This window comes from Pseudoalteromonas sp. 2CM28B (assembly GCF_023161935.1).
The window spans coordinates 1-230686 of sequence record NZ_JALNTH010000005.1; the positions used below are offsets into that span (position 1 = coordinate 1).

Sequence of the window (230686 nt, forward strand, 5' to 3'; positions counted from 1 at the left end):
GGCGCTGCGCGCTACACTGAGAAAGATCTTCTCCTTCTCTTCTCCGTGTTCTCTGTGGTGATAATAATCTCTTAATCTCTTAATCACTTGAATGGGCTTAACCCTAAACTATTTCACCACCGAGAGCACAGAGGCGCTTCGCGCTGCACTGAGAAAGATCTTCTCCCTCTCTTCTCCGTGTTCTCTGTGGTGATAAAATTACTTTCGTTGTTTATTTAAAAACAAATCTACCACCGAGGGCACAGAGGCGCTGCGCGCTACACTGAGAAGTTATTAATAACGCCAGCAAGCTGTGTGTCTACAAGTAATAATTACTTCTCCTTCTCTTCTTTGTATCCTCTGTGGTAATAAAATCACTTTCATCGTTTATTTAAAAACAAATCTACCACCGAGAGCACAGAGGCGCTGCGCGCTGCACTGAGAAGTTATTAACGCCAGCAAGCTGTGCGTCTACAAGTAACTATTGCTTCTCTTTCTCTTCTTTGTGTTCTCTGTGGTGATAATAATCTCTTAATCACTTTGTGCATTTAGCCCAAACCATTTTTACCACCGAGGGCACAGAGGCGCTGCGCGCTGCACTGAGAAAGATCTTCTCCTTCTCTTCTCCGTGTTCTCTGTGGTGATAATAATCTCTTAATCACTTTATGCGTTTAACCCAAAACAATTTTACCACCGAGAGCACAGAGGCGCTGCGCGCTGCACTGAGAAAGATCTTCTCTTTCTCTTCTCTGTGTTCTCTGTGGTGATAATAATCTCTTAATCACTTTATGCGTTTAGCCCAAAACAATTTGACCACCGAGAGCACAGAGAGCACAGAGACGCTTCGCGCTACACTGAGAAAGATCTTCTCCTTCTCTTCTCCGTGTTCTCTGTGGTGATAACAATCTCTTAATCACTTGAATGGGCTTAACCCTAAACTATTTCACCACCGAGAGCACAGAGGCGCTGCGCGCTACACTGAGAAGTTATTAACGCCAGCAAGCTGTGCGTCTACAAGTAACTATTGCTTCTCTTTCTCTTCTTTGTGTTCTCTGTGGTGATAATAATCTCTTAATCACTTTATGCGTTTAACCCAAAACAATTTGACCACCGAGAGCACAGAGGCGCCGCGCGCTACACCGATAAGCTTTTAATAACGCGTCTACGGGTTAAATTTTTAGCGCTAGTTCATCTAACATATCACTTAACTGTGAACGCCAATGTATTGTTTGCACGCCACTCAACTGTTCTGCTTGCGCTTTATTTAACACGCTAAACGCGGGGCGCTTTGCCGGTGTAGGGTAGCTAGTTGCCGGTATAGGGCGTATTGTTATTGCTTTACTTAACAGCCCCTTTTCTATAGCAAGCTCTTGTATTGCTACAGCAAAGTCAAACCATGATGCTACACCTGCATCAGTCCAATTTAAAATTGTTGTTTTATTGCTATTTAGTGTTGAATTTATACCGCTTTTTTGATTTTGTTGAGTAGCTAATGCCCATATCATCTTAGCAAGCCCTGCAGCCCATGTAGGCGTTCCTATTTGGTCTGCCACTATACCTAAATGCTCTTTTTGTTGCATTAAATTCAACATGCTTTTGACAAAATTATTCCCAAAAACAGAGTACACCCACGCAGTGCGCACAATTATAGCTTGGCTGCCTAATACATTGTTTATTGCTTGCTCGCCCGCTAACTTCGATGCACCGTACACACTTAATGGGTTGGTTATGTCGTTTGCTTCGTAGGGGGTGGTTTTTGTTCCATCAAACACAAAATCGGTTGAAACATGAATCAACTTAGCACCAATTGTTTTACACACAGTAGCTAAATTAGCAGCGCCCTGCTCGTTTACAGCATAGGCTTGCTCGGTTTCGGTTTCGGCTTTGTCTACCGCAGTATAGGCTGCTGCGTTAATCACCACATCAGGTGAGTGTGTAATTAACACCTCGTTTAACGCAGCCATATTGGTTATATCTAATTCTTTACTGCTAAATAATTCTAGCTCTACATTCGTAGGGCACAGCTTAGCCAGTTCATTACCCAACTGGCCATTTTTACCTGTTACTAATACTTTCATGTTTTACTAACTTTACTTATAAAAATGTGGGGGCATTATTAAATGCGAGGCCGGCTTCATCTTTTGCTGAAAGCAGAGGCGCTTTACCATTTACTAATGGCCAATCTATCTTAAGCGTTGGATCGTCCCACTTAATTGATACCTCTGCATTTGGGTTGTATACATCGGTACACTTATATACAAATTCAGCGCTTTTACTGGTTACATAAAAGCCGTGAGCAAACCCCTCTGGCACCCAAAGCTGACGTTTATTTTCGGCAGACAGCATTACCCCTACCCATTGCCCATAAGTAGGCGAGCTTTTACGCATATCTACCGCTACGTCAAACACTTCACCTTGGGTAACACGCACTAATTTACCTTGGGTATTTTGTGTTTGGTAGTGTAAGCCACGCAGTATGCCATGCGCCGATTTACTGTGGTTTTCTTGAACAAAGGTGCGCTTGCCACAATGCGCATTAAAAAGCGATGTGCGAAAGGTTTCCATAAAAAAGCCGCGCTCGTCACCAAACACTTGTGGCTCTATTATTTTTACATCTGGTATTTCGGTTTCAATAAATTTCATTTTAATACCTATTAAAATACAGTTTGCTCTAACAGCCCTAGTAAGTACTTACCATAGCCCGACTTTTTAAGCGGCTTTGCTAACTTTTTAAGCTGCTCTGCATTTATGTAACCCATACGGTAGGCTATTTCTTCTGGGCAGTTAATTTTTAAACCTTGGCGTTTTTCTATTGCGCGAATAAAATTAGCTGCATCAAGTAGGTCATCTAATGTGCCGGTATCAAGCCATGCAGTACCTCGGCCCATTATTTCAACATTTAACTCTTTGTTTGCTAAATATTGATCAATCACATCGGTAATCTCAAGTTCACCACGCTCTGATGGCTTTACATTTTTAGCAAACTCAACCACTCGGTTGTCAAAAAAGTATAAACCTGGCACTGCATAATTTGATTTAGGCTTGGTTGGCTTTTCCTCTATTGATATTGCTTTGCCGTTTGTATCAAACTCAACCACACCATAAGAGTCTGGATTAGCTACATGGTAGCCAAATACAGTAGCGCCATTCTCACACTTTGTTGCATTTTGCAACGATACCGATAAGTCGTGACCATAGAATAAGTTGTCGCCTAATACCAATGCTGCACTTCGGCCCTGTAAAAAATCCTCGGCTAATAAAAATGCCTGCGCTAGGCCATCGGGGCTCGGTTGCTCTACGTATTCAAAACTAATTCCCCATGCGCTGCCATCGCCTAATAGCTCTTTAAAGCGAGGTAGCTCAGTTGGAGTGGCAATAATTAAAATTTCGGTTATGCCAGCAACCATTAATGTGGATACAGGGTAAAAAATCATTGGCTTATCGTAAACAGGCATTAACTGTTTGCTTACCACTTTTGTAAGTGGGTACAAACGGGTGCCAGAGCCTCCCGCTAAAATTATACCTTTGCGAGTCGATTCTTGTTTTGGAGCAGTTACTATGTTCATTATGTATCCGATTTATTTTTTCACTTTGTATTTAAGTTTTTGTTAAGCCTACTCCCTTTTAGCTTAACGTTATCTGAGCTCTTTTACTGTTGCTAAAATAATTTTGCCAATACCAAAAAGCATAAGCTGTAACACAGCAAACAGTAAAATATTGTATAGCGTTTTAGGGTATTGATTATCTTGCGGTAGGGTTGGTGCCTCTACCACTATTAAATATTTTAACTGGCGGTAAGCCTCTATACGGGCTTTATCAAGCGACACTTCTGATGCTGTATAACCTTTTATAGCCAGTTCTAGCTCTATTTTTAAATCCGAAAATTGCGCTAGCACTTCACTTACAGCAGTATCGTTTGTATTTACAGGTTTAGCTGTTGCTGAATTACTACCTGTGCCTTGCTGTTGCGAGAGCCTTTCTCGCTCAAGCTCTAACTGAATTTTTAATGCGCTGAGCTCTGCCTCTAACATAACTACTTGAGGTGCTTTTTCGGTCATGGTTGAGCGCAGCCCTTTTAATTGAGCGCTTTTAGTCGCTATTTCGCTTTCTAACCCATACGTAATTTGCTGCAACGCTGCGCCTTCTGCCTCAGGGTCTAGTAAGTTGTTTTTTTGCTGAAAGGCTAAAATTTTACTTTGTGCGTTACGTAGGCGCTGCTCTACTTTAGTATGTTCTGTTTTTATAAATTTAAGCTGCGCATCTGCCAATTGGTGACCTATAGAGTTTATGTACCACTCTGCGCGGTTTACTATGGTTTGCGTTAATTGCTTTGCAAACTCTGGTGTAAACCCCTGAACAAGTATTTTTATAACCCCAGAGTTTTCATCGATTTCAATTGTAGTGTGATCTTGATAATACTTGAGTAAATCTTCAATACTAGCATTAGCACTTAAGCGTGAAAAAATATCGCCCCCTTCATAATAATGCTGCTTTATATTACTGTGAGCTTGTAAATAGTTAAGCATATCTTCAGAGTGAATATAGGCTTTGGCTATTTCTGTATCAGCAGTCGAGCTTGAGCTCACCCCTAAGCCACTGAGTATCGCCATTGATGGGTCCATCGTCGCCATACCATCTGGCTGCTGAATAATAAGCTGTGCTCTGCTTTCGTACCTTGGTGCCGCCCACACAAGCTGATAAAAAGCAAATAACACAAATGGTAATATTAAGAGCAAAAACCATGGCTGAGTGTATGTTTTAAAGCGTGGTTTTTTGCTTAGCTCTGCATAAAAACTGTGTGCTTTTAGAATATGTTTATTTTTATTTAAATTGCCGGCAACATTTTTTTCTGTAGATGAGCTTGTTTGCGTTTGCTTTGCTTTGCCCGCTATTTTTGTTGATAAGCGCTCAAGTTCTTTATTTATTTGCTCGCTTTGGGGTTTTAAGTTACGGGCACGCTGCATAATTCGACGAGCTAAATATATGTCGTTCGGCTCGACTTGTTTGGCAAGGCCAATTAATTCTTCGCCATCATCCCAAATAGCCTTATCGGTTTTTAAACCAATATCTTGAAAACGTTGCTCTATTTTATCTACCGCTTGTTGACTCATAGTTATAATGCCTGGTAATGAGCAATTCCTTGCTCTAAATCGTTGTAAAAAGTAAGTTCGCCTTTATGGAGCACAATTGCACTGTCGCAAAAGTGGCGCAGTTCGTCCATCTCGTGGCTAACCATAATAACATTGGCGCTTTTACTTTTTTGAGTAAGCGCTTGGCGCGTTTTGTTTCTAAAATTAGCATCCCCAACAGAAGTGACTTCGTCGATTAAGTAAACATCAAAATCTATACCTATTGAGCATGCAAATGCTAGCCGAGGCTTCATACCACTTGAGTACGTATTTACAGGTAGGTCAAATTTAGGGCCTAATTCAGCAAAGTGCCGCACCCTGCGAACATATAGGTCTAAATCGGCTACACCGTTGATCATGCCTATAAAGCGGGCATTTTCGGCGCCACTCATTTGCGGGTGTATTCCCGTGGCCAATGCTACCGGCCACGAAAGGTGTAAATCGGTGATAATTTCGCCTTTATTGGGGTATTCACTGCCTGCTAACATTTTAAATAAAGTTGATTTACCCGCACCGTTTGAGCCTAAAATAGCAATGTTGTGCCCACTGGGTATTTCAAAGGTTACATTTTTAAAAATGTACTGGTTACCTAGTGTTGAGGGATAATATTTAGTTACGTTGTTTAGCTTAATCATTATTTAGCCTTGTATCCGTCATCGGCTAATTGCCTGTTTCCACGACACGTGATATGTCGCTAATGCAAAAAACAGTAAAACTAGCGCTGATGAAAACAAGTAGAATTCGCTAACGCCATCGGTAGGGTATGTTTTGTATGCTGCATGACGTGAAAGCTCTATTGCGTGCAAAATAGGATTCCAATCAAGGTAGGGCCAATACTCCTTAGGTATATCCTGCATCGAAAAAAACACACCAGATATAAAAAATAAGGGCCTAGATATTACGGTTTTCAATTTACCCAGCTCAGGTACATAGCACTGCCCAATAGCAAATAATAATCCCACCGAAAAGCCAATGATCCATAATCCTAAAATGTTAAGCATTAAATAAAGCGGATCGTTAACCTCAAAATCCATCCCTAAAAAATACATGATCACAAATATTAATAAAAACACAGCTAATTTAACCAAAAAATAAAAGCTACCTACCGCTATTGCACTGCTAATAGGCTGCACTTGCCTAAAGGCAAATAACGCTTTATTTTTTTGTAGGGAGTTAGATACATTCATAAACGAATCTAAAAACAGTTGCACAAGTAGCATGCCATACATCATAAACTCGAAGGTAGGTATGCCATGGCTTAAACCCCCATCCATTCGGCCACGAATATACGATAGCATAAATATAAAGCTGAGCGGCTGAAAAACCGCCCAGGCTAATCCCAGCCTATCATTAAAGCCTGTGCGTATTTCGCGTACAAACAGGGCAAATATAACATCGCGCCATATTGCCCAATTATTGCGTTTAATTACTGCAGTCATTATTTAGGTAGCTACGTTTGCTGCTATAGCAATTTGGTAAATAATTTGCGTAATATCTTTAACCGATTGCATTAGCTTAGTATCTACTTTAGGGAGCACTAAAATTTGGTCGCCCGCTTTTAGTGGTCCTGTGGCATCAAGGTCTATCATGCCATTAGGGTGAATTACCATTATTTGTTCATAGTTGGCTCGCTCGCTGTAGCCACCGGCCCACGCAACATAATCTTTAATTGTAGCTTGCTCGTTATAAACTAATGACTGTGGCATTAGTACCTCACCACTTACATGTACTAAATCGGTTTTTGCAGGTATATGAATAATATCCCCTTGCTCTAAGCGAACATTAGCCACTTTGCCACCATCAGAAATAACAACTTTACCTAATGGCACAGCTTTACGCGCTCGCTCGGTAAATTCCAATATCATTCGGCCTTCTTCAGCTCTTATTTTTGCTTCACCGTCTGATGATGCTGGCGCCGTAAATATACTACGTTCTAGCCTATCGAGAGATTGCTCAATCATTTCTTTTTGTTTAGCAGCCACACTTTTACGCTGAATATAAATCGACTGATAATCTGCAAGCTCGTTGTTAATTTCTATATTTGCAAGCAAATCGTGTAAGCGAGTGTCTTTTTTAACGGCATAGTACGAAGGCCCTAAATAACTACCTGTGAGTTGTATATCAAGTACTTGAGCACGTATATCGTCATTAAAGATTAAACGATCACCATCTTTTAAAGTAAACGTTTTAAATTCACCATAGGGTAAGTACACCGAAAAGGGGCCATCAACCCTATCACCTACAATACCTACATGGCTTACTTTGCTCAAAGGAAGCGCAAAGTTAGCGAGTTGGGCACCGGTTGCTTGGGAATTTTTAAATTCGAACCTAAATGGGGCGCGTACACTTCCCGATACTACAACTGTTGCTTTTTGACGCTCGACCAATATTACATCGTTATCTTTAAAGTTAAATTTAGGCAAATAACCTTTTAAGATAAAATCGTATAAATCTATGTCTTGGATTACTTTATTGTCTCGTAGTACTTTTATGCTGCGGTAACTACCACGCTCTGAATCTATACCGCCTGCTCGCTTAAGGTAATATAATATGCTGTCTGATGCGATACCGGCATATTGCCCTGGGCGTGCAACACTGCCGCTTATGTATACACTTACCGGCGTTGCGGTAAGTAAATTTACGTATATTTCGACACTTTTTTTGTAAACCTGCTTAATTTTGTTGGTAACGTAACTATTAAGCTGACTCGCTTTTACATCGGCAACATGCACCGGGCCAATATTAGTTATGAATAAATTACCTTGGTTATCGACCGTGATAACTTCAGACTGGTTAATTGCACCCCATAACCATATTGATACTTTATCGCCCGGGGCTATTGTATAGTCATCATTTAATCCGTCTTGACGCTCACTTTCGTAACCGCCTGCAAATAAATTTGCGCCATAGGGGGGGGGCAAACCAGCCTCAGCTGAAGGTAACAGCTGCGAAGCAGACATTTCGCCTGGTAATAATGTGCCTGAGCGGTTTGCTTTGTTATAAGTGCCATTTTCAAGTGATGCATTTGAAGCATTTGCTTGTGCAGCCCCTGCTTGCTCTAACTGGTTAAGCGATACCGCTTGTGCTGCACTTGCCTGACTACTAAGCATTGCAATAGTTGCAAAAATTATTACCGTGCTTATGAGTCGATGACTGTAGTTTAATATGTTCATATTATTTAAACTCCAAAGCTTATGTGGCTATTTTTGTTATCGCTTACTTGAGGAGTAACTGACCATTGGTTTGAAGTTTGGTCTTTACATACTGTTCTGCGCTCTTTTTTAACTTTATTATTTTCGTTGCTTAAATAAAGTGCACGGCACTCCAATCCTAGAGCCGATGTGTATTTTTTTCCTAACGAAAATAGCACGCCTTTATAAATACTGGCATAGCCTTGAGGACGGGTTTGTAATGCCTCATTAAGTGCCGGCGGAAGTGTTAGGTTAGTTGGTTGTGATTGTATCGGCTTGTCAATTAAAGCAACAGATGCCTTAATAACTGGAGGTGACGAAGCACAGCCAAGCATAAAAACGATTGGTGAAAACAATATGATTAAACTATTTTTTTTCATATTAAAATTTTAATCCTTTGGGGGGGGGAACTAGAACCTAGTAACTTTAATTTTGACTTAAAATAACTTTATAACGTAGTACTAATAAGTAATACGACAGAGTTATTTATAGAATCCGTTCTTGAACTAAGCATATCTTAGCTACGATACCAACAAAGCCAATTATACTTATATTAGCCGTCTATATCCAGCACCTAACAATTCTAATCTAGTGACGAACAGGTACTCATTTTGAAAAATCAGCCTGAACATAATATTAACAATAACAATTTAAATTATGCTTTTTACTTTTACATTCAAAATAACAATACTATAAGACTAACCTTAAGTTTTCACTCAATAAATTTGCTACACGTTCGGCATTATAACGCTGCACTGATTCACGTGTATTATTAGCTAAACTAAAATAATCTGACTCACTCATTTGTAATATCGCAATGATTTGTTCTGCTATTTGGTGTGCATTTTCTTTCTCAAACAGCAGACCATTAACACCATTTACAACAACCTCATTAACAGGAGTGATATTGGATGCAAGTACAGGTGTACCACATGCTAACGATTCTACAGCCACTAAGCCAAAACTTTCACGGTGGGTAGGAAATATAAACGCATTCATTTCATTGTATTTTTCGATAAGCTGAAGAGGCTCTAATGCACCATAGTAAGTAACGACTGAGGTAAGATTTAGTTGTTCGATTTTACTTTTAAGTAATTCGACTTCAGCACCAGTGCCATACATTTTTAACTGAAATTGCTTTAGTAACTCAGGCTGATTAGATTTAATTAAAGCAACTGCTTCTAATAGCTCTGGCCACCCTTTTCCCTCATCAATACGTGAAACGTAGCCTAAAATAAAGCGATCTTTACTTCGCTCTTTTAATGGTTTAAAAGCATTAAAGTCAACACCTCCTGAAGGAGACACTATAACTTTATGCTCACTGTACCAAGGATACAAATTAAGGAGTGTACTTTTAAAAAATGCAGAAGGAACCACAACAGCTGCACTATGCCTTAAAATTAATGATGTGCCTACTCCCATTACTTTATGTATTAGAGAAGTGCCAACTAAGTCATCTCCGTGTATATTTACTACATATTTTGGCTTTCGAATCATTAAATAAGGCAGTAAGCAAATAGTTGAATAAGTTAGATAATGAAAATATATAAAGTCGTAGTCTCTCTTGCCTATAGCGTACAAACCTTTAAGTAAAAAACGTACATAACTTAAGAGTTTTTTGATTCCGTGTGTACGACGGTCTATTACCACTTTACTTGTTATTTGATAACCCTGATCTTTGAGTTGCTGATAATTTTTAGCTACAAAGCTGCCAAATGATGGATCGCGCTCTGAAGGAAATAGGTTAGAAATAAAACAAATTTTATTCACATTAGTCCTCTTTAAGACGCTTTAAACGCTTTTGAGCTAAATAAGGGAATGTTGAAGCTAGCCATGCTTTTAATATTTTTGTTGATATGGCGGGTGTGAAGTACTTTAACACTGTCGTGAAAGTTGTTTTTTTTCCATCGCTGTAATGAACCATAAAACCGTAACACCTTTTGTTACTTTTTGACATAAGGTGTCCGTAACGTTCAAAGTACTGTTTAAAGCCCACAGAGCGCTTATTCAGACTATCTGTTATTCGAGGTTTATCATGGGCTGTATGAATAACATAAGATGCTTTTGCTATTCGTTTGGCTGGACCATACTGTATGATCATCCTAGTCCATAGCTCCCAATCCTGTGAAGATACAATGGATTCATCAAACATACCAACATCAATGAGGCGCTCCCTATACGTAAGCACTTGATTTGATGCGTGGTTAAAGTTTAGCTGAGTATTTAAATCGATAATAAGATCGGTATTTTGTAGCTGTTTTCTAACATTACCGTAGTCCCAGTTATAACCGCTACATACAAAAGCATATTGCTCATCAAACCCTGCAACAAGTTCCTCTATTCTCGTAGGCAAAAATTCATCGTCATCATCAAGCCCTGTTGCAAACAGCCCATTTGAATTTTTAATAGCGTAGTTTCTTGCTTTACAAGCCCCTTCATTTTTATCGAAAAGATGATGCTTTATATTTGTATATGTTTGACTAAGCTCTTTTAAGTATTCTTGAGTACCGTCTGTAGAACCATTATCTACAATAAAGATTTCTATGTTTGGGTAAGTTTGATTTTGGAGCGATTTAACGGCTCTTTTTAATAACTCTAGTCGGTTGTAAGTTGGTACCCAAACAGACACCAAGGGCATATTATTTTTCAAATTTACTTTCCTTCTTATTATCAACCCACAGTAGTGATAGGAAGCACCCTAAAACAATACCTAATGTTCCAGACATCCAGATATGACCACTTAATTGCGCTAAAAAAAACAAAATGAAGAGCCCTACAAACACACTAGGGCTATACTTAGAATTTGGGTTTACAAATTGACTTGCGGCTTTTAACAAGGTTAATACATAAAATCCCAAACACGTGGCGACCCCAGGAAGGCCAAACCACACTAAAGCGTCTATAAGATCTACCTCAGAAGTGTACTTTCTGGGAATGTATTGGGCAACACCAGAAGTACCAACCCCAACAAGTTGCTGCCAAAAATCAAGGCGGTCAATATATACCGTCAGCAGGTCACGTACGTATTCATCACGTCCTGACCATATTACTCCTAAAATGCCTTGCTCACTTAGTATATGTGCTAAACGGTCGTATAGCCCTATTGCTTGTAACAAGTCTGTTATCAAGAAAAAAATGGCTACAACTACTGCAATCATAGGTATAAAAATAATACATTTTAATTTCGTGATACTAAATATTTTCTCTCTTTCATTTGCTATTGGTATAAGAAAAATAAGCATTAGCGCTGCTAACATAGCCGTTTTGGTTGCAACTAATAACCCGCATAAGACAGTAAATAAAGAAAATATGAAATACCATTTAGGCTTTTCGTTCCAACACCAATGTAGTGCAAACGAAAATAAAACAACCATTGCGCCACCAAGTTCATTAGCAGCATAGATAAAACCATTTGACCCTGCTGTTTCACCATCTTGCAATGAATAGCTCGCTCGTCCAAACCCTAGAGCACCAATAAATAAGTTAAAGCATAAAATGATAAAGTTGCTTAGTAATATTTTTTCGAGCCAAAATATTGTAAACCTTCTCCATCTTGCTGCTAGCAAGCCAAAGTAAATAAAGATAGAGATAGGCATTAGCATTTTATAAACGTATGAGAAGTCAGCAACAAAAAAAGTAAAATTCGCTTTACTTAAAAGTTGCAATACCGGGCCTAAGAGCAACGTAGTTAATATACAACACAATGCTAAAAAGTACTTTGGTGCTAACGATAAAATAAGGATAAATACAAGCGCAGTTAAAGGTAGTTTATATAAAAGCGATATTTTTAAGTCTATACCCAGCTGAATTACAAAAAAGCCTGACGCTATGTCTGCAAGCAAATATAGACTCATCATGATTAAACACAATTTATGTAAAAAAGAAGGCTGGTTAATATCGCCAGCTGAATATTTTCCCATCAGATTAAATCCAACTGTTCACTGAGTAATATGCAATAAGTAGTTTGGCTTAACTTATTACTATTGTTGGATATTTTAAAATAGCCTCTACATAAAAATGCAACCAAGGAGGGTTGCATTCGACTCGGCGCAGATAAACGTATTTTACTGAGGCGCAGAAACCCCCTCCAATACGACTGAATCATCGCGTTCGCCACGTTACTTTTCTCTTGAGCGAAGTGTAAATATAAAAGCAATAATCAAGGAGAATAGTCCACCTAAAAATGTAATCCCTATGCATATTAAAGCTCGTGAAGGGCCTGATTTTTCTTCAGGATATATGACCTCAGATAAAGGCTTTAATAGATGATAATCTCCAACAGATGACAATAACTTTGTTCTTGTCTGATCAGCAATTAACTCATAGAAAATTGAACGTAGCTCACTCACATTAGTTTTAGCTGCCTGCTCCTTTAAATATTCGATAACCTCCTCTGCTTCGGTTGTATCTTTCACTCGCCAAAATTCATTAATATCTTCTATCAACCAATTAGTAAGTTTTACAGATAATTCGGGGGAGACAGTTGTTATTTTAAGCTCTATTAACCCTTTCTTTGTCAAGTCGGTAGCATTTATTTGACTTAATAACTTTTCATATCCTTCCCATGCAGTAGGAATCACGGATTTACCTGGCGGGGCTTTACGTGTCCAAACTTTATTTTTAGGGTCGTAAGTATCTAAATCAAATATTGGGGTTTTAGTGTCTTTATCCCATGACTCTAGAGCTAGGAGGTCGGGCATCAGGTTTCTTTTATTTATAAATGTTTGTAAAAAGCCACGGCTACCCATAAATTCTAAGGCGGCATCTACATCCGAACCTTGGGAGCCGCCAAGAGAGACACCAGCCAAACTAGCTAAACCGCCAAATTGACCAGCAAGATTTGCTAAGCCACCGCTGTCTGACTTGCTAACAGGCGATAAAAAAACTTGTGTTGTATAAGTGTTCGGTTGATTTATAGCAACAACCACAGATAAAATTGCCGATAGCACCGTTCCTATTATAATTAACCACTTATACTTAAGTAAGTGAGATAATGTGGTATCTATATCTTGCTCAATAGCTTCAACATTACGATCCATGATACTGCCTAATCAATCTAACCTATAAAAGGCCGCTAGTATACCAAACAGCATCTTCTATAGAAATGCTTTATAGATACTAGAACTATACAAATAAGAGTTTTCGAATAAGAATTGTTGCCTACTAAATTAATCCTTCATGTCAAAGTTAAATAAATAACACGTTAATACAAAAATAGCGGGCTGTAGATATCTCATCTAAATGTAAACCCAAATTTTGAAGGTTATAACTCTAAAGATAAACAAGTACTAAAAGCTTAGAAACTATGTGACTAGGTAAAGAGTATCAGCTAATATGGCGCTCTTTAATACACATTTGAGCCTAACTATTATTAAGGGAGCATTCTTTTTAACTAGCTTATGATTATTTTAAGCATACTTTTGTACGTTTTGTTAAGCGGGTTTTATCTGGACTGCGTATATTAGCCATTGTGATACATCTTTAAATTAGCCCCACTAAATATCTCTGTTTCGGGTTTTGTACGAAATATTGGCAGCCTTTTATAATGGCATACATACGGCGTATAACATTAAAGTTAGACGTTATTTTGAACTACTGACAACCAATAGAAAGATTAATATGTTAAAACAAAAAGTTACATTACTTATTTATGGTGAAGGCGGCCATAAGCAAGAAATGAAGTTACTGTATGAGAAAATTTCTAAATCGTCTTTGGTGTTCACGTCGATGGGACCTTCCGCTCTTGCCCCAGAAGTAATGCATTATAAATTAGGAGATGTGCGCCATAAACAAAATCGTTTTAAATCTATATTTATGGCGGTAATAGGTGCTTTACATTCTTGTATTTCCACTTTAAAGCTTTGTTACAAGTATGAAGTAGTTGGCCTTATATCAACCGGCCCAGGGATAGCAATTATACCTTCATTAATTTTAAGGCTATTTGGTAAAAAGGTTATATTTATAGAAACGTTTTGTCGTTTTTATTCTCGCTCGATAACTGGGCGCATTATGTCAAAACTAAGTAGTGAGTTTTGGGTTCAAAACAAAGAACAAGAAAAGCTTTATAAAAACTCTAAATTTTGTGGACGCCTATGAAAATTTTAGTAACAGTGGGTTCTTCGCCTTTTAAATCACTAGTTCGTGCGGTTGATCTGGTTGCAAAAAATCATACAAACCATGAATTTACATTTCAAATTAGCTCAAGTGCTTATAAACCAGAAAGTGGGTCGTATTTTACTTTTTCAAAGCAATTTTCTGATTACATTGATGATGCGGATGTTGTTATTACTCATGCTGGAGCTGGAACTGTGTTTGAATTACTAGAAAAAGAAAAAAAATGTATTGTGGTACCCAATTACGAACGTGTAGATAAACATCAAGCAGATTTAACGGCTTATCTTGAACATAACTCATTTGCTATTGTTTGTCACAAATTGAAACAAATAGACACCTGTATAAAACAGATAGACAGTTTTCAAGCAAAGCCATATATAAAAGAGCCTTTCTTTTTAACTGAAGATCTTATAAATATATTTAAATAGTTTTTACAGAACAGTTAAACACTAAATTTGACTTTAAATGGATACTGTAACTTTTCAATTATAAATACGTAAAAAGCTTTTTTAACCTAACTTTTTATCCAACGTCTAATAGCAACGGTAAATTTCCAAATGTTCATCATTACTTGATTATATACAACCAAGCAAAGAAGAAATCCATAAAACATAATGTAGTCAGGGATGTTATAAATTTGAGCTGTGATACCTACCCCAGCAAAAATGCTCGCAATAAAACAGATTACAGTCAGGGTTCTTTTCGGACCTAAACCAAGTCTTTGTAATATATGGTGAAGATGCTCTCGGTCTGGCTTGAAAGGCGACTGTCTTTTCTTTAGACGCCTAATTATAGTTGATACCGCATCCATTATGGGGATTCCTGCCAACCATAGAGCTGTTACAGGGCTAAATGCACTAAACTCACCAGACTGCGAACCTTCCAGTAATAACCAAACCACTGTAAAGCCAATTACAGTACTTCCTGCATCACCCATAAACACTTTAAAACGCTGACCTAAAGGAATGCCTAAATTCATTAAAATATAAGGAACAATAGTAAATACAATAGCTGTACAGAAAGCGGTCAACTCCTGTTGGTTATTTAAATAAAACAAAATACCTAAAGAACTAAAAGTTATAGTCGCAAGCGCTCCTAACAAACCGTCTATTCCATCCACCATATTAAAAGCATTAATTGCCCCAACTACGGCAATAATTGTCATCACATACCCGAAATGCGACAAATCAATGCTGTTACCACCAAAAATTGCACCTACATGATTTAATACTAACCCGCCAAAAGTCATCATAATAACAGAGATGATTATTTGTAAAAATAAACGTAACCTAAAGCTAATATCGTACATATCATCAAGCAGACCAACAAATAATAAAATGCCAGCGCAACCAAGGTACAACATTGATGATGAGATTGTATTTGGGAAAACAAGAAGGTATGAGAAAACGACGATAAATACAGCCAATCCGCCAATTAGCGGAACAGATCCGGCATGATGTTTTCGAGCATTTGGCTCATCAACTAAATTTATATAGATAGCAACTTTACGAAAAAAGAAGAGACTCAGAAAAGAGCATAAAAACAATCCTAGGTTATTAGCTATCACAGTTTTTTACCTTTTTAAATGTAAATCCCTTATCCATTTGTTCATCCTTGATGTGGAGCAGGCGTATTATAGTCGATCGCCACATAAATAAAAACAGCTTAAAGTTATATCAAATATAAGCCAAGCTGTTACTTTTAAACATCTAAATTACAAAAGGTAACACTTATCTACCTTTAACAACATTTACTACACGCTGCCACATTTCAGCGCTTTGTAGTTTATAATGTTCTGCATTATCTTTTAAGCCTTTTAACCACTGTTTTTCTGGGTTAAGTACTTGCTCTAAAGAGTTATGTAGGGAATCCTTACTACTTTTTGAATTAAGTAGTAAGTGCTCGCTGTTATATTCTTTAAACAATTCTAAATATTTATGACTCCAACTTGTAGCTAAACATGGAACCCCTTGAGATAGAGCACTTACACATCCATGAAAACGAGAGCTTACTACTGCTTTTGCGCCGCCAATCACGGCCTTAACTTCTAATGCAGTTTCAGGCTCAATAATATCGCACACTTTGCTTAACCCGTTCTGAATTAAAGAACATAATTCGCTATCATCGTTGCCACTGTGATTCAAAATAACAACATGCTCTCCGTCAGCTAAAGCTTTTTCTATAAGCGTTTTAATAACGTCAACATAATTAGCTTTCCAACTAGTATCTTTATTTTTTGAACTTAGCATTTTTGAGTTAGGTATAACCACAAAGTAATCTTTATATTTAGCAAAAAATTGACTATTTTCTGGGCATAATAAATTTGTAAAATCAGGTGCTCTGAATAGGTTCGTACTTGCACCATTAAGCTCTTCAATATGATTAAACGAAGGCTCTTCTCGAGCAAAAACTAAACTCGCGTTAGAAAATGCTTTTTGTGCATACTTTTTGTTTTCTTCGCGCGTGAAAGGGCCTAAAGATTGTGGCAAGAAAATATACTTTTTATTTTGTGCTTTTAGCCTAGTAACTTCATTTGCTACTTGATGCAAAACAAGATCAGACCATTGGTCGCCATAGCTAAAACCTGAAGCATCAAGTATCACATCAATATCGGCTTCAGTAACTATGCCAAATCTATTCTTAAAATACTGGCGTATTTTTTTTGGTACAAAATAAAAAACACGGTTTAAATCTACAATATTTTTCAATAAACCAACTTTTTGAAATGCACCTATTTCAGCCCTTTTAGTATAAGGAGAGTTTGCATTGTGGGCTAAGCATATTTCTGCATCAGGCAATTGTTCTTTTAACTGTTGTAAAATAGCATATAGCATAAGCTCTGCGCCTTTATTTACAAACTGAACACCTTTAATTTCAATCAACATTACCCTTCCTCTAGCACACATATTTAAATCCGACAGCGGATCTTATACAGCTGGAATGCTCCTTACAACCTTTTACAGTGTTTTTTTTATAGGTTATAGTTAGCCGCTTTGAAATTTTACGTCATGAGAAACCATGCCTACCTCTTCTGGTATAAAAAACAGTCTATTGTTAATCATAGAAAAGTGTATTTTACTTTTTTTAAGCTTTTTTAACAGTGTGCTATTAGCGCGCTACGCTGGCCCTGAAACTTTTGGGCAATTTTCTTATATTCTTTCAGTTGCGGGACTATTTTTACCCCTGAGTATTATGGGGTTAAATAATGTTGTCACTAAATACATATCTAAAAACCCAACAAACGCTCATTACTACCTAAAAAGTGCTTTAATTGTTCGTTTTTTTGGAGCTGGGTTATCAATAATTCTAGCCATTTTTTTAGTACTTTTTCTCGATGGAGATAATTCAACTAACATTTTGATGCTCATAGTATTACAAAGTTTTACAGTGTTTTATGTTGTTGAGTTTTATTTTTTAGGGAGGGAGCAGGTTGGTATATTACTAAAAGTGAGACTATTCCTACTTTTAATATTAAACGCTTTTAAATGTGCTGCAATTTTAAATAGTGCGCCTCTAAGCTTATTAATCCTATTACAAGGGTTAGAGTATGCACTTATTGGTCTTAGTTATGTATTAATATATTTACTTGGTAAACATCACCATTTCATTAAGCGACCTACTAGTAAACTTAGTTATATTGCATTAGCACAAAAAGGAAAGTGGTTATTATTTTCAGGTATAGCTGCAACAATATATTTAAAAATCGATCAAATAATGTTAGCTAATCTTGTTGATACTCAATCTGTAGCTTATTATGCAGCCGCAGCTAAACTGTCTGAAGTTTGGTATGTGTTTCCAGTATTAATTGCTAATGCTTTTACAGCACAACTAAGTAAATATAGATTTAATAGTTACCCTAAGTACCTAAAACTATTGAAAAACCTAATAACCATCTTAGTTTTATGTGCATTAATATTGAGCATATCAACGTATTTTATTGCGCCAACATTAATTAAGCTAATATATGGGAGTGATTATCAATCAAGTGCACAAATACTAAGTATTCATATATTTGCTAGTGTATTTATATTCCAAAGGGCTATATTATCTAAATGGCTCATTATTGAAAAACTTTACAAATATAGCTTAGTGTCGAGCTTATCAGGGGCTATTGTAAACATAGCCTTAAATGCTCTGTTAATACCTCATTATGCAGGTGTTGGAGCTGCATGGGCTACCGTCATATCTTATATGGTGGCGAGTTATGGTTTTTTATTTTTTCAGCCGAAAACGAGGGACTACACCCTAATTTTGCATCAGTCTATGTTAAACTCGCCTTTAATTATTAAATCATTAATAAACCAACTACTCGCGAATAAAAAATGACCTCAAATTTAAAGAAAAATATTAAACTCCTTATTAATCAATTGGGCTATGACGTTAAATTACACCGCATAGGAAAATCAACACAAGATCAATCTGGCTTTGTATTTATACACATACCTAAGTCGGGAGGAATATCAATTGATTTAGCAATGCGCGAGCAGTTTGCAAAAGCGGGACAGCCAAGATTCAGCCGCGAAGGTGCAATTGAAATGAGCTTAGCTACTTTCAATCAAAAGGTTAATGATTTAGATAGTATTGCTAAATTTAGCGATCATCACGCGAAACAGTTAAGTGGGCTGCTAGCCTATTACCTATCCCAAGATTGGCAATATATAAGCGGCCACGTATGCAGTAATAAATATTTACTTGAGCAATACGGGCAACAAAAGAATTTTGTTACGGTTCTAAGAGAGCCTATATCAAGATTCATATCTAACTATATATATAATAAGTTAACCAACCCACTTCCTTTAATGGCCCCTAATAATATTAACTCTGACAATCTAATTGGCGAAGTAGATAGAATTTTAGAGCATCGTAGAGGTTGGCAAATGGCTAATGTAATGAGTATGTGTATTACAGGGCGCTTTGCTGAAGATGAAACTGATGCGACTTACATGCAAACAGAGTTTTTAAATAATCTAGAGAAATTTAAAGTTGTAGGCTTTTTAGATGATTTAAATGGGTTTAGTGAACAAGTTAAAACAATCTCTAAAAAAGAGATTCTGATTGGCAATCACAATACAACAGATAGCTTTTTAGATGAGAAAAAACAGGAAGTAAAAAGCACCCTGCAAACGTATTTTAATGAGCCAAAAATAAAACAAAAAATCGAGCATTTGTGTCGTTTTGATACGCAAAATTATTTACGCGCAGAAGATAAGTACAAATAACCCTTAAGTAAGATCATCGCATGTTCTACTATTTTATTTCTGTATTAGTTGTGTAGTAATGCTATTGATTTAAGGTCGTTAGTTGTGCAAAGAAAACCCTATAAATACCTGTTACATACTTCGTATATTATTGTTTTAAAATATTTATAAGGCAATTTAATGTTATTGCCAAATCGTTAGCTTGTATAATCTGGCTTCTTCAAATTAGATAAAGGTGGTTGTTTTGCAGTTTAGGAAAGATATAAATGGACTTAGGGCTTTAGCTGTTATCGCCGTTGTTTTGTACCATTTTAATGAATCTTGGATGTCTGGCGGGTTTGCCGGTGTTGATGTCTTTTTTGTTATTTCTGGTTTTTTAATGACCGCTATAATATTTAAAGGAATAGAGCAGCAAACTTTTTCTATTATTAAGTTTTATAAAGCCCGTGCAAATAGAATAATTCCACCGTTGGCCGTGCTATGTATAGCGCTATTAATTTTTGCTTGGTTTTTTGAGCTTAACTATTCTTTTTCCACTATTTCTAAACATATAATTTCTTCGTTAGGCTTTTTTTCAAATATAACCTATTGGAAAGAGTCTGGTTACTTTGACGCTGTATCCCATGAAAAGTGGCTATTACATTCGTGGTCACTCTCTGTCGAATGGCAATTTTATATACTTTACCCCTTAGTATTAGTTGCAATGAAAAAATTCATGCCTGTAAAAGTAATGAAAGCAAGTATTTTAGTTGCTACGGTTTTAAGCTTTATTTTATGCATTATTGCATCTAACAAATGGCCTACTGCTGCTTATTATTTATTGCCAGCAAGAGCGTGGGAAATGATGCTCGGTGGGTTAGCTTTTCTATACCCTTTGCAAATAAAGGTTGAGCGCAAGAAACTACTAGAATATTTTGGTTTATTGTTGGTGATCAGCAGTTACGTTTTGGTTTCAAAAGAAAGTATTTGGCCCGGCTACTTGGCATTGTTCCCTGCCCTTGGGACGTTTTTTATTATTATTGCTCATCGTGATGATAGCCGATTAATGAATAACGCTGTATTTCAAAAACTAGGTACATGGTCTTACTCTATTTATTTATGGCATTGGCCTTTAGTGGTCTTTATGAATGGCTATTTAATTGATAACACCAAAAATATTCTTTTATTGATACTGTTATCAATTTTGTTAGGTATGATCTCTTATAAATTAATAGAAAAGAAAATATCTGGCTACACCACTGCTGTATTACTATTAACTGCCTTAGCCTCAGCTTTAACCGTGAATGTTTATGACGGTAACTTTGACATGCGAGCAAAATCTCAAGGTACAGACAATCAGTTTATAGAAACCTACAAAAATTATGAAATGGATCCCTCCGGTTTATTTTTAAAATGTAATGCTTCATACCGGATTCTTAAGACTAAAAAGCCCAAAGTTGGAAATGATTGTATCAGCTCAGAGCAAGGGGGTATTTTTCTGTGGGGAGATTCACATATAGGATCAATTTCAACCGGTTTAAGGAAATCTCTTGGGGATAGTATGCCCTTCAACCTATTAACCTCCTCAGGTTGCGCTCCTTCTTTTGTGCATCGTAAGAATGGCTTTGACCGCCATGATGTTGGTTGTGATTACTCTAACGATTTAGCATATCAGGTTGTTTTAGATAATAAACCTGAGATTGTAGTATTGGGTCAACGAGGTTGGCACGAAAAAAACGATTGGGAAAATACAATTAAACAGCTACATTCAATGGGTGTATTAAAAGTTGTAATAATAGGCCCTTTACCGCAATGGAAGCCTTCATTACCTGCCATTTATTTACAAAGGCATAAGGGTGAAGTCTTTATTTCAGACCCTAACTTTGATAAGAGAATTTTAAAGAGTAACGCTTATTTAAATGAGCTCCATGCGCAAAACAAGAATTTTATCTACATAGATATGCTAAAGAACTTATGCTCTTACCGAGAGAGCAAACTTAACTGTAGAGCTAAAATCGATGATACATTGATGGCATTTGACTATGGGCATTTAACAGTTGAAGGTTCTAACTTTGTAGCTAAAACCTATATCCATCCTAAAATAATCAATTAAAATCAGCAGGTTAAACTTTCCACCTTTATATACTATAAACTAAGGCGTTACTTAATGATTTGAGCAACGCCAATTTCCTAATTTATACCAATCCGCTTAATTGAGTGATCTATTTTGAGGTTGGAAAAGCGTGTTGATAATTAGGGCACGCTGGCCTTTGTAGATTAAAATTCATTCAATCTAGGGCAATTAAATCGCGCCGCGAGGTTTGTAACCTAGTGGGCTCGATAACTGCTCCTGCGTTATTCTAATGACTTACATCCTTGTAAGAATAAGTAAAAACCGAGCAAAGCTTCCGCGTCCTGCTCACGCCCCTTACTGGACTTCCCATAGTTTGCTAGACACCCAATGAGTTACATTGTAACTTCTAATTAGAGGTGTTTTATGAGCAAAGGCAAACGGTATACCCAAGAATTTAAAATAGAAGCAGTTAAACAAATAACTGAACGTGGTTATTCAGTTGCTGAAGTATCAGAACGATTAGATATTTGTACCAAAACGTTATATCACTGGCGAAGCCAGTTATCAGAGAAACCCAAACAAACCAAATCATCAGATGAACAACTAAGGATCGCCAAACTTGAGGCCGAGCTAAAACGTGTCACGGAGGAACGCGACATTCTAAAAAAGGCCGCAAGGTACTTTGCCAGCAACCCCGAGTAAAGTACGCTTCTATTCGTGAGCATCAAAATGAGTTTTCTATTGTTGCGATGTGTAAACTATTTAAGCTACACCGCAGTGGCTTTTATGCGTGGTTAAAGAAGCCATTGAGTGACAGAGCAATCGAAGATAATCGTTTGCTTAAGCTTATTAGAGAGTTTTACGTTGCCAGTGGTGGCACTTACGGTAGTCCTTGGATACACGCAGATTTACGTGAAGCTGGTGAGCAATGTAGTGTTAATCGCGTAGCTAAGATCATGCGCCAACATAAACTCAAAGCGCAAATAGGTTATAAACGTCGCCATATTAAAGGCGGTAAAACATCGCGCATTGCAGATAACTTGCTAGCTCGTCAGTTTAATCCTCCTGCGCCGAATCAAACTTGGGTAAGTGATATTACTTATGTGAGAATCTATGAAGGCTTCTTGTATGTAGCAACTGTCATGGATTTATTCTCTAGGCGCATCGTAGGCTGGTCGATGGATAAAAACATGGACAAGCACTTAGTAATTAAAGCATTGCTCATGGCAGTTTATCAGCGCCAACCCAAAGCTGACGTAATGGTACATAGTGATCAAGGAAGCCAGTATGGTAGCGCTGATTACTTAGCCTTTATGAAAGAACATAACCTTGTACCCTCAATGAGTCGAGCTGGGAATTGTCACGATAATGCAGTTGCTGAAAGCTTTTTTGCGACGATTAAAAAGCGAATAGTTAAGCGTAAGATATATTCGACAAGGGAAGATGCGAAAGCTGAGATATTCAATTTTATAGAAATGTTCTACAATCCAAAAAAACGCCATTCACACACAGGCGGTGTTTCACCAGCTAAGTTTGAGGAAGCGTATTTTTCTGAGTTAGAAACTGTCTAGTGAAAGCTGGGAAGTCCATACTTACGTCCATGTAGGCAGCAAAGAACTAATCGTTCCTAGAAAGAACCTAGAGGGCTGCGCATGTTTGGCATTTATGCTGCGTTATCGCCCATTTATGGGGAATAACCATACTACATAGACTCCACGCTGTTCATAAACCAAACACAACACTGTAAATGCAACCATCATAGTTCAACACGCCCTAGGCAAAAAAGTTGCTATTTAATTGTTCTCGGCAATTGCTACTGCATTGTTCTGCCTTCTGTATCCATGCAGTCGTAAATGAGAATTTAATAACGCAGGTAGCGACGCGTTTAGCTCAAAAAAATGATTAAATAACCTGAACTCTGGATAATAAATCTATCTCTAGCAGCTATTTCAAGTGCTAACTGCGTTGAATTTACTTGCAATAGGCTAAATAAAATATGCTAAAAAACCTCGTAGCCAGAGTTCAGGTTAAGTATTATTACGATTGGTATTACTTGCTATATAAGGCAGTAAAAACTAAAGGCTAAATGAATTAATAAGTTGCTGGTAATCAGATTTAATCTCACTTTCTACTTTTTCATTTCCGCTCACTGAAAAAGTGATTACTTGATTATTTTTTTTATCAAGTACTGCTAGGTTATGAATAATTTGCTTATTTCCACCTATATCACCTGTAAAGGTATACTCAAAATTGGGGTATTGACCCTTATAGGCAGCATCATCAGTGCCTACTTTAGTAAATTTTAAGTCTTTAAAGCCATGCTGCATCATGCCTTGTACTGCAGTATTAATAAAACCTTTCCATTCTTCTTGTGAGCCTGTGTACTGCTGACCTACCAAATGTTGGCATATCACATTACTCGCAATGTTGGCGCCTCTGTGTGTACGTACAGCAATATATTGCTTAAGCTTTAGCTCAACGCCTTGAGAAACATTCATGGTTTGTTCTTTTACTTGCGGGTCTGTATTAAAACTCACATCAAATTTGCAGCTATTATCGCTGCTACTTGCTGATAATACTTTTGCATTTGACGCTTGTGCATAAGCAGCATTCAAGTTTGCAAATGCTAGCGCACATAATAATAAACTTGTTTTTAATTTCATGGTTTCACCTTTTAAACACAAATACGAAAGACAAAAAACCCGGCCTAAGCCGGGTTTTTAACATATTGACTAAGCAATATTATTTTTGTTGTGAGCTAGATACTTCAGTACGACCTTGGTCGTTTTGGCTAACTGCGTATACGCCAACATCATTTTTGAATGCATCAAGGTTGAATGTAAGGCTTAACTTAGTAGATTGACCACCAAGACCAAATAACTCATCCATGTACTTCATAGATAGTTTTTCAACAGTGTCTGGGCGAAGGTTGAAGCCTAAGTCCATTGGGCCGTACTCAACACCGTTGTTATCGATAGCAGTTACGATAACATCAACTTCACGATCGATTTCGTTTGCGAAGTGGATGAATGAGTTAGTGCTAGGTGCATTAATTGGCATGTATGGAACGTTTACGATAGTTGCGTCAATAGTCCATTTACCTGCATCAACATCGTTGTATAGTGGGTAACCACCAGTTGGGATAGCTTTTAAGTTGTTATCAGCGTTGTAAAGTGTAACAGTTGCTTTAACATCACCAGTTACTGGGATTTCTGCAGCTTCATCAGTGTCAGGAGTAGTTGCATCATCTTCATTAGTAAATACTAATTGCTCATCAGCAGCAAGCTTAGTACCTTCAGCACCTGCAGCTGTAGCATAACGCATATCTACAGCAATTGTTTTACCTGCATCGTTAGTTACAAGCGGCGATAAAGCACCTAAAGTTCTGCCTGGTGCTGCATCGCTTACGAAGTCGATAGCACTACGAGATACACCAGAAAAATCTTCGACGCCGTCAAAGTTACCACTAAATACTACTTTTAGATCTGCACCTAAAAGTGCTAGACCCATAGTCTCGTCATTAGTAAGAGTGTACTCTAGCTCATCAGATTCAATTGAAGTAAAGTTAGTTTCTGACCAGTCAGATTGGTCAGTACGGCTAATAACACCGTCTAATTTTTCATCAATTTTAAAGCTAAACTGAGAAACTTCTTTAGCAAGCTCGCCAACACCAGTTTCGATTACTGAGTCGTCTGGCTTATGCGAGATGTAGTTGATGTTAGATACACCAGCGATAAGTACTTTATCTGCACCATCATCTGAATTATCTGGCTCAACACCAAGATCGTGCTGACCTAGAGTTACACGGAAAGCCGAGTTAGCAGTTAAAGGGTTACCAAGGTTAACTTTAAAGCTAATTGCATCAGTTTCGCCTTTAGTTTGGTCACGATCAAAAACTTTTACGTCATCGAATGTGAAGCTACCAGTACCGTAGTTAAACGCTACGTCACCAGCATAAGCTGTACCGCCACCAACTGTTTGAGTTACATCACCACCTATTAAACCGTTAACATCAACGTTTTTGTCGAAGTTAATAGTGATTACAGATGCTGATGGATGATCTTTATCTACAACAACATCAAACACTACAGTTTGTTCTGTAGGTGCAACGCCTAGTGCAGCACCTTCTTTTGAAAGGTTTAATGCTTCGCTAGAAATAGTTGCAGCTTGTGCACCCATTGTACCCATGATAGCTGTTGCCAAAAGTGCTTTTTTGAATAATTTCATTTTGTTTCCGTTCTCCATAGTTCCATGAAACAGATGTATAACAAAGTTTGCAATACATCGAGATTTTATTGTTCTGACAGCAGGTTGCCAGATCAATGCAAATTTAAGGGCTTATTCAGGTTATGTCAAGTAAATTACCTAATATAGTGAATATTTTATGATTAAAATTAATACATAACATTAACCGCTTACTTACAAAAATAAAGCAGCAAATATATGTATTAAACCCTTATTTAAACTGTACAAATAGCCTAGCAGCTGCTCGTTTATATTAAACCAACGCCTTGTGACTATTTCATTACAGAATTCTTTTCACTTACACTATAAATAAGTGCATATTCGCCTATCGAATATACACTTAAATGTGTAGTTTTTAATTTAAAAGCTAAAAGCCCAATACTCACTAAAATTGAGGTAGTAAAAAGTTAAAAAGAAATATTTTCTAAACCTTTAAGAAAACTCCCTTTAACACGCTCCCAATCTTCGCTATTTTGGACAATTTTAGGCGTTACTAAAATTACTAATTCAGTTTTGTCTGAGCTACTTGTATCTGATCTAAACAAATGCCCAAACAATGGTAAATCACCAAAAAATGGTACTGACGACGCACCGTTAGATTTATTTTCGCTGATAAGTCCACCCAACATAACAGTTTGCCCATTCCCGGCTACAACCTCTGTACTTAATGTTCGTTCAAAAATTGATGGATTGCCAGCAACGCCTGAGCCATCTGTTGAAACATTAGAAATATTTTGTGAAATAGACATAATAACCGTGCCTTGCGCATTTATAGTCGGTGTTACCGTTAGATCAACACCTGTTTTTCTATAAGTTACTTCCGTGGTTTGACGATCACCGCTTATTGGGTCCGTTGTCGTGCTGCCAACCGTAGGTATATCATCACCCACACTTATATTTGCAGCCACACCATCACGCACAAGTAATGTAGGGCGAGATAACACATTAACAAGACCATCAGTTTGTGAAAGATTTACGCTAATATTCCCCGGCAAGCCTACAATTGAGTAGTTAAAGCCTTCTTCACCGTCAAAGCTAAAGCTTTCTGTACGACTAGACGCTTTTCCGCTCTCAATAGCAAATTGAACACCTTTAGAGAAAGCGCCAGTCAGTTTTACCTCAGCAATAACGACCTCCATCATTACTTGTTTAGGCATAATATCGAGCTGACGAATGATTGGCTGTAACTCTTGAAAGTGCTGCCCCGTGGAGTAAAAAATAAGGGCGTTAGCTCTGCTATCAACCACTAGGCGAACATTATCGCCTTCTATTGTTTGAACGCTATTGGCTTCGCCTCTATTACTATTAACAGTACTCGCGCTAGATGTTTCTGAGTTAGTAGATGAGACTCTAGGTGAGCTTGAGGTACTCCCCCCTAGCAAAGGTGCTAAGCTCTCACCTAAATCTGATGCTCTGGCATAGCGCGGATTGTAAATATAAAAACTTTGCTCTGCCCCTGCAACAGGTTTATCTAGTTGCTTTAACCAAAATGTAACTCGGTCAATAACTTCATCGCTACTAGCAAACACAACCACTTTACCTAAATGTTCTAGTGGTACAAATTTAACATTGGTTGAGCGTAACCCACCTTTAGAAACACTAATACCTTCTTGGGCAAGTATTTCTGATACTTTTTCGGTAAACGTTTCTGAATTTATGTATTCAAAGCTAAGAAGCGCGCTTGATTTGTTATACATAAATGGGCTGTCGAGTAAACCAATCAATGATAAAGATCGAATAACTTGTTCGCGCAAACCAACTATAGTTAGTAAGCCTTGGGATGCATCATAGTTTGTTTTTGCGTCAACTAGTTGATTTATGATACTTCGTAAGCCTGCCTTCATATCATAAAGGATAGGAACAAGTTGGACAATTTCACCTGACACATTAGGTACAGAGTCTTCTGTTCTACCAAAACCAAATGCTTTATCCGTTTTAGTATTTGCGTTATTAGTATGCAAAAAGAAAATACGATCATTTTTTACAATATTGATATTATTCTGAGAAAGTATTTGCTGTGCGAGTAAAAATAACTCTTTGGCAGGTATTTCTTGCTTTAAGTCTAAAGTCACAGGTGTAGCATTAGCTTTAACACTCGCTTCAAGTAGATATGAAACGTCTAGCAGCTCACCAAAGATATAATGAATAAAATCATTAAGTGGTAAAGCATTAACGGATACTTGAAAAGTTTTATTACTCTTTATGCTGTCAGATAAATCTAATTCTAAAGTTAAGCCTTGCTTAGTGCCCGATAAACGCGTCAGATACTCAACATTATTACCTTCGTGTTTATTTTCCGCCTTATTAACTTCCTCAGCTTGAACCTTAGCTTGTGGTTCATCAAGATAAGATGCGTTTACGGTGACACGCTCGGCCTGAACATGCGATTTAGGCTCCAACAATGCACAGCTAGTTAGCCCTAGCATTAACGGAAGTATAATTGTTGTTTTAAATAATCTATTCGACATGGTCACTACGTTCAAAAAGTTTAAATTTTATTAGTTCATCACCTTGAGATAAGGTAATAGCGGAAGCAGTTATTGCTTGAAGAACGACCCCTTCAGAAAGAGCCGCTCCTTCTTGTAACTCGATTAATTCTGAATTAACCGCTTTTAATAATACAAAGGGGTGTTTATCTTTTTTAAAAATCCCCAGTAACTGATAGTTTTTTTCACCAATAGTAATTGTTGGATATGGTGGTTTATGAACTTTGTTATTTTGTGTTTCTGGGGCCGGTTTTTTCTCTTCTTGCTCTTGCAAATAAGCCAACCATTCTTTTTCAACAGGTAAAATTTCCTGCTCTTTTACAGGGTTAATACTTTGTGGGGAAGTATACTTATGCTTTTTATCAGAAGAAGAATGCGCTGATAGCGAAAGACCGTCGAATAAAAGATATACCGTTAACAAGCATAAAAAGCCAATAAACCACTTCATAATGCAACCTCTTTTGCGTTTTGCCACATTACTAAATTTATTTGAATAACCATATTGTTTCTTTTATTACCAGATACTTCTCTGCCGCCAAGAGAGTACTCAGAAATATTAATCACGGGTTTTTGGTGTTCAAATGTTCGTATAGCTTTTAATGCACACTCTGCATTGCCTTTATACCTTGCCTCTAATGTCCAACGAATTAGGCTTTGTTCTACTTTTGAACGACTTTTCCACCCTATGCTATCAATGTTGCAATTTGCATCAGATAATACTGATTCAACTTTTCCTTGTGCTAAAAGCTTAAACTCAGATTCCGAACTTGCAGGAAATAAATATGGTTGAAGCTGCAATAACTTAGAAGAGATTAATTTATCTTGTTCATCTATCTGCTCTTTGACTGAAAGCAAATCTGCAATTTTGTCTGCTTTTTTTTCCATTAACTGAATTTTACTCTGGGTATCAAGCCCATGCTGCCACAGTGGCTCTAAAATAAATTGGGTTATTATAAGAGCCAGAATAAGCAACAAGTAATGCTGGTATTTTATTATTTCATTTTTCATTGGTTGTCGCTAACTTTAACGTCATTACAAAGTAGTCTCTTTTTCCTGATTTTCTTACTGGGCCATTAAATTGCGCACTCGATAACTCTGGTAACTCACTTATTGCAGATAATACCGTTGACGCAGAATTAGCAAAGCCTCGTATCATTATTTCATTAGCGCCGCCTTTAAATTGCTGTATTTCCATACCGGCATTGATTGCCTCATATGCAATTTGAAAGTGACTTAGTACTCTTGGCACGCTTGTGAGTTCATTAGATACATCTGATACGTATCTGTTGGTTTCATCAATATGCTTTTGTTTGGCTAACAAAGTGGAGATTTGTTGATTTTTAGCACTAAGCTTTTCTTCTAAAGTATTATGCTGCAACATAAAGTAGCCATTCATAATCAAAATGAAGAGTGTTGCAGTAATCATTGGAGCCCAATAAATCGCGTGCAACATATTTAGGTTTACGCTTTTTGTGAAGTCGCTAGAGATTAACTTATTAAGCTTTGATAGAGGGTAGTTTTTTAACGTGCTCAGTAACGCTTTACTATACTGGCTACTTTCTAATTGAACCCTTTTGGCATTATCAGATAAACCTACACTGAGAGAGAAAATATCTAGTGAGGAAACTAAACCTCTTTTATACGTGCTATGTGCTTTACCTTCAGCTTGCGCATAAAATAATACTCCCGCTGGCGTATTTAGTTCCATAGCGATACTTTCGCGCTCGTAACTATGTGCTATTAAATCAGTTTCGGGGATCAAAAAACTTTGCGAGAACCTCGTTGATATGAACTCATTGAACTCAATAGTTTTGACATCAAAGCCTTCTTGCTGCTCATTTTTTGTGTAGTTTGTTTTAGTTATTTTATTCTGTTTGTTGCTATTTTGAAGTTTTAATAACTCTTTCAATTCTTTTAACGAGATAGAAGGGTATGTTTGCCATGACTCTGTATAATACTGCCTAGCTACTATAATAATTTTTGGTGTGTTCTGTATCTCAGAAAAGCTATTATCTGTTAATGAAAAAAGTGTTTCGTGGAAGTATGCAACATGGTGATTAAGCCAATCCTTAGATTTCAATTGTTGAATTAAATTATAACTTTTCATACTAATTCCATACTACATTCGTAATTACGATTGGACGAGTTAATGAGCGGGCTCTCAGCTTAACAGTAAAGGTTTTTGTGGTTTTTTGTTGCTGATTTTTGGCTGTGAGGGTGATTCTGAGGTTATCACCAGTTAGAAAACTTAAAAACTCATCTGAATCAATCCCTGTTTCATTGTAAAATACATGTCCATTAAGTTGCTTATTATTACGCAGTTCAATAAGTTTAGCTACCTTTGTATCGTTTTTAATGAAAGACTTTAGTATTTGCTCAGGAGAATGCGCAGGGTTAAAGCCGTTAACATTAGCAACTGTGAAATACTTATACCAATCTTCCTCGGGCAGTATGTCATGGTTTTTTATATAAAAAACTTCTTCAACAGATTGTAACAATCCATTTCTTGGGCCTGTTAGTCCCATTTTTTCGTAATAGGCGCGCTCTGCACCGTTATATTTTATATTATCGTCCTTATCAATCCAATCGGTTAATGAGGCTATAAATTGTTCGCTTAGATTTTTGTCCACTCCATATTGCACAAAAAAATCGTCTAAGGTTGACTTATTCACTTCGTTTAAACTAATTAAGCCATTTAAGTCTTGGATTTGCACACTAACATTGTCTAACGTAAAAGGCTTATTGTGAAAATTCCATTGTCTAACAATCTCATTTTCACTTTGTAAGTTTTTAATTCTAAACTCACTAAGTAAAGTATGAAGAATTTTTGATTCTGCATTTTCAATTTCAATTCTTTGATCTAAAGCTATTTTGATAGCGTCGGTAATAGCTACCTGGTCTTTGCTCGACTGTAATATGTAGATTCCTAAAATACTTAATATCATCGCAATAATAAGTACCTGTATTAATGCAATCCCGCGCTGTAGAAACATTAGACTTCTTCTTGTAGATAGTCGGCTAAAACACTGGAAGCTTGCGTAGGAAGTGAAATTAAAAATCTACTTTGCTCTCCTTCTTTAGCTTTTATATTAATGTATACGCTCACTGGCAGTACTCTTCGCTCTTCCATAATATGTTGTTGATAAAAGCTTGGAGCCCCTTTTCTTTCGTCTTCATCGCCAATTATGTTGGTAAATACTTCTTGCAGGTTTTTCCAGCCATAATACTCAAATGATATATTTTGTAAGTTTTCGAGAAGTATTATTTGATGCTGCCATCTAATAGTATCTGATTGATTTAATAATAAATTACCTCTCATTGACGCTTCATTATAGGCAAGTGAATATGTATTTTCGTTTTGTAATATTTTAAACTCTACAACAGACGTTTCTTTAGTAAATAAAGGTGAAGTAGTAACAAATATCACTCGATTTTGGTCCCCCGAAAAATACTGTGCTGGTTCATTATTATCAGAGTTAACAATATATGGGAAAGTGGATTCAAAAACCCGAGAAATAGCATCAAATGCTAAAGTTTGCTGAGTTTGCTGCCAATAAAATTGAGTTCGCTTTTGCCACTTATCAGTAAATAGGCCATACCCATAATAACCAGCAAACAGCACTAACATAAGCAAGGTCATTGCAAGCATTAACTCTATTAGTGTAAATCCTTTTTGTCCCTTTTTATTTACCATGTTGAAACCTCAAATGAAAAGCTTCTTTGTTTATCTCTTTGCTTGGCTGTGACTTGAACAACATATATAGAAAAACGAGGCTCGGGCGTATAGTCATCAAGCTCGCTGAAGGCAATTCGCTTAAAGGAGGTGCGATTCGCTTTCCATTCGTAACTAATATTAAAGAGTGTCATTGCGCCCTCTGCAACTTGAATATTTTTGCCGTTAACCTTTTCGCGTAGACTCGCTTTAATGGCACTAATTGCTGAGGTCGAAGTTTGGTAGTATTGCGAGTTTGAAACAGCTTTAGATGATGAAAGCATTGCGCTTTTAAAAATATCACTTATTAATGCTAAAGCCGAAAATAAAATAATTGCAGCAATAAGCACTTCTATTAATGTAAATCCTTTATCTTTGCTCATAGGGCTTAAACATTCCAATTATTTCATGCTCTTGTTCATTGCCATTTACGACTATTTTAAAATATTTAGGAAACACTGTTGAGCGTGTAGAAACCAGAAAACTAATATTTTGAAAGTGTAACTCTTTAAAATTAATGACTTTTGTTACACCATTAATTTCAATCGTTAAGGCGTTATCGTGTGTATTTACGTGTATTGGATACCCTTGATAATAGGCTTTATAAGCCAGCATTTTAAAAATATGCTGAGTTTTTTCTATTTCGACCAATCGTTGTTGTTGGTTTACATTTTTGTTTAGTAAGGCTCCAGTCAGTCCCATTAACGTTGCTACAATGGCCATTACAACCATCAACTCGATTAGTGAGAAGCCTTTTTGTTTACTAAAAAGGGACATCATTTATAGAAACCATACTCATTAACATGGTTATCACTATGCCACCGACAAAGCCCCCCATAAAAATCAACATAATAGGTTCTAGCATAGTTGTTAATTTTTTTATAACGCTTTCAAGGTCAGCTTTACTGCGCTGGGCTATTTCAGAAAACACACGCGGTAAACGTCCAGTTTCCTCTCCAACTTTAATTATGGATAAAAAAAAGTCAGGAAAAATTCTTGTTTTAGCAAGTACTGCACTTAATAACTTACCAGACTTCAATTGCTTTAAAGCAAGCCTAGCATCACGTTTTAATTCTGGATGTTTGAGAGTATTCGCTGTCAATTCTAGTGTCGTATCTAGTTGTAGCCCAGCCTCCAACATCATAGCCATCGACTGAGCAAACCGTATTCTTTCTGCCGTGAGTATAACTTTACCGATGCCAGGTAAGTGAGAAACCTTAACATAGAACCAATTTTTTACGTTCGGGCGCTTCAAAGCATACGCTAATCCAGTTATTACAGAAATGACACCTGAAATAATAATCACTTGATAATCAACAAAAAAGTTACTTACGTTAATGATCATTTGCGTGTACCAAGGTGCTTGGCTTAAGTCAGTAAAAATACCTGACATTTTTGGTACAATGAATGTAAGCACAAAATACACAGCCATGATACAAACAAAAAATATTACGCTTGGGTATGTAAGCGCTGTACTTATCTGACTGCGTAAGTCTTTTTGAAACTTTAAATCATTAGATAACCTATTCAATACCTCAGGTAAATTCCCTGAACTTTCACCTATTTTAAGTAAGTTGATGTATAAAGGCCCAAATAGATCTTCGTGCTCTGAAAATGCATCACTCAATGAAGCACCTTTTTTAAGTGCTGACGAGATTTGACTGAGTAAACGACTCAAAGCAGGGTGAGCATTGGCCTGTTTAATAATATCTATACCACGGTCTACTCTTATTCCACTTTCTAATAATAGTGATAGCTCGCTGGTAAAAAACTCTAGCTGATCCAGTGTGACCTTTTGCCCAAATAAACTAGCTAAACTGCTTTCTTTTGCTATCGCATTTATAGATAAAGCATTTAACCCCTGTTCTAGAAGCTTTGAATAAGCATCAGATTTACTATTAGCAGAAATAGCCCCTTGGTGCCTTGCCCCTTGACTATCTATAGCTTTGTATTCAAATTCCATTAGCCTGCTACTCTGAGAACTTCATCTATCGTTGTAACGCCGGTTATAACTTTATACAAACCATCTTGCATCAAATTACGACGCTTTAATTTCTGGTTATGTTCTTTGGCTTTACTTATAAATTGATCGTTTTTAGGTATTTGCTTTATTGTATCATCACAACTTAGATATTCATTTATTGCTATTCGGCCCTTAAAGCCAGTGTGATTGCACTGTTCACAACCTACTGGTTGTTTAATATTTATCTCAATACCTGCATTAAGTGCAACTTCCTCTATAGGGTACTTATCAAATAGCATTTGAGCTCCCTCAAGAGGAGTAGCACAGTGCTGACATAACCTTCGGGCTAGACGCTGAGCAACTACCGACACTAACGCTGCATTTAACAAAAACTCTTCTACACCTAAATCTAATAATCGAGTATATGCACTAGCCGCATCATTCGTATGTACTGTACTAAATACAAGGTGACCTGTAAGAGCTGACTGAAGAGCTATACGTGCTGTTTCAGCGTCACGAATTTCACCCACCATTATTATGTCTGGGTCTTGGCGTACTATTGAACGCAAACCTGCCGCGAAGTTAAATCCAATCTCATTATTTACTTGAACTTGGTTTACTCCCTCTAGTTGGTATTCTACAGGGTCTTCTAAGGTAATGATCTTTACATTTGGGCGATTTAGTTCATTTAAAAAAGTATATAACGTTGTTGTTTTACCTGAACCAGTTGGTCCTGTAAGTAAAATCACCCCTGTGGTTTTTTTTAAATCTTCTTGTATTAAATGCTGTGTGTCATTAGATAGTCCTAAAACCGACATATCATAGCGTATTGATTCTTTGAGTAGGAAACGCAGAACAATACTTTCTCCATCATTTAAGGGAAGTGCCGAAACACGTATATCAAGCTCTTGGTTTGCTATCCGCATTTCTATTTTACCGTCTTGTGGACGCCGCTTTTCAGCTATATCCATCCCTGATAGTATTTTTAATCGCGTGGTTATTGGCAATTGCATTTTGGGAGCTAACTTATCTACCTCATGCAAAACTCCATCTATTCGATAACGTACCCTAAAGTGCCCCTTATGTGGCTCTAGGTGCATATCAGACGCACCACGAGCTAATGCTTTAGTAATTAAAGAATTAAGTAAATTTACAGTCGGCGCTTCTGAGGCTAGCTCTCTTAATCTAGCTTCCTCGTCTCCGGTAAGCTCATCATCATCTATATTTGATTCTGTATGACTCTGAATTTCATAGAAGTAGGTCTGTAATTGTGACTCTGTAGCGACAAATATTTCAAAGTTAGTATCATATCGTTGAAGGTATTGCGCTAAATTTAAAGATAAAGGGTCTTTACATGCTAGCAACCAAACACCGTCAACTTCACCTATAAGTAAACAATCCAATGCTTTGAACTCTTGCAATGTAGAAAGCTCAGTGAAGTCAGGTAGTTGCCAGCCAGGGTATTTATCAGGTACGAACAGGGGATACCCTAAAAGCTGGCTATATAGTGGTGCTAAATCCTCTTCAGTTAAGCAACCCATATTTACCAAAATTTGCTCTAACCTACCGTCATATCGATTCTGGTAGGATTTCGCCTTATCCAAGTCAGCTTGTGTTATCTTAAACTGAGATGTTAATAGTTGCGCCAAATCTATCATTTGTGGACGATATCCGCACTTTCATCTGTACCACCTGGCTCACCACCCAGACCATAGCTCATAATGGTATAAAGTGAATCATTATCTCCTGGCGCTTTGTAAACGTAACTATTGCCCCAAGGATCTAGAGGAATATCTTTAGGTAAATAAGGACCGTCCCAATTTGGTTCATCGCTTTTTCTAAGCGCATCGAGTGTAGGTGGCACTGTCCCCATATCTAAACGGTAAGTATCTATTGCAGTTTCAAACATTTGCATTTGGGCAATTGCTGTTTTAATTTTAGACGAACTAACCTTGGAAAATAGTTTAGGTGCTATCAACGAACCTAATAAACCTAAGATAATTAGTACAATCATTAGCTCCATCAAGCTAAATCCCTTATTTTTTTTCATTACATACTCCATTGATTTAAACTATTCTATCTAGCAATAATTTTATATTTGAATAACGCTATAACCCTATAACTATATTCTCAGAAGGTTTTTTTTCTGAGTAGGCTATATAACCAGTTTCATCAGGGTAGCCAACTGACATAAACATTACTACACGTTTATATTGTGGTAGTCCTAATAACTGACTCACCTTACGATCGAGTGTGTGCAATTCAGGCCAATTAATCGGACAGCTTGCTAAACCTAGTGTTTCGATTGCAAGCATAAACTGCATACTAGCGAGTGCTCCATCGATATAAATTACATGTCGATCACGAGCCTCGGGATAATATGATAAGTCTCCAACAACTGCTATTAAACATGGTATGTTACTTGAAAAACCTGCGGTTCCACCCGGTAAATCTACTAATTTAGATAACAGCGGCTGACTTTGAATGGTGTAAAACTCATACGGTTGCCTATTACAAGCGCTGGGTGCCTGAAGAGCAATTGCTGCTGCTTGATGAATTTTTTCATTCTCAACGCTTTTATTTTTATACCAACGAGTTGATCTTCTAGATGAGCATAACTTCATTAACTGTTGGTAATTGATATCGTGAGTGGCCTTATTAGCTTGCACATATGGAAGCTTAACCTCTTGATCTGCACTCATAGAATTTTCTATTTGAGAGTAGATATTATATGCATATGATATTTTAGGATGAGTACAATCAACAACAGAAAAATATTCATTCAGCACTGAGTTAGCCCAGTCTAATTCTACTTTACTGAAACCACCAACTTGGTTAGTGCTTTTATAAACTTGGATCGTTTCCAATAAATAGTCTAAGGCAAAAACATCTCTTCTAGGGCGCATTATTAATCCTTTCTCAAGACGATGTATATTACGCCTTAGTAATGCGCTACTTTTACCATGTATACCATTATTATTTTTGTAAGCTAATTTAGCTTGTAAGATTGCTTTATGCTCATAGTAAAAATCCCTTGAGAAAAAAGTAAAATATAAACTAGACGTAAATGCACTTTTTGCACATAAAGGTAATACTAGCTTCTGGAAACTTTGTATTAAAAGTTTCACTTTATTTATTAAAATAGATTTCATTATAGTGAACCAACCGCAGCAACAGCTATACCCATTTGATATAATATTTGCGTTGCAGTACTCCATAGGGTTAAGTTATCAACATGCTCTGTATTTAAAGGAACAACAATTGTATCTCCAGGCTCTAATAAGTCGGCATGTTCGGCAGCGAACCAAGAGCTGTTATTAGGAATTTTGACTAGACCGCTAGCTTTTATAATATAGATACGATCTTCATCAGCTCGTTGCTTTATACCTCCACTTCGCTCGATATAGTCTTCATAAGATAATGACTCATCATAGATATGAGAACTTGAAAAGTTCACTTCACCCACTACATTGACACTATTTTGTTTACTAGGAATATACAACATATCGTTATTTTCAAGTGGGATATCTATATTACCATTGACAATAGCAGGTAAATCAATAACTAAACGACCAACAGCTTTAACTTTTGCTAGGTCATTAATCAGGCTATTCATATCTTCATAGCTTAATGAAGAATCTGTGATTGAATTATTAAAGCTTTTTGATGCAATATCTCGACGTAGGTCTTCAGATAATTTATCTAACTGTTGTTGCTGCTGGACACGAAGATTTTCTCGTGTAAAGACAGCTGCTTTTGAATCCGAGTATTGAGTAAACCCGCCGGCACGTTCTATTACCTCACGTAAACTTTCTCCTTTACGAATGTCGTATTCACCTGGGAATTTTACCTCTCCATACAGGCTAACTTTTAATTCTTTTTGCCAGTTTGGTATTGGATATATATTAATAGAATCTTTACTTTCGATTTGAAAATTTTTGCTAATTGAGTCGCTATTAGCTTTACTAAGGTCCAAACTAATATGATCTAACATGCCGCTATTTTCCGGAGTAAACCTAGTAATCTCTGCACTCTCTATATAAGCAGATTCTTTCAACCCACCAGCCGAAGTAATAGCTTTATTAATATTTGCGTTTACTGGGAGAGGATAAAGCCCGGGATGATATACTTCCCCACGAATTGCATATACTTTTAGAGTACTTTTATTACCAGCTTGTTGATTAAGCTTTGCAAGAATAGGTTTCAATAGTCGCTGTCTGCCAAAATAGGAGAGTTCATCTTCTTTTAGTTCAGTATTTTGTTTTAGTATTTCGGCAATTGGCGATAACTTTTTATTTTTTTCTTCTAACTCTTTTTCAACCTGCTCAGCTAATTCTTTATCTAGCTTTCCATCGAGATCAATGAACTCATAGAACTTTTGCTTTTCATACTCAGTCCACATTTTCATTCTTTCACGAAGCTGTATTTGCTCTTCTGTTAAAGCGAGTGTATTAAGAGCGATTTCCTCTTCTTCTTTTGATTGAAAACGGCTAAATATAATAACTTTATCGCGAGCTTGAAGCTCAATGTCTTCACCCTTTAGGTGGGTTGAAGCTTTTACTGGAGAAAATTGATGTACTTCAATATCACCTTTTAAATTTGTCTCTCTGACTAAGATTGCGTATTCATAATCAGCTACAGGTAACAAATCACTTTTAATCGAAGAAAATAAATTGCTAACCGTATCGCCTTGCTTCCATGCATAATTGCCTGGATAAGTCACAGCACCAATTAATGTGACCGCATCATTTAACTCTTCGCTAGATGAAGGAACTTTAAGTTTATCTCCATTTTTAGCAATATAATTTACGTTAGGTTTCGTTAAATCAATCTGCAAAATGGTTTTAAAGCTGTTACCGGTATAACGTTCAACAATCGTTTTCTGTGGATATGCAGAACCTTTGAAACCTCCAGCCATCTCAATTAAGTCTTTCGCGCTCTCTCTTTCTTTAAGCTCAAAAACTGCGGCTCTACGGACTTCCCCTTGTACGGTTACTTGCTTGCCTACTGGAGGTATAAAAACAACATCCCCTGGTTTTAAAATCAGATCAGCAGAGCTATCCCCTCTAATAAGTAAATCATATAAATCTAAGGATTGAATTGTTTTGCCGGCCCGTTTAAGCTGAATATTACGTAACGAGCCTATTTCCGAAATACCACCACTAACAAATAAGGCATGTGTTATTGATGACAACGCAGGAACAGTGTAAGCACCAGGTAAATGAGCTTCACCTAAAACCATGATTCGGATACTTCTAGCTTTCCCCATGGAAACGAAAGATTGAACACCAATCATTTCCTTTTCTACCTTCGCTTTTATTAGCTTAACAACTTCACTGTATTGCATGCCAGCAACTGTAACAGGTTCGAGCTTACCGATTATTAAACGACCCTCTCGGTCTATCTCCACTTCTTCACTAGAAGTGTCTGTTCCGTAGAGATTCACTGTAAAAGTATCACCTGTTCCTACAATGTAATCATTAGGAACTAAAGCGTTTTCTGACGGCGTAAAAGTGGTTGGTTCACCAGAAAAAAGCTCATAACCAAATGGCTTGGGTTCATCTATTTCAGGTTTATATTTCTCTTCATCTGTTTTAAATTCCTCATCGTCACTGCTAGCATTCCTAGGTAAAACAGACTGTGTTGGTAGTTCATTTTCAAAGTTTGAGTTTGTATTCTCTTTTAGAGCATCTAAGTCAATACCATATTTTTTAGCCAGGGCTTTTTGCTGCGACTCAGGTAGCTTTTTAAACTGCTCTAATTGCTGTTCAGTAGGTTTAACACTTTGCTCTGCGCTTAAAGCCAAAAAAGGTAGCAATACGCTGATTAATAATAACACTGAAAATAATCTAGTTAACTTCACAAAGTTCCCTTCCTAAAAATAAAGATAGCCGCGGCATACTACACCATTTTTTAGGTAAAAAAAATGGGTAAGCAAAGCTCACCCATTATTAAAGTTTGGTGTTTTTAAAAACTATATACTAACGTTAATGACGTCTCTGTATCTGTGCTTTCTTCGTCATCAGCAACATCTGAGTTGTTGGTAACATTAAAAGCGACTTTCATTTGCAGCGAGCCATTTATTTTTGCTAGCAATGCAGTTTCTGAACGCGTTTTGGTGTTTGAATCACCGTACTCAACTGACACAAGCTGAGTAAAACGTGCGCTATCTGAAATCTGCCAGTTGTAATCAAGTTTACCCAAAGCAATTACTTCACTGTCGCTTTCGCCTGCTAGTAGGTTACCGTCGTCATCAACTTGCGTGCTGTCGTCAGAGTATTCAAAAAATTTGTAACCCGGACCAAACTCTGCATTTAACCACATATCTGGTTGGTCAATTAAACGTAAGCCGTAACCAGCAGAAATTACAGATTCAGTTCTATACGCGCCAAAGTAGTCTGAAACGTGTGAACCATAAATGAATAAATGAGAATTCTTTTCATTTAATTTGTAATTACCTTGCGCAGATGCAGAGTACTTTTCGTTCGTACGCTGCTTGTCTTTATCGCCGTTGTCATCTTCTACTTCATCTTCTTTATAGATGCCGTCGATTTTGTACTCGTTATTCCAGTTTTCTAGGTGATGTAATACCTTTAAACCGCCTTTTAACGTTGTAGTTTCAGTGTTACCACTAGTGACAATAGCACCTAGCTCGCTTGTTACTTCCCACGTTTTTTTCTCTGCGTCTTCAGCGAATGCGTTAGTTGCAGCAGATGCTGCAACTAACAGTGTTAAAAGCTTTAATTTCATTAAAAATAACCTATTTAATCCTAAAAATTATACTAATTCGCTTAATTAAGTAATCTATTTTGAGGCTGGAAAAACGTGTTGATAGCCAGGCAAAAAATTCGCTATTTAGTTGTTCTAAATGAGAATTTTTAACGCAGATAGCGACACGTTTAACCCCGCAAAATGATTAAGTATTATTGCGGATTTGTATTAGTCTTGCTTGTGTAAATGTACATCCATTTGTGGAAATGGGATTGTAATGTCTGCATCATCTAATGCAATTTTAATGTTCTCTAATAATGCCCAGTACGTTGGCCAGTAATCACCAGAGTTTACCCAAGGACGCACAATAAAGTTTACGCTTGAGTCTGCAAGTTCAGAAACTGCAACAGTGTATGCTGGATCTTTAAGTAAACGAGTCTCTGCGTCAAGTACTGACTGTAATACTTCTTTTGTTTTACGTAAGTCAGCATCGTAACCTACACCAATTACTAAATCGATACGGCGAGTAGACTCACGCGAGAAGTTAGTAATAGCACCAGACATAATTTGTGAATTTGGTACGATAATTACTTTGTTATCTGGAGTGCGAAGCTCTGTAGAGAATATTTCAATTTTTTTAACTGTGCCCATTTTACCGCCAGCTTCAACAAACTCACCTGATTTAAATGGACGAAGTAATATAATAAGTACGCCAGATGCAAAGTTAGACAGCGAACCTTGCAGCGCTAAACCAACAGCTAGGCCAGCCGCACCTAAAATAGCAATAAATGAGGTTGTTTCTATACCGATTTGCGAAAGTGCCATTAAAATAGTGGCAGCAAATACGATGGCATAAACTATACTCGATACAAATGAGCCTACAGCTTTATCAACTTTCTTTTTATCGAATGTTTTTTCTGTTAAACCTGCACAAAACTTGGCAATACGGCTACCAAGTAAAAAGATAACAAGCGCAATAACTGCTTGAATACCGTAGTGTAAAATTAGGCCTGAGTTTTCGTTTAGCCAAGTAAGTATTGAATCCATAGTAACTCCAAATAGTTTTTATTAAGCAATTTCCCGCAAGTGAGTATACATTAATTTACATTTTATTCTCATTAAATAGTAAATTATCACTACAAAATAGTTTTTATAGTCAGCGCTATTACGCTACACACTCTTTATGAACCTTTACTGATAGTAGGCAATTTTATGAAATATTTATTTTTTTTGATTTTTTTTAATTTTAGGCTTCACAACATTTATAATATTATGTATTATTCGCGCCACACCAAACGAGGTGTGTAGTGGCGGTTGTAGCTCAGTTGGTAGAGCCCCGGATTGTGATTCCGGTTGTCGCGGGTTCAAGCCCCGTCAATCGCCCCATTTTTTCTCTTCTTATTTTTTCATATAAACTTCCTAGCAATATTTAAAATAAATTATTAATTTATTACCCTCAATGAAATAACTTTTCACACACCCATTTTTATTTATATTAATTTTTGTTTTTAAATACGTTTTAAAATAGCATCCAATCTAAAGTGCGTTTAGATTTTTATTAAAAATGTATCGAAGTAATACTATAAAAATAGGCGAGTTTGAATCTGCGGTATAATTAAAAATGCTTATCGAGGGCGTGGAGTTTAGTACTCAAGCTATAAAAAATGCCACCTTGCGGTGGCATTTACACACGGGTTATTTCTACAAGTAGAAATTCTTTTTATTTTTGATTATTTTTAAACAAAAATTATGCCGTAAATGTAGCACTTAGGCCTATATCTAGCAATAAAAAGGTAACCTGTAGTTATAGATCACTTAATTAAGCAAATTGGTATTAGTAACCTAAACCGTGCTGGGTAACCAATTTTTCATGGTTTCTGGTGTCATCGTTTTTAAACTTTGATACACACGTACTTTTCTTCAAGGTATTCATCAAGCCCTTGATGGCCGCCTTCTCGGCCTAAGCCTGATTGCTTAACTCCACCAAACGGTGCCACAGGGTTAGATATAACCCCTTCGTTAACACCAACCATGCCAAACTCAAGCCCTTCGCTAATACGATAGATCTGCTTGATATTTAGACTGTAAAAATAAGCCGCTAAGCCATATGGAACATCGTTAGCAAGGGCTAGTACTTCGCTTTCCTCATCAAAAGGAATAACCGTTAATACCGGGCCAAATACTTCTTCGTGGTATATATCCATTTCGGTCGTTACGTTAGTAACAATAAGCGGGTTTTGAAAGCTGCCGCCTAAGTCACTGTTATCCCCTATTAGGTCTGCGCCTTTATCAAGTGCATCTTGCACAAGCTGCTGCACTTTCTCTTTTGCTTTTGGGTAAATAAGGGGGCCAATGTCTACGCCCTCTTCAAACCCATTGGCTACTTTTAATGCGGCTACTTTAGGCGTAATTTTACTCAGCACTTCATCTAAAATACTGCGCTGAATAAAAATGCGGTTTGCGGCTACACATGCTTGGCCACTGTTTCTAAACTTAGCCGCCATGAGGCCGTCGATTGCTTCGTCTATATCGGCGTTATCAAAAATAATAAAGGGGGCGTTCCCGCCAAGTTCCATGGAGGTACGTTTAATCGTACCCGCACACTGAGAAAGTAACTGCTTGCCTACGCCTGTTGAACCTGTAAAAGTAAATTTGCGCACCACTTCTGAGTCTGTAAGTATTTGTCCGACTGTTTTTGCGTCTTGCGAAATCAGTACGTTAAAAGCCCCTTTTACAAACCCGGCTTGATCGGCAAGGTATGCCAATGCCAAAGCACATAAAGGTGTATATTCAGAAGGTTTTAGCACAAAGCTACAGCCTGCAGCGTATGCTGGCGCCACTTTACGTGTCACCATAGCAACCGGAAAGTTCCAAGGAGTAATACCAGCCACAACGCCTACAGGTTGTTTAAAGCTCGTTAATCTATGTGTATCGTCGGTTGGGGGGATCACATCGCCGTAACTGCGTTTAGCTTCTTCTGCAAACCATTTTATAAACCCAGCGCCATAGTCTATTTCACCTAACGACTCTTTAAGCGGTTTACCTTGCTCTTTTGTCATTAGCTCAGCAAGCGTTTGCTTGTGTTTTATTACCAGCTCATACCAACGCATTAGCGTATCACTTCGCTCAGTAGCATTGGTTGATTTTAACTTAACAAACGCACCTTGCGCTGCCTTTATTGCGCTATTAACGCCTTGCTCGTCTATATCACTTACTTCAACAATACTTTTTTCGGTCGCGGGGTCGTCAACGCTAAAACGTTTATTGGTTTTATAAAATTCACCATTAATAAACGAGTCACAAAAAATTAGATTACTCAAAATAGACCTCCGAAATAGTTTTATGGGTTAGGTAAAACGCGTAGCAGCGGGTTTAGCCAAAAGCGATAATTCCTTGACTGTAATTCGACCTGTAAAACGTGATCACTTTAGATCTAGGCCTATTTTAAAAACGCGACATAAAGTCGCTGCTACGGTGTAAGATGTAGCAGCGGGTTTACCCCGCGATTATGATTACGTGGTCATTCATTTAAAAACGCGACGTAAAGTCGCTGCTACGGTGTAATGTAGCAGCGGGTTTACCCGGCGATTATGATTACGTGATCATTCATTTAAAAACGCGACATAAAGTCGCTGCTACGTGCTTATACAATCTCTTAAACAAAAAAGCCGCTGTAAAAACAGCGGCTTTTAAAAAATTCTCGTTAATTAAAAACTAGTGCTCTTCATTAACGATATTGAGATTGTACTTAGGTATTTCAACCACTAAGTCTTCATCTCTAATAACTGCTTGGCATCCTAAGCGAGATTCTGACTCTAAGCCCCATGCTTTATCTAGCATGTCGTCTTCTAGCTCATCGCTTTCATCTAGTGAGTCAAAGCCTTCGCGGATCACTAAATGGCATGTAGTACATGCACACGATTTTTCACATGCGTGTGGAATGCTAATGCCGTTTTTAAGGGCCACATCAAGGACTGTTTCGCCCGCTGGCGCTTCAAGTGCTGCACCGTCAGGACATAATTCCGGATGGGGAAGAAAAATAATTTGTGGCATTCTAACCTCTTTAAACGTTGTCTACTGACTGCCCTGTAAGGGCCTTTTTAATTGATGCATCCATTCTGCGCGAGGCAAAATCGCTGCTAGCGTTATCTACTTTTTCAATTGCGGCTTTAATATCACCTGGTTGCTGCGCGGTTACGCGCACTTTAGCAAGCTCACTTATTTCAGCTTTTAAATTAGCAAGTTGAATATCATCGAGCAAGTCACCGTCGCTAGCAAGTGACGCCTCTAGTGCTTCTATAACACGTAGCGCCTCTACTTGTTGCTCTTTAAGCATACGTGCTTGCATGTCGTCTTTAGCGTTACTCATTGACTCTTTAAGCATGTTAGCTACTTGGTCATCAGATAAGCCAAATGATGGTTTAACTTGGATTTCAGCTTGCACACCTGTTGATTTTTCCATTGCTGATACACTTAACAAGCCATCGGCATCCACTTTAAAGGTAACACGAATATGTGCAGCACCTGCTGCCATAGCCGGTATGCCTTTTAAGCTAAATTTAGCCAGCGAGCGGCAATCGTCAACCAGTTCGCGCTCACCTTGTAGCACATGTAAAGACATTGCCGTTTGGCCGTCTTTAAAGGTAGTAAATTCTTGCGCACGAGCAACAGGAATAGTGGTATTACGCGGAATTATTTTTTCAACTAACCCACCCATCGTTTCAAGGCCAAGTGACAGTGGCAATACATCAAGTAATAACATGTCAGAATCGGGCTTGTTACCTACTAATACATCAGCTTGTAATGCTGCACCTAGTGCAACAACACGATCCGGGTCGATTGATGTTAGCGGCTCTTTTTCAAAAAAGCCTTCAACTTGGCTGCGAACCAGTGGCATGCGAGTTGAACCGCCTACCATTACAACTTGCAGCACTTCTTCGTTTTCGATGCCGGCATCTTTTACTGCACGACGACACGAACGAAGTGTTTTTTTAACAAGTGGCATAGCCAGCTCGTCAAAGGTTTCGCGTGTCACTTCTACGGTGTGTTTTTGCTCGTCAAATTCAAGCACTACATTTACTTTTGCGTACTGGCTTAGCGCTTCTTTACACGCTTTTGCTTTATTGATGAATAAACGTAAAACTGAGGGTGATAATGATGACACACCTGTTTGCTGCTTAAAGTAATCGACTAATAGCGAATCGAAATCATCGCCACCTAAGCTTGAATCACCGCCAGTTGCCATTACTTCAAACACACCTTGGTGTAAGCGAAGTATAGAAATATCAAAAGTGCCGCCGCCTAAATCGTAAACAGCAATAATACCTTCTTGACCCGAGTCTAACCCGTAAGCGACTGCCGCAGCGGTTGGCTCGTTTAATAAACGTAATACGTTAATGCCAGCAAGTTCGGCTGCATCTTTAGTGCTTTGGCGCTGTGCGTCATCAAAGTACGCAGGCACAGTAATTACTGCTCCTAAAATGTCTTGATTACCAAAGCTTTGCTCTGCACGCGCTTTTAGAGCCGCTAAAATATGGCTAGAGGCTTTAACAGGGCTGATTTTTCCGGCATCGGTTTGAATGGCAAGTGAGCCGTTATCTTCACAAAACTGGTACGGTAATTGGCCGTAGCTTTGCTCTATTTCGGCTTGGGTTTTACCTAAAAAACGCTTAACTGAAATAAGGGTATTGGCTGGGTCTTGTGTTGCAGCTTGTGCAGCATCGGCGCCTACCGTGATGCCGCCAGCTTGGTAACGCACAACCGATGGCAACATGGCTGCACCAAGGTCATCTGTTAATGTGCGGGCTTCGCCACTTTGTACCGTTGCAACCAATGAATTAGTGGTACCTAGGTCAATACCTATTGCTAATTTGTGTTCATGTGGTGCCGCGCTCTGCCCCGGCTCAGCAATTTGCAATAATGCCATAATGCTCTTTAAACTCGTGTTGCTCGCTTTACAGCAAGTAATTAATCGTCAAATAAACTGTCTTCAATACGCTCAAGTTCGTCTTCTAATTTATATACAAACTTTAATTTGCGAATGTTGTCAGCAGCTTGTTGATATTGCGCCTCGTCGTTACTTGCAAGTTGCTCGGCAAGTTCATTACTGTATTGGATTTTTAATTGCTTTATTTGTGATTCAAAATTGGCGATAGCGGCCTCAGGATTACTTGCTGAAGCGAGCTCTTCAAGCTCCTCACGCAGTTCCATTTGCTGCATTAAGAACATTGGATCTTGCAGTGTTTGTTGCTCAGCTCGAATATCAACACCTAGTTCGCTGAGCATATATTCAGCTCGTTTTACTGGGTGTTTTAGCGTTTGTAGCGCATCGTTAATTTCAGCGGTACTTTGTACGGCCATTAACTTATCACGGCTGCTCGCATTAGCGTGGCGATCGGGATGCACTGCGCGCTGCAGCTCTAGGTAATGCTTATTTATTGTTGCCAAGTCAATGTTGTAATCAACTGGTATTGCAAATAACTCAAAGTAACGCATAGCTTCAACCAATAAAATTTAGAAATACAAATTTCACAAATAACAAAGCCCTACAATTACTGGCAGGGCTTAAAAATACTACAAAGGTAGCTGAGCTTAAACAGTAAAGCTTTCGCCACAACCACACTCGTCAGCTTGGTTAGGGTTATTAAATTTAAACCCTTCATTTAAGCCTTCTTTGGTGTAGTCAAGCTCAGTGCCGTCAATGTAAACCAAGCTTTTAGCGTCAACAATTAAGGTAACGCCTTTAGCTTTAAAGGTTTCATCGTCTTCGTTAAGCTCATCAACAAACTCGAGTACATAAGCAAGACCTGAACAGCCCGTCGTTTTAATGCCAACGCGCAGGCCTAAACCTTTACCGCGGTTTGCTAAAAATGATTGTACGCGGTTTGCTGCCGCATCTGTCAATGTCACTGCCATGAATTTCTCTTACTTCGCTTGTTTGCTTTTGTAATCAGCAATTGCTGCTTGAATTGCATCTTCAGCTAAAATTGAACAGTGAATTTTCACTGGTGGTAATTCAAGCTCTGCACTGATATCAGTGTTTTTAATAGTTGATGCTTCGTCTAGTGTTTTGCCTTTCACCCACTCTGTTACAAGCGATGATGAAGCAATTGCACTGCCACAACCGTATGTTTTAAATTTTGCATCTTCAATAACGCCTTCAGACGATACTTTAATTTGCAATTTCATTACGTCACCACATGCTGGTGCGCCAACCATACCCGTTGCCACTGACGGATCATTTTTGTCTAAAACACCAACGTTACGTGGGTTTTCTACGTGGTCGATTACTTTATCACTATAAGCCATAATTCTATCCTCATTACCTGCTACGGTAGGTGCTCACTCGTATTAGTGGTGAGCCCATTCAACTGAATCTAAATCAACACCTTCTTGATGCATTTCCCATAAAGGAGACATCTCGCGTAGGCGACCGATAGAGTTTTTCATTAATTCAACGGTGTAATCAATTTCTTCTTCGGTAGTAAAACGGCCAATACTAAAACGAATTGAGCTGTGTGCTAGTTCGTCGTTACGGCCAAGTGCGCGTAATACATATGAAGGCTCTAAGCTTGCTGATGTACACGCAGACCCTGATGATACCGCTATGTCTTTTACTGCCATAAGTAACGACTCACCTTCAACAAAGTTAAAGCTGATGTTTACAATACCTGGTACTGATTGGTCTTGTGCGCCGTTAAAGTATACTTCGTCCATATCAGCCATAATGCCGTCAATTAGGCGTTTACGTAATGCGCTGATGTGTGCGTGGTCTTTTTCAAAATCTTGCTTAGCAATTCTAAATGCTGCACCCATACCTACTAGCTGATGAGTTGCAAGTGTACCTGAACGCATACCACGTTCATGGCCGCCACCATGCATTTGCGCTTCTAGGCGAGCACGTGGTTTACGACGAACGTAAAGTGCGCCAACACCTTTAGGGCCATATACTTTGTGGCCTGAGAACGACATAAAATCAACTTTAAGCTGTTGTACGTCGATTAATACTTTACCTGCGCTTTGTGCTGCATCTACGTGGAACATAATTTTACGTTCGCGACACATTTCACCAATAGTATTGATATCTTGAATTACACCTAGCTCGTTATTAACGTGCATAATGCTGACAAGAATAGTGTCGTCACGCATAGTTTCTTCAAGCTTTTTAAGATCTAACAGGCCGTTTTCTTCAACGTCCATGTAGGTTACTTCAAAGCCTTGGCGCTCAAGTTCACGACACGTGTCGATTACTGCTTTGTGCTCAGTTTTAGCGGTAATAACGTGCTTACCTTTCTTTTTGTAAAACTGCGCTGCACCTTTAATTGCAAGGTTATTTGATTCTGTTGCGCCCGATGTGAAAACAATTTCACGCGGATCGGCATTAATTAAATCGGCAATGTCTGTACGCGCTTGGTCAACTACTTCTTCAGCTTGCCAACCAAAACGGTGCGAACGTGACGCAGGATTACCAAAATTACCGTCCATTGTCAGGCATTGCATCATTTCTTTTGCAACACGCTCGTCAACAGGCGTGGTCGCTGCGTAATCTAAATAAATCGGTAACTTCATTTCTCTCTCCGCTGCAGGTCAACTTTTATAGTTGACAGCTTACTTGAATGTTTTCCAACTGCTTAATTGCATTATTGATGCTGTTATCTTGGCGAGATGCGATTTCTTTCACATCTGATTTTTCCACCAATTCAGCTAAGGTAATATTGTTTAAAAACTCTTCGATACGTGCGCTTAAATCAGACCATAGGTTATGAGTTAAACAACGCATACCGCTTTGACACCCGGTATCGGCACCTTGGCAACGTGTTGCATCTACCGATTCGTCTACGGCGCTAATTACATCGCCAACAGAGATAACCGCGGCTTCTCGGCCTAGCAAATAACCGCCGCCAGGACCACGAACCGAGCTCACTAAGCCATTTTTACGTAAACGGGCAAATAATTGCTCAAGGTAAGACAAAGAAATTTCTTGTCTTTGTGAAATATCAGCAAGGGCAACAGGACCTACACTCGCATGTAGTGCAACATCCAGCATAGCTGTTACGGCATATCTGCCTTTTGATGTTAACTTCATAACGCCCCCCGCACAAAAGAGTGCAAATTTTAATTACCAGAGTAAAATAGTCAAGTATTATCACTTGATAAAAATTTGATTAAAGAACACTGTTCTATTAACAAATTTTTAATACCTGACCTTTTTGGTCAAGTATTAGGTGTATTGTAATTACTTGAGTGTTTTAGTCAAGTATTAGCTCGTTATTTACCCGCAGGTTTTTATAACCAATCGCTATACCTTACTTAGGAATAGATTTATTAATTGAGGTAAGAATACCGCGCAGTATGTTTAGCTCTGCCTCTTCTGGGCGTGCACGGTTAAACAAACGGCGTAGTTTGGTCATTACTAAACCTGGATGCTGCTTAATAATAAAACCAGTGTTATCGAGCGTCTCTTCTAAATGATCGTAAAATAACTCTGTTTGTTTTGAGCTTGGGTAAGCAGTCTCATCGTCTGCTTGCTCAACCTTTGGTTGCTGATTTAAAAACGCCATACGCGTTTCGTAGCTTAGCGTTTGCACCGCCATAGCTAAATTAAGCGAGCTGTACTGTGGATTTGCAGGAATACATACATGGTAATTACACAGCTGTAGTTCTTCGTTAGTTAGTCCGCTGTTTTCACGGCCAAATACAAGCGCTACAGGGCCGTTTACAGCCTCAGCAACTAGCTTTTCACCGCACTCACGTGGCTCAACCATAGGCCAAGACAGCGTGCGTGAACGAGCACTCGTACCAATAGTTAATGCACAATCGGCAATGGCATCAGCCACGGTATCAACAATAACCGCATTGCCTAAAACATCGGTTGCACCGGCTGCTAAGGCGCTTGCATGGCTGTCTACTTCACAAGCAGGGTCCACTAAATACAGTTTTGATAAACCCATGGTTTTCATGGCGCGAGCCGCCGAACCAATGTTGCCAGAGTGTGAGGTATTAACTAAAACGATGCGAATATCATCTAAGATCATTGCTGTGCTACTTTACTATGCCAAAAAATTGTGCGAATTCTAACATAAAAGCGCGCTAAGATCCTAGATCCTTAAAGCCGATCAACACGCTAAATGCCGTTAAACCATGGCCGCTTTTACATACACATCAAAACGGTTCTTTTTTGTTTTAATTTGCATGCTGGGGGTTTGATTGTTTAAAAATGGGGCGTAATCGGGGCGTTTAACTACCACACGCTTACTGGCAAGTGGATAGGCAAATTCAAGTAAGTCATCGGCGTCGGTATCTGCACCTACTAATGCCTGAAATACGCGCATTTCTTTTTTAACTAACGCTGATTTCTCTCGGTGTGGAAACATAGGATCTAAATACACTACATCGGGCATGCTCTCGCACTGCTCTAATAACGTGTGGCTTGAGCCAAACACTAAGCTCATATTTTGCTGCATCCACGAACCAATCTCTGCATCTTCGTAAGCGCGTTTTAAGCCATCAAACAATAAAGCCGCTACCACAGGGTGGCGCTCATGCAGTATAACCTTACAGCCAAGTGACGCTAGCACAAAGCCATCTCGGCCAAGCCCGGCAGTGGCGTCAAGTACAACAGGCGTTGCGCCTTTATTTAACCCTACCGCTTTTGCGATTGATTGGCCTTTGCCGCCGCCAAACTTACGCCTGTGAGCAACAGCACCTGTTACAAAGTCTACGTTTATTGCGCCAAGTTTAGGCTCGTCGCTTTTTAAAAGGCTAAGGCCCTTATCGTCGTAATGCAGAGTAAAACCGCTACAACTTTGCGCCCATTGGGCTAAGTTAAAACGCGTTTCTAGCTCATTTAAATATGGGCGACACTCTTTAAAAGCACACTGAATAACCACTATACACTCCGACGAAAAATTTCAGCTGCAGTATAACAAGCGTTAAAGCACTAAAATAGCTCTATATCGCTTTGATGCGCAAGACTATGTGAGCTGGCCTCCTCTACTTTAGAGCGTAAGTTGCACAATAATTCGTTGCGGCTCTCGGTCACTTGTTTAAGCTGGTACTTTATAAACGCTAAATCACTATTTGCGGTTACTAGCAGTTGCATAGTTTCGTCTAATTGCGACATGTATAAAGTTAAATCAGCAGGATTGCCGTGTGCTTGTGTTTGCTTAATTGCACAGTTGAGTTCATGAAGCTGCTCTATAAACTGCCTTGTGTAGTCGTTTTGTACAACATTTTGGCTAGTAAGCTGCTTTACTATATCTTGCAAAGCAGTGCTAATTTGGGTCGCTTGTTCAAAGCTATTTTCGTTTCTTTCCATAGCAACGACCTTTTCGTTTGTCACTTCGAGTATGTGCGGGAATAAGTCTTTATAACGGCCGTATAAAGCACGATTATCAGCCGGCATATTCTTAATTAATAAAGATATTTTGGGGTAGTTAATAATGGTGCTGTTACCAATATCCACAAACCGATTGGCATTACGGTGCTGCTCTAAAAGCTCCTGCTCGAGCGGGCATACACCACTTTCTAAACTATAAAAATAGCTCCCCCCCTGATACCAAAACACAATAACCACGTCTAAATTAAACGGGCTGAAAAAGGCAAGTAAGTGCTCGCTTAACGAATGAAAGTTATGAGAGTGATAGCTTTGCCCCACAAACCTAACAATACGCCCCATATCCCCCGACTCCGCCAAAGCCATTGCGGCGGTATCTTGCGCTTTAGCTACATCAAATTTTAGCTTTTCACATTGCTGCCGGTACTCATAAAGCACTTTAATGCGTGCCATTAGCTCTTCGGTGTTGAAGGGTTTTATTATGTAGTCAGACGCGCCTACGCTGTAGCCTTTTACTCTATCGTTAAGCTCCACCTTAGAGGACAAAAACATAACGGGTATATCGTGTGTTGACTCATCTTCTTTTAGTGCTTGGCATACTTGGTAGCCGGATTTACCGGGCATTTCTATATCAAGTAAAATTATGTCGGGCGTGTGCTTTTTGGCTAGCTTAAGTCCTTGTTCGCCATCTTTAGCGTGAATAAGCTTACAAAAGCCCGCTAAAGCCTCTTCAATAATTCGATGAACATATAAATCGTCATCAATCGTTAGTACCAACTTTGCCATGCCCTAGTCCATTTTGCTGCGTATACACAAAGCATAGTACGGGAGGTTAAAATTACTAAAAACAATTGGCCAATATATTAAAAAACATAAAAAAGCGCCATATAGGCGCTTTATAAGGTTAAGTAGTTGTTTATGCAGCTATACCACTGTGACGCAGTAAGGCATCAACGTTTGGCTCGCGACCACGGAACTTTTTAAATAACTCCATAGGTTCTTCACTGCCGCCTTTTTCTAAAATATTTTCTAAGAAGGCTTTACCTGTTTCGGCGTTAAAAATACCGTCTTCTTCAAATTTAGAAAATGCATCGGCAGAGAGTACCTCAGCCCATTTGTACGAGTAGTAACCGGCGCTGTAGCCACCTGCAAAAATATGACTAAAGCCATGTTGAAAACGATTAAACTCAGGCGGGTTGACCACCGACGTGCGGCTACGTACGTCGTTTAAAATCGCTTGAATTTGGCACTCTTGGTTTGCCTGGTAGTCGTGGTGGATTCTAAAATCGAACAACGAAAACTCAATCTGACGCAGCATTTGCATGCCAGAATTATAGTTTTTAGCAGCCAGTAGCTTATCAAGTAGCTCTTTTGGTAATGGCTCACCACTTTCAAAGTGGCCTGAAATAAAGCTCAGCGCTTCTTCATCGTAACACCAGTTTTCTAAGAATTGGCTTGGTAGCTCTACGGCATCCCATGCAACGCCGTTAATACCAGCAACAGGAGCAGCATCAACTTGGGTAAGCATGTGGTGTATACCATGGCCAAATTCGTGGAAAAGCGTGGTTACTTCGTCATGTGTAAATAGCGCCGGTTTGTCGCCTACCGCTTTATTAAAGTTACACACTAAGTATGCCACGGGTGTTTGCAATTCGCCGCTGGCGCGCACTTTACGCCCCATACAGTCATCCATCCACGCACCGCCACGCTTGCGCTCGCGTGCATATAAATCAAGATAAAAACGACCGCGCAATGTGTTATTGCTATCAAAAATTTCAAAAAAGCGAACATCGCTGTGGTAGCTATCAAAGTCGCTTACTTCTTTTACCTTAATACCAAAAAGGCGGTTAACGGTTTCAAATAAACCGCTAAGTACTTTATCTGCAGGGAAGTAAGGGCGCAGTACTTCATCTGAAATTGCGTATTTTTCTTGCTTGAGCTTTTCGCTGTAGTAACCAAAATCCCATGCTTGAAGCTCAGTAATACCATGGTGTTGCTCAGCATAGGCTTTTAGCTCTGCCACTTCTTGCTCTGCTTGAGGCTTAGACTTAGCGGCTAAGTCTTCTAAAAATGAGAAAACTTGCGCTGGCGACTCAGCCATTTTAGTTGCTAATGATTTTTCAGCGTAGTTATTAAACCCTAGCAGCTGCGATAGCTCATGGCGTAGTGCAAGCTCTTCTTTCATAATGGCTGAGTTATCAAACTCACCCGCATTAGGACCTTGATCTGAAGCGCGCGTACAAAATGCCGTGTAGGTTTCTTTGCGCAGTTCTCGGTCATCTGCATAGGTCATTACCGGTAAGTAAGACGGAAAATCAAGCGTAAATACCCAGCCGTCTAAACCTTTGCTTTTAGCTGTTTCGCTAGCAAGCGCTAATGCCGACTCTGGCAAGCCTGCCAATTGGCTTTCATCGGTAATGTGTTTATGCCATGCAAGCGTTGCATCCATTACGTTGTTGCCAAATTTAGAGGCAAGTTCAGATAAACGCGTGCTAATTTCGCCGTAGCGCTTTTGATCTTCTGCTGATAATGCAATGCCTGAAAGTTTAAAATCACGTAGGGCGTTGGTGATGGTTTTTTGCTGCGCAGTGCTAAGTGTTTTAAATTCATCGCTGTTATAAAGCGCATTATACGCTTCGTACAGGCCTTGATGCTGCCCGACAAATGTTGAGTACTCAGATATAAGTGGTAAACATTGCTCGTAGGCTTCACGCAGCTCGTCGTTATTCATGACTGAATTAAGGTGCGATACTGGTGAAAACATACGCGAGAGTTTATCGTCGGCTTCTTCAAGGGGTAATACTAAATCGTTCCATGTAAACGAGCCTTTCGCTAACACGTCATCTATGGCTTTACGACATTGCTCTATACCGTGCTTTAGTGCCGGTACTACGTACTCTGGCTTTATTTTTGAAAACGGGGGTAAGCCTTCTAGGCCAATGAGTGGATTTGTTTGTGCTTCGCTCATGAATTTTCTCAATTTAATTGACTATGAATTTGAAGTTGGGGCAAAACGGTGAAATACAAGCCTCCATTAATGGGTCTAATATAGCTTAGGATGAAACTGATCGGCATAATAAACAATTTCGTTTGTTGTATTTATCAGCTTTTTAGCGCGCCGCGCTGGGTGACTTGCACTTAGCATATGCTATCATCGGCACATTATAGTTAAATATTTTTTTGAGGATAAAACATGGCTCAGCATTTTGATTACATTGCGATTGGTGGTGGTAGTGGCGGTATTGCCTCTGCTAACCGTGCGGCAATGCGTGGCGCTAAAGTAGCGCTTATCGAAGCAAAACACATGGGCGGCACCTGTGTTAATGTAGGCTGTGTGCCTAAAAAAGTAATGTGGCATGGCGCACAAGTTGCTGAAGCAATTAACTTATATGCACCTGATTACGGCTTTAACGTAGAAGTAAAAGACTTTAACTGGAGCAAACTCGTTGAGAGCCGCGAAGCGTACATTGGTCGCATTCATAAAGGATACGACAACGGTTTAGCTAACAATGGCGTAACCGTAATTAATGGTTTTGCTAAATTTGTTGATAGCAAAACCGTAGAAGTAAACGGCGAGCATTACACGGCCGATCATATTTTGATTGCAGTAGGTGGACGTCCGCATACTCCTAATATTCCAGGTGCTGAGTACGGTATAGACTCAAATGGCTTTTTTGAATTAACAGAGCAGCCAAAGCGAGTAGCGGTAATTGGCGCAGGTTACATTGCTGTAGAACTTGCCGGTGTACTACATGGTTTAGGCACAGAAACTCATTTATTTGTACGCAGACACGCGCCGCTTCGTAATTTTGATACGCTACTGGTTGAAACCCTAGTAGAGATCATGAAAAAAGAAGGCCCAACACTGCATACCGAATGCTCGCCTAAAGAAATTGTTAAAGAAAGCGATGGTAGCTTAACCATTCATTTTGAAAATGGTTACAGCCAAAATGTTGACCAAGTAATTTGGGCTATTGGCCGTGAGCCAAGCACCGATGTAATTAACATTGCAGCAGCAGGGGTTGAACTAAATAGCTCTGGTTATGTAAAAGTAGATGAATATCAAAATACAAACGTACCTGGTATTTATGCTGTAGGCGATATTATTGAGCACGGTATAGAACTTACGCCTGTCGCTGTTAAAGCCGGTCGCACCCTATCAGAGCGTTTATTTAATAAAGACCTACCTGATGATTTAAAAATGGATTACAGCCTTGTACCTACTGTGGTATTTAGCCACCCACCTATTGGTACTATTGGTGAAACCGAGCAAGAAGCTATTGCTCGCCACGGCGAAGAAAACGTAAAAGTGTACAAGTCGGGCTTTGCCGCTATGTACACAGCCGTTACACAACACCGCCAACCTTGTGCAATGAAGCTTGTATGCGTAGGCCCTGAAGAAAAAGTAGTTGGCTTACACGGCATTGGTTTTGCCGTTGACGAAATGATTCAAGGCTTTGCGGTTGCTATGAAAATGGGCGCAACTAAAGCTGATTTTGATGCTGTTGTTGCACTGCACCCTACAGGCTCAGAAGAGTTTGTGACGATGCGCTAAGCAAATTCTGCTTATAACGTTAAAAGCCCTTACTATGTTTTAGTAAGGGCTTTTTTATGCTTAACGCATTTAACCCTATACAGCACAACTAATTAACTCAACTTATTACAAAAAACACATCATAAATACATAATATAAAAACATAACCCATTAATTTAACAGCAAAAAACTTAGACCGATAAATATATAAAAAGTTTCTATAATGTTTTGGCTTTTAGCCATTTTTATAATTAAACTGCCGCGCATTGTTTTCTATTTGAGCTTTTATATGTTTTTACTGCGATCTTTTATTTACTTATTATGCTTAGCAGGTGTGGCTTTTTTAATTCAGCTTGAAGGTTTTGATTTACAGCAAAATGCACTTTACAGTGAAGAAACACTAACAGAACACATGCAAGATATTTTAACGTTTTTAAGTTGTATGCTGTTTTTTTACGCCTCACGTATTCACTCTGATCTTAAAATAGCCGCACTGTTACTGGCTGCATTGACAGCTGCTATGTTTGTTAGAGAATTTGACACCTACCTAGATATGTATGTGTTTGATGGCGCATGGCAAGCAATTGTATATACGCTATTAGCGAGCGTACTACTTTACTTAAAAGCCCAACGAGGCTTTATTTACAGCTCGTTAAAAGCCTATGCGCAAACACCGAGCTATGGTATTTGCCTATCTGGCTTAGTGACCTTACTCGCTTTTTCGAGAATGATGGGCAAGGGCGAGTTTTGGCACTCAGTTATGGGAGAACAATACGTTCGGGTAGTTAAAAATATTATTGAGGAAGGCATAGAAACCCTGGGCTACACACTTATTTTTATCGCTGCCATTGAGCTTGTATTGTTTTGCCAAAAACACGCTAAACACACGCAAGCCTCTATTACAGAGCAAACAGCCTAGCTGCTAAGTAATACCGGTTTAATTAAGTAGTAGCCATTCTAGCGTGCAAAATAAAGCGCTAATAGGGTTTTAACGCTATTCACCTATTGCTATAAATGGCTCATGTCTTAACACAATTGGTATAAGTGATTTTATGTAGCTTAAATTTGCTAATTGGTTTGATTACTCAATATACTTAGCGTGCCTATTGCTACTCGTATTTGGAAGTTATGATTAAAGACATACTCATGCACCCTTTTTTAGTTTCTGTGCTCGTGCTTGCCATTGCATTTGTGCTTAAAGTACTGGTTGATAAACTAGCAAGAAACCGCGCTGAAAAAAAAGAAAAAGACATTCGTTACATCACTCATAACATTAAGCACTTTATTAATTTTGTTATGGTGCTGTCGCTGCTATTTGTATGGTCGACCGAAATACAAAATTTTGCGCTGTCTATTGCTGCGTTTGCAGTGGCTATAGTGCTTGCAACACGCGAGTTTATACAATGCGTTATTGGCTTTTTTTACCTAGTTACCACCCGCCCGTTTAGAGTAGGTGATTGGATACAAGTAGGTGATTATTTTGGCGAAGTAGCCGAAACAGACTGGGTAAAAACCACCATGCATGAAATAGACATGCACACTTATCAGTTTTCGCGCAAAACAATTTATATTCCAAATAATAAGCTGATCACCAGCTCAATTAAAAACCTTAATTATGTAAAGCGCTTTGTTACTCATCATTTTACTATTATACGCAGAGAGAGCTTTAACCCTTATGTTATTCATGACGAATTAGTCAATCAGGCAAAACTATACTGCGAAGAGTTTCACGATGTAGCAACACGTTATAATTCGATGATAGAGCGTAAACTCGATGCCAAAATTTCGGGTCCGGCACCGGTTATTCACTTTGGCACTACAGAGCTTGGTGAGTTTAAAGCAAGCTTTACGCTATTTTGCCCAACTAACAAAGCACTTGAAATAGAGCATAAATTAACTGAGTGTTTTATGGCTTTGTGGTACGAACAGGCGAAGAAGAACAAAGAAGAGCAAAGCGAGGCGTAAACCTCGCATTGGTAACCTATAAAGCGCGAATTGCTTCGCGCTTTATTGTTTTATGCGGTGCCACCTACTGTAAGTTGGTCTATTTTAAGGCTTGGTTGACCTACCCCGACAGGAACGCTTTGGCCATCTTTACCGCAGACACCTACGCCTTTATCAAGGGCTAAATCGTTGCCTACCATAGAAATATGCTGCATCACCTCTGGGCCATTGCCAATCAGTGTTGCACCTTTAATTGGCTGGGTAATTTTACCGTTTTCAATTAAATACGCCTCTGATGCGCTAAATACAAACTTACCTGAAGTAATATCTACTTGGCCGCCACCAAAGTTTGGTGCAAATACCCCTTTTTTAACTGAGCTTATAATATCGGCTTGGCTATGCTCGCCCCCTAACATGTAGGTGTTGGTCATACGCGGCATAGGTAAATGCGCATACGACTCACGACGTGCATTACCCGTTGGGTTTACACCCATTAAACGCGCATTGAGCTTATCTTGCATGTAGCCTTTTAAAATACCGTTTTCGATAAGTACGTTATAAGCTGCAGGTGTGCCTTCATCGTCAACGTTAAGTGAACCGCGGCGATCAGCCATGGTGCCATCATCAACGACTGTACACAGCTCAGATGCTACTTTTTGCCCCACTTTACCGCTAAATGCCGAAGCCCCTTTACGGTTAAAGTCGCCTTCAAGGCCATGGCCTACCGCTTCGTGTAGCAGCACGCCAGGCCAGCCATTGCCTAACACAACTTCCATTGTGCCAGCCGGCGCATCAATTGCCTCTAAGTTTACTTTAGCTTGGCGTACAGCTTCTTCGGCAAAGCCCATCCAGCGCGGCTTGCCTTCAACTAGTTCTTTAAAGTAACCATAATCTAAGCGTGCGCCGCCCCCTGCACCACCGCGTTCACGGCGGCCATTTTTTTCAAGTAAAACGGAGCAGTTTAAACGAATAAGCGGGCGTATATCGGTAGCAAACGTGCCATCGCTGGCAGCAATTAATACCTCTTCGTATACAGCCGACATTGAACTAATTACCTGTTCAGCATCAGGGGCAAGTTCGCGTATGTAGTTTTCAAGCTCACGCAATAAACTCACTTTATCGCTGTCACTCATGCTTGATATTGGCTGATGCGGGGCAAATTGCTCTTTTGCTTTCACATCGCTAAATACTTTAATGGTTTTATCTTCGCCTGCATCGGCAATGCTACGAGCTGCCGTTGCGGCTTTGTTTAACGCTTCAAGGTTAATGGCATCAGAGTAAGAAAATCCTGTTTTTTCACCACTAACGGCACGTACACCTACTCCGCGCTCAACATTGTACGAGCCTTCTTTTACTAAGCCGTCTTCAAGCACCCATGACTCATGATGGCTTGATTGAAAGTATAAATCGGCGTAATCCACTTTATGCTGATGAATATACCCAAGCGTTTTTTCGAGTTCTTCTCGATTTAGCTGGCTGTCGTGTAATAAATGCTGTTCAACCGAATTCATAATAAATGCTCTCTAAATCGTTGATGAGATTGCACGGGCATATCTCTTCTAATTTTATTTAACTGGTTTAGGTCGGCGTAACCGCTTATAAACCCTACCCCACTTTCAAGCGTTGCTATTTGCTCGCCCCACGGTGAAATAATAATACTGTGGCCGTATGTTTGGCGGCCATTTTGATGTGTTCCATACTGCGCAGCTGCAATAACGTAACACTGCGTTTCTATTGCGCGTGCTTTTAATAAGGGTTGCCAATGTGCTTGCCCTGTAGGGACTGTAAAAGCACTGGGCACTAAAATTATTTCAGCCCCTTGGCGCGTAAGTGCGCTAAATAATCCGCTAAAGCGCAAATCATAACATACTGTTAAGCCAATTTTACCAAACGGTGTAGCAACAACAACCACATCATCGCCTGCCTGAGTAAAGTCTGACTCTCGATAGCTGGCGGTTTTATCGGCCACATCAACATCAAATAAATGCATTTTATTATACGTGGCTACGCATTCACCTTGGCTATTAAATAAGTGCGAGGCCGCAAAGTATTTATTATTTTTGTGTGGCTCAGGGATGGTGCCCGCATTTAACCAAATATTATGCTTTTTACACAATGCACTTAATTGCTGCTTGTAGTGAGTAATACGTTTAGCAACCGCTAGCGTATCATGGCCACTTTTACTAAATACTAAAAACGCCTCGGGTAAACATACAAGCATTGGCCTGGCTGTGGGGAGTTTATTTAACGCCTCGCCAAGGGTTGCCATGTTTTCATCGGGGTTAGTGCCTGAGCACATTTGCAAAGCAATTATATTGGCGTTTAGCGTACTCATTGTGTTGCTGTTACCGCGGCATCTTTAAGTGTGAGTGTACTGGCCGCTTGCGGCTGATTTTGCGCAGCTTGCGGTAAGGTAACTTCCTTACTTTTACGCTCAAGCTCTTGTACCACAGGGTCATTCATTTTGCCGGTTACTTTAAAGTTAATTTCGGAGATCACCCTTGCTGAGTGAATAACCTTATCAAGCGCTAAAGCGGCAAGCCCTGTGACGGGATTAACCATCCAAGCCACAATAACCGGAATACTAGATGTTACTTGTGGTGCCACTGCTAAATCGTAATCTATTTCAAGGGTGTTTAAATTAGCATAGCCGTTAATCGTTAAATCGGCTGGCACGCCATCCATTTTGGTATCTTTTGTGTAGGCTATACCTTTATCTAGCTGCATAGAGCCTTTTAAGCTGTTATAAAAAAAGCCTTTTGAAAATACATCTCTAAAATCGAGTTTTAATTTACGCACTAGCGAGTCAAGGCTAAGTAGCGAAAATACACGTGCCCCACCATCACTTATTTCAGCAATGTGGCCTTCACCTAAATCCCACTTAACTTCACCGCCCAAACTAGGTATATCAAAGTCATACGGGGCGCCTTGCCAAGCAAGGTTGTAGTTAATATCGGCTTTTGAATCTTTTATAGCGGTGGTGATATCAAATTCATCAAATAGCGCGCCTATATCGTCACTTTTAAGTTCACCATTAAATTGCGTAAAGCCACCTTGCCACTGCCCTTCGGTACGTAAAATATGGTCGCCCTTATCAACCACAAGCTCAGAAATAGTAAGCTTGTCGCCTTCACCGACCAGCGAAGCGCTCACTTTATCAAGCTGATAACTTGCCACTTTACAATCTGCACACTCAAATTCAATGGCAGGTACTGTGTTAAGCCACGCTAGGTTTTGCTCTGGCAGTACATCGGTGATCTCAAGATCTTCTTCTACTTTAGGTGCAAAGTTAAGTCTTAAGTAATCGCTATTTATGCGTATCGGCTGGCTTGGCTGAGAGCTAGGAATAAACACGTCAGCACGCAGCTCTTTGGCATTAAGCTTTAAATATAAGTCGTTTTGCTGGGGCGCTAAGCGCATTTCAAAATCGTTAAAAATAATGTCGCTAGCATTAACTTTGTCAATATGCGCAACCACTTCATTTAATGGCGGCATAATACCCTCAGACTGCTGGTCTGGCTTAGCTTGAGCGGCTTTAATTATTTGGTCTATTAATTCAAACCATGCTTCTAGTTGCGTTTGTTCAAGGTTAATATTAACGCTTAAATCTTTTTGATTTAGCCCTAAATCTTGCTCACCAAGTACAATATGCATATTACTAAATTGCGGCTGACCGTTTTCTAAAATCGCATTAAAATATAGCTGCTGATTAGCATTAGCCGTAATAAGATTTGAAATATCATCGCCTTGCACTATGCCCGTTAACGGCCAAACCTGTTCACTTGTTTTGCCATAGGGCGCTGGTAGCGTGCTCGTCAAGCCACGTAGCTCAGAGCTAACCTGAGCGCGGTAATTAAAGCCTTGCTCAGTAAAATTAAGTGCAAGGCCTATATCAACTTCACTTTGCCCACTCAGGTACCCTTTCAGTACACCTTGCGCCTGGGTTGTTAGTGTATCTGCATTTAGTAACGCCGTTATATCAATATTAGCGGTGTACTGCTGTGCTTCGCTTGCACTATTATAGTTAATGCTAAGCGGCATACCCAACCATGTAGCGCTGGCGTTTTGCATGCTAATTGTATCGTTTTCAAAGCTGAGCTCGCCGCTTAGTTTTTCAAGCGCAATGCCTGGGGCTGCAATATAAACAGGCAAATCGTTTAGTTTTACTTTGCCGTTTACACTGGCTCCACCTTTAAATTTAGAGCCAATCAAAAGAGTTACGCTTGCATCGGCTTGACCTTTACCTTGCACCACTTCAAAAATATTGGCCAGTGGGTTTGCAATCGGGGTGGCTGCAAAAAAGTCATGCAGTTTTTCCATTTGCGCGCGTTTATCTATTTGTACAATGAGTTCATCAGCGTGCATTAAATCGGCAATACTCACTTGCACGCTATCGCCTACTTCTAAATTAACTAACTGGCCTTGCTGGCTATAAATATCCATTCGCTCGTTGGCAAAGTGCAACTGCACATTGGCGTTAGTTACTGCCGGCCAATTGGGGTCAAACGCGTACGTTGCATTATCTATTTGCGCGAGTACATCAAATTGGCCGCTGCCATCGGTGAAAGGAAAACCTGAAAGCGGACCTGCAAATAATACTTGCGCCTTAGCTACTTCGCCCCCTTTTATTGCGCCATTTAAGTAGCTTACAAGTTGAGGGCTCATTGCCTTTAACGGAAAGTAGTGCCCAGCTACTGTGGCATCTTCTGCATAGGCTTCCGCGTAAAGATCTAAGCGAGGATCGTCGCTAAGGCTTACATTTAGCTCAGCCGCTAAGGTAACTTCGTTATTATCAAACCAAATATTATTACTGCTTACATTCCAGTAATTATCTGTTTTTGCTAAATCCAGATCGATATTAATTTGGTTGTAATCAATATTTTTACTGAAGCTGTCGCCAGTTATTAAAGTCCCATTTTCGCCAAATAGCTGCACTCGCCCGCGCTGCTGATTTATAAGCCCCGAGACTCTAAGTGCCTGCGCTGCAGGAATACCAGACACTTCTTGCCAGCCAATATTATTAGCTGAAAACCAGAACTGCCATTGCTCATCTGGATTAAGTTCTAGGTAGGCTTGATCGATAAAACCACTTGGTTTGCGGTTTAAAAGTGGCTGTAATGCTTCAAAGTTAGTTAACGACGCCAAGTTACTCAGTAAAGAAAGATCAACCTGCTGCAGCCACACTTTATTTTGCTTACCTAAGTTTGCCTCAAATTCTAGACTTGGCCAGGTTGTGTCGTTATTACTAAATGTCAGACCCGTGCTTTTTAAGTGCCAAGCGTTTGCCTCAGGAAATAAATGAAATCCCCCTTCGCTTAAGCTTACTTGTTTAGCTTGTTGGTTGTTTTGCCAGTGCACAAAGCTAGGTAACCACTGCATTTTTACATCGCTGATAAAACCATTTTCGAGCTTAAGCCAAGACTTTAAGTTTATGTCTGTGTAAAGCTGTTGTTTTTCAGTATTAATATATTGCGCCAACCAATTAGACACATCTACGCTATTTGCTTGAACGTAAATGTCACCCGCAATTTGCTCTATAGTTTTGCCACTAAGCGCGATACGTGCGTCAAAGCTACCCACACTAATGCCGGGCAAGGCGAGGCTGCCGCTTCCTAAATGTTGTTCATCTTGGTTTTGCCATACTATGTTTTCGAGTAATAGCTTGCGCTCTCTACCATCTTCTAAAATAAAATTAATACTCGAATTTTCAATAGCAAAATGCCCTGTATCTCCCAAAAACAGCTCTTCAATTAGCTCTTTTTGTTCAAACGAGACATCATCGTTATTGGTGTTATTAAATAAATTTTGAATATTTACACTGGTATGAAAGCCATTAATAACAAAGTAATTAGACTTTAACTGAAAGGCTTTAATGCTCTCCCATAGGTTAAGCTCTAGGCTTGTTTTGGCAATAGTGAGCGATATAGGCGCAGTTTCGTTATCCTTAAAAGAGAGATCTTCTAATACCAAGGCAGGGCCGGCGCCATGCCAACTGGCAGAGATTGCGCCTATAGAAAGACTAATGGCAAATTTATCGTGCAGGTAGGTTTCTATATCGCCTTTGTAGTCGTTTGCATAAGGTAAGGTGTACTTTAAAATAGAAACAATCACGGCCAGTAATACTAAAATTATGGCGCAGGTTTGCCATAACTTTCTAAAACAAAAAAAACAGACCGCTTTCGTTTTCATTACATCATTACCACATCAAACTGCTCTTGGCTGTATAGGCTCTCTGTTTGAATATTGACCTGCTTACCAATAAATAGTTCAAGTTCGGCAAGGTTATGATACTCATCATTGAGTAAGGCTTCACTTACTGCAGGTGCCGCATACACCATGAATTTATCGGCATCGTAGGCACGATTAACGCGCACTATTTCGCGCAGTATTTCATAGCATACGGTTTCGACTGTTTTTTGTGAGCCACGCCCAGAGCAAGCCGGACATACATCACACAAAATATGCTCAAGGCTTTCGCGGGTGCGCTTACGGGTCATTTCTACTAAGCCTAATGCGCTTAAGCCGTTTATGTTGGCTTTTGCACGGTCTTTAGATAGTGCTGACTCTAGAGAATGTAATACTCTGCGTTTATGATCTTCGCTGATCATATCGATAAAATCGATAATAATAATACCGCCTAAGTTACGCAGGCGTAGCTGCCTAGCAATGGCTGATGTGGCTTCTACATTGGTATTAAAAATGGTTTCTTCTAAATTACGATGCCCTACAAACGCACCTGTATTCACATCAACTGTGGTCATCGCTTCGGTTTGGTCGATAATTAAATAACCGCCTGACTTAAGCGTGACTTTACGATGCAGTGCTTTTTGAATTTCGGTTTCAACGTCAAATAAGTCAAAAATTGGGCGCTCACCTGGGTAATACTCAAGTGCTTGCGAAAGCAAAGGCACAAACTCTTCAGTAAACAGCTTTAGCTCTTGATAGGTTAGCTTAGAGTCAACCCTAATACGCTCCATATCTTCACCTACGTAGTCGCGCAGGGTCCTAAATGCAAGCGTTAAGTCTTCGTGTAATATACTGGCTTTATTGGTTTTTTTACGACGTGATACAATTTTTTGCCACAGTTTTCGTAAAAATTCAGCATCGTGTCTTAGCTCCGCTTCACTGGCGCCCTCTGCCGCTGTACGAACAATAAAACTGCCATTATCGTCGCCGTATTCTGCCACTATTTTTTTAAGTCGCGCACGCTCTTCTTCGGTTTCAATACGCTGACTAACACCTACATGCGTAGCGTCTGGCATAAACACTAAATAGCGAGAAGGAATAGTGATATCGGTAGTAAGCCTTGCTCCTTTAGTGCCTAGTGGGTCTTTAACCACTTGCACCATAATGTATTGGCCTTGGCGTACTAGCTCACGTATGTCTTGTACTTTTTTAATTGGCTCGTCGTCTACGCCCTCAACTATTGAGGCGCTATTGACTATGTCTGATGCATGCAAAAAAGCGGCTTTTTCTAGGCCTATATCAACAAAAGCTGCTTGCATGCCTGGTAGTACGCGGCTTATTTTTCCTAAGTAAATATTGCCTACAATACCTAGGTTGCCTATACGCTCTAGTTGAATTTCTTGTAATACACCGTTTTCGATTAGGGCAACACGGCTTTCACTTGGCGTGACATTTATTAGTAATTCTGTACTCATGTTACCTTCTTAAGAATGCTTGTAATAATTGTTCGGTCTCGTATAAAGGTAAGCCTACAACAGCAAAATAGCTACCCGCAATGTGTGTAACAAAGCGACCACCTAAGCCTTGAATGCCATAACCACCGGCTTTATCTTGTGGCTCGTTTGACTCCCAATAGCTATTTATTTCTTCATCGCTGAGGGTTTTAAAGGTCACATCGGTACTCACCACACAACTTAGTACATCTGTTTGTGTAGCAAAAGCAACGGCAGTAAGCACTTGATGTGTATTACCAGATAAACGTTTAAGTGTTGTTATGAAATCGTTTTTATCGCGTGGTTTACCCAACGATTCGTTATCAATAACAACCACAGTATCGCTACCAAGCACTGGGCGGTCTGTGTAACCAAGCGCTACGCCTGTTTGCGCTTTTAAGCGGGCTAAGCGCTCAACCAATGCATGAGGCTGCTCGTTTGCAAGTGGGGTTTCGTCTGCATCTACACTGAACTGTTCAAACTCAATGCCTAACTGACTCAACAACTCTTTACGTCGCGGGGAGGCTGATGCCAAATATACTGCGGTTGTCATTACCTGATCCTAAAATGTCTACGGTATTTGCGAAGAAGTAAAAAGACCCAAAACCAGCTGACCATACCGGTCGCCACTGGCCACAGGTATTGTGGATTAAAATAAACACCTAATAAAAAGTGATTTAACCAAAATTGCATTAGGTGATACAAGGTTAAAAATAAGCCCACTAATAAGCTTTGCTGCCAAAGCGAAAAGTTACGTATTTTTTGAAAGTTACTTGCGGTCACAAATATACAAATAGAATACGTGAGTGAATTAACTCCTAATGGCGAGCCTAAGGCTAAGTCCATGAGTAGACCAACAACCCACGCGGTACCAATATTTAATCTATGCGGCACTGCCAGCGACCAGTACATTAATACCAGTAATACCCAATCAGGTCTGAAAGGCTCAAACGAAAAAGGCAGTGGCATTAATGCCATAATTAAAGCAAAAAAGATGCTTAGGGCAATTAACAATGAATAACGATTAATCATCGCTGATTTGCTCCTGTTGATTGCGCCATAAAATAACCAACAAACGAATGCGGTCTAGCTGTGCAATAGGCTCTGCAAATACTTGGGCAAATGGGCGTCCTTCATCACGGTTTATCTCGGTGACAACCGCCACCGGATACCCTTCAGGAAACGTACCGCCAAGCCCCGAGGTCACGAGTACATCACCAATGCGAACATCAAGGCTATGAGGTACATGCGAAAGCTTAACAACGTTAATTTTACCTATGCCTTCAACTACCGTGCGTACGTCGTTTCGTAGTATACGTACCGGCGTAGCATGAGTTGTGTCGGTCATTAGTAGCACGCGCGACGTGGTAGAGCCTACTTTCGTTAATTGACCAACAACCCCCATTTCATCAATTACCGCTTGGCCTTCGCTTAGGCCGTCGGTGGTACCGCGGTTAATAACCACTTGATGACTATAAGGGTTTGAATGTACAGAAAGTACTTGGGCTATTTTTTTACGATTAGATTGCTTAGCCGATGAGCCAAGTAAAGCACGTAGCTTTTGGTTTTCGCGGGCTAAAAATTGGTATTGCTGCAATTGCTCGCTTTGTAGCATTTGCTTTTTTTTCAGCGCTTCGTTTTCACTCAGTAACTGATCGCGGGTATGCAGGCTTTTAGCACCTAAGCTAAATATTTCGTAAGGTAGGTTGGCAACGTAAATTAATGGGCTGACAAGTGTATTGAGGCTTGTACGTACAACCGTGCCGCCTTGTGTAAACTTATCGCCCGCAATGAGCACTATGCTCAAAAGCACTGCGACAAAAAGTCGCAGTTGCAAAGAGATGGTTTGTCCAAACAGTAATTTCATTAATCGTAACTAAAAACGTCACCACCATGAACATCAATCATTTCAAGTGCTTTACCGCCGCCACGTGCTACACACGTAAGTGGATCATCGGCAACAACCACAGGAATGCCTGTTTCTTCCATTAATAAACGATCTAAATCTTTTAATAGTGCACCACCGCCAGTCAGAACCATACCGTGAGCTGAAATATCCGATGCAAGCTCAGGTGGAGACTGCTCAAGTGCAACCATTACGGCACTTACAATGCCCATTAGCGGCTCTTGGAGTGCTTCTAAAATTTCGTGCGAGTTAAGTGTAAATGAGCGAGGAACACCTTCGGCTAAGTTACGACCGCGTACTTCAATTTCAATTGGTTCGTCAGTTTTAAAAGCAGAGCCAATTTGATGCTTAATATTTTCAGCCGTTGCTTCACCAATTAGGCTACCAAAGTTACGGCGTACATAATTAATAATGGCTTCATCAAATTTATCGCCACCAATACGCACAGACGATGAGTAAACAACACCGTTTAGTGAAATAATAGCAACTTCGGTAGTACCACCACCAATATCAACAACCATAGAACCGGTTGCTTCTGATACTGGTAGCCCAGCACCAATTGCTGCGGCCATTGGCTCTTCAATTAGGTACACTTCGCGCGCGCCGGCACCCATTGCTGATTCGCGGATTGCACGCTTTTCTACTTGGGTTGCACCACACGGTACACAAATAAGTACACGCGGGCTTGGGCGCATAAAGTTATTGTTGTGCACTTGTTTTATAAAGTGTTGTAACATTTTTTCGGTTACATAAAAGTCGGCTATTACGCCATCTTTCATTGGGCGAATCGCTTTAATATTACCCGGTGTACGCCCTAGCATTTGTTTTGCTTCTGTACCCACAGAAGCAACACTTTTAGGTCCACCAGCGCGTTCTTGACGAATAGCTACAACTGAAGGTTCGTTAAGTACAATACCTTCTTCTTTTACATAGATAAGGGTATTGGCTGTACCCAAGTCGATCGATAGATCGTTTGAAAAAATACCACGGAGTTTTTTAAACATGAGGCTGGATGACCTTTGAAATACGTTCTTATGTTAGCTGCACTCACTTTAACATGCCTAATTAGATGAGCAATATAAAGCGCAACTACCTTTGTTAATTTGTGAAAAAAGGAAGCTAGGCTTCCTTGGTTAAATGCTATCGTTCGCGGACTAAGCGAAAGCCAATGTAGTTAGATCTAAAATCTGGCGCTAAAATTAATCGTGTTGAAGCACGTGCAAGGCTTGGTGCAAAGTTCCACGCTCCGCCTCTTACTGCAACATCAGATTCGCCTGATTCTTTAGCTGTCCATTCCCACACATTGCCTACGGTGTCATATAATCCAAATGCGTTAGGAGAAAAAGAACCCACCGGTGCTGCACGTTTGTTTGACCATTCGCTACCACACCAACCACAGTTAGCTAAATTTTTACCTATTTCGTTACCCCAAGGGTATTCTGTTTCTGTACCTGCGCGAGCGGCGTATTCCCATTCAACTTCATTAGGTAAACGGTACTGCTGCCCTGTTTCGCCAGAGAGCCATTCGGCGTACGCTTTCGCGTCGTTAAATGTTAAACACACTGCAGGAAAATCGCTGCTTTGCTCAAAGCCTGGGTTACGCCAGTTTAAATTAGCTTCCCATACGGGTTCGCCATTTAAATAATAAGCACACCCTTTGCTTTGCTCTGCTTGTGTTTTATACCCAGTACTTGCTACAAACGCTTCATAGGCACCTACGGTAACCTCTTTGGTTTGCATAGCAAATGAGCTGGCTATCACTTTTTCAATAACCGGGCGTTCATTTGCTAAACCATTGCCGTTAATATCGCCCATCTTAAATTTACCGGCGGGCACAACTACAACATTATTTTGTACATCAGCAGAGCGATTAGTGCTTGCTGTACGACTTACAGGTTTTGGTTGCTCGCGAGTGTAAGCCGGTGCAGCAATCGACTCAGACTTTTTTACTAAGTTAGCATGAATAGTCTGTGCTTTAGTTAAATCAACTCTTACTTTGTAAGGCTTATAGCCTAATTTACGTATTTCTACGTTATGCACACCACGCGGTAAACGCGTAACTAAACGCGTAGAGCCAAAGCTCACCCCATCAATAAACACTTCATCATCGTAAACATTTGAACGTAAAGTCAGCTCAACTTGCTGATTTTTCTCTTTATTTATAATTGATGGATAGTTTTTTTTTGTAGGTGCAGCTTTCACTGAGTAATCGCGCACTGGCTGATTGTTCATTCGCGATACAGACACAGTGTCGGTATTATCCGCGGCGTTGCTGAATGTTAACTGACTATCAGAGTAGGTTGTACCGTAACCAGGCTGATACGCTGTCGCAAGTGGCGAGCCATATTCAGAACAATAACGGTTATCTACGTTTAATAAGTTACATAGGCGGCTGCTGTTTACTTCGCCGCGCATGGTTACGCTTAAGTTAACGTTGTAATTGCCTTGTCCGCTAAATGCACTGTTAACTACATGGCTACTTAAAATTTGTACTTGTGCGCCTGCCATGTTGCGTTTTGGTTCAACAATTCGCTCTTCTGTTAAATTAGCAAATATTTGATCAACAAAGCGCTTAGTGGCTTTTTGTAAACCCATTTGCTGGCCGCGTTGCTCACAGGCTGCGAGCGTTTCGGTACGCTTACAGTTAATTGTGTGGTTTACTTCCAGTGTACCTTCGCGGGTAAACTCATTACGTAAACGCTCGACTCGGGCTGTAGTTAATTGCTCTTTTAAGCTTTCTAAGGTGTTTAAAAGCGTATGTTTTGCAACACGAATTTGCTCTATATCTTTACGATGAGATGCAATTGCCGCCAACTGCATTGAGATGTCGTCTTTATTTTGCTTATGATCAACCACGGCTTTTTGATAGCGCGATTGGGCAGCACTAATATCAAGCGTAGGATCGTCAATTAAGCGGCGATACATTTCGTTCATCGCATCAAGTGCTTGGTTTTTCTCTTTATCAAGCTCTGTAGAGCGAGAACGAAGTAGTTCAAGTTGGTTTTGTAACTGACTTTCTTCTTTTAAGTGTTTTTCAAGTATTTGTGTCGAGTTATCGTATTCTGTTTGTTTAATACTAATCTCTGATTCAATTCCGGTTACTGTTGCTGTGTCTTGTGCAAATGCACTACTAGCTAACAAACTAGCGGAAATTAACAGAGATAAAGGAGCAATTCGCATATATTCCAGTCCCAAAAAGCGGCAATTATTTGGTCGTTATTATTGTTTATTAGAGTGTACTCACTTTTGAAAGCTGAACATTTTTCAACCATCAAAAATCAATACACCCAATGCCTTATGCTATGTACTTGAAGCACAAAACACAAGCTTTGTTCAATTATTATCTTAGTTTACAACTATTCTCTTGTTTCACGCCAGTAAATAACCCGATCATTTCCTCTAAAGCGACCAAATTGCAAGATAGCATGGGGATCTTGCTGTGAATTATCACCAAGCCAATCCCACTTTAACCAATTTTCTGTTTCGTATTCTAATGTAAATGTACCACTGCCATTTGGTGTTGCATAAATAGCATTGTTTGTAGGGTAGCTGCCTGCCTCTAATGAACCCGCTGCGCCTGCACCATACTCATAGCTTAATATTGGCGTTGAAGGCGATATTTGGGATAACTGCGGATGCTCAAATACACTGCAGTTATCTTCGGTATTTAGTACAAAGCCTGTTCCATCAAAGTACTGAGCCTGCATAGGCACACGTAATGAGTCTAAATCTGAGCCGGCATTGTTGCCTAGCACTAACCGTCCAAAGCGAAAGTCTATTGGCACATCATTTAAACGCACGCTATTGCAATCAGTGCTGCAGCTTACTTGCGTACTCGGCTCATCGTTAGCATCAATTAACGTAGCGCCTTCTGTGTTAGTGACGGTGGCCATAAGATTAACCATAGTAAATGGGCCGTCGGGGCTATTTATAGCCAAGCGCGTTAACATGGCAGTGCTGTCGCTCATTTGCCACTGTCCATCGGCTAGGGTGTTCCAACTATTGCTGCTTATATTGGCTAACCTGCTGGTTAGCGTTGTTGCTGGTACATAATTACCAGCTTGATTGTTTTCGGCATTTATTTGTACTTGGGCTTTTTCAAAGCCTTGTTTGTAATTAGCCATTAGCTGGTTGTTATGATTAAGCGCTTGTACCGTAAAACCAAGCTCAAAGGGCTGATCTAAATAGGTTAAATTACTGCCTAACTGTGTACATTGCGCAGCAGCTTGAACACCTAATACTTGATAGTGCGATGGAGCAAACCGCCCTACGTTGTTTAGCTGCCCTTTTACATCGCCCACACCAAAATAATCGCCATCTTGTAAACCCGCAAATACGTTTATAATACCCACTTGGTCATAAGCGTACTGCGATATGGATTCACTCAAGCTTCCCGTATCTGTAAAGGCAAGGGTACTTAGCGCTTCAATTTGCCCCTCACTCCCAGAGCCGGGTAATACTAAGCTATGTGTTACTAAAGGAGACTCGCTAATGAAGTGTTTGGCAATGGGATTGCTATGAATAGCGCTATAGTTATCAGGTATCCCATCGTTGTTATTGTCTTGCCCTGCACGCCACTGTACTGCATTCATTTTTAAATTAAATGACTCACCCGTTAATCTAAATAAACTATCGTTTGCTGTTTGAGCATAGCCGTCACTTGCAACTTGCACCGCTAACCCAAAGGGCTTAACTACATATTCGTTAGAACTGCCGGTTAAGCTTACTGATAAATTAGTTACTGGGTCTAATACAATTGTTGCCCGTGCATTTAAACTTAATTTAGCGGCATCAGGGTAGTTAATAGCAATAGGGGCTTTTGAGTCTTGATCAAAGGTGAGCGAAAAAGTTTGATATGCTTGCTGCACGCTATACGTATTCGCATTATTACTAAGTTGTATTGGATCTGAACACGTAGCGCCGGCACTGCAGGTATAAGCTAAATCTAAATCAACTTGACCACCTGCAGGGAATGCGGCTTCGCATACGCCTGTTGTAGTATTTGTTTTAACCGCTTGAATGGATAGCTTGGCGGCATTAAAACCCTCGCTAGAGGGTTTACCAGATAATTGAGTGGGGATACTCGCTGTATTGGCTGTGTCGTTATTAAAAATAAACCCTGCATCAGAAAAAACCACTTTGCACCCGCCCAGCCCTACGTTACTACCATTAATATAACAACGCAGCGGTGCAGATGGGTCGGCGGTATTATAGCCAAGTGTGACGGTCCCTGTGGTACGCTTTGCAAGCGCTACTGTGGCAGAGCCTGTAAAGGTAATATTTTCACCGCTTACCCAGCTTTGCTGGCCACTGTTATCTGGAGACAGATCAAGTGCGGAAGGCTCATCGTACAGTAAATCACATGCATCGTTTGCACAGGCGGTTAATGTCATTTCTTTTGCTTGGCAGGTTAAACCTTGGTTATCACTTAATGATATGCGGTAGTGATCAAGCAAAACCGGCGTAAAAATACCGCAAAATCCAGGAATACTCTCTGGCACTGTTAACGCATCAAACGTAGAGCTGCCCTCGGTTATTACTTGTGTTGCAGCGGTTATAGAGCCCTGGTATGTGACATTTTGGGCAATTCTTACCTCCCCCGTTGCGACAATGTATGCGGCAATATTTGCATCAGCCGCAATGGCTACATCGCCATCGACATATATAGCTAAATACGCTCCTTCCTCAACCACAATATTCGTTTTGCCTATGTTCAAAAATGCGCTAGAAATTAGCGACGATGTATCTTTTAAAAAGATACGGGTGGGCGCTGTTACCTTGTACTCATCTTCCAATAAGTTAAGTGCTAGTTCGTCATAAAAATAATCGCCAGCTAACGATACAGGCACATCACCGGTAGAGCTTCCATCGTTTGTGACCGTGGGTACTTGCGCAGCTTGATTTGGCTCAAGGGAGTTATACCCAGTGGCTACACAGCCTTGGCCATTACACAAAGGTGGGTTGGTGAGTGCAGTTGATATTAAATTAGTGGTGGTGATAAATTGTGCATTGCTATCGGTTATTTCCACACCTTGAACAAGCTGCACTTGTCCATCATTGTAGGTAGAAATAGCGCCAGGAAATAAAGTATCGCAATCTAAAATATCGCCATTAAATACAAACGTACTGGTCATAGCTAATATAGAGGCTTCTTCTTTTACGTGGTTACGCTCTCTGTCGCCATCACGGTCTTCATCAACCACCAGCCCTAACCGATCCGCTCTTAAATTACAGCTGCGCAGCCACCCACCGTCTTCTTCAAGTCGGGAATTTTTACTTGCCACCACCAGCGGTGCCTCACTAAAGTTATTGTTAAAATTAAAGTAGTTACACCCATCATTCCAACCATCAACTTCGAATCCTGTAAAAAAGGTCTCCCACGACACTTCTACCCCATTGTCATCGGTAAAGGTGCGATTACTGCCAGGCTCTACAGCCATGTAGGCCACCGTTTCAGTTTGAATAACACCTAATGCGGTTTCTGAGGCCTCTAACGCTATATTTACCCCGCTTGTAGATAAGGAACCACTTTGCACTGCAATGGTTAAAAAAGGCACAAGCGCTTGAGACGGCGGGTTACTATCTAAACTATTTAGTGTTTGTAACGAATGAAAAAAGTTAGGCCTTACGGCAAACGGTTTATTAAAAGTCAGTGATTTGTAACCTTTAGGCGTGATGGGGGCAAACCCCGACTTATCACCGTATTGTAGCTCAAGGCGTAAGTCGGTGTTCCCGACTTCCATAATGGTCCCATCAGGAAATTCATGCACACCATATTCTACCGCTAAATAGTGCGCGCCCATGGTTATATGCTCGCCATCTTCTCCTGATGGCTCAAGTGGCAATGCTTCAAACCCTGTGGTTGTTACATTGCGTATTCTCACTATAGCGGGGTTACCGCCTTGATTAGTGGACAACATAAATACCGCAGGAGGGGTTATGTATTGCTGCTGAAAATTTATTTTTGTCCATATGGGTGAAGTGTACGTGTCTTGTAGCTCTATAAATCGCCCTTCAATTTTAGGCGGTACAGCCATAGCGCATCGGCTTAGTAGCAAACTTATTAAACATAAAATACAGAGGGTATATTTGCTCATGGTAATGTTTTAGCCTCCACACTTAGAGTACGTTGGGTTTGCCAATATTCCTTTTGACATGCTGCACCGGCAGCACAATCATTGGCGGCACACGTTGCAGAGCTTTGTAAGTAGTAAATATTAACGGTGCCAGAGCGGGTGCTGCTATCGGGTAAGGCTATGTATTCACTACAGCTCAGTTCAACTTCACAATTGGCTAGGTAGAGGGTGCTAAAACTCCTACTGGTGGTTACTGCACTGCATGTTTGCGCAGTGCTATTTAGTGCAAAAATTTCGCTTAAGCCGGTTTCTAATCCGCTTTGGGCTGCCATGTAAGCGCGCGCGCCGTAATACTCAATGGTATTTTGCTGCGCCGCACCCGATAACACTTTAGAAAGCGCCAGCCCTAGTGCCAGCAAAGTGACAATGATCACCAACGTAATTATGAGCAAATTACCCTGCTGCTTTTTAGCAAAACTGATGTTTTTTATATTAAGGGACATTAGGCACATGCACCTCATGGCTAATACTTATTTGTTCGGTGTCGTTAAACCCCATTTGCGCAAACACATTAACAACCGCGCTGCGCTGTAGCGAAATCTCACTTAACGTAAAAAAGGCTCTGCTCGTTAAGTTATTGGCAATATAATTACTCATTAAATCGCGTTTAACGCCCGAGCTAACCTGTAAGCTGGCGGCGTTTAATTGATTTGTAGTAAAGCCGTAGTTGCTATAGCGATACAGTGAATTACTTTCTACACAAAAGCTAACGGGCTGATCTAATAAATAAAGACGCTTACTCGGTGACTCTTGAGCAAATGCTTTGCTAAATTGCCATGTATCTAGCTCACTTGTAACGGCGCTGTAGCCGCTAACTTGTAGGCGTTTGTTTTGACTTTCATCGTATATATCGCTGCTATTTAATGGATAAATACTTGCCCAATCATTTATTTGTGGCTCAGTTAAATTATTAAGCGCAAAATTCACGGCGGTAATCTCAAAAGGGGCACTAGTGGGTAAGTAATCGGTATAATGAGTGGCAGATAAAAACGGCGTAAATTCTAAACATTGCTGCGTGCTACACGCTCCATTGCTGGCGTTATCACAATTTAAGCGCAGTGAGTTAGGGGTTGCGTGGCGAAGCTCTTTACTTAATCGGGTTAAAACAAAGCGACTTTGCGCCACCGCTTCTTGACGTTTCACGCCTTGGCTGTAAATATTAAATCCAGCGCTAATAAACGAAAATGACGCTACGGCTAAAATACCAATAATTACCATCACAAGTAATAGCTCAACTAAGGTAAAGCCACGCTTTTGCTTTGCTCTATTCATTAGTAATTACCTTTATATGCACTAAAGCCGTACACTTGCCCCAAGGGTGAGGTTACTTCAATGGTAATTCGTTTAAAGGCAACGCCATCGTTATTGGTTGCCTCGTTTAGGTCGCTGTCGTATTGCACGTTCACAACCAGTGAAAAGTCGCTGTATTGCGCTAATGTATTCCCTAAACTATCACTAATAGGCTGCCCTGTGAGCGCAATGTAATCATCAACATCGTTAAAATCAGCCCGTGCTTCACCGCTATCAGCACCAAGCTCAGAATGAGTACTACAAGGCTGGGCGCCTAAGCTTGTTTCGGAGCAGCGCCTAAATGGTGGCGTGCGCTCGCTATGTTCATCAAATGATTTAGCTAATATTTCGTTCATTAATGCTTGCCCAAGCTCTGAGGCCCTGAGTGCGACAATAGGCTCGGCACTTTGCTTTGCTTGAGGTGCTATAAGCGCCGTAATGATACTTAGCGCAATAGCAAACATCACAATGCCAATAATCAGCTCAATCAAGGTAAAACCTGATTGTATTTTAGGGGCAGGCATAAATAAGCCCTTCACCGCTAATGCACACCGCGGCTAGACCCAGGTCAATTTTACATTGTACTGTGCAATTTTGATCTGCTCGCCCAAGTGGGTCAAAGTTAATTTGCGTAAACACATTAGCATTGCTATCTAAGGCATTAAATCGTACGTCGCTGCGCTCGGTATTGATAGCAACAACTAAATACTCACTATTATTGGTACTTGGGCCGCCAGTACAGGTTTCTGGCTCTGGCCCCGCAACCAAGGTAGGTGAAATATACAGTTTATGGCAGCTGCTTGTTGCAGTATTTTGCATCGCGCGTAATTGTACTATGCGTAGGGCGTTTAATACCCTATCTCTGTATGAGTATGCTTGCTCTGTTGAACTTCCTAGCAACTTGGGCACTGCCGTTACCGACAGTATGCCCAAAATAACTAAAGTAATAATTAATTCAACCAGTGTGAAGCCACGCAATCGTTGATTACTACTGCTATTCATTTATGTAAATTAACACCCACTCGTAATAAGCGTAACAGTAGGAGGCGTCACAGACACAGGCGGTGTGCCGTCGTTTGCATCTGCTGCTTGTGTATACTCAATACGGCAATCATCAGTTTGCACGTAGCTATTAGGGAAAATAATTGCTTTTTCATCAGCAGCAACTGCTACAAGGTTAAAATCTGCAGAATCATCAGATGCAAATTCTACATCTAAAAAAGCTTCAAAAGCTGCTTCTGTCGCTGCAGGGTAGCCATAAACTATAGGTACGTTTGCACCACTATCTACAGAAACCGAATCAGCATCTTTTTTATGGGTACTTGCAATAATAGATTTACCATTAACGATGTTCATACCACTGCGAATTGAGCCTTGTAAACCTTCGAGTGTAGAAGCGTTAGCATCACCTTGAAGGTTTAAAAAACGAGGGGCAGCGGTCACCGCTAAAATACCTAAAATTACAATTACAATTATTAGTTCAACAAGCGTAAAACCTGCTTGCTTATTCATTGGTTGTTTTAATGACTGCGTTTTCATAAGTAAGCCTCTTTATAATTACTTAGTTTTTAAAAATTTGCACTTTGCCTGTTGTTGGAAAGTACGAAAACCCTACTTTTTTAGCCATAAGGGCGCCATCGGTAGGTAGGTTATTGGTGTTTAAATTATGAGTTAAATAATAAATACACTGGTTGTTTTTAGTGTTATGACGCACTAAATAACTCACCTTGGTTATTATAGAAACCTCGGTACTTAATGTGCTTGTTGGCGCATTTTGTAAAATTACACTTAATACTTTTTGGCATTGCAGTGCAGTCATTGCGCTGGCCCGCGTATCAGTATTAGTCGTTTTATCACCCGTTGGTGTGCCTCTGTGTCCATCGACACCAACAATGACACCTCCGTAATTAATATGTGTTGTATTATTAACGCCCTTTGGACGCCCCGATAATTCCCACTGACCTTTGACCATCAACACCGCAGAGGCAAATTCACCAGCCACCACATCCACACTCGCATTGTGTGCCTGATTTTTAATGCCTATGTATTGAGGTATAGCAAAAGCCATAATAACTGCCAGTAAAACAACTACTAAAACGAGCTCAAATAACGAAAAACCTGTTGCACGAACATGACAGTTAGTCACAATGGCTACCCTTTAATAGCCGACATCATGTTCCACATCGGCATAAAAATACCGAGTGCTAAAATAAGCACCATAATGGCAACAAACACCGTCAAAATGGGCTCTATTTTTGCGGTTAAACTGCGTAAATCGTAATCGACTTCTCGTTCATAAAAATCAGCCGCTTCTTGTAATAACTCATCTACGCGACCGGTTTCTTCACCCACTGCCACCATTTGCAGTACCAACTGTGAAAATAGCTCGCTACTTCGCGAAGCCCGCAACAAACTGTCGCCTTTTTCGATATCTTGACGCATGGTGATAATGGCTTTTTCCATGTAGCTGTTATCAACTGCATGGGCCGTTAACGACAGCCCTGTCGTCATAGGAACGCCCGAGCGCAGCACCATGGCTAAACTTTGGCTATAACGGCCAAGTAAGGTGCGTTTTAAAATATCGCCTACAAATGGAATTTTGAGTTTGTGGTGATCCCACTTAAAGCGCCCAGCCGACGTATTTAAATACCGACGCCATGCAACGACTCCCCCCACTAACATTAGCGCTAGCAGCCACCAATAATTGACAAAAAAGTTACTGGTGCCAATGAGGATCTGGGTCATTAAAGGCAGCTCTGCATCAAACTTTTCGAACATGCTGGCAAAGGTTGGGATCACAAAAATATTTAATATGATCATCGCAACTAAAAGCGCCAAAATAACAAACGTGGGGTAACGCATAGCGGCTTTTATGCGCTTACGAGTCTCTTGCTCTTTTTCAAAATAAATAGCCAGTTGATAAAACGCATCTTCTAATCGTCCCGACCCTTCTCCGACTTTAACCATAGAGATAGTTAAGCGGCTAAACACCTTGTTGTGTATAGCTAACGCACTAGATAGTTCACGGCCTTGTTCGAGCTGGCGTGTTACCTCAAGCAATACACTTTTAAACTCTTTATTTTGCGTGGTATCAGCAAGCCCTATCATTGCCCTAATAATGGGGATCCCGGCTTTAAGTAAAGAATACATTTGCCGTGAAAACATGATCATGTCATCAAGGGTTATTTTTTCGCTAAATAGGTTATCGAATAACTTTATATTGTTTTTTGTTTCAACTAACGAAATTGAAATAGGTATGTACTGGCGCTTTAATAAGCTATCGGCAACACCGGCCTCATTATTTGCCTCAACACGCCCTTTAACCAGCGCACCTTTTGCGTCTTTGGCTTTGTAACTATAAAGCTGCATCGTCATCACCTACCACTTCAGGTACATATTCAGCCACTTTAAATACCTCATCTAACGAGGTAATGCCTTGCTTTGCATACGTTAAAGCCATATAAGAAAGCGGTGCAAAATTAGCGCTATTTTTAGCCGCTTCACCAAAACGCTGCGTGTCGTTAATACGCAGGGCATCCATCATAGCGTCGTTCATTTCTAACAGCTCAAAAATCCCCACCCTGCCTTTGTAGCCGCTATGGCTACATGCTGTGCAGCCTTGGCCTCGCCAAAACTGTGTGCTGCTAATATCTTCGCCTAAATAGGTAAGCCAGCTTTGTTCTTGTTTATCTGGGTGATACGGTGTTTTACATTCATTGCAAATACGCCTAACTAAGCGCTGAGCAATAATAGCGCGTAGTGAGCTTGCAACTAGATAAGCGGGTGCTCCCATATCAATTAAGCGCATTGCGCTTGATATGGCATCGTTGGTATGTAACGTAGAAAGTACTAAATGGCCTGTTAATGCAGCCCTTAGGCCTATATCAACGGTTTCTTGGTCACGCATTTCGCCAACCATAATAATATCGGGGTCTTGGCGTAACGTGGTTCTTAATACACTGGCAAAACTTAAGCCTATTTTGTTGTTTATTTGCACCTGGTTTACCCGTCCAATGCGGTATTCAACCGGATCTTCTACGGTAATAATTTTACTTTCTTGTTGATTAAGCTCACTTAAAGCGCCATACAAGGTGGTCGTTTTTCCTGAACCGGTAGGCCCAGTCACTAACACCATGCCATGAGGGCGTTTTATAATGCTGCGCAGGCGTTTTAAAATATGCACCGGCATGCCCGTTTCATCTAACGATAAAAGCCCTGCAGATTGGTCGAGCAACCGCATCACAACTGACTCGCCATATTGCACTGGCATTGTCGATAAACGTACATCAATGCTGTGCGCGTGCACTTTTATATTAAAACGGCCGTCTTGCGGTAAACGCTTCTCCGATATATCTAACCCCGACATAAGCTTTAGCCTAAGTACTAAAGCAGAGGCTATTTTTACTTGGTTTAATGTGTGCTCTTGCAATACACCATCAACTCGTTGGCGAATGCGTAATAGCCTTTCATCGGGTTCTATGTGGATATCTGAGGCACGTACTTGTACTGCATCTTCAAATATAGATTGCAGTAGTTTTACTACGGTGGCGTCAGAGGTTTCATCTGCTAAGGAATTAAGGTCAAACTCTTCTACGTCTTCGTATTCTTCGTGTAGCTTTTCAGCAAAGTTAGTAATCTCTTCTGTTCGGCGGTACACATTATCAAACGCTGCCATAAGCTGGCTTTCTTGCACAACAGCAAGCTCAATTCGCTTAGGGGCTAGCATTGGCGCTAACTGATCCAACGCTCTCAAATCAGCGGGGTCACTCATTCCGACTAACACAGAATCCCCGTTATCTTCTATTACTAATGCTCGGTAGCGTCTGGCATAAACCTCTGAAAGTAATTTAGATACATCTGAAGATATTTTGCGCTGCGAAATATCTAAAAACGGTATTTGTAATTGTTGGGCTAAAAAGCGCAATAATTGCGGCTCACTTATAAACTCAAGCGCAATTAATGTAGCCCCTAACTTTCGCCCTGACGCAGCTTGCACATTAAGTGCTTCACTTAGCTGTGCTTCGGTGATCATTTGCTCATGAACGAGTAAGTCCCCTAAACGCATTTTTAAACTGGGTCTCATACAGCCTCCTTCAATGCGACTAAGCGCTGTAGTGCATGTTGCGTCATTGCGGCATTTAAACCGCCTAAATCTAGGGCAACTTTATAAAGGTGCTTTGCATCAGCAAACTCCCCTAACGCATCTTTTGAAGTAGCTAACGCCAGCCACCATTTAGCCTGCTGAGGCTGAAGCTGTGTAAGCTGTGTAAAACTCGCAAGCGCTATTTGATGTTGCTGCGCATTTTGTGCTGCAGTGCCTTTTAATACCCAAAACTCCAAGTTTGCTTGCGGCTCAAGTTCGGCTATGAGCAGTTTAAGTACGCCTTCGTACTCTTGTTGCATAATTAAAATTTTACTGAGCATTACACGCCACTGCACAACCTCAGGGTTTATTTTTATGCCAGCAATTAATAACTGCTGAGCCATAAGTACATCTTGTTGCTGAAAATACGTTGCCGCGAGTAAATTACGCGCTTCTATATGCTCAGGTTGTGTTTGTAAAATAGCGGTTAAATCGTTAATCGCATCATCATATAAAGCAAATTCCAACGCTTGTTTAGCACGCTTTAATTGCTGTGCTATGCGCTGGGCTTTGCTTTGTTTAACACTGGCAGTTTTTACTAATTTATTTTCAGCGGGCGGCTGCTTAGCCTGTGTAATGCTTTTTACTGGTGCACTGCTTTTTGCTTCAACTGGGGAATTTATTTCTGTGCTAGTGGCTACTTTAGCACTTACTTCTGTGGGGATTGATTTTTTGCTCAGTAGCGCGGCTTTGTCTGCAGCGTGTTGCTGTATTACTTCGCCTTTTGCCTGATCAAGCAATGCGTTATTGCTTTGTACCTGCGCCAGCTCTTTTTGCGTATCTGCATCAATATGAGCTGCTTTAGCGCCAGTGTTTTCTTCGCTTAATTGTTTTAAGGGCTTAATTACGGGGGTAATTTTAGCTTGGGCAATTTCAATCGGCTGGCTGTTATTATTAACCGCATATGCTTTTTCAGCCGCGTCCTTACTCGCTTGTGGTGCCTGTGCAAAAGGTAAATAAAGGTAGGCTGTAAAAATTAGTACAATCGCTAATAAAACACTCAGCACTTTAAATAATACATCGTGGTAGTCGCGTACAGGGGGAATAGCGACCCCGCCACTTTGCTGATTACGCTGTGCAGTTTGGCGCTGGTCGATATTTTTTAGCATGTTATTAATAACACTCATAACCATTGCCTCCATACCCACATAATTGCAATAACAAAAACACTAATAGCTAATAAGCTGTAAGCCCAGTAATGGTTAGCATGGTGCTTTTTGCAATCTTCGGTGTCTGCAATGGCAAGATGTATATGGCGCGGTGTTACTTTATTAAGGCCTTCACCGTATGCCTGCAGTAAAACTTTATGGCATAAAATATTGACCAAACGGGGAATACCTCGACTCGCACGCGCTATTTTTAACCCTAAACGATTCGTAAATAGTGGTGGCTGATTAAAGCCTGCCACCTGTAAACGGTGATTAATATAATAAATAACTTCACCGGCGGTCATTGCACGCAATGAGAAGGAAAAGCTGATCCGCTGGCGTAGTTGCCTCACTTTACTATTAGCAAGTTTTTCATCTAATTCAGGTTGGCCAAATAGCACCACCTGAATAAGCTTTTCGGTTTCGGTTTCTAGGTTTGTAAATAACCGAAGCGCTTCAAGTGTATCCCAACTCAGGCACTGCGCTTCATCTATTAGTAGTACAACCCGTTCGTTATCTTCTTGCAGCTCTAGTAAGTAATGGTTTATTTGCTGGCTTAACGATTGCTGATCTAGGCTTTTATCTACCTCCATGCCAAGTTCTACAGCAATAGCCCAACGTAATTCTTCAGGGCTTAAATAAGAATTAGGTAAATAAGCCACAAAGTAGTCTTCTTCAATTTGATTTAAAAGTTTTCTGCATAGTAAGGTTTTGCCTGTCCCTACTTCTCCTGTTACTTTTATAAATCCCTCCCCCATTTCTAGCGCTGTGGTAAGTACTTGCATCGCTTCGTGGTGCGGCTCAAGTGCACAAAAAAACTCGGTGTTTGGGGTTAAGGTGAAAGGCATTTCACTTAAATTAAAAAAGCTCAAATACATAGTTAGTTCTCATACCATGTATTTAACAACGCGCGGCTATGAGCTTGTTGCTTTTTCCACGTGTCGGGCATCACCACCGTTGGCTTGATTAAAATAACGAGCTCTTTTTTCTCTTGACGCTTACTAATACTTTTAAACAAATTACCTAATATTGGCACATCGCCCAAAATAGGTGTTTTCGACTCTTCATCTTCTGTGGTGGTTTGCATTAACCCACCAATTACGACTATTTCACCACTTTGAGCGCGGATCACCGTATCAGATTCACGAATATTGCTTTGTGCAAGCGGCAACTCAAAACGCTGATCATCTAATGTAATCACCTTGAGCTGCTCTTCTGTTTCAGTTACCGATGGGTGAACGTGCAAAATAACTGAGCCATATTTATCGATTTGTGGTGTGACATCTAAGGCAATTCCCGAAAAAAACGGAGTTAGATCTATTTCTGGTGACGTAGTCGTTGAGGTGCCCGTTACTGTTGTGCTCGAAACGTTAGTAACAAAGTACTCATCTTGCCCCACTTTAATCACGGCTTTTTGATTGTTTGTTGCAGTTACACGCGGGTTAGAAAGCATTTGCAGGTCGCCCTGCGTTTCAAGCAAACTAATTACGCCACTAAAGTCGCCTTTTTCAATCGTTAACGAGGAGACTCCTCCTAAAGTAGCTGAAATAGAATTACCTATGCTGCCTGCTGTTGTTGCAAACGACACCCCACCTTCTAACCCTCTAGAAATCCGCTCCCAGTTAACCCCTTGTTGGTATTCATCTTTTAAGGTTATTTCGACAATTTTAGCCTCAAGAATAACTTGTCGCTGAAGGTTTTCTTGGCTTTGACGTAAAAAGTCTTTTAACTGGTTTATTTCACTGGGTAATGCATTAACCGTAACCAAGCTTGCCTGTGGGCTGGCAACCACATAACGACCATCGTTTGAACCAATAAGCGATTTAAGAGCAACTTCAAGCTCCTTCCAAAAGTCGTTTTGGTTAATTGTTTGGATGCGAGAGCCATTTAGCTCGGTATTTTGATTATCGCTGCCAAACTGATTATTTTGGCTCGAATTATTACTACTGTTTGAGCTTGAATTTGAACTTGAGTTGTTTTGTGAAAACTGGCTCACTCCACCAGCAACAACACTTACCGTTGATTGCCCATGGCGCTGCATCATTAAATAATTAACCGGTATAGTTTCTGTGCGCATGACCGCTGGTAACACCTGCACAATACGACCTTCTTGGACAATATCTAACGGGTACATGCGTTTAATAACAGCTATAACTTCTTCAAACGTTACGTTTTTTAAATTTAAAGAAATAACTCCGCTCACCTTTGGGTGTACTGCCACGCTGTATGGAGTATCAGCAGTTAATCCATTAAAAAATGAGCTTATTTCTACCTCTTTTGCGGCTACATCAAAACGCTTTACAGCTAACTCATTTGTTAAACTTTGCTCGCTATTAAGTGATGAAAGTAAGCTTTGTGTAAGCGCGCTACTCACCTCTACCGGGGCAACACTTTTAGCATTATTGCTTATAGGAGCAAGCTCTTGTGCTATGTGTGGCTGAATCTCTTTTCCGGGCTTAAAACTATGGCACGCCGTTAAAAAAGGCGGTATTAAAATAAGCGCAAGCCATGGCTTTGTTATATTATTTTTTAATTTCATAGTCGTATAATTCTAATTTTATTTGCTTATCATCATTCGCTAACAGCACTGAATTGGCGTTTATTGTTAGCACCCGAAATTCACCTATTACATCTCCTGGCTTATACACCTGCTTAGAAATAATCGCTTTGTATTGCTTTTCGGTTTTAATAATTGACTGTAACGACAGCGCTGTATTGCTAACTGCAGCGCCTTTTAGTATTGGTGCATTGCTTGGCTGAGTAGGATCGCGCAGTATTTCAGCTGAACTAACAGAGAAAAAACACACGCAACACACACTCAAGCTATAAAGCGATAAATTTTTCATTGGCACTCACCGTTGCTATTTGTAGTGTTAACTCTGCATTTGGGTATGTTTGCACCTGATAGTTAAACTGCTGTATCAACAACTTTTGTTGGCTAGCTTTAAGGCCTTCTAAATACTGCTGTAAGCTAAAATAACGCCCCTGCAAAGTAACCACCATTTGGTGTTCGAAAAACAAGGTTTGCGTATCGTGCTCACCGAGCTTTTCTACATCAATTGCTTTTGCTGGGTTTACTCTAAAGCCAACCACTTGCACATCGGGGGTATTTACTAATAAATCCTTTAATACAGCAGGTACTTTGTTTGCTGAAATAAAGCCTTGGCTAAACGTACTTAACTTATTATTTATATCTTCTAGCTCGCGCTGGGTTTGCCCTACCTGATTTCTAAGTACTTTAGTGTAGTCATGCTCTAATGCCTGAGTAAGCATAGAGAGCTGTGCTTCATTTTGATTAAGTTTTTGCCACAATGTATTTTGTTCCACGCGTAAACTATTTACTGCATCTTGCTGTGGAAACACCACAAACCATAAACCTAAATAAACAATAAGAAATAAGCCAACAAACAGTACAGAATACTTTTCCCGCTGCTGTAACGCCGCAAATTGTGCTTGGTATTTAACAAATAATGGCCAGCCTTTATTTTCATTTTGCTCATTCATTGTGTTACCTCACTTGAACTAAGCTCTGTAGCCACATTAAACTCGCTCACGCCATCACTGCTCGACAGCTCCAGCACTGAAAACTCCTTCCCTTTAAAAAAGCTCGATTGCTTGAGATTAGCAAGCCAAATAGGTAAAAATTTGGCTTGCTGAGTACGCCCTTTGAGCATTACTTTCTGGCCTTCAAACTTTATCTGTTCAAGCCAAATTTGCGGTTCGTGGTACGCTGCCAAATCGCGCATCACATCGGCATAATCCGTTTTCGTGTGCATGGATGTGTTTTCTAAATAATCAAACACCTGCTGTTTATGCAAAATTTCTTGTTGTAGTACTTTTAGCTCATCTATCAAATGCGATTTATTTTGTTTATCAGCTAATCGCTGCTTTACCACGTTTAATTGCTGCTGCGTTTGCTTTAGATAAGCTTGGCTTTGTATAAGTAATTGCTGGCTATTGTGCTCTTCGTACAAATAAAACAACCAAGTTAATGCAACCACTAGCAATGTACCTAGCCACAGCAACAGCATTCCTTTAAAGGGCACGGGGTCCCGCCTAACCCTAATGGCTTTTTGGTAAAAATTAATCCGTGTTTTCATAGCACTGAATCCGGATCGGTTAATTGGTACGCTGCGCCTAATGCGTAATAAAAGCTTGGTTCGAGATCCTGTGCTAAATCTATATTAGGTTTAAAATCAACAACCTTTACTTGCAAAAATTCTGCAAGGCCAGCCCTTAATGTTAAAGACGATAAATCATCGCAATGCAGCTGAATGCTTCTGATAGGAGGCTGTTTTAGTTGGCTTTCAAAAAAATCCATTGATCGTTGGATCTCAAGCCCTAAGGCTTCAACCAAACCGTGTGTACGCTCTTTATCTGAAATGCCTAAAAACCCGTTTAAACGCCTAGCTAATAAAAGCTGACCATCACGAATAATTAAAATACGCGGCTCATGCCCTGCATGTTGCACTATAAGCATGTGCGCGCTTTTATCTTCGCCAAACAAGGTCACTAAAATCATTTCTTCCGAGGTCATTGCTCTAAGCACAGGCTTTATTTTTGAAAAGCTATCAATAAAAGGCAGTAACTGTAGTTTATTAGTAATAAACACATTCATTTTACTGCTTTGCATAGGCTGAACGATTGGGTAATCGATAAAGTCGGCAACAATGTTCTCTGGTGGAATATCAACTAAGTCTTTTGTTGTCCAAGGTAAGGATTGAATGATCTCTTCGTCACTCAGCATGGGTTTATCCATTTGCACTATTTGATAAAAATAATGAGGAACCACTAAATTTACAGGGCACACCTCAGCGCAAACTTCATTTGTGCAAGTTGCAATAGCGACTGTATAATCCGTTTGGTCCTCTACATTCACACTGTGTGAGTTATGTACGTACCACTGCCCTTGATTTTTTTTTTAAACACACCGCGTTTACTGTATCTGCATAAGTAGCAATACCAATCGCTGTGCTTGAGTCTAAACTGCGATTTAACCAAGATAACAACGAAAACAGCTTTTTTTTCATATAGCTACTATTGTTAATAAGAGATTAATTAAGTGTCGTACAAGTTTTTTAGTTTGCAAGTTTAAACACGAGAAATAATGCTTAATTTATTTAATATTGAAAAAGAAAGTCCAATACAACAAATAGATAGCGACTGTCTTAAAAAGAGAAACATACGGTTAAGTGTAAAAAGAGATGACTTACTTCACCCGCTAATAAGTGGTAACAAATGGCGCAAGCTAAAATATAATTTACAGCAAATGCAAGCCCTTAATAAAACACAACTCCTCACCTTTGGGGGGGCTTTTTCTAATCATGTTCATGCCTGTGCTGGGGCGGGTAAACTATTTAATATAAAAACCCACGCCATAATTAGAGGGCCACTCTTAGATACTCAAAACCCCACCCTGCAATTTGCTAAACAGTGTGCAATGGATTTACATGCGGTTACTCGTATTGAATATAAGCAGCGCCATGACCCAGATTATTTAGCCCAGTTGCAAGCACGCTTTACGCAAGCCTATATAATTCCAGAAGGTGGAAGTAATACATACGCCCTGCCTGGGTGTGCTGAGCTTGCTAAAAACTTACCAAAACATGATTACTTAGTATGTCCCACCGGGAGTGGAGGAACACTTGCAGGCTTAATTGAAGGTAGCTATGAGGCCACACAGCTGTTAGGAATTGCGGTATTAAAACAAGCCGAGTACTTGAACAAAGAAATTACAGCACTCAGTAAAAAAGCAGCTCAGCAATCCAATTGGCAGCTACTTACTGAGTTTCATGATGGCGGTTATGGCAAATTTAGTAATGACTTATGGCAGTTTTGCCAACGCATGCAGCAGCAACATAACTTACCTCTTGAGCCTATATACAGCGGTAAAATGATGTATGCACTATGGCAACTTATCGAGCAAGATTACTTTGCTGCTGGTAGTCATATAATAGCGATTCATACAGGCGGTTTACAGGGGCTCAATGGGCTAAAATATCGTGGCCTGATTTAAGGCTATCAACCTCTGGGCATTAAAACATGCTTACTTAGGGCCAGTTTAACCACAGTGCAATGTGTAACCTAGTGAGCTCTAAAACCGCTGCTAGAGTGGCCCTTTTGGCTGCGCTTAGCTTAAAAGGATTAACTGGCCTTAGTAAAACGTGGCATGTGTATATTCTTGCAAGGGCTCAGAAAAGTAAAAACCTTGTGCGGCAACTACGCCTAGTTTAGCCAACATAAGTAGCTCTTTTTGGGTTTCTACACCCACCGCGTACACAGGTATATTGAGCAACTTGCTTTGCGCCACAATGTTTTTAACTTGTTTTTGCTGTTGTGTTTTTTCATCCACATTATGAACAAGCGGATAACCCAGTTTTATACCGCTAACTAATTTTTGAGAAGCAATTTGGTTAATGTGCTCCACATTCTGTACATTATCAATCACCAGCAAACTTTGTAGGGCTGTCAGTTTTTCAAAGGCGCCTGCTAGTTGCGCTTGGTACTTAATAAAGTCTGCTTCGCTAATTTCAAACTGTAACTTTCGCTTTGTCGTAAAATCTTTCATATTAGTGACAAACCAGCTCCAAAACTGCTCGTTAAACCAATTACTTATATGCAAATTAACGCTCACCGTTAGAGCACTGGGCTCAGCTAAAATAAGCTTTTTAACTTGAAGTAGCACCGCTTTATCTAACTCAAATGCTTGGTGATTGTTAAAGTCTTGATTAATAAAGTAACGCGCAGCTAATAAACCGTGCGGTTGCTGCCTAATTCTTATTAGCACTTCATGTTGTACAATATCGCCGCTGGTGATCATAAATAACGGTTGAAAGAACAAGATAAATTTATTCTTTTTAATATTTTCAATAACCTGCTTACTTGAAATTAAGTTCCCTTGCTCGTGCTGTAACGCGAGCCTATGCCAGTGCTGAATTAAGCTTTTTTCTGAAAATACTAAAGCCGACTTAGCTAGTTTAAAAATAACGGGTTGCTCAGCCGCATATCGATAATCGCACAGACCAACCTTTATGTTTTTACGCGTTACTGTGCTTCGATAGCGCTTACAAATTTGATAAACGCATTCGTGTAGGCTTTCACTGTATGTATCTAGCTTTGCTACAGGGATATTATTTAAAGTAATAGCAAGGTTGTTAGCATCAAATACATTAACTGATACTGCAGGAAGCTCTTTAAAATATTTTGCTATCAATACCTTAAAGCTTGCTTGGGTATCGGTATTTTCATCAAACACACAATCACATTTCACTATGGCAAATAAGCTATGTCGCGCTGCACTAACACCGTACATAGACTTTACTTCGCAGTTTAATGTGGTGATTTGCGTAGAAAGTTTTTTTGCAGCTTTAGTTTTGCTGTAAGGCAATGGCAGGTTCGCTGCCGGTTTTTTTACTAATACTTTCCACCATCTAACCCACCAGCTAGTGGCACCTAATATAATGATATTTAATAATAAAAATAAGTAAGCTTGCTCCACCCAAGCAGGCCAGTGGTATAAACTTATGCTGAGCGTTTTATAGCTAAATACATCGTGCTGTATATCAACTAAGTATTTGAAGTGTTCGGCATTTGAGTGTGCAGCCAGCATAAAGCCCTTACTTTGCACCAATGCCTGCACTATTTCTTTATCGGCATTGGCATTAATTTGCAGCTCAAAAATTTGCTGCGTTAACTGCTGACCATTTTTATGAATTTTTTTATGGAGCGTATCATTTAAAAGCACATTAAAAATAATTACCACCAGCGTGAAACTGGTTAAGTAAATTATTTTTTTTTGCTCAGCAATTTTTATTAAGGCTTTATGCATAGTGCTCTCTGTGGCAACGCGACTATTTAAAGTGTTGTTCAAAATAGTCATTAGCACAAGCAGGCAAAGCAAGTTTAAATGTTTATAATTTTGCTAAACAAAAAAACCCCGTGTAAACGGGGTTTTGGCAAATAGTTTATTACTTTTAGGGTTGCTCGCCCTGCGCGTTTAATATCATTTCGCCGTCTTCTTTGTATAGCTCGCCTTTAGGCCATTGCGCTAATAGCGTTAAAACTTGCTCACTAGGGCGGCACAGTTTAACCCCTTTTTCGGTGCACACTATAGGTCTATTAACCAGTATAGGGTGCTTAAGCATGGCCTCTAAAATAGCCTCGTCTGTTACATTTTCATTTAACAAGCCGAGTTCTTCAGCAGGCGATTTACTCACTCTCAACGCTGTTTTTGGTGTTAAGTTTGCTGCGGCAAATAACGCTAACAATTGAGGTTTTGTCCAGCCCTCTTTAAGGTATTCAATAACCGTGGGGTTATAACCAGCGGCTTTAATAATCTGCAATACATTGCGCGATGTACCACAATCTGGGTTGTGATGAATAACGACCATGACACTCTCCTAGTTAAACCAATGACGCGTTTTATTAGCAAAATAAACTAAGCTAAGCATAACAGGTACTTCAACAAGAACGCCCACAACGGTGGCAAGCGCAGCACCAGAGTGTAAACCAAATAATGAAATGGCTACGGCAACAGCGAGTTCAAAAAAGTTAGAAGTTGCAATCATGCAAGCTGGAGCTGCAATATTATGAGCTAGGCCCATTTTTTTTGCGGCTATATAGGCTATTGCAAAAATACCGTACGTTTGAATAAGCAGCGGAATAGCAATCAATACAATGGCTTCTGGATTATCTATTAATGTTTGAGACTGAAAACCAAACAAAAGGGCCACCGTTGCCAGTAAGCCAATTATAGAATACGGTTTCATTATCTTTAAAAAGTGATTTAACCGTGTGTGATCTTCACCTTTATCTAACTTTTTGCGGGTAATAGCGCCTGCTATTAATGGAATAAGTACATACAAAACCACCGAGAGTAATAACGTGTCCCACGGTACCGTTATGTCTGTTACCCCTAGTAATAAACCTGCGATGGGCGCAAAGGCAAAAATCATAATAATATCGTTTATAGATACCTGCACTAACGTGTAATTAGCATCGCCTTTTGTTAATTGACTCCACACAAACACCATTGCAGTACATGGTGCTACTCCTAATAAAATCATACCGGCTATGTATTCTGTTGCCGTTTGTGGGTCAACAAAGTCTGCAAAAATGCCTTTAAAAAATAACCACCCTAGTAAGGCCATGGTAAAGGGTTTTATGAGCCAGTTGATAACAACTGTCAGTACTAAGCCTTTAGGCTTTTTGCCTACATCTTTAATAGAGGAGAAGTCAATTTGCACCATCATTGGGTAAATCATAAACCAAATGAGTACAGCGATAACAATATTTACATGTGCATATTCTAAGCTTGCAACAACACTAAATACATCGGGTACGGTGTAACCGGCGACAATCCCTACCGCGATTGCCAGCGCAACCCACACCGATAAAAAGCGTTCAAATAACCCCACAGTAACCTCCTAAATGTCTTTTTGATTTACGCGTTTACTGAGCTGCTCTGCTGTTTCTACTCGCTCAGAGTATCTATCAACAAAGTAATCTTTTTGGTCGCGCATTAATAAGGTAAATCTTACGAGCTCTTCCATTACATCCACAATTCGATTGTAAAAAGCAGAAGGCTTCATTCGGCCATTCTCTTCAAATTCTAAAAACGCTTTAGGCACCGATGACTGATTAGGTATTGTTACCATGCGCATCCAGCGCCCTAATACGCGTAACTGATTAACCACATTAAATGACTGTGAACCACCACAAACCTGCAGCACAGCCAGCGTTTTACCTTGTGTAGGCCTTACCCCACCCAGGTTTAATGGAACCCAATCAATTTGGTTTTTAAATACACTCGTCATAGCACCGTGTCGCTCCGGCGAGCACCATACTTGCCCTTCAGACCAGAGCATTAAATCACGTAGCTCTTGCACCTTAGGGTGCGTCTCATCTTCACTATCTGTTATGGGTAAACCTTCAGGGTTAAATATTTTAACCTCAGCACCAAAGTGGGTTAGCAAGCGTGCACTTTCTTCTATAACTAACTTGCTATATGAGCGAGCTCTTAGCGATCCGTATAGCAATAAGATTTTAGGTTTATGAGATGAAAACGTTAGCGTGAAATCCTTAACGGTAGGAGGAGTGCTTTGTGAAAGTTCTAAATTAGGTAGCTCGTGTTCAATTGATTTACTCATAATCCTTAACCTTGTAGTTCTATAGCGAACTAAATACATATGAAAAAACGAATATATGAAATTTCACATATTAAAAGGTGTGAGTCAAACCCTATTTATATAAATTTTGCGTTTGGTTTTTTAACGTTGCAGGCGTTAAAGCCTGCTATTAAAGGTAGGTAATTGATAAGTTTATTTATTTAAGCAGCTAATTATTGTATCGCGTAATGTTTTAGCTTTTATTGGTTTAGCAACATGTGCATTCATACCAATAGATAGGTAGTGAGTAATATCATCTTTCATTACGTTTGCAGTTAACGCAATGATAGGCATAGAGGCAAGCGCAGTATTGCTATCACTGCGTATTACTTTAGTCGCTTCTACACCGTCCATAATGGGCATATGAATATCCATTAAAATAATATCAAACGTTTCTAATTTTACGGTTTGTATGCATTCTAAGCCATTTTCTACTACGTGCACTTGCGCCCCACTGGCGGCTAATATATCGGATACAATTAACCTGTTTATGGCGTTATCTTCCACAACGAGTATTTTTACCCCTTGCAGTGGCTTTTCGGTGGCAGGTTTATGGGTATTACTTGTAGAAGGGCTAACCACTTTGCTTTTCATCGCTTCAAATAACACGCTGGTAAGCACAGGCTTATGCAAAATAGTTTTAATGTTTATTTTTTTAGCTATGTCGTAAATTGCGTCGTTTTTGCTTGCTGTAAGTACAATAATATTGTTGCAAAGCTGTGGGTTTACTTTGTAAATGCGGGTAAAAAACGTTTCACTGCTCATGGTCGGCATTTCACAATCAACAATAATAATTTTATAAGTGTTTATATTTTCTTTAATTATTTCTATTGCATCACTTGCCTGCGTGCAAGGCGTACAACGCAGTCCCATTGCACTAAGCTGACTTTTAATTAAGCTTAAATCATCTTCGTTATCATCTATTAGTAGTACATCAAATGGTTCAGCAAATGATAACTGTGGGCTGTCTTCTATTAATGCTTGGGTGTTTACCTCAACGTTTATGGTAGCAATAAACTCACTGCCTTCACCTTGCGTACTGCTTACAGAAATATCGCCACCCATTGCTTGGCATAAACGTTTACTAATGGCTAAGCCTAACCCAGTTCCCCCGTATTTTCGGGTTGTAGAGCTGTCGGCCTGAGTAAATGATCCAAACAAGTTAGGTAAGTTTTTTTCATCAATACCTATGCCGGTGTCTTTAACACTAAAGCGTAAAACAACACTTTTGGCGTCATAGGGGGCTTCTTCTGCGTCTATTTGCATCGAAACAGCCCCTTTAGAGGTAAACTTAATCGCGTTAGAGCACAAGTTAATTAATACTTGGTTTATACGCACCACATCGCCAACTAAGTTATGTTTCACGTTATCGCTAATATTAATCTCAAACGCAATACCTTTACTCCGCGCCCTATTTTCAAATGTGGTCGTTATATAATCGACAACCGCGTTTAACGAAAATGCAAAGGCCTCAAGTTTAATATTTCCTGACTCGATTTTTGAAAAATCTAAAATGTCATTAATAACCACAAGCAATTGATCTGACGAGTACTTTATTTTTTCTAAATACTGTTTGTCTTCTTCAGGTAAGTTTTTGCCCAATAAAATATTTGTCAGCCCTATAATGCCACTCATCGGGGTTCTGATCTCGTGACTCATATTGGCTAAAAATTCAGATTTTGACGAGGTAAGTTGCTCTGCTTCTTCTTTAGCTTGTAATAGCTCTTTAGTGCGTTGCTCTACACGCGATTCAAGTCGTAGCTTTTCTTCATCAAGCGCGTTTACAAGCTGAATGCGGCGGCGGTTTAACCGTAATACAAACACTAAAAAAGCGCTCAATACAAAAATAGTAATGGCAGCGCTGTAAATTAACACTTTATTTTGTTCAAAGTAACTCGGCTTGTAATAAGCAATAATCGATTTTTCTGGCAGGCTTTGCGGGGCAACATTATATTTTTTTAGCTGTCGCCAATCATATTTATAAACACTTAAATTTTCATCGCTTATAGTAGGTAACACGTTATTTTCACTGTAAGAAATAATAGCTTCACCCACGCGTTTACCTATTTTCTCACCTGATAAAACATAACCACCCACTACCCCTGAGCCCAGTAAAACTTCCCAGTAGCTAAAAATGGGGGCGTTACTATGCTGAGCGAGTAAGCTGACGAGCTGATACGGGCTAATCGACTTATTCTCGTAATTTCTAAATATAGGGGTAAATAAAATAATGGCGTCTGAAGGCGCATTTTTTACTTTTGTCATCAGTTCATCAGCCGGGAGATCAAACCATTGCTCAACTTCTAAATACGAAAAATCTTGGCTGATAATATTAAACAGCCCTGTATAAAAGTTTATACCTATTTCATTTTTAGTATCTAAGATGACTATGAGCTTTTTAGGTTTCATTAAATTAACCGCGCTGGCGGTTGCTTGCTTGTAGTCTAACTTAGCCTGCATTGAGGCACTATTAGTGTTTGCCGGTAGCCTAAACTGTTCGCCAGGTTCTAAATAAATTTTTGGTGTGCTAGTAAAAAAATCATTCAATTGCGATATTAACGTGGCAGCTGAGGGGGATTGCGTGACAATTATATCAATGTGCTTATTTTTATATTTTTGCTTAAGGTAGTCGCTCATTAATTGCGTTTGAGTGGCCTCATCAAAGCGCCCTACATCAATGTTTTCAACAAAAAGCTCATAGTCAAAAGTCCGTGTTGATAGCTCGTTATTTAAGCCCTCTTCAACACTTTTATGCCAAGGCATATGTTGGTTTGTAGAATTTATAAATAAAACATTGGTAATTTTAGAATCCGGTTGAGCGCTTACCGGCAAACTGGCAAATTGAAAAACAAGAAATAAAAATAAAATAATGGCTTTCATGTTTCTCATAGTTGCTTGAAGTAATTAGTACCACTAGAGTAGATGTTAATTAGTTACAAATCAATTAAATGAGATGTAAATTACAAAGGTGTTTTTGCGTTTTTGCGCATTTACGCCTCGCTAATTATTGCAGCGCATAAGTTAACTAAAAGCGCTTTTATAAAGCCAACTCAATTACGCATGCTAAGCTGAATCTCTGCTTGGGCATTAAGTGCCATTTCTACAAACGCTTGCGTGGTAGCGCTGCTGTTAATTTGCTTGTATTGCAGCTGCAAATAAATTTGTGTGTCGACCTTTTCTAACTCTATAAAATGGCAACCCTCGCTATATAATTTACTTACACAATAAGGCGCTATAGCTAACCCTAAACCAGCGGCAACCTCTGTTACTAAGGTTTGCATATGCCTTGGCTGACTAATAATGTTAGGTGAAAAGCCAGCGCGCTTGCAACGAGTAATAATTTCATCAAACAACCCTAAGGCTTCGTCGCGATTAAAAAGAATAAACGGCTCATTTTTAAGGGTTTTTAAATCAATAGTTTGCGCCGATTCAAAGGGATGGTTTTTGTTGACCACCGCTACGAGGCGGTCAACGTACATAGTTTCACTTATAAACTCATCGGCTATGGTGCTTGGTAACGGCCGAGAAAACGCAACATCTACCCGTTCGTTTTTAAGGGCCTCTATTTGCTCGGTCGCGGTCATTTCTAGCAAGGTAACGTGAACATTAGGAAACTGCGACTTATACGTTCGGATTAATTTGGCCAAAAATGTTAAACACGCAGAGCTTAAATACGCAATACTTAGCGAGCCTAACTGCCCGCTATCGACCAGTTTAACCTTATTTTTAGCCCGCTCTGTAAGCGCTAAAATTGCCGTGGCATCTTTAACTAACTGCTCTCCCGCTTGCGTGATCGACACCTCCCGAGAGTTACGGGTAAACAAGCTAACACCTAGCTGCTCTTCTAACGAAGAAATATGGCGACTTATAGCGGGTTGAACTGTATGTAGCTCTTGAGCCGCTTCTGAAAAGCTCAGGTGCTTAGCCACTGCAATAAAACTTTTTAATATTTTTATATCCATGTGCGACTCAAATTTGCTCTGTATGAGAGGTATAGCAACAACTATACGCTATTTGTATAGATTCCATCAAATTTAAACATTTCTAACATCAAGCTTCTCCCTCTATCATTCGCCTACCTTTTAATGTTGGAGAGCAAAATGACCCAGGTAACGCAAAGCGCCTCATTAAGTCGCTTTATTTTATTGTTGATGACAACCGCCATTGCAGCAACCGCTGCAAACCTATATTACAGCCAGCCAATTTTACCCCTGATTGGTAACGAGTTTAATTTAACGGATTCACAACTCGGTAGCATTCCCGCATTTACTCAATTTGGTTACGCTTTTGCCCTATTGTTTATCTCGCCGCTGGGGGATTCTATTGCGCGTCGGCGCTTAATAAGCATTTTATCGGGCTTACTTGTTATTGCATGTAGTTTTGCCGTGTTTACACCTAACTTACCGCTGTTATTAATGTCGGTATTTTTAATAGGGGTAAGTGCCAACATTACCCAGCAATTAATCCCTTTGCGGCATCACTTGTGTCTGCTGAAAATAAAGGGGCGACATTGGGCACCTTAATGATGGGCCTAACCATTGGTATTTTACTTTCACGCACGTTAAGCGGCTTTGTAGGAGAGCACTTTGGTTGGCGTGGCGTATTTGTTATGTCAGCAATATTAGCTGCGCTATTTGGTGGACTACTTAGGCTCTTTTTACCCCTAAATAAACCACAAACTAGCTTACGTTACTGGCCGCTACTTAAAAGTACAGTGGCGTTATTTAAACAGCACAAACCACTACAAGTGTTTACTTTAACTGGCGCGCTTTGGTTTGCTGCTTTTAATGTACTTTGGGCTACTTTAGCTATTTATGTCAGTGATGCACCTTTTAACTACAGTGCCCAAGAGGCCGGATTATTTGGCATCATTGCATTAGCTGGCGTAATAGGGGCTAAGTCTTCGGGTAAGTGGGTCAATGCGCTGGGCTCTAAAAAATTAGTCATGATAGTACTCACACTTGCCGCAATTGGTTTTGCTATTACAGGCGTTTTTTTAGGAAACCTAATAGCCCTAATTATCGGTATTATTTTAATCGACTTCGCTATTTTTAGCGCACAAGTAGCCAATCAAGTCCGCGTATTTAGCATAGACCCAAGCGCACAAAGCCGTATCAATGGTGTTTACATGCTCGGCTACTACTTAGGTGGCGCCTTTGGCTCAATTATTGGTGTGAAAGCCTTTGCTTTGTACCAGTGGCCTGGCGTAGTCGTCCTTAGTGTAGTGTTAATTACCATCAGCGCTGCTTTTAACTCTCTCGCAAAAAAATAACCGCCATTAACTCCTTGCAACTAAGCGTAAATCCCCCTTAGTTGCCCTATTTAAAAACAGAGAATACTTATGAATAAACTCAATAACGCAGGAAGCTACACTTTGCTGTGTATAGCTTGCTTAACAATCATGGTGGGTGCATTGGTTGCACCTGGTTTAATCAGTATATCAACAGCCCTAAATGTTGCTGACAGTGCGGTATTTTTAGTGACCTTACCGGCTTTAGGGGCTGTTATATTTGCGCCTATTGCAGGTAAATTAATTGATAAATATGGCGCTTACCGTTCATTAATTATTGGCTTATTTTTATACGGCTTTTTAGGTGCAAGCGTGTATTGGTTACAAGGGCCGTTGTTGGTTTTTGCTAACCGTATTTTGCTTGGCGGTGTTACCTCAATTGTTATGGCCGGTTGTACCGTTTTAATATCACAGTGGTACTTTGGTAAAGCGCGCCTAGGCATGCTTGCTAAGCAAGGCATGGCAATAGAGCTAGGTGGCGTTATATTTCTATTTATAGGTGGCCTACTTGCTGTGCAGCATTGGGCTTTACCATTATCGTTGTACCTTATTTCTTGGGTATTTTTAGCCATGTTGCTACTTTTTGTGCCGCGTAATCACCCTCAAGCACAAGAGGCACAAGCAACACAAGAGCACGTAATATCAAATAATGGCTTGTCTCTTAAGCATGTGTATTCGCTGGCTGTGCTTGCAATGGTCACGTTTTTTAGCGCAATTGTTTTACTACCCAGCACAATGCATGCGCAAAATTATAATGAAGAACAAGTAGGTTTTTTACTCTCTTTCATCTCGTTAGTGGCTGTTGTTGGGGCACATTTTATGCCTCAGTTAACTAAAAAAATGGGCGAGCAAAAAGTACTTGCGCTGGCATTTATAGGCTATGGGGCATCATTTGCTTTCTTTTTACAAACGGGTACAGCGTTATTGGTAATAGGCGCTGTGTTTAGCGGTATTGGCTTTGGTTTTAGCATCCCACTATTAAACCATATGACCGTAGAGCGTAGCGCAGCCTCTGTTCGCGGTCGTAACCTCTCTTATTTCACAATGGCTGTTTTTTCTGGGCAATTTCTAACATCGTTTGTTGAATATATCCCAGGAGGCACACGCAATATTTTTATTAGCTGTATCGGCTTATGTGCTCTCACTGCGCTGTACTTATTTGTTAAAAAAAATCATTCACAATCAGTATAAAAGAGGTTTTTATGTCAGAGTCATTTAAATTAATAGCCGGTAATTCATTTCCAACAGTTACCGCACACTTGCTCGATGGTACAACCGCAGATCTAAGTAAGCCGCACGGTGGCGCCGAGTGGCAAATGCTCGTGGTATACAGAGGCAAGCATTGCCCGCTTTGTATACGTTACTTAAATTTACTAGAAGCGCAATTACCCGCATTAAAGGCACTTGGGGTGAGCGTTTGTGCCGTTTCTGCAGATAGCCGCGCACAGCTAACACAAAGCATGGACACGCTCGCGATTAGCTTTCCTATTGCGTATGGTTTAACACAGCAGCAAATGAAACAACTTGGGCTGTATATTTCCTCACCTCGCTCTGAGCAAGAAACCGATCACAACTTTGCAGAGCCCGCTATGTTTGTCGTAAATGAGCAGGGGATATTGCAAGCTGTAAATATTTCTAATGCTCCGTATTTACGCCCTGAATTAGACGTGGTTGTAAGAGGCTTAAAGTTTATTAAAGAGCAAAATAACTACCCTATTCGCGGCACTGTTGTGTAACCATTTAAATTGCAGCCTTGGCATTTATTACCTTACGGCTGCTTTATTAAGGCATAAGCTTTCATGAAAAACTTATTTAGTAACCTTTTAAATTTAGCCAGCGCGCTTTTTATGTTTAAGTTTGCCCTGCCAAAATTATTAGCAGCGCAAGTAAGCGTTAAAACCTTTAGCTACTTTGCGCAGGTACTGCCCGTTAACGCTAAAATTTATATGTATAGCGTTGGTTTACTGGAGTTGGTAGTGGGTTTAATGATGCTTGCTCTTTTGTTTATTAAAAATGAAAAGCAAAAAGCACTGTTTACCTATGTTGCATATGTTTTATTGGCGGGTACGTTAATTGGGGCGCTGTTACATGAATATTTTGTTCGCCCCGAGCCAGTTGCTCAGTTAGTCACTTACTCAGGCTGCTTTTTAGTTATATGTGCCATACAATTTTTAGCCTATAAAAAGGCGCTAATAGCACGTTTTGAGTGACTTTAAAGTGTTAAATGGTAGATAGAAACAGCACCTTTTGTACTAAAACGTGTAGTTACAAAAAAAGCCGCTTTTAGCGGCTTTTAATATTATTTTTCAACATTTCTGCTTGTATCATAAACTAAAACGGAATGTCGTCATCAAAATCTATTGTTGGTTCCATAGGATTTGATGCACCGCCCTGAGGGGCGTTTTGCGGCTTAGGTGCAAAACCACCTTGCTGCTGTGGCGCATTACTTTGCCCAGGAGCAAAGCCACTGTTGTTTGATTGTTGGTATTGGTTATTTTGCTGTGGAGCAGGTGCTGCAGCTGGGCGTTGTGCTGGTGCAGCTTGTTGCTGTGGTGCATAGCCACCTTGCTGGCTGTTTTGAGCTTGGTTGTTTTGACCATAGCCACCGCCTTGTTGATTATTTTGGTAACCGCCACCTTGTTGGCCGCCTTGATTACCTTGATAACCACCACCTTGCTGATCGCCACCGCGAGCGCCTAGCATTTGCATTTGACCCGTAAAGCCATCAACAACGATTTCTGTTGTGTATTTTTCTTGGCCTTGTTGGTCGGTCCATTTACGTGTTTGAAGTTTACCTTCAACGTAAATTTGCGAGCCTTTACGGCAGTACTCACCAACAATTTCAGCTAGCTTGCCAAAAAATACTACACGGTGCCATTCAGTTTTATCAACCATTTGGCCAGTGTTTTTGTCTTTATAGCTGTCTGACGTTGCTAAGGTAATATTTGCTACACCATTGCCATTAGGCATGTAACGAACTTCAGGATCTTGTCCTAAATTACCAACCAAAATTACTTTGTTCACACCGCGTGCCATGGAACCTTCTCCTATAAACGTTAGATTAAACCAGCTACTTTACGTGCTTGGTCTAGGTCAAATTCTTTATCATTAATCTTTAAATAGCTGCGGCTTTCGTCGCGTACTACTGTTGCTTCTATTACGCCAGGTAAAGCAACTAGCTGAGAAGCAAGTGCTTGAGCTTGCTCTTCAGAACTTAAATTGGTCATTAAACTAATAACTTTACTTTTCGGTGGGACTTGCATTTTCCACGCAATAATAAGCCATATTAACCCAACAAGTGCCGCGGCCGCAAACACAGCTTGCGTACTTGTAGTTTGGGCAACATAACCCCCTAAAATACCACCTAAAAAAGCCCCCAAAAACTGGCTAGACGAATACCCACCCATAGCCGAACCTTTTTGGCTAGCGGGCGCAATACGCGATACAAGCGCAGGCATAGTGGCTTCTAAAAAATTAAATGCTACAAAATAAAGCAACATACAAATGGCAATGCCAACCACGCTATTCACCCAAATAGACATAGCAAACATACTAATAGAAAGCAGTGCTACCGAGCCAATAAACGCTTGTTTTTCTTTTTCTTTTTTAATGGCAATGATCATAATAGGGACCATTAAAATAAACGCTAACAGCAATACCGGAATATATAAATACCAATGGTGGTTTGCCACTAAGCCATCTTTTATTAGTTGGCTTGGCAGTACCACAAAAATAGTGGTTAGCGTTAAATGTAGCAGTAATACACCTGCATTTAAGCGCGATAATTGTGGATGCTTAATAAGCTTTTTAATATCACTAAAGCTTGCCAAGGTATCGCCTTTGGGCGCTTTGTTTACTGCGTTTGGCACTAAAAATAAAATAATACCAATACCAAACACGGCAAGGATTGCTGTTAACCAAAATACCCCCGCTACACCCCACGACGCGGCAACAATAGGCCCAAGTAACATAGCAAAAGCAAAGCTCATGCCTATGCTCATACCAATCACCGCCATTACTTTAGGGCGCTGTTCGTCGCGGCTTAGGTCGCTGGCAAAAGCAAGCAGCGCACTGGCTATAGCGCCCATACCTTGTAGTGCACGGCCCACTGTAACCATTTGAATAGATTCAGCAAGGGCTGCAATAACAGAGCCCAACGCAAACACAACTAAGCCACCAACAATTACTTTTTTACGGCCTATTTTATCTGACAAACGCCCCATAGGAATTTGCAGTACCGCTTGCGTTAAGCCATACGCGCCAATAGCAAATCCTATCCACATAGGCGAAAAACCATCAAGCGATTGGCCATAAATAGCCAATACAGGCATCAGCATAAACAAGCCGAGCATTCTAAATGCAAACACACTCGCCAGCGATACAGCGGCGCGCTTTTCTCGTGAATTAAGTGAAGATGCGGTCATTATCTGCGTATTCTTACGATATGAAAAATTTAGGCTGGGATTCTACCACAAGCTTGGCAATAATTAATCGCCTATAAGTAAGGATTTTTTCGTTGATCATTGATTAATAATGTTTCGTATTATGCGATACTGGACAAATAATTTTGGTAATAAACGAGATAGCATGGAAAACATTGAAGTCCGAGGCGCCCGTACGCACAATTTAAAAGACATCAGCCTAACCATCCCACGTGATAAATTAATTGTTATCACAGGCCTATCTGGTTCGGGAAAGTCATCACTGGCATTTGATACTTTATATGCAGAAGGACAGCGTCGTTATGTTGAGTCACTTTCTGCCTACGCAAGGCAATTTTTATCGTTAATGGAAAAGCCTGACGTTGATCATATTGAAGGCCTCTCTCCCGCCATTTCTATTGAGCAAAAATCTACATCGCACAATCCTCGCTCAACAGTGGGTACCATTACCGAAATATACGATTACTTGCGTTTAATGTTTGCCCGCGTGGGCGAACCACGCTGCCCAACCCACGACTTACCGCTTGCAGCTCAAACAATTAGCCAAATGGTTGATACCGTTTTAGCACTGCCAGAGGGCACTAAGCTGATGCTTTTAGCGCCAGTGGTTAAAGATCGTAAAGGTGAGCACGTTAAATTACTTGAGCAACTTGCAAGCCAAGGCTACATTCGTGCTCGTATAGACGGTGAAGTATGCGACTTATCAGATCCACCAACGCTTGAGCTTCATAAAAAACACACTATTGAAGTGGTTGTTGACCGCTTTAAAGTAAAAGATGGCCAACAGCAGCGTTTAGCAGAGTCGTTCGAAACCGCACTAGAGATGTCTGGCGGTGTGGCAAATGTAGCCTACATGGACGACAGTACGATAGAAGAAATGCTGTTCTCGGCAAATTTTGCCTGCCCCACCTGTGGCTACGCAATGACCGAATTAGAACCGCGCTTATTTTCGTTTAATAACCCTGCCGGTGCGTGTCAAAGCTGTGATGGTTTAGGCGTACGCCAATACTTTGATCCCAACCGTGTGGTACATAACCCAGAGCTCAGCCTTGCCGGTGGTGCTATTAAAGGCTGGGATAAACGCAGCTTTTATTATTTTCAAATGCTACAGGCGGTCGCCGAGCACTATAACTTTGATTTAGATGTGCCATTTGAAAAGCTGGCTAAAGAATCGCAAAAAATTATTTTAGAAGGCTCAGGGCAAACAAAAATAGCCTTTAACTACCGTAACGACAGAGGCGATTTAATAACACGCAACCACGAGTTTGAAGGCGTGTTAAACAACATGAACCGTCGCTATCGCGAAACTGAGTCAAACTCGGTGCGTGAAGAGCTCGCTAAATATCAAACTAGCCAAGCGTGCCCTAGTTGTCATGGCTCGCGTTTGCGCCAAGAAGCACGCCACGTATTTATAGGTCAAACAAACCTACCTGCTATTACAACTATGAGTATTGGCGAAGCGATGGACTTTTTTGAAGGGTTATCGCTAACAGGTCAAAAAGCTCAAATAGCTGAAAAAATCCTGAAAGAAATTCGCGACCGCTTATCGTTTTTAATTAATGTAGGCCTTAATTACTTATCGCTTGAGCGCAGTGCCGATACCCTCTCCGGTGGTGAAGCCCAGCGTATTCGTTTAGCCAGTCAAATAGGTGCAGGCCTTGTAGGCGTAATGTACGTACTGGATGAGCCATCAATTGGTTTACACCAGCGCGATAACGACCGTTTATTACAAACATTGGTGCATTTACGCGACTTAGGTAATACCGTTATTGTTGTTGAGCACGATGAAGACGCGATTCGCGCAGCCGATCACATTATTGATATTGGCCCTGGCGCGGGAGTGCACGGCGGACACATTATTGCACAAGGTACACGTGACGATATTTTAGCCACTAAAGACTCGGTAACTGGCCAGTTTTTATCAGGCGTGCGCAAAATAGAAGTGCCACAAGAGCGTAACCCAACCAGCGACAAATGGCTTGAGCTATTTGGTGCCACAGGTAATAACCTAAAAAATGTAGACTTAAAAATTCCATTTGGCTTATTAACCTGTATTACAGGGGTATCGGGCTCAGGTAAATCAACGCTCATTAACGATACACTCTTTAAGCTTGCGCATACCGAGCTTAACGGCGCGACCACAGCAGAAGCCGCGCCTTACAAATCAATTAGTGGCCTTGATCATTTTGACAAAGTGATTGATATTGACCAAAGCCCAATTGGTCGCACACCGCGCTCAAACCCTGCAACCTACACAGGTATTTTTACCGGTATTCGTGAGTTATTTGCAGGTACACAAGAAGCCCGCTCTCGCGGCTATAAAGTAGGTCGCTTTAGCTTTAACGTGAAAGGCGGGCGCTGTGAAGCCTGCCAAGGGGATGGTGTAATTAAAGTAGAAATGCACTTTTTGCCTGATGTATATGTACCGTGCGATGTATGTAAGGGCGCGCGCTATAACCGCGAAACCTTAGAAGTACAATACAAAGGTAAAAACATTCACCAAGTGCTCGAAATGACCGTTGAAGACGCGCACGACTACTTTGATAAAATACCTGCAATAGCGCGTAAACTTAAAACGCTAATGGACGTAGGTTTATCGTATATTCGCCTAGGGCAAGCTGCTACCACGCTCTCTGGTGGTGAAGCACAACGTGTAAAACTGGCTCGTGAGCTTTCTAAACGCGATACAGGTAAAACATTGTATATACTTGATGAGCCAACAACCGGCCTTCACTTTGCCGATATTGAACAACTACTTGTGGTATTACATCGCCTGCGCGATCATGGTAATACCATTGTGGTAATTGAGCATAACTTAGATGTGGTTAAAACCGCAGACTGGGTGGTTGATTTAGGCCCTGAAGGGGGCGCTGGGGGCGGTGAAATACTCATTGCAGGCACGCCTGAAGAAGTAGCCGAATGTGAACGCTCGCATACTGGGCATTACCTAAAGCCCCTATTAAACTAACTGGGGTTTATTACCTCATACGATAAGGAAAGTCGGTGTTAAGGCGTTATAAAATTATAAAATGGCGAGCCAGTAGGTTATTTAAAAAGCTGCAAAAAAAATTGCAGCCTCTTAAAGCTGATATTGATAAGCATATTAAACCCATATGGTTTAGCCTTAGCACCGCGCAAAAGCTTTACTTAGCAGCGCTTATATCTGTGATTTTCTTTAAATCCTGGTCACTTTGTGCGCTTTTAACAATGACCGCCCTGGTAATTGAATTTTGGCCAAAGTTTAATAAACTATGGCACTCTTTAGCAGGCAAAGCTTTAATTTTGGTTTTTTATGCAAGCATTGCTAATTTTGTTTTGGCAAATGCAAGCAGTATTGTTAACGAAGTAACTCACGTATCAGCTGCAAACATGAGCTACACACACAATTTTGCAACTTTGATATATTTACCCATTTGGGCATTAGGAATTACACTCTGTACATTACTAATATTTCAATTTATTTTACCCTTTTATATTATAATGCTGTTACTTATAAAGCCATTTGGTTCGCAAAGCATTAAATATATAAGTCAAAGCTACTCTCCCTTACTTACCGCATCTATTAGATTAATATTAGCCTTCATAACTTTAAGTACCCTCTATCCTTTATTGGACGATAGGGATGAAGCAACATTTCTATCAGATATAGAAAACGGTTTCTATTTTGGAAGAGAGCTGGCTAGTGACTCTCCTGAAGTGAAGGGGCATGCTATGGTCAACCTAAATGAAAGGCTGGCTAAACAGGAAACAAAAACTCAACCCAGCTCGCCAAAAGCAGACGAAATAAATGAATTCGCCGAATCTGCAAGTTCATTTGTTGCTACTGAAGGTTATTTTGGGCGTAGTAAACACCTTATAGCGATGTTTGCATTTAATTACGAAGCGGATGAATACTCAAGGTGTAAAAAAGCCAAAAATAGCAAAGTAGTAGAATTGAACGATTACGAAATAGTAGAGATTACGCCAAATGAAACTATGTCTTATGGCTATTCTTTTATTGTAAAAGCCTGCGAATCGCCTGCGTTTAAGTCCACTAGCTAATAAATTATGGCTTTTTTAAGTGATGAATAAAGTATTAGAAGTTATAAAAAAATGCCGCTAAATTTAGCGGCATTTTTATTTGCTTATACTAGGGCGTGTTTATCTTTGATGGTTGAATTTTCAGCAGTATGTTTGGTTTTTAGGCAAGGCAGAGCCTATGAAGTGTGGTTACTCCCCATAAATAGGCGATAACGCAGCATAAATGCCAAACATGCGCTGCCCTTCGGGTTCTGCCTAGGGGCGATAAACTCTTTGTTGCCTACATGGATGTAGGTAAGGGGCGTGAGCAGGACGCGGAAGCTTTGCTCGGTTTTTACTTAGCCCACTAGGTTACAAACCTCGCGCCGCGATTTAATCGCCCCTAGATTGAACAAATTTCAATCCGCAAAGATCAACACGCCCTAATAAAGCAATTTATGTACGAGGAATAAACCCTAGTGCATCGTAAACCGATTTAAGAGTTTTTTCTGCACGTACACTGGCTTTTTCTGCGCCTGATTTCATGATGCTGTCAAGTAGGTTTTGATCTTCTCTGATCTCTTTAAAACGTGCTTGGATTGGCTCAATCATGCTAACAACTGCATCGGCTGTGTCTTTTTTCAGGTGACCATACATTTTATCTTCATACTCTGGCACTAAGTCTTCAATTGAGCGCTTAGTGGCTACGCTTAATAAAGTAAGTAAATTAGAAACGCCTGGCTTTTCAGTGCGGTCAAAGTAAATACGCGCTTGCTCGTCTGAATCGGTTACTGCTTTTTTAAGCTTTTTCTCAATCTTTTTAGGCTCATCTAATAGCATGATGTAGCCATTAGGGTTTTCATCAGACTTAGACATTTTTTTGAGCGGATCTTGAAGGCTCATTACGCGTGCGCCAAATTCAGGAATATATGGCTCAGGTAACTTAAATACGTCACCGTATAAATTATTAAAGCGTGTAGCTATATCACGCGTTAACTCTAAGTGCTGCTTTTGGTCATCCCCTACCGGTACTTGGTCTGCTTGATATAATAAAATATCCGCTGCTTGCAATACTGGGTACGAAAATAAACCGACGTTTACATTGTTAGCATGCTTAGATGACTTGTCTTTAAACTGGGTCATGCGGTTAAGCTCGCCCATTTGTGCGTAACAATTTAGCACCCATGCTAACTGCGCGTGTTCTGGCACTTGCGACTGTACAAATAAGGCCGATTTTTCAGGGTCTATGCCACATGCCGCGTATAACGCTATACCATCTAATACACGAGAGCGAAGAAGTTCAGGCTCTTGGCGCACGGTAATCGCGTGTAAATCAACAAGCATAAAGAAACTTTCGTGGTCTTCCTGTAGCTTTAGCCACTGGTTAATAGCGCCAACATAGTTGCCTATTGTCATACCACCGGTTGGCTGAATGCCACTTAAAACTACTGGTTTACTCATGATTTTCCTTTAGTGTTTAGTTAATTAAAAATTTTAACGCTGTGTTAGTGTTGGTATTATATCTAAGAAGTTATCGCATAGGTACTGTGGATTATAATCCTCAAGATTTTCACCTTGGTTATAACCATAATCCACCGCTATTACATCAATTTTAGCGGCATGTGCTGCCAATATATCGCTTTTTGAATCGCCAATCATAATAGCCTTACTCGGCTCAACATTCAGCTTTTTACATGCATACAGTAAAGGCGCTGGTGAAGGCTTTTTAGCCATATCGTCTCCACACACTATCACTTCAAAGTGACTGGTTAGGGAAAGCTTATCAAGTAGTAGCTCGGTAAATAGACGCGCCTTATTAGTAACAAGTGCTTTTGGCATGCCCCGCAAAGCACTGAGCCCTGTTTCTACATGCTGATACAACACACTATACTTGCCCACTAGCTGCTCATAATGTTGGTAAAATAAGGCAATGGCTTTTGCACTAAGCGCTTCATCTAAATGTTCGCTAATTTGCATATCGCCGCTGAGTGCACGTTTGACTAGGGTTTCAATACCGTTGCCTATCCAGCTTTCAACCAAGCTTTGGCTAACAATAGGAAACGCTAAATCACTCAGTGTTAAGTTTACTGCTAGGTATAAATCGTAAACGCTATCAACAAGTGTGCCGTCAAGGTCGAACAAAGCTACATCATATTTCATTACTTTACGTTTCCTAACTGCTCACGCATTTGATCAATAACCACTTTGTAATCAGGCTCATTAAAAATAGCAGACCCTGCTACAAACATATCGGCACCTGCTTGCGCCGCTGCGGCTATGTTATCAACCTTAATACCACCATCTACTTCTAGGCGAATATCACGACCCGACGCAACTATACGCTGCTTAGCTTGAGCTAGTTTTTCAAGGGTGTGGGGAATAAAGCTTTGGCCGCCAAAGCCTGGGTTTACCGACATTAATAAAATAGTATCTAGCTTATCAATAACGTGATCGAGGTAGCTAAGGCTAGTGGCAGGGTTAAATACTAAGCCTGCTTTACAACCATGGTCTTTAATGAGCTGTATGGTGCGGTCTATATGCTCGCTGGCCTCAGGGTGAAAAGTAATTATTGATGCGCCGGCCTCTGCAAACAAAGGGATTATACTATCGACTGGTTTTACCATTAGGTGCACATCTATAGGCGCTGTTACACCGTGATCTCTAAGCGCTTTACACACCATAGGCCCAATAGTGAGATTAGGCACGTAGTGATTGTCCATGACATCAAAATGTACTACATCAGCGCCTGCAGCGAGTACTTTATCCACATCTTCGCCTAATTTTGCAAAATCGGCTGACAAAATAGAAGGCGCAATTAAGTATTTTTGTTCAGGGTTTAACATAGTAATCCGTCAATCAGTAAAATATGCCTTAATGTACCGTAAATGCTGAGGTTTCCCAAGTAATACACTGTAAATTAGGCATAACTAAAAATATCGATTTAAATATATAAGTATTTATTTATGAAAAGCTTTAGTGGTTGAGTTTTGGGCAGCATGTTTAATTTTTGGTAAGGCCGTGAGTAGACGCACAAGCTTTGCTTACATGATGTAAGCTATTAGATTAACGTAAGAGCAGTTATTGTGCCCACTCGATTACAAACTTCGGGGCGCGATTTAAAAACTCTTAGCTTGAGAACACACTTTAACTCGCAAGTTTCAACAGGCCTTAGCTATTACAGATAAATATTAGTTTGTTATTTATACAGCTTTTGTTATTATTAAAGGAGTAACTTAATTTTAGGCTAATATTATGCGTGCATTTAAAACAGGGATCTTAATTGCGTCGGCATTGTTATTTATTGGGGCATTTAGTTTTGCGCCAAGTTCTGAGCAAGATTTAAGCTTAGTTAGCAATTGTCAGCATCAGGCAAGTAGTAAAAGCGCTTCAAACACCTTAACGTGTGCGAAAGTAGAAGAAGACTCATCGTGGTTTTCGTGGCTAACAGGCGATAGCCGCAGTGCGCAGTTTCATTACTTAGATTTATTAGAGCTATTAACTAGCTCAGAAGACGCTAAGAATACGCCTTCAATAAAACCTCTATTTTAAATAATGCTGCACTTTATTAGCGCGTTGCAAAGTGTGCTAGCAGCATTTTTTGGTGTGCAATCAGAGCACAAACGCCAAGCCGACTTCCAACAACACTCCCCTCTTTTTATTATTGCTTTAGCTGTGCTGTTTTTTGTTATTTTTGTAGTGACAATTTACGCAGTGGTTGCTTGGGTGCTAAATACATAGCCATTAGCTCGTCGACCTTGTTGCGTGATCCACCTTTAGGGCTGATAGTACGTTTTACCTGAATTTTACCAAGCGTAGCTTGGCTATAAATTTTTCGCGTCCACACGGTATCGTGGTTAGATATAAGCACTGGGGTATTGTTTTCAAACGCGGCTTGCTCGGCTAAGTTTGCCAAGTTTGCTTGATCGTCTAAATTAAACCCGCCTTTAGCATAAGAGGTAAACGACGCTGTTTTACTTAGCGGTACATAAGGCGGATCGCAATAAATAACCGCATTGTTTGGCACAAGCTTAAACACATCATCGTAGCTTAGGCAGGTAAATGTGGCTTTTTGTGCTTTTTCGGCAAAAAAGTACATTTCTTTTTCTGGAAAATAAGGCTTTTTATATTTACCAAATGGCACGTTAAAAATGCCTTTGAGGTTATACCTACACAGCCCATTGTAACCATGGCGATTCATGTATAAAAAGAGCATTGCGCGCTCATATACATCATTGCTTTTATTAAACTGTACACGGTATTCGTAGTAAGCGTCTGGGTGGTTATTTAAATCAACAAATAGTTTTTTAGAGTCACTTATAAACTCATCAGGCGAGCGCTTGAGCTCTTTGTATAAGTTAATTAAATCAGCATTGATGTCGTTGAGTAAATAGTGTTTAAAATTACTATTTAAAAATACCGAGCCTGCGCCTACAAAAGGTTCTACCAAGGTTTCAGCGTGTTTGCTGGCTTGAGATAAGCGTGCATTAATATCTTCAACTAGGCTGTATTTACCGCCAGCCCATTTTAGGAAGGCTCTACTCTTTTGTTGCATTGGTTCTTAACTTCAATCTGCTGTAGCGCGATTTTACACTAAAGTGAGTCAGTTTACTGATCAAGTCGTGCAATTTCTTGTTTTATTTTGCTGATTTTTTTATAAAAAGGCTTGTTCTTTCTAAGCGCACTCGACAAGGCAGACAACGCACTTTTAGCATCAGCGAGTGATGCATAACTGCCAATAGTAACCACCCACCACACTTTATTATTTCGCTTAGTTTGGTAAACCTTAGCACGCTGGCTTAAATTATGTTCAATAATAAACTCACGGGTGATTTTTTCCTGTGTAACGGCTAGCAGCTGCACAGTTGTATTATTATCTGGCTGAGCTAAATACCAAGCGTTATCGGATACGTTATTTGAGATTTTAGGCTGCGGGCTTTCTTTATCGTCACTTTCAATTGGCTCAATAGCCTCAGGAGTGTTTAAGCTTTGTGGTAACGCCGCGCTTTGCTCACTTTGAGCGCTTTGATGAGCCTGACGCGTTAAACTTTGCATTATCGCCGGCACATCGTTTTTATGGGGCGCTACATTACCTTGTGATTTATCGCTGACCGGCTCTAAAGGCAAATCCGCTTTTGATATATCAGAATTGTCATTACTGACTTCTTTATCCGCGCTTGGGATAGCGACAATTTTAGCAGCAGGAATAGCGGTAGCTATGTCCTGGCTTTGTTGATTTTGATAGTACGTTTGCCACCACTGGGTCATGTCATTTTTATACAGCAACCCAATGATAAGTAGCATAATTATAATTAACAACGAGATTAAGTGTACTCGCCACGACACTTTATCTTTTTTTACAATATCAGCCACATGCTCGGTTGGTTGCCATGCTAATAATAAGCTGGGGTTGCCATTCGCTTCATTTAAAAATGCGCTAAATACGGGGTCTTCATCGTACGGTAAATTAGGAAAATACCAGCTCATTAGCTGTTTAGATTCATGTGCAGATAAAGGCTCTAAGTAAATTTCAACGGCATTATTAATAGCTAGCTTTGATTGCGAAGCTAGCATGATATAAAGCGTTATAGGGCTATTTTTGGCAAGTAACTCTAACTCCTGTAATAGCTCTTCAGATAGATGCCTTGCATTATCGAGCACCCACAAACAAGCCTCACACGGCTGCTGCTGCAACAATTGGTAAAAGTTTTCACTTAACGATAAATCGTGATCAATCAGCGGAGAGTTAAAGCTTTGCTCTAATATATCACTCATAAGTGATACATCATTTACACTGGCACTTACTTGTACAAATGCTTTATTAAAACTGTTGTATTTGTCGGTGATGAAGGTTTCGAGCATATAACTTTTGCCTAGGCCAGAGGTGCCTAGTAATACAATTAAGTTTTGCCCGTATTCAAATTGCAGAGCGATTCTATCCACCAACGCCGCACGGCTTGGTAAAATTTGCGCCTGCATTATTGCTCGATTAACGCTCTAACTTGGTCGTCTGATACGTCATCTACCAATGCGCATTGACCAAATTGAGTAGGTAAAATAAAGCGGATAGTGCCTTTTTTATTTTTTTTGTCTTTACGCATATGCATTAAAAACTGCTCAGCAGTCATTTCACTTGGGATCTCAGTCGGTAAATTATAAAGCTTGAGTAGCGTTACAATTCTATCTACCTCAGTTTGCGATAAGTCACCGCGTGTATGCGCTAATTTAGCAGCAAGTACCATTCCGGTAGCAACAGCCTCGCCATGTAGCCATACACCGTATCCCATTTGCGCTTCAATTGCATGCGCAAAGGTATGCCCTAAGTTGAGTAATGCACGAAGGCCATTTTCTTTTTCATCTTGCGCCACGATAAGCGCTTTAATTTCACAACATCTATAAATAATATGCTGCAAACTTGCTTCATCTAGTTGCTGTAGCTTTTCTACATTTTGCTCAATAAAAGCAAATAGCTCGGTATCGTAAATTAAACCATACTTAATAACTTCGGCCATACCCGCTGCAAATTCGCGCGCCGGTAAAGTGTGAAGTGAATTAGTATCAATAAAAACCGCTTGCGGCTGATAAAACGCCCCAATCATGTTTTTACCCAGTGGGTGATTTACCGCTGTTTTGCCCCCTACAGAGGAGTCAACTTGTGATAGTACCGTGGTCGGAATTTGAATAAACGGTACACCGCGCTGATAACATGCAGCAACGAAACCTGTTAAATCGCCAATAACGCCGCCACCTAGTGCAATTAAGCATGTGTCTCGGCCGCAATTATTTTGCAATAAAAAAGCAGATATTTTCTCAAACCATTCAAGCGACTTGTATTGCTCACCATCGGGAATGACAAAAGAAAGAGGATCTAGATCAGCTAACGAATCAAGCAGTCCTTGTAAATATAAAGGCGCAACTGTGTCGTTAGTGATAATGATAGGCCGACAATCACCAATGTGGTGAACAAGGCGGCCATTATCTTGAAGTGCAGATTGACCAATAAAAATAGGATAACTTCGCTCGTCCAAATTAACAGTTAATTCAAGCATGCTTTGTTATTTCCTTTATTATTGGTTTTTAAAAATCTAATTTCTCGATGATTTGGTTAGCAACAACTTTAGCGCTTTGCTCATCGGTGCGTACAACAAAATCGGCAACTTCTTTGTATAGTGGCTCGCGTTCTTCTGCTAAGCGCTCTAGTACATTACGAGGTGCTTCTTCAGTTTGCAGTAATGGGCGACGCTTGTCGCGTTGCGTGCGTGCAACTTGCTTTTCTATAGGTGTCTCTAGGTATACAACGATACCACGAGCCGAAAGCTTGTTTCGAACTTCTTTACTCATTACTGAACCACCACCGGTTGCAAGTACAATACCTTGCATTTCGGTTAAGTCGCCAATAACAGATTCTTCACGAAGTCTAAAGCCTTCTTCACCCTCAAGATCAAACACCCAGGCAATATCTGCACCGGTACGGCGTTCGATTTCTTGATCAGAATCGACAAATTCAAGGTGTAATTGGTCAGCGATGTGACGACCAATCGTGCTTTTGCCAGCCCCCATGGGGCCAACTAGAAATATATTACGTTTCTCAGCCATATCTTTTAGTACAAACGAACTCTAAAATTTGAAATAAAACCCCGCCTAACGACCTGGCCCCAAAATTAAGGAGGGGATTATCTCAGTAATTGGCCGGGTATTTCAAGTCTATTACAATAAAAAGCCATATAACGAGCAATTATTATCAATAAACACTCGTTGACGAACATAAAACCACTAAATTTTAGTCTATTTGTATTTTCGGTGTCACGAAAATAAGTAATTCACGTTTCTCATTAAACTCGCTGGTGCTCTTAAATAAGCGTCCAACATATGGAATATCACCAAGTACAGGTACTTTATTTGTAGTATTAATTATTTGCTGCTGAAAAATACCACCCAGCACAACGGTTTGGCCGTTATCAACCAGCACTTGTGTTTCAATTTGTTGAGTGTCTATCGAAACCGCTTCACCTGTTCCGGTTTGAACCGTTTCGCCACGAGTATCTTGTGTAATAACTAAGTCTAAAATAACTTTGTTATCAGGCGTTATATGCGGTGTAACCTCAAGGCTCAATACCGCTTTTTTAAAGCTTACAGTAGTAGCGCCACTTGAGGCCGATTCGGTATAGGGGATTTCAGTACCTTGCTCAATACGTGCTTTTTGCTGATTAGCTGCAGTAATGCGCGGGCTCGCAATAATCTCACCTTTATTTTCTTCTTCTAAAGCACTTAGCTCTAAATCAATTAAAGTGCCATTAGCCAACTTAGCTATGTGTAAACCAATACTTGCCGCAGGGTTAGTAATAGGTAGGTTTACATTAAGACGGTCTGATAAATCAGGAATAGTGCCATTTGAGATAGACTCAGCTCCTTCAAGCGAGCCAGATATACCATCACTATCTTGTTGATCACTAAATCCCCAACGCACGCCTAAATCTTCTGTGACGTTATCGCGCACTGTTACCATACGTGATTCAATAACAACCTGTTGCACTGGGATATCGAGTGTTTCAATCATACGGCGAATGCTCTCAATGCTCTTCGCTGTATCTTTAATAAGTAATGTATTGGTACGCTGGTCAACCGATACACTGCCTCGGGCAGAAATGATGCTGTTAGTGTCGGTTTTCAGTAAATCCGCAAAATCTTCAGCCTTAGCGTAGTTTAAACGAATATACTCACTGTAAAGCGGCTCTAAATCCTCGACCTTTTGTTTTGCTAGTAAATCTTTAGCTTCACGTGCAGCGAGCTCTTCAGCTGGCGCAACCATCAATATAGAGCCATCCATGCGCTTATCAAGGCCTTTAATACGCAGTACAACATCTAAAGCCTGATCCCATGGAACGCCATCTAAACGAAGTGTAATATTGCCAGTTACTGAGTCACTCGTTACTAAGTTAAACTCGTTATAACCCGCTATGATTTGCAGTACAGCTCTAACCGAAATATCTTGGAAGTTTAAGGTCATTGGACGACCTTGATATTCCTTGCCGCCATCTAAATAGGCATTTTGCGTTTCATCTTTTTCAATGGTTAACGTTAAAATGTTATCTATTTGCTGGTAGGTAAAGGTAAAAGCAGCATTAGGCTCAATAACTACACGGCTTAAGCTATCTTCTTTAAAGGTCTCAATGGTACTTACTACAGTACCAAAATCTAGCACATCTAATTCATACAGTAAGTCGTCTAAAATATCTGTGTGATGAAACTCTGCAATTATTTTTCCACCACTTTCATGTACTTCTATTGCAGCTTGCGTGTCTTGTAAAAATACTAAAACTTTTGCTTCACCTTTTTCACCACGGCGAAAATCAATAGATTGAATCCGATTAATATAAGCGCTTGAGGCATTATTACCATTGCTGCTTTCATCAGAAGCTTGTTCAGTAAGCGGGTTATCAGATACGCGCAACGACACTAAGTTGTTATTAACTTGTGTTTCGTATATTTTTAAACGCTCTAAATTTACCGTAACTTTTAAGCCTTGCTCTGTCAGTACGCTGCTCACACTGTTAATACCTGCGTGATCGACCGGCACATTTTCAAGACCCTGTTCTAGTTCTGCACCATCAAATAACATTTCTATGCGTGCTGGTGTGTTGTGTACTTGAATTTTAGGTTGTTGTGTTAGCTCTTCGTCAAATACAAGTTGTAACTCTGTCTCGCCTTTTAGCAAGGGGTTATAACGTACATCATAAAGTAATGGCGCTGCACTGGCTGTTTTTACAACAAAAAGAGCCAATATGACAAATAACACCATTTGAAAACGATGATGCCAAAGTACATCCTTATACATGTGGGTTTTACCTTTTTTATTATTAATTTGCGCCATTATTTGCCGCCTCTAACATTTCCAATTTAGTCAGCCGCTCTTTCCAACAACCCGACCCATCAGGGATTAATTCAACTAGTTCTACATAATCACTACTTACAGACTTAACTTTACCGTCATACGTGCCTAAGTAATTATTTACCGTTATCCTATGCAACGTTTCATCCGCTGCGGTGATCAGTGCCCACATTTGACCGCTAGAGCCTAATGTACCTTTCATTGATAGGTTATCGAGCGGATACTTTTCTAGTGGCTCTCTCACTCTATCAGGGTCAGGGTGTAAACAATTTTTAATTTGCGTTAGTTTATTTTGAATAATTTCAGGCTGTGGAGCCACAAAAGGACTACGCAGCTGCGATGCATTATATTCAAAATGTTCAAACTGCGTTAATTCAGGTATTCCCTCAACTTTAGGCGTGGTGCTGGCCTTAACTTGGTCAATAAATTCTTTTTGCTCAGACGTATCGTCGTTACAACCTGCCAACAATAAAACAGACAATGATAATAAAGGGACTAGTCTCACTTTTTAACCCCTTCTTCATAACGATACGTTTTTGCTACCACACTGAATGTTAGTTGCTTTTCACCAGATGATACAATCGAAAAGTCATGTAAACTTACAATTCGTGGTAATTGGGCTACTTTTCCTACAAATTCACCAAACTCATGGTAAGTACCTATTACTTCAATTTTTATAGGCAGCTCGGTATAAAACTCTTTTTCGATTTCAGGTAACCAGCCAATTTTCAAAAATGTTAAACCGCTAGTAGTACCTACATAAGATAAATCGTCTAAAAGGCCAGGGGTTTCATTTGAGGTAGGTAATCGCTTTAGTAGTTGTGAAAACTTATCTTCCATCTCAACCATTTGCTGGCGATATATATCAAGCTTACTGGCTACAGCATATTTAGTTCTGTAGGTAGTACGCAGCTCGACTTCTTTTGCTACCGCGCTGTGATAGCTGTCTATTTCATCAGATACCAATAAGCTGTAACTAAAAAACAACACTAAACCGGCGACAAATAAGCAACAAATTGCTTTTACTGCAACCGGCCATTCACCAATGTTGTCGAGCTCAATTTCATTCCAATCTATTTCATTTAAGGCTTTTAAATCAAGGTTCATCACTTACCTCACCAATTTTATCAAATGGCTTTACATAAAACTCCATATTAAAATCACTGAGTAACCGTGATGTTTGATCGCCTGCCACAATGCCCTGCATGATTGGCCTTTCTAATAGATAAGAGCCTTGTACCTGACGTAGCATAGTAGATAAACGATTGTTTGATTCACTGCGCCCTAACACATGTATTTGTGTACCACGCCGCTCAAGCTTAGTTAAATACACGCCTTGAGGAACAATTTTAGCTACTTCATCCATAATTTGAGTACCTAAATTACGGCTGCTTTGTAGCTCTTCAATCAACCGCATTCGTTGTTGTAAATTCTCTTTTCGCTTATCGAGATCTCTAATCTCACTAATTTTTTTATCAAGAGTACTGATTTCTGAGCTTAAATAATTATTTTTTAAGTTCTGCCCATCTTTTAAACCCGCGTAAAAAGAGCTAAGTAAGTACATACTTGCAAAACTACCTAGTACTACTGCTATTAATATAGTTATAAATTTCTTTTTTGATTCTTCTCGTTGTAGCTCTCGCCACGGCAGTAGATTTATATGTGGCATGATGAAAAGCTCCTCAATGCCAAACCAGTAGCAATTGCAAACTGCGTTCTATTTCTTTGCATTACATTTCTGTCTACTTTTGGCGAAATTTCCATATTAGCGAACGGTTCAGCCACCACAGCATGAATACCGAGCTCTTCAATTAACAACCTATCTAAACCGTCTATCATTGATGTACCGCCGGTTAGCACTATATAATCTACTTGATCTTTACCTGTGGTTGTTAAAAACATTTGTACCGCACGGCGCACCTGTTGCAATAGTGATGTCTGAAACGGTGCCAGCACTTCAAAAGTATAATTAGCAGGTAAATCACCCGTTGTTTTGCCTATTTCGGCCTCATCAAAACTTTTATTATAATAAGATACAATACTATTAGTATATTGGTCGCCACCAAATACTTGGTCGCGGGTATAAATTGTTTCACCCGCTTGAACGACACTCACCAGCATTAAAACAGCGCCAATATCTACCACGGCAACACACTTATTAAAGGCATCACTTGGCAGTTGCTGATAATACACCTCCATCGCTCTACTTAACGCATAGCTTTCAACATCAACCACTTTAGCGGTTAAGTTTGCCGCCTCCAGCGCGCCCACACGGGCTTCAACACTTTCTGTACGCGCAGCAGATAACAACACATTCATTTTACTCGGGTCGGCTTCGTTGGTAGAGAGCTTTTCAAAATCTAAACTCACTTCATCAAGGGGGTAAGGTATTAAGCTGTCAGCTTCTATTTCAATTTGCGACTCTAATTCAGCGTCACTTAATGAAACATCCATAAAAATAACTTTAGTGATAACGGTTTGTCCTGATACAGCCACTGCCGCTGATTTTAACGATTTTGGTAGTTTTCTTTTTAATTTTGTAATTATGTTACCAATTGCTTCGATATCCTGAATAGAGCGCTCGCTCATTGCACCTTTTGGCATAGGTTCAATTGCAAGTGCTTCTAGTCGAAATCCCGTTTCAATTTCACTTAAAAGCACTGCTTTGATAGAGTGCGATCCGATATCAATTCCGACCATCGCAGGTGATGGCTTTTGAAATAGTTGACTTAGCATGTTTGCAACTTGACCTTTGTTTTAATAATAAACAAGTTATAATTTTTATAGTAAAAAATATTATTCATTTTTTAATCAATATATACTAGCAGTCTAAACTCGCAATTGGGAGTCCATTTAGGGAAATATAAGTGATTTTATTAAAAAGAACATTACAATTTTTTATCATTTGCACGTTAATTGGTCTGATCACTTTAATCAGCCTTTATTATTACGTTAAACCTGATATCCCCAGTGTGCAAGTTTTAAAAGACGTGCAATTACAAACCCCTATGCAAGTCTTTACCAAAGATGGACTCTTAATTAATCAATTTGGTGAAAAACGCCGCATCCCCGTTACTATAGACGAAATACCTCAACCTTTAATTAATGCCTTCTTAGCCACAGAAGATAACCGTTTTTATGACCATATTGGTATAGACCCTATTGGTATTGTCCGCTCTGCTATTGTGTTAATTTCAACAGGTGAGAAAAAGCAAGGCGCGAGTACCATTACTATGCAGCTTGCTCGTAACTTCTTTTTAACACGAGAAAAAGCGTATATTCGTAAAGTTAAAGAGATTTTTATAGCTCTACATATTGAAAGTGTATTAACAAAAGACGAAATTCTTGAGCTGTATCTTAATAAAATAGAACTAGGTAATCGTGCATTTGGTATTGGTGCTGCTGCTCAAGTTTACTATGGCAAAGAGCTAAAAGACCTCACTCTTGCACAAATGGCAATGATTGCCGGTTTACCTAAAGCCCCTTCGGCGCTTAACCCAATTCGTAACCCAATTAGAGCTAAAGCACGTCGTAATGTAGTGCTTGGTCGCTTACTTACTGAAAACTATATTACGCAACAGCAATACAACGATGCGGCTAACCAGCCTATCACTGCTTATTTTCACGGTGCTGAGATAGACCTTTACGCCCCTTATATCTCTGAGATGGTTCGTGCTGAGATGGTTGAGCGCTACGGTGTAGAAAAAGCATATAACTCTGGCTTTAAAATATTTACCTCTGTGGAGTCTAAAGTTCAAAAGGCTGCGCAAACAGCTTTAGTTAATAATTTACATAACTATGATATGCGTCATGGCTTTCGTGGGCCTGTAGACGTGTTGTGGGATCCAGAAACACAGCCTGCCTTAAGTGAGCAGCAAATTATAGAAAAGCTAAAACCTGTTAAAGAAATAGCTGATTTGCATGCTGGCGTGGTGTTAAATGTGGCAGAGAAAACCGCTGACGTTATTTTAAAAAATGGCCAGCGCACCACACTTGATTGGGATAATTTAAAATGGGCGCGCAAATACATTACTCGCTACCGCCAAAGTTTTGCCCCTAAAGCCGCTACTGACATTCTTACCCCTGGCATGCAAATATGGCTGCGTAAAAATGACGACGACAGTTACCTACTAAGCCAAATACCAGAAGCTGCCAGTGCACTTGTTTCACTCGACCCACAAGATGGTCGCATTAAAGCTATAGTAGGCGGTTACAGTTTTGAGCAAAGCCAATACAACCGAGCGGTACAAGCTAAACGCCAAGTTGGCTCTAATATTAAACCCTTTATTTATTCTGCTGCGCTCGAAAATGGCTATACATTGGCCTCTATTTTAAACGACGCGCCAATAAACCAGTGGGATAAAAGTTTAGGTGTAGCGTGGCGACCAAAAAACAGCCCAGCCGTTTATAATGGCCCTATACGTATTCGCCGTGCACTTGCACAATCTAAAAACGTTATTTCTGTGCGCTTACTTCGCGGTGTAGGGTTACAACGCACCGCCGATCACTTGCTTAAGTTTGGTTTTAAAGATGCTGATATCAACCGCAGTGAATCGTTAGCATTAGGGAGTGCATCAATCACGCCATTAGAGCTTGCTCGCGGCATGAGCGCATTTGCTAATGGCGGTCACTTAATTGAACCTTACTTTATATCTGAAATTCAAGATGCCTATGGCAATGTACTATTTAAAGCAAACCCGGCTCTTGCTTGCGATGAAGACGAGTTATTACCCGCCTCTCAAGCAATGGATAGCTTTGCCAACAACAACCTAGATACCGACATAACAGATGATACAGCCACGCAACCACGTTGTGCACCACGTGTTATTTCAAAGCAAAATGCTTTTTTAATTGCTGAAGCAATGCACAGCGCAGTATGGGGTGGCGGTAGCTGGACCCATAAAACAGGCTGGAGCGGGACAGGTTGGCGTGCGCAAGCATTAGATAGACGCGATCTATCGGGTAAAACAGGCACAACCAATGACTCTGTTGATACTTGGTTTAGCGGCTTTAACCGCAATGTAGTAACGTCTGTATGGGTTGGTTTTGACAACCCAGGTAACTCGTTAGGGCGCTCCACCTATAATAACAACCTAGATAGCAGCCAAATCTCTGGCGCTGAATCGGGCGCCAAAACGGCACAACCTGCTTGGGTTGATTTTATGAAAGTGGCGCTTGAGGGCACACCAGAGGCGCCAATAGAGCCTCCTGAAGGGCTAGTTTCAATTCGTATCGATTTAAAAACAGGTTTGTTAAGTCATAAAAACGACTACACCAGTCGCTTTGAATATTTTGAAAAAGGCACTGCGCCTACAAAATATGTGCTGTCTCAGCCAACTGATATTTTTGAAGAAGATACAAAAACAGAAGAAGAGTTATTCTAAAAACAAAAACGGCAGCTTACACAAGCTGCCGTTTTACTATTAATATTTGCTGCGCTATTTTAAGTTTTTAACTAACCAATATAAATCAGAGTGCACGCCCGCGGCGGTCACTTCTTTGCCCGCCCCTGGGCCTTGTATTACTAAGGCGTTTTCGTTGTACCACTGGCTATTAATAACAAAGATATTATCGCCAGGTGTTAAGTTAGCTAAGGCGTCCCCTTTAGGCGCGTAAGTAATACCTACCTTCGCCGATACTTTACCCTGCTCTAATGCCAATAAACCGGTATACCTAAGTATAGCATCTTGAGCATTTGCCGCATCGGCATGGTGTTTAATAAAGGCATTTAGCTTATCTTTATTCGCTAAAAAGTCACCCCATGAACCTTGCGCTAACTCATCAGGCATTAATGCTTGTAAGCTTATATCATCTAAATCTAATTCAATGCCAAGCTCGCGCGCAAGTATCAGCAATTTACGTTGCATATCCCGGCCCGATAAATCCTCGCGAGGATCAGGCTCTGTAAAGCCCATTTTTTGCGCTTCAAGAACAAGGTCAGAAAATGCCACACTGCCATCGTACTTACTGCATAGCCACGAGAGTGTGCCCGAGAAAACGCCTTCAATACGGGTAATTTTATCGCCACTATTTTGTAAATCGGCCAACGCAAAGTTAATTGGCAATCCTGCCCCAACACTGGTGTTGTAGCGCCAATGCAAATTACGCTCGCTAATACTTTGGCGCAGCGCGTTATACCAACTAGATGCAGCAGTGCCCGCGTACTTGTTAGCACTTATTAAATGGCAGTCTCGCTCTACAAAGTCGGTGTATAATTGGCTAAATTGCTCGCTTGCCGTTATATCAACAACAACTTTGTGCTCGTAATCAAGTTCGTTTAATGCACTTAATAAATCCGCCTGCTCATAAGCAACGGCATTATGCTGCCATTGTTTTTTCCACTGTCCGAGTTTAATACCCGAGGCATTAAATAGCATATGTTGCGAGCGAATTAAGCCAACTAGCTTAATACTATAATCGTCCGACAAACGTTTAAATTGAGCATCTAGCTGACTTAAAAATTCATCGCCTACATTACCTAAGCCAGCCACAACCAGGGCAACTTCTTGGCCTTTATTAATTAATTTTTCGTGCAATAAACTAAGTACATCGCTTTCTATTAACTGATCAGTTAACAGCAATGTATAGTCTGTATCTTGATGAATAAAACGAGGGTGAATACTTTGCTGATTTAAAACCTCAGCCGCTAATGTACTTAGCGTATAAACATCTTGCGTAGGCGCAACCACCGCGCAGCCATTTAAATTAGACTCGCTGATATTTGCTCGCCCAGCAAAATAACTCACTACTTGATGCGTTGCACCCGCGGGCACAACTAAGTATGTATCGCCGTTGTGTATAAAATGATGAAGGCTGTGCTGAATAAGCTGGCTAACATGCGCCACTTCTCCCGCGTTAAGGCCTTCAACGAGCAGTAAATCAACGTTTTGTAATGTAGTAATAAAACGTTTTTGCTTAGCTTTGCCTTGTTTTACAATATCGGTAGGAGCAGTTTGCACATCAAAACTACTACGTACAGCCAGTTTAATATTACTGTTTTTTAAAGGCGAAAGCGTTTTAGCATGTAACACAGGGTTACCCAATCGAGCTAATAAGTTAGCTTGTTCACGGCACACTTTGTTGTACTTAATCGCCTTTTCAACTTTACGTGGGTCGGCACTAAAGACCCCTGGCGTATCAGTCCAAATACATACATTTTGTGCGTCGCAATAATTGGCCAATAAGGTGGCGCTGTAATCACTGCCATTGCGCCCAAGCGTAACTGTTTTACCATCAGCACTTGCTGCGATAAACCCTGTTACTACGTTAATTTTATTTGCATCAATAACTTGGCTGCATTGCTGTTTGTTTTGCGCATGCAAAAGCTCCCCGCTTGTTACACTAAACAGCGCTCTAGCATCATGAGCACACGCTTGAATGTTTAATTGCGTTAAATAGGCTGCTAATAATCGCGCAGACCACAGCTCACCATGCGCCAGTAAGGCCGCCTCTTGTAACTGCTGCTTGCTGGCTTGCTCCGCTACATCACTTAGCTCTTGCGCTAGCACAGCTAAAGCAGTGTGTTTAGCATCGGCTTTTAATAACTCTTCAATTAATGCTGTTTGGTGATTACTCAATTGCAGCAAAATATCAGCAACGGCTTGCTTATCTTGTTGTTGATAACTTTGCCACAGCGAAACCAATGTATCGGTGGTTTTACCCGCAGCAGATACAACCACGCAATCGCCAGGCTGTGTGTGGCCAATAATTATTTTTGCCACACTTTGATAACGCTCGCCCGAGCTTAAGCTCGAGCCGCCAAATTTATGTACACTTTTTACCATACTCAATCACCACAAAGCTGGATGAGCAGCCTGCTGCTTTACATCACCATTGGCATTGCCTGCAGCTTTACCAACACGCCCTACATTTTTATTTTGACCAGGTTTAACTAAGTTAAATACACGTTCAAAATCAGCCAGTAGGTCTTCTATATCTTCAATACCGACCGAAATACGAATTAGCGTATCGCCCACACCCGCCTCTAAACGTGCTTGAGCTTCCATACCTGCGTGAGTCATGGTCGCAGGATGACAAATTAAACTCTCAACTCCACCTAACGATTCTGCTAAGCTAAATTCTTTAAGGCTTGTTAAAAACGCCGCAGCATCATTCACATCGCCTTTAATATCAAAACTAACCATACCACCAAACCCAAGCTGTTGGGCTTTAGCAAGCGTATGTTGAGGATGCGATTCAAGGCCTGGGTAGTAAACTTGGCTAACATACTCAGAGCTTTCTAGGTATTTAGCAATTGCCAGGGCATTTTCTTGGTGCTGTTTTAAACGCACATTTAAAGTACGTAAACCACGTAACGTTAAATAGCTATCAAATGGTGCGCCGGTAATACCAATGTTATTGGCCCACCAAGCAAGCTCATCACCAAGCTCTTGTGTTGCAGCAACAACTGCACCGCCTACAACATCAGAATGGCCGTTTATATATTTAGTGGTTGAGTGCACAACAATATCTACGCCAAACTTAATTGGGTTTTGTAATGCCGGTGATAAAAAGGTGTTATCGGCGGCCACTAATGCACCGCACTGTTTTGCTATATCCGTCACGGCTTTAATATCCGTTAGGCGCAGCACAGGGTTGCTTGGTGTTTCTATCCAGATTAATTTAGGTTTAATGGTTAAAATTTGTTCTAAGCTTTCTGGTTTAGTTAAATCAAGCACTTTAAGTTTAAGCAAGCCGCGCTTTTCTAACGACGTAAATAAACGGTAGCTGCCGCCATAACAATCGTGAGGAATAACCAATGTATCATCGTTATTTAATAACTGTGTGGCTAAGTGCACTGCTGCCATGCCCGTAGCAGTAATAATTCCGCGTGCGCCACCTTCAAGCTCTGCTAGAGTGTCAGCTAAAATATCGCGATTAGGATTACCACTGCGTCCATAGTCGTATGCGCGCTTAGTATCAAAATCGGCAAACGAATAAGTCGTCGATAAATAAATTGGCGGTACAACGGCGCCATGATGTTTATCGGCATCAACCCCATTTCGTACAGCAATGGTTGCTTTGTTTTTTTCGCTCATATTCGTCACCTGATTGATTTGGATGTTTAGACGTCTAAAAGAGTAAGTTATCCATTATAATAAGTCAAAGCTTTTAAAGCTCTAGATGGCTAAAAATAACAGACGTGTAAAACTTCAATGAGGCTGTATTTACTATTACAGCCAGCTTATTAAGATAGATTGCTATCTATTATTTGACTATCTTTTTTAAAACGATAGAATTTCACGCATATTTACACGCTTTTTACGCCGTGTGAGAAATTAATAATCTGAGGCAACGATACATCTTATGGCTAAATGGAATGGTGAGTATATTCACCCATACGCAGAACACGGGAAAAAATCAGAGCAAGTTAAAAAGATCACCGTTTCGATCCCGCTAAATGTATTAAAAGTATTAACTGATGAGCGTACACGTCGTCAAATAAACAACTTGCGTCATGCAACAAATAGCGAGTTACTATGCGAAGCGTTTTTGCATGCCTTTACAGGCCAGCCATTACCTAATGATGATGACCTACGTAAAGATAACGCAGAAAAAGTACCTGAAGAAGTTAAAAAAATAATGCAAGAAATGGGTTTAGAAGTGCCTATTTTAGACGAAGAATAAAACGTCTTTTTAAACAAAAAAACCTCAGCATGCTGAGGTTTTTTTGTTTAAGCGCTATAGATTACGCCATATAATTTTCCGGTAAGTCAATTTGTGCCACGCCCGATTCAACAGCAGCAATAGCAACCGCCTTGGCTATACGTGGTAATAAACGCGGGTCCATAGGTTTAGGAATAATGTAGTCTGCACCAAATTCGAGCTTTTCTACACCCGCTGCTTTTAATACTTGCTCAGGCACTGGCTCTTTAGCAATACTACGAATAGCTTCAACAGCGGCTATTTTCATTTCATCGTTAATGGCGCTTGCACGTACATCAAGTGCACCACGGAAAATAAACGGGAAACATAAAACATTATTAACTTGGTTAGGGAAATCAGAACGCCCCGTTGCCATAATTAAGTCTTTACGTGCACTGTGCGCAAGCTCAGGTGCAATTTCAGGATCTGGGTTTGAACATGCAAACACCACTGGCTTATCAGCCATTAGTTTTAGATCTTCAGGTGCAAGTAAGTTAGGACCCGATACACCTACAAACACATCAGCATCAGCAATTACATCTTGTAGAGTACGCTTATCTGTATTGTTAGCAAAAAGCTGTTTGTATTCGTTTAAGTCATCGCGGCGAGTATGAATAACCCCTTTGCGGTCTAGCATATAAATATGTTCGCGCAGTGCACCACACTTAATTAACAGCTCCATACAAGCAACCGCTGCAGCGCCTGCACCTAAACATACAATAATGGCATCTTCTATTGATTTGCCCTGCACTTCTAAGGCGTTAAGCATACCTGCCGCAGTTACAATAGCGGTACCGTGTTGGTCATCATGAAAAACCGGAATACTGCAACGCTCAATAAGTGCTTTTTCAATTTCAAAACACTCTGGCGCTTTAATATCTTCTAAGTTAATACCACCAAACGTGTCGGCAATATTAGCCACTGTATTTATAAAGTCTTCGGTGGTGCGATGCTTAACTTCAATATCAATAGAATCTAGGCCAGCAAAACGTTTAAATAAAAGCGCCTTACCTTCCATAACAGGTTTAGAGGCTAATGGCCCTAAATTACCCAAACCTAAAATTGCCGTACCATTACTGATCACCGCAACCATATTACCTTTACCGGTATATTTATATGCATTGGCTGGGTCTGCTGCAATTTCGCGCACAGGCTCTGCAACACCAGGGCTGTATGCTAATGCTAAATCTTGCACCGTTTCGGCTGGTTTTGTTAGCTCAATGCTGATTTTGCCTGGAACGGGGTGAGAGTGGTAGTGTAATGCTTGTTCACGAAAATCTGACATAACGCGATGGTATCCTGCAATTTAAGTTAAGTGAGAGGGAGTATGGGGCTAAGATACTCTTATTATTTTTAAATTCCAAGCAATATCAGGTCTATCCTGTTATATGCTATATCCGTTAATTTTAAGTGATTTATCAGCAACTTCGCTAAAAGTTATCAATATTAAACAAATAAAAATTCATTCAAATAGTGCTTTTTGAGGTTCATTTTGCCCTGCCAATATTTTTGTAAAATAGCAGAATATTAAAATAGTAAAATGCACCAATATGGCGCGTTTATCACCGTTAAAAACAAATATCGCCACGATAAGCACTTTTAGCAGCTTGGTTAAAAATTAACGTATAAAAAATATAGAGAAGAATTGTGAGTTTGTCTGCAAAGGTTTATGCATATTCAGAATAAGAACAGGAAATAGTTATGCATACGTAGTACGGCAACAATCGGTGATTTTTTAGTAAAAATGATGAATTTTAGGCACAAAAAAAGCACCCGAAGGTGCTTTTTTTTTCTAAACAGCAATAATTACTTCTTGCTGCTAAGTGCACCGAAGCGCTTGTTGAAGCGATCAACACGGCCGCCAGTGTCTAAAATCTTTTGCTTACCAGTGTAAAACGGGTGACACGCAGAACATACGTCTAGGTGAATGTCTTTACAAAGAGTAGAACGAGTTTCGAATTTGTTTCCGCATGAACATGTTGCAGAAATTGCTTCGTACTTAGGGTGAATACCTTCTTTCATAGGAACCTCTAGTTAAGGCCGCATCGCTCTCCAAACCCGAAGTCTGGCACCATACGTCGTTAAAACAAATTTATAGGCCGCGGATTTTATCCAACTAGCTTGCCCCGCACAAGCTTTAATTACGCTTTTTGCCAAAAAAGTAACCAACCAGCGCTACCGCATCCATTTGTATGTAGGTTTTTAGCCTTATTTTTAGTACATTAAGCTATTACCCTTTATCACATGAGTTGTTATGCGTTTTGTTGAAGTTGCTATTAAAGTTCCGTTACCACGCACCTTTGATTATAAAATAGATGAACAACTCATCTCGCCCTCGGCGCCTATTATGCCAGGGATGCGTGTTTTAGTGCCTTTTGGCAATCAAAAGAAAGTAGCGGTTGTTCTTGCTCTTAAAACGCATACCGACGTGCCAGAGAACAAAATTAAAGCGGTTACTGAGGTTATTGACCAAACTCCTATTTTATCATCACAGCATTTAGAACTGCTTAGCTTTACTGCACGCTATTATTGCTACCCGCTCGGCGAAACCATACACATTGCGCTGCCAGGTGCGCTTCGCCAAGGTGAAAACCCAGATAAAACTAGCATTAACATGGTTAGCCTTACCGAAAAAGGCGCAAAGGTTCCATCATTAAAAGCAAAAACTCAGTTAAATTTACTAAAGCAACTCGCGCAATCGGGTAAGTCGTCGGTAACCGAGCTAAAAGCGCTCGGCTTTAGTAAAAAAACAATAGATGCCTTAATAGATAAAGAGCTTATAACCCAAAGCATCGAGCATGATAATCAATGGCAAAGCGTTGCCCCCACAGTTGGCACTAAGCCAGTACTTAATAAAGAGCAAGCCGTAGCGTGCACTACAATAAATCAAAGTGTTGGCTTTAAAAGCTTTTTATTAGAAGGTGTGACAGGCAGTGGTAAAACCGAAGTGTATTTACAATGCCTGGAAGAAGTCCTTAAACGTGGCGAGCAAGCCTTAGTATTGGTGCCTGAAATAGGCTTAACGCCACAAACTGTTAACCGATTTCGTCGTCGCTTTCCCGATACGCCAATTATGCTATGGCACTCTGCCCTAACCGATAACGAACGCTTGCAAACATGGCGTTTTTGCGAAAAAGGCAGCTGCGCAATTGTAATAGGTACCCGTTCGAGTATTTTTCTACCTTTTTTAAAGTTAGGAATGATAGTGGTTGATGAAGAGCATGACTCTTCATTTAAACAGCAGGATACCTTACGCTACCACGCACGCGATTTAGCCGCTTATCGGGCATTTCAGCACAAAATACCGCTTATTTTAGGCAGTGCCACCCCTGCGCTCGAAACACTGCACAAAGCTATAAACAACAAATACCAACTTTTAAGCCTTACAGAGCGCGCACAAACTGCGACCGATAATCAGTTTATGTTGCTTGATATGAAAGGCCAGCCCGACCAAGCGGGTATTGCACACGCAAGCCTTGCCACTATGCGCCAACATTTAAACCGTGGTAAGCAAGTTATGGTGTTTTTAAATCGTCGTGGCTTTTCTCCTACGCTAATTTGTCACGAATGCGGTTGGCTGAGTGAGTGCAATCGCTGCAGCACCAGCGCAACCTTTCATAAAGCCATTGGCCAAATGATTTGCCACCACTGTGGTGAGCAACACCCAGTACCTCACCAGTGTCCTGATTGCGGTAGCACACAAATTTTTCCTAACGGTAAAGGCACCGAACAAATTGAAGAATTTTTATCGAGTGAATTCCCCGATACACCCGTAACCCGCATCGACCGCGATTCAACCCGCCGTAAAGGGAGCTTAGAAAAAGCCTTAGAGGAGATAAACCAAGGCGGGGCGCGTATTTTAGTGGGCACACAAATGTTGGCTAAAGGTCATCATTTTGCCGATGTTAGCTTAGTGCTTATATTAGATGTAGATAGCGGCTTGTACTCGTGCGATTTTAGAGCCACAGAGCATTTAGCCCAGCTGGTAACTCAAGTTGCTGGGCGCGCGGGTCGCTCTGGTGAGCCAGGCCAAGTATTACTGCAAACCCACTTTCCTGAACACCCTTTATTGCAAGACTTAGTAAATAATGGCTACCAAGATTTTGCCCGTTTTGCTTTATGTGAGCGTGATGATGCCGACCTTCCACCCATTACCAATATGGCTATAGTTAGAGCACAAGGGCACAGTATTAAGCTCGTTGTCGATTTTTTGACGGATTTGGTTCCTGTTAACGGTGTATCTGGTATACAATTGCTCGGTCCAATTCCTGCCCCACTAGAAAGAGTGGCGGGTATGTACCGGTTTCAATTGCATATTCAAGCGCAAGACCGCAAAGTATTGCATCAGTATCTTGCGCAAATGGTCGACTATTTAAGCACCAGCAAACTTGCACAAAAAGTGCGCTGGAGCCTTGATGTTGACCCTATAGACATGATTTAGGTTAAAGCCAAATGGCACAGCACGATTATATTAATAAAAAACCAGCGGGTAGAAAAAACACCAAGCAAGCCCCTGCTAAAAAACCATTTCCTATACTTTTAGTTGTTATTACTGTTTTGCTTGTAGGCGGCTTTGCTTACGGCTTATGGTTTATTAAAAATAACGCCGACCCTGAGCTTGTTGAGCAGCAGGCGCACCCTAAAACAGCTGAAAAAGTAGAAATAGCTAAACCTCGCGCCCCTAAGTTCATTGAAGAAATTAAAGAGCACGAGATCCAAGTTGAAGTAAGAGAAATTGAGCAAAAAGGCCCCTATGTTATGCAGTGTGGGTCGTTTAGAACACACGCACAAGCCGAAACCCTCAAAGCTAAAATTGCCTTTGCGGGCTTAATTTCTGAAATTAAAAAGACCACAGGTACTAATGGTGTTTGGTATAAAGTGCGTTTAGGCCCTTATAAAACAAAGCGCCAAGCTGAAAGCGACAAAAACAAACTCAAGCGAGTGCATGTTGTTAGCTGCGGAATTTGGGGCTGGACTTGAAATTAGTCCATTCACCCATATAACCTCATCATAATCGTTTTTTACAAGCTGCCCCCGCAGCTTGATGATGAGGAATAACATGACCACTATCGTAAGTGTACGCCGCGACAATAAAGTAGTAATTGGTGGCGACGGCCAAGTTTCACTTGGTAATACCGTAATGAAGGGCAACGCCCGTAAAGTTCGACGCCTTTATAATGGCAAAGTAATTGCTGGTTTTGCCGGCGGTACTGCTGATGCCTTTACCCTTTTCGAACGCTTTGAAAGCAAACTAGAAATGCACCAAGGTAACCTCACTAAAGCCGCTGTAGAAATGGCCAAAGACTGGCGTAGCGACAGAGCTTTACGCAAGCTTGAGGCACTCCTTGCGGTTGCAGATGAAACTGCTTCACTAATTATCACCGGTAATGGTGATGTAGTGCAGCCAGAAAACGATTTAATTGCCATTGGTAGCGGTGGTAACTTTGCTCAATCAGCAGCCACTGCCCTATTAGAAAACACCGATTTAAGCGCTCGCGATATCGTAGAAAAAAGCCTGACCATTGCTGGCAACATCTGTGTATTTACCAACAACTTCCAAACAATCGAAGAATTATAATAGGACCCATTATGTCTGCTATGACCCCAAGAGAAATTGTACACGAGTTAGATCAGCATATTATTGGTCAAGCTAATGCTAAAAAAGCCGTGGCTATTGCCCTGCGTAATCGCTGGCGCCGTATGCAACTAAACGATGACTTACGCAGCGAAGTAACCCCTAAAAACATTTTAATGATTGGCCCAACCGGTGTCGGTAAAACTGAAATTGCCCGCCGTTTAGCTAAACTCGCTAATGCGCCTTTTATTAAAGTAGAGGCGACTAAATTTACTGAAGTGGGTTATGTTGGTAAAGAAGTAGAGACTATCATTCGCGATTTAGTTGATGTGTCAATTAAAATGACCCGCGAGCAACAAACTAAAAAGTTTAAACACCGCGCAGAAGAAGCAGCAGAAGAGCGTATTTTAGATGCACTTTTACCACCGGCTAAAGATCAATACGGTGAAACACAGCGCGATGACAACTCATCTACTCGTCAAACATTCCGTAAAAAATTACGCGAAGGTCAGCTTGATGATAAAGAAATAGAAATAGATTTAGCACAAGCACAGCCAAACGTAGAGATTATGGCGCCTCCTGGTATGGAAGATATGACCAACCAGTTGCAAAGCATGTTCCAAAACATGGGTGGCGACAAACGTACTAAGCGTAAGTTAAAAATTAAAGAAGCCTTTAAGTTATTAACCGAAGAAGAAGCCGCTAAATTAGTTAACCCTGAAGAGCTAAAAGAGCAGGCTATTTTTGCAGTAGAGCAAAACGGCATTGTGTTTATTGATGAAATAGACAAAATTTGTAAGCGTGGCGATTCGTCAGGCCCAGATGTTAGCCGTGAAGGTGTACAACGCGACCTACTTCCACTAATTGAAGGCTCAACCGTTAATACTAAGCACGGTATGGTGAAAACCGACCACATGCTATTTATTGCATCAGGTGCGTTCCAAATGGCTAAACCATCAGACATGATCCCTGAGCTACAAGGTCGTTTACCTATTCGTGTAGAGCTTGAAGCACTAAGTGCTAATGACTTTAAACGAATTCTTACTGAGCCGCATGCTTCACTTACTGAGCAGCAACGTGAATTGCTTAAAACTGAGCAAGTAAATGTTGAGTTTAACGATGATGCAATAGAGCGCATTGCTAAAGCCGCTTGGCAAGTAAACGAGAAAACCGAAAACATTGGTGCTCGTCGCTTACATACAGTAATGGAAAAGCTAATGGAAGAAATTTCATACGATGCATCTGAACAAGCAGGCTCTACCCTTACTATTGATGCCGCTTATGTAGAAAAACATTTAGGCGCATTAGTTGAAGATGAAGATTTAAGCCGCTTTATTTTATAAGGTAGGCAAAAATACTATACTAAAAGCCTCCATATTGGGGGCTTTTTAATGGGACATATAAAATGAAACACGTAACAAAAGTGCATTATCATAGCGTGAGTAAAAACCTAGATGTTTACTTTGATGATGACAGTATGACTGTATTTAGCTGCGAGTTTTTACGCGTTCACTCTCCCTCGGCCGAAGTGCAAGGGCATGGTGCAGAGCCAATGAAGTTGGTACTTAATAAACAACATGTTGGTATAAAAAAGATTGTACCGGTGGGGCATTACGCACTTAGATTAGACTTTGATGATGGTCATAACAGCGGGCTATTTAGCTGGAGCTACTTTGAAACACTACAAGCGCAGCACGAAACCTTGTGGGATAAATACCAAGCGCGTCTTGCCGAGCACGAACAAAACAAAGACAGCGTACCAATAAAGTTTGTTCCCTAAACCTTATTGGCTTTTTAAACGCTACACTGTATTACACTTTAAACTTATCAATAGCCGCAAATAATACGCGCGCTTGTTCAGAGACTTCTTCACTGGTTTGCGCATTATTAACTGCATGCTCAGAGGCATCTTGGGCAATGTCTCTAATGCGTACTACATTTTTGTTCACCTCTGATGCCACCTGACTTTGCTCATCAATAGCAACGGCAATTTGAGTGCTCATTTCCATTATGGTTTGCACATCTTCGGTAATAGCGCCGAGTAAATCACCCGCTTTAATAGCTTGTGAAGCACTTTCATCACCTTGCGAGCGACATTGATGCATAATACTTACTACCTCTTGCGTGCGTTGCTGAAGCGTATTAATAATGCCTTCAATTTCACTGGTAGACTCTTGTGTACGTTGCGCAAGCGAGCGTACTTCATCCGCCACAACAGCAAAGCCTCGCCCTTGCTCACCAGCACGAGCGGCTTCTATCGCGGCATTCAATGCAAGTAAATTGGTTTGCTCTGCAATGCCTCTGATTACATCGAGCACAGAACCTATGGTTTCACCGTCTTTTTCAAGTTGCGATACCACACTTGATGCGTTACCTAACGACGAAGATAAATCGCGTATGTGCTTAACCGTAGAGTCTACTTCATTACGCCCTTGCTGCGCGCTTAGATTGGTTGACTCTGCTTTTTTAGCAGCAGCTTCGGTATTATGAGAAATATCTTGAATCGTTGCCTGCATTTGCGTAGCCGCAGTGGCAACCATATCCGCTTCGTGTAACTGCTCTTGCATGCCTGAACTTGTTGCAGAGGTACTTTCAGATAAGTGCTCTGTTGCCACATTTAACGTATTAAGCGCGGTATTCACTTCGTTTATGAGGTTTTTAAAATCGCCTATTAAACTATTAAAGTCCGAGGTCATAATGGTAACTTCATCATTACCTGTTTGCTCTATCATTACGCTTAAGTCGTTATTACGGCGTATGTCGTTTATGGTGTGATATACCCGCTCAATAGGCACAATAATCGAGTGGCTAGTAAAGTACACCAGCGCCAACACTATAATCCCCGAAATAACAAATACAACGATGGCAATAAACTGCGCTTGGTCAACGCTTTTCTCAACTTCCAGCTTGGTTGACTCAACAATTTGACCAACAACCTGATCGCTTTTTTCTACGTTAATACGCATAACGCCTAGTGCACCAGAGTCTAAATCTAGCCCTAACTGCGTTTGTGCCTTTACAAGATTTTGAAAAGCACTTTGATACGTATCTATTAAAGGGCTTATTTGCGACTTATAACTACTTTGCAAATCAGCTTGGGTAATTTTTTGTTTAAACGTACTAATAAGTTCGTTAAAGCGAGTTAAGTATTTTGCATCAAAGCGCAGCATAAAATCTTTCTCAGCGCGTCGCAGCTGTAGCATTGCCGATAAAAGCTCAAAGTTATCTTGCTCTTTTAATAGCACCTCAACTTCGTGCACTGCAGTTCTGAGCTTGCCATACAACCCATCTTTAGGGTTTAAACCTATCTGCTGCTGTAACCTAACAACCTCTGAAAAATTGTTGTTGTAGTTAGTAATAAGCGTATGAAAATGCTCAATTTGCGCTGTGGTAATGCCCTGCTGTTGCATTACCTCCTGCAGCTTTTTGATTTTAGTGCTTAGCTGTTTAAAATCCTTATCAAATGATGTAAGTGCTTCCTGCTGCTTGTAAAAAAGAAAGTTTTTTTCATGCTTTCTAAGCTCTAGTGCATGTACGTTGAGCTCTTCTGCAAGCTGAATTGTTTTATTCAGATTGAGTGTTACGCGCGACTCATAAATTATCACACACAACAAAATGACCATTGCCAGACCGACTACCACTGCATTAAGTTGCAAACGCCTTTTAATGGTTAAGTTTTGTAAAAAATTCATTGAAAACACCTATATTTAATATGCACTAATAGTGTAGTACGTTCTGGCGCTTTATATTGAACTTTTTATTAACTTTTTATACATATAACTCATGCTTTCAGATTAACACTCCCCCATAAATCTTTATGCAATGAGTGAGTGTCATGCCACTGTTTATTAAGTAGCCACTTAACCAAAGGGGCCGGATCACTGGGAAAATTAATTTGTTTGTTTTGCGGGGCACTATTCCAATCATCCAGCGCTTGCGGGTTTAAATAATTCATTACATGGGCCATTTTCATCGCCCGCAATGTTTGTGCATTTGCATCTTGTTCAAACTGACCATCGAGAGGTTTAAGTAATAATTTTTTCCCAAGCTTTAAGGCCTCACTTGCCAGCTCAAAGCCTGCATTACCAATTACGCCACTGGTATTTGCTAAGTCGTTTAAAAACCCCGCTCGTGAAGGAGTGCGCAAATGAATATGCCCGAGGGATTTATCCTGCGCGTGCGGGTGGTAACAGTAAAACTCTTTTTCTGGGAAGTCCTTTAGATAATCAATAATGTTGTCGAGGTTCTCAAAGGGCAAATACACCAGCACTTTATTCATAACGGCGACAGGATTGCCATGGTCATGGTTTGCAATAAAGGGCGGTATAATATTATCTGCAAAGGGCTGCCAATGTACGCCTAAATAGGTGCTTGCTGGCGCGTAGTGCTTAATGAGAGATTTTCTAAATAAACCACGGCCAAACATAGGCACGCTATTAGATAAAAAAGCCGCCTGGTGACTAATACCGACTACAGGCACGCCTGCGCGCTTTGCTGCCCAAGCTGAAATAGGCTCAAAGTCATTTAAGACAAAATCGTACTTTTTTACATTAAATGATTTTATATCGTTAACTAACTTACACACTCGGGCATTTTTTAATGTTTGATAGCTTTTTACTTGGCCGTTTTTAGTGCTAAACGATAAACCCCGAAACGTTTTGTAATCAGCAAAGTCCTGCATATCAAAGTAGTCTTTTTCAGGGCGCCCTGAAAAAACGTAATCTACATCTATACCTAACTCTTTAAAACAACTTGCCATAACACGGGCGCGCGTAATGTGGCCATTACCTGTGCCTTGTATGCCGTATAATATCTTCATACAGGCACCACCAAAGCCAGCGCAAATAGACCACATGAACTGCCAATAACAGCGCCAATTATGATATCTGCCGGAAAATGTACGCCTAATACTACGCGAGAAACCGCCACCCCCGATGCCCAACTAAACCAAAGCCACGCATACTCTGCAAAAAAGTGACCCAATATTACCGCAACTAAAAATGCTGCTGCACTGTGTCCCGAAGGCAAACTAAATTTGTCACTAGGCACAATATACGCATTACTGACTAAGCAATCACAGGGGCGGATTCGGCCAAAGCTACGTTTTGCTAAAAAATAAATAGGCCTTTCAATTGCAAACCCCAGTAACACCGATATTGGCAATAACTGATGCTGCTCATTGGTACTTAGCCACCAAACAGCGCCACACATAAGTAAATATAAACCACCATTACCACTTTTAGATAAACCAAGCGCAGCCGTCTTCAGCCATTTGGGTGAATTATAATTAAACAGAGTTAAAAAGAGTTGTTCATCCATTTGAGCCATTTTTTTAAGCACGTTATTGTCGTTCATTATTTACCCTTAGCTGCACAATATCTAACCATAGTTAAAGCTTAGTGGCAGAAAATAACAATTGAGTGACGCTTTTAAGACACTATTGTTGCCATTTCTAATTTCGGCATTTTTTGAATAAATTTACTGCTATTAAGTCGTTGTTATTGCATATAAGGAGGGTATACTGAGGGTAACTTATGTACCCTTTGAGGATAAAATAATGGATTACAGCACTTCTGACTTATGTGACTTTTTTGCCGATGTGGTTGACGTGCTTGAACCGATGTTCATCAACTTTGGTGGTCGACACACGTTTGGCGGCCGAATTAAAACGGTTAAATGTTTTGAAAATAATGAACTGATCCGTGAAATACTCTCACAAGACGGTACTGATCAAGTACTACTTATCGATGGTGGTGGCTCAACACGACGCGCCCTTATCGACATTGAACTTGCAGAGCTTGCGCTTGATAACAACTGGAACGGCATTATTGTATTTGGTGCTGTGCGTCATGTAGATGAGTTAGAAGAAATTGATTTAGGTATTCAAGCGATTGCATCAATTCCTGTGGCCGCCGACAGCGAAGGCGCTGGTGAAGATGGCATTGGCGTTAACTTTGCTGGTGTGTCGTTTTTTGATGACGATTTTATCTATGCAGATAGTACTGGCATTGTATTATCAGCAGAAGAACTTGAACTAGAAGTTATCGAAGAATAAAGTAACAAGCAGTGCTCAACAGAGCACTGCTTACGCCATCAGAATAATTTTTGCTGCTCAATACGGATTCAACACAGTGCACCCTACCTTAAAAGTGTATGATGAAAACGCCGTTAAACCCTACTGCTCCACACGCGTTAACGAAACAAAAACCTGGCAGTCTGTTGCCCTATTAGACACCCATGTAAATGTACAACAAGCCCTTAATGATGCAGCGCAATTTGGTATTCGCTACGTATTAATTGGTATATGTGAAGATATAGGCCCTCGCGCTAATTTAGGCAATGGCGGCTCACATCAAGCTTGGCCCGCTTTTTTACAATACTTTTTGAACCAACCAGTTAACCAGTTTAACGCGACCCAGCAGGTATTGCTGTTAGGCGAAATTGACGTTGATGATGTAATGGTGCAAGCACAAGGCTTAAATAACCAGCATGCTGAAGAGCTGGCTCAATTACGCAAACTATGCGCAACAATAGATGAGCGTGTAGAGGCGGTATTAACGCTTATATTTAATGCGGGCCTTGAGCCTATTATTATCGGCGGTGGGCACAATAATAGCTTTGGCATACTCAGTGCTTTAAGCAAACATAGTGGGGCTTCAGTTAACGCTATAAATTTTGATCCCCATGCAGATTTACGGCCTTGCGAAGGTCGCCACAGCGGCAATGGTTTTAGCTATGCTTTGAGGAACAATGCATTGCAGCAATATCATATTATTGGCCTGCATGAGCAAAAAAATAACCAAGCCATTTTTGACTTAATCGCACAAAATCAATGTAGTTATCACAGCTATCAAGCTATTAATATACGCCGAGAAATATCACTAACCGATGCCGTACAGCACGCCTTAGCAACGTTTAATAATGCGCCACTTGGTATTGAACTCGACTTAGACAGTATTTCATTTTTACCAGCTAGCGCGTATACATGCTGCGGCTTTAGCGTTAGTGATGCTGAGCATTATGTGTATTTAACAGCAAAACACAGCACCGCCCGCTACCTACATTTGTGTGAAGCTGCACCGCTAAATCACCCAGCTGGGTTAACAGCAGGTATGCAAAGCTGTGGGCAAATTATTAGTGCATTAGTTAATGCCTACTTACATGCAAAAACGCGTTAATTTCAATTAGCTTAATTAATCGCTGCATTTTTTAAGGGCGCAGAATTGCCTTACTAGCTTAGCTAAAAATGGTGAGTTAATTGAGCTTACTATTGGCAGGTGTATAACTCACTTTTGCACGCTATACGCTCATAAGTGAGTAATTCTATCGCAGCGAATTGCTGAGTTCCCCTTACAAAATAATTATTGCAGCTGGGCATAACTTATTGTGTTTGGTGAGCCTGCCACTGCTTTAACCAACTCATTAAGCCAATGCTGCTTAACGGGTGGCCAAAATAATAACCTTGTGCTGCGTGCGCTTTTAAACTTTTTACAAACTTTAATTGGTCTAAGGTTTCAACGCCCTCAAAAATAACCTTGGTATTTTGTTGGTTATGCATTTCAACCATACCGCCTACTAGGCTACGTATATTATTTTGATTGCTAAAATCTGCAGTAAGCGATGGCGCTACCTTAATGTATTCAACAGCTAGATTTGGCAGCTTAGAAAGAACAATGGGGTTATCGCCTAACCCATCAACGCATATTTTTAAGCCTATATTATTTAATCGGGCAATCATCGCACGGCCCTTATTATCTAAATCTGTGAATATATGCAGCGGGCATTCAACAATTAAATCTCCGTGCTGTAAGTTGTGCTCACTCACCACACTATCTACAAACTCAACAAACTCTTCGTTAAGCATTTCGGGGCCAAATAAGTTAATGCTCAGCGGTATAGCAATTCCCTCTATACGCAACGCCATGGCAAGCTCTGCGGCCCGCTCTATAACAAATTTAGCCAGTGGGTAAGCTAAACCCGCAATATGAATATCATCAATAAATCGGTGGGCAGATAAAATACCTTGTTGAGGGTGCTGCCAACGCAACAGAAGTTCTAAAAACTCAATTTGGCCGTCGTCATTGCGGATAATAGGCTGAAAATAAAGTTCAAGCTCGCTTACAAAATCAATATTAGCCAGCTCTTTTAAACGGGCTTGCTGCTCAAGTTGCTCAACCATCATTTGTTGATGGTACACAACCACTGCTTTTTTAGGCTGACTGTCAAGGGCTAAGTAAGCACACGATACTAAGTTATCAAAGTTAGCGTCTTGCTCATCGCAATTAACGTAACTCGCCCTTGCTTTTACCTCTACGGTACAATTAGCAACGTTAAACGGTTTAAGTGTTGCGCCAATAATTTGCTCAATAATGTGTTCATGGCTATGTTTGTGCACAGCTAAGCTGCAAATAAAGGCAAAGTTAAGACCGCCTAAATGCGCCAATTTTTCTTGGCCACCTAAATCAATCACATTGTCGTTATTTAGTAAGTCTTTTATTCTGTTGGCCGATTGTGCCAACAACAAATCACCAAAATCTCTGCCTATGTGCTGGTTAACTTGCTCAAACCCTTCTAGACGAACAATCACCAGTGCTGCTTCTAGCTGTTTTTCTTTACACCAACTGTAATAGCCTTGGCGTAACTGCTGTTTATCTGCAAATGCAGCAAGAGGAGAGTCATCTTGATACGGCTCAGGCTCATTAATGTTAAGCGAATCTTCAACTTTGGGCTCTTCTTCTTCGCTCATAAGCCCTACAACCGCTAGCAGAATAATAGCCACCACCACCCAAAATAGGGGCACGTCCATGAGTAAATGCGCTGAAAACAACACCACAAATAACAACCCTGAAACGGCGCTTGTGATAATCATGCTCCAACTATTACGCTCAAACGCTTGCCATAAATGAAAGCAAAAACCAAAAGCGAGCAATATTGCTAACCAAGCAGCCCCGCTACTTAAAATGGCTAAACCGACAGCGCCTGTACATAAGTAACTAAATTTAATACTGGTATTTTTAACCGCAAATAACGTAGCGACCATCGCCATTAACAGCGCGCCGCTAAAAAATATTGGAAAGTTACTGTCAGTCAAAATACTCAAGCTTACGCCACTCCACTAGCTATAAAATTTAATAAAAGCATGTTAAGTATGGACAAAAATAATACAAACTAATTAATTCTACCCAAAATCCATAGATTTAACAGTTTATTTACGCCAAATTGGTAACTTAATTGTGAAGGGTGACTTATTTGCCAGTGCGCAATATCAGCCCTTGCCCCAACCTTTAATACGCCTCTGTCTTTTAAACCTAGTGCCTGCGCTGCATTGCGGGTTACTCCCGCAAGGGCCTGCTCAGGGGTGAGCCTAAATAAAGTACATGCCATGTTCATCATTAATTGCACAGAACATAAAGGCGAGGTTCCTGGGTTAAAGTCACTGGCAATAGCAATAGGCACATTGTATTTTTGCAGCAAATCGATGGGAGGAAGCTGTGTTTCTCGTAAAAAATAAAAAGCCCCAGGTAATAAAACAGCCACAGTGCCAGCCTCTGCCATGGCTTTTACGCCCTTTTCATCAAGGTACTCAATATGATCAGCTGAAAGGCCTTTATATTCAGCCACCAGCTGTGCGCCCTGCTGATTAGAAAGCTGCTCAGCATGGCATTTTACCGGCAAGTTATGTTTTGTAGCTGCATCAAACACTTGTTTTGTTTGTGCAAGACTAAAGCCTACATTTTCACAAAATACATCCACAGCATCGGCAAGGTTATTAGCCACTACCTGCTCAAGCATCTGCGTACATACTAAATCTATGTATTCATCTGCACGGCCTTTGTATTCAAGGGGTAGCGCATGTGCACCTAAAAACGTGGTTTTAATATCAATAGGATGATGCTCATTAAGCAAACGCGCCACTTCTAAAATTTTTATTTCGTTTTCAACATCAAGCCCGTATCCCGACTTTATCTCAGCAGTCGTTACGCCCTCGGCAAGTAAAGTGTTTAAGCGATCTTTTGCATCAACAAATAACTGCTCATGATCTGCCGCGCGAGTGGCCTTAACGGTACTGGCTATACCGCCACCTTGTGCAGCTATTTGTTCATAGCTTACACCTTGTAAGCGCTGCTCAAATTCCTCAGCTCGGGAGCCTGCAAATATTAAATGTGTATGGCAATCAATAAGCCCAGGTGTTAACCATTGCCCTTTAATACTTAATGTAGGGGTAGCAAAGGCATCAAAACTGGGTAAGTTTGATTGCTCACCTAACCATACAATTTCGCCGTTTTTAATCGCCAGTGCCGCATTTTCTATAGCCCCATAAGGTGCATCTATTGTGCTATCCATGGTTGCTATGTTGGCATCAGTTAATAATAAGTCGAGATCTTCTAAGGTGTAACCCGTTGTTTTATTTTGCATACTTAGCTCCCTAACGTGCTTAAAATACAGTCTAACAATACACCTTGTATATACAAGATAATTATGCCATCTTTATTAAATAGTTTATTTTAAGTACAGCTAATAATAGTAATGACCACACCTAAATTTGCACAAATAAAACAATTTATTGTCGATAAAATAAAAAATGGCGCATGGCAAGAAAACCAACGTGTCCCCTCAGAAAACGAGCTTAGCAGCCAATTTTCTGTAAGCCGTATGACCGCACGACGTGCACTGAGCGAATTAACAGATGCCGGCATTTTAACGCGCAGCCAAGGGTTAGGTACGTTTGTAGCCAGTTTTAAATCGCAGTCGTCACTACTTGAAATTAAAAACATAGCCGATGAAGTAAAAGAACGTAACGGGCAATACAGCTGTAGTGTGCAGGTGCTTGAATCAATCAATGCGGTAGCCCCCATAGCTATTGCGCTTGGCGTTGAAGTAGATAGCCTGGTGTATCGCAGTGTGCTTGTACACAATGAGAACGACAAACCACTGCAAGTAGAAGAGCGATTTGTAAACCCAGCTTTAGCCGCGGGTTATTTACAACAAGACTTTAGCGCCCTCACCCCGCATGAATACTTATCGAGCGTAGCGCCGCTCACACAAGCGCGCCACACAGTGGAAGCGGTTATGCCTAACTCGCAAATGTGCCAATGGCTTAACCTGTATAACGAAGAGCCCTGCTTGCAGGTTATTCGTCGTACTTGGTCTACAAAAGGCATAGTGAGCTTTGCTCGCTTAGTATCACCGGGCAGTAAATACCGTTTGGGCGGGCACTTAACATTTAAAAAATAATAACAACGTAACGCTCAAGGGCGTTTTTTTGTAGCTGACCATCTTGTATATACAACAGGAGAAATTCATGAACAACCGGCTCGACACACACCGAGAAATCCGCGCGCCTCATGGCGATAAAATTAGCGCTAAAAGTTGGCAAACAGAAGCCGCTAAACGCATGTTAATGAACAATTTAGACCCTGATGTGGCAGAGCACCCTCACGCGTTAGTGGTATATGGCGGTATTGGCCGTGCGGCAAGAGACTGGCCAAGCTTTGATAAAATAATTGAAACCCTTGATAGGCTCGAAAACGACGAAACCCTGCTTGTGCAATCGGGTAAGCCCGTGGGCGTATTTAAAACCCACGAAAACGCGCCGCGCGTTCTCATTGCTAATTCTAACCTGGTGCCACATTGGGCAAATTGGGAGCACTTCAATGAGCTCGATAAAAAAGGCTTAATGATGTATGGGCAAATGACCGCGGGCTCTTGGATTTATATTGGCTCACAAGGCATAGTGCAAGGCACTTACGAAACCTTTGTAGCAATGGCAAAGCAACACTTTGGCGGTAATGCAAAAGGTAAATGGGTTTTAACAGCAGGCCTTGGCGGTATGGGAGGCGCACAACCACTCGCCGCGACGATGGCAGGTTTTAGCGCATTAGTTGTGGAATGCGACGAAACCCGTATCGATTTCCGAATTAAAACCGGCTACGTTGATGTAAAAGCCACGACACTTGAGCACGCGCTTGAGCTAGTTACCGATGCTTGCATTAAAGGCAAGGCATTATCGGTAGGCTTATTAGGTAATGCTGCCGATATTTTTACTGCACTGGCAAACAGTAATATTACCCCTGATATAGTGACCGACCAAACCTCAGCGCACGACCCACTCAACGGCTACCTACCGCAAGGTTGGAGCATGCAACACGCAGCAAAAATGCGTGAACAAAACCCACAGGCAGTGGTTAAAGCCGCTAAGCAATCTATGGCAGTGCAAGTAAACGCCATGCTAGCACTTCAAAAAGCCGGTGCTGCCACTACCGACTATGGCAATAACATTCGCCAAATGGCATTTGAAGAAGGCGTTACTAACGCGTTTGATTTTCCGGGCTTTGTGCCTGCTTATATCCGTCCGTTATTTTGTGAAGGAATTGGCCCATTTAGATGGGTTGCGCTTTCGGGCGACCCCGAAGACATTTATAAAACCGATGCAAAAGTGAAAGAGCTTATCGCAGAAGATACCCACTTACATAACTGGCTTGATATGGCGCGTGAGCGCATTCAATTTCAGGGGTTGCCAGCGCGTATATGCTGGGTTGGTTTAAAAAACCGGGTTCGCCTTGCACTGGCCTTTAACGACATGGTTAAAAATGGCGAGCTTAAAGCGCCGGTTGTAATTGGTCGCGATCATCTCGACTCTGGCTCTGTAGCAAGCCCCAACCGTGAAACCGAAAGTATGCAAGATGGCTCAGACGCCGTTTCTGATTGGCCGCTACTTAATGCTTTGCTTAATACTGCGGGTGGCGCAACATGGGTGTCGCTGCACCATGGCGGCGGAGTGGGCATGGGCTTTAGCCAGCACGCAGGCGTGGTTATTGTTGCAGATGGTAGTGAACAAGCCGCGCAACGCATAGCTCGTGTGCTTTGGAACGACCCTGCTACCGGCGTTATGCGCCATGCTGATGCAGGCTACGACATTGCAAAAAATTGTGCGCAAGAGCACCACCTAGATCTCCCTATGCTAAACAAGGAATAGTCATGATTTCACACACTCTCACACCAGGGCAGTTAGATTTAAGCACCCTAAGAAAAATTAATGACTCAGCTGTCACACTTAACTTAGTCGATGGCGCCAGTACACAAATAGCGGCCAGCGCACAAACTGTTCAAAACGTAATAAACAAACGCCAAACGGTGTACGGTATTAACACCGGCTTTGGCTTATTAGCCAATACAAAAATAGCAGATGACGAGCTTGAGCTACTGCAGCGCAGTATTGTACTTTCGCATGCTGCCGGTATTGGGGAGCTCATGGACGACAGCACTGTAAGACTAATGATGACCTTAAAAGTAAACTCTTTGTCTCGGGGCTACTCAGGGATACGCCTAGAGGTGATCGCATTTTTTATGCAACTACTGTGCAGTGAAGTGTACCCGTGCGTACCACAAAAAGGGTCTGTGGGTGCTTCGGGCGATTTAGCGCCTCTTGCTCATATGTGCCTTCCACTATTAGGTGAAGGCAAAATGCGCCACAAAGGTGAAATTATAAGTGCTTCTCAAGGGCTAAAAATTGCCAATCTTTCACCTATTACATTAGGCGCAAAAGAAGGACTGGCACTGTTAAATGGTACACAAGCCTCTACCGCGTTTGCGTTACAAGGGCTTTTCAAAGCAGAGGATTTATATGCACAAAGCTGTGTTATAGGCTCTATTAGCATAGAAGCTGCAATGGGTAGCCGTGCGCCCTTTGATGCACGCATTCACGAAATACGGGGGCAACGCGGCCAAATTGATACGGCCAGTGTATTTAGAGAGCTACTTAGTACTGAATCACAAATTAGCCAATCTCACGTAAACTGCGAAAAAGTGCAAGACCCTTACTGCCTTCGCTGCCAACCTCAGGTACTCGGCGCGTGTTTAACACAAATACGCCACGCCGCAGAAGTGTTGTTATGTGAATCAAACGGCGTTACCGACAACCCGCTGGTATTTGCCGATGTGGGCGATATTATATCCGGTGGTAACTTTCATGCAGAGCCCGTTGCCATGGCAGCTGATAACTTAGCCATTGCGATTGCCGAAATAGGCGCGCTGGCAGAGCGAAGAATCGCGCTACTTATTGATTCAAACCTCTCTACACTGCCACCTTTTTTAGTTGAAAACGGCGGAGTTAACTCAGGTTTTATGATTGCCCAAGTAACCGCGGCTGCGCTTGCCTCCGAGAACAAATCGCTTGCGCACCCCGCCTCGGTAGACAGCCTGCCAACTTCAGCAAATCAAGAAGATCATGTCTCTATGGCAACCTTTGCAGCAAGGCGCTTAAAGGAAATGGCCAATAACACCCGCGGGGTATTAGCAATTGAATGGCTTGGAGCTGTTCAAGGGCTTGAGTTTAGAGCCCCACTTAAACCTTCACCGCAAGTAGAAAAAGCAAAAGCTCTGCTGCGCGAGCATGTAAGTTACTACGATAAAGACCGCTACTTTGCCCCCGATATAGACGCAACCAATACGCTTTTAGCACAAGGGGCATTGTGCGACTTTATTCACCACAACCCACTACCATCGCATTTTAAATTCCATGCTGATAGCTAAAACCTAACGCTTCAATTGCTGAGCCAAGTACTTTGCGCTCAGCACTTTCATTACTGGTAAAGGTTGGCATTTCGCCGCCATGCTCTGCACACTTTTGTGCATAATAATTCGCTTTAGTTGGGTGCGATGGATTTACCACGTTATAAATATTTTGCCCCGAATTATAGTTTTCTATTACCGCAAAAATGGCGTTTATCACATCTTGTTGATGCACCATATTAACCACCTGCTGGCTCGATGAATTTAATTCTTTCCCAGCAACAAAGCGCCCCGGCTCGCGGTTAGGTCCTAATAACCCTGCTAAACGCAGTACTTTACCATCTTGCTCAAGCACCTTTTCTTCGCCATCGTATAGTTTTATTTGTCGCTCATTGGTACAACTTATTTCACTGCTTTCAGTGTAAACACCTGGCTCTTGGTCGTACACACCGGTAGATGAGCACAAAATAAAGCCCTTTGCATTTAATTGTTTAGAAAGAGTAAGTGCAGCGCTTAGTGTTTCTGGGTAGTTACTTTCACTGTGTCTGCTTCGTGGCGGGATTGCACACACCCAGTAAGCATCGTGTAAATCTATTTGGTGTATTAGTTGCCCATCAATCAGTACAAATTGACGCTGAAAATCGTCTGTGTGCTCATCACTTCTATGCGTACCTTGTACCTGCCAACCCGCCTGTTTAGCTTGTAGGCACAAAGTATGACCCAACCAGCCTGCGCCTAATACTACTAATTTATTAGCTTTTGTTTCCATTTTTGCATAACCCTTCATTTTAAACGCATAATTAGTGCTTTTTATCTAACTTCATAGAGATTTAAAGTAAGATATGATTAGATACAACCTACTAAAAAACAATAATACGTGCACTTATGCTAAATAATTTATCATTACGGAAGAAAATATTATTATTGATTGGTGGCACCATCACCATTTTGCTAATTATTGCTTCAACATTTTTTGTAAATCACATCGCTAACCTTTCCAGAGTAAACATTGAGCGCGAAGCTCAAAGCTACCTACAAAGCGAACAACTTTCAATGCAAAGCTACTTTGCAAAGTATGGCAAGCTGGTTTCTACGTTTGTTAATAACCCGCATTTAGTTAATTTTTTTGAAAATTGGGATACTCGCGACCAGCCGATTAAAAATGCCCCCGGCTACAACGAAGTTAATCAAGACTTTGTACGCATTAGCTCAAATGACGAAAATGTACTGTCGGCGTTTTTCGCATCAGCAACCACCGGTGAATACTTTAAAGAAAACGAGCGTACCAGCCATTACAATGGCCAACCTTACTACGCCTATAAACGTGGTTGGTGGCAAGAAGCCCTGCAAATTAATAAACTTTACGTAGGTCCTATATCGGTCGATTTAACCACTGGGGTAGCCTCAGCAGTTGTACAACAGCCGGTATACAACGCACAGCGTAAACTTATTGGTATGGGCGGCGTTGATTTACAGCTTAATAAAATCAACGATATGGTTGAAGGTATTCGCTTTAACGGCCAAGGCTATGGCTTTTTACTTGATGGCAATCAAAAGGTTGTACACTTTTCAAATGCTACCGGCCATAAGCTGTCTAACACCGACGAAGGCCCTAAAGGTAAAGAAGGGCTAGATGGCCTTGAAAGCCAGTTTAATAATACTTCAGGCTTTACAGAGCTTAACGCACAAATGCGTAATAACCTCGAAGGCAGTCAATTGGTGACCTTAAAAGGAGAAGAGTATTATGTGGTGTACCATCGCTTACAACTAGAGCAACCTTATCTAGATTGGTATGTAGGTATACTGATCCCAACCAGCATGATTGAAGCCCCCGTTAATGAGGCGGTTACCACCACAACCACCGCAGTGGTGATTATTTTAGTGATCATTCTAGCGATGATATTATGGGCAACCCACATGATCTCGCAGCCTATTACCACTTTAACTAATATAATGCGTGATATTGCATCGGGCGAAGGCGATTTAACCCAAAAGATTAATATTACCAGCCAGGATGAGGTCGGCCAGCTTGCCAATCACATGAATACATTCATTGATAAGCTGCGCGCCATGATGCTAGAAACAGCCGCACAAGCTGAGCAGTTAACCAATGCCGCAGCGCAACTTAAAAACGTGTCTGCTCAAACCAACACCGAAATACAGCAAGAAAAACAACAAGTAGACAGCGTAAGTGCCGCCGTGACCGAAATGGCCAGCACTGTACTTGAAATATCGCGTAACGCACAGCATACCAACAGCGCCGCCGAAGAAGTACAAGCTATTACTGCCGAAGGGGCTGACCGCTCAACTCAAGCACAACGTGTGATGACCGAACTTGCGCTACACATAGGTGAAGCGTCTAAAGTGGTAGCAGGGCTTGAGCAAGAAAGTAATAACATTGGTGCATTAGTGGATGTAATTAACTCCATTGCCGATCAAACCAACTTACTTGCTCTTAATGCCGCCATTGAAGCTGCGCGTGCAGGTGAGCATGGCCGTGGTTTTGCGGTAGTTGCCGATGAAGTACGTTCACTGGCAAGCCGTACGCAAGAATCAACAGACGATATTCGTAATATGATTTCTCGCTTACAGCAAATTGCCCAACAAGCGTCGGTAATGATGCTACAAGGGCAAGAGCAAACTGAAGGCTCAGTATCACAAACAAAAGAAGTGCTAAGTTCATTACAAAACATTGCTCAGTCGGTAACTAAAGTGCAAGACCAAAGCCACCAAATTGCCACTTCAACTGAGCAACAAACCGTTGTCGCAGAGGACATTAATACCAGCCTTGCAGCAATTAATGGCTTAGTAAACAGCACAGCTGATCACGCACACATTTTAGCAGATGAAGCGCGCGATTTAAGCGACCTTGCTGTTGCCTTAAACAAAACGGTTAATCAGTTTAAACTTTAAAAAGCACAGCGTAATAAGGTGGGTAACTAAGTATAAATTAACCCACCTAGGGTGTGTTGAGCTTTGTGGATTGAATGAATTTCAATCACCCAAGGTCAGCATGCCCTAGCACTCTTGTTTTTAAATTTTTTAACACCATATCTTCACAACTTGCTGCTATTTTTTAGCGTAATTAAATCAGTTAAAGTGGTTTTTACGCATCAGATCAAATTTTTCTGTTTTTAATACACATCTTTTAGTTGAGATAGTTTGTTGTTTGGCAGAGTCTGGTATAGTAGCACACGTATTAAACAGTGCTTTGAGGCTCTTTAATACAAAATTGCTAATTAATATGTTCTACAGGTTATGTAAAAGTACATATTAATTACCAATTGTAAAAAATGGGTTAGCCGACAGTCGGTTAACAAAGAATACATTGTAACGGTTTTATCATGATATCTAATTTATTTACCAAGATTTTTGGTAGTCGCAATGACCGCACTATTAAAAACCTAAGAAAGACGGTCGCGCTAATTAATGCGCTAGAAACGCAATTAGAAGCGCTTTCTGATGAAGATTTAAGAGCTAAGACAGCTGAGTTTAGAGAACGTTACGATAACGGACAAAGCCTTGACGACATTCTACCAGAAGCATTTGCTGTGGTACGCGAAGCGTCAAAGCGTGTAAATGGCATGCGTCACTTTGACGTACAGCTATTAGGCGGCATGGTTTTACATCAAGGTCGTATTGCAGAAATGCGTACCGGTGAAGGTAAAACCCTAACAGCCACACTCCCAGCCTACTTAAATGGCTTAACAGGCAAAGGCGTGCACGTAATTACCGTGAACGACTACCTTGCTAAACGTGATGCTGAAACAAACCGCGAGTTATTTGAGTTCTTAGGCCTTACTGTGGGCTGTAACGTACCAGGCATGATGCCACAACAGAAAAAACAAGCTTACAGTGCCGATATTACATACGGTACTAATAACGAGTTTGGTTTTGACTACCTACGTGACAACATGGCATTTAGCATTGATGAGCGTGTACAACGCCCACTGTTTTATGCGGTAGTGGATGAAGTGGATTCAATCTTAATTGATGAAGCGCGTACACCACTTATTATCTCAGGCCCAGCTGAAGATAGCTCTGAGCTATACATCGAAATCAATAAAATAGTGCCGCTTTTAGAGCTTCAAGAAAAAGAAGACGAAGAAGGCATTGAAGGTGATGGCGATTACACAATCGACGAAAAGTCTAAGCAAGTTCATTTAACTGAGCGCGGTCAAATTAAAGTAGAAGATCTACTTACTGAACGTGGCTTAATTGAAGAAGGCGACTCGCTTTACTCAGCCGGTAGCATTACCTTACTGAGCCATGTGTATGCCGCACTTCGTGCCCATAAGCTTTATCAAAAAGATGTTGATTACGTTGTTAAAGAAAACGAAGTCATTATTATCGATGAGCACACAGGGCGCTCAATGGAAGGTCGTCGTTGGTCTGAAGGTTTACACCAAGCTGTTGAAGCTAAAGAAGGTGTAAAAATTCAAAACGAAAACCAAACACTGGCTTCAATCACTTTCCAAAACTACTTCCGTTTATACGAAACCTTAGCCGGTATGACAGGTACAGCCGATACTGAGGCATTTGAGTTTCAATCTATTTACGGCCTAGACACGGTTGTTATGCCAACTAATAAGCCGATGATCCGTGATGATCGCGCCGATTTAGTTTACCTAACACAAGAAGAAAAATACGAAGCTATTTTAGCCGATATTAAAGATTGCCAAGAGCGCGGACAGCCTGTACTTGTAGGTACTATTTCGATTGAAAGCTCTGAGTATTTATCGCAGTTTTTGCGCAAAGAAAAAATTAAGCACAACGTACTTAATGCTAAATTCCACGCGCAAGAAGCTGACATCGTATCGGATGCTGGTTTACCAGGTACTGTAACAATTGCAACCAACATGGCCGGTCGTGGTACCGATATTGTGCTTGGTGGTAACTGGAACAGCGAAGTTGAAAAACTAGAAAACCCAACAGATGAGCAAATTGCTGAAATTAAAGCAGCGTGGAAAATTCGCCACGATGCAGTAATTGACGCTGGCGGTTTACACATTATTGGTACTGAGCGTCATGAATCGCGCCGTATAGATAACCAATTACGTGGCCGTGCTGGTCGCCAGGGTGATGCCGGCTCTAGCCGTTTTTACTTATCGATGGATGATGCGCTAATGCGTATATTTGCCGGCGAGCGCATGACTAACATGATGCGTAAACTAGGCATGCAACGCGGCGAAGCCATTGAGCACCCTTGGGTTAACCGTGCAATTGAAAACGCTCAGCGTAAAGTAGAAGCACGTAACTTTGATGTACGTAAACAATTACTTGAGTACGATGATGTAGCAAACGATCAACGTCGTGTTGTTTACTCTCAACGTAACGAGCTGCTTGAAGAAGGCGATATTTCAGAAACCATTACAGCAATCCGTGGTGATGTACTTGCCGGTGTTATTGATCAATACATTGCACCACAAAGCCTTGCTGAAATGTGGGATATACCAGGCCTTGAAGAGCGCTTAAAACAAGACTTCCTGATTGAGCTGCCTATCACGCAGTGGTTAGCTGATGACAATAAACTATACGAAGAAAAACTTCGTGAGCGTATTGAGCAAGCGGTTGAGCAAGCTTACAAGCAAAAAGAAGAGCAAGTTGGCGACTCTGTACTACGTCAGTTTGAAAAAGCGATTATGCTTCAAAGTCTTGATCAGCACTGGAAAGATCACCTTGCTGCAATGGATCATTTACGCCAAGGTATTCACTTACGTGGCTATGCACAAAAGAATCCTAAGCAAGAATACAAGCGCGAGTCGTTTGAGCTATTCACCGAAATGCTTGAAAACTTAAAAGTTGATGTAGTGGGCATTTTAAGTAAAGTACAAGTTCGTGCCGAAGAAGATGTTGAAAAAGTAGAAGAGCAACACCGTAAAAGTGAAAATGCCCCTCGCGAGTACCAACACGAAGAAGCTGAACATGTAGGCGGTGAAGCACCTCAAAGCGCAACTGTAATGGCAAGAACAGCGCCTAAAGTTGGCCGTAACGATCCGTGTCCGTGTGGCTCAGGACAAAAGTTTAAGCAATGTTGTGGTAAATTAAAGTAACGACGCATTGTATGTAATTAAAAAGCGACGCTAGCGTCGCTTTTTTTATGGAGAAAAAACATGACAACAAAAATTGTAAATGTAGCGGTAGGCGTAATAAAAAAAAATAACGCCATCTTTATCTGCAAGCGTGCTGATGAGCAACATCAAGGTGGCTTATGGGAATTTCCAGGCGGGAAAGTAGAAGCTGGCGAGAGCGTATTTGCTGCACTTAAGCGTGAGCTAAGTGAAGAAGTTGGCATTACCATTCATAGCTCTAGCCAACTTATGGTAATTGAACATGACTATGGCGATAAATGTGTAAAGCTTGATATTCACGTTGTGAGTAACTTTAGCGGTGAAGCTCATGGCGCCGAAGGGCAACCAAGTGAATGGGTCGCTATTAATGAGCTTAGTAACTATGAGTTCCCTGCTGCTAACGCCGAGATTATCGAAAAAATACAAACGCGATACGCGTAAAGCACATGAATACAGCAATACAAAATAAATTAAGTGAGCTATTAGCGCTAAACCCTGAGCTTACTCAGGTGAGCTCTTTAGGCAGCGGACATATAAACACCACATGGCTGTTAACTAATGCTGCGCAGCAATTTGTTGTTCAAAAGCTCAATACCCATGTATTTAAAAACCCAGCACAACTGGTTAATAACGCACAGTTAATTGAGCAGCACCTAAGCGCTAAACAACAAGCAAATACTTACCCGCTCGACATTGTTAAGCATATAAGTACTTACCAAGGTGAATACCTTATTACAATTAACAACTCGTACTACCGCGTGCTTAATTTTATTAGCCAAAGTATTAGCGAAGATGTGGTTACAGAGCCCCATCACGCACAGCAAGCCGCATTTGCATTTGGCACCTTTACACGTGCCTTGCTCGATTTTGACGCATCAAGCCTCTGCCCTGTTATTACTGACTTCCATAACTTAGCTATGCGCTTTGAGCAGCTTAATACAGCTATTAGCACCGCCACTAAAGAGCGGCTGCAGCAGTGTAAAAGCGACATTGACTACTGCATTGCACAACAGCATTTAGTAAAAGAACTCGCTGACGTAACAGCCGATTTGCCCACCCGGGTGTGCCACAACGACACTAAAATAAATAATATGCTGTATTGCAGCAATACATATAAAGCAAAAGCAGTTATCGATTTAGATACATGTATGGCAGGCTTTTTATTGTATGATTTTGGAGACATGGTGCGCACATTTTGCTGCGCTGAGGCAGAAGATTCGATTAATATTGATAAAGTGGTTATTCGCAAAGAGGTATTTACAGCGCTTGTTAAAGGCTACCTTGCCCCCCTTAAATCGGCTATTAGCAACAAAGAGCAAGCAAGTTTGCTACTTGGCGCTAAAGTTATGCCGCTAATGCTCAGTGTGCGGTTTTTAACTGATTACTTAAATAACGACGTGTACTTTAAAACCACCCATGCAGAACATAATTTAGAACGTGCGCAAAACCAGCTGGCTTTGTATAAAAATATTTTAAGCAATCAAAGCTGGATGCATAAAACACTCATGCAGTAGCCCTAAATTAAGTATTATTGCGCATTGGTATTAGTACTCAGTATTTAAATATAAAAAAGCCAGCAAGCTAAACACTTACTGGCTTTTATTTACTAACCTAAAAGCTGGGTAATTTATCTCTTAACCAGATTCAAGTTAACTAACAGGCTATCAATTACCAAATTTTTACGCGGTCTTCTGGTTTGATATACATTTTGTCGCCTTCTTTTACGTCAAACGCTTGGTAAAACTCAGGCATGTTCGACAAGATACCGATAACACGGTAGTGACTTGGTGAATGCGGGTCTGTCATTAAGCGGTTTCGTAGCTCTTCATCGCGGTACTTACGACGCCAAATTTGTGACCAACCCATAAAGAAACGCTGATCGCCGGTGTAGCCATCAATAACAGGCGCTTTGTTCTCACCTAACGATAATTGATACGCCTTATAAGCCACCGTTAAACCACCTAGGTCGCCAATGTTTTCGCCAAGGGTAAGCTCGCCGTTAACACCCGCATCTTCAAATGGTTTATATTCGTTGTATTGCGCTACTAACGCGCCGGTACGCTCTTCAAACTGTTTAAGGTCAGACTCACTCCACCAGTTACGTAAGTTACCGTCACCATCGTATTTAGCACCTTGGTCGTCAAAACCGTGACCTAGCTCGTGGCCAATTACTGCGCCAATTGCACCGTAGTTTACAGCGTCATCGGCTTCTAAATTAAAGAACGGTGGCTGTAAAATAGCAGCTGGGAATACAATTTCGTTATTTACTGGATTGTAGTAAGCATTCACTGTTTGTGGCGTCATGTGCCACTCAGAGCGGTCCACTGGCTTGCCTAATTTAGCAATCATGTCGCTATAAGCCCACTGACTGTAACGTATGTAGTTACCCACTAATTCATCAGGGTTAATGCTCAGCTGTGAGTAGTCTTTCCACTTATCTGGGTAGCCAATTTTTGGGGTAAATTTGTTTAGCTTTTCTTGGGCTGCAAGCTTGGTTTCAGGGCTCATCCACTCAAGGTTTTCAATAGCAACGCCGTAACCTTTAATAACGTTATCTACCAGCTCTTCCATACGTGCTTTTGCTTCAGGCGGGAAGTTATCTTTTACGTATACTTTACCTAAAATTTCGCCAAGTACGCTGTTAGATGCATCAACCGCTTTTTTCCAAAGTGGCGCTTGCTCTTTTACGCCACGTAATGTGGTGCTGTAAAAATCAAATTTAAGATCAACCAAGTCAGTGCTCAGTAACTGCGCGTAACCACTTACAAAATGAAACTTTAAGTAGTTTTTCCACGTTGCTAAATCTGTTTCTTTGTACACATCAGCAAACCCTTCTAAGTAGCTTGGCTGACGTACAATAATGTCTGAGGTATCTACCCCAGCACTTTTGAAAAATGCAGCTAAATCAAAGTCGCCTGTTAGCTTATTTGCCTCAGCTACGGTCATTTTATTGTATGACTTAGTTGCATCACGGCTTTGTACTCGGCTCCATTGCGCCTCAGCTAAAGCGCTTTCAAATGCGATAACGTTTTTCGCGGCATCAGCGGCATTTTCAACGCCAGATTTAGCTAAAATATCGGTTATGTATTGCTCGTAAGATGCGCGAATTTTAGTAAATTTTTCATCATCTTTTAAGTAATAGTCACGATCAGGTAAGCCAAGTCCAGATTGCGATAAGTACAACGCGTATTCACTTGAATTTTTAGCGTCGTTATTTACAAACCAGCCAAATGGTAAGCTCGCACCTTGCTGCTGAATTTTAGCCATTAAAGGAGCAAGGTCAGCTTTTGAATCTAGGCTATCAATGGTATTAAGTGAAGGTTGTAAAGGTGTAATACCTAACTCATCACGTGTGTCTTTATCCATGTAGCTTTTGTAAAAAGCACCAATTTTGTACTCATCGCTGCCTTTTTTAGCACTGCTATTATTAGCGGCACTTTCAAGCGCTGTTTTCATCGCTTTTTGCGACTCGTCGTATAACTGTGTAAACGAGCCGTAGTTCGACTTATCGCCAGGGATCTCTGTTTTAGCAAGCCACTGTCCATTTACATGGTAATAAAAGTCATCTTGTGCACGAACCGACTCATCCATATTGGCAAGGTTTACACCTAGCTCAAGCGTTTTTTCTGCCGGTGCTGTAACGGCAGCGGTGTCGGCCACTTGCGTTTCTTGTTGTTTTTCACCGCAACCTACTAGGCCCAGTGCAAGTGCGATACTTGCAGCGGTAATAGTTACTTTTTTCATAATTATTCCGTTTGTTAGTAAAGAATAAAATATCTATTTCATTAAACTATTGCATGCCAGAGAAAAAATAAAAGCGCCCTGCGATGCTTTCACTTAATGAAATTAATATTTAGGCGGTTAAAACAACACGCCGAATTTGTATGATAAACCCCATTAAAGAAACAATAAAATAGAATATGTAACAAAGTATTTTCTATGAGACGAGGTAACAAAATAGCCCTACCAACAACCATAATCGCGCTTTTGCGAGTTATTTTTTACCATGGCGAGCAAGGCGCTCTAGCTTTTCTTTCAGCGAAGGGGGCGCTGATGCAGCAATGGCATTAAGGTAATCTGAAGTTTGCTGGCTCATTTTTCTTGAATTGCCAGGTGCTTTACCTGCGGGGCCGGGTTTATCTGCAGTTGGGCTTAAGCGCGCTGTTGCTTGAGGGTTTGCAACAATTTTAATTTGTCCGAGCTCTGCCATGCCTGCCGCTCTAAAATGCGACTGCATATCCATTTTTAAATAATTAAGTTTAAGGGCAATTGCCGCCGATACAGCTTCAATCATCAACGTGCCATCACGGTAATTACTCACACGGCATTTTTCAGCAAGCTTTGGGCCTAAAAACTCTTTGAGCAACACCTGTTGCTTGTCAAGCGCTTGGCTTTTACCTGCATAAGCCGATAAGCGATTATTAAGGCCTGCCATAATGTCAGTCAGGGGTTTTGGTGCGTACCTATCTTTAGCCATTCAACACCTCAAAAATTTAAATAAAGCACGTTTAAGCCGAGCGTTTAAATGCTCGGCTTTAATATGTGCTTTTATATTATACCAATTCGCTTAATTACGTATTATTGCAAATTGCTATTATGCGCCTGCTACTTGCATTTGCTCTATAAGTACTGAGCCGGTTTGAATGCCGCCTCTGCGCTCAATATCGCCCCCTATGGCCGAAATACCTTTAAACATGTCTTTTAAATTTCCGGCAATGGTAATTTCACTAACAGGGTACTGAATTTCACCGTTTTCTACCCAAAAACCAGCCGCTCCACGCGAGTAGTCACCCGTAACGGTGTTTACGCCTTGCCCCATCAGCTCGGTAACTAATAAGCCTGTTCCCATGGTTTTTAATAAAGCCGATAAATCGTTGTGCGTTTGCTCAACTAACCAGTTATGAATACCGCCTGCATGGCCTGTTGGAGCCATATTTAGTTTACGCGCTGCATAACTTGCTAATAAGTACGTTTGCAGCTCACCGCCTTGAATAATTTCACGGTCAATCGTTTTTACCCCTTCGCTATCAAATGGCGACGACGCTAATCCTTTTAATATATGAGGACGCTCAGCAATATTAACGCTCTTACTAAATACTTGGGTGCCTAGGCTGTCGAGTAAAAAGCTCGATTTACGATAAAGCGCCCCGCCGCCAATTGCCGACACTAAATGGCCAAACAATGAGTTGGCAATATCGGCTCTAAAAATAACAGGGACTTTCATAGTACCCAGCTTTTGGCTATTTAGTTTAGCCAGAGTTTCGGTGGCGGCTTCTAGGCCTACCGCAGCAGCGTCGTTAAGTCCGCCCTGATCGCGAGCAACAGTATAAGCAGAGTCGCGCTGCATGTGCTCGCCTTCTTTGCCTATTACCATAGTGCTAATGCTGTGGCGCGTACGTGGAAAACCAGCAATTAAACCATGGCTATTACCATACACACGTAAGCCTTGATGCGATGAAAAACTTGCACCATCTGAATTAACAATACGCTCATCAGCATTTAAAGCGGCTTGCTCTGCAGCGTGACATAGCTCAATACCTTGCTCAGGGCTTACATCCCACGGGTGATATAAATCAAGGTCCTTAGGGGCAAACTCGAGCAATTCTTTATCGGCAATACCATTAAAAGGGTCGTCTGAGGTAAATTTGGCAATATCAATGGCTTTTTCTACTACCGTGCGCAGTGTTTTTGGGTTTAGATCAGCAGTAGACGCCGAGCCTTTATTATTCCCTACATAAACACTGATACCTAAACCACCATCTTGGTTAAACTCTATGGTTTCTACTTCACCCATGCGTGTGCTTACCGATAAACCCGATGTACTAGACATAGCAGCTTCTGCGGCAGTGGCACCCAATTTTTTAGCATGCTCGAGCACTTCAGCTACGGCATCTTTTACATGAGAGATTTGAGAATAAATTGGATCGTGTTGTTGGCTTTTCATAAATTAAGTCCTGAGCCTTAAGGCAATATTGCACGCATTTCTTATCTTTAAATGCTAACACACTCACTGCACCACATCAGCTAATATTAATCACTAAAAGAATCGCGTATAATGGCAAAAGTTATTTTTACTTAAGAGCACCCCATGGCGAAGAAAAAAGGCAAGCCTGCTGAAATTGAAGAAGAAATTATTTACGTATCAAAAAGTGAACTAAAGCGCGACGCGCAAGAGTTTCATCAGTTAGGTTCTGAAATTGCTAAAATGGGGAAAAAGCAACGCGAACGCTTACCACTCAATGACGATTTGAAAGCAGCCATGGTAGTTGCTGATAAAATCAGTAATAAAAGCGATGCGTACCGCCGCCACTTAAATTACATTGCTAAAACGCTACGCACAGTAGAAAACGTTGAAGAAATTAAAGCCATTATTGACGTAATGCTTAATAAAAATAACCAAGCTGAGGTTTTAATTAAAAAAATTGAGCAATTACGTACCGACTTAATTGAGCAAGGCGATGATTTAATTAACGAAACTATTGAGCAATACCCGACCCTTGAGCGCCAAAAAATGCGCCAATTGGTACGCAACGCCGCTAAAGAAGTTAAAGCTGAAAAGCCAGGCAAGGGCTATAAAGAATTGTTTCAATACTTAAAAGATGCCCACAACATAACGTATTAACAAAAAATACTATTTTAAAAAGGTGCTTAGGCACCTTTTTTGTTGTAGATCAAAACCCCTCCCTTAAAAGCTTTTTATACTCAACACCTCATTAATACATAAGGTGCGCGTGATGATAAAGCTTCCAAAATGGGATCAAACTCTTATAAATAAGTATAACGTGTCAGGGCCCCGCTATACCTCCTACCCTACCGCTTTATCTTTAAGCGAGGGGTATCAGCAACAAGACCTTGTTAGCGCTATAAAATCATCCTCTAGTCGCTCACTTTCTTTGTATATTCATATCCCATTTTGCAGTGAGCTTTGCTATTACTGCGGATGTAACAAGGTGATCACACGCCATCAGTCTAAAGCCGATGTATATTTAGATTATTTAACAAAAGAAATAGCAGCACATGCCCCTTTATTTAAACACTACACAGTGGAGCAATTGCATTTAGGGGGTGGTACGCCAACCTTTTTAACTGTAAAGCAAATGACGCGCTTAATTAACTTATTAGAGCAGCACTTTCACTTTACCCGCAACACTGAGCGAGGCATTGAAATAGACCCACGTTCCCTTGCTAAAGATATGCTTATACACTTACGGGTTTTAGGCTTTAACCGCGTATCCTTTGGTATTCAAGATTTTAACGATGAGGTACAGCAAGCGGTTAACCGCACGCAGCAAGTAGATACCGTTAAAGCACTGATAACCCAAGCCCGCGAGCTTGGCTTTAAGTCTATAAATGCAGATATGATTTATGGCCTACCTAAACAAACACCCCAAAGCTTTGAAAAAACAATAGCGCAACTAATTGCCTTAAACCCAGATAGAGTCTCTGTATTTAATTACGCACATTTACCAGAGCGCTTTGCAGCGCAACGTAAAATAAAAGAGGCTGACTTACCCAGTGCCCACGACAAGCTAACCATGTTTAAAAACACCTTGGCGCAAATGACCTTTGCAGGCTATCAGTTTATTGGTATGGATCATTTTGCAAAAGCCGACAACGAACTTGCAGTCGCGCAAAATAAAGGGCAGCTACATCGCAACTTTCAGGGCTATACCACCCACGGTAATTGCGACTTATTAGGTTTAGGGGTCTCGTCTATTTCGCAAATTGGCACTGCCATTTTACAAAACCAAAAAGTGCTTAAGCATTATTATCACGAAATAGAAACGCAAGCCGGCAGTGCTATACATAAAGGAATGCATTTAACGCACGATGATGTAATACGCGCAGAGGCTATTAAATCACTTATTTGCCAGTTTGAATTAGACACACACGCATTTGCGAAAAAGCATTCTATACATTTTAATGAGTATTTTGCGGATGCGCTGTTGGCGCTAAAGCCTTTAATAGACGATGACATGGTGCATATAAACGATAAGGTAATACGCGTCACGCCTCGCGGAAATCTATTTATTCGTATTATATGTATGTGCTTTGATGCTCACTTACAAAAGCAAATAAGTAAAACCCGTTTCTCACGTGTGATTTAATTAGTGCTATACCAATTCGCTTATCACGTTTGAGGTGGTAAAAACGTGACGATAAGCAGGCATAAAAAAAGCAGACCTGAGTCTGCTTTTTGTATTTTCTATAGGGTTTAATTAAACACGATGTTTTCGCTGCCCGGCGCAGCTTTAAACTCAACAATGATTTTGTCGCAATCGGCTTTAATCTCATCACTAAAGTTTTCTTCAGCTCGCCAACGTGCTGTATCTTGCTTAAAAATCTCTTTTTTAGAGTATTTTTTGCGTGCATCGTGGGTCGGCATTTCTTTCACAACGTTATACATTTTATAAATGCCTGGGTACGCTAGCGTTAAATCTCGCTCATCTTCAAAAGCGTACTGAGACATTAAAACCCAAATCCGTAAACAGCCTTCAGAGTACTCACATTGCTCTTCAGCCATTGCACGAGCAATTAGATGAATGCTATCTGCAAGTTTAGCGTTACGCTTTAAGCGCGACTGCTTAAGCTTTTGCTGTTGCTCAGCTTGCTTTTGCGCAATTAACTTTTTTTGCGCGTTAAGCTTATAGAGCAACTGACCTGCATAAAATGCTAAGCCAGCAATAATAACAGCACCTACAAACAAGGCTACAATCACTGCGGTACTCATTAAGCGCCCTTACTATTTGTCGTCATCATCATCTAGCCACTCATTGGCTAAATCATCTGAAAGGTACTTATCGAAATCTGAGTTACCGTCGCTTTCGAAGTTATCTTCAAAATCATCTTCAAACTCATCTTCGTCTTCATCTTCGATACCTAGTAACTTACAAAGTACTTGGTGGCGAGCGATACGGCTATTAAAGTACTTCGCATCTTTACCCGTCAGCATTTCACCTTGCTCATGGCGCTCAACGAGCTTAAGTAAACGCTCATCGTTTTCAAGCGCTTCTAGCTCTTGCTCAGGCGTAAGCTCTGGCTCTGTAACCTTTTTAAGCTCAACTGTTGGCTTTAAGTTACGCTTCATTTCTACTTGCGGCTGTGGTGAACTAGCCACTAAAGGCACGGCTTTTTTACTGCCGACGCGCTTATCTTTTGGCGCTGAGTTTGCTTTTTTAGTATCGCTATCTAATAGCTCAGGTGCATTACGAGAACCAGGCTTAGCACCCTTTGGCTTTTTAACTCGTTGCTCTTTTAACGCACGCATTTCTTTAAGCTTATCTTGGCTTAAACGAACAGGGCCGTTTGAAGGAATTTTGCGTGATTTTTTCTTTCTACTCATATCTTGATCATCTCACTTAAGAGGTTTTGAGCGAGGCACATAACATGAGCATCGCAGTGCTGGCCTAGCCAGAAGAATTCGATTTGCGCATTAAAGCTTGGGTTGCTCGTTGAATTAGCGCATTAGCTTATTGCTAAACGGTGGGTATTGTAACAGGACAAATAAAAAGGCGGTAGAGAAAACATCTCTACCGCCTACTAATCTGAGCGCCATTATCTGGACACTTCTCCCTTCGACTTTTTTTAGTCTTTATTATTTTTATTATTATCAGTCCGTATTGTTATTATTTTAACCTTCCTTGTTACATTCCATTTTGTTTTTATTATTAAACTTCCTTGAGATTTTATTATTTACGGTCATCCTGACGCTTTCTTGTTATTTCCTTTTGTAGCACCTTCAATGTGCTATTCAGTCGTGTCGCGCCATTTTCCTTTAGCATAATCCATGTTGTTATTGTTGTTTTGCGACAGTGGTTAATTTACCCGTTAATATTTTTGTTACAACTGGTTTATATAATTTTTCTTACATAGAGCATATATAAAAAACAAAAAACTCATAATAAACATAAATTTAACTGTAATAATATTTTTAAAATAAGTTATTTCTTACAAAAGAGCATGGCAAATGTCTCACAAACTAAAGGGTGATATCGTTAAAATGTGGACACAAAAAAAGCAGCGCAAGCTGCTTTTTAATCATATTACATAGTATTACACTAGCTAATACTAAATAAATACGACTTTAGTGTAAGCCACCTAAGTATTGAGATAGTACTTCAATATCTTTATCAGTTAGCTTTTTCGCTATATCTTGCATCATACCGTTATGGTCGTTTTTACGGGTTCCATCACGAAACTTCTCTAGCTGAGCTTTAATGTACTCTGGGTGCTGAAAAGAAATTTTAGGAAACTTAGCAAGAGACGAACCATTGCCTCGCGGACCATGACACGCCGCACAAGCCGGAATACCACGTTCAGCATCGCCTGCTTTGTAAAGCATTTGACCAACTTCAACCACGTCTTTAGGGGTGGCGCCTTCAGTCATGTTCAATGAAGAAAAATAAGCAGATAGGTCTTTCATGTCTTGTTCGCTAAGTGGCATAGCCATCGCGCTCATTACAGGATCCATACGGCCTTCTTTACCGCCTGAAGTCATACCTAATTTTAAATCCTTAAGTTGTTTAAGGATGTAATCTGGGTGCTGGCCTGCAAGTTTAGGGTAAATATTAACCGGTGCATTACCGTCTGGGCCGTGACAAGCCGCACACGTTGCTGATTTTTCTTTACCTGCGTTTACATCGCCATCAAATGCTGTTGCGTTGCTTGCTGACAACGCACCAAGCAATATTGTTAAAGATAGTGCTATTTTTTTCATGGTGAATTCTCTGTTTCCGACCCTGTATCATCTACAATATGGATGTTGTAATTCATGTATTCTACACGATAAAAAATTCTCTGGCACGTTTTCTACTCATATTAAGCTTATAATTTATAGGGTTTTGACCTAGATTAACCTTTAAGCAGCTTTAATAGTGCCATTTATAGAGTTTTTAGGTGTTTAAATACGCTTTTTAATACATCCTTTATAGTATAAAATACGCGCCCTGAGTGAATTTAGCTCAATAAGATTAACTTTTACGTTTTTAGGAGAGCCTGTGCTCAAATCTCGTATCAAATATAATACTGCGTCTTTTGCAACAAGCGCGCCAGACATCACTAAATTACCTGCTGATACGGGAATTGAAGTCGCGTTTGCAGGTCGCTCTAATGCAGGTAAGTCAAGTGCTCTTAATGCACTGACAGATCAAAAACTTGCTCGTACCAGTAAAACGCCAGGTCGTACGCAGTTAATCAACACCTTTGAATTAGGTGAAGTAGACGATATGCGCTTAATCGACTTACCCGGTTATGGTTTTGCTAAAGTACCTATTGAAATGAAAAAGAAGTGGCAAAAGTCACTGGGTGAGTACCTACAAAAACGTCAAAGTTTAAAAGGTATTGTTATATTAATGGATATTCGCCACCCATTAAAAGATTTAGACAAAGATTTAATTAACTGGGCTATTGGCAGCGAAATCCCGGTATTGGCGCTTTTAACTAAAGCCGATAAGCTCAAGCAAGGTGCGCGTAAAGCACAAGTACTGCAAGTACGCCGTGAATTAAGTGAACTAGACGGTGATATTACTGTACACGCTTTTTCATCACTTAAGGGAACAGGTTTACCGGAAGTCGCTAAAAAGCTAGATGAGTGGTATTTAGGGCCAATTGTGGCTGTTGCACCGCAAAGTGATGAAGACAGCTCAGACGCTTAAAAATAAGCACCTACGAAAGATAAAATTTTCCCCTTGCTGATTTTATAAAATAGCCGCGCTCATCAGCGTCGGCTATTTCAGCCCACTGATAAAACACACTCCGTGATACCCGCGCGCTACACCCATAAGGTAATTGCAAATAAGGCACCGCTGCATTTTTATAGTTTTTTATATAAAGAGGCTGCTCAGCACTGATTAACCATTGCCGTGCTAAATTATCTACACAACACATAACCTGCCCTTGCGCTGTGCTCTCAATATGCCAGCTTACGATAACGAAAGGCGCATCTTGCACCTCTATCGCTATTTTTTCGATGGGTGTTTTTAAATAAAACTGCTCACCTTCTTTGCATAAAACACTCGCAAACAGTTTTACCATCGCGGGGCGAGTAATTTCGCTGCCATCGTAAAACCACTGCCCTTGCTCGTTAATCATAATCGGCAGCTCACCACACTGGGCAGGCTGCCAACTATCAAACGGTTTGCTAGGCTCGCTTAATTGCTTACTAAGCGCCGTTAACGAGATCACTGTTTTTTAAGTGTTAGCGCAAAAGTAACTGGTACGGCTGTAGCAACTCCAGGTAAACCAGCTAATTGCTGTAGTTTTTTAACGCCTTCTGTCACACCAAAGTCTTGGCTATTTACAATCACAGGCGTAAACGACGACACACTTAAATCGCCATTTTCGGCACTGCTAACAAGTACATTTATTTTTAATGGCTTTTTATTACCATGAAAATCAAGCTGTGCATCAACCTCTTTTAATACATGCTGGCCCGGCTTTTTAATATTACTTAATTGCTTTTTTAAATCCGCGGTTAAAACTGCATGAGGAAACTTAGCCGCTTCAAATACAAATTGAGTTAAACGTTCATTGCGAATAGGGATCAGTGTTTCTGCAGAGGTTAAGTCTATATTTACACTAAAAGCACCACTGTCTGAAAGTGTTCCTTCTAGGTTAGTAAAATGATGTGCCTCAGCAATCGAGTCTTTTTTGATAGAAACAAAACTTAATTGGCTCTTGTCATTGACTAGCTGCCAATCTGCATGAGCGGCATTAGACAAAGCAACACTTGATAACGATAAACCGATAATGGCTAACGTTTTAAACATAACGCACTCCTAAAATAAAATGAGAATAATAGCGCTTTCGATACTATCACCTGAAATAGGGGCAAACCACCTCAAATTAAAGACGGCGCTAAATTACTTAGCCCGTACTGTTAATAAAAAATTAATAACGATATAGCAGCCTATAACTGATGCTTTTTAGGGCCATACCGCTACATCCACGCTAATAATTTCGTGAGATAGCTTTACTTGCCTACGTTTGCTTTATAACTGCTTTATACATATACCCGTTTGAGGGCGCGCAAGGTATGGCACAAAAAATAATAAACATAAATGAGCATAAAGTGTGAATAGTAAAAAAGCGCTTAGCGGTGCTATTTAGCTTTAAAGGGCAATCTAATGAGGAAGAAAAAGCAGCCTGCTTAAAACAAGCAGGCCGATATAGCAAACTGGGGAGAAGCTATCAATTTGTTGCACCTTTTCAGATGCATCATCAACAGGATGTCCTACAGGATGAGGACGCGCGCACTTTAGCAAAAGCGCGCATAAAAATACAATGATATTCCGCCAAAATAGTTCGAATTGACGAACATATAACTATTTAATACAAATAGTTGCTTAAATTAACCTACTTTTAACTAAACTTTGTTTACGCGTAGAAATACTTATATCGATTCGCTTAATTGAGTGAGTTATTTAGAGGCAATAAAAAAGCGCCTTGCGGCGCTTTAAAATATAAGCATGTTTTAGGTTAGTGGGCTTGTTCCCAGTTTTCACCTTCGTCAGCTTCTACAATTAAAGGGACATCTAAGCTAGCCGCTTGCGACATTAGCTCACAAATCTGCTTTGTGTATGCTTGCGCACAATCGGTTTTAATCTCAAACACCAATTCATCATGTACTTGCATAAGTAACTTAATGGTATTGGGAGCTTGTTGATTAACCCAGCTATGCACGCTCAGCATTGCTTTTTTAATAATATCAGCGGCTGTGCCTTGCATTGGTGCATTGATTGCTGCGCGTTCGGCGCCTTTACGGCGAGCTCCATTACGTGCATTAATTTCGGGTAAGTGTAAACGACGCCCAAAAATAGTTTCTACGTACCCGTTCTCGGCCGCTTTTTCGCGGGTTGTTTCCATGTACTCAAGTACCCCAGGGAAACGCTCAAAGTATTTATCTATGTAGTGCTGCGCTTCGTGGCGTGGCACATCAAGCTGACGCGCTAAACCAAAGGCTGACATGCCGTAAATTAACCCAAAGTTTACTGCTTTAGCTTTACGACGCATATCTGTGGTTACATCCTCTAGCTCAACCCCAAATACCTCAGCAGCGGTTGCACTGTGTACATCTAACCCATTAGCAAAGGCATTTAGTAGCCCTTTGTCTTGCGATAAATGCGCCATAATACGCAGCTCAATTTGACTGTAATCGGCAGCCACAATTTTATAGCCTTGTGCCGCTACAAATGCCTCACGTATACGGCGTCCTTCTTCAGAACGAATAGGGATATTTTGTAAGTTAGGATCGGTAGAACTCAAACGCCCTGTGGCCGTAACAGCTTGATGATAAGAAGTATGCACGCGCTGTGTTTTCTCATTAACCATTAGTGGTAATTTATCGGTGTAGGTTGATTTAAGCTTAGATAAACCACGGTGCTCAATAATCACCTTAGGCAATGGGTAGTCATGAGCAAGTTCTTGTAGCACTTCTTCAGCCGTTGAAGGTGCACCTTTAGGTGTTTTTTTAATGACTGGCAGCTCAAGTTTTTCAAATAAAAGTACTTGCAGCTGCTTTGGCGAGCTTAGGTTGAATGGTTCGCCAGCTATCTCAAACGCTTCTTTTTCAAGTTCAAGTAAACGCTCGCCTAAACGCTGGCTGTGCGCCGCCAGCATGTTGCTATCAATTGCTACGCCGGTGCGTTCAATATCAGAAATAACATTCACTAATGGCATTTCTATTGTTTCAAATACTGACTTTAACTTCTCATCAGCTTCTAATTTTGGCCAAAGTACTTTGTGTAAACGCAGTGTAATATCGGCATCTTCTGCTGCGTAAGGCGCAGCTTGCTCAAGCTCAATTTGATTAAAGGTAAGCTGCTTTTTCCCTTTGCCGGCTATATCTTCAAAGCTAATGTTTTTATGGCCTAAGTATTTAAGCGCTAATGAATCCATATCATGGCGAGTGCCCACGCTATTAAATACGTACGACTCAAGCATAGTATCAAACTTAATGCCATTGAGCTCATAGCCTGCATTAGCCAGTACGCTCTTGTCGTATTTTAGGTTTTGCCCTACTTTAGCTTTGTTAGCATCGGCGAGGATTGGCCCAAGCTTTTGCATTACATATTCAAGGCTTAATTGCTCTGGTGCACCCGGGTAGTCGTGTGCAATTGGTAAGTAAGCAGCTTCGCCTGCTTTTACAGCAAAGCTCATACCTACTAACTGCGCTTGCATGTAATCAAGGCTGGTTGTTTCGGTATCAAAGGCAAATAACTCAGCGCTATTTAGCTGCTCAATAAGCGTATCAAATTGTGATTCGGTTAAGATAGTTTCGTAATGTGCATCTTCTACTTTTGGCAGTTCATTTGCCTCAGTAGGGAGCGCTTTTTCTGCATCTTTTGGATTATCAAGCAGCTCAGCTAACCAGCGGCGGAACTCACACTCACCATACAGTGCAATAAGCTCATCTTTATTTGGCTCTTGTACTTTAAAGGTATCTAGGTCTGACTCTACCTCAACATCACATTTAATGGTGGCAAGTTCATAACTAAGTGGTAAATGATCAAGGGCATTTGCAAGCTTCTCACCAATCTTGCCTTTAATATCGCCAGCATTATCAATTACACCTTGAAGCGATCCATATTTTTGAAGCCATTTAACAGCTGTTTTAGGTCCACAGCCTTCAACACCTGGGATGTTGTCAACCTTATCTCCCATTAGCGCTAAATAGTCGATGATTAGCTCGGGGCCCACACCAAATTTTTCAACAACGGTTTGAGGATCTGAAATGCTGTCGGTCATGGTATTGATTAGCGTAACATGCTCGTTAACTAGCTGAGCCATGTCTTTATCGCCAGTAGAAACCAATACATGGCGCTTTTGCTCAGTCGCTATTCGTGAAAACGTACCAATAACATCGTCGGCTTCAACCCCTTCAATACTAATTAGCGGAAAGCCCATCGCTTTAATAATACTGTGCAGTGGCGCTATTTGCGTTCGTAAATCGTCAGGCATAGGCGGACGGTTAGCTTTATACTCGCTATACATGTCGTTTCTGAACGTTTTGCCTTTGGCATCAAACACCACTACCATGTGGCTCGGATCATATTGTTTGATCAAACTTTTAAGCATGTTTACCACGCCATAAATAGCGCCAGTTGCTTCACCTTTAGAGTTGGTTAAATGCGGTGGAGAATGATAAGCACGAAATAAATATGAAGAGCCATCAACTAAAATTAGCGGGTTTTCGGGGATCTGAGCCATGGTGAATTTGGATCCTAAATACAAAAAAGTAATATTATTACAAGCATGCCATAAGGTTGTGAATAAAACGACAGTGAATTACGCTTAGTAGCCATAATTATTGCGGAGCAACCTGTGGATAACTTTGTAGATAACAGCCACGAGCTATTCCTCCAATGCATAATAAAATGCTTAGAAAAATAAATAACTGCTTGTTTTGTTTAAAAAAGATAATACGAGGTTCTTTTTTTATTATTTTAAAACCAATGTGGAAAAAGGTTTTCTAACTGATACATCCGCTGTTAGTCACTTTAGTTATTTGTATCCATTTAAATAACCGGAGGAGTATTCTAGCATAATGGATCAAAGATCATAGCGATCCTTTATAATTTTTTTTACAAGCGCACTGGCAAAAATGGCATAAACCGCAATACAACTTGCACTGCGAATACTTTTTAAACTAAAAAATTATTTTAGTGTGTGTTTTGGCCCGTGTTAAACTTCATCCAAACGACTTATTTAAAATACTTGAGGAGCACAAAAGCATGAAAAAGATAGCTGTAATATTAGCCGGCTGTGGTGTGTACGATGGCAGTGAAATAAACGAAGCAGTATTAACACTGCTGCACATAGCTAAAAACGGTGCTGCATATCAATGTTTTGCTCCTGATATAGAACAACTTCACACTATTAATCACCTCACCGGTGAAGAAATGCCAAGCAACCGTAATGTACTCACTGAGGCAGCACGCATTGCCCGTGGTGATATAAAATCACTAAGCGAATTAAAGGCATCTGAATTTGATGCGTTAATAGTACCAGGGGGATTTGGCGCCGCTAAAAACTTATGTGATTTTGCCGTTAAAGGCGCTGATGCGCAGATAAACGACCTAGTATTAGAGGCATGTAAACAATTTGCTAATGCACAAAAAGCCGCTGGCTACATGTGTATTGCGCCGGCTTTAATTCCGTTTATATATCCCAAGGCTACTTTAACCATAGGTAATGATGAACAGACCGCAAGCGCTTTAACCCAGCTAGGCTCTACTCACGCAGCCTGTGCGGTTGATGATATTGTGATTGATGAGGACAATAAACTCGTTACCACCCCTGCTTATATGCTGGCGCAGTCTATTTTAGATGCCGATGCAGGGATCGAAAAACTGGTTAAAAACGTACTAGCATTAGCTTAAATAATGATTTACTAAGCCACCGATTATAAATGTTTGTTAACTGAAACATGCAATTTTATTGCGTTAACGCAAAAATTAGCCAGTTTTATCGATAAAAACACCAGTGGGCGTTTTATAAATTGTTACACAAAGGTATAATCGGTTTAATTTCCGTCATCTATAATCGTGATTGATCACGTTCAAATCGAAGTGAGCAAGGCAAAATGAAAAAACTATCAGCTGCAGCATTATTAGTGCTAGCAACCACCGCATACGCACAGCCATATGATAACTCTATGACTGAAGATGCGATTAAAAAACGTTTAGCACCAGTTGGCGCTGTTTATCTTGAAGGCGAGAAAGCTGCTGCAGCCGCAGCTCCTACTGGCCCTCGCTCTGGTGAGCAAGTGTACCAAGGCGCATGTTTTGCCTGTCACGGTACTGGCGCACTAGGTGCACCTAAATCAGCTGATGACTGGGCACCGCGTATCGCTAAAGGTAAAGATGTACTGCTTGATCACGCTATCAACGGTTTTAATGCGATGCCGCCAAAAGGAACATGTATGGATTGTTCTGATGATGAGATTAGCGCAGCTATTGATTTCATGACATCTAAATAATTTAATTAAGCCCCTGATAACTAGGGTGATTAATTTAAAAAGGCCTATTTTTATAATAGGCCTTTTTTTATTCCCAAAATAATCTTTTTAGTTGCTGTTTTAGGGCATTAGTTACTTGACGATCGCAACTAAAAGTGAAATTATACGTTTAATAAACATACAATAATAAAATAATATGATTCATGTCATCGGAAGATAAGCCCGCGGCACCGAGTAAACTAGCGCACCAAAATAAACGTCTTAAAGCGCTATTAGAAAAGTATAAGCAATCTCACCACTTACAAAATGCCCTGATCCAGCTATCAGAGCAAGCAAGCTCTGTTGCCGAATTAACCTTACTTTACCCCGCTATCCATGACATTTTACAAGCATACCTACCTAGTAAAAGCTTTTACGTGGTGCTTGCTAATCAATATACTCATGCCCTGGAACTTTCTTATTTTTGCGATGAAAAAGATGGTATATCAGTCGCCCTCAATCAAGATAATAGTTTTGAAGAAGGCGCTACAGGCTACGTTTATAAGCTTGGCAAAACCACCTGCTTTACCAAACAAGAGATGCAAAGCGCTGCACAAAACGGCTTGTTTAAAGCACTAGGCTCACCTGCTGAGTACTGGGTTGGTGTTCCTATCTATCAAGAGCAAAACATTATTGGCGTACTTGCTGCGCAAAGTTACGATAAACACCAAGATTACAGCAGTCAGCAAGTGCATTTACTCGAGGTAATGTCTTTATACTTAGCCACAGCCATAGAGCGAGTTAAAAAAAGAGAGCTGCTCGAATCTGAAGTAAAAATTCGCACCCGTGCGCTCACGCAAAGTAATGATGCGCTAAACCTAGAAATTGAACAACGAAAACGCGCACTACAACGCCAACAAATTTTGTTTAAAATATCGGAGTTGGCAACACAAGCGCAAAACTTAGATGATGCCTATGTAAAAATTCATCAAATAATAAAAACCATTACATACGCAGAAAACTTATACATTGCACTTTATAACAAAGAGACTGGTTGGATTAGCTTCCCGTACTGTGTGGATGAATTTAAAGACAACACCGAGCCAAGGCCGTTTGCAAAAGGTTATAGCGAACTGGTTATTAGCAGCGAGCAGACCCAACTTATACACCCTAGTAGAGCCAAAGAGCTATTAGAAAGTGGTGATGTACAACGAAATAAACCGGTACCAGAGGAGCAAATGGCCACCAGCTGGCTAGGTGCTCCGCTTAAAACATCGCAAGGGGTTATCGGCTTAATTGCATGCCAAGCGTATAATAACAATCATATTTTTAGCAAAGACGACTGCGAGCTTATTACATTTGTATCACACCAAATTGCCACGGTTTTACAAACTAAATTAGCCACTCAAGCACTTAAATCTAGCCACCAAGAGTTAGAGTATCGAGTTAACGAAAAAACAAAAGCGCTGCAGCAAGCTAATCTACATTTACAAATGCAAATTGATGAGCGTAAAAAAGTAGAGCAACAGCTTTATCATGATGCGCATCACGACTCATTAACAGGCCTCCCTAATCGTAGCTTGTTTTTAACCCAGCTAGAAAAAACACTGCAGCATTACCATCGTTTTCCTGATCATCACTTTGCTGTGTTATTTATTGATTTAGATAAGTTTAAAGATATAAACGATCAACTAGGTCACCATGCCGGCGATCAGTTTTTAATAAGTGTGGCTGATTTATTTTCGCATTGTATTCGCGAACACGATTTACTCGCTCGCCTTGGTGGTGATGAATTTGTAATTTTGCTTACCCACTTAACAGAGCTACAACAAGCAGAAGATGTAGCTGATCGCATTATTAATATAATGAAAAAGCCATTTTGCAGCAAAGGTACCTGCATTCAAAGTGGTGCAAGTATTGGTATAACGTACTCAAATTCAAGTTATCAGCATACCGATGAAATTATTCGCGATGCCGATGCTGCTATGTATTACGCTAAAAATGCAGGGCGCGACCGCTATGAGCTGTTCCACCCGTTATTAACGCAAACACTAACAAGTGCAGAATCTCCAGCACAGCACCATCTTGATTCACTTCCGATGAGTTTTAGAAGTGCAGATATTATAAACCTTGATGAACAACAGCAATCAGAATCACTATTTGAAGCCTTTGGTGAACACCCTGTATTAGGCTATACCAGTTTTGAAGTGCTGAAAAAGTTTGCAACCGATAAAGAGCAGCACCTCCAAGTTGAATTAGAACTATTACAACACGCCTATGCCCATGCCTTAGCGGCAAATGTAGCCATGGTATTATTGCCATGCTCAGGGCTACTTTTAGAAGCGCTTGAATTCAATTTATTTACTGAGGTATTAAGTAAGCTGCAAGGGCAAAGCCAACTGTGTTTATTGTTTGACGACCAAGAAATACGTTACGCCTGTGCAACTCAGCTAGAAAACCTTAAAAAGCTCTCGCAGCTTGGCTACAGCATTGGCTTAAATAACTTTGCAAAAGACCGCTGTGAGCTAAATGCACTGACCGACATTACCTTCGATTATGTACTACTTAGCTCAACCTTTAGTAAACGCGTACTGCAACAAGAAAGCTTTAACTTGCAATTACAAGGTGTACTGGCAATCACTCAGCTAAAAGGCATAAAAGTCATTGCCAAAGGCCCTTCTATACTTAACTTTAGAGCCTTGCTAGATAAATACGGACTAAACTTATTTGTTGCTAAGCAGCAAGGCTTATCGGAGTCAGTAGCGGCTAATAACAACGCCGCGCAGTCTATTAACTAGGTTTTTTCAGCATCGCCCTTAAGTTAGCGACCCGTGCTTGGCCTTTTTCCATGCGCTCAGCTTGCGAGCTTGGGGCTTTTTTGTTTTCAAACGCTAGGTCATCTTGCGGTAACTCTTGCACAAAGCGGCTTAGCTCTGTTTGTGAGGTTTCGCCAAACTGACGACGTATTTTTGCATATGTTAGTGTCAGCTCTTGCTGGGCCCGTGTGATCCCTACGTATGCTAAACGGCGCTCTTCGTCTACGTTTTCTTCATCAATACTTACTTGGTGTGGCAATAACCCCTCTTCCATACCAACCATAAATACGTACGGGTATTCTAAGCCTTTAGATGCATGCAAAGTAAGTAACTGTACCGCATCAGACTCATCTTCTTCCTCGTTACGCTCTAGCATATCGCGAAGCGTTAATTTGCTGACCACTTCAGGTAAGGTCATCGGTTCGTTATCGACATCTCCGGTGAGCATATCGGTGATCCAACGATACAGCTCAGAGACGTTTTTCATGCGCATTTCTGCCGCTTTGGCACTTGGCGATGACTCATATAAATACGCTTCGTAGTTAATATTACGTACCAAGTCTTTTACCGCTTCGAGCGTATCGCTACGCACTGCATTATCTGAAAGCTCAACAACCCAACGTGCAAACCCCGAAAGCGCATTTAAGCCACGCCCTTTAAGGCGGTAGCCTAGGTCGTTATCAAAACAGGTGGCAAATAAGCTTTGGTGCTTTTCGTTTGCAAGTGTGCCTAGCTTTTCAAGTGTAACGGTGCCTATTTCACGGCGCGGCGTATTAACAATGCGTAAAAAAGCATTATCGTCGTCTTGGTTAACCAACAAGCGTAAATACGCCATAATATCTTTAATTTCTGAACGCGAAAAAAACGACATTCCGCCACTAATTTTATAGGGAATGCGGTTACTCATTAATGATTTTTCAAAACCGCGCGCCTGGTGATTACCGCGATACAAAATAGCGTAATCTTTATAGCTGGTGCGCTTCATAAATTTATGAGAAATTATTTCAGCAACAACTCGCTCGCACTCATGCTCTTCATCCCTACAGCCAATCACTTTAATCGGCTCACCGTAACCAAGCTCACTAAATAGCTTTTTTTCGATATCGTGCGGGTTATTGGCAATTAAAATATTTGCTGCTTTTAGAATGCGCTGGGCGCTACGGTAGTTTTGCTCAAGCTTTATGAGCCTAAGGCCGGGGTAATCTTTACTTAACAGTACCAAGTTTTGGGGGCGGGCGCCGCGCCATGAATAAATAGATTGGTCATCATCCCCTACCACAGTAAAACGCGCTCGCTCGCCTACTAATAACTTAACAAGCTGGTACTGGCTGGTATTGGTATCTTGATATTCATCCACCAGCAAATACCTAAATCGTTGCTGCCAACGCTCTCGTGAGGTGGCATTACTACTTAGTAATAAGGTGGGGATCATTATTAAATCGTCAAAATCCAGTGCGTTATATGCTCGCAGCTGATTTTGATAACGCGCGTAAAGCTGCGCAAATAACGCCTTTTGCGCATCACGTGCTTCGCGTATAGCTTGCTCTGGTAAAATTAATTCGTTTTTCCAGCTGCCTATTTGCATTTTTAATAGATTAAGTAGGTCTTTGTCTTTTTTAAGCTCGTCTTCGGTTAAATCACCTAGCAGCTGGTTAGTATCTTGGTCATCAAACAGTGAAAAACCTTCTTTAAAGCCAAGCGTTTTGAGCTCTTTTTTAATTATTTCAAGCCCTAGGGTATGAAAGGTTGATACCCACAACCCTTTCGCTTCTTGCTTATTAAGCGTTTGTAATACACGCTCGCGCATCTCTTTGGCCGCTTTATTCGTAAACGTTACCGCAGCAATATTACGTGCTTTGTACTCGCACTTTTGCACCAAATAAGCAATTTTGTTAGTGATTACGCGCGTTTTACCTGAGCCTGCACCCGCGAGTACTAAACACGGACCACTAATATATTTTACTGCTTCATCTTGTTTTGGATTGAGTTTCATAACGACCATGGAGTTTTAAAAGGCAGCTAATTTTACCGTAACCACAGATACAGGCATAGCCATTAGATTAATTAATTCCATTGTGGTGATCATGTATTAAATACCTTAGGTATAAGGTAATATTAGTCATTATCATTTTAGGGCAACAGCAAGGGACGATTATGATCAATCCAGCAAAACTTGAAGAAATTGCTAAGCAAATCACCAACAACATGCCGCAAGGTGTAAAAAACCTAGCAGATACACTGGAAGGTAAAACCAAACAAGTTTTACAAAATAAGCTGGCTGAAATGGACTTTGTTAGCCGCGAAGAATTTGATGTGCAAAGCCAAGTACTTATTCGTACTCGTGAAAAACTCACTGAGCTTGAAGCAAAAGTTGTGTTACTAGAGCAACAACTAAATGCTAAAAATAACGCCGAGTAGCACGTATTACGTCTGTATACTCAGCCACAAAAAAAGCAGCTAAGGCTGCTTTTTTGCTTTTAGTTTTAACATTTACCCACTATGTATTAAAAAGTGCTTCTAATACATAGTATTGCAGTGGTTGTTGCTGCGCCAAACTTACAGCGCACATTTTTAGCGCCACTTGCTTACCCGTAATGGGTTTATAACGTTTTAAAAAAGGAAGTTGAGTAATAACAGGTAACACAAATGCGCCTATTTGCTCAGCTATTCGTGTATCGTTTCGCTCACCCATTAATAAAGACGGCTGGAATATACTTACTTTTGCAAAGCCCAGCGTTTTTATGTGCTGCTCAAGCTCGCCTTTCATTTTTAAGTAAGGGCTGATGCTGTGCGCATTAGCGCCGCTTGATGACACCAAGCAATAATGGCTCACTGCATTGTTTGCCGCCATTTGCGCCGCAATAAACTGATAATCAAAATCAACTTTACGCTGCGCCGCGGTTGAGCCAGCCTGCTTTTTAGTAGTGCCCAAACACGAAAAAAACACATCCCCTTTAAATAACGCGCAGTAGTTGGTTAAACAATCAAAATCAATAACCTGATTAGTGAGCTTAGTATGTTCAACGTCCAGCTTACGGCGAGTTATAGCAATCACATGGCCAAACGCAGGGCTTTGCAGTAAAAGCGTTAATAGCTCACTCCCCACAACCCCTGTTGCCCCTATGATTATCGCCGTTTTAGTCATTGTTTAAATTACTCGCAACCGGCTTTAGCAAATACATGTGCAACGGCTTTTTTATACACATCGCCTTCTTCATCGGCGCAGGTTACAACCGAGGATAAGTCGTGCAAGTGGCCGTTCTCTAATCCATATACCCAACCATGAATCGTGAGCTCTTGCCCTTTATCCCATGCATCTTGAACTATGTTTGTTCTGCACACGTTACGTACTTGCTCAATAACGTTTAGCTCAATTAAACGGCTTAAACGCTGTTGCTCATCCATTGCATTAAGCTGCTCTAAGTGTTTTTCTTTTACATCGCCAACATGGCGTAACCAGTTATCAATAAAACCAAATTTGGCGTTATTTAATACCGCTTGTACACCGCCACAGCCGTAGTGGCCAACCACCATAATATGTTTTACTTTAAGCACCTCTACCGCGTATTGCATTACCGATAAACAGTTATGGTCAGTATGTACCACCACATTAGCTACATTACGGTGTACAAATAATTCACCCGGCAGTAAATCAACAATTTGGTTGGCAGGAACACGGGAGTCTGAACAGCCAATCCACAAGTACTCTGGGTTTTGTTGCATTGATAATATTTTAAAAAACTCAGGGTTGGCTTCGGTTGTACGTGCAGCCCAACGTTTGTTGTTTTCGAATAAATTTTTTAGCTTTCTCATTTCATCTCTTATTTAGGACGGGATAGAAATTACACCCCAGAAAAGACAAATAATGAGCGCCTTTTTAGTTGGTGTTTGCAAGAATTAAAATATTGCGAGGAGTTAATTGTTTCTCACAAAAGGTGGTAACTGAAACGTGATAACCTTGCTGTTGCAAATATAAAGCACGATCGAGCACAAGCCAAACTTCTATTGCTCTTCTAAACACATGTCGAACCAGTTCGATTCGCTCTGTTACTTTTTTACGCGCCTTACCAATTAACAAAAACTTATCGTAATCAGTATCTTGAGGGATACTTATAGACTTTTTATCCCCCGCCCAAGCACAAAACTGTGCAAACGTATCAGAAAACACGGCTTTGTTAACGGAAGGCACACTCACGTAATATTGTTCATGAGTGAGTGACTTTCGAAGTGCGTCAAACCCTAAGCGCCATTCCACCTCAGTTTTTCGTATTTTAGCTACACGTGAAGGGGCTGTAACTGTTTCTTGCAGCGCCAGTTTTAGATCGCGGTGCGTTAAATTAAGCTTACTAGCAAGAGCAAGCTCACTCATTGCCTGATAACGACTATCGGTAAATAAGTGATAACAGCACGGCGAAAAACTAATACGTTTTACCCTAGCGGCGCTGGCGTGCTGCATAAATGTTTGGTGCAATGCGCCACATGCATGCAGTGCAACCGCATGTGTGTCGGTATTAAAAAAATGGCGTGTTTCATCTTCAAGCACATTAGCTTGGCTAAATTTCATCGCCAAACCTTGCTTGCGTGCACTGTGCTCTCCTTGCTCGCAAAGGTGCCCTTGTAGCTCAACACTGTGCACGCTTTGCGCGCCGTTATAAGCAAGCATTCGGCCTAAATGCCCTTTACCTGCGCACCATTCAAGTACAGGCTGTGTGTTACTCGTTAATGCTGAAACAAAGTCTTGCAGTTGCTCAAACTTACGCCCTTTAATACCGTTACTTATCCAAAACGGGTATTCACTACGTTGCTGCTGGCTTTTTGGTAAATTACACAGCTCAGGTAGCTGCTCTACCCCGGCAATAAACGGGCTAAAAAATTGATAAAGCTGTTGCTGATCGTTATCAAGCCTTGCGACATCTTCATCTGATAAGTTATTTAACGCCGCTTGTAGCTCAGGCCACGGTAATTCATCAAAATCAAATGCTGTACATTGCCAATATTCGCGGGTATTCATTAGCACTGCATCGAGTGCTGCAAACTGCTCAGCTAGGTTCATAACAACTTAAAATAGTAAAAAGACGTTTAATTATACCAGTTGCGCAGAGCAGCATTAAGCGGTTATTTTTTTCCAAGTATTAAACGCAAATAAAGGGGGATCGAAATAATACTCACAATAAAGGCGGCTATTAGCATCCACGACAGTTGTAATCGCTCTGGCTCTTGGTATTTATAAACAAACCCAGCTTTGTGCTCGTCAAATTGCGTTTGCTTAATGCCATAATAATCTGCAATTAAGCGCCACTTGGCCATCGACATATTCCCTAAATGGGTCGTAGGCGGCATTATGTAGTCTTTCAATACTTCGGCTTCATAAGCTAGCTGATGAAAACTTTTGTTTGGCGCATACACTTGCTGAGTAATTGCAATGGCTTCATCCATATTCATCATCGCATAGCGCCAACCCTTTAAGCTCGCCTGGTAAAACTTTTCGACCGTTTGCGGGTGCTTTTTAAGCATTGATTCGCTGGTAAATAACACATCACCATACACATCCATACCATAGCGCTGTGGGCATATAAGGCGGTGCGATACCCCTTGCTGAGTCATGAAGTAGGGCTGAGTGGTGACATACACTTGCATTGCATCAAGTTTGTTTTCTTGCCACGCTTGTAGCGCAGGCTCATCGCCTTCGTATACCTCTAAGGTGGCAATATCAATACCGCTGCGTTTAAGCATAACCAGCAGCTCGGTACTGTCTTTTTTACTCACTTCGGTAATACGTTTAGCGGTAAAATCGCGAGGGTGAAAAATATCAGAGCTGTCTTTTACCATCCAACAGTACGGAGAAAACTGTAAAATAGCCGCCATTGCTACAAACGGTTGGCCGTTTACTCTTTGTTGTAAAATACCCGAATGCGCTACGCCAAACTGGGCTTCTCCACTTGCTACAGGCGTGAAAGTGTCAGGCATTTTAGGATTGGCTTCGCGTATGGTTACATCAAGTCCGGCGTCTTTGTAGTAGCCTTGTTGCTGAGCCATATAATAGCCGGCGAACTGAAACTGGTGGGTCCATTTTAGTTGTAAAGTGACTGATTCTTGAGCCATTAGTTGGCTGCAAAAAAGCAAAATTACAAATATTAATCCTTTAATAAGCAACTGGGTGTTCCAAATAGTAGTCATTAGCTGTAACTATATTTAAAACACACGATAAAGCAAGCATGCAAACGTGCATACTTGCTTATAAAAACCCTAAGCTGAGGCTAAATTGTCAACGTTTGGGCTTTGTGGCTGAGAGGTTAAAAACTGCGTAAAACACGGGTTATGTGTTTCATCTTGTACACTGTAACCTAAGCGGTTTAAGTGCTCGTTAAACATATCAAATTGGCTTGGCTCAATAGCAAAGCCCGCCAGTACATTTCCGATAGACCCCCCATGATTGCGATAATGAAATAAAGTAATATTCCAATTGCTACCTAGGGTATCTAAAAAGCGCGCAAGGGCTCCTGGGTATTCCGGAAATTCAAACCGTAATAACCTTTCGTGTAACTGCTCCGGTGCTTTACCCCCTACCATATAACGTACGTGTAATTTAGCGAGTTCGTTATCTGATAAATCGCAAAATTGGTAGTCGTTGTTAGTTAGGTCTTGTTTTAGCTCGTTGAGTTCTTGCTCACCCTGGCGCAGGGCAATACCTACAAATATTTGCGCTTCACCTGGGCCTGCATAACGATAGTTAAACTCAGTAATAGCCCGACCACCTAAAGAGGTGCAAAACTGCTTAAAGCTGCCTTTTTCTTCTTTAATGGTCACCGCAAGTAGCGCTTCGTTTTTTTCACCTAGCGCAGTACGCTCAGCCACATAACGTAAGCGATCAAAGTTTAAGTTAGCACCCGAAAGCACCGCTGCTAAATGCAGCCCTTTTAAGCCCGATTGCTGGCTCCACTTTTTAAGCCCTGCGGTTGCAAGTGCACCTGAGGGCTCTGAAATTGCGCGAGTAGAGACAAAAATATCTTGCATGGCGGCACAAATTTCATCGCCACTGACAGTTACAACTTCATCGCAAAATTTTTGCGCTAAGCGAAATGTTTCGCTGCCAATAACTTTAACCGCTACGCCATCGGCAAAACTGCCAACACGGTCAAGCTCAACAGGCTCGCCCGCTTTAAGCGCGGCTTGTAAACATGCACTTTCGTCAGCTTCTACGCCAATGACTTTTATATCTGGGCGTAATGATTTGATATAAACCGCCATACCAGCAAGTAAACCACCACCGCCAACAGGGATAAATACCGCATCAAGCTCGTTGAGTTGCTGCATAAGCTCGCGAGCCACTGTGCCTTGCCCCACTATTACGTCAGGGTCATCAAAAGGCGGTACAAATACGCCATTGCGTTGCTCTGTTAGTTCAAGTGCATGTGCTTTTGCAGCATCAAAATGATGGCCATGTAAAACCACTTCACCGCCCAGCGCACGTACCGCACTTACTTTTATTTCAGGCGTGGTAACTGGCATAACGATAGTGGCTTTATGGCCAAGGTGTGAAGCACTAAGCGCCACACCTTGTGCATGGTTACCCGCAGATGCCGTAATAACAACAGACCCTTTTGGTAACTTGTTTAATTTATTATAAGCACCGCGTAACTTAAACGAATACACGGGCTGTTGATCTTCACGCTTTAACCAAACATGGTTGCCTAATTTATCACTGAGGTCGCGCATTTCGCTGACCTCAGTCACTTTAGCTAGCGGTTCCATATTGGCCTGAATAATAGCGCGAAAATAATCGAGCTCTTGAGAAACCATAATTAGCTAAGCTCCTCCAGTTTGGCTAAATCACGTACTGCGCCTTTATCGGCACTGGTTGCAAGTAATGCATACGCTTTTAATGCCGACGATACATAGCGGTCACGATCAAGCGGCTTATACGCTTGCTTACCACGCGCTAATTGCTTTTGTTTACGTGCTTCTAGCTCTTCATCACTTAATGCAAGGGTGATTTCACGTGTTGCGATATCAATGATAATTTTGTCGCCATTTTCAACATACGCAATGGCACCGCCACTTGCCGCCTCTGGCGATACGTGGCCGATTGATAAACCAGAGGTGCCGCCCGAGAAACGACCATCGGTTATCAAGGCACATTTTTCAGCAAGGCCTTTTGATTTTAAGTAGCTCGTTGGGTAAAGCATTTCTTGCATACCTGGGCCGCCTTTAGGGCCTTCGTAGCGAATAACCACAACATCACCGGCTTTTACTTCGTCGTTTAAAATGCCTTCTACTGAATCATCTTGTGACTCGTACACCACGGCGGTGCCTTCAAAATGCAGCATTTCGTCAACTACGCCTGCGCTTTTAACAATACAGCCATCAACCGCTAAATTACCTGAAAGCACAGCTAAGCCACCATCTTGTCTAAAGGCATGCTCAACACTACGGATACAACCATGCTCTCGGTCGTTATCGCCTTCATCCCAACGGCACTCTTGGCTCATTGCTTTTGTAGTACGAATACCGGCAGGGCCTGCACGGTAAAACTTTTGTGCTGCTTCGTTTGTAGGATCAGTCGCATCCCACTTTTTAACAAGCTCACCCATCGTCATACCCGCTACGTGGTTTACCGATAAATCAACTAAACCTGCTTTACCTAGCTCACGTACAATTGCCATCATGCCACCAGCGCGATGCACATCTTCTATGTGGTACTCAGGTGTAGCTGGGGCTACTTTACATAAAAATGGGGTTTTACGAGAAAGCTCATCAATGTGCGACATATCAAAATCTACACCGGCTTCTTGTGCTGCTGCTAATAAATGCAATACGGTATTAGATGAACCACCCATGGCAATATCAACCACCATAGAGTTCATAAAGGCTGTTTTATTTGCAATTGCACGCGGTAACACGTCGTGGTTATCTTTTTGGTAGTACTCGCGACACAAGTCAACAATGCGAGCGCCGGCTTCTACATACAGTTGCTTACGATCTTTATGAGTTGCAAGCGTTGTGCCGTTACCCGGTAGTGCAAGGCCAATAGCCTCTAATAAACAGTTCATTGAGTTGGCAGTAAACATACCCGAACACGAGCCACAGGTAGGACACGCAGAGCGCTCTACTTGCTCTGAATCAGCATCACTTACTGTTTCATCAGCGCCTTTTACCATGGCATCAACTAAATCTAGTTTAATATCGATGTTAGCAAGTTTGGTTTTACCCGCTTCCATTGGCCCGCCCGATACAAAAATAACCGGTATATTTAAACGTAGCGCTGCAAGCATCATCCCTGGGGTGATTTTGTCACAGTTAGAAATACAGATCATCGCATCGGCGCAGTGGCCGTTAACCATGTATTCAACAGAGTCTGCAATTAAGTCACGAGAAGGCAGTGAGTAAAGCATACCACCGTGGCCCATTGCGATACCGTCATCAATTGCGATGGTGTTAAATTCTTTTGGTACGCCGCCCGCTTGCGTGATTGTTTCAGCCATTAGCTCACTAAGCTGATTAAGGTGTACATGCCCTGGTACAAATTGCGTAAACGAGTTAACTACAGCAATAATAGGTTTACCAAAGTCGGTGTCGGTCATGCCTGTTGCGCGCCATAATGCACGTGCGCCTGCGCGTTTACGTCCTTCAGTTGTTGTTGCACTTCTTAATTTAGCCATAGTTACCTCTGTTTTGCCGCTGTGTAAGCGGGCATTCCTCATTCTAAAAATTGTTGAGTTACTGATGGTTATATTCAGTAACGCGTAAATGTGTTTCGTTAGCAGTTACACTGCTTGTTGCTGTAAATTTTCTAAGCTGATTTTTTTCACGTCTACCAACTTATTTAGCTGGCTGGTTAATAGATGAATAGGCTTATCGCTATCGACCGTCATTGCTATCGTATATTGAGCTTCATCTGTATTAAGCTGAAAATGCGTAAGGTCAAAACCACGGTGACGCACAACACGTAAAAAGCGCTCCACCGCAATACTTTGGTTTTTCAATGCAATAGTTAAGCTGTGTTTCATTGTGCTTTCTCCGTAATCATTTCGTCATTTGCAGCCCCTGGTGGTACAAGCGGCCATACGTTTTCTTTATCATCTATACAGGCATGTAAAATATACGGCCCTTCGCTGTTTACCAGTGCAGTGATTGCATCGTCAACTTCGTTGGCTTTAGTAATAGTTTGCCCAGGGATACCAAACACCGCCGCTAACTGAACAAAGTCAGGGTTATCTGAAAGATTGGTTTCAGAGTAACGCCCTTCAAAAAACAGTTCCTGCCATTGGCGAACCATACCTAAGCGTTGGTTATCTAATATTAGTATTTTTACTGGTAAATTGTTACGACGTATAGTGGCAAGCTCTTGAATGTTCATCATGATTGAGCCATCACCCGACACCGTTATTACAAAATCCTCTGGGCGTGCTACTTGCGCGCCAATAGCCGCTGGTAAACCAAAGCCCATAGTGCCTGCGCCACCACTACTTAAGTGATTACTTGGGTGGTTAAATTTCATATGTTGCGCCACCCACATTTGGTGCTGGCCTACATCGCAGCACACTACGCCTGTTTTTGGCATACGCTGGCTTAACTGGTTCAATAAATACGGGGCAAATACTTTTTCGCCTGGGTAGTCGTAACGCCATGCGTGTTTTTCGCTCATGAGCTTATTTGTATCGCACCATGCTTTAGGTGTTACAACACACTCAAGTGCGGGTAATGAGGTTTTTAGATCAGCAATTAAGGACGCTTTAGCAGGTTTGCGTTTACCTACTTCGGCCGCGTCAATGTCTAAGTGAATTACTTTTGCTTTAGCTGCAAATTTGGCTAAGTTACCCGTTACGCGGTCATCAAAGCGCGCACCTATACATACAAGTACATCACACTCTTGTACTGCTATGTTAGCCGCTTGTGTGCCGTGCATGCCTAGCATTCCTAAGTAGTGCTCGTAATCTGGTAACACACTGCCTAGCGCTTTTAATGTTGATACCGCTGGCATTTGTGTTTTATTTAAAAACTGCATTAACTCATTTTGCGCATCGGCGGCTTGCACGCCACCACCTACATACGCTACTGGCTGCTTTGCTTCAGTTAATAACTGGTTTGCAATGGCTACTTGGTTTAAATCAAGTTGTGGTAAATATTCATCAGCAGCTAACCAAGGTTTAAAAGGCACTTGCGCCATTTGAATATCTTTTGGAATATCTACAAGCACTGGGCCTGGGCGACCACTTTGAGCTAAGTGCATGGCTTCTTGTAATATTTCAGCTAAGTCTTCTGGGCGCTCTACCATATAGCTATGTTTAGTACACGACAGTGACATCCCTAGTACATCGACTTCTTGAAATGCATCTGAGCCAATAGCGGCAGTCGGTACTTGGCCTGTAATTGCTAATAATGGCACTGAGTCCATCATTGCATCGGCAAGAGCTGTTATTAAGTTAGTAGCGCCAGGGCCTGAGGTAGCAAAACAAACGCCTAATTTGCCTGTGCTGCGAGCATAACCCACTGCGGCAAAGCCAGCACCTTGCTCGTGGCGAGTAAGGTAATGCTTTACAGGCGCGCCATACAGCGCATCGTAAATGGGCATAATAGCTCCGCCAGGGTAGCCAAATACTTCATTTACGCCGTGCTTGGCTAATAAATCGATTGTTAGTTCTGCGCCTGTCATTAATTAATCCTCATTCCTCAGTGACAACCCAATTACCTACTTACTTAAAAAACTTATAGCTAATACCAATCCGCAATAATACTTAATTATTTTTAGGGGGCTAAAAGTGTCGCTATCTGCGTTAAAAAATTCTCATTTAGAACAACTAAATAGCGAATTTTTTGCCTAGCTATCAACACGTTTATCTATCCTCAAAATAGATCACTTAATTAAGCGAGTTGGTATAAAATCTTTAAAACTTTGTGCTTAAAACTAAAAAGCCCTCCGAACGGTTAGGTGCGGAGGGCTTTTTAATGCTTAAGTTTATAGCACTACGAAGCCCTCGCGGGAATAATCACCACGATAATAATCAGGACTAGGTTAAGTGCATTTGTAAGCATGTAATTAATACCAAAATGTGTTCATTTGTTACGAAGTAATACTCTTCGCTCTGTATATGTATTTGTACCGCGCTAAGGCGAGTAAGTCAACACCAAACTTAATTCAACAAAAGAGCAAAAAGCGACTTTAAACGGATTTTAAATTCACAAAAAAAGGCTTAAATGAAAAATCTATACCTTAATTTGCATCAAGTAAATTCACTAGCCACATAATAGCCATATAGGGCTTGATTAATTTTTGATACATTGTAGTACAAATAACAGCGCAGCACGGTAAATAACTTAAAACTTTGCTAATTAGGCAGGTTTACTCCGCAAGCCCTATTACGCACCACTCAATTACATTCACCCAATTTAAACAAGGTGCCCTAGTGCAACTAAACTCATAAGCGCATTTAAAAGTGTTTAATATAACCAAATAGGTTTATTAAAGCGCTTTAATTTAAGCTAGTATTTAGGCAACTCAATTAGATTTAAGGACAAACCATGCAAGCCCTCTCTCGAATTAGTCAGTTCTTTATACTGGCACTTTTTATAGCAACTAGTTTTAATAGTGTCGCAGCGCCAGCATTATTCAAAGTAGAAAAAAACGGTACTAGCTCTTACTTGTTTGGCACGGTTCACGTAGGCGATGCCAGCATGAAAGGCTTACCAGAAAAAGTAACTAAGGCTATAGATCAAAGCGAGCAAGTTGTTGTTGAAGTAGATATTAGTAAACTCACGCCTTTGCAAATGCAGCAGCGTTCAATGCCCTTTATGATGCTTAAAGATGGCAAAACATTACAAACAGAACTCTCAAAACAAAACTACAATAAGCTTAAAGACTACTTTGCTAAAAAATCGATTGATATAGCTATGTTTAATGGCCTCAAACCTTGGGCTGTAATGGTAACCATGATGCAGATTGAATTTCAAAATGCAGGGTTTTCTGACCAAACAGGCATAGACAAGCAAGTACTTGCTTACGCTAAAAAGCAAAATATCACGATTGGAGAGTTAGAAACGCTAGAGCAGCAACTACAAATGTTTGATGGGATGGCTTTGCTTAGTAATGAAATGATTGAAGAAACGTTTGAACAGCTTGCCGATATTAATACTTATTTTATTAAGTTAGTAAACGCCTGGAAAAATGGTGATATGGATACGCTGACTGAATACTACAACATGAGTTTTGACGAGAGTAACTACGGTGAAATAAGCGAGCAGGTTATGCTAGTTAATCGTAATAATAAATGGGTGGAGCAATTAGTGCCTCGCTTAACTAACGAAAAGCTATTTATTGCTGTAGGCGCGCTGCACTTACCGGAGCAGCATGGTTTAATTAAACAGTTAACTGATGCAGGCTTTACCATTACTCGCCTATAACGTGGCGTTAAAGGTTGGGCCTAAATAGCCCAGCCTTTAATTAAAATCTTCCATTTTTAAGTAATGCTCAATCCCTTTAATTTTGTCTGCCGCATGGTGATTTACATAAATAACGGTGCTGGTATTTGCGGCACAAATTTTCTCTATTAAAATTAGTACTCGCTGTCTATTTGCTTCATCAAGCCCTAAGCAAGGTTCATCTAAAATGAGTAACGTGGGGTGTTTTACCATAGCACGCACTATTAATAGCATGCGCTGATCGCCGTATGAAAGTTGCGTAAATGAGCTATTTTGTTTATCGCCTAACCCAATCAACGCTAACCATTGCTTAGCTGTATTTACCTGTGACTCTGTTGGCTTTTGATATAAGCCAATGCTGTCGTAAAATCCAGAAATAACCGTATTCAATGCCGATATACTTACTCGATAATCCATATGCAGTGCATTTGATATATAGCCAATATGCTGTTTTATATCCCAAATACTTTCACCGCTTCCGCGTTTAAAACCAAATACCTGAATATCATTGCTGTAGCATTGAGGGTTATCGCCAGTTATTAAATTTAATAAGCAGGTTTTACCTGAGCCATTTTTACCACTCAATTGCCAGTGTTGATGTTTATTAATTTGCCAATTGAGATTTTTAAATACATCAACCCCAGCGTAGCTAACCTTTGTATTACTAAGCTTAACCAATGTATCGGCGGTATACTCTGCACGGCCTTGGGAGTCATCCGGTTGAGGTATTTCTAAAGCGGTATGGGTTAAATGCAGTAGTTTAAGCAAGTCAGCACGCTGCTCTGCGTTTGGATTATTAAGTACATGCTGCAACTGCCCCTGATTTACATAAGCGTAATGAGTAATAAACGGTGGGATTTCATCAAGCCTATTTAACACAAACACAAAGTTAATTGTTGAGCTAAGTGTTTCTAATAAAGTGTTTAGCACCTCACACGAATGTTTATCTAAGCCATCATATGGCTCATCTAGTACCACTAAATCAGCATGACTACTTAGCGCATTTATAAGTAGGAGTTTACGGGTTTCGCCGGTAGAGAGATCTCTAAAATGCCTATCTAAAAGGGCGCTGTAATTAAAGGCATCTATTAGTTTTGTACGTAGCTCATGGTTGTAGCTACTATTTTGAGGGAAGATAAAATCTTTTACTAAGCTGTGATGTTCATGCTCAATTTCATTTTTAATTAACTGCTTTTGCACATCAGATGACACAAGCTGCGTGCTATTAAAGGTACTTTTAAAAGTACCACTTTGCTGCTTAGCTTCACCCGTTAATGCGGCGCTCAATGCCGATTTACCTGCGCCATTAGCGCCTAGTAATAGCCAGTGCTCACCAGCATTCACTTGCCAACTTAAGTCATTAATTGTGAAACGGCTTTTACCTTGCCCTTTTAAATAACCACTAAATTGTTCAAATACAATACTTTGCACAATACTGCCTTCACCATAAACTAAATAAACAACTTAACGTATAGTAAATTGCTTTAGCAAGCGTATTTAATTGCGTATTAATTTATTTCATTAGCTATGCACACATTTACTAATGCATCAGCCACTGCCTGCTTACTTATGGGTTTATGAATATGCTCACTCGCGCCATATTCATAAATCAAGTCCATGTCTTCGGCTGAGGTATTTGCTGTAACAACGATTATCGGCATGGTTTTATTTAGCTCTTTGCGTATTTTTTTAGTCGCTTCAAAGCCATCCATGACCGGCATGTTTAAATCCATAAACACCACGTCATAGTCAGCCTTACCTACCTTTTCGCAGGCTTCTAGGCCATTTACAACGCATTCATAGTCCACACCTAACGTTGCCAAAATACGTGTGAGTAACAAGGTGTTTAATTCATTGTCTTCAACCACAAGGCAAAAAAGCTTTTTTTCGACTTCTCTTTCTGTTTGCTGGTTCGTAATTTCAATCGGCAAGTTAAGCGTAACATGAGCGCCACTCGCTGCGTTGTTTTTAAATGAAAGCGAACCATGCAGCGCTTTAACAACATACTGCGCCCGTGTTAATCCCGTTCTTAGGCCTTGAAAGTGGTTAGTTTGTTTAAATGAGTCAAACTCTAGTTCTGTTATTTCGCTAGAAAAACCACACCCACTATCATTAACGGTTAATTGTAATTGCGAGTTTTGCATGTTTGCAGCAACTTCAACCTCGCCCTTGTCGGTAAATTTTATTGCATTGCTAATTAGCTCGGTTAATACATGCTGTAAGCGCTGATGATCTAACTTACAAAAACAATTAAGAGACTCATCAAAATGAGTGATTAATGTTAGCCCTTTTTGCTGCGCTGCATACTCATACGCCAACACCACTTTGTTTATGGATTCTAAAAGGTTTTCGTTTTTAAGAATTGGCGCCCACTTTCCTGTGCTTAGTGCTTGTAGGTCTTGTAGCTCATCAAGCATAGATAGAAGTCTAAGGGCGCAGTAGCTTGCTTGCGTTTTAATATTTTGCTGCTCGGCATTGATGGATAGCTCATCAATCGACGTAATTAATCCCTGTAACGGTGTTCTAAATTCGTGGCTTGCTCTGGCAATAAAGTGCTCTTTGTTTTGGCTCATTTGCGCTACAAAGTCCTTTTGTTTTTGAAGAGCTGTTAAGGTGCGTTCCACCTCTTTTTCCATCGGCATAAACACAAATCTTAGCTCAACGAGCAATAACACCATGGCGACTAACCAGCACAGCAATTCTAAATTAGACACGCGGTTAACTTTTTTTACTGCGTGTTGCTCAAATAAAGTAACCGCGCGGTCAAGCTTAGCTAGCAGGTTTTCTACATGTGCTACGTTGAGCACCTGTGTGTCTACCTCGCCTTTTTGGTACAGCAGCCAACTAGCTTGGGCAATAAATTCATTCACTTCGCTATCTAGATTAGCTGGCTCAGCAAAGTATAACTTTACTAATTCTGGCGTTAAATAACGGTAACTACTACCTTGCTTGGTAAGTAATACCTCATGAGCTGTTTTAAATTGTGCGAGAGAGTGTTCGAGGGAATTGGTATGGGTAGCAACATCGATTCGTGATGAAAGAAGTGCATTGCTATGCCAAGCAATTTTTTGCGAGAGCATGCGCTGCTTACCTGCCATATTAATAATTTTGGCATCGTACTTTTGTACAGAAAAGCCATACTGCAGCAATAATGCTGAGCCACTTATTAACAGAGCAATAGCAATAAGCGCCCATCGGTAACGCTGTCTTACATTGGCAATAATTTTAAACATACAAGGCCGCTTTTTTATTTTAAGTGTAGCCTATATATAGAAAACTCAACATCAGCTTTAGTAATTATATAAATAAAAAGCCCAGTAACATGACTGGGCTAAATGTATTAAGTGTGAGACAAAAAGGGCAATACTTGCGACACTTTTGTAATTACCAGTTAGCGATTTTCTAATCGGTTGTAGTCAAACATACCAAATTCAACGCCGCGATACTCTTTAGCTACTTGGTGCATTATGTCGCTGTATTTCCAAAACTCTGGATGTGAGCGACGAATACCAAATTTTACTTTTAATGCAGCATAATCTGCTTCAATTTGCATCATAGGTAATAGCTGTGCAAATTCACCCACTTCATTTTGATCATTTAAATACCAAATAGCCGCAGGGTAATCACCAATAAAGCCTGGCACTAGGGTTGCGGTATCTTCATCATAAGCGCGCTGCCCATCTTCATTTAATAAGCTGGAAATATTGTAATGCGCGTTGTGATGAATAAGCGTATAAGCTTTATGTGAAGCATCGTCTTGCTTAACCAAAATATACGATAACTGCGGTAATAAATTTATAGCCTTAGCTGGCATATTGTTTAGTGCATTTAATGGCGTGGGTACTTTTGTGTAGTCGTAGTGCTCACTCAGTACTGGCGCTAAAGTTTGCTTAACTAACCCATACAGCTCGTGTTGTGGATCATCCGTTTTATATTCAATACCGCTAGGTTGGCTAAACTCTCGGTTGTTTTTAAAAAACTTAGATAAGCTTGGCGGAGACTTTCTATACCAGCTTTTTTTAATTTGATGGCGCTTCGCTTCAGGCAATAAAGCCAAAAAGTTTTGCTCACCCTCTAAACGTAAAAAGTCCATGTATAGGCGGGTCACTAATTGGTGGCCGATATTTCCGTATACATCAAAGCCTGCAACAAGTAAGTAATGAATACGCTCAAATAGCGCGTAATCTAATACCCACATAGTTTTAGGCTCTTGACCAATAAAGCCTTTCACTACCGTGGCACTATCAAAATGGCGAAATATTGTAAGCGCTGCATTTTTGTTATGCCCTTCACCTTTCCACAATAGGTCGGTTGTTAAATGCTCTCCGTTTTTAAACATCTCGTTAGCCAGTTCAACTTTGGCTTGTAAGTACTTTTTCTCACGCACTGAGTATTTAACCCAGCTAGAGATAGGCAATGCATTGCTTTCTTCTGCTGCAGGTAATTCAAGGGCTTCTTCGTGCTGAAGTAACATGTCTTCCACTGCTGGAGTCGCGACTTTTTCAGGGTCTGCAAAGGCAACCCAAAAATGATCGTTAATCACATTGAGTGCAATTTGGCCGCGGCATACAGGGCCCTTAATAAAGCCCATAATAATTAGCTCAGCCTCATCAAGCATAAATTGATACTTGGAATTAATAGGAATTACTTCAAACGTTTTAAAAGGATTAGATGCCGCCTCGCTCTTATAACTTGGCATTTTAGTGACCGTATAATCGGGAGCTATAAATTGCTCATAAATACGTGCAAGCTTTGCATCATCAAGCTTTAGCGGTAAATGTGTTTTTGATAAAACAGTTGAGCGATCCTGTAGTAAACGGTAATACACACGGCTTACTTTAGGGTCATCGTATGGTCGGCGCGTATTAATTAGCTTAATTTCTTCGCCTGGCGGCGTACTTGAACGAACCAGTTTAAAAAAGCTCTGTGGTTTATCAGAACCAAAATAAATATGGGCTAAAAACCAATGCTCGTAAATATAACGTGCGGCTAATTGGTATTTTAAACTGTCTTGATTTAAAAACGCTTCCCAGTTTTTAACGTTTGTTAGCTCGGCTTTGGTGGGCGGTTTAATATGCGCCATTTTTCCACCGTCTTTAAGCCACTTTTGTAAATGATAAAATTCCTGGCTAGACACGCCCGGTAAACCGTAAGGCATACCGCCATGAGGCTGCTCTGCAGCTAAACGATCGAATTCTCCCATAGTGGCGCACGTTTGAGAGCGGCTAAGTGAAAAGTCAAATTCATCATCAAGAATTTCATTCTCTGGTAACGGTGCACTTTGCTTAAGCACTAATGAATTAAATAACACCCCACCGGCAAGGTTTGCTTCTGGGTTTTGGTCACGCTCGTTAAGTACCGGAGTAAAGCCCTTTTTACGCCATTGCTCAGTGCTGGTTGCATCAAATAATAACCGGCTTGGTGTAGTGGCTAATAGCCGTGTACCATCATAAACAAGCTCTTTGCTTAGCCCTCTATCTATCCCTTCAGGGGACGAAAGCTTTAGCTGACAAGGCGCATCATAACAGCCATGGCATACTACACAGCGTGTATCTAGCACAGGTTTTACTTCTTGCAAAAACTCGGCACCAGCACCTGTATCATGCGGCACTATACGCTGCTGCGTTTGTTCATCACCAAATAAGTCGTTGTAGTGAGCATTGCCTAAATAAGCACACCCGCTGAGGATAATAAGGACGAATGTGCTGATCAGAATTTTTTTCATTCTTCATCCTCATCACCCAGGTCGAAGGTTGGCATCATATCCATTTGTGGAGAGACAAAAGTTTGGTTGTCGTGGGTATTTAACACCACACTTAACAGTGGGCCGTGGGTCAGCGTTATTTGTGCATCGTGCTCTTGGTTTAACAACGCATTAAATTCGCTGCTATGCGGCGCAAGCTCATACTCTTTTAAACTAATAGCGATACTGCTATCAGGTGCTGGGTTTTGGCATATCTGCGTCAGTAGCTCATCATCAAGAGCAAATGAAATGTCTAAATCGGGCTTTTCTACATCTCGCTCACTAAGCGACTCATTTAAAATAAATAACGGTAAGGTTAATTTACTATCTTGTTCAAATTCCATTGTGCTCTCTTGCTGACTGACGGTGTAATTACCCGCCATTATAGCAAAAAAGCACATAATTACTGCGCCTAAATAACCACACTAAAGTCTAAAATTTAGCCTTAAGCGCTGTTAATGACTAAGCTTTAATATCATCCATTGCCGATTCGATAATAGAAAATACAGCCCCTTGAGGGTCGCAAATAACACTAAAACGCCCTACATCAGGAATATCTGTAGCAGGTACACACACTTGCCCTCCAAGAGTCGCCGCTTTTTTTACATAGCTATCGCAGTTATCCACGGCGAAGTAAATCATCCAATGAGGAGGTACGTCTTGTGGCCACTCATCAGTCATTTGTAGCATGCCTGCTACCGGCTTACCTGCAACTAAAAACAAGGTGTAATCCATACCTTCCATAGGCTTTGTTTCACTTTTCCACCCCAGTAGTTCACAGTAAAAATCACGGCTTGTTTCACTATCGCGCGTTGCCATTTCATGCCAATAAGGCGTGTTGAGCTCACAAGGACGCTTACATCCTATATGCTCTTTACCTTGCCACAATGCCACCGTGGCACCCGCGGGGTCTTTAAGCATTAACATACGCCCTGCATCCATAACATTGTGAGGGCCTGCTATAATTTGCGCACCGAGCTCTTGCGCCTTAATTGCACATGCATCAACATCATCTACGGCAATATAGGTAAGCCAGTAGCTAGGCGTAGAGGCCACTTGCTCTTTAGGCATTTGATACATGGCAGCAATATCGTCACCTTGCTTTTGTAGCATAGTGTAATACTCATCATCGCCAATGGGCTGATCGTCATTTCCCCACTCAAACAACGAGGTATAAAAAGCTTTCCCGTCTTGCCAATTATGAGTACACAGTTCAGCCCAGCAAAATATACCTTGCGGATAATTATTTTTATTATTCATCGCCCATTTCCTGTTGTAAATTTAAGCCATTTTTAGCTTAGGCTAATACCCTGTAAGTGTCGATAGTTATTCACTCAATAAACCTCCTTATACATCAGTGACCACTTCTACTCGGGCTTTGTAAAGCCAACCCAAACAACATTATTTACATTAACGCCGAGCATCTAAAAGTTGATAGCTAAAAACTAATCACTTTTTTTCAGGCAATAAAAAAGGCCACCGAAGTGACCTCTTTTTAGTATTAATTAGCTAGGCTAATTAATACTCATTGAACGTTGCTACATAGCACCTACGCCTAAAGGTAATAGCGCCACCTTCACATGACATAAATTTTAGGCAATAAAAAAGGCCACCGAAGTGACCTCTTTTTAGTATTAATTAACTAGGCTAATTAATACTCATTGAACGTTGCTACGTTGCACCTACGCCTAAAGGTAATAGCGCCACCTTCACATGACATAAATTTTAGGCAATAAAAAAGGCCACCGAAGTGACCTCTTTTTAGTATTAATTAACTTAAACGTTAACTATTACTCTACGATAGTTGCTACAACACCAGCACCTACAGTACGGCCACCTTCACGGATAGCGAAACGAAGACCTTCGTCCATCGCGATTGGCGCGATTAGAGTTACTGTCATCTTAACGTTATCACCAGGCATTACCATTTCTACGCCTTCTGGTAACTGTACGTCACCTGTTACGTCAGTTGTACGGAAGTAGAACTGTGGACGGTAACCTTTGAAGAAAGGAGTATGACGACCACCTTCATCTTTAGAAAGTACGTATACTTCTGAAGTGAATGTAGTGTGTGGGTTGATTGAACCAGGCTTAGCTAGTACTTGACCACGTTCAACGTCTTCACGCTTAGTACCACGTAGAAGTGCACCAATGTTCTCACCAGCACGACCTTCGTCAAGAAGCTTACGGAACATTTCAACACCAGTACAAGTAGACTTAGTAGTCTCTTTGATACCAACGATTTCAACTTCGTCGTTCACGTTGATGATACCAGCTTCAACACGACCAGTTACTACTGTACCACGGCCTTGGATTGAGAAAACGTCTTCGATAGGCATGATGAATGGCTTATCGATGTCACGCTCTGGCTCTGGGATGTAAGAATCTAGTGCTTCTGCAAGCTCAACGATCTTGTCTTCCCACTGCTTTTCGCCTTCAAGTGCTTTAAGAGCAGAACCTTGAATTAGTGGTAAGTCATCACCTGGGAAGTCGTACTCAGAAAGAAGTTCACGAACTTCCATTTCTACTAGCTCAAGTAGCTCTTCGTCGTCAACCATGTCACATTTGTTCATGAATACAACGATGTAAGGTACGCCAACCTGACGAGAAAGTAGGATGTGCTCACGCGTTTGTGGCATAGGGCCGTCAGTCGCAGCTACTACTAAGATAGCGCCGTCCATTTGAGCAGCACCAGTGATCATGTTTTTAACATAATCGGCGTGTCCAGGACAATCTACGTGTGCGTAGTGACGAGTTGGTGTATCGTACTCAACGTGAGAAGTTGAGATTGTGATACCACGCTCGCGCTCTTCTGGAGCGTTATCGATTGATGCGAAATCTTTAGCAACACCGCCGTATACTTTTGCAAGTACGTTAGTGATTGCTGCAGTTAGTGTAGTTTTACCGTGGTCAACGTGGCCGATTGTACCAACGTTTACGTGCGGTTTTACGCGTTCAAACTTTTCTTTTGCCATCTTAAAAAATTCCTAATTAAGAAATTAAAGCCTGACTCACTATTGAGCCAGACAAGCTAAAATCATATAACAGCGCGAGCTGAAATTATTGTATCTGCAACATTTTTAGAGGCTTCAGCGTACTTCAAAAACTCCATAGAGTAAGAAGCACGGCCCTGTGTTGCAGATCGTAAAGCAGTTGCATAACCAAACATTTCAGAAAGAGGAACCTGAGCATTAACTTGCTTAAGTCCACCTATTGCATCTTCCATGCCTTCGATTATGCCGCGACGACGGTTTAAGTCGCCAACTACATCACCCATGTTTGAGTCAGGAGTGATTACTTCAACCTTCATCATTGGCTCTAAAAGTACAGGGTCAGCCTTAAGCGCCCCAGCTTTCATTGCCATTGAACCTGCAATTTTAAATGCCATTTCATTCGAGTCTACATCATGGAATGAACCATCATATAAAGTCGCTTTAACGCCAAGTAATGGGTAGCCTGCCAGTACACCTTGAGACATTTGCTCTTGGATACCTTTGTCTACCGCAGGGATAAATTCTTTTGGAACCGAACCACCTACAGTTTCGTTAACGAACTCATAAATTGGTGCTTCATCATCCGAAATATCCATCGGTTCAAGTTTAACCCAGACGTGACCATATTGACCACGACCACCTGATTGACGTACAAACTTCCCTTCAACTTCAACAGTTGAACGAATAGCTTCTCGGTATGCAACCTGCGGCTTACCAACGTTACATTCAACACTGAATTCACGTTTCATACGGTCGACAATGATATCAAGGTGAAGTTCACCCATACCAGAGATTATAGTCTGGCCTGATTCTTCGTCAGTTTGTACACGAAAAGAAGGGTCTTCAGCAGCTAGTTTACCTAGTGCAATACCCATCTTATCTTGGTCAGCGATTGTGCGAGGCTCAACCGCAACAGAGATAACTGGCTCTGGGAACTCCATACGCTCTAGCGTAATGATAGAGTTCGGATCACACAGTGTCTCACCTGTTGTTACGTCTTTAAGACCAATAGCTGCCGCAATATCGCCTGCGTAAACTTCTTTGATCTCTTCACGTGAGTTTGAATGCATCTGTACGATACGACCAAATCGCTCACGCTTACTTTTAACTGGGTTATAAACCGCGTCACCCTGTTTAACAGTACCAGAGTAAACACGGAAAAAGGTTAAAGTGCCAACAAACGGGTCTGTTGCAATTTTAAATGCAAGTGCAGCAAACGGCGCTTTATCATCAGCTGGACGTTCTTCCTCAGTCCCATTTTCTAGGATACCTTGGATTTGTTTCACTTGTGTTGGTGCAGGCATGTATTCAACAACGCCATCAAGCACAGCTTGAACGCCTTTGTTTTTAAATGCACTACCACACGTAATGGGAACAATTTCGTTCGCTAATGTGCGTTGACGTAAGGCAGATTTAATCTCTGCTTCACTTAACTCTTCACCTTCTAAGTACTTATCCATTAGTTCTTCAGAGGCTTCAGCTGCACTTTCAACTAAATGAGAGTGCCATTCTTGAGCGAGCTCTTGAAGTTCTGCCGGTATTGCCTCATAAGAGAAAGTCATACCCTGGTCCGCTTCGTTCCAGTTAATGGCTTTCATTTTTATAAGGTCAATAACACCTTTAAAGTCGTCTTCAGCGCCAATTGGCAACTGGATTGGAACAGGCGTTGCTCCAAGACGAGATTTCACCTGGTCAACAACCGTTAAGAAGTCAGCGCCGGTGCGATCCATTTTATTTACGAAGATCATTCTTGGAACTTCGTATTTGTTCGCTTGGCGCCAAACTGTCTCAGTTTGCGGCTGTACACCTGATGAAGCACAAAGAACAACTACCGCACCATCAAGTACACGTAAAGAACGCTCTACTTCGATAGTGAAATCTACGTGTCCTGGAGTATCAATAATATTGATACGATGGTCGTCAAATTGCGCGTCCATCCCTTTCCAGAAACACGTTGTTGCAGCAGAAGTGATTGTGATACCACGCTCTTGTTCCTGCTCCATCCAATCCATAGTTGCGGCGCCATCATGTACTTCACCGATCTTATGAGAAAGACCTGTGTAGAACAGAACACGTTCTGTTGTGGTGGTTTTGCCTGCATCTACGTGAGCTACTATGCCGATATTACGGTAGCGCTCAAGTGGAGTTGTACGTGCCATATGATCCTCTTAAAGGTTAAGGACAGATTACCAACGGTAATGTGCGAATGCTTTATTCGCTTCAGCCATACGGTGAACGTCTTCACGTTTCTTAACCGCAGTGCCTTTGTTGTCAGCAGCGTCAACGATTTCTTGAGCTAAACGTAAGCCCATAGATTTTTCGCCACGCTTACGTGCAGCGTCTACTAACCAACGCATACCTAATGCGTTGCGACGTACTGGACGTACTTCAACTGGAACTTGATAAGTTGAACCACCAACACGGCGAGATTTAACCTCTACCTGTGGACGGATGTTATCAAGTGCAGATTCAAAGATTTCTAGGTGCGACTTGCCTGATTTCTCAGCAGCCACGTCTAGCGCACCATAAACAATTTTTTCAGCAGTAGATTTCTTGCCGTCTAACATTACGATGTTAACGAATTTAGCAAGAAGTTCCGATCCGAACTTAGGATCTGGAAGAATTTTACGTTGACCTATTACGCGTCTTCTAGGCATTTTATATCTCCGGTTTATTCAGGTTTGTCCTTTTGGAACAATCACCCAAAACAATAATTAATAATATTTAGTGCTTGGCCTTACTAACGGAAAACAATTAGCCTTTAGGGCGTTTTGCACCGTATTTAGAACGAGCTTGACGACGGTCGCTAACGCCTGCACAGTCAAGTGCACCACGTACAGTGTGAAAACGCACACCTGGTAAATCTTTAACACGACCACCACGGATTAGGATTACACTGTGCTCTTGAAGGTTATGACCTTCACCACCGATGTATGATGTTACTTCGAAACCGTTAGTTAAACGTACACGAGCTACTTTACGTAACGCTGAGTTTGGTTTCTTAGGTGTAGTTGTATATACGCGAGTACATACACCACGCTTTTGCGGACACGCTTTAAGCGCAGCTGAGTTACTTTTAGTAACCTTGCTACGACGTGGCTTACGCACTAGCTGGTTAATAGTTGCCATTTAAATAGCTCCTGAAATTAAAATTACTACTGAAAAAAATAAAAAAATCCGCCCTTTTTACAAGCTTGTAACATACATGCAAGTAAATGGGTGGCGGAATTTTAATGAGCAAAGTTTAACCTGTCAACCTAAACTCATCGTAAGACAGTAGATAACTGTCTTACGATTTATTAATCTGTTGATTAATAAGAGTTTATTGATTTCCAGATAAATCTGCGTTCAGAGCATCTGTTAGTGCTTGAGTTGCCTCTTCTGCACTTACTGTTTGCTCTTCAACAACTTCACCCTGCTTGCGGCGAGCCATACGGTCTTGGTGATACGCAAAGCCAGTACCGGCTGGGATCAGACGACCCACAATTACGTTTTCTTTCAGACCACGAAGCTCATCGCTCTTACCATTCACTGCGGCATCTGTAAGAACACGTGTTGTTTCTTGGAAAGACGCTGCCGAGATGAAAGATTCGGTTGCTAGTGATGCTTTCGTGATACCCATAAGTTGTATTTCAAACTTCGCTGGGATTTTACCTTGTTTTTCAAGGTCACGATTAGCGATATTAACGCGAGCTACTTCAATTTGCTCACCCGCTAAGAACTCAGTATCACCGCCGTCAAGGATGGTACATTTACGTAGCATCTGACGAATAATTGTTTCAATGTGCTTATCATTGATCTTAACGCCCTGCAAACGGTAAACCTCTTGCACTTCGTTAACAATGTAGTTAGCAACATGAGTCACACCACGTAGGCGTAAGATGTCATGTGGTGATTCAGGACCATCGGCGATAACTTCACCTTTAGACACTTGCTCACCTTCAAACACGTTAAGTTGACGCCACTTAGGAATCATCTCTTCGTAATGATCGCCTTCAGCTGGTGTAATAACTAAACGTTTCTTACCTTTAGTCTCTTTACCGAAGCTAATAGTACCGGTGATTTCAGCTAAGATAGCTGGATCTTTTGGCTTACGTGCTTCAAATAAGTCGGCTACGCGTGGTAGACCACCCGTGATATCACGAGTTTTCGAACCTTCTTGCGGAATACGTGCAAGTACGTCACCTGGGTTTGCTGTAACGCCATCTGTCACTTCAATCGTAGTGAATGAAGGTAGACGTGTTTCTTGCAAGCCGCGCTCTTCACTTTCGATGATAAGCTTAGGCTCTTTCGCATTTACTTTAGCAAGGTCTTTAACAACTACACGGGTTAAGCCGGTTAGTTCATCAGTTTGTGCTTCCGTATTTGAGTCATCAACATCGCTGAACGAGATTTTTGACTTATGCTCAAGAACGATTGGGTGACTATGCGGGTCCCAAGTAGCAACGATGTCGTTACCTTGAACTTCTGCATTGTCTTGTACTGTTAGTACCGCACCGTAAGGTACTTTATAACGCTCTTTTTCACGACCGAAGCTATCAATGATAGTGATTTCAGTTGAACGTGAAGTAATTACAATCTTACCGTCGGTATTAAGTACATACTTAGCGTTATGTAGTTTTAACGTACCGTCAGTTTTAACTTGTACATTGTTTTCAGCTGATGCTCTTGATGCCGCACCACCGATGTGGAATGTACGCATCGTAAGCTGTGTACCCGGCTCACCGATTGATTGTGCCGCGATAACACCTACTGATTCACCCGCGTTGATGATATGACCACGTGCAAGGTCACGACCATAACACTTAGCACATACACCAAAGTCGTTATCACAGGTGATAACAGAACGTACGCGAACTTCATCTACTGAGTGCTCTTCTAAAAGGTCACACAGTTTTTCATCAAGCATGATATTACGTTCTACTAATACAGTATCTGTATTAGGGATAACCACAGGCTCAGCTACAACACGACCTAGTACACGTTCGCGAAGTGCTTCTACAACGTCACCACCTTCAATAAGCGGTTTCATTGTTAAGCCATCTTCTGTGCCACAGTCGTCTTCATTGATTACCAAATCTTGTGCAACGTCTACTAGACGACGCGTTAGGTAACCTGAGTTAGCTGTTTTAAGTGCTGTATCGGCAAGACCTTTACGCGCACCGTGCGTTGAGATGAAGTACTGTAGTACGTTTAGACCTTCACGGAAGTTAGCCGTGATTGGCGTCTCGATGATTGAACCATCTGGACGTGCCATTAGACCACGCATACCTGCTAGCTGACGGATCTGAGCGGCACTACCACGAGCACCTGAGTCGGCCATCATAAACACTGAGTTAAATGACGGTTGCTCTTCTTCTTCACCTTTGGCATTGATAACCGTGTCTTTAGACAAGTTGGCCATCATTTCACGTGATAAGTTTTCATTTACACGTGACCAGATATCGATAACTTTATTGTACTTTTCACCAGCCGTTACAAGACCTGATTGGAATTGTTGGTTGATTTCAGTTACTTCAGCTTCAGCTGATTCAATGATTGATGCTTTAACTGGTGGGATAACTAAGTCATCGATACCAATTGAAACACCTGACTTCATTGCGTAGTGGAAACCGGTGTACATAACTTGGTCAGCAAACACAACAGTGTCTTTAAGACCTAGACGACGGTAACACTCGTTTAATAAGCCAGAAATCTGCTTTTTACCTAATGCTTGGTTGATTGACTCAAACGGCATACCTTTAGGTAAAATTAGAGACAGAATTGCACGACCAACAGTAGTGTCGATAAGCGTTACAGTGTCTTCAACAACACCTGCTTCGTTAGTGATTGACTGACTAATACGCACTTTAACGCGCGCGTGAAGTTCTGCGTTACCACTACGGTATGCTTTTTCTGCTTCTTTAGGATCTTTAAATACAATGCCTTCGCCTTTCGCATTAATGCGATCGCGCGTCATGTAGTAAAGACCTAATACAACATCCTGTGAAGGAACGATGATTGGCTCACCATTCGCTGGAGATAGAATGTTGTTAGTAGACATCATTAGTGCACGAGCTTCTAACTGAGCTTCAAGCGTTAACGGTACGTGTACCGCCATTTGGTCACCATCGAAGTCGGCGTTGTAAGCCGCACATACTAATGGGTGTAAATGGATTGCTTTACCTTCAATTAGTACAGGTTCGAACGCTTGGATACCTAAACGGTGAAGTGTAGGTGCACGGTTAAGTAATACTGGATGTTCACGAATTACTTCGTCTAGTACATCCCATACTTCCGCTACTTCGCGCTCTACCATTTTCTTAGCAGCTTTGATTGTCGTAGCCATGCCGCGACGCTCTAATTTGCCATAGATAAATGGTTTGAATAGCTCAAGTGCCATCTTCTTAGGAAGACCACATTGGTGAAGCTTAAGTGTAGGACCAACCGTGATTACAGAACGGCCAGAGTAATCTACACGCTTACCAAGTAAGTTCTGACGGAAACGACCTTGCTTACCCTTGATCATATCAGCAAGAGATTTAAGCGGACGCTTGTTAGAACCTGTAATTGCACGACCACGACGACCGTTATCAAGTAGCGCATCTACCGCTTCTTGTAACATACGTTTTTCGTTGCGTACGATAATATCTGGTGCAGCTAAATCTAATAGACGCTTAAGACGGTTATTACGGTTAATAACACGACGGTAAAGGTCGTTTAGATCAGATGTCGCAAAACGACCACCGTCTAGCGGTACTAATGGACGTAAGTCAGGTGGCAATACTGGAAGTACTGTCATGATCATCCACTCAGGGTTATTGCCTGATTGGTGGAACGATTCCATTAACTTAAGACGCTTAGTGATCTTTTTACGCTTCGTTTCAGAGTTAATTGTTGGTAACTCTTCACGCATTTCTGCAATTAATTGGCCAAGATCAAGTTCACGAAGCAAGTCTAATACTGCTTCTGCACCCATCTTAGCTTCAAACTCATCACCGTGCTCTTCAAGTGCATCTAGGTATTCTTCTTCACCTAATAGTTGACCACGCTCAAGCGTTGTCATACCAGGCTCAGTTACTACGAATGATTCGAAGTAAAGAACACGTTCAATATCACGAAGTGTCATATCAAGCATTAAGCCAATACGAGACGGTAATGATTTTAAAAACCATATATGTGCTACTGGGCTCGCAAGGTCGATATGACCCATACGATCACGACGCACTTTTGTAAGTGTAACTTCAACGCCACACTTCTCACAGATCACACCACGGTGTTTAAGGCGTTTATATTTACCACATAAACACTCATAATCTTTCACTGGGCCGAAAATACGGGCACAGAATAAGCCATCGCGCTCAGGCTTGAAAGTACGGTAGTTAATAGTCTCAGGTTTCTTTACTTCACCGTATGACCATGAACGAACCATGTCTGGTGAAGCAAGACCAATGCGAATTGCATCGAATTCTTCGGTCTTATTTTGTTGCTTCAGAAACTTAAGTAAGTCTTTCACCTTAGCTCTCCTGTCGGAGTTAATCTTGAGGGCGGATAATCTCGCCCCTACATTCTATTCAGCCGTAACAGATGCTGCAGGGTTAACTGCAGCATCTAATTGGCTTAATTTTCTTCCAACTCGATGTTGATACCCAGTGAGCGGATTTCTTTCAACAATACGTTGAACGATTCTGGCATACCTGGTTCCATTTTATGGTTACCATCAACGATGTTTTTATACATCTTAGTACGACCGTTCACGTCATCCGATTTCACTGTTAGCATTTCTTGTAGAGTGTAAGCAGCACCGTAAGCTTCAAGTGCCCATACTTCCATCTCACCAAAACGCTGGCCACCGAACTGTGCTTTACCACCCAGCGGCTGCTGAGTAACAAGGCTGTAAGAACCAGTAGAACGTGCGTGCATCTTATCGTCAACCAAGTGGTTAAGTTTAAGCATGTACATGTAACCAACAGTTACTTGACGTTCAAACTGATCGCCAGTACGGCCATCATAGAGTGTAACCTGACCACTTCTTGGGTATCCACCAAGCTCTAGCATGTCTTTGATTTCGTCTTCTTTAGCGCCATCAAATGCAGGAGTAGCGATTGGTAAACCACCTTTTAAGTTATCAGCTAAACGACGAATTTCATCATCAGAGAAGCTAGCAATATCTACTTCTTGACGAGATTCACCGATTTCGTAAGCTTGCTTGATGAATTCACGTAGCTCATGTAGCTCACGTTGTTCCTTCATCATTTCCTCTAAGCGCTCACCAATACCACGTGCAGCTAGACCCATATGTGTTTCAAGGATCTGACCGATGTTCATTCGAGATGGTACACCTAGTGGATTTAGTACGATATCTACCGTACGACCTTTATCATCGTATGGCATATCTTCTACTGGTACGATAGTCGAGATAACACCTTTGTTACCGTGACGACCCGCCATTTTATCACCCGGTTGGATACGACGTTTAACAGCTAGGTATACTTTAACAATCTTAAGTACGCCTGGTGCTAAGTCATCACCTTGAGTAATTTTACGACGTTTGTTTTCAAACTTCTTATCGTATTCAGCTTTAAGCTCATCGTACTGTGCAGCTAGTTGCTCAAGTTCAGCTTGCTTGTCTTCTTGTGCAAGGCTTTGAGTAAGTAGCTTTTCAGCATTTAGTGACGCTAAGTTGTCTTCATCGAAGCCTGCTGCAGCAAGTAGCTTGCGAGCACGGTCTAATACACCGGCTTCTAGAATACGGAACTCTTCGTTGAAGTCTTTCTTCGCTTCGCGAAGCTGCATGTCTTCAACTTCTAACGCACGCTTATCTTTTTCAACACCATCACGGGTGAAAACTTGTACGTCAATTACAGTACCAGTTACAGAGTTTGGTACACGTAAAGAGCTGTCTTTAACGTCAGACGCTTTTTCGCCGAAGATAGCACGCAGTAGCTTCTCTTCAGGTGTTAATTGCGTCTCGCCTTTCGGAGTCACTTTACCTACTAGGATATCGCCGCCTTTAACTTCAGCACCAATATAAACAACGCCTGATTCATCAAGCTTGCCTAGCGCAGACTCACCCACATTCGGGATATCTGCAGTGATCTCTTCAGGACCTAATTTAGTATCACGGGCAACACACTGTAGTTCTTGAATGTGGATAGTCGTTAGACGATCTTCTTCAACTACGCGCTCTGATAGTAAGATTGAATCCTCGAAGTTATAACCGTTCCATGGCATGAATGCCACGCGAAGGTTTTGACCAAGGGCTAAATCACCTAAGTCAGTCGAAGGACCATCTGCTAACACGTCACCACGAGTAACCGGTTCACCAACCATGCACGTTGGTTTTTGGTTAATACATGTATTTTGGTTAGAACGTGTGTATTTAGTAAGGTTGTAAATGTCGATGCCCGCTTCACCAGGAATACGCTCATCGTCATGTACGTTTACAACGATGCGGCTAGCATCGGCGTACATTACTTCACCACCACGTTTAGCAACAATCGTTACACCAGAATCTTTCGCTAGTGTTAACTCAATACCTGTACCTACTAACGGCTTATCCGCTTTCAATGTTGGTACTGCTTGACGTTGCATGTTTGAACCCATCAATGCACGGTTAGCATCATCGTGTTCTAGGAACGGGATAAGTGCTGCCGCTACAGAGATCACCTGTTGTGGTGATACATCCATATATTGCTGGTCCATGCGACCCATAAAGGTAGATTCACCTTTGTGACGACACGGAATAAGTTCATCAACAAACTCATTGGTTTCGGTTAAGTTTGAGTTCGCCTGTGCGATAACAAACTGACCTTCTTCAATGGCTGATAAATAATCAACTTCATCAGTTACTACACCATCTACCACTTTACGGTAAGGTGTTTCTAAGAAACCGTAATCATTTGTACGTGCGTACGTAGATAACGAGTTAATTAGACCGATGTTTGGACCCTCAGGAGTCTCGATTGGACATACGCGACCATAGTGAGTTACGTGAACGTCACGTACTTCAAAGCCAGCGCGCTCACGCGTTAGACCGCCCGGACCTAATGCAGAAATACGACGCTTATGCGTTACTTCTGATAGCGGGTTATTTTGGTCCATAAACTGTGATAACTGAGACGAGCCGAAGAACTCTTTAACCGCTGCCGAAATAGGCTTAGCGTTAATAAGATCTTGTGGCATTATCGCGTCAAGGTCACCTAAGCTTAAACGCTCACGTACAGCACGTTCTACACGTACTAGACCAACACGGAATTGGTTCTCAGCCATTTCGCCAACACTACGTATACGACGGTTGCCTAAGTGGTCAATATCATCAACATCGCCTTGACCGTTACGAATAGCAATTAATACTTTCATAACAGACACGATGTCTTCTTTGCTTAATGTGCCAGGGCCTGTGTCTGTATCGTAACCAACACGGCTATTGAACTTCATACGACCTACAGTAGATAAGTCATAACGTTCTTCAGAGAAGAATAAGTTCTCGAATAAGGCTTCAGCCGCGTCTTTCGTCGGTGGCTCGCCTGGGCGCATCATGCGGTAAATTTCTACTAATGCTTCTAAACGGTTGCTAGACGAGTCAATATTTAATGTATTTGACATGTAAGCGCCGCTGTCCACTTCATTGATGTATAACGTCTCAATTTTAGTGTGACCTGCTTTAACCAATTCAGCCATCAACTCTAGTGATAGCTCGTCATTAGCGTTTGCAATAACTTCACCTGTTGACTCATCAACATAGTTTTTAGCTACAATACGGCCAATGATGTACTCATGTGGTACTTCTAATTGATTAATGCCTTTTTTCTCGATGCTCTTGATGTGGCGAGCCGTAATACGACGACCGCTTTCAACAAGTACTTCACCGTCTTCGCCTTTGATATCAAAAGCGGCAGTTTCACCACGTAAACGTGAAGGCACAAGTTCCATAAGAACTTTACCGTCAGTTACTTCAAACGCGGTAGTATCGAAGAACATATCTAAGATTTCTTCGCTAGAGTACTCAAGTGCACGTAAAATAATAGACGCCGGTAATTTACGACGACGGTCTATACGTACATATAAGTTATCTTTTGCATCAAATTCGAAGTCTAACCATGAACCACGGTAAGGTATAACGCGTGCGTTATATAATACTTTACCCGATGAATGGGTTTTACCGCGGTCGTTATCAAAGAATACACCAGGGCTACGGTGTAGCTGAGAAACGATAACACGCTCTGTACCATTGATTACAAAAGTACCGGTATCAGTCATGAGCGGAATTTCGCCCATGTAAACTTCTTGCTCTTTAATGTCTTTAACTGTGCCTGGAGCTTCTTTGTCCATAACTACAAGACGCAGTTTCACGCGAAGTGGAGCAGAATAAGTCACACCGCGAATTTGACATTCTTTTACATCGAATACTGGCTCACCAATACGATAACTTACGTATTGAAGCTCAGAATTTCCCGAGTAGCTTTTAATAGGGAACACAGAACGGAAGGCTGCTTCCAAACCATGATCGCCATCAGCGTCTGGGACTAAGAATTTTTTAAACGATTCTAACTGTGTCGACAGTAAGAAAGGTATATCCAAAACTTGTGGACGTTTACCAAAATCCTTACGGATACGTTTCTTTTCAGAATAAGAGTAAGCCATGGGGTTCCTCAGCTTGCTGATCTTTGACCCGACCTGTTCTTGTAAGAACAGACTTAACTGGCATCTATGCCAAGATTTACAACATTTAATTGTTGTTCTAATTAACTCCGCCTTAGCAACACTAGCAAACTATAAAGCGTTGAAAGTAAAGAGAAAATCAGATTTTATTTGAGCTATAGGAATACATAACTCTATAGCGCAAAAAGGCCGGTGATTAAATAATCACCAGCCCTTGCCTGATTACTCAGGCAGCGAACCTAGCGTGAGCTAGATTACTTAACCTCAACTTCAGCACCAGCTTCAGTAAGGTCTTTTTGAAGTGCTTCAGCTTCTTCTTTAGATACACCTTCTTTGATAGGTGCAGGAGCAGCTTCAACAAGAGCTTTCGCTTCTTTAAGGCCTAGGCCTGTTGCGCTACGTACAGCTTTGATTGCCGCAACCTTGTTAGCGCCAGCGCCAGTAAGGATTACGTCAAATTCAGTTTTCTCTTCAGCAGCTTCAGCAGCAGGACCTGCTACCATAGCAGCTGCAGCAGTTACGCCGAATTTTTCTTCCATTGCTTCAACAAGAGCAACAACGTCCATTACTGACATTTCAGCAATTGCGTCAAGGATTTGGTCTTTAGTTACAGACATTACAAATTTCCTAATAATTAACGGACTCTAGGTCCAAATAAATTTACACCGAAAGAGAGGTTAAACAGCTTAAAATTAAGCAGCTTGCTCTTCTTTCTGTACACGTACTGCTTCAATTGTTTTACACAATTTGCCAGCAGACGCTTCTTTCATAGCGCTCATTAAGCGTGCAACAGCTTCATCGTATGTAGGTAATGTAGCAAGCATTGCTGCATCTACAACATTTCCTTCAAAAGCGGCCGTTTTAACTTCGAATTTCTCATTCTTTTTCGCGAAATCTGCGAAGATACGCGCAGCAGCACCAGGGTGCTCTGATGAGAAAGCGATTAAGCTTGGACCAACTAACGAATCAGATAGACATTCAAATTCAGTACCTTCAACAGCACGTTTTGCTAGAGTGTTACGAACAACTTTCATCCATACACCAGCTTCACGAGCTTCTTTACGAAGGGCTGTAATTGCGCCTACTGCTACACCACGAGAATCTGCAACAACTGCAGAAAGAGCACCATTGGCTGCTTCGTTGACTTCAGCAACAATTGCTTTTTTGCCTTGAAGATTTAAAGCCATGGGTGTTACTCCTGGTCTAATGGGTCACCGACACTCGGCTTCCCTGTTTTACTCTTCCCTATCAACAAACTTGATAGAGATGCTTTTTACGGCGAGAGCCAGAAGAGATTAGGAAAAATCTATCTGGGGATTCACACCGTCTACGTAGGTAATATTAAGGCCGAAGCCGCCTACGGTCTTGGACGGAAGCCCAATTTATCGCATCACTCAAGAGCTTAGCGAAATTATGGACTTCAACCCGAATTCTTTACTTGTTAAATAATAAATTATTCAACAAAATGGCGCAAAATTATAGTACAAATTTCACGCCATGTAAACACCTATTAAGCTACAGAAGTGCTTAAAGTGTTTTGGTCAACAGCAACACCTGCGCCCATTGTTGTAGAGATGGTTACTTTCTTAACGTAAACACCTTTAGCTTGAGAAGGTTTAGCCTTCTTAAGCGCAACGATTAGAGCTTCAAGGTTTTGTTGAAGTTGCTCAGCAGTGAAATCAACCTTACCGATAGTAGTATGGATGATACCATTTTTGTCATTACGGTAACGTACTTGACCTGCTTTCGCATTTTTAACTGCTTCTGCAACGTTAGGCGTTACAGTACCAGTTTTAGGGTTAGGCATAAGACCACGTGGACCTAAGATTTGACCTAGTTGACCAACAACACGCATAGCGTCTGGTGATGCAACAACAACGTCAAAATCCATCTCGCCTTTCTTAACTAGTTCAGCAAGATCTTCCATGCCTACTAATTCAGCACCGGCTTCTTTTGCAGCTTCTGCATTAGCGCCTTGAGTGAATACAGCAACACGAACATCACGGCCAGTACCGTTAGGTAGTACAGTTGCACCACGAACGTTCTGGTCAGATTTACGAGCGTCAATACCAAGGTTAACAGCAACGTCAACACTTTCTACGAATTTAGCTGTCGCTAACTCTTTTAAAAGAGCAACTGCTTCATTGATTTCGTAATCTTTAGTTACTTCCACTTTTTCGCGGATAGTACGCATACGTTTAGTTAATTTAGCCATTTCTTAGTCCTCTACGTTCAAGCCCATCGCACGCGCAGAACCTGCGATAGTGCGAACCGCAGCGTCCATATCAGCCGCTGTAAGGTCAGCTCGTTTTGTCTCAACGATCTCTTCAAGTTGAGCACGAGTTACTGTGCCTACTTTTTCAGTGTTAGGACGGCCTGAGCCTGATTTGATACCAGCAGCTTTCTTAAGTAAGTAAGCAGCAGGTGGCGTTTTCATATCGAACGTAAATGAACGGTCACCGTAAACAGAGATCACTACAGGAACTGGAGCGCCTTTTTCGATAGACTCTGTACGCGCGTTAAACGCTTTACAGAATTCCATGATGTTTACACCGTGTTGACCTAGTGCAGGACCTACTGGAGGACTAGGATTAGCCATACCAGCGGCAACTTGTAGCTTGATTAAAGCTTCAACTTTTTTAGCCATTATAAATACCTCATTTGGTGGGTCTTAGCCTTGTGCGCGCGAGGACGCGTACTCTAACGGCTTCCCAGTTTAAAAATTGGTTTCGTACTTTTTGCGAGCAAAAATAAATTTTTGCCTTAATACAAAAAGGCCGCTGATTATAAGTTAATCAGCGGCCTTTTTCAAGCTTCGTGCCAAAATTTAAGTAAATAATGGCGAAGCTTTTTTAATCAATTACTTATCTTGTTCAACTTGACCAAATTCAAGTTCAACCGGTGTAGAACGACCAAAAATAAGTACCGACACTTTCACGCGGCTCTTTTCGTAGTCAACTTCTTCAACAACACCGCTAAAGTCAGCAAATGGACCATCAGTAACACGAACAACTTCACCTGGCTCAAATAATGTAGCTGGTTTAGGTGCTTCAGCGTTTTCTTGAAGACGGTTAAGAATGCGTTCTGCTTCTTTAGAACTAATAGGCGCTGGGCGGTCAGAAGTACCACCAATAAAGCCCATTACACGTTCAGTGCTGTTCACTAAGTGCCAGCTTGCATCGTTCATATCCATTTGTACTAGTACGTAACCTGGGAAGAATTTACGCTCAGATTTACGCTTTTGACCAGCGCGCATCTCAACAACTTCTTCTGTTGGTACTAATATTTCACCAAAGCTCTCTTCAAGACCTTCAATTTTGATGTGCTCTGATAACGTTTGCGCTACACGCTTTTCGTAACCAGAGAATGCTTGTACAACGTACCAGCGTAATTTAATTTCTTTGTTCTCATCCGACATGGGATCAGATCTCCAATCCAGTTAAAAAGCCTACAGCGCGGAATAAAATGCCATCTAATCCCCAAAGGATAAGCGCCATAATCACTGTTGCAACCATTACGATTAATGTCGTGTGGGTAGTTTCTTGACGCGTTGGCCAAACAACTTTACGTACTTCAATGCGTGCTTCTTTAGCAAATGCTAAAAAGTCACTGCCTTTAGCGGTTTGCGAGGCAATACCTAAACCTGCTGCTATAGCAACCACAACGCCAATTGCACGTAGTAATACAGACTGATCTGCAAACATGTGATTACCAACAACTGCGCCTGCAAGTAGCGCGATTGCTACTAACCACTTTACCGACTCCATCGCACTTGATGGTGTTTCTACATTCGTGCTCATAATATTATTACCTTAACTACAGACACAACAACCCTACACAACGGCAGGGTTAATCCATTAAAATCTAAACTTAAAAACAGACTTATTTAAACCGATTTTTAACCCCAGACTTACTCAACTTATGAGTAAAAATGGCAGGGGCGGAGAGATTCGAACTCCCAACCGTCGGTTTTGGAGACCGCTGTTCTACCAATTGGAACTACGCCCCTGCAAAGTGGATGCCTATTATACTTACGCAAATCATTAACACAAGCCTAAAAGATACCCACATTGCAAAATCTCGATAAACTATTAAGTCCTTAATAATAAAAAGGCTTAATTAGCCCCTTTTACTAGCGGCACGCCATTATTACCAACTGGAATATAAACCGTTGTATGGTTTGGCGACTCAGCCATTTTTGCCTGCGCGTTTATAGCTTCATGTTGTAAATAATTTGCAGTAAGCGTTGCGTTAATTATTTTTTGAGCTTGGGCAATACCTTTTGCTTCTTCCACTCTTATTTCAGCATCTTTGCGTGCTATTTCTTTTTGTGTTTCTTTCTCTGCTAGTAACTGCTGCGCGGCAAGCTTTTTCTCTACAGCATTTGCGACAATGGCTGGGTAATTAATATCTCCCACTACTACATTTGCTAATTTAAAGGGCGTTGATGATAAATAAGTTTGTAAACGCAAACTAACTTCTTGCGCTATTTGTTCGCGGTTTGTTTTCAGCTCACCACTGTCGTACTTTTGCACAATGTCACGCACATAGGTTCTAAACGTTTCACGCACAAAGCGTTTATACCAGTTCTCAGCGCCATACTCTTCTACAACTGTTTTTACCGAGCCACTTTGAATCCCTATTACTGCATGAAAATCAAATTTTATATTTAAATCATCATTAGCAAGAATTCTGAATGTTTCAGTATACGTATTAGGTCGCATATCAATATTTACCACTTCATTACGAAGTAAAGAAACACCATAGTTAGCAGGTCCTTTCATGGTGCCTTGGTAGCCCCCTTCGCCAAATATTCTTGGTTTTTCGTACACATACCCTTCTTCACCTGCAGGCGTGCTTGGGTTAGTACATGCAGTTAAGCCAAACCCTACAACACCGGCCAAAATGGCACCTTTAACAAGGTTATTGACCAGGTTTTGCATCCCTGAATTTCTTGGTTTCATTATATGTCCTTGGTTATTTTTCTAATACTTTATATACATCACTTAGTAAGCTTGATGCGCCAAACCTAAATGTAGTGGCCTGTAAGTAGTCATCACCCATAATTGAGCGTGTCAGTGCTAAATACTCCTTTGCATCAATAACAGTTTTAACTCCGCCTGCGGCTTTAAAACCAACAACCTTACCCGATTGTTTAATAGCGCTGAGCATCACGTTTGTTGCGTCAAGCGTTGCATTTATTGCCACTTTACCTGTGCTGGTTTTTACAAAATCAGCCCCGCCTTGAATAGCCAAGTTTGTAGCTTTAGTGATTAGCTCTGCAGTTTTAAGTTCGCCACTTTCTATAATTACTTTTAATTGCGCTCTTGTACCACAGGCTTTTTTACTTTGAGTTACATACTCCAGCACTTTGCTGTGCTCGCCAGCAATAAGCGCTTTATACGGGATCACTAAATCTATTTCATCCGCGCCGCGCTCAATTGCTATCAGTGTTTCGTTTATCACATCGCTCAGTGGCGCATCACCACTAGGAAAATTTGTAACCGTTGCTACTTTTACATGGTTAAGCTCACGCGCAGCCAATGCTATTTTTGCATCATCTACAAAATCACTGTAAACGCATACTGCAGCAGGTGTGCCCAATTTAGGGTTAATACTATTTACAAGCTGCTGAATATCACTGGCCGTGTCTGAGGTGTTTAGGCTTGTTAAATCCATAAGCGACACAGCTAAGTGTGCATCGTTGTGTTGTTCAGTCATACGTAATCCCTTTAAGTAGGCGATAAATTAGGTTTAGCGCCATAGTAACAAATTAACGTAATCTCGCTATAGCTCATAACCAAACACTATAAGCACATTATTTTGCGTGTAATGCGCGTTAATCCCCTATAGATTAAGGCTTAAACCTAAAACAACCACCCATTATAACTTTTGGTTATATAAACTTGGTTTTAATTATTTTTTACTTACTAGTGCGCGCTATATTCTGCCCCCTGCTCAATAGCGTTTTATTTTAGATTTTATTTAGAGGTGTTAACCACGTGCAGTATTTACCTATCTTTACCAAACTCGACAACAAACCCGTGCTGGTTGTTGGCGGTGGAGAGGTCGCATTACGCAAATGTCGCGCGTTTTTAAAAGCCCGCGCAAATGTAACCTTAGTGGCACCTTGGTTTTGTGATGAACTAAAAGAACATGCACAAAACAATGAAGTAACGCTTATTGATGCCTATTTTGATGAGTCGCACCTTGATGGCAAAATGCTGGTTATAGCAGCCACAGACTTAGACGAAGTAAACAACAATGTATTTGAGCTAGCTAACGCACGCAATGTATTTGTAAATGTGGTTGATGACCAACCTAAATGTACGTTTATATTCCCATCAATTGTAGACCGTGACCCAATAACCATAGCTATTTCAAGTGCAGGCACCGCGCCAGTACTTGCTCGGCGACTACGTGAAAAGCTCGAAACGTTAATCCCACAACACATTGGCCCACTGGCTACTTTAGTTGGCAGTTTTAGAGACAAAGTAAAACAGCGCTTTAAGCACTTTGCCGATCGTCGCCAATTTTGGGAAGGCGTGTTTGATTCATCAGTCGTAAGCAAAGTGCAAACGGGTAATACCGATGCAGCACAAGCACAACTAGAGCAAATGCTTGATGCTAAAGCCGAGCCAGAAGGCGAAGTGTATGTAGTGGGTGCAGGCCCAGGCGACCCTGAGCTTTTAACACTTAAAGCATTGCAGTTAATGCAGCAAGCCGATGTCGTTGTATACGACTATTTAGTGTCTGATGAAATTATGGAATTAGTACGCCGTGATGCCGATTTAGTCTGTGTAGGCAAGCGTATGGGCGATCACAGTGTAGCGCAAGAAGATACCAACCAAATGCTGGTTGATTTTGCCAAGCAAGGCAAAAAAGTATGCCGCATTAAAGGCGGCGACCCCTTTATTTACGGCCGTGGTGGCGAAGAAGTACAAGTACTGGCTGCCAATAACGTTAATTATCAAATAGTACCGGGTATAACTGCCGCCGCTGGTTGTAGCGCGTATGCGGGTATTCCGCTTACTCACCGCGACCACGCACAAGCCATCCAGTTTGTAACAGGGCATTGTAAAAAAGATGGCCAAGAACTCGATTGGCAATCGCTTGCTAAAGCGCATCAAACTTTAGCTATTTATATGGGCGTTATTAAATCGCCACATATACAGGCTCAGCTTTTAAAACATGGCCGCAGCGCTAATACGCCAGTTGCCATAATCGAAAACGGCACGCGTAAAAACCAGCGTGTTGTTACGGGGCAATTAGGTGAGCTTGCAGATTTAATAGAGCGCAACAGTGTGGTATCGCCAGCATTACTTATTATTGGCGAAGTAGCCGCCCTGCACTCGCAGCTTGCGTGGTTTGGCCAAAACGAGCAAACCAGTAGCTTTGCTCAGCCGCTAACCGGCGTATCAAATACATAATTATATTTTACTTAATCACTTTTAATCATTTTAGTAGGACGACTAACAATGGCTTTAACTCACCTTCAGCAACTTGAAGCTGAAAGTATCAAAATCATGCGCGAAGTCGCCGCTGAGTTTGAGAACCCAGTAATGCTTTACTCTATTGGTAAAGATTCATCGGTACTTTTGCACTTAGCGCGTAAAGCATTTTACCCTGCAAAAATTCCGTTTCCGTTATTACACGTAGACACCAACTGGAAGTTTCGTGAAATGATTGAGTTTCGCGATCGCCTTGCAAAAGAATACGGTTTTGACCTGCTGGTACACAAAAACCCAGAAGGCATGGCAATGGGTATTAGCCCGTTTGAGCATGGCTCGGGTAAACATACCGACATAATGAAAACCCAAGGCTTAAAGCAAGCGCTAGATAAATACGGCTTTGATGCTGCATTTGGTGGCGCACGCCGCGATGAAGAAAAGTCTCGCGCTAAAGAGCGTGTTTACTCGTTCCGCGATAAACACCACCGCTGGGACCCTAAAAACCAACGCCCAGAGCTTTGGAATACTTACAACAGCCAAGTTAACCCAGGTGAGAGCATTCGTGTATTCCCACTGTCTAACTGGACTGAACTTGATATTTGGCAATACATTTACCAAGAAAACATTGAAATGGTTCCGCTTTATTTAGCGAAAGAGCGCCCAGTAGTAGAGCGCGACGGGACCTTAATTATGGTTGACGATGAGCGCATGCCACTTGCTGAGGGCGAAGTACCACAAATGAAGTCGGTACGTTTTCGTACTTTAGGCTGTTACCCACTTACCGGTGCAGTTGAATCTACAGCCAGTAACCTAACAGAAATTATTGAAGAAATGCTGCTATCTACGTCATCTGAACGTGAAGGCCGTGTAATAGATCACGACTCAGCAGGCTCAATGGAGAAGAAAAAACGTGAGGGGTATTTCTAATGTCTACCAATACTAACGACACCATTAACGAAGTAAAAGAGATTGGCATAGACGCCTACCTAGCACGCCAACAAGATAAAAGCTTATTGCGTATGCTTACCTGTGGCAGCGTAGATGACGGTAAATCAACACTGATTGGCCGCCTACTGCACGACAGCCACCAAATTTATGAAGATCAGCTAGCTGCTCTTCATAAAGATAACGAAAAAGTAGGTAACGCAGGCGAAGAGCTAGACTTAGCGCTACTAGTAGATGGCCTACAAGCTGAGCGCGAGCAAGGCATTACTATTGATGTAGCGTACCGTTATTTTTCAACGGCTAAGCGTAAATTTATTATTGCCGACACCCCAGGGCATGAGCAATACACACGCAACATGGTAACAGGCGCATCAACAAGCGATGTAGCCATTATTTTGGTTGATGCTCGCTACGGTGTGCAAGTACAAACTAAGCGACATAGCTTTATTTGTGACTCGCTAGGTATTAAACAGTTTGTGGTAGCGATTAATAAAATGGATATCGTTGATTTTGACGAAACCGTTTATGAAAAAATCAAAGCCGACTACCTTAAATTTGCTGAGCAACTTAACGTATCAAACATTAAGTTTGTGCCTATGTCGGCGCTTAAAGGCGATAACGTAGTAACCCGCTCTGCTCATACGCCGTATTACACCGACAAGCCATTGCTTGAGCTTTTAGAAGACTCACCAGCGGCCGAAACCGATACCGGCTTTGAAGCTCGCTTACCTGTGCAATATGTAGTGCGCCCTAACTTAAACTTCCGTGGTTTTCAGGGCACATTGGCATCAGGTAAATTACAAGTTGGCGATGCAATAAAAGTATTACCGTCGGGTAAAACATCAAGCATTAAAGAAATTGTGACCTTTAATGGCAACCTAGATCACGCAGAGGCCGGCCAAGCAATTACCGTTACCCTAAATAGCGAAATTGATATTAGCCGCGGCGATGTCATTGTGCCGCAAAGCTCAAGTGCAACGGTTACTAATCTTATACAAGCTAAACTTGTGTGGATGCACGAAGAGCCGCTGGTACTAGGTAAAAGCTACAACATTAAACTAGGTAGCAAAAATACATCAGCCGTGGTTAAAAAGATTGACCACACTATTGATGTAAACACTTTAGAGCACGGCACAGCCGATTCACTTCAGCTAAACGAAATTGCCATTGTCACGCTTGAACTAAGCGAAACAATATTAGCTGACGAGTATCACAACAACCACGAAACTGGCTCATTTATCCTTATCGACCGTTTATCTAACTTAACGGTTGCCGCAGGTATGATTGAGCAAGTACTAAAAAGCGAAAAACAAAACAGCGATTTCAGCGACTTTGAAATTGAGTTTAATAGCTTAGTACGCAAGCACTTCCCACATTGGCAAGCGCTTGATATTTCAAAACTTTAAGTATAAAAATGTCTGTTAGGAATATAAAAGCATGGTAGAGCAGCTCGTTTTAACAGGCATTATGCTTACCTTAGTTGGGTGCCTTTTTGGCACCCGCATTAATCCAGCATGGTTATTTGTAAGTGCTATTGGTACGGGTTATTTAACAGGCCTGATTGACCTTGAGAGCATGTTAGTAAACTACGCAAACCCGTCGCTCATTACCCTCGTATTATTAGTGCTGGTTTCAATCGCTATTGAAAAAACCACACTCATACAACAGCTTTCCCAATCGTTATCTAAAGGGAGCTTAGTAAAGTCGGTAACAAAGCTTGGTTTATCAACCGCGTTTTTATCGTCATTTACTAACAATACCGCGGTTGTGGCATCGCTTATCACCGCCATAAAAGACAACCCAAATCATTCACCCTCAAAGCTACTATTACCGCTGTCGTACACCGCTATATTAGGCGGCACCATTACACTTATTGGTACATCAACCAATTTAATAGTGAACGGTTTTGCCGTAGATGCAGGCATGGCGCCACTGGGCTTTTTTGATTTTACCTTAGTGGGCATTGGCGCATTAAGTGTGGGCCTCATTACTATTTTAGTGATGCTCAAATACCTGCCCGACAACGGCAAAAACACACAAGAGGTTATTCCCTTTTACTTAGAGGGAAAAGTGCAGGCAGGCTCTAAACTTATTGGCCGCACCGTAGAAGAAAACGGCCTACGCGATTTAAAAGATTTATTTCTCGCCGAAATTATTCGTGGCGATGAGCGCATATACGCAGTAACACCTCAGCAAATTATTAGACAAAACGATGTACTACTGTTTGTTGGCGATATTAAATCGGTCCCCTTATTAAGACGCTTTGACGGATTAAAAGTGGTGCACGACAACCACGAAAAAGACATAGAACACTTAGTTGAAGTGGTTGTAAGCCAATCATCAAAGTTTATTGGCAAAACCGTAAAAGAGGCACGTTTTAGAGAGCAGTTTCATGCCGCTGTTATTGCCATTCGCCGAGGGCATGACCGCTTACAAGGCGGCCTTGGGCAAGTGCAATTGCAAGCCGGCGACTCCTTAATACTCGCTCCCGGTAAAAACTTTTACTCTTTACCTAATTTAAACCGCGAATTTGTGTATATATCGGGGTTTGACTTACAAACACATCTAAAACCTAAACAATCTAATATTGTATTGGCAGGCTTTGCCGCCGTGTTAGGGTTAAGCATTGTAGGTATAGTTCCTTTAGTTAAAGGCCTGCTGGTGTTACTCATTGGCTTATTGCTTAGCGGTACAGTTAAACTGAGCGAAGTAAAACGTCGCTTTCCAATTGAGCTACTCGCCGTTGTAGGTAGTGCCATAGGGCTTGCTAAATTAATGATAGAAACCGGGCTTGCCGGGCAAATATCAGATGCCCTATTTATGGTACTAGGTGATTTTGGCCCTTATGGCGCGTTTATCGCCATATTTTTAATGACCGTATTATTCACCGAGCTTATTACTAATAATGCCGCAGCAGCGCTTTCATTCCCTGTGGCTTACTCGCTAGCAGTGGGTTTTAATGTAGACCCACTACCCTTTATTATGGCGGTAGCGTTTGGTGCATCAGCCAGTTTTATATCGCCGTTTGGGTATCAAACAAACCTTATGGTTTACAGCGCGGGTAACTACCGCTTAAAAGATTACATAACAATGGGCTTGCCCCTTTCTATTATTTATTCAATCACGGTATTAACCTTGATCCCGCTCGTATTTCCTTTTTAATACGGGCGCTTACAGTATAAGAGACACACCACTATGGATAAAAATATTGTTTGGCATAACTACGCAACCACAAAAGCACAACGTAGTGAGCAAAAAAAGCATAAACCGGCCATTTTATGGTTTACCGGTTTTTCTGGCTCTGGCAAAAGCACCGTAGCCAACGCACTAGAAGCGGCGCTTAATCAGCAAGGTGCGCACACTTACCTGCTTGATGGCGACAACGTACGTCACGGCTTATGTAAAGACCTTGGCTTTAGCGACGAAGACCGCATCGAAAACATACGCCGCGTTGGCGAAACCGCAAAACTAATGACCGATGCCGGCCTATTAGTGCTTACCGCGTTTATCTCGCCATTTAGAGCAGAGCGCGACATGGTGCGCAGCCTAGTAGATGACGGCGAGTTTATTGAAGTATTTATAGATACCCCGCTTGATGTATGCGAAAGCCGCGACCCTAAAGGCTTATACAAAAAAGCCCGCGCAGGTGAGATTAAACACTTTACCGGTATCGACTCAAGCTACGAAGTACCCAACAACCCAGAAATAATTTTAGATACCAGTAAAAACACCCTAGACCAATCGGTTACACAACTGATAACGTATCTAAAACAAAAGCATATTATAGGTTAACCCCAATGAACCAAACCGAGCTACTAGAAGAAACCCTCATCCTTGCCCGCAAAGCAGGCCAAGCCATAATGGGGATTTACGAAAAGGACTTTAACGTTGAATACAAAGCCGATGAAAGCCCAGTAACCGACGCCGACTTAGCAGCTCATAAAGTCATTGTGACAGGGCTAAAACAGCTCACCCCCGACACACCTATACTTAGCGAAGAAAGCGCTGATATAAGCTGGGACATTCGTCAAACATGGAAAAGCTACTGGTTAGTAGACCCAATCGACGGCACTAAAGAGTTTATTAAAAAGAACGGCGAATTTACCGTAAATATAGCCCTAATCGAAAACGGCAAACCTGTGCTTGCTGTCGTTGATGCGCCCGCGCTTGGTGTATCGTACTTAGCCAGTAACGACATTGGCGCGTTTAAAGACAAAGGCGATGAGCGTATTGAGCTTAAAGTAACCACCAAACCTAATAAAGGGTTAATCCGCGTGGTTGGCAGCCGCTCACACCCATCACCCGATTTAGCCGAGTTTGTAAAACGCTTTGACGACGTTGAAATGGTCTCAAAAGGCAGCTCACTAAAATTATGTTTAGTGGCCGAAGGCAGCGCCGAGATTTACCCGCGCTTAGGCCCAACCTGTGAGTGGGATACGGGTGCTGGCCATGCTATTGCTGAAATAGCCGGCGCTAAAGTAACCAAGCTCGATGGCAGCCCGCTTATTTATAACACCAAAGATGAGTATTTGAATCCGTATTTTGTAGTGAGTGCGGTGGAAGAATAAAAGCTAAGAGCTTCGAGCTGTTAGCCACGAGCAGCTCGATGTAAACCTAAACACCGTAGGTTGGGTTGAGTGGAACGAAACCCAACAAGTACCCGTTAACCATCCTCGCTATTTCGCACTAAAAAACTTGTCTACCAATTGATAAAGCGTACTGGAACACAGCAACGTTATAAACATACCAAGTGATAATATAACCTTTTCTTTTAGGGGTTGTTCAGGCTTTTGGGCTAATATGCTTTTTAAGAAATAAAGAAAGTAAAATAGGTGCATGCACCAATACCTATAATCAGCATAAAGAGCCGCTTTATTAAATTACCTTCAGTAGGAGAAATTTCCTCACCGGTATATGGTGCATAAATACTTCTATTTAATATAAATGCATAGATATATCTATAACAAAAGAAAAATACAAACACACAAAACAACAACTTTTCTACTGACTCAAAACCTATGAAAAAAGCAGCTCCTAACATAAACCATACTATGCCGAGCAATATAACAATGGCTTTCTTTTTATCCATACTGACTGCCTTTATTTTTCTTTAAGTTCTTTATTTATAAACTTTAATAGTCGTTTTAGTTAACATATTTGGACGTGTTGAAGCCTGTGAAAATCTAAGTAAGGTTTTTAACCTTTATTAAATTGCGTTGTTAGCGATGGAATTTATAGTCGGTAACCCTAACTTTTTGGCTATTGCTGCAAATTGAGCTTTTGTGTATGGCCCATAAACAAACTCCTTGTGTTCAGCAAACTTGTTATCTTTGATTTTATCAATATAGTAAAAAGCACAAGTTTTATGCGGACAAGCATAAACCGAAATATATTGCTCGTTAGACTTAATATTTATTGGTTCATCCAGTCGCCCAATATATGCGCCCTGACCAAGGCTGTAACCTAACCTTTTGGTACCGTCAATGTAATACACTTTATAAGGTTGCTCCTTCCAAATTGGAGAACACCCACTAAGAAGTAATGTTATTAAAACTAAAAATGTTCTCACACACTTCCCTGCATTCTAGCAACTTGCTCAAATTACACCCTTATAGTTAACATGAGCGTGTTCTTATTTTGTGAACATCTATTAGTAACAAACTGTGTAAGTGATTGCCAATTATAAAATTATATTAATCGAGGTATTTTACTATGTGTAAAAGAGTGTGGCATGAAGCAATACAGTGTTTTTAGCTTAAGGATAAAGACAAAAGAATGACCGTTTCCAATCAACAAGTGATGGCTATTATACGTTTTTAACACTTGCCATTGATTAAACGCTTTTTAAGAGCTACGACCTTTATCGGTTTTGCTGGGCGATAAACGCAAGCGAATGCTGATTGAATAAATCAGGGCGCTCTACGTTGCAAACATGGCCGCAATGGTGAATAGTTTGCAGTACGCTATTTTTATGGCGTTTAACCATTTCTTTAACAGGCCCAAGGAACATATGATCTTCCTTACCCATAATGTAAAGAATGGGTATATCAATGTCTTTTTCTTTGAAATACTGCATTAAAGGATTTACGTCCATGGCTAGTTTAAACCACTTTATAAACTCTTTTTGGCATAAGCGTTTTGCTTCACGAACAAACAAAAGTCGAGATTCTTTATGGCGCTTTTTCGGCATCATAATAAAAGCAAATAAGCGATACAGCCACATATAAGGCAAGAAGTGTTTAAAAGTATTACCTAAATAAACCAAGGTATTGCTGCGAGTATTAAACCGAGTAACCGCTCCACCTAGCACCATGCTAGAAACATATTGCGGCGCAATTTCAGCAATATTGCGAATAAGAATGGTGCCCAATGAAATACCAACAAAGTGTGCACTGGGAATGTTGTTATGATCTAGCACATCGATAATGTCTTTAGAGACCTTATTAAACGAATAATTATTATCAACAAAGTTTTGCACTAAGTTATTCGATTTACCGTGACCGCGAAGATCGAGCAACAACACATTATATTCTTTTTTATAAGCTTTAAGCTGTCGAAACCAAATTGCCGAACTACCACCTGCACCATGGACAAATACAACCCACGCTTTACTGGTTTCGTGTGCAAAAGTAGTATGAAAAAGAATGTCTTTGCTCATTGCAGTTAGCGGCCTGTTTACTTCGTTTGGCATATTTAATTGCAGGAAGTATAACGGAGTTTAGAATAAATCTCTTATGAAGTTCTAAGCAATGGCTTCTACTTAACAGATTTTATAAACAAACTTTGATTTTTAGTTGAAACCAATAAAAATGGCCTCCCCTATTTTCACGTTATTACAACCCCCTAACTTGGCTTTACCGCTCGAATGACACTATGACGTGTTGGGTTTCGCTTCGCTCTACCCAACCTACAACTGTGCTGGTTGAGGTATTTGTTTATTTTTACAGCGCTGTTTCGTATTCATGACACTTTTGGTGCAACGGCGTCTAATTAATTAGTCTACAAAACCCCTCAAAACATGAAAGTTTTAGCTAAAAACTATATTCTTGCGCGCGATTATTATTTAAATAATGGATGAGCACACACATGACACCATCACAAGATGCAACGCTTTCAAATGCATCAACAACAGGTGAACACACACCTACTTCTAAATGGAATCTGCACGATACGCAGTGGACGTTAAGCCTTTTTGGTACCGCCGTTGGCGCGGGTATTTTATTTTTACCTATTAACATTGGTATAGGTGGTTTTTGGCCGCTTATTATTATGGCGTGTTTAGCCTTTCCAATGACCTTTTTAGCACACCGTGGCTTAGCCCGCTTTGTGTTGTCGTCTAAAAATAAAGATTCAGATTTTACTGATGTTGTTGAAGAGCACTTTGGTGTAACAGCGGGCAGGTTAATCTCTTTATTATACTTTTTATCTATATTCCCCATTTTGCTTATTTACGGCGTAGGCTTAACTAATACCGTTGACAGCTTTATGGTTAACCAAATGGGCCTTGAGTCACCTTCTCGCGTGTTACTTTCGGGTGTATTGGTTGCCGGTATGATTAGCCTAATGATGGGCGGTGAGCGCTTAATGCTGCGCGCGTTCGCTATTTTGGTGTATCCGCTTGTAGGTATTTTATTTTGCTTATCGCTCTATTTAATCCCTAGCTGGCAAATGCCTGATATGAGCCTACCTGAGGCGGGCAGCTTTACAAAAACGCTGTGGTTATCTATTCCTATTATTGTGTTTTCGTTTAGCCATGCGGCGGCTATTTCAAGCTTTGTGAACGTGCAGCGTGGGCATTATGGCAATCAGGCCACTAATAAGGCTGAGGCTATTTTAAAGCGCACTAGCTTACTACTTATTGTATTTGTACTGCTGTTTGTATTTTCGTGCGTGCTTTCGCTTACTAGCGAGCAAATGGCTGCTGCTAAAGCGGCTAACGTATCGATTTTATCTTACCTTGCTAATATCACCAGTAACTCGTATATCGCGACCCTTGGGCCGCTGGTTGCCTTTATTGCGATTACGTCATCGTTTTTAGGGCACTTTTTAGGTGCACGCGAAAGCTTTACCGGTTTGGTGACTAAGCAAACAAGCTTAAGTGCAAAAGTAGCCGACAAAATTGGCGTACTCATTATGTTTTTTGCTATTTGGTTTTGTGCGGTTAAAAACCCAAGCATTTTAGACATGATGGATCAGCTCTCTGGCCCTATCATTGCGATGATTTTATTTATTATGCCAATGATTGCCGTATACAAAGTGCCTGCGCTGAGTAAATACCGCAACCGTTTAAGTACCTTGTTTGTACTTGCTGTGGGCTCACTGGCCGTATGTGCGCTTATTTACAGCATGCTTAATTAAGCGAGTTGCTATAAATGCCCCACATAAAAAATGGCGCTCACTGAGCGCCATTTTTAATACAACTAACTTGCTTTTAAACTAATTTATTCTGCGTCTGGTAGGTTACGACCGTAGAATATTTCCTGCATTTCGCGGGTAAGTTTAGAGCGAATTTCTTCTTCTTCCTCATCCGACAGCTCATCAGTAGATAGGCCGAACAGGTAAGTGTTTAAGTCGGTTTCTTTTAACATCATTTTGGTGTGGAACAGGTTTTCTTGATACACGTTCACGTCCATCATTTGGTACGCTTCTTTGGTATCTTCTGTCATGAAGTTTTGAATCGAGTTAATTGCATGGTCAATGTAGTGTTTAACACCGTTTACGTCGCGGGTAAAACCACGTACGCGGTAGTCAATGGTTACTACGTCTGACTCAAGGCTATGAATTAAGAAGTTTAACGCTTTAAGTGGCGAAATAATGCCACAGGTAGATACTTCAATATCAGCACGGAATGTACAGATACCATCATCAGGGTGCGCTTCTGGGTAGGTATGTACACAAATGTGGCTTTTATCTAGGTGCGCAACAACGGAATCTGGTAATGGGCCTGGCGCTTCGTCAGCATCGTAATTTTGCTGCTCTTCTACCGGCTCTTCCGAAACCAAAATAGTCACACTTGCGCCTTGTGGTTCATAATCTTGGCGCGCCACATTTAAAATGTTAGCACCAATAATATCAACAACATCACCTAGTATGTCGGTTAGTCTATCTGCACTGTACTGCTCGTCGATATATTCAATATATTCTTTACGTTGTTGCTCGGTCTTTGCGTAGCAAATGTCGTAAATACTAAAGCTTAAACTTTTGGTTAAATTATTAAAGCCATGAAGTTTAAGTTTATCGAAGGGTTTGTTCATGATAAACCAACCTATAAATTAGTGAAATCTGCACCTGCAGAATGAAAAGTTCGCGGATTTTATACGAATTTTCCTCACGGAAAAAGCGTTATTTTACCTGTTCTTGCACAACTTCGTGGCTGTGGGTAATTTCTACTGTTTTATCAAGCATTAAAGCAACAGAACAATACTTTTCAGCAGAGAGCGAAACCGCACGCGCAAGGTGTTTTTCCGAGACATTATTGCCTGTAACAACAAAGTGTAAATTAATTTTAGTAAATACACGAGGTGCTGTTTCGGCGCGCTCTGAGCTTAGTTGTACTTGCACATCAGAAAAATCTTGCTTGGCTTTTTTTAAAATACTTACAACATCTACCGACGAGCAACAACCTACCGACATAAGTACCATTTCCATTGGACTTGGTGCAGCGCTGTCGCTACCGGCATCAAAAACTACATTGTGATTAGAATTAGAACGGCCAATAAAGGTGTCGCCTTCAACCCATTTTACATTTGCTTGCATGTGTTTATCTCTAAAAAAATTTTGTTGATTGTATAACAATCTGCAACGATACGTGAGCGCTGAGATTAAATTTAGTGGTGTTATTAATAAGGCGAGAAGTAATAGGAGCGCAGTTATTAGGTAATACTGCGCTGTGTTAACGGGTAACGTTAAGAGGTTTGTGTTACCGCGTTATCAAATAAGTTTTTAATAAGCCCAGCAAACTCATCTATAAATGCGTGTTGTTCAACCGTAACAGGTTGTGAGGTTATGCTGCTTAGTACTTCTTGTAAGTCGTAAACAATACCGTCTACCTCGCGCACTATTTGGCTGCGTTGTTCGGTATTAAGATTGGTATGTTGTTCACAAATTAGCATAACGTTATGCGCTATTACGTCTTCTATGAGTTCCATAACGGTAGGGGCACCGGGTTTGATTTCGCCTGGCTTCTCAAATAACGCTAAATTTTGAGTTAGATACATGATCAAGTCATCGTACCCTTGCCTGTCTAAAACCATTGTGATTTTCACCTTTGAATAACTAATTGCATAGATTTAAGCAGAAAGCGCCACTAATTACTAGCTTTGCGCGATACCAATACAAAAAAAGCAGCCTAAGCTGCTTTTCTCATTCTTTATAACTACAAATAGAACAGTAATTAATCTATTTTTAAGCCTGGGCTTAGTGTTGCTGGCATCGTTACTTTTTCAAGTTCTACCGATGCTACAGGGTATGCACAGTAGTCGGCTGCATAATATGCGCTTGCTCTGTGATTTCCTGATGCGCCAATTCCACCAAATGGGGCTGCACTTGATGCACCTGTAATTGGGCGGTTCCAGTTAACAATACCGGCACGAATACGACGTAAAAAGTGATTGTAGTCGGCTTCGCTGTCGCTTAATAAACCTGCTGATAAACCAAAGCTGGTATCGTTTGCTTTATCAATTGCGTGGTCAAAGTCATCAAAGCGGAACACTTTTAATAATGGGCCAAAGTGCTCTTCATCTGGGAAGTCGCTAATTGCTGAACACTCAATAATACCCGGTGTTACAAAACCAGTATTGGCTGTGTGCTCAAGCTCTACTAGTACTTCACCGCCAAGCTCAACCAGCTCGTTTTGTGCTTTTACCATGCCTGCTGCAGCCGCAGATGAGATCATAGAGCCCATAAATGGCTGATCTTCATCATCGTAGTTGCCTACTTTAATGGCTTTAGTTGCAGTGATAAGGCGCGCTAAAATGTCATCGCCTTGTTGGCCTTTAGGTAAAAATACTTTACGTGCACAAGTACAACGTTGGCCGCTTGAAATAAACGCCGATTGAATAATATCGTGTACCGCGGCTTTAGTATCTGCCACATCTTTAATAATCAGTGGGTTATTGCCACCCATTTCAAGCGCTAAAATTTTACCCGGTTGACCCGCAAACTGCTCATGTAAAATATGTCCAGTGCGCGAAGAACCCGTAAAGAATAAACCATCTATGCCTTTATGAGCAGCAAGGGCTTTACCTGTTTCTACTTCACCTTGAACAAGGTTAATTACACCGGCAGGTAAACCGGCTTTTTCCCATAGTTTAAGCGTAAGCTCAGCAACCATTGGCGTAAGCTCTGATGGCTTAAATACCACGGTGTTACCGGCTAAAAGCGCTGGCACAATGTGGCCATTAGGTAAGTGCCCAGGGAAGTTATATGGGCCAAATACGGCAACTACACCATGTGGTTTATGACGGATCATTGCACGCCCTACTGGCATAGCGTTTTCAACGTCGCCGGTGCGCTCTAAAAATGCTTTTTCAGAAATGGCAATTTTACCTACCATTGCGCCCGCTTCTGTACGCGTTTCCCACAGTGGCTTACCGGTTTCTTGGGCAATCGCTACAGCAAGCTCTTCGCTGTGCTCTTTAAGTGTTGCTGCAAAGGTTTTAACTATCTCTAGGCGCTCGCTAAAGCTTTTATCTGCCCAGCTGTAAAATGCTTCGCGCGCCGAATTTACCGCGCTATCTACTTGCTCTGCAGTCGCTGAAGATGCCTGCCAAATAACGTCGTTATTTGCAGGGTTTACTGAGTTAAATGCGTTGCCTTGGCCTTGTGACCACTGACCATTAATAAATTGTGCAGGATGAGTCATTATACTTTCTCCTTAATTAAACTGGGGTTGCGCTTACGGTGTCGCCCGATTGTAGCTGTAGGGCATCGGCTATTTGTTGCGATAAAATAAGGCTGCTTGCACGCTCATCAAAGCTAAGCGCTGCAACCGTTGCACGGTAATCTTCTAACTTGCCGTTAGCAAGCAGTACCATGGTATCGCCCGATGCTTCGCCTATTTCTACTTTAAAGTCTTTCGCATTACGAATAGTGGCAATGTTATCTACTTTTGCTTCTACTGTAGGGCCCGCATCAAAAATATCGACGTAACCGTTGAAGGTAAATCCTTCATTTTTTAATAGCTCAATAGCTGGGCGTGTGTTGTCGTGTACTTTACCAATCACCGCTTGAGCGTCTTTGCTAAGCAAGTTTACGTAAATTGGGTACTTTGGCATTAGTTCAGCAATAAACACTTTTTGTCCTATACCTGTTAGGTAATCGGCGGTAGGAAAGTCCATTGAGAAAAAGTGCTCTTCTAGCCACTGCCAAAACGGGCTGCTGCCGTTTTCGTCAGACACGCCGCGCATTTCTGCTATTACTGTTTGTGCAAAACGCTGCTCATGTTGTTTTATAAACATAAAGCGCGCTTTTGAAAGAAGTTTACCGTTACAATTTTTACGATAGCCATCTTTCAAAAATAAGGTACATAGTTCTGTCGCGCCGGTGTAGTCGTTACATAGGGTTAAAATATCAACCGCTTTGTATACATCTAACGTGCGTGATGAGTGAATTACTTTACTTAAGTGGTAATGATAAAACGCATCATCAAGCCCTACTGCAGCTTCAATAGCTGAAGTACCGACTACTTCACCGGTTTCGGTATCTTCAAGAACAAACAGGTAGCCTTCGTCACCAGGTTGTGACGTTTGTTTAGCAAATGAACTTACAGAATGGTCAATTTTCTTTTGCAGTAACTCTTCGTTTAACGGCAAAGATGTAAAACCATGGCCCGATTCGTGGGCAATTTTTAATAACGCTGCGTAATCATTTTGCTGGATTGGGCGAAGGATCATCATGAGTCCGCTTGCTCCCTTATCAATAACGGTAAATAGAATATGCAGGGCAAGCAGGCTTGCCCTTAATAAGGTGGTTTAACGCGCTTAAGCGTTTACTACGCTTGCTACTGCTTTTTCAAAACGCGCCATACCTTCGCGAATATCCGCTTCGGTGATTACTAACGATGGCGTAAAGCGTACTACATCAGCACCCGCTACAAGCGACATAAGCCCTTGCTCGGTAGCTGCTACTAAAAACTCTTTAGCACGGCCTTTGTATTGCTCGTTAACGGCTGCACCAATTAATAAACCTTGGCCACGAATTTCGCTAAATACGTTGTATTTTTCGTTTACCGCGTTAAGAAGCTCGTTAAATAATGCTGCTTTTTCTTTTACGCCCGCCAGTACTTCAGGGGTATTTACAGTATCAAATGCGGCTTCTGCTACTGCACACGCCAGTGGGTTACCACCGTAAGTAGAACCATGAGTCCCTACTTTTAAGTGCTGTGCAATCTCAGTAGTAGTTAGCATAGCGCCAATAGGGAAACCGCCGCCAAGTGCTTTAGCTGACGTTAAAATATCAGGCACTACGTTTAAACCTTGGTATGCGTATAGCTCACCAGTACGGCCTACACCTGTTTGTACTTCATCAAAAATAAGCAGTGCATTGTGTTTAGTACATAGCTCACGAACGCCTTGTGCAAATTCGTCAGTTGGCGAAATAATACCGCCCTCACCTTGCAGTGGCTCCATCATTACGGCACATGTTTTGTCGCTAATTAGCGCTTCAAATGCAGCTAGGTCATTGTAATCACAATGTACGATGTCGCCTGGCTTAGGACCAAAACCATCTGAGTATGCAGCTTGCCCGCCTACGGTTACGGTAAAGAACGTACGACCGTGAAAGCCTTTGTTAAATGAGATAATTTGTGATTTTTCAGCACCAAATTTATCAAGTGCAAAACGACGTGCTAATTTAAGTGCAGCTTCGTTTGCTTCTGCGCCTGAGTTTGCAAAGTAAACTTTTTCAGCAAAGGTCGCATCGACCATTTTTTTAGCTAAACGCAGCGCAGGCTCGTTAGTCATTACGTTTGATAGGTGCCAAATTTTTTCGCCTTGCTCTTTTAATGCACCTACTAATGCAGGATGGCAATGGCCAAGACAGTTAACAGCAATACCACCGGCAAAGTCGATAAATTCTTTACCTTGTTGATCCCATACGCGAGAGCCTTCGCCTCGAACAGGAATAACGCTTGAAGGCGCGTAGTTAGGAACCATTACGTGATCAAATAATTCGCGATTGACTGTCATTTTTTTTCCTCTTAATTGTGAGCAACACAAAACATCAAAATAGGTGTTTGGTTATAAATGTAACCAAGATATTTACGCACTAAATAGCAAAAGGTTGAGCGTAAAACTGCCTTGTGGTTCAATTTTCAGGCGCTCATTATTTCAGATATTTGTGGTGCTGTCTCGTTAAAAACTTTCATGCAGGCCTTTAAAATAAAGGCCTTGGGATATTATTTCATAGATAGTGAATAACTATCTGCATAGAAAATAAATGCCATTTTTTAATACTTATGCGCCTGCGCAGTGAGTCGCGCCTTACATTAAGTGCTTAAAGCGAGGTGTGCTTGGGGAGATGTTAATGAATGAATAGTCGCAAAAAAATTAACAAAAAATTCAATAGTTAATGAAAATTTGCCGCCATCAGCGGCAAATTACCGATATAAGGACCAGCGAGTAAGCTGCTTTTTAGTCAATTTGAATAGCAAGGTTGGTAAAATTGCTTGTTTCGAGGGCTTTTAGCTCATTTTTAGTGAATTGATGATACGAAAACCATGCCTGCATTTCATCTTGTTCAATAAGTTGGTGCTGTTTTAGATTTAAATACTGCGAATAGCATCGCGCTTTAAGCATGACTTCACTCATAGGGAAAACATCACTACTTTGCTCAATGCCGTGAACAAGTTGCGCCATAACATGATTAAACGGCAAAAACTTAAAAGCCATTTTTCGAATAACTTTAGCACTTAACTCAAGCGACTTATTACTTAACAACGTGGTTAAAAATAAGGGATCTGGCTTTAGCTCCATCAATGCCGTGTGTAAATCTTTTTGCTGTGCTTCACGTGCTATTTGCACTTTGCGTTGCCATACCTGTTCAAAGGTTTTTAAGTACAAGCGTACTAAGGCAATACGCCCAACATCTATAAGCATGCCCAGTGTAAACGCATGTACAGGGTTTACATCGTTAAGCTCTGCAATTTTTTGCGCCGCAATTGCATTGGCCATGGCGGCATCGCGCAGGCGGCGTTTTAATAATGGAAATGGCTCTGTGCTGTGTGGCATCCAATGGCGCATAGCAAAAGTAGGAATTACCAATTG

196 protein-coding genes and 2 tRNA genes (1 of these 198 cut by a window edge) are annotated in these 230686 nt (G+C 41.0%); 51 read left to right on the plus strand and 147 right to left on the minus strand.

Going from position 1 to position 230686, the window contains the following annotated elements; all coding sequences use genetic code 11:
• Positions 1 to 1148: 1148 nt before the first annotated feature.
• From rfbD to MTN96_RS08950, 12 genes are all read right to left on the minus strand, one after another.
• Positions 1149 to 2057 (minus strand): dTDP-4-dehydrorhamnose reductase, encoded by a 909-nt coding sequence (gene rfbD / locus MTN96_RS08895; RefSeq protein ID WP_248531267.1) that lies wholly within the window; start codon positions 2055 to 2057, stop codon positions 1149 to 1151.
• Positions 2058 to 2073: 16 nt separating this feature from the next.
• Positions 2074 to 2622, minus strand: a complete 549-nt coding sequence (rfbC, locus tag MTN96_RS08900) for a dTDP-4-dehydrorhamnose 3,5-epimerase (RefSeq protein ID WP_248531269.1) — start codon at positions 2620 to 2622, stop codon at positions 2074 to 2076.
• 11 nt (positions 2623 to 2633) lie between these two features.
• Positions 2634 to 3545, minus strand: a complete 912-nt coding sequence (gene rfbA, locus MTN96_RS08905) for a glucose-1-phosphate thymidylyltransferase RfbA (RefSeq protein ID WP_248531276.1) — start codon at positions 3543 to 3545, stop codon at positions 2634 to 2636.
• A 69-nt stretch (positions 3546 to 3614) separates the two neighbouring features.
• Positions 3615 to 5090 (minus strand): lipopolysaccharide biosynthesis protein, encoded by a 1476-nt coding sequence (locus MTN96_RS08910; RefSeq protein WP_248531278.1) that lies wholly within the window; start codon positions 5088 to 5090, stop codon positions 3615 to 3617.
• Positions 5091 to 5092: 2 nt separating this feature from the next.
• On the minus strand, positions 5093 to 5743 hold the full coding sequence (locus MTN96_RS08915; RefSeq protein ID WP_248531279.1) for an ABC transporter ATP-binding protein: 651 nt from the start codon (positions 5741 to 5743) through the stop codon (positions 5093 to 5095).
• Positions 5744 to 5761: 18 nt separating this feature from the next.
• Positions 5762 to 6547, minus strand: coding sequence for an ABC transporter permease (locus MTN96_RS08920; protein ID WP_248531281.1), 786 nt, complete (start codon positions 6545 to 6547; stop codon positions 5762 to 5764).
• 3 nt (positions 6548 to 6550) lie between these two features.
• Positions 6551 to 8281: a polysaccharide biosynthesis/export family protein gene (locus tag MTN96_RS08925; RefSeq protein ID WP_248451575.1), complete on the minus strand. Its 1731-nt coding sequence runs from the start codon at positions 8279 to 8281 to the stop codon at positions 6551 to 6553.
• Positions 8282 to 8286: 5 nt separating this feature from the next.
• Complete coding sequence (locus MTN96_RS08930) at positions 8287 to 8679, minus strand: hypothetical protein (protein ID WP_248531283.1); 393 nt, start codon at positions 8677 to 8679, stop codon at positions 8287 to 8289.
• Between the two features lie 310 nt (positions 8680 to 8989).
• Entirely contained in the window at positions 8990 to 10069 is a 1080-nt protein-coding gene (locus MTN96_RS08935; RefSeq protein ID WP_248451578.1) for a glycosyltransferase family 4 protein, read from the minus strand.
• A gap of 1 nt (position 10070) precedes the next feature.
• Complete coding sequence (locus MTN96_RS08940) at positions 10071 to 10949, minus strand: glycosyltransferase (protein ID WP_248451579.1); 879 nt, start codon at positions 10947 to 10949, stop codon at positions 10071 to 10073.
• Entirely contained in the window at positions 10939 to 12219 is a 1281-nt protein-coding gene (locus MTN96_RS08945; protein WP_248531285.1) for an O-antigen ligase family protein, read from the minus strand. Before MTN96_RS08945 ends, MTN96_RS08940 begins: the two co-directional genes overlap by 11 nt.
• A 198-nt stretch (positions 12220 to 12417) precedes the next feature.
• Positions 12418 to 13338: a Wzz/FepE/Etk N-terminal domain-containing protein gene (locus MTN96_RS08950; RefSeq protein ID WP_248451581.1), complete on the minus strand. Its 921-nt coding sequence runs from the start codon at positions 13336 to 13338 to the stop codon at positions 12418 to 12420.
• A 580-nt stretch (positions 13339 to 13918) separates the two neighbouring features.
• Between MTN96_RS08950 and pssD the strand changes: the two genes are divergently transcribed.
• Together pssD and pssE are read left to right on the plus strand one after the other, a co-directional pair.
• A complete protein-coding gene (pssD, locus tag MTN96_RS08955; protein ID WP_248451582.1) occupies positions 13919 to 14395 on the plus strand; it encodes a PssD/Cps14F family polysaccharide biosynthesis glycosyltransferase in 477 nt (158 codons plus the stop codon).
• Positions 14392 to 14841: a PssE/Cps14G family polysaccharide biosynthesis glycosyltransferase gene (gene pssE, locus MTN96_RS08960; RefSeq protein WP_248451583.1), complete on the plus strand. Its 450-nt coding sequence runs from the start codon at positions 14392 to 14394 to the stop codon at positions 14839 to 14841. The genes pssD and pssE overlap by 4 nt, the downstream gene beginning before the upstream one ends.
• Positions 14842 to 14927: 86 nt before the next feature.
• Here the strand turns inward: pssE and wecA are convergent, their stop codons facing one another.
• Entirely contained in the window at positions 14928 to 15980 is a 1053-nt protein-coding gene (gene wecA / locus MTN96_RS08965) for a UDP-N-acetylglucosamine--undecaprenyl-phosphate N-acetylglucosaminephosphotransferase (RefSeq protein ID WP_308200587.1), read from the minus strand.
• Positions 15981 to 16143: 163 nt separating this feature from the next.
• Positions 16144 to 17298, minus strand: a complete 1155-nt coding sequence (locus MTN96_RS08970) for a polysaccharide pyruvyl transferase family protein (protein WP_248531286.1) — start codon at positions 17296 to 17298, stop codon at positions 16144 to 16146.
• A 133-nt stretch (positions 17299 to 17431) separates the two neighbouring features.
• Here MTN96_RS08970 and MTN96_RS08975 point away from each other — a divergent pair, with 133 nt between their 5' ends.
• The 4 genes from MTN96_RS08975 (at position 17432) to MTN96_RS08990 (ending at position 23235) form a co-directional block, all read left to right on the plus strand.
• Positions 17432 to 18739, plus strand: a complete 1308-nt coding sequence (locus MTN96_RS08975) for a flippase (protein ID WP_248451585.1) — start codon at positions 17432 to 17434, stop codon at positions 18737 to 18739.
• Complete coding sequence (locus MTN96_RS08980; protein WP_248451586.1) at positions 18736 to 19632, plus strand: sulfotransferase family 2 domain-containing protein; 897 nt, start codon at positions 18736 to 18738, stop codon at positions 19630 to 19632. Before MTN96_RS08975 ends, MTN96_RS08980 begins: the two co-directional genes overlap by 4 nt.
• Before the next feature lie 223 nt (positions 19633 to 19855).
• Complete coding sequence (locus MTN96_RS08985) at positions 19856 to 21703, plus strand: acyltransferase family protein (RefSeq protein WP_282447015.1); 1848 nt, start codon at positions 19856 to 19858, stop codon at positions 21701 to 21703.
• Between the two features lie 384 nt (positions 21704 to 22087).
• A protein-coding gene (locus tag MTN96_RS08990) for an IS3 family transposase (RefSeq protein ID WP_248451588.1) occupies positions 22088 to 23235 on the plus strand; the annotation gives its coding sequence in 2 pieces (ribosomal slippage) (positions 22088 to 22325 and positions 22325 to 23235; 1149 coding nt in all).
• A gap of 504 nt (positions 23236 to 23739) precedes the next feature.
• Here MTN96_RS08990 and MTN96_RS08995 read toward each other — a convergent pair.
• The 17 genes from MTN96_RS08995 to MTN96_RS09075 form a co-directional block, all read right to left on the minus strand.
• Complete coding sequence (locus MTN96_RS08995; RefSeq protein ID WP_248531288.1) at positions 23740 to 24327, minus strand: hypothetical protein; 588 nt, start codon at positions 24325 to 24327, stop codon at positions 23740 to 23742.
• 79 nt (positions 24328 to 24406) lie between these two features.
• Complete coding sequence (locus tag MTN96_RS09000) at positions 24407 to 25891, minus strand: hypothetical protein (RefSeq protein ID WP_248531290.1); 1485 nt, start codon at positions 25889 to 25891, stop codon at positions 24407 to 24409.
• A 425-nt stretch (positions 25892 to 26316) separates the two neighbouring features.
• A complete protein-coding gene (locus MTN96_RS09005) occupies positions 26317 to 28377 on the minus strand; it encodes a secretin N-terminal domain-containing protein (protein WP_248451591.1) in 2061 nt (686 codons plus the stop codon).
• Positions 28367 to 28843, minus strand: coding sequence for a hypothetical protein (locus MTN96_RS09010; protein WP_248451592.1), 477 nt, complete (start codon positions 28841 to 28843; stop codon positions 28367 to 28369). The genes MTN96_RS09005 and MTN96_RS09010 overlap by 11 nt, the downstream gene beginning before the upstream one ends.
• Positions 28840 to 29403: a hypothetical protein gene (locus MTN96_RS09015; protein ID WP_248531292.1), complete on the minus strand. Its 564-nt coding sequence runs from the start codon at positions 29401 to 29403 to the stop codon at positions 28840 to 28842. Before MTN96_RS09015 ends, MTN96_RS09010 begins: the two co-directional genes overlap by 4 nt.
• Entirely contained in the window at positions 29393 to 30502 is a 1110-nt protein-coding gene (locus MTN96_RS09020; protein ID WP_248531294.1) for a hypothetical protein, read from the minus strand. The genes MTN96_RS09015 and MTN96_RS09020 overlap by 11 nt, the downstream gene beginning before the upstream one ends.
• A gap of 1 nt (position 30503) precedes the next feature.
• On the minus strand, positions 30504 to 31388 hold the full coding sequence (locus MTN96_RS09025; RefSeq protein WP_248531296.1) for a general secretion pathway protein GspK: 885 nt from the start codon (positions 31386 to 31388) through the stop codon (positions 30504 to 30506).
• Complete coding sequence (locus MTN96_RS09030; RefSeq protein WP_248451597.1) at positions 31388 to 32089, minus strand: prepilin-type N-terminal cleavage/methylation domain-containing protein; 702 nt, start codon at positions 32087 to 32089, stop codon at positions 31388 to 31390. The genes MTN96_RS09025 and MTN96_RS09030 overlap by 1 nt, the downstream gene beginning before the upstream one ends.
• Positions 32083 to 32490, minus strand: coding sequence for a prepilin-type N-terminal cleavage/methylation domain-containing protein (locus MTN96_RS09035; protein WP_248451598.1), 408 nt, complete (start codon positions 32488 to 32490; stop codon positions 32083 to 32085). Before MTN96_RS09035 ends, MTN96_RS09030 begins: the two co-directional genes overlap by 7 nt.
• On the minus strand, positions 32477 to 32887 hold the full coding sequence (locus MTN96_RS09040; RefSeq protein WP_308200589.1) for a prepilin-type N-terminal cleavage/methylation domain-containing protein: 411 nt from the start codon (positions 32885 to 32887) through the stop codon (positions 32477 to 32479). The genes MTN96_RS09035 and MTN96_RS09040 overlap by 14 nt, the downstream gene beginning before the upstream one ends.
• On the minus strand, positions 32871 to 34070 hold the full coding sequence (locus tag MTN96_RS09045) for a type II secretion system F family protein (RefSeq protein WP_248451600.1): 1200 nt from the start codon (positions 34068 to 34070) through the stop codon (positions 32871 to 32873). The genes MTN96_RS09040 and MTN96_RS09045 overlap by 17 nt, the downstream gene beginning before the upstream one ends.
• Positions 34070 to 35728: a GspE/PulE family protein gene (locus MTN96_RS09050; protein ID WP_248451601.1), complete on the minus strand. Its 1659-nt coding sequence runs from the start codon at positions 35726 to 35728 to the stop codon at positions 34070 to 34072. Before MTN96_RS09050 ends, MTN96_RS09045 begins: the two co-directional genes overlap by 1 nt.
• Positions 35725 to 36120: a type II secretion system major pseudopilin GspG gene (gene gspG, locus MTN96_RS09055; protein WP_248451602.1), complete on the minus strand. Its 396-nt coding sequence runs from the start codon at positions 36118 to 36120 to the stop codon at positions 35725 to 35727. The genes MTN96_RS09050 and gspG overlap by 4 nt, the downstream gene beginning before the upstream one ends.
• Positions 36121 to 36178: 58 nt before the next feature.
• Positions 36179 to 37222 (minus strand): nitroreductase family protein, encoded by a 1044-nt coding sequence (locus tag MTN96_RS09060; protein ID WP_248451603.1) that lies wholly within the window; start codon positions 37220 to 37222, stop codon positions 36179 to 36181.
• Complete coding sequence (locus MTN96_RS09065; protein ID WP_248531298.1) at positions 37222 to 39933, minus strand: SLBB domain-containing protein; 2712 nt, start codon at positions 39931 to 39933, stop codon at positions 37222 to 37224. Before MTN96_RS09065 ends, MTN96_RS09060 begins: the two co-directional genes overlap by 1 nt.
• Positions 39934 to 40037: 104 nt before the next feature.
• Positions 40038 to 40820 (minus strand): YdiY family protein, encoded by a 783-nt coding sequence (locus MTN96_RS09070; RefSeq protein WP_029773724.1) that lies wholly within the window; start codon positions 40818 to 40820, stop codon positions 40038 to 40040.
• A gap of 189 nt (positions 40821 to 41009) precedes the next feature.
• Complete coding sequence (locus MTN96_RS09075; RefSeq protein WP_024032471.1) at positions 41010 to 41828, minus strand: mechanosensitive ion channel family protein; 819 nt, start codon at positions 41826 to 41828, stop codon at positions 41010 to 41012.
• A 263-nt stretch (positions 41829 to 42091) separates the two neighbouring features.
• Between MTN96_RS09075 and MTN96_RS09080 the strand changes: the two genes are divergently transcribed.
• Positions 42092 to 42167, plus strand: a tRNA-His gene (locus tag MTN96_RS09080).
• Positions 42168 to 42673: 506 nt separating this feature from the next.
• Here the strand turns inward: MTN96_RS09080 and MTN96_RS09085 are convergent.
• The 12 genes from MTN96_RS09085 to prlC form a co-directional block, all read right to left on the minus strand.
• Positions 42674 to 44101, minus strand: coding sequence for an NAD-dependent succinate-semialdehyde dehydrogenase (locus tag MTN96_RS09085; protein WP_248531300.1), 1428 nt, complete (start codon positions 44099 to 44101; stop codon positions 42674 to 42676).
• 394 nt (positions 44102 to 44495) lie between these two features.
• Positions 44496 to 44834 (minus strand): ISC system 2Fe-2S type ferredoxin, encoded by a 339-nt coding sequence (gene fdx, locus MTN96_RS09090; protein WP_004585776.1) that lies wholly within the window; start codon positions 44832 to 44834, stop codon positions 44496 to 44498.
• Positions 44835 to 44844: 10 nt separating this feature from the next.
• On the minus strand, positions 44845 to 46707 hold the full coding sequence (gene hscA, locus MTN96_RS09095; RefSeq protein ID WP_248531302.1) for a Fe-S protein assembly chaperone HscA: 1863 nt from the start codon (positions 46705 to 46707) through the stop codon (positions 44845 to 44847).
• Between the two features lie 41 nt (positions 46708 to 46748).
• Complete coding sequence (gene hscB, locus MTN96_RS09100; protein WP_004585774.1) at positions 46749 to 47276, minus strand: co-chaperone HscB; 528 nt, start codon at positions 47274 to 47276, stop codon at positions 46749 to 46751.
• 96 nt (positions 47277 to 47372) lie between these two features.
• The gene (iscA, locus tag MTN96_RS09105; RefSeq protein ID WP_004585773.1) at positions 47373 to 47696 is read right to left on the minus strand and encodes an iron-sulfur cluster assembly protein IscA; all 324 of its coding nucleotides are present in this window, start codon (positions 47694 to 47696) and stop codon (positions 47373 to 47375) included.
• A 9-nt stretch (positions 47697 to 47705) separates the two neighbouring features.
• Entirely contained in the window at positions 47706 to 48089 is a 384-nt protein-coding gene (gene iscU / locus MTN96_RS09110) for a Fe-S cluster assembly scaffold IscU (RefSeq protein ID WP_004585772.1), read from the minus strand.
• 42 nt (positions 48090 to 48131) lie between these two features.
• A complete protein-coding gene (locus MTN96_RS09115) occupies positions 48132 to 49349 on the minus strand; it encodes an IscS subfamily cysteine desulfurase (RefSeq protein ID WP_004585771.1) in 1218 nt (405 codons plus the stop codon).
• Positions 49350 to 49374: 25 nt separating this feature from the next.
• Positions 49375 to 49866, minus strand: a complete 492-nt coding sequence (gene iscR, locus MTN96_RS09120) for a Fe-S cluster assembly transcriptional regulator IscR (RefSeq protein WP_004585770.1) — start codon at positions 49864 to 49866, stop codon at positions 49375 to 49377.
• A 220-nt stretch (positions 49867 to 50086) separates the two neighbouring features.
• A complete protein-coding gene (gene trmJ / locus MTN96_RS09125) occupies positions 50087 to 50815 on the minus strand; it encodes a tRNA (cytosine(32)/uridine(32)-2'-O)-methyltransferase TrmJ (RefSeq protein ID WP_248531304.1) in 729 nt (242 codons plus the stop codon).
• A 99-nt stretch (positions 50816 to 50914) separates the two neighbouring features.
• On the minus strand, positions 50915 to 51670 hold the full coding sequence (locus tag MTN96_RS09130; protein ID WP_004585768.1) for a class I SAM-dependent methyltransferase: 756 nt from the start codon (positions 51668 to 51670) through the stop codon (positions 50915 to 50917).
• 50 nt (positions 51671 to 51720) lie between these two features.
• On the minus strand, positions 51721 to 52902 hold the full coding sequence (locus MTN96_RS09135; protein WP_248531305.1) for a response regulator: 1182 nt from the start codon (positions 52900 to 52902) through the stop codon (positions 51721 to 51723).
• 130 nt (positions 52903 to 53032) lie between these two features.
• Positions 53033 to 55084, minus strand: coding sequence for an oligopeptidase A (gene prlC, locus MTN96_RS09140; RefSeq protein WP_248531307.1), 2052 nt, complete (start codon positions 55082 to 55084; stop codon positions 53033 to 53035).
• 225 nt (positions 55085 to 55309) lie between these two features.
• Between prlC and gorA the strand changes: the two genes are divergently transcribed.
• From gorA to MTN96_RS09155, 3 genes are all read left to right on the plus strand, one after another.
• The gene (gene gorA, locus MTN96_RS09145) at positions 55310 to 56671 is read left to right on the plus strand and encodes a glutathione-disulfide reductase (RefSeq protein WP_055254577.1); all 1362 of its coding nucleotides are present in this window, start codon (positions 55310 to 55312) and stop codon (positions 56669 to 56671) included.
• A 313-nt stretch (positions 56672 to 56984) separates the two neighbouring features.
• Entirely contained in the window at positions 56985 to 57569 is a 585-nt protein-coding gene (locus tag MTN96_RS09150; protein ID WP_248531308.1) for a hypothetical protein, read from the plus strand.
• A gap of 209 nt (positions 57570 to 57778) precedes the next feature.
• Positions 57779 to 58615, plus strand: coding sequence for a mechanosensitive ion channel family protein (locus MTN96_RS09155; RefSeq protein ID WP_029772107.1), 837 nt, complete (start codon positions 57779 to 57781; stop codon positions 58613 to 58615).
• 50 nt (positions 58616 to 58665) lie between these two features.
• Here MTN96_RS09155 and tldD read toward each other — a convergent pair whose 3' ends face one another.
• From tldD to MTN96_RS09285, 26 genes are all read right to left on the minus strand, one after another.
• Complete coding sequence (gene tldD / locus MTN96_RS09160) at positions 58666 to 60105, minus strand: metalloprotease TldD (RefSeq protein WP_024032486.1); 1440 nt, start codon at positions 60103 to 60105, stop codon at positions 58666 to 58668.
• Positions 60102 to 60929: a carbon-nitrogen hydrolase family protein gene (locus MTN96_RS09165; protein ID WP_248531310.1), complete on the minus strand. Its 828-nt coding sequence runs from the start codon at positions 60927 to 60929 to the stop codon at positions 60102 to 60104. Before MTN96_RS09165 ends, tldD begins: the two co-directional genes overlap by 4 nt.
• Positions 60926 to 64783 (minus strand): YhdP family protein, encoded by a 3858-nt coding sequence (locus MTN96_RS09170; protein WP_248531312.1) that lies wholly within the window; start codon positions 64781 to 64783, stop codon positions 60926 to 60928. The genes MTN96_RS09165 and MTN96_RS09170 overlap by 4 nt, the downstream gene beginning before the upstream one ends.
• Positions 64783 to 66255, minus strand: a complete 1473-nt coding sequence (rng, locus tag MTN96_RS09175; protein WP_004585759.1) for a ribonuclease G — start codon at positions 66253 to 66255, stop codon at positions 64783 to 64785. Before rng ends, MTN96_RS09170 begins: the two co-directional genes overlap by 1 nt.
• A gap of 1 nt (position 66256) precedes the next feature.
• Positions 66257 to 66826 (minus strand): nucleoside triphosphate pyrophosphatase, encoded by a 570-nt coding sequence (locus MTN96_RS09180; protein WP_024032489.1) that lies wholly within the window; start codon positions 66824 to 66826, stop codon positions 66257 to 66259.
• A complete protein-coding gene (mreD, locus tag MTN96_RS09185) occupies positions 66826 to 67305 on the minus strand; it encodes a rod shape-determining protein MreD (protein ID WP_004585757.1) in 480 nt (159 codons plus the stop codon). Before mreD ends, MTN96_RS09180 begins: the two co-directional genes overlap by 1 nt.
• Positions 67298 to 68140, minus strand: coding sequence for a rod shape-determining protein MreC (gene mreC / locus MTN96_RS09190; protein ID WP_024032490.1), 843 nt, complete (start codon positions 68138 to 68140; stop codon positions 67298 to 67300). The genes mreD and mreC overlap by 8 nt, the downstream gene beginning before the upstream one ends.
• Positions 68140 to 69183, minus strand: a complete 1044-nt coding sequence (locus tag MTN96_RS09195; RefSeq protein ID WP_002958401.1) for a rod shape-determining protein — start codon at positions 69181 to 69183, stop codon at positions 68140 to 68142. The genes mreC and MTN96_RS09195 overlap by 1 nt, the downstream gene beginning before the upstream one ends.
• Positions 69184 to 69319: 136 nt before the next feature.
• Positions 69320 to 71359: a formylglycine-generating enzyme family protein gene (locus MTN96_RS09200; RefSeq protein ID WP_004585755.1), complete on the minus strand. Its 2040-nt coding sequence runs from the start codon at positions 71357 to 71359 to the stop codon at positions 69320 to 69322.
• 176 nt (positions 71360 to 71535) lie between these two features.
• Positions 71536 to 75216: an H-type lectin domain-containing protein gene (locus tag MTN96_RS09205; protein ID WP_248531314.1), complete on the minus strand. Its 3681-nt coding sequence runs from the start codon at positions 75214 to 75216 to the stop codon at positions 71536 to 71538.
• 56 nt (positions 75217 to 75272) lie between these two features.
• Positions 75273 to 75758 (minus strand): agglutinin biogenesis protein MshP, encoded by a 486-nt coding sequence (locus tag MTN96_RS09210; protein WP_240452940.1) that lies wholly within the window; start codon positions 75756 to 75758, stop codon positions 75273 to 75275.
• Positions 75748 to 76587, minus strand: a complete 840-nt coding sequence (locus MTN96_RS09215; protein ID WP_064386209.1) for a type II secretion system protein J — start codon at positions 76585 to 76587, stop codon at positions 75748 to 75750. Before MTN96_RS09215 ends, MTN96_RS09210 begins: the two co-directional genes overlap by 11 nt.
• The gene (locus MTN96_RS09220; RefSeq protein ID WP_121636903.1) at positions 76587 to 77129 is read right to left on the minus strand and encodes a prepilin-type N-terminal cleavage/methylation domain-containing protein; all 543 of its coding nucleotides are present in this window, start codon (positions 77127 to 77129) and stop codon (positions 76587 to 76589) included. The genes MTN96_RS09215 and MTN96_RS09220 overlap by 1 nt, the downstream gene beginning before the upstream one ends.
• Positions 77116 to 77607, minus strand: coding sequence for a type II secretion system protein (locus MTN96_RS09225; RefSeq protein WP_248531316.1), 492 nt, complete (start codon positions 77605 to 77607; stop codon positions 77116 to 77118). Before MTN96_RS09225 ends, MTN96_RS09220 begins: the two co-directional genes overlap by 14 nt.
• A 9-nt stretch (positions 77608 to 77616) precedes the next feature.
• Complete coding sequence (locus MTN96_RS09230) at positions 77617 to 78144, minus strand: prepilin-type N-terminal cleavage/methylation domain-containing protein (protein WP_282451996.1); 528 nt, start codon at positions 78142 to 78144, stop codon at positions 77617 to 77619.
• Positions 78145 to 78166: 22 nt separating this feature from the next.
• Positions 78167 to 78751, minus strand: coding sequence for an agglutinin biogenesis protein MshB (locus MTN96_RS09235; protein WP_248531318.1), 585 nt, complete (start codon positions 78749 to 78751; stop codon positions 78167 to 78169).
• Positions 78752 to 78756: 5 nt separating this feature from the next.
• On the minus strand, positions 78757 to 79974 hold the full coding sequence (locus tag MTN96_RS09240) for a type II secretion system F family protein (protein WP_096041080.1): 1218 nt from the start codon (positions 79972 to 79974) through the stop codon (positions 78757 to 78759).
• Positions 79961 to 81688 (minus strand): GspE/PulE family protein, encoded by a 1728-nt coding sequence (locus tag MTN96_RS09245; protein ID WP_248531319.1) that lies wholly within the window; start codon positions 81686 to 81688, stop codon positions 79961 to 79963. The genes MTN96_RS09240 and MTN96_RS09245 overlap by 14 nt, the downstream gene beginning before the upstream one ends.
• Entirely contained in the window at positions 81685 to 82875 is a 1191-nt protein-coding gene (locus MTN96_RS09250) for a tetratricopeptide repeat protein (protein WP_248531321.1), read from the minus strand. Before MTN96_RS09250 ends, MTN96_RS09245 begins: the two co-directional genes overlap by 4 nt.
• Complete coding sequence (locus MTN96_RS09255; protein WP_248531323.1) at positions 82872 to 83774, minus strand: ExeA family protein; 903 nt, start codon at positions 83772 to 83774, stop codon at positions 82872 to 82874. Before MTN96_RS09255 ends, MTN96_RS09250 begins: the two co-directional genes overlap by 4 nt.
• Positions 83775 to 83776: 2 nt before the next feature.
• Positions 83777 to 85435, minus strand: a complete 1659-nt coding sequence (gene mshL, locus MTN96_RS09260) for a pilus (MSHA type) biogenesis protein MshL (protein ID WP_126005690.1) — start codon at positions 85433 to 85435, stop codon at positions 83777 to 83779.
• On the minus strand, positions 85419 to 85742 hold the full coding sequence (locus MTN96_RS09265; RefSeq protein WP_004585744.1) for a mannose-sensitive agglutinin biogenesis protein MshK: 324 nt from the start codon (positions 85740 to 85742) through the stop codon (positions 85419 to 85421). Before MTN96_RS09265 ends, mshL begins: the two co-directional genes overlap by 17 nt.
• Positions 85720 to 86400, minus strand: coding sequence for a hypothetical protein (locus tag MTN96_RS09270; protein ID WP_024032505.1), 681 nt, complete (start codon positions 86398 to 86400; stop codon positions 85720 to 85722). Before MTN96_RS09270 ends, MTN96_RS09265 begins: the two co-directional genes overlap by 23 nt.
• Positions 86397 to 86996, minus strand: a complete 600-nt coding sequence (locus MTN96_RS09275; RefSeq protein ID WP_248531325.1) for a PilN domain-containing protein — start codon at positions 86994 to 86996, stop codon at positions 86397 to 86399. The genes MTN96_RS09270 and MTN96_RS09275 overlap by 4 nt, the downstream gene beginning before the upstream one ends.
• Complete coding sequence (locus MTN96_RS09280; RefSeq protein WP_248531327.1) at positions 86993 to 87655, minus strand: MSHA biogenesis protein MshI; 663 nt, start codon at positions 87653 to 87655, stop codon at positions 86993 to 86995. The genes MTN96_RS09275 and MTN96_RS09280 overlap by 4 nt, the downstream gene beginning before the upstream one ends.
• Positions 87656 to 87785: 130 nt before the next feature.
• Positions 87786 to 87926: a hypothetical protein gene (locus MTN96_RS09285; RefSeq protein ID WP_248531329.1), complete on the minus strand. Its 141-nt coding sequence runs from the start codon at positions 87924 to 87926 to the stop codon at positions 87786 to 87788.
• 77 nt (positions 87927 to 88003) lie between these two features.
• Between MTN96_RS09285 and MTN96_RS09290 the strand changes: the two genes are divergently transcribed.
• Complete coding sequence (locus MTN96_RS09290; protein WP_248531331.1) at positions 88004 to 88912, plus strand: 1-aminocyclopropane-1-carboxylate deaminase/D-cysteine desulfhydrase; 909 nt, start codon at positions 88004 to 88006, stop codon at positions 88910 to 88912.
• Between the two features lie 138 nt (positions 88913 to 89050).
• Here the strand turns inward: MTN96_RS09290 and MTN96_RS09295 are convergent, their stop codons facing one another.
• From MTN96_RS09295 to MTN96_RS09320, 6 genes are all read right to left on the minus strand, one after another.
• Positions 89051 to 90724, minus strand: a complete 1674-nt coding sequence (locus tag MTN96_RS09295; protein WP_248531333.1) for an EAL domain-containing protein — start codon at positions 90722 to 90724, stop codon at positions 89051 to 89053.
• Positions 90725 to 90869: 145 nt separating this feature from the next.
• Positions 90870 to 91286, minus strand: coding sequence for an arsenate reductase (glutaredoxin) (gene arsC, locus MTN96_RS09300; RefSeq protein WP_024032510.1), 417 nt, complete (start codon positions 91284 to 91286; stop codon positions 90870 to 90872).
• 9 nt (positions 91287 to 91295) lie between these two features.
• Positions 91296 to 92312, minus strand: a complete 1017-nt coding sequence (gene arsB / locus MTN96_RS09305) for an ACR3 family arsenite efflux transporter (RefSeq protein ID WP_055254615.1) — start codon at positions 92310 to 92312, stop codon at positions 91296 to 91298.
• A 9-nt stretch (positions 92313 to 92321) separates the two neighbouring features.
• Positions 92322 to 93044 (minus strand): arsenical resistance protein ArsH, encoded by a 723-nt coding sequence (gene arsH / locus MTN96_RS09310; RefSeq protein ID WP_248531335.1) that lies wholly within the window; start codon positions 93042 to 93044, stop codon positions 92322 to 92324.
• A 171-nt stretch (positions 93045 to 93215) separates the two neighbouring features.
• Positions 93216 to 95942, minus strand: a complete 2727-nt coding sequence (locus tag MTN96_RS09315) for a response regulator (RefSeq protein WP_248531337.1) — start codon at positions 95940 to 95942, stop codon at positions 93216 to 93218.
• A 170-nt stretch (positions 95943 to 96112) separates the two neighbouring features.
• Positions 96113 to 97024 carry a LysR family transcriptional regulator gene (locus MTN96_RS09320; protein WP_248531339.1) on the minus strand — a complete coding sequence of 304 codons (912 nt, stop codon included), beginning with the start codon at positions 97022 to 97024 and terminating at the stop codon, positions 96113 to 96115.
• 138 nt (positions 97025 to 97162) lie between these two features.
• On the opposite strand from MTN96_RS09320, the gene MTN96_RS37000 reads away from it, so the two are divergent.
• From MTN96_RS37000 to MTN96_RS09340, 5 genes are all read left to right on the plus strand, one after another.
• Positions 97163 to 97585 carry an MFS transporter gene (locus tag MTN96_RS37000; protein WP_282451999.1) on the plus strand — a complete coding sequence of 141 codons (423 nt, stop codon included), beginning with the start codon at positions 97163 to 97165 and terminating at the stop codon, positions 97583 to 97585.
• Positions 97546 to 98334: an MFS transporter gene (locus MTN96_RS09325; RefSeq protein WP_308200597.1), complete on the plus strand. Its 789-nt coding sequence runs from the start codon at positions 97546 to 97548 to the stop codon at positions 98332 to 98334. Before MTN96_RS37000 ends, MTN96_RS09325 begins: the two co-directional genes overlap by 40 nt.
• A 69-nt stretch (positions 98335 to 98403) precedes the next feature.
• Positions 98404 to 99543 (plus strand): MFS transporter, encoded by a 1140-nt coding sequence (locus tag MTN96_RS09330; RefSeq protein WP_248531341.1) that lies wholly within the window; start codon positions 98404 to 98406, stop codon positions 99541 to 99543.
• Between the two features lie 11 nt (positions 99544 to 99554).
• The gene (locus MTN96_RS09335) at positions 99555 to 100088 is read left to right on the plus strand and encodes a redoxin domain-containing protein (RefSeq protein WP_248531343.1); all 534 of its coding nucleotides are present in this window, start codon (positions 99555 to 99557) and stop codon (positions 100086 to 100088) included.
• A 63-nt stretch (positions 100089 to 100151) separates the two neighbouring features.
• The gene (locus MTN96_RS09340; protein WP_055254627.1) at positions 100152 to 100562 is read left to right on the plus strand and encodes a hypothetical protein; all 411 of its coding nucleotides are present in this window, start codon (positions 100152 to 100154) and stop codon (positions 100560 to 100562) included.
• A 121-nt stretch (positions 100563 to 100683) separates the two neighbouring features.
• Here MTN96_RS09340 and ssb read toward each other — a convergent pair whose 3' ends face one another.
• Together ssb and MTN96_RS09350 are read right to left on the minus strand one after the other, a co-directional pair.
• Entirely contained in the window at positions 100684 to 101388 is a 705-nt protein-coding gene (ssb, locus tag MTN96_RS09345; RefSeq protein WP_024032519.1) for a single-stranded DNA-binding protein, read from the minus strand.
• Between the two features lie 20 nt (positions 101389 to 101408).
• Positions 101409 to 102776: an MFS transporter gene (locus MTN96_RS09350; RefSeq protein ID WP_024032520.1), complete on the minus strand. Its 1368-nt coding sequence runs from the start codon at positions 102774 to 102776 to the stop codon at positions 101409 to 101411.
• 163 nt (positions 102777 to 102939) lie between these two features.
• Here MTN96_RS09350 and uvrA point away from each other — a divergent pair, with 163 nt between their 5' ends.
• On the plus strand, positions 102940 to 105762 hold the full coding sequence (gene uvrA / locus MTN96_RS09355; protein ID WP_029773081.1) for an excinuclease ABC subunit UvrA: 2823 nt from the start codon (positions 102940 to 102942) through the stop codon (positions 105760 to 105762).
• A 35-nt stretch (positions 105763 to 105797) separates the two neighbouring features.
• Complete coding sequence (locus MTN96_RS09360; RefSeq protein WP_248531348.1) at positions 105798 to 106835, plus strand: hypothetical protein; 1038 nt, start codon at positions 105798 to 105800, stop codon at positions 106833 to 106835.
• A 414-nt stretch (positions 106836 to 107249) separates the two neighbouring features.
• Here the strand turns inward: MTN96_RS09360 and trpS are convergent, their stop codons facing one another.
• The 3 genes from trpS to rpe are packed head-to-tail and all read right to left on the minus strand — an operon-like array spanning position 107250 to position 109636.
• A complete protein-coding gene (gene trpS / locus MTN96_RS09365; RefSeq protein WP_029771853.1) occupies positions 107250 to 108254 on the minus strand; it encodes a tryptophan--tRNA ligase in 1005 nt (334 codons plus the stop codon).
• Between the two features lie 33 nt (positions 108255 to 108287).
• Positions 108288 to 108953: a phosphoglycolate phosphatase gene (locus MTN96_RS09370; protein WP_004589357.1), complete on the minus strand. Its 666-nt coding sequence runs from the start codon at positions 108951 to 108953 to the stop codon at positions 108288 to 108290.
• On the minus strand, positions 108953 to 109636 hold the full coding sequence (rpe, locus tag MTN96_RS09375; RefSeq protein WP_248531349.1) for a ribulose-phosphate 3-epimerase: 684 nt from the start codon (positions 109634 to 109636) through the stop codon (positions 108953 to 108955). Before rpe ends, MTN96_RS09370 begins: the two co-directional genes overlap by 1 nt.
• 409 nt (positions 109637 to 110045) lie before the next feature.
• On the opposite strand from rpe, the gene MTN96_RS09380 reads away from it, so the two are divergent.
• Together MTN96_RS09380 and MTN96_RS09385 are read left to right on the plus strand one after the other, a co-directional pair.
• Entirely contained in the window at positions 110046 to 110342 is a 297-nt protein-coding gene (locus tag MTN96_RS09380) for a hypothetical protein (protein WP_154944635.1), read from the plus strand.
• A gap of 3 nt (positions 110343 to 110345) precedes the next feature.
• A complete protein-coding gene (locus MTN96_RS09385) occupies positions 110346 to 110531 on the plus strand; it encodes a DUF2970 domain-containing protein (protein WP_024032525.1) in 186 nt (61 codons plus the stop codon).
• Here the strand turns inward: MTN96_RS09385 and MTN96_RS09390 are convergent.
• The 9 genes from MTN96_RS09390 to MTN96_RS09430 all read right to left on the minus strand — a co-directional run bounded on the left by MTN96_RS09390 (position 110479) and on the right by MTN96_RS09430 (position 119415).
• The gene (locus MTN96_RS09390) at positions 110479 to 111345 is read right to left on the minus strand and encodes a Dam family site-specific DNA-(adenine-N6)-methyltransferase (RefSeq protein ID WP_004589353.1); all 867 of its coding nucleotides are present in this window, start codon (positions 111343 to 111345) and stop codon (positions 110479 to 110481) included. The genes MTN96_RS09385 and MTN96_RS09390 overlap by 53 nt on opposite strands.
• 53 nt (positions 111346 to 111398) lie before the next feature.
• Positions 111399 to 112769, minus strand: coding sequence for an AAA family ATPase (locus MTN96_RS09395; RefSeq protein WP_248531351.1), 1371 nt, complete (start codon positions 112767 to 112769; stop codon positions 111399 to 111401).
• Positions 112769 to 113839 (minus strand): 3-dehydroquinate synthase, encoded by a 1071-nt coding sequence (aroB, locus tag MTN96_RS09400; protein WP_024032528.1) that lies wholly within the window; start codon positions 113837 to 113839, stop codon positions 112769 to 112771. The genes MTN96_RS09395 and aroB overlap by 1 nt, the downstream gene beginning before the upstream one ends.
• 28 nt (positions 113840 to 113867) lie before the next feature.
• Positions 113868 to 114386, minus strand: a complete 519-nt coding sequence (aroK, locus tag MTN96_RS09405) for a shikimate kinase AroK (protein WP_004589350.1) — start codon at positions 114384 to 114386, stop codon at positions 113868 to 113870.
• Positions 114387 to 114570: 184 nt separating this feature from the next.
• On the minus strand, positions 114571 to 116661 hold the full coding sequence (locus MTN96_RS09410) for a type IV pilus secretin PilQ (RefSeq protein WP_096041064.1): 2091 nt from the start codon (positions 116659 to 116661) through the stop codon (positions 114571 to 114573).
• Complete coding sequence (locus MTN96_RS09415) at positions 116648 to 117184, minus strand: pilus assembly protein PilP (RefSeq protein ID WP_096041063.1); 537 nt, start codon at positions 117182 to 117184, stop codon at positions 116648 to 116650. Before MTN96_RS09415 ends, MTN96_RS09410 begins: the two co-directional genes overlap by 14 nt.
• A complete protein-coding gene (locus tag MTN96_RS09420) occupies positions 117181 to 117786 on the minus strand; it encodes a type 4a pilus biogenesis protein PilO (RefSeq protein ID WP_096041062.1) in 606 nt (201 codons plus the stop codon). The genes MTN96_RS09415 and MTN96_RS09420 overlap by 4 nt, the downstream gene beginning before the upstream one ends.
• Positions 117776 to 118348, minus strand: coding sequence for a PilN domain-containing protein (locus tag MTN96_RS09425; protein WP_096041061.1), 573 nt, complete (start codon positions 118346 to 118348; stop codon positions 117776 to 117778). The genes MTN96_RS09420 and MTN96_RS09425 overlap by 11 nt, the downstream gene beginning before the upstream one ends.
• Positions 118336 to 119415: a pilus assembly protein PilM gene (locus MTN96_RS09430; RefSeq protein WP_096041060.1), complete on the minus strand. Its 1080-nt coding sequence runs from the start codon at positions 119413 to 119415 to the stop codon at positions 118336 to 118338. Before MTN96_RS09430 ends, MTN96_RS09425 begins: the two co-directional genes overlap by 13 nt.
• A gap of 131 nt (positions 119416 to 119546) precedes the next feature.
• On the opposite strand from MTN96_RS09430, the gene MTN96_RS09435 reads away from it, so the two are divergent.
• Positions 119547 to 122063 (plus strand): PBP1A family penicillin-binding protein, encoded by a 2517-nt coding sequence (locus MTN96_RS09435; protein ID WP_248531357.1) that lies wholly within the window; start codon positions 119547 to 119549, stop codon positions 122061 to 122063.
• Positions 122064 to 122117: 54 nt separating this feature from the next.
• On the opposite strand, the gene metL is transcribed toward MTN96_RS09435, so the two are convergent.
• Positions 122118 to 124463, minus strand: coding sequence for a bifunctional aspartate kinase/homoserine dehydrogenase II (metL, locus tag MTN96_RS09440; RefSeq protein WP_248531363.1), 2346 nt, complete (start codon positions 124461 to 124463; stop codon positions 122118 to 122120).
• 6 nt (positions 124464 to 124469) lie between these two features.
• The gene (gene metB, locus MTN96_RS09445; protein WP_096041057.1) at positions 124470 to 125717 is read right to left on the minus strand and encodes a cystathionine gamma-synthase; all 1248 of its coding nucleotides are present in this window, start codon (positions 125715 to 125717) and stop codon (positions 124470 to 124472) included.
• A gap of 268 nt (positions 125718 to 125985) precedes the next feature.
• On the opposite strand from metB, the gene metJ reads away from it, so the two are divergent.
• A complete protein-coding gene (gene metJ / locus MTN96_RS09450) occupies positions 125986 to 126306 on the plus strand; it encodes a met regulon transcriptional regulator MetJ (RefSeq protein WP_004589341.1) in 321 nt (106 codons plus the stop codon).
• 61 nt (positions 126307 to 126367) lie between these two features.
• Here the strand turns inward: metJ and MTN96_RS09455 are convergent, their stop codons facing one another.
• Together MTN96_RS09455 and rpmE are read right to left on the minus strand one after the other, a co-directional pair.
• Positions 126368 to 127609: a malic enzyme-like NAD(P)-binding protein gene (locus MTN96_RS09455; protein ID WP_029771819.1), complete on the minus strand. Its 1242-nt coding sequence runs from the start codon at positions 127607 to 127609 to the stop codon at positions 126368 to 126370.
• A gap of 521 nt (positions 127610 to 128130) precedes the next feature.
• Positions 128131 to 128346, minus strand: coding sequence for a 50S ribosomal protein L31 (gene rpmE, locus MTN96_RS09460; RefSeq protein ID WP_004589339.1), 216 nt, complete (start codon positions 128344 to 128346; stop codon positions 128131 to 128133).
• 232 nt (positions 128347 to 128578) lie between these two features.
• On the opposite strand from rpmE, the gene priA reads away from it, so the two are divergent.
• From priA to MTN96_RS09485, 5 genes are all read left to right on the plus strand, one after another.
• On the plus strand, positions 128579 to 130765 hold the full coding sequence (gene priA, locus MTN96_RS09465; protein ID WP_248531365.1) for a primosomal protein N': 2187 nt from the start codon (positions 128579 to 128581) through the stop codon (positions 130763 to 130765).
• Positions 130766 to 130776: 11 nt separating this feature from the next.
• On the plus strand, positions 130777 to 131304 hold the full coding sequence (locus MTN96_RS09470) for an SPOR domain-containing protein (protein WP_004589337.1): 528 nt from the start codon (positions 130777 to 130779) through the stop codon (positions 131302 to 131304).
• A gap of 79 nt (positions 131305 to 131383) precedes the next feature.
• Entirely contained in the window at positions 131384 to 131902 is a 519-nt protein-coding gene (gene hslV, locus MTN96_RS09475; RefSeq protein ID WP_004589336.1) for an ATP-dependent protease subunit HslV, read from the plus strand.
• Between the two features lie 11 nt (positions 131903 to 131913).
• A complete protein-coding gene (hslU, locus tag MTN96_RS09480) occupies positions 131914 to 133242 on the plus strand; it encodes an HslU--HslV peptidase ATPase subunit (protein WP_004589335.1) in 1329 nt (442 codons plus the stop codon).
• A gap of 62 nt (positions 133243 to 133304) precedes the next feature.
• Positions 133305 to 133679 (plus strand): gamma-butyrobetaine hydroxylase-like domain-containing protein, encoded by a 375-nt coding sequence (locus MTN96_RS09485; RefSeq protein WP_055254643.1) that lies wholly within the window; start codon positions 133305 to 133307, stop codon positions 133677 to 133679.
• A 31-nt stretch (positions 133680 to 133710) separates the two neighbouring features.
• On the opposite strand, the gene MTN96_RS09490 is transcribed toward MTN96_RS09485, so the two are convergent.
• The 3 genes from MTN96_RS09490 to MTN96_RS09500 all read right to left on the minus strand — a co-directional run bounded on the left by MTN96_RS09490 (position 133711) and on the right by MTN96_RS09500 (position 137254).
• The gene (locus MTN96_RS09490; RefSeq protein ID WP_004589333.1) at positions 133711 to 135591 is read right to left on the minus strand and encodes a methyl-accepting chemotaxis protein; all 1881 of its coding nucleotides are present in this window, start codon (positions 135589 to 135591) and stop codon (positions 133711 to 133713) included.
• 89 nt (positions 135592 to 135680) lie between these two features.
• Positions 135681 to 136718: an MJ1255/VC2487 family glycosyltransferase gene (locus MTN96_RS09495; RefSeq protein WP_024031313.1), complete on the minus strand. Its 1038-nt coding sequence runs from the start codon at positions 136716 to 136718 to the stop codon at positions 135681 to 135683.
• Positions 136715 to 137254 (minus strand): phosphatase PAP2 family protein, encoded by a 540-nt coding sequence (locus MTN96_RS09500; protein ID WP_248531367.1) that lies wholly within the window; start codon positions 137252 to 137254, stop codon positions 136715 to 136717. The genes MTN96_RS09495 and MTN96_RS09500 overlap by 4 nt, the downstream gene beginning before the upstream one ends.
• Positions 137255 to 137456: 202 nt before the next feature.
• Here MTN96_RS09500 and rraA point away from each other — a divergent pair, with 202 nt between their 5' ends.
• On the plus strand, positions 137457 to 137954 hold the full coding sequence (gene rraA, locus MTN96_RS09505; protein WP_004589330.1) for a ribonuclease E activity regulator RraA: 498 nt from the start codon (positions 137457 to 137459) through the stop codon (positions 137952 to 137954).
• 76 nt (positions 137955 to 138030) lie between these two features.
• The gene (locus tag MTN96_RS09510) at positions 138031 to 139077 is read left to right on the plus strand and encodes a formimidoylglutamase (RefSeq protein WP_248531369.1); all 1047 of its coding nucleotides are present in this window, start codon (positions 138031 to 138033) and stop codon (positions 139075 to 139077) included.
• A gap of 203 nt (positions 139078 to 139280) precedes the next feature.
• On the opposite strand, the gene MTN96_RS09515 is transcribed toward MTN96_RS09510, so the two are convergent.
• Positions 139281 to 140945, minus strand: coding sequence for a GGDEF domain-containing phosphodiesterase (locus MTN96_RS09515; RefSeq protein WP_248531485.1), 1665 nt, complete (start codon positions 140943 to 140945; stop codon positions 139281 to 139283).
• A gap of 122 nt (positions 140946 to 141067) precedes the next feature.
• Positions 141068 to 142315, minus strand: coding sequence for an imidazolonepropionase (hutI, locus tag MTN96_RS09520; RefSeq protein ID WP_248531371.1), 1248 nt, complete (start codon positions 142313 to 142315; stop codon positions 141068 to 141070).
• Positions 142316 to 142426: 111 nt separating this feature from the next.
• On the opposite strand from hutI, the gene hutC reads away from it, so the two are divergent.
• From hutC to hutH, 3 genes are all read left to right on the plus strand, one after another.
• Entirely contained in the window at positions 142427 to 143134 is a 708-nt protein-coding gene (gene hutC / locus MTN96_RS09525; RefSeq protein WP_054982938.1) for a histidine utilization repressor, read from the plus strand.
• Between the two features lie 67 nt (positions 143135 to 143201).
• Positions 143202 to 144875 carry a urocanate hydratase gene (gene hutU / locus MTN96_RS09530; RefSeq protein WP_248531373.1) on the plus strand — a complete coding sequence of 558 codons (1674 nt, stop codon included), beginning with the start codon at positions 143202 to 143204 and terminating at the stop codon, positions 144873 to 144875.
• 2 nt (positions 144876 to 144877) lie between these two features.
• A complete protein-coding gene (hutH, locus tag MTN96_RS09535) occupies positions 144878 to 146431 on the plus strand; it encodes a histidine ammonia-lyase (protein ID WP_248531375.1) in 1554 nt (517 codons plus the stop codon).
• On the opposite strand, the gene MTN96_RS09540 is transcribed toward hutH, so the two are convergent.
• The gene (locus MTN96_RS09540; protein ID WP_248531377.1) at positions 146409 to 147179 is read right to left on the minus strand and encodes an NADP-binding protein; all 771 of its coding nucleotides are present in this window, start codon (positions 147177 to 147179) and stop codon (positions 146409 to 146411) included. The two genes, hutH and MTN96_RS09540, sit on opposite strands and share 23 nt — an antisense overlap.
• 116 nt (positions 147180 to 147295) lie before the next feature.
• On the opposite strand from MTN96_RS09540, the gene MTN96_RS09545 reads away from it, so the two are divergent.
• The 4 genes from MTN96_RS09545 to MTN96_RS09560 all read left to right on the plus strand — a co-directional run bounded on the left by MTN96_RS09545 (position 147296) and on the right by MTN96_RS09560 (position 153995).
• A complete protein-coding gene (locus tag MTN96_RS09545) occupies positions 147296 to 149323 on the plus strand; it encodes a methyl-accepting chemotaxis protein (RefSeq protein ID WP_029773386.1) in 2028 nt (675 codons plus the stop codon).
• A gap of 431 nt (positions 149324 to 149754) precedes the next feature.
• On the plus strand, positions 149755 to 152463 hold the full coding sequence (gene secA, locus MTN96_RS09550; RefSeq protein WP_064386276.1) for a preprotein translocase subunit SecA: 2709 nt from the start codon (positions 149755 to 149757) through the stop codon (positions 152461 to 152463).
• A gap of 60 nt (positions 152464 to 152523) precedes the next feature.
• On the plus strand, positions 152524 to 152922 hold the full coding sequence (mutT, locus tag MTN96_RS09555) for an 8-oxo-dGTP diphosphatase MutT (RefSeq protein ID WP_248531379.1): 399 nt from the start codon (positions 152524 to 152526) through the stop codon (positions 152920 to 152922).
• 5 nt (positions 152923 to 152927) lie between these two features.
• Complete coding sequence (locus MTN96_RS09560; RefSeq protein WP_248531381.1) at positions 152928 to 153995, plus strand: phosphotransferase enzyme family protein; 1068 nt, start codon at positions 152928 to 152930, stop codon at positions 153993 to 153995.
• Positions 153996 to 154149: 154 nt separating this feature from the next.
• Here MTN96_RS09560 and MTN96_RS09565 read toward each other — a convergent pair whose 3' ends face one another.
• The 3 genes from MTN96_RS09565 to pmbA form a co-directional block, all read right to left on the minus strand.
• The gene (locus MTN96_RS09565) at positions 154150 to 156225 is read right to left on the minus strand and encodes a M13 family metallopeptidase (RefSeq protein WP_138577683.1); all 2076 of its coding nucleotides are present in this window, start codon (positions 156223 to 156225) and stop codon (positions 154150 to 154152) included.
• Between the two features lie 250 nt (positions 156226 to 156475).
• Positions 156476 to 156958 (minus strand): DUF721 domain-containing protein, encoded by a 483-nt coding sequence (locus MTN96_RS09570; RefSeq protein ID WP_004589317.1) that lies wholly within the window; start codon positions 156956 to 156958, stop codon positions 156476 to 156478.
• Between the two features lie 117 nt (positions 156959 to 157075).
• Positions 157076 to 158425, minus strand: a complete 1350-nt coding sequence (pmbA, locus tag MTN96_RS09575; RefSeq protein WP_248531384.1) for a metalloprotease PmbA — start codon at positions 158423 to 158425, stop codon at positions 157076 to 157078.
• Between the two features lie 144 nt (positions 158426 to 158569).
• On the opposite strand from pmbA, the gene yjgA reads away from it, so the two are divergent.
• Both yjgA and hemN read left to right on the plus strand, forming a co-directional pair.
• Entirely contained in the window at positions 158570 to 159103 is a 534-nt protein-coding gene (yjgA, locus tag MTN96_RS09580) for a ribosome biogenesis factor YjgA (RefSeq protein ID WP_004589315.1), read from the plus strand.
• Positions 159104 to 159215: 112 nt separating this feature from the next.
• Complete coding sequence (gene hemN, locus MTN96_RS09585) at positions 159216 to 160589, plus strand: oxygen-independent coproporphyrinogen III oxidase (protein WP_121636870.1); 1374 nt, start codon at positions 159216 to 159218, stop codon at positions 160587 to 160589.
• A gap of 107 nt (positions 160590 to 160696) precedes the next feature.
• On the opposite strand, the gene MTN96_RS09590 is transcribed toward hemN, so the two are convergent.
• From MTN96_RS09590 to MTN96_RS09600, 3 genes are all read right to left on the minus strand, one after another.
• A complete protein-coding gene (locus tag MTN96_RS09590) occupies positions 160697 to 161212 on the minus strand; it encodes a DUF2489 domain-containing protein (RefSeq protein WP_004589313.1) in 516 nt (171 codons plus the stop codon).
• 12 nt (positions 161213 to 161224) lie between these two features.
• The gene (gene yihI, locus MTN96_RS09595) at positions 161225 to 161824 is read right to left on the minus strand and encodes a Der GTPase-activating protein YihI (protein ID WP_121636869.1); all 600 of its coding nucleotides are present in this window, start codon (positions 161822 to 161824) and stop codon (positions 161225 to 161227) included.
• Positions 161825 to 162565: 741 nt separating this feature from the next.
• Positions 162566 to 163198 (minus strand): cytochrome c, encoded by a 633-nt coding sequence (locus MTN96_RS09600; RefSeq protein WP_004589311.1) that lies wholly within the window; start codon positions 163196 to 163198, stop codon positions 162566 to 162568.
• Positions 163199 to 163478: 280 nt separating this feature from the next.
• Between MTN96_RS09600 and yihA the strand changes: the two genes are divergently transcribed.
• Complete coding sequence (gene yihA / locus MTN96_RS09605) at positions 163479 to 164135, plus strand: ribosome biogenesis GTP-binding protein YihA/YsxC (protein ID WP_121636868.1); 657 nt, start codon at positions 163479 to 163481, stop codon at positions 164133 to 164135.
• A gap of 10 nt (positions 164136 to 164145) precedes the next feature.
• Here the strand turns inward: yihA and MTN96_RS09610 are convergent, their stop codons facing one another.
• From MTN96_RS09610 to polA, 3 genes are all read right to left on the minus strand, one after another.
• A complete protein-coding gene (locus MTN96_RS09610; protein WP_121636867.1) occupies positions 164146 to 164664 on the minus strand; it encodes a DUF1285 domain-containing protein in 519 nt (172 codons plus the stop codon).
• On the minus strand, positions 164661 to 165248 hold the full coding sequence (locus MTN96_RS09615; RefSeq protein ID WP_064386286.1) for a YceI family protein: 588 nt from the start codon (positions 165246 to 165248) through the stop codon (positions 164661 to 164663). The genes MTN96_RS09610 and MTN96_RS09615 overlap by 4 nt, the downstream gene beginning before the upstream one ends.
• Positions 165249 to 165957: 709 nt before the next feature.
• Entirely contained in the window at positions 165958 to 168687 is a 2730-nt protein-coding gene (gene polA / locus MTN96_RS09620; protein ID WP_121636866.1) for a DNA polymerase I, read from the minus strand.
• Positions 168688 to 169211: 524 nt separating this feature from the next.
• On the opposite strand from polA, the gene elbB reads away from it, so the two are divergent.
• The 3 genes from elbB (at position 169212) to MTN96_RS09635 (ending at position 173214) form a co-directional block, all read left to right on the plus strand.
• Positions 169212 to 169859, plus strand: a complete 648-nt coding sequence (gene elbB / locus MTN96_RS09625) for an isoprenoid biosynthesis glyoxalase ElbB (RefSeq protein WP_121636865.1) — start codon at positions 169212 to 169214, stop codon at positions 169857 to 169859.
• 203 nt (positions 169860 to 170062) lie between these two features.
• Complete coding sequence (locus MTN96_RS09630) at positions 170063 to 170458, plus strand: cytochrome c5 family protein (protein WP_004589305.1); 396 nt, start codon at positions 170063 to 170065, stop codon at positions 170456 to 170458.
• Between the two features lie 182 nt (positions 170459 to 170640).
• Entirely contained in the window at positions 170641 to 173214 is a 2574-nt protein-coding gene (locus MTN96_RS09635; RefSeq protein ID WP_055254670.1) for a diguanylate cyclase domain-containing protein, read from the plus strand.
• On the opposite strand, the gene rep is transcribed toward MTN96_RS09635, so the two are convergent.
• Positions 173207 to 175225, minus strand: a complete 2019-nt coding sequence (gene rep / locus MTN96_RS09640) for a DNA helicase Rep (RefSeq protein WP_248531386.1) — start codon at positions 175223 to 175225, stop codon at positions 173207 to 173209. The genes MTN96_RS09635 and rep overlap by 8 nt on opposite strands.
• 161 nt (positions 175226 to 175386) lie before the next feature.
• Between rep and MTN96_RS09645 the strand changes: the two genes are divergently transcribed.
• Positions 175387 to 175650, plus strand: coding sequence for an accessory factor UbiK family protein (locus MTN96_RS09645; protein WP_004589302.1), 264 nt, complete (start codon positions 175387 to 175389; stop codon positions 175648 to 175650).
• 79 nt (positions 175651 to 175729) lie between these two features.
• On the opposite strand, the gene MTN96_RS09650 is transcribed toward MTN96_RS09645, so the two are convergent.
• The 8 genes from MTN96_RS09650 to ilvG form a co-directional block, all read right to left on the minus strand.
• A complete protein-coding gene (locus MTN96_RS09650) occupies positions 175730 to 176377 on the minus strand; it encodes an NAD(P)H-binding protein (RefSeq protein ID WP_096041043.1) in 648 nt (215 codons plus the stop codon).
• Between the two features lie 8 nt (positions 176378 to 176385).
• Entirely contained in the window at positions 176386 to 177045 is a 660-nt protein-coding gene (gene can, locus MTN96_RS09655; protein ID WP_064386295.1) for a carbonate dehydratase, read from the minus strand.
• A 64-nt stretch (positions 177046 to 177109) separates the two neighbouring features.
• Positions 177110 to 178285 carry a methyltransferase gene (locus tag MTN96_RS09660; RefSeq protein ID WP_096041042.1) on the minus strand — a complete coding sequence of 392 codons (1176 nt, stop codon included), beginning with the start codon at positions 178283 to 178285 and terminating at the stop codon, positions 177110 to 177112.
• 62 nt (positions 178286 to 178347) lie between these two features.
• A complete protein-coding gene (locus MTN96_RS09665; RefSeq protein ID WP_036963445.1) occupies positions 178348 to 179334 on the minus strand; it encodes an ABC transporter substrate-binding protein in 987 nt (328 codons plus the stop codon).
• Between the two features lie 144 nt (positions 179335 to 179478).
• A complete protein-coding gene (gene ilvA, locus MTN96_RS09670) occupies positions 179479 to 181032 on the minus strand; it encodes a threonine ammonia-lyase, biosynthetic (RefSeq protein ID WP_064386299.1) in 1554 nt (517 codons plus the stop codon).
• A gap of 2 nt (positions 181033 to 181034) precedes the next feature.
• Positions 181035 to 182891, minus strand: coding sequence for a dihydroxy-acid dehydratase (gene ilvD / locus MTN96_RS09675; protein ID WP_024032149.1), 1857 nt, complete (start codon positions 182889 to 182891; stop codon positions 181035 to 181037).
• A 105-nt stretch (positions 182892 to 182996) separates the two neighbouring features.
• Entirely contained in the window at positions 182997 to 183239 is a 243-nt protein-coding gene (gene ilvM / locus MTN96_RS09680) for an acetolactate synthase 2 small subunit (protein WP_248531388.1), read from the minus strand.
• Entirely contained in the window at positions 183236 to 184885 is a 1650-nt protein-coding gene (ilvG, locus tag MTN96_RS09685) for an acetolactate synthase 2 catalytic subunit (RefSeq protein ID WP_096041040.1), read from the minus strand. Before ilvG ends, ilvM begins: the two co-directional genes overlap by 4 nt.
• A gap of 866 nt (positions 184886 to 185751) precedes the next feature.
• On the opposite strand from ilvG, the gene MTN96_RS09690 reads away from it, so the two are divergent.
• Entirely contained in the window at positions 185752 to 186630 is an 879-nt protein-coding gene (locus MTN96_RS09690; protein WP_004589293.1) for a TraB/GumN family protein, read from the plus strand.
• Between the two features lie 36 nt (positions 186631 to 186666).
• Here the strand turns inward: MTN96_RS09690 and MTN96_RS09695 are convergent, their stop codons facing one another.
• The 20 genes from MTN96_RS09695 to deoC form a co-directional block, all read right to left on the minus strand.
• The gene (locus MTN96_RS09695; RefSeq protein ID WP_096041039.1) at positions 186667 to 188079 is read right to left on the minus strand and encodes an ATP-binding cassette domain-containing protein; all 1413 of its coding nucleotides are present in this window, start codon (positions 188077 to 188079) and stop codon (positions 186667 to 186669) included.
• Between the two features lie 77 nt (positions 188080 to 188156).
• Positions 188157 to 189881, minus strand: coding sequence for a response regulator (locus tag MTN96_RS09700; RefSeq protein ID WP_096041038.1), 1725 nt, complete (start codon positions 189879 to 189881; stop codon positions 188157 to 188159).
• Positions 189882 to 190039: 158 nt separating this feature from the next.
• Positions 190040 to 192373 (minus strand): fatty acid cis/trans isomerase, encoded by a 2334-nt coding sequence (locus MTN96_RS09705; RefSeq protein WP_096738955.1) that lies wholly within the window; start codon positions 192371 to 192373, stop codon positions 190040 to 190042.
• A complete protein-coding gene (locus MTN96_RS09710; RefSeq protein ID WP_029774302.1) occupies positions 192370 to 192735 on the minus strand; it encodes a hypothetical protein in 366 nt (121 codons plus the stop codon). Before MTN96_RS09710 ends, MTN96_RS09705 begins: the two co-directional genes overlap by 4 nt.
• 118 nt (positions 192736 to 192853) lie before the next feature.
• On the minus strand, positions 192854 to 193651 hold the full coding sequence (locus MTN96_RS09715) for a VOC family protein (RefSeq protein WP_054982956.1): 798 nt from the start codon (positions 193649 to 193651) through the stop codon (positions 192854 to 192856).
• A 530-nt stretch (positions 193652 to 194181) separates the two neighbouring features.
• Positions 194182 to 195366: an elongation factor Tu gene (tuf, locus tag MTN96_RS09720; RefSeq protein WP_004589660.1), complete on the minus strand. Its 1185-nt coding sequence runs from the start codon at positions 195364 to 195366 to the stop codon at positions 194182 to 194184.
• Positions 195367 to 195428: 62 nt separating this feature from the next.
• Entirely contained in the window at positions 195429 to 197543 is a 2115-nt protein-coding gene (gene fusA, locus MTN96_RS09725) for an elongation factor G (protein ID WP_024032049.1), read from the minus strand.
• Positions 197544 to 197570: 27 nt separating this feature from the next.
• On the minus strand, positions 197571 to 198041 hold the full coding sequence (gene rpsG, locus MTN96_RS09730; protein ID WP_004588211.1) for a 30S ribosomal protein S7: 471 nt from the start codon (positions 198039 to 198041) through the stop codon (positions 197571 to 197573).
• A gap of 97 nt (positions 198042 to 198138) precedes the next feature.
• Positions 198139 to 198513 carry a 30S ribosomal protein S12 gene (gene rpsL / locus MTN96_RS09735; protein WP_002958885.1) on the minus strand — a complete coding sequence of 125 codons (375 nt, stop codon included), beginning with the start codon at positions 198511 to 198513 and terminating at the stop codon, positions 198139 to 198141.
• A 193-nt stretch (positions 198514 to 198706) separates the two neighbouring features.
• Positions 198707 to 202879, minus strand: coding sequence for a DNA-directed RNA polymerase subunit beta' (rpoC, locus tag MTN96_RS09740; RefSeq protein ID WP_054983402.1), 4173 nt, complete (start codon positions 202877 to 202879; stop codon positions 198707 to 198709).
• A 104-nt stretch (positions 202880 to 202983) separates the two neighbouring features.
• On the minus strand, positions 202984 to 207009 hold the full coding sequence (rpoB, locus tag MTN96_RS09745) for a DNA-directed RNA polymerase subunit beta (RefSeq protein ID WP_004588209.1): 4026 nt from the start codon (positions 207007 to 207009) through the stop codon (positions 202984 to 202986).
• Positions 207010 to 207281: 272 nt separating this feature from the next.
• On the minus strand, positions 207282 to 207644 hold the full coding sequence (gene rplL / locus MTN96_RS09750) for a 50S ribosomal protein L7/L12 (protein ID WP_004588208.1): 363 nt from the start codon (positions 207642 to 207644) through the stop codon (positions 207282 to 207284).
• 75 nt (positions 207645 to 207719) lie between these two features.
• Complete coding sequence (gene rplJ / locus MTN96_RS09755) at positions 207720 to 208214, minus strand: 50S ribosomal protein L10 (RefSeq protein WP_024032046.1); 495 nt, start codon at positions 208212 to 208214, stop codon at positions 207720 to 207722.
• Positions 208215 to 208537: 323 nt separating this feature from the next.
• Entirely contained in the window at positions 208538 to 209242 is a 705-nt protein-coding gene (gene rplA / locus MTN96_RS09760; RefSeq protein ID WP_004588206.1) for a 50S ribosomal protein L1, read from the minus strand.
• 3 nt (positions 209243 to 209245) lie between these two features.
• Positions 209246 to 209674, minus strand: coding sequence for a 50S ribosomal protein L11 (gene rplK / locus MTN96_RS09765; RefSeq protein WP_004588205.1), 429 nt, complete (start codon positions 209672 to 209674; stop codon positions 209246 to 209248).
• Positions 209675 to 209887: 213 nt separating this feature from the next.
• A complete protein-coding gene (gene nusG, locus MTN96_RS09770) occupies positions 209888 to 210445 on the minus strand; it encodes a transcription termination/antitermination protein NusG (RefSeq protein ID WP_024032045.1) in 558 nt (185 codons plus the stop codon).
• 4 nt (positions 210446 to 210449) lie between these two features.
• Positions 210450 to 210827, minus strand: coding sequence for a preprotein translocase subunit SecE (gene secE, locus MTN96_RS09775; protein WP_248531390.1), 378 nt, complete (start codon positions 210825 to 210827; stop codon positions 210450 to 210452).
• Between the two features lie 132 nt (positions 210828 to 210959).
• Positions 210960 to 211036 (minus strand) — tRNA-Trp (locus MTN96_RS09780).
• Between the two features lie 106 nt (positions 211037 to 211142).
• Complete coding sequence (locus MTN96_RS09785; protein WP_029774147.1) at positions 211143 to 211991, minus strand: SPFH domain-containing protein; 849 nt, start codon at positions 211989 to 211991, stop codon at positions 211143 to 211145.
• 13 nt (positions 211992 to 212004) lie between these two features.
• Positions 212005 to 212748: a deoxyribose-phosphate aldolase gene (deoC, locus tag MTN96_RS09790; protein ID WP_248531392.1), complete on the minus strand. Its 744-nt coding sequence runs from the start codon at positions 212746 to 212748 to the stop codon at positions 212005 to 212007.
• A gap of 281 nt (positions 212749 to 213029) precedes the next feature.
• Between deoC and cysG the strand changes: the two genes are divergently transcribed.
• The 6 genes from cysG to cysQ are packed head-to-tail and all read left to right on the plus strand — an operon-like array spanning position 213030 to position 219991.
• Complete coding sequence (gene cysG, locus MTN96_RS09795; protein WP_024032043.1) at positions 213030 to 214457, plus strand: siroheme synthase CysG; 1428 nt, start codon at positions 213030 to 213032, stop codon at positions 214455 to 214457.
• Positions 214458 to 214505: 48 nt separating this feature from the next.
• Complete coding sequence (cysD, locus tag MTN96_RS09800) at positions 214506 to 215405, plus strand: sulfate adenylyltransferase subunit CysD (protein ID WP_004588199.1); 900 nt, start codon at positions 214506 to 214508, stop codon at positions 215403 to 215405.
• Positions 215405 to 216829 (plus strand): sulfate adenylyltransferase subunit CysN, encoded by a 1425-nt coding sequence (gene cysN / locus MTN96_RS09805; RefSeq protein WP_024032042.1) that lies wholly within the window; start codon positions 215405 to 215407, stop codon positions 216827 to 216829. Before cysD ends, cysN begins: the two co-directional genes overlap by 1 nt.
• Positions 216830 to 216860: 31 nt before the next feature.
• Entirely contained in the window at positions 216861 to 218585 is a 1725-nt protein-coding gene (locus MTN96_RS09810) for an SLC13 family permease (RefSeq protein ID WP_004588197.1), read from the plus strand.
• Between the two features lie 33 nt (positions 218586 to 218618).
• The gene (gene cysC, locus MTN96_RS09815; protein ID WP_248531394.1) at positions 218619 to 219215 is read left to right on the plus strand and encodes an adenylyl-sulfate kinase; all 597 of its coding nucleotides are present in this window, start codon (positions 218619 to 218621) and stop codon (positions 219213 to 219215) included.
• A 5-nt stretch (positions 219216 to 219220) separates the two neighbouring features.
• Positions 219221 to 219991 carry a 3'(2'),5'-bisphosphate nucleotidase CysQ gene (cysQ, locus tag MTN96_RS09820; protein WP_248531396.1) on the plus strand — a complete coding sequence of 257 codons (771 nt, stop codon included), beginning with the start codon at positions 219221 to 219223 and terminating at the stop codon, positions 219989 to 219991.
• Positions 219992 to 220230: 239 nt separating this feature from the next.
• On the opposite strand, the gene MTN96_RS09825 is transcribed toward cysQ, so the two are convergent.
• The 3 genes from MTN96_RS09825 to MTN96_RS09835 all read right to left on the minus strand — a co-directional run bounded on the left by MTN96_RS09825 (position 220231) and on the right by MTN96_RS09835 (position 222081).
• On the minus strand, positions 220231 to 220512 hold the full coding sequence (locus MTN96_RS09825) for a hypothetical protein (RefSeq protein ID WP_024032038.1): 282 nt from the start codon (positions 220510 to 220512) through the stop codon (positions 220231 to 220233).
• Between the two features lie 117 nt (positions 220513 to 220629).
• Positions 220630 to 220992 carry a hypothetical protein gene (locus MTN96_RS09830; RefSeq protein WP_024032037.1) on the minus strand — a complete coding sequence of 121 codons (363 nt, stop codon included), beginning with the start codon at positions 220990 to 220992 and terminating at the stop codon, positions 220630 to 220632.
• A gap of 291 nt (positions 220993 to 221283) precedes the next feature.
• Positions 221284 to 222081, minus strand: coding sequence for an alpha/beta hydrolase (locus MTN96_RS09835; protein WP_308200606.1), 798 nt, complete (start codon positions 222079 to 222081; stop codon positions 221284 to 221286).
• Between the two features lie 428 nt (positions 222082 to 222509).
• Between MTN96_RS09835 and MTN96_RS09840 the strand changes: the two genes are divergently transcribed.
• Positions 222510 to 223781 (plus strand): aromatic amino acid transport family protein, encoded by a 1272-nt coding sequence (locus MTN96_RS09840; RefSeq protein WP_004588194.1) that lies wholly within the window; start codon positions 222510 to 222512, stop codon positions 223779 to 223781.
• An 83-nt stretch (positions 223782 to 223864) separates the two neighbouring features.
• On the opposite strand, the gene speD is transcribed toward MTN96_RS09840, so the two are convergent.
• The 7 genes from speD to MTN96_RS09875 form a co-directional block, all read right to left on the minus strand.
• On the minus strand, positions 223865 to 224677 hold the full coding sequence (speD, locus tag MTN96_RS09845; RefSeq protein ID WP_004588193.1) for an adenosylmethionine decarboxylase: 813 nt from the start codon (positions 224675 to 224677) through the stop codon (positions 223865 to 223867).
• An 88-nt stretch (positions 224678 to 224765) separates the two neighbouring features.
• The gene (locus tag MTN96_RS09850) at positions 224766 to 225179 is read right to left on the minus strand and encodes an OsmC family protein (RefSeq protein ID WP_004588192.1); all 414 of its coding nucleotides are present in this window, start codon (positions 225177 to 225179) and stop codon (positions 224766 to 224768) included.
• A gap of 149 nt (positions 225180 to 225328) precedes the next feature.
• Positions 225329 to 225676 (minus strand): DUF3802 family protein, encoded by a 348-nt coding sequence (locus MTN96_RS09855; RefSeq protein WP_004588191.1) that lies wholly within the window; start codon positions 225674 to 225676, stop codon positions 225329 to 225331.
• A gap of 140 nt (positions 225677 to 225816) precedes the next feature.
• Positions 225817 to 227286, minus strand: coding sequence for a succinylglutamate-semialdehyde dehydrogenase (gene astD, locus MTN96_RS09860; protein WP_024032035.1), 1470 nt, complete (start codon positions 227284 to 227286; stop codon positions 225817 to 225819).
• A 16-nt stretch (positions 227287 to 227302) separates the two neighbouring features.
• Positions 227303 to 228319 (minus strand): arginine N-succinyltransferase, encoded by a 1017-nt coding sequence (gene astA / locus MTN96_RS09865; RefSeq protein ID WP_004588189.1) that lies wholly within the window; start codon positions 228317 to 228319, stop codon positions 227303 to 227305.
• 84 nt (positions 228320 to 228403) lie between these two features.
• Positions 228404 to 229609, minus strand: coding sequence for an aspartate aminotransferase family protein (locus MTN96_RS09870; protein WP_004588188.1), 1206 nt, complete (start codon positions 229607 to 229609; stop codon positions 228404 to 228406).
• A gap of 444 nt (positions 229610 to 230053) precedes the next feature.
• On the minus strand, positions 230054 to 230686 hold the 3' portion of the coding sequence (locus tag MTN96_RS09875) for an HDOD domain-containing protein (RefSeq protein WP_138685754.1). It continues 528 nt past the right edge of the window; 633 of the gene's 1161 nt are visible here — the last part of the coding sequence; its start codon lies off the right edge, out of view — the gene reads right to left on this strand; the stop codon is at positions 230054 to 230056.

Excerpts from the sequence above, each read along its gene's own strand:
- rfbD (WP_248531267.1), bottom strand. The coding sequence starts at position 2,057 with ATGAAAGTATTAGTAACAGGTAAAAATGGCCAGTTGGGTAATGAACTG.
- rfbC (WP_248531269.1), bottom strand. The coding sequence starts at position 2,622 with ATGAAATTTATTGAAACCGAAATACCAGATGTAAAAATAATAGAGCCA.
- rfbA (WP_248531276.1), bottom strand. The coding sequence starts at position 3,545 with ATGAACATAGTAACTGCTCCAAAACAAGAATCGACTCGCAAAGGTATA.
- MTN96_RS08910 (WP_248531278.1), bottom strand. The coding sequence starts at position 5,090 with ATGAGTCAACAAGCGGTAGATAAAATAGAGCAACGTTTTCAAGATATT.
- MTN96_RS08915 (WP_248531279.1), bottom strand. The coding sequence starts at position 5,743 with ATGATTAAGCTAAACAACGTAACTAAATATTATCCCTCAACACTAGGT.
- MTN96_RS08920 (WP_248531281.1), bottom strand. The coding sequence starts at position 6,547 with ATGACTGCAGTAATTAAACGCAATAATTGGGCAATATGGCGCGATGTT.
- MTN96_RS08925 (WP_248451575.1), bottom strand. The coding sequence starts at position 8,281 with ATGAACATATTAAACTACAGTCATCGACTCATAAGCACGGTAATAATT.
- MTN96_RS08930 (WP_248531283.1), bottom strand. The coding sequence starts at position 8,679 with ATGAAAAAAAATAGTTTAATCATATTGTTTTCACCAATCGTTTTTATG.
- MTN96_RS08945 (WP_248531285.1), bottom strand. The coding sequence starts at position 12,219 with ATGGGAAAATATTCAGCTGGCGATATTAACCAGCCTTCTTTTTTACAT.
- MTN96_RS08950 (WP_248451581.1), bottom strand. The coding sequence starts at position 13,338 with ATGGATCGTAATGTTGAAGCTATTGAGCAAGATATAGATACCACATTA.
- pssD (WP_248451582.1), top strand. The coding sequence starts at position 13,919 with ATGTTAAAACAAAAAGTTACATTACTTATTTATGGTGAAGGCGGCCAT.
- pssE (WP_248451583.1), top strand. The coding sequence starts at position 14,392 with ATGAAAATTTTAGTAACAGTGGGTTCTTCGCCTTTTAAATCACTAGTT.
- MTN96_RS08970 (WP_248531286.1), bottom strand. The coding sequence starts at position 17,298 with ATGTTGATTGAAATTAAAGGTGTTCAGTTTGTAAATAAAGGCGCAGAG.
- MTN96_RS08975 (WP_248451585.1), top strand. The coding sequence starts at position 17,432 with ATGCCTACCTCTTCTGGTATAAAAAACAGTCTATTGTTAATCATAGAA.
- MTN96_RS08980 (WP_248451586.1), top strand. The coding sequence starts at position 18,736 with ATGACCTCAAATTTAAAGAAAAATATTAAACTCCTTATTAATCAATTG.
- MTN96_RS08995 (WP_248531288.1), bottom strand. The coding sequence starts at position 24,327 with ATGAAATTAAAAACAAGTTTATTATTATGTGCGCTAGCATTTGCAAAC.
- MTN96_RS09000 (WP_248531290.1), bottom strand. The coding sequence starts at position 25,891 with ATGAAATTATTCAAAAAAGCACTTTTGGCAACAGCTATCATGGGTACA.
- MTN96_RS09005 (WP_248451591.1), bottom strand. The coding sequence starts at position 28,377 with ATGTCGAATAGATTATTTAAAACAACAATTATACTTCCGTTAATGCTA.
- MTN96_RS09010 (WP_248451592.1), bottom strand. The coding sequence starts at position 28,843 with ATGAAGTGGTTTATTGGCTTTTTATGCTTGTTAACGGTATATCTTTTA.
- MTN96_RS09015 (WP_248531292.1), bottom strand. The coding sequence starts at position 29,403 with ATGAAAAATGAAATAATAAAATACCAGCATTACTTGTTGCTTATTCTG.
- MTN96_RS09020 (WP_248531294.1), bottom strand. The coding sequence starts at position 30,502 with ATGAAAAGTTATAATTTAATTCAACAATTGAAATCTAAGGATTGGCTT.
- MTN96_RS09025 (WP_248531296.1), bottom strand. The coding sequence starts at position 31,388 with ATGTTTCTACAGCGCGGGATTGCATTAATACAGGTACTTATTATTGCG.
- MTN96_RS09030 (WP_248451597.1), bottom strand. The coding sequence starts at position 32,089 with ATGGTAAATAAAAAGGGACAAAAAGGATTTACACTAATAGAGTTAATG.
- MTN96_RS09035 (WP_248451598.1), bottom strand. The coding sequence starts at position 32,490 with ATGAGCAAAGATAAAGGATTTACATTAATAGAAGTGCTTATTGCTGCA.
- MTN96_RS09040 (WP_308200589.1), bottom strand. The coding sequence starts at position 32,887 with ATGATGTCCCTTTTTAGTAAACAAAAAGGCTTCTCACTAATCGAGTTG.
- MTN96_RS09045 (WP_248451600.1), bottom strand. The coding sequence starts at position 34,070 with ATGGAATTTGAATACAAAGCTATAGATAGTCAAGGGGCAAGGCACCAA.
- MTN96_RS09050 (WP_248451601.1), bottom strand. The coding sequence starts at position 35,728 with ATGATAGATTTGGCGCAACTATTAACATCTCAGTTTAAGATAACACAA.
- gspG (WP_248451602.1), bottom strand. The coding sequence starts at position 36,120 with ATGAAAAAAAATAAGGGATTTAGCTTGATGGAGCTAATGATTGTACTA.
- MTN96_RS09060 (WP_248451603.1), bottom strand. The coding sequence starts at position 37,222 with ATGAAATCTATTTTAATAAATAAAGTGAAACTTTTAATACAAAGTTTC.
- MTN96_RS09070 (WP_029773724.1), bottom strand. The coding sequence starts at position 40,820 with ATGAAATTAAAGCTTTTAACACTGTTAGTTGCAGCATCTGCTGCAACT.
- MTN96_RS09075 (WP_024032471.1), bottom strand. The coding sequence starts at position 41,828 with ATGGATTCAATACTTACTTGGCTAAACGAAAACTCAGGCCTAATTTTA.
- fdx (WP_004585776.1), bottom strand. The coding sequence starts at position 44,834 with ATGCCACAAATTATTTTTCTTCCCCATCCGGAATTATGTCCTGACGGT.
- hscA (WP_248531302.1), bottom strand. The coding sequence starts at position 46,707 with ATGGCATTATTGCAAATTGCTGAGCCGGGGCAGAGCGCGGCACCACAT.
- hscB (WP_004585774.1), bottom strand. The coding sequence starts at position 47,276 with ATGCGTTACTTTGAGTTATTTGCAATACCAGTTGATTACAACATTGAC.
- iscA (WP_004585773.1), bottom strand. The coding sequence starts at position 47,696 with ATGGCAGTGACATTGACAGATGCGGCAGCAAACCGCGTACAATCATTT.
- iscU (WP_004585772.1), bottom strand. The coding sequence starts at position 48,089 with ATGGCTTATAGTGATAAAGTAATCGACCACGTAGAAAACCCACGTAAC.
- MTN96_RS09115 (WP_004585771.1), bottom strand. The coding sequence starts at position 49,349 with ATGAAGTTACCGATTTATTTAGATTACGCAGCGACCACGCCTGTTGAC.
- iscR (WP_004585770.1), bottom strand. The coding sequence starts at position 49,866 with ATGAAGTTAACATCAAAAGGCAGATATGCCGTAACAGCTATGCTGGAT.
- trmJ (WP_248531304.1), bottom strand. The coding sequence starts at position 50,815 with ATGATCTTAGATGATATTCGCATCGTTTTAGTTAATACCTCACACTCT.
- MTN96_RS09135 (WP_248531305.1), bottom strand. The coding sequence starts at position 52,902 with ATGGCAAAGTTGGTACTAACGATTGATGACGATTTATATGTTCATCGA.
- prlC (WP_248531307.1), bottom strand. The coding sequence starts at position 55,084 with ATGAGCGAAGCACAAACAAATCCACTCATTGGCCTAGAAGGCTTACCC.
- gorA (WP_055254577.1), top strand. The coding sequence starts at position 55,310 with ATGGCTCAGCATTTTGATTACATTGCGATTGGTGGTGGTAGTGGCGGT.
- MTN96_RS09155 (WP_029772107.1), top strand. The coding sequence starts at position 57,779 with ATGATTAAAGACATACTCATGCACCCTTTTTTAGTTTCTGTGCTCGTG.
- tldD (WP_024032486.1), bottom strand. The coding sequence starts at position 60,105 with ATGAATTCGGTTGAACAGCATTTATTACACGACAGCCAGCTAAATCGA.
- MTN96_RS09165 (WP_248531310.1), bottom strand. The coding sequence starts at position 60,929 with ATGAGTACGCTAAACGCCAATATAATTGCTTTGCAAATGTGCTCAGGC.
- MTN96_RS09170 (WP_248531312.1), bottom strand. The coding sequence starts at position 64,783 with ATGAAAACGAAAGCGGTCTGTTTTTTTTGTTTTAGAAAGTTATGGCAA.
- rng (WP_004585759.1), bottom strand. The coding sequence starts at position 66,255 with ATGAGTACAGAATTACTAATAAATGTCACGCCAAGTGAAAGCCGTGTT.
- MTN96_RS09180 (WP_024032489.1), bottom strand. The coding sequence starts at position 66,826 with ATGACAACCGCAGTATATTTGGCATCAGCCTCCCCGCGACGTAAAGAG.
- mreD (WP_004585757.1), bottom strand. The coding sequence starts at position 67,305 with ATGATTAATCGTTATTCATTGTTAATTGCCCTAAGCATCTTTTTTGCT.
- mreC (WP_024032490.1), bottom strand. The coding sequence starts at position 68,140 with ATGAAATTACTGTTTGGACAAACCATCTCTTTGCAACTGCGACTTTTT.
- MTN96_RS09195 (WP_002958401.1), bottom strand. The coding sequence starts at position 69,183 with ATGTTTAAAAAACTCCGTGGTATTTTTTCAAACGATCTATCGATCGAC.
- MTN96_RS09200 (WP_004585755.1), bottom strand. The coding sequence starts at position 71,359 with ATGCGAATTGCTCCTTTATCTCTGTTAATTTCCGCTAGTTTGTTAGCT.
- MTN96_RS09205 (WP_248531314.1), bottom strand. The coding sequence starts at position 75,216 with ATGGCTGTACCGCCTAAAATTGAAGGGCGATTTATAGAGCTACAAGAC.
- MTN96_RS09210 (WP_240452940.1), bottom strand. The coding sequence starts at position 75,758 with ATGTCCCTTAATATAAAAAACATCAGTTTTGCTAAAAAGCAGCAGGGT.
- MTN96_RS09215 (WP_064386209.1), bottom strand. The coding sequence starts at position 76,587 with ATGAATAGAGCAAAGCAAAAGCGTGGCTTTACCTTAGTTGAGCTATTA.
- MTN96_RS09220 (WP_121636903.1), bottom strand. The coding sequence starts at position 77,129 with ATGCCTGCCCCTAAAATACAATCAGGTTTTACCTTGATTGAGCTGATT.
- MTN96_RS09225 (WP_248531316.1), bottom strand. The coding sequence starts at position 77,607 with ATGAATAGCAGTAGTAATCAACGATTGCGTGGCTTCACACTGGTTGAA.
- MTN96_RS09230 (WP_282451996.1), bottom strand. The coding sequence starts at position 78,144 with ATGAAAACGCAGTCATTAAAACAACCAATGAATAAGCAAGCAGGTTTT.
- MTN96_RS09240 (WP_096041080.1), bottom strand. The coding sequence starts at position 79,974 with ATGCAGCTTTATAGTTACAAAGCCAAAGACGCAAAAGGTGCGCTGGTT.
- MTN96_RS09245 (WP_248531319.1), bottom strand. The coding sequence starts at position 81,688 with ATGAGACCCAGTTTAAAAATGCGTTTAGGGGACTTACTCGTTCATGAG.
- MTN96_RS09250 (WP_248531321.1), bottom strand. The coding sequence starts at position 82,875 with ATGAGTGTTATTAATAACATGCTAAAAAATATCGACCAGCGCCAAACT.
- MTN96_RS09255 (WP_248531323.1), bottom strand. The coding sequence starts at position 83,774 with ATGTATTTGAGCTTTTTTAATTTAAGTGAAATGCCTTTCACCTTAACC.
- mshL (WP_126005690.1), bottom strand. The coding sequence starts at position 85,435 with ATGAAATTAAAAAATAATATAACAAAGCCATGGCTTGCGCTTATTTTA.
- MTN96_RS09265 (WP_004585744.1), bottom strand. The coding sequence starts at position 85,742 with ATGAAAAATTTATCGCTTTATAGCTTGAGTGTGTGTTGCGTGTGTTTT.
- MTN96_RS09270 (WP_024032505.1), bottom strand. The coding sequence starts at position 86,400 with ATGAATGAGCAAAATGAAAATAAAGGCTGGCCATTATTTGTTAAATAC.
- MTN96_RS09275 (WP_248531325.1), bottom strand. The coding sequence starts at position 86,996 with ATGAAAACACGGATTAATTTTTACCAAAAAGCCATTAGGGTTAGGCGG.
- MTN96_RS09280 (WP_248531327.1), bottom strand. The coding sequence starts at position 87,655 with ATGGATAAACCCATGCTGAGTGACGAAGAGATCATTCAATCCTTACCT.
- MTN96_RS09285 (WP_248531329.1), bottom strand. The coding sequence starts at position 87,926 with ATGAAAAAAAAGCTGTTTTCGTTGTTATCTTGGTTAAATCGCAGTTTA.
- MTN96_RS09290 (WP_248531331.1), top strand. The coding sequence starts at position 88,004 with ATGCTTAATTTATTTAATATTGAAAAAGAAAGTCCAATACAACAAATA.
- MTN96_RS09295 (WP_248531333.1), bottom strand. The coding sequence starts at position 90,724 with ATGCATAAAGCCTTAATAAAAATTGCTGAGCAAAAAAAAATAATTTAC.
- arsC (WP_024032510.1), bottom strand. The coding sequence starts at position 91,286 with ATGGTCGTTATTCATCACAACCCAGATTGTGGTACATCGCGCAATGTA.
- arsH (WP_248531335.1), bottom strand. The coding sequence starts at position 93,044 with ATGAGTAAATCAATTGAACACGAGCTACCTAATTTAGAACTTTCACAA.
- MTN96_RS09315 (WP_248531337.1), bottom strand. The coding sequence starts at position 95,942 with ATGAAAGCCATTATTTTATTTTTATTTCTTGTTTTTCAATTTGCCAGT.
- MTN96_RS09320 (WP_248531339.1), bottom strand. The coding sequence starts at position 97,024 with ATGGATATAAAAATATTAAAAAGTTTTATTGCAGTGGCTAAGCACCTG.
- MTN96_RS37000 (WP_282451999.1), top strand. The coding sequence starts at position 97,163 with ATGACCCAGGTAACGCAAAGCGCCTCATTAAGTCGCTTTATTTTATTG.
- MTN96_RS09330 (WP_248531341.1), top strand. The coding sequence starts at position 98,404 with ATGAATAAACTCAATAACGCAGGAAGCTACACTTTGCTGTGTATAGCT.
- MTN96_RS09335 (WP_248531343.1), top strand. The coding sequence starts at position 99,555 with ATGTCAGAGTCATTTAAATTAATAGCCGGTAATTCATTTCCAACAGTT.
- MTN96_RS09340 (WP_055254627.1), top strand. The coding sequence starts at position 100,152 with ATGAAAAACTTATTTAGTAACCTTTTAAATTTAGCCAGCGCGCTTTTT.
- ssb (WP_024032519.1), bottom strand. The coding sequence starts at position 101,388 with ATGGCACGCGGTGTGAACAAAGTAATTTTGGTTGGTAATTTAGGACAA.
- MTN96_RS09350 (WP_024032520.1), bottom strand. The coding sequence starts at position 102,776 with ATGACCGCATCTTCACTTAATTCACGAGAAAAGCGCGCCGCTGTATCG.
- uvrA (WP_029773081.1), top strand. The coding sequence starts at position 102,940 with ATGGAAAACATTGAAGTCCGAGGCGCCCGTACGCACAATTTAAAAGAC.
- trpS (WP_029771853.1), bottom strand. The coding sequence starts at position 108,254 with ATGAGTAAACCAGTAGTTTTAAGTGGCATTCAGCCAACCGGTGGTATG.
- MTN96_RS09370 (WP_004589357.1), bottom strand. The coding sequence starts at position 108,953 with ATGAAATATGATGTAGCTTTGTTCGACCTTGACGGCACACTTGTTGAT.
- rpe (WP_248531349.1), bottom strand. The coding sequence starts at position 109,636 with ATGTTAAACCCTGAACAAAAATACTTAATTGCGCCTTCTATTTTGTCA.
- MTN96_RS09380 (WP_154944635.1), top strand. The coding sequence starts at position 110,046 with ATGCGTGCATTTAAAACAGGGATCTTAATTGCGTCGGCATTGTTATTT.
- MTN96_RS09385 (WP_024032525.1), top strand. The coding sequence starts at position 110,346 with ATGCTGCACTTTATTAGCGCGTTGCAAAGTGTGCTAGCAGCATTTTTT.
- MTN96_RS09390 (WP_004589353.1), bottom strand. The coding sequence starts at position 111,345 with ATGCAACAAAAGAGTAGAGCCTTCCTAAAATGGGCTGGCGGTAAATAC.
- MTN96_RS09395 (WP_248531351.1), bottom strand. The coding sequence starts at position 112,769 with ATGCAGGCGCAAATTTTACCAAGCCGTGCGGCGTTGGTGGATAGAATC.
- aroB (WP_024032528.1), bottom strand. The coding sequence starts at position 113,839 with ATGCTTGAATTAACTGTTAATTTGGACGAGCGAAGTTATCCTATTTTT.
- aroK (WP_004589350.1), bottom strand. The coding sequence starts at position 114,386 with ATGGCTGAGAAACGTAATATATTTCTAGTTGGCCCCATGGGGGCTGGC.
- MTN96_RS09410 (WP_096041064.1), bottom strand. The coding sequence starts at position 116,661 with ATGGCGCAAATTAATAATAAAAAAGGTAAAACCCACATGTATAAGGAT.
- MTN96_RS09420 (WP_096041062.1), bottom strand. The coding sequence starts at position 117,786 with ATGAACCTTGATTTAAAAGCCTTAAATGAAATAGATTGGAATGAAATT.
- MTN96_RS09425 (WP_096041061.1), bottom strand. The coding sequence starts at position 118,348 with ATGCCACATATAAATCTACTGCCGTGGCGAGAGCTACAACGAGAAGAA.
- MTN96_RS09430 (WP_096041060.1), bottom strand. The coding sequence starts at position 119,415 with ATGCTAAGTCAACTATTTCAAAAGCCATCACCTGCGATGGTCGGAATT.
- metL (WP_248531363.1), bottom strand. The coding sequence starts at position 124,463 with ATGGTAAAAAGTGTACATAAATTTGGCGGCTCGAGCTTAAGCTCGGGC.
- metB (WP_096041057.1), bottom strand. The coding sequence starts at position 125,717 with ATGAGCGAAAAAAACAAAGCAACCATTGCTGTACGAAATGGGGTTGAT.
- metJ (WP_004589341.1), top strand. The coding sequence starts at position 125,986 with ATGGCTAAATGGAATGGTGAGTATATTCACCCATACGCAGAACACGGG.
- MTN96_RS09455 (WP_029771819.1), bottom strand. The coding sequence starts at position 127,609 with ATGTCAGATTTTCGTGAACAAGCATTACACTACCACTCTCACCCCGTT.
- rpmE (WP_004589339.1), bottom strand. The coding sequence starts at position 128,346 with ATGAAAGAAGGTATTCACCCTAAGTACGAAGCAATTTCTGCAACATGT.
- priA (WP_248531365.1), top strand. The coding sequence starts at position 128,579 with ATGCGTTTTGTTGAAGTTGCTATTAAAGTTCCGTTACCACGCACCTTT.
- MTN96_RS09470 (WP_004589337.1), top strand. The coding sequence starts at position 130,777 with ATGGCACAGCACGATTATATTAATAAAAAACCAGCGGGTAGAAAAAAC.
- hslV (WP_004589336.1), top strand. The coding sequence starts at position 131,384 with ATGACCACTATCGTAAGTGTACGCCGCGACAATAAAGTAGTAATTGGT.
- hslU (WP_004589335.1), top strand. The coding sequence starts at position 131,914 with ATGTCTGCTATGACCCCAAGAGAAATTGTACACGAGTTAGATCAGCAT.
- MTN96_RS09485 (WP_055254643.1), top strand. The coding sequence starts at position 133,305 with ATGAAACACGTAACAAAAGTGCATTATCATAGCGTGAGTAAAAACCTA.
- MTN96_RS09490 (WP_004589333.1), bottom strand. The coding sequence starts at position 135,591 with ATGAATTTTTTACAAAACTTAACCATTAAAAGGCGTTTGCAACTTAAT.
- MTN96_RS09495 (WP_024031313.1), bottom strand. The coding sequence starts at position 136,718 with ATGAAGATATTATACGGCATACAAGGCACAGGTAATGGCCACATTACG.
- MTN96_RS09500 (WP_248531367.1), bottom strand. The coding sequence starts at position 137,254 with ATGAACGACAATAACGTGCTTAAAAAAATGGCTCAAATGGATGAACAA.
- rraA (WP_004589330.1), top strand. The coding sequence starts at position 137,457 with ATGGATTACAGCACTTCTGACTTATGTGACTTTTTTGCCGATGTGGTT.
- MTN96_RS09515 (WP_248531485.1), bottom strand. The coding sequence starts at position 140,945 with ATGGCGATGGTCGCTACGTTATTTGCGGTTAAAAATACCAGTATTAAA.
- hutI (WP_248531371.1), bottom strand. The coding sequence starts at position 142,315 with ATGCAAAATAAAACAACGGGTTACACCTTAGAAGATCTCGACTTATTA.
- hutC (WP_054982938.1), top strand. The coding sequence starts at position 142,427 with ATGACCACACCTAAATTTGCACAAATAAAACAATTTATTGTCGATAAA.
- hutU (WP_248531373.1), top strand. The coding sequence starts at position 143,202 with ATGAACAACCGGCTCGACACACACCGAGAAATCCGCGCGCCTCATGGC.
- hutH (WP_248531375.1), top strand. The coding sequence starts at position 144,878 with ATGATTTCACACACTCTCACACCAGGGCAGTTAGATTTAAGCACCCTA.
- MTN96_RS09540 (WP_248531377.1), bottom strand. The coding sequence starts at position 147,179 with ATGGAAACAAAAGCTAATAAATTAGTAGTATTAGGCGCAGGCTGGTTG.
- MTN96_RS09545 (WP_029773386.1), top strand. The coding sequence starts at position 147,296 with ATGCTAAATAATTTATCATTACGGAAGAAAATATTATTATTGATTGGT.
- secA (WP_064386276.1), top strand. The coding sequence starts at position 149,755 with ATGATATCTAATTTATTTACCAAGATTTTTGGTAGTCGCAATGACCGC.
- mutT (WP_248531379.1), top strand. The coding sequence starts at position 152,524 with ATGACAACAAAAATTGTAAATGTAGCGGTAGGCGTAATAAAAAAAAAT.
- MTN96_RS09560 (WP_248531381.1), top strand. The coding sequence starts at position 152,928 with ATGAATACAGCAATACAAAATAAATTAAGTGAGCTATTAGCGCTAAAC.
- MTN96_RS09565 (WP_138577683.1), bottom strand. The coding sequence starts at position 156,225 with ATGAAAAAAGTAACTATTACCGCTGCAAGTATCGCACTTGCACTGGGC.
- MTN96_RS09570 (WP_004589317.1), bottom strand. The coding sequence starts at position 156,958 with ATGGCTAAAGATAGGTACGCACCAAAACCCCTGACTGACATTATGGCA.
- pmbA (WP_248531384.1), bottom strand. The coding sequence starts at position 158,425 with ATGAAAAGCCAACAACACGATCCAATTTATTCTCAAATCTCTCATGTA.
- yjgA (WP_004589315.1), top strand. The coding sequence starts at position 158,570 with ATGGCGAAGAAAAAAGGCAAGCCTGCTGAAATTGAAGAAGAAATTATT.
- hemN (WP_121636870.1), top strand. The coding sequence starts at position 159,216 with ATGATAAAGCTTCCAAAATGGGATCAAACTCTTATAAATAAGTATAAC.
- MTN96_RS09590 (WP_004589313.1), bottom strand. The coding sequence starts at position 161,212 with ATGAGTACCGCAGTGATTGTAGCCTTGTTTGTAGGTGCTGTTATTATT.
- yihI (WP_121636869.1), bottom strand. The coding sequence starts at position 161,824 with ATGAGTAGAAAGAAAAAATCACGCAAAATTCCTTCAAACGGCCCTGTT.
- MTN96_RS09600 (WP_004589311.1), bottom strand. The coding sequence starts at position 163,198 with ATGAAAAAAATAGCACTATCTTTAACAATATTGCTTGGTGCGTTGTCA.
- MTN96_RS09615 (WP_064386286.1), bottom strand. The coding sequence starts at position 165,248 with ATGTTTAAAACGTTAGCCATTATCGGTTTATCGTTATCAAGTGTTGCT.
- polA (WP_121636866.1), bottom strand. The coding sequence starts at position 168,687 with ATGGCTCAGATCCCCGAAAACCCGCTAATTTTAGTTGATGGCTCTTCA.
- elbB (WP_121636865.1), top strand. The coding sequence starts at position 169,212 with ATGAAAAAGATAGCTGTAATATTAGCCGGCTGTGGTGTGTACGATGGC.
- MTN96_RS09630 (WP_004589305.1), top strand. The coding sequence starts at position 170,063 with ATGAAAAAACTATCAGCTGCAGCATTATTAGTGCTAGCAACCACCGCA.
- MTN96_RS09635 (WP_055254670.1), top strand. The coding sequence starts at position 170,641 with ATGTCATCGGAAGATAAGCCCGCGGCACCGAGTAAACTAGCGCACCAA.
- rep (WP_248531386.1), bottom strand. The coding sequence starts at position 175,225 with ATGAAACTCAATCCAAAACAAGATGAAGCAGTAAAATATATTAGTGGT.
- MTN96_RS09645 (WP_004589302.1), top strand. The coding sequence starts at position 175,387 with ATGATCAATCCAGCAAAACTTGAAGAAATTGCTAAGCAAATCACCAAC.
- MTN96_RS09650 (WP_096041043.1), bottom strand. The coding sequence starts at position 176,377 with ATGACTAAAACGGCGATAATCATAGGGGCAACAGGGGTTGTGGGGAGT.
- can (WP_064386295.1), bottom strand. The coding sequence starts at position 177,045 with ATGAGAAAGCTAAAAAATTTATTCGAAAACAACAAACGTTGGGCTGCA.
- MTN96_RS09660 (WP_096041042.1), bottom strand. The coding sequence starts at position 178,285 with ATGAACCTAGCTGAGCAGTTTGCAGCACTCGATGCAGTGCTAATGAAT.
- MTN96_RS09665 (WP_036963445.1), bottom strand. The coding sequence starts at position 179,334 with ATGGCTCAAGAATCAGTCACTTTACAACTAAAATGGACCCACCAGTTT.
- ilvA (WP_064386299.1), bottom strand. The coding sequence starts at position 181,032 with ATGGTTTCTCAAGAGCTCGATTATTTTCGCGCTATTATTCAGGCCAAT.
- ilvD (WP_024032149.1), bottom strand. The coding sequence starts at position 182,891 with ATGGCTAAATTAAGAAGTGCAACAACAACTGAAGGACGTAAACGCGCA.
- ilvM (WP_248531388.1), bottom strand. The coding sequence starts at position 183,239 with ATGAAACACAGCTTAACTATTGCATTGAAAAACCAAAGTATTGCGGTG.
- ilvG (WP_096041040.1), bottom strand. The coding sequence starts at position 184,885 with ATGACAGGCGCAGAACTAACAATCGATTTATTAGCCAAGCACGGCGTA.
- MTN96_RS09690 (WP_004589293.1), top strand. The coding sequence starts at position 185,752 with ATGCAAGCCCTCTCTCGAATTAGTCAGTTCTTTATACTGGCACTTTTT.
- MTN96_RS09700 (WP_096041038.1), bottom strand. The coding sequence starts at position 189,881 with ATGTTTAAAATTATTGCCAATGTAAGACAGCGTTACCGATGGGCGCTT.
- MTN96_RS09705 (WP_096738955.1), bottom strand. The coding sequence starts at position 192,373 with ATGAAAAAAATTCTGATCAGCACATTCGTCCTTATTATCCTCAGCGGG.
- MTN96_RS09710 (WP_029774302.1), bottom strand. The coding sequence starts at position 192,735 with ATGGAATTTGAACAAGATAGTAAATTAACCTTACCGTTATTTATTTTA.
- MTN96_RS09715 (WP_054982956.1), bottom strand. The coding sequence starts at position 193,651 with ATGAATAATAAAAATAATTATCCGCAAGGTATATTTTGCTGGGCTGAA.
- tuf (WP_004589660.1), bottom strand. The coding sequence starts at position 195,366 with ATGGCAAAAGAAAAGTTTGAACGCGTAAAACCGCACGTAAACGTTGGT.
- fusA (WP_024032049.1), bottom strand. The coding sequence starts at position 197,543 with ATGGCACGTACAACTCCACTTGAGCGCTACCGTAATATCGGCATAGTA.
- rpsG (WP_004588211.1), bottom strand. The coding sequence starts at position 198,041 with ATGCCTAGAAGACGCGTAATAGGTCAACGTAAAATTCTTCCAGATCCT.
- rpsL (WP_002958885.1), bottom strand. The coding sequence starts at position 198,513 with ATGGCAACTATTAACCAGCTAGTGCGTAAGCCACGTCGTAGCAAGGTT.
- rpoB (WP_004588209.1), bottom strand. The coding sequence starts at position 207,009 with ATGGCTTACTCTTATTCTGAAAAGAAACGTATCCGTAAGGATTTTGGT.
- rplL (WP_004588208.1), bottom strand. The coding sequence starts at position 207,644 with ATGTCTGTAACTAAAGACCAAATCCTTGACGCAATTGCTGAAATGTCA.
- rplJ (WP_024032046.1), bottom strand. The coding sequence starts at position 208,214 with ATGGCTTTAAATCTTCAAGGCAAAAAAGCAATTGTTGCTGAAGTCAAC.
- rplA (WP_004588206.1), bottom strand. The coding sequence starts at position 209,242 with ATGGCTAAATTAACTAAACGTATGCGTACTATCCGCGAAAAAGTGGAA.
- rplK (WP_004588205.1), bottom strand. The coding sequence starts at position 209,674 with ATGGCTAAAAAAGTTGAAGCTTTAATCAAGCTACAAGTTGCCGCTGGT.
- nusG (WP_024032045.1), bottom strand. The coding sequence starts at position 210,445 with ATGTCGGATGAGAACAAAGAAATTAAATTACGCTGGTACGTTGTACAA.
- secE (WP_248531390.1), bottom strand. The coding sequence starts at position 210,827 with ATGAGCACGAATGTAGAAACACCATCAAGTGCGATGGAGTCGGTAAAG.
- MTN96_RS09785 (WP_029774147.1), bottom strand. The coding sequence starts at position 211,991 with ATGAAACCAAGAAATTCAGGGATGCAAAACCTGGTCAATAACCTTGTT.
- deoC (WP_248531392.1), bottom strand. The coding sequence starts at position 212,748 with ATGACTGAACAACACAACGATGCACACTTAGCTGTGTCGCTTATGGAT.
- cysD (WP_004588199.1), top strand. The coding sequence starts at position 214,506 with ATGGCTTTAACTCACCTTCAGCAACTTGAAGCTGAAAGTATCAAAATC.
- cysN (WP_024032042.1), top strand. The coding sequence starts at position 215,405 with ATGTCTACCAATACTAACGACACCATTAACGAAGTAAAAGAGATTGGC.
- MTN96_RS09810 (WP_004588197.1), top strand. The coding sequence starts at position 216,861 with ATGGTAGAGCAGCTCGTTTTAACAGGCATTATGCTTACCTTAGTTGGG.
- cysC (WP_248531394.1), top strand. The coding sequence starts at position 218,619 with ATGGATAAAAATATTGTTTGGCATAACTACGCAACCACAAAAGCACAA.
- cysQ (WP_248531396.1), top strand. The coding sequence starts at position 219,221 with ATGAACCAAACCGAGCTACTAGAAGAAACCCTCATCCTTGCCCGCAAA.
- MTN96_RS09825 (WP_024032038.1), bottom strand. The coding sequence starts at position 220,512 with ATGGATAAAAAGAAAGCCATTGTTATATTGCTCGGCATAGTATGGTTT.
- MTN96_RS09835 (WP_308200606.1), bottom strand. The coding sequence starts at position 222,081 with ATGAGCAAAGACATTCTTTTTCATACTACTTTTGCACACGAAACCAGT.
- MTN96_RS09840 (WP_004588194.1), top strand. The coding sequence starts at position 222,510 with ATGACACCATCACAAGATGCAACGCTTTCAAATGCATCAACAACAGGT.
- speD (WP_004588193.1), bottom strand. The coding sequence starts at position 224,677 with ATGAACAAACCCTTCGATAAACTTAAACTTCATGGCTTTAATAATTTA.
- MTN96_RS09850 (WP_004588192.1), bottom strand. The coding sequence starts at position 225,179 with ATGCAAGCAAATGTAAAATGGGTTGAAGGCGACACCTTTATTGGCCGT.
- MTN96_RS09855 (WP_004588191.1), bottom strand. The coding sequence starts at position 225,676 with ATGGTTTTAGACAGGCAAGGGTACGATGACTTGATCATGTATCTAACT.
- astD (WP_024032035.1), bottom strand. The coding sequence starts at position 227,286 with ATGACTCATCCTGCACAATTTATTAATGGTCAGTGGTCACAAGGCCAA.
- astA (WP_004588189.1), bottom strand. The coding sequence starts at position 228,319 with ATGATGATCCTTCGCCCAATCCAGCAAAATGATTACGCAGCGTTATTA.
- MTN96_RS09870 (WP_004588188.1), bottom strand. The coding sequence starts at position 229,609 with ATGACAGTCAATCGCGAATTATTTGATCACGTAATGGTTCCTAACTAC.